We start from the raw sequence: 230,686 nt of genomic DNA, 5'->3' as shown, positions 1-230,686 counted from the left end.
CGGTTTCCCCCTTATGCTACTTTTCTACTATTTGTATTGCTTCCACTTTTTTTACTTGTCATATAAGAGATTGCTAGTACAATCACAGTTGCAATAATTACATAAATAAGTGCTGCGTTTTGTTTTCCTTCAAATACAACTTGATGGAATAATCCTGCAAGTGATCCACCTAAAATTGGACCTACTACTGGAATCCATGCATACTTCCAGTTTGAACCGCCTTTTCCTGCAATCGGAAGGAAGAAGTGCGCGATACGCGGCCCTAAATCACGTGCTGGGTTGATTGCGTATCCTGTCGTTCCACCTAATGATAAACCAATACTTACAATTAAGAAACCTACGATAAATGGATTTAATCCATCTGCAAATTTATTTGCACCAATTGCTAATATACCAAATACTAAAACGAATGTTCCAATCATTTCACTTAAAAGGTTTGCAAATGTGTTCGGAATTGCTGGACCTGTTGCAAATACGCCTAACTTTGTTCCTGGATCTTCTGTTTCTTTCCAATGTGGTAAGTAATGTAAATATACGATAACTGCCCCGATAATTGCCCCAATCATTTGTGCTGCGATATAACCAGGTACGTCACTCCATGGGAACGCTCCCTTAAATGCTAATCCTATCGTTAAAGCTGGATTCAAATGTGCCCCACTAATTGATCCAACCGCATATGCTGCAACCGCTACTGCTAAGCCCCAGCCCATTGTAATAACAATCCAACCAGAATCTTTCGCAAACGACTTCTTTAAACTTACACCAGCACAAACGCCGCCACCAAGTACGATTAACAACGCAGTCCCTATTAACTCTCCTAAAAATGCTGACATAGTATCCCTCCACAATCAATTTAAACGCTTTCAAATGTGATAGAGGTAAAATGAATGGCCATTCGTTTTTGTCAAAAGAAAAAGACCCACAGCTTTGCACGCTTCTATATAAATTTATATAGAAACAATGAAATGTGGATCTCTTCTTTTCTCCGTCACGTTTATTAACTTGTCTATAATGTTAACCGTTAATGAAAGCGGTGTCAACAGAATTATTTCACATTTTCGTCACTTTTTTTGGTAATGTTTCCATAGTTCGCGTTTTGATGTCGTAATTGCTGTCGCACCAGCATTTAAAGCTCTCTCTACATCATCAACAGTACGAATGAAACCACCTGCTAAAATCGGTACACCAGTACGCTCTTTCACTTCAGCGATAACGTCCGTTAATGCTCCAGGAAGTACCTCAATATAATCCGGTTTCGTCTTATCTAAAAGATTGCAGCTCTTCTCCATCGCACTCGAATCGATTAAAAAGATGCGTTGTATTGCCACAACACCTTTTTGCTTCGCCTTCATAATCACGCTCGCCTTCGTTGAAAGTAACCCGTACGGTCTAAACTCCTGACATAAATACTCCGTCGCATGCCCATCACTCTGCAAACCATGAATTAAATCCACATGTAAAAACACCTTTTTACAATATTGCTTCGCAAGTGATATAACACTCTTCAATTGACCGACATGAATATCTAAAATAACGATATACTCATACGAACTATGTAATAGCTTTTCCAAATCTTTAATTTGCCTCACTGCCGGCAAAATCTTTTGTTCATGAAATTCCATTCTAAATTTCCCCTTCTTTATGTCATCCTATCCTTTATAGTACACAATTTGAGTGAAAAGAACAGCTAGTGTAGGGGATTTCTTTCATTTTTCTCGTTCTTCTTTTAAACGTTCACTAAAAATCATACTATGTTTCTCACCTATCTACGTCTAGTAAGAGCAAATACATGATGATGAGTAAAGCGAGTTGTCGTTGCGTTGGCCGTGCAACTTGTGCGTTACAGCTTATAATGGTGCTATTTAGTATGCACATTCTATATGCTATGTTCCAATAATAATTTCCCGAACAATAACCGTGCTTCTTAATATTGTCGTTTTGTGTCGGTAAGTCGATATCCTTTGTCGAATCGTCGATATATTGAAAAAATCGTTGATATATTTCAGAAAATGAAAAATTGGATAACGACATGTTATCCACTCTCCTGTTATTATAATAAAACCGAATCTTTATCACTATCCTGATTACGTTTCTCGCGTTCTTCTGCTAAACGCTTCATATACACTTCGCCTTCTTTTTCGATAAACTCATTATCCATCTCTTGCTCTTTTTTTGAAGTATATAAAACCATGTAGCCACTTAATACGATCCCAACGATTACAAGATACACCCACCATGGTAAACTTTCCACTCAACTTCATTCCTTTCCTTAGACAAGCCTTATTAGTTTCACTGTATGAGGAAAGAAGTGGATTTATGCTTAAAATTTTTATTGTGGATGCTTCGCGAAGAACGCTTGTACATATTCCATAAACTCGATTGGTTCCTGACGAAACGGTGCGTGGTATCCTTTTTCAATAATATGGAACGTACTATTCGCAAATAGCCCATGATACAGTTCACCATTTTTCCAAGAAACGCTCTTATCATTTCTGCCCCATATAATTAGAGTCGGCACCTTAATTTTATCGGCTTCCATCGCAATGCGGCGCTCTCTCATTTTCGTCAGCTGATCATAGTGCTCTTTATCGTCACGACTATTTTTCACTTCATTTTTATTATAATCCGTAATCTCTGTTACAGTTTGTAAGTCTGTCGATAATGGCGGCACTTCATAACTTTCTTTTTGCTGGAAAGACTCTATCCCTGTAGAATCCGCTAAAATGAGATGCGTCACTGCGTCAGGATATAAATATGCTAAATTGAGGGACATCTCTCCGCCCATCGAATGACCGAGCACCGCAAACTGATCGTATCCGAGCTTCTTCATTAACTTATAATATAAATTCACTTGCGCAGGAAATGAATACTGAAAATCAATCGGCTTAGAAGAACGTCCAAACCCTAAAATATCAACTGCAATAATTGTATGGTCTCTCGCAAGTTCCGGATAAATATCACTAAATCCATCTGAAGAACCCCCAAACCCGTGCAGCATAAGTAAAGGAGGCTTCCCCTCACCAATTTTCTTAAAATAAATCGTCTGCCCGTCAATTTGTGCCATACTCTCTTTCGTATTTAGCTTCATCATAACAGTATCTTTTACTTCTCCAACCTTCGCAATTGGCTTATCAACAAAGTTACATACGATAAGCAAAACGAGCACAATACCGCTAATCATATAAAACTTAAACCGTTTCAACATTCCCGTCTCCTTTCTCTTGTTGCTATTTAAAGTTTTTACATTTTTTGGTTGTTTTATGTTCTCTTTTTTAATTGTAACTGATGTAGTTACAATTATACTAAAAAAATATTACTCACTGCTATTAGTGATAGTTATTTTGTAACTATTATAGTTACACATTTAAAGTAAGTCAATTCTTTTCTCTGCATGGCCTAAAAATAGAAAAAGGGACTTCATGTTGAAGTCCCTTTCTTTGTTATTATAGTTGGCTTACTCCGCCGCCGTCTCCTCTATTATCTGCTGGTGCTCCGCCATCTCCTTTATTGAAGTTGGCTGGCGCTCCACCCGTGTCTCCTCTATTAAAACTAGCATAGTCTGGTTTTACTGGTGCTCCACCAGTATCTCCTTTATTAAAGCTAACATAGTCTGGTCTTGCTGGTGCTCCGCCTGTGTCTCCTCGACTAGCGTATTGATTAGATTCAGTAGAGCTGTTTAATCCTATCGCTAAAGTCCCCAAAAGTGCTAATCCCGTTATTAATTTACTAAGTTTTCCCATTATTTCAAAGCTCCCTTTTCTAAATATTTTTTATTCGCTTTATTATTTATATAAAAATATTTACTTGCTTTGATATGATTACCTTCTTCATAAAATTGCATTGCTAATTTTTCACTGTATTCTTTTATACATTCTAACAAATTTTTACTTTCAAAATACGCAATGCTTTCTAATACAATTTTCTCCATTTCATTTGCATTAGAGCCCTTGTTCAATTCTTCCAATATCATAAAACGATATTGAAATTCTTTATTTTTTAATTCATTACATATTTCAATTCCCATCGCAATATATTTTTGCGCTAACTCAATTTTACCCAATTTACAATACTCTTCAGCCACTGTAAAAATCGCTTTATAATGTTTAGGTAATTTCTCAGCAACTTCAGCAGCATGACGAATGGCCAAATCAGATAGATTTTGAGTACCATATAACCAGGCTAAATTGTTTCTAATCATCAGAACGTACTTTTTATGATTTAATCTTTGGAATACATCTAAAGCAATATTAAAACTTTCTTCAGCTAATTCAAATTGCTTTAATTCCACGCAACATAAACCATATATATTCTCACATAGTGCAACATTAATTTGGTACCCAGGATGATTTACAAATTCTTCTTTCGCTTTTTGAATATGGTGAATAGCTTTCACTTCCTGGTATGTATGATAGTAAAATTCACCTAAACGATAATTAAATTCTGCTTTTTCACAAGGATTTTGAATGTATTCTAATAATTTTTCTGCCTGTTCAAATTCTTTACTAGCTTCCTCATAATTTTCAACCATTCTAAAATAAAGTGCTTTAAACAAATGATAATAATAAGCTAGCAAACCTTCTTGCGGAACTTCAAAAGATTCTACTTGATTAAAGTTACCTTCTTTAACGGAAACCCAATCACTCAAAACTTGATACCTAAAATTCAATAACGCATGATAAAGCAATACATCTTGATCCACGTCCAAACCACTAATCTTACTATCTATCTCTTCCTTCATCTCCGTTGCTTTCTCTATATTTTGCTGCAACATTACACGATACCAATCATCTAAAGAATGTTTCATTTGCTCCCGCGTTACTACATCTGCTCCCATACACTCCGCATCCCCTTTTATCCAAAATTAGTATTTTTATACAATTATCAAAATTGTATATTACCACTCCTTTTCTATGCATTGAAAAACAATTATCAGAAAATTAAATATTTTAATTAATTATACCAAAGTTTTCCTTTTTAATAACTTGAGAAACAATTGTCAGAAAACTCACTAGAATAAATAAAAAAGCAAGCAGTTCCAGCACTCCGCTAAAACTACTTGCTCTCCTACTTACTATCTCTATTTTTACTCTTTAATAAATTCCTTCGTACTTCTCACTGTATCAATTGGACGAACTAATTTTTCGATTTCTTCACGTTTTGGCTCTAGGAACGGAGGTAAAGATAATTTTTCGCCAAGTGTTTCGTATGGTTCATCTCCCATAAATCCTGGGCCGTCTGTTGCAAATTCAAATAAGATTTGTGGTGCAACTCTCGCGTATAATGACTCGAAGAAGTGACGATCTACATAGCCAGATGAAGGAAGCCCAACGCTACTGATTCTCTCAATCCATTCTTCTAATACAGCGCGATCTTCTACGCGGAATGCAGCATGGTGAACTGTACCAAAACCTTGTCGTGCTTCTGGAAGAACCGTATTATGTTCTACAATGACAGATGCACCGTTTCCGCCTTTGTTCACTTCAAATAAATAGAATTCTCCTTCTTGCGCAACCTCTTTAAATAATAGAACTTTTTCTAACACTTCTTTGAAGAAACTAAAGTTTGCAATGCGGATGAATACAGGTCCTAAACCAGTAATTGCATATTCTAATGGAACTGGTCCGTTTTGCCACGGTGTACCTGATTCGATCCCTTTATCAAGTTCATCTGAAATTAATTGATAGTGTTGATCATCGAAATCAACGAAAGAAAGAGTTTTCTTACCAAATTGCTCTTTAATTCCTGTATGTTCGACTTCCAGGCGGTCAAAACGTTTCACCCAATATGCTAACGCTGCATCAGTTGGAACACGGAATGAAGTTTTTGAAATTTCATTCGTACCATGCACTCCTTTTGGAATACCTGGGAAGTCAAAGAATGTCATATCTGTTCCTGCACTACCTTTATCATCTGCAAAGAATAAATGATACGTTTGAATGTCATCTTGGTTTACTGTTTTTTTAACTAAACGCATTCCTAAAATATGAGTGAAAAACTCATAGTTTTTTTCTGCACTACTTGTAATTGCTGTAACGTGGTGAATTCCTTTTAATTGGTTCATTTTATATTCCTCCAATGGTTTTAAAATTTATATTTTCTCTTCTATAGGTGCTAAATTCGCTTCAATTTCTGCACGCTGATCTTCTAGGAACGGTGGTAAATCAAGTTTTTCTCCTAAATGTTCTACATCGCCATCAACTGTAAATCCTGGTCCATCTGTCGCAATTTCAAATAAGATTCCGTTTGATTCGCGGAAATATAAGCTTTTAAAATAGAAACGGTCGATGATTCCTGAAGACTGGAAGCCTCTTTGTATCACCTGTTCTTCCCAATAAGCAAGCTCTGCATCATTTTTCACACGAATTGCTAAATGGTGGATGCTACCGCGGCCCGGTTTTTCAGTAGGACCATCTAAATATTTCACAACGATTTCTCCAAAAGCCTCGCCTTTAATGGACTGAAAAATTGCTTCCTCTTCGCTGCGGCTAACCTCTGTATAACCAAACATCTCTGTAAGTGTACTCGCCATTTTATCAAGTCTACGAACTGTCATTTCCACAGAACCCATTCCTTGAATTTGATGCTTTGCAGGAACTTCTGATTTCTCCCAAGTTTCCCAGTGCTCCACTTTTTCTCCGTTTGAAACGAGTAGTACTAAGCGAAGTCCTTCAGCATCCTCAAATTGTAAAGCAGGACGATTTGCATATGTTGTTATTTCACTATGTTTCACATCAAATTCCTCAAATCGCGCTTTCCAGTAATGTAAGCTTTCCTCGGAAGGAACGAGTAATCCAATTCGAGTAATCGCATTCGTACCGCGGTACGTTTTTCCTACTAAAGGAATTTCAAAAAAAGATAATTCCGTACCTGGACTTCCTGTTTTATCTCCATAAAATAAATGATACATTGATGGATCATCTTGGTTTACTGTCATTTTCACGCGACGTAAACCAAGCACATTTTTATAAAAGTGATTATTTTCATTTGCATTTTTCGTAACCATTGAAATGTGATGATGCCCTTTAATTTTATACATTCGTAATTCCTCCGTTTCATTTTACTAGTCAAGTGATATCTAAAAAATAATATGCTTCTTAGCTTTTTAATTTATTCTCATTATATTTTTGTACATTCATCTTAGCTTTTACTGAATAAGTTACTTTGTTTTGTAAATCAAAAGCAACTGAGTGTATGCTTTTCATATGCCTCAATCGCTTTCGTTACTATCACTTTACACCTCAAGTGATTAAAAAGCAAGAGATTTATCTCAAATTCGAGATATTTTTTTATTGCATAACATTTTGAACTGGAAAACGATGAATTTCTATATGGGATAGCGTCATAAGAATGTGGATTTACAACGCTAAGTCTTTTTTATAAACTTTTCCTTACGTTTTCATGTATCCATTTCCGCATCAGCTGTAACGTCCCTCTAACATAATTGTTATCATATTTCTTCCTTCTAATTGGAGCGGAATTTGATAAGAGTGATGCGAACACTGCATCTTCCAATCTGTTTCCCACTCTATTTGTTCATCCGAACGAAACTGAAGAGTTGCTTGAAGGATTGGAAAACGTGCTTCAGTTCCCCTAAATAGGAAGTAAGTATGTATCACATTTATGATGATTTGAGCAAGGGGATACTGCAAAAGTGGTGCAATGAAGGGGGAATATAAAATAAGAAGATCAATCTAGAAAGAATATCTAGTTCGATCTTCTTTTATTTCTCATTAATGCATTTTTACCCTTAAAATAAAATACTCAATAGGTGGATTATTCTTCATATCCTCAAAATCAGGTCTAATTTTAAAGTCAAATTCATTTGTTATATCGCTCAATGAATAAAGGTTTGTTCCATCTACACTTGTATGAGGAGCAATATATCCTCTTTGATCCCAATTCCCTTTGAAATCTGATGGTATTGTACTTTTTCCGTTTTGTTCTATTTTAGCCCCAGGTGCACCAGAAAAAATAGTTTGGTTTGTAGTGTTATTAATTGTGTACTTCACACGAACTATATTATCAGCTTGTTCAACTTTATGAACTGTAACAATAATCCCATGTTGTTCTAAAGTTACACTTGTAGCCGATTGCTCTTGATTTTGATTAGGTTTTTGTTCATTATTGTTTGAATTATTATTCGAGTTATTACTATTATTAGTGCCCCATTCATTATTTGTATTAGTGTTATTATTACCATTAGAATTGTTTGCATTGCTGTTATTGTTATTATTGCCATTAGAGTTATTTGCATTGCTGTTATTGTTATTACTGCCATTAGAGTTATTTGCATTGCTGTTATTATTATTGCCATTAGAGTTATTTGCATTGCTGTTATTGTTATTATTGCCATTAGAGTTATTTGCATTGCTGTTATTGTTATTATTGCCATTAGAGTTATTTGCATTGCTGTTATTATTATTGCTTGAATCATTATTATTGTTTTGTTGTTTACTAGATTCAGCATTTGTTTTTTCTTTGTTATCAGTTACACCACAAGCTGCCATAGAAAATGCCAATCCCGTTGCTAATAAAATTTTTCCCGATTTTTTCTTCAAATATTTCATGGTATCCTTGTCTCTCCCTCTTCAGATCCTATTGTCATTTTAAAAAAGAATACTAGATCCTTCTCAAATAATCCAAAAAATCCCTTTATATGTATATAATTTTACAAGAAGTCACCATTATAGTCAAAGTTATTTGTATAATTAGAAACTTAAATCAATTAGGTGCATATTAAAAAGAAAGAACAAAAAAATTTCACGTGAAATGTAACTTATATAGACTTAACTTGATAGAGATGGGGGCTCACCCACATTGTAATGAAAATATACTTTAAACAAATTTCAACATAAAATTTGGATCTTATTTTTAGACCTATTGTAAAGGCTGAAGAGATTCTAACTTTAATATCTGTCATATTCAATCGACACACATCTAAAAAGTTGATACGCTCCCATTCTAGTGGCAAAATATGTTTTATTAGTTCTTCGTTACACCCATGCGTACTTCTTAACTATTCCATTTAATTTCCAATAAAAAAACAGCCTCACTAAGCGTATTAACACTTAATGAGGCCACTTTATTCACACTATTAATTATGGAACGACGGCTTATAGAACGAACGATTATCAAGAGCAAAGACACGCTCAGTGTATTCACCTGGTTTTGTGCGTCCTAATGCGCGGTCCATCATGTTCATTTTTGCATCTAAGTTATCGATGTAATGCAGAATTTCTGCTTCTTTTACCAATGGTGGTTTTGGGCTACCCCATTCTGCTTTTCCGTGGTGAGAAAGAACGATATGTTGAAGAATTAATACTTCTTCTGCATCGATTTGCAGCTCATCTGCTGCTTTCCCAATTTCGTTCACCATAATTGAAATGTGGCCTAGTAAATTTCCTTCTAACGTATACGTTGTAGAAATTGGGCCAGATAATTCGATTACTTTACCAAGGTCGTGTAAAATAACGCCTGCATATAGTAAGTCTTTATCTAATGATGGATATAGATTTGAGATAGCTTTCGCTAAATCAAGCATCGATACGACGTGATAAGCTAGTCCAGATACGAACTCGTGATGGTTCTTCGTCGCTGCTGGATAGTCTAAAAATTCGTTTTGATGCTTATTTAATAAATGTCTTGTTAGACGTTGAATGTTCGGGTTTCTCATTTCAAATATGTATTGCGTAATTTTCTCAACCATATCTTCTTTTTTCACTGGTGCTTTTTCTACGAAGTCTGAGATATCCGTAACTTCATTTTCATTCGCAACACGAATTTGTTTCACACGTAATTGAATACGGCCTTTGTAGTTTAAAATATCTCCAGCTACTTTCACGATTGTTTCCGCTACATATTGTTTCTCAACTTCTGGTGATACGTCCCACAATTTCGCTTCAATATCTCCACTTGGATCTTGTAAGATTACTGTTAAAAATGGCTTTCCATTGCTTGCGATACCTTTTGTCGCTGTTTTAATTAACAAGAAAATATCGACTTGTTCACCAACTTCATACTCTGCAATTTTCTTTTTCATTCGAATTCCTCCACCAAATCAGTTACTTTTAGTATAGCACACTACAACTCATTTTCTTTACGCTTATGCGTTAATTTTATAATCTGTTTTTCTGTAAAATACGTTAGTAAATGCGCATGGCATGTAAAGAAGATCACTTGTCTATCTTTTGCAATTTCCTTTATAAGTTCAATCGTACGATTCGTCCTTACCGCATCAAAATGCACGAAACTATCATCAATAATAAATGGATAATCATGCTCAAATATTTTTGCTAACGCAAATCTCAGCGATAAATACAACTGCTCAGCTGTCGCTTGGCTTAGTTCATGACTATAAAAACGCATACCATCGTTACGCTCTACAATAAACGGCTCCGCCTCTGACGGTGAAAAGATTTTACTATATCGTCCGCCTGTTAAATAGACGAAATACTCTTCTGATTTTTGTAAAATACGAGGAAGATGTACTTCATGATAATATTGCTTCGTTTTCGTTAACACTGTCTTTGCAGTCGCATACGCAGCCCACTTCTTCACTTGTTCACGCACTTGCGCTTTTTTCATTTCCCATTCGTGCAGTAAATCGCCGTACGTACTACCTTCTTCTAAATTCGCAATTTCCATACGATGTTTCGCAATGCGCTCCGTCAGTTCTTTTTCCTTTGTAAGACAGTTTTGCATGACTGTCATTTCTTGCTTTAATTTTTCATCATAACCATCAGCTTCGTAATGTTCAGCTAATGATAAACTCGTTAAACGTTGTTCTAACAGATCAATTTGTGGTAATAAACGCCCCACTTGTTTCTCTGCATCTTCACGTTTTTCCGCTAGTTTACCTGCCTCTAAAAACATCTCTTCATTTGTAGCTTCTGCGATATGCCATAAACTATCTCGTTCTACTAACAGTTGTTTCAATTGCTCTTGCATGAACACATATTCTTCTTGCCATTCAGCTAGTTTCTCTTTTAGCTGCTTACAAGTTTGGCGTTTTTCTTTCTCATTTTGCATACGGCTTTGCGCCTCGTGCAGCTTACTATACTCCGCACTACCGATAACAGTTTCTAGTTTATGTTCAAATTGCGAAATCATTTCATATAATGAAGATTTTCGTGTGCCTTGCTTCTCTAATTCACGATATAATTGCTGCATTTTTTCCATACGCTCAAACGCCGGCAATATGTGCGCATACGTATAAAATTCAGGGAACGTATAACGCTTTTTATACACATTGACTTGTTCGCTCGTGCGGAACGTTTCTCTCTCCCATTCCTCATACGATGAAACGACTTTATCATACGCTCGCTCCATTTGCTGCAATTTATATGACTCACGCTCAAATAATTTACGAACCTCTTCGTCTTTTTCTAACTCATAACGAACAGACATCGCTTCTTCACTTTGTCTCCCGCCAGCACTTTGCTGAAGAGTAAGGAGCTCTTCTTGTAACCCACTTGACGGATCTTTATATAAAACAAGAACAAGAACAATCCCTACAAAAACAATGACACTAATAAATAAAAGCGCTCGGTTATCTATAAATAAGCTTGTGAATAAAACGCCTGTGTTAATAAGGAGTAACAGAAGACAAACTCTTTGCCACTGCTTTTTCTTTTGCATAGCCGCTCCTGCTTTTTCCTCATATTTGCGCTTCATTCTCTCAGCGCCTATACCGATAAACGCCGCATCTTGGAACGATTTTTCTTTCTCAACTAACGTGTTTCGTTCTTCATCCGCTAACATTTGTTGCTTAATCTGTCTTATATTTTCTTCTTGTTCTTCTAATTGCTCCTGCGCTACTTTAAAACGATCATCAAGCTGTGCTTTTTGCGTTTCTAATTCGCGCGCCTTTTGTACTGCCTGCGTAATTAACTCTTTCGTTGCCAAACTCATATCAAACGACAGGACTGTTTCTTTTTCAAAAGTAGCACCAATTTGTTGCTCGAGTTCCGCAAGCTCTTCTTTTATATTCGTAATCGTCCCTGTCACATCACGCATTTCTTGGCGTGCATTTTCGTAAGACATATGCTGCATACGAAGTTCTTCTACATAACTTTCTTTTTGTAAAAATTCTTCATCTATTTGAATCGATTCTATTTCTGACTGCACATTCTCTATTTTTTTATGCAGCGAGTCCACTTGTAATTGAAGCGGCTCCATCTTCGCCTTAATCGCTTCATAACGCGCCATTCCGTTTACCGGAAATTGCCCGCTCTCGTTTTCTAACACTTTCTCATACGCACGCTTTTCAATAACGAGAGGCTCTAGCGCTGCTAATATTTCATAATCTTGCTTTCGTTTTTCTGCATTCTCTTTTTCCACGCGAACAGAAGCAAGTTTCTCTTCACTTTCTTTTAACTGCTCCACCTGTTTTTCATACGTGCCAATTTTCCCTTGCCACTCTTTCATCTTCTCTTCAAGTTTCTTCATCTCTTGCAGTGACACATTAATTTCTGGCTTACGACCACTCGGCTTAAAGCGCTGATCCATTTCTTTCTCTAGCTTTTTATCTAGCTGCAATAATGCATCGCTTCCGACTGCACTTGCCGAAAACAAATAATTGCCGATATCCGCTTCGCCTAGCTGATGAATGTTTTGAAGACCATGCATATCAAAAGAAAAGACCGATTCAAATAAACTTTCATTCATCCCGGTTAATATATCGTGTAAAATTTCTTCGCCGCCCGTTTTCCCGTCTTCAAAATAAACGGTTACCTCGCCATTGGCTGTCTTTGGTAATCGTTCAATTTTCAAACGGCCGTACTTCTCTGTTTGTACAGTGATCGCACCGCCATACTTGCCGCCTTCTTTCGGCTCATAACGGCGTTGTCCTCTCGTCGGAAAACCGAATAAAATACTTTTCATAAATGAGCGAATTGTCGATTTCCCCGCTTCATTTTCACCGTACAACACCGTCAGCATTGACAGATCCATTTCCACATTTTCTAATTTTCCGTACCCATAAATATGGAGTTTTTCCATTCTCATTTCTTATTCCTCTCTTGCTGGAATAATTGTTCTAAAATAATATTTTCTGCTTCCTTTTGAATCTCTCTCTTCTCTTCCTCTGTAAAAGATTCAATACTATTACGCGCTACAGGAGATGTCCAAATGGTGCGCAATACTCCGTCCATATTTGTGAAAGCTTCTAACTCCTTTAGCACACTACCGACGAAATGATTTTCTTCTTTCAAACGCTCGATTTCTGCAAAAGAAACCGTCTCATTTTTCCACTTCATCGCATGTACGAAATCTTTTCGTTCTTCGCCAGATGCTAATATATGAAAAATCTCTTCTACACGTTTTTCATCACGTAAATAAGGTGAAAGCGGGCCCTGCCCCGTGAATACGACAGTTAGTAGCGTACCTTCCTCTTCTCTTCGGCACTCATTCATCACAGTTGATGCCGCCGTCATAAGTTCATCAACAGTTTCAAGTCCATCAATATTCACTTCTATCTCATCCCACACAACATCAGCCGTATGGAAAAATGAACATTGCGTTCCTTGTTTCGTAAGTTCAATCAGGTACGCACCCTTCTCGCCTGTTTCCTTACGATGACGACCTTGTATGTTCCCTGGATAAACGATGTATGGCTCTTCTAATAAAATTTCACGTTTATGTATATGGCCAAGAGCCCAATAATCAAACTGCTTTTCTTTCAGCTCACGAATTTGAAACGGTGCATAGCGATTATGCTCTGCATCCCCTTCCACACTTCCGTGAAGCATGCCAATATGAAAAAGCGCATCACTCATTTTCGTATACTGCGCTGTCATATTATCCGTTACCGCTTGCTGCAAATAACTAAACCCGTAAATAGAAGCTAACAACTCACCATTTTTATAAAATGATTTCTCTTCTACGTAAGGCTCCGTAAACACGTGAACATTTTCCGGAAACTCAATTGCTGCCCAGCTTCCCCCTAAATGATCGTGGTTACCGTGAATAATAAAAACAGGGATATCGTACTGCGAAAGTCTCTTCATTTGCTCGCGCACAAACACTTGAGCCCTCAAACTTCTCGTCTCCGCATCATACAAATCCCCGGCTAGCAATACGAAATCAACGCGCTCTTGAATCGCTTTATCAACAATACGTTCGAATGATTCAAACGTACTTTGTTTCATTCTCTCCCAAACAGACTGCGGTACATTCATCTCCATCCCTTTAAACGGACTATCCAAATGCAAATCAGCCGCATGTATAAACTTCACTTGTTTCACAAATAACGATCCTTTCTATGTTTCAAAAGTTTCACCTTATTGTAACACGCAATGTCATATATTTCTTTGCATATTCTAGTGATTTATGCCAAAATAGTTATAAGATTCTGATTTCTATTATTGGAGGGAATTTTCATGGGAGTATACGTTCTAACAGTCTTTGAAAAAGATGGTTCTAAAGCATTAGACGAATCATTCGAGGCGGCAACTGAAAAAGAAGCGAAAGCAAAAGGTGAATCTCTTTTACGAGAAAAAGGATTGTATGAAAAAACACATCGCTGCACATCTTCTGCAGGTAAGCTCGTTTTATTCCAGCGCTAAAAAAAGAAGCGTCATCCGCTTCTTTTTCACTCTACTATATCTTCGTCACACCACGTAAACACCACATCTAGAATGCGATTACCGATACGTACGCGCTTATTCCATTTTCCTGTTTGGATCTGATGTTGCAATTCCGCTTTCATCTTTTCCGTCCATTCGTGAATCGTTTCACTACCGTCGTACGGATATACGCTTGGAAACTCTTCCCGCAGTAGATGCAAGCTCTCTGCATCAAAATGAAAATGGAAGAAGTAGTTTGCTGTAAGCGATGGTTCTTGCAATCGTAAAAACTGATCATCAATTTGCTTTCTATTTCGATAGAAAGTAAAAATATTCACTTTACCACTCGTAATTTGGTCAATTTGAATTTCGTGCTTCTCTATAATCACGTCTTGTCCACCTCGTTGTATACTATCTTTAGTATATATGTCTTTTGCAACAAAGTTAACCATTTTCGCGCGAAATTCATTTCCTTCATTATATTACCTGTACCTCCATATGCAATCAGAACAAATAAAATAAAGTTGAAGGGGAGCGATCACATGTATTTCGGAAGCAAAGGTTGGTATGTAAAAGAACTTAAAAAATTAGGTATCCGTACTTATGAAGGTAAAAAACTAGAATCGTATCGTACGCATGTGTTATCTAGTTTACTTGAGAGAATGAAGAGAGCTTCGGCTTAATAAAAAATAGAAGAGGCCACTTTTCAAGTGGCTTCTTGTCAGAGTATTAGGAAACCCTTCCATGGTAGTATCTTTATCCATCTCTTTAACATAAGGTTTATCCGTGAGAATTAATTCCGTATGCTCACCAATCCACTTATGTATCCATAGCAAATCTAGCTGCTCGTAAATCAGTGTCATTAATTTCAAATCCACCTCCTTGTAAGGGTTCAACTGCAACATCAACTAGTGTAAAATTATGTCTTTCATTCACAAAGACATTTTTATTTTCCATTAAACCTGCTATGTGCATGGCTATCAATAATCATATTATTCTCCATCCCTTACGTTTTTTTACTTTGTTGCCATTTTTCTTTCTTCAAATACTTCCGTAGCAACTGTCAAAATCGTATTTAAAGCTATTGGAAAACCACCATAAATCAACATTTGCATCATTACTTCTACAATTTCTTCTTCTGTCCACCCTACATTTAAAGCTCCATTAATATAAAACTTAAGTTGTTGCGTATTTCCTAATACCGTTAACCCAGCTACTGTAGCTAATAGACGAGACTTTAAATCTAATCCTGGTCTTGAAAAAATTTGTCCGTAATTAAATTCAACAGCTAATGTGCCTAAATCTGGTGCAATAGAATCTTTAAAACTATCGACAATCGCTTGATAATTCTCCTCGTCTATTTTTTTCAGAATATCTAGACCTTTTTGATAATTCTCTTCATTCCTTACCATTATGCATCGCCCCTTTTCATATTTTCAACCATTTTTAAGCTCTTAACCTCATTTTTCATGTTTAAAAGACTCGTAAATCCTAAACTCACCATCACCATACCTGTTATGCAAACTCCTAGCCAACCCCAATTGCTCCAAGCTAATACCCCTATATACGATCCAAGTGCCCCACCTAAAAAAGTGGCTACCATATACAGTCCATTTAATCTACTACGTTTATCTGGGGAGAGCTGAAATATTCTGGCTTGACATGCAACTTGATTTGCTTGTGTACCTACAGTTACTAATAATGCAGATAAAATTAAAGCAGTTAACCAGTAACCTAACGTAATAGAAATAATAAATGCTATGAATGTAATTGTCATACAAAGAGTATTCGCATAAATTGGACCCTTTTTATCAATTACCCGCCCAATTATAGGAGTAGCAAATGCACCTCCTATTCCAACTAACCCAACTAATCCTACAACATCACTTCCATATGAATAAGAAGGTGATTGTAGAAGGAAGCCAAGAGTTGTCCAGAACACGCTAAATGCACCAAATATCATTCCTTGGCTTATACAAGCTTGACGCAGTACTTTTTCTTGTATAAACATGGGGCCTAATGAAGTCAATAACTCACTATACTTCATAGAAGCAACCCCTTGACTTTTGGGTAGTAAAAGTCTTGTGAGTACAATGATTACCAGCATACTTGCAAAGGAGACCCAATACATTGCTCTCCAACCAAAATGCACGTCAATCAAGCCACTAACAAAACGTGCTCCTAAAATCCCACATACCAAGCCTATGGCTACATTTCCTAGGACCTTTCCGCGCACCTTTTCATCAACCAAACTAGCTACAAGGGGTACAATTATCTGAGGAATAACCGTACAAATCCCTATCAAAAAGTTGGTCACCACAAGCCAAGTCACATTTGGTGAAATAGCGGCTGCTGCTAGTGAAAGACTTACTGCACATAGCAACGTTAAAATTAATTTTCTTCTCTCAAATATGTCCCCAAGTGGTACTACTAAAAGATTCCCTAAAGCATATCCTACTTGTGTTAAAGTGGCTACAATACCAATAGATGCTGCTGCTACATTAAATGTCTTCCCCATGCTTACAAGCAAAACCTGATTTAAATACACATTCGCCACTGTAAATCCACAAGCAACTGCCATGAAAAAGATTACTCCCTTTGTAACTCTTGGGTTTTCTTGTACAGAAGCATTGGCTTTATTCACTTTATTCACCCCCTTTATCAAAACTACAACTTTAATATAAAACAAATATTTTAATGTAAATAGATATCCAGTTATACTAGTATTAACAGTACTACCTTAAAGAAAGGGGCTTTTTATGAACAGTGAACAGGAAAGAAAAAAAGAACTCGGAAATTTTTTGAAGTCTAGACGCAACCGACTTTCTCCACAAGATTTTGGATTACCAATTAGTTCACGCAGAAAAACCAAAGGATTACGTCGTGAAGAAGTAGCACAACTAGCTAATATTGGGGTAACTTGGTACACGTGGATTGAGCAAGGCCGAGATATCCAAGTCTCAATACAGGCTTTAGAAAGTTTAGCTGATGCCTTACGCTTAGATAAAGAAGAACGTGAGCATATGTTTTTATTAGCTCATCAACAGTTACCTCCTGAAAAGCCTTTAAAAACTGATGACGAAGTAAGCCCTGTACTACAAAATTTTATAGATGATTTAAAGTTTTACCCGATATATGTAACAGATCAACTTTGGGATGTTGTAACCTGGAACCGTGTTGCAAGTGCAGTATTTGGAGATTTTGAAACTATGAGTTTCAAAGAAAGAAATGCAGTTTGGAGATGTTTTGCCTCTCAAGAATATCGAACCTTATTAGCAAATGATTGGGAGGCCCATGCAAGGAGACTTTTAGCACAATTTAGAGCTACATGTAGTCGTTTTGTTGGTGAAGAATGGCTCAAAGAAGTAGTGGAAGAATTAATGGCTATTAGCGTAGAGTTCCAAGAATGGTGGCCCGCTCACGATGTTCTCGGTACACCGAGTGGAAAAAAGGAAATCCATCATCCAATAGTAGGCACACTATTATTCGAACATATTACATTCCGGGTGTATGACGCTCCAGACTTAAAACTCACTATGTATCGACCTAAAGACCCAGAAACTTTAAATAAATTAAGACAATTACTACAATTAACTTCCAATTAAATATAAAATACATACTCATACTAATTATTAAATAAGGCCTACACTGCAAATTATGCAATACTAGGCTAAACCTTACAAACTAGAACGGGAAGAATAATAGCCTTTTGTTCCCTTTTATTCATTTTCAACAAAATAGCCCTTCAAACCAAAAATGCTATAATAAACCCAATCAAACTAAGGGGGAACATTTATCGTGCACGGAAAACACATTCAATTTCACAAGTTCGGCAATCCAAAAGATGTACTACAAGTTGAATATAAAAATATAGAACCATTAAGAGATAATGAAGTGCTAGTTCGTATGTTAGTTAGACCGATTAATCCATCTGACTTAATTCCAATAACCGGAGCGTACGCACATAGAATTCCGTTACCTAACATACCTGGTTATGAAGGTGTTGGCATTGTAGAAGATGTAGGGGCTTTTGTTTCTAGAGAACTTATCGGCAAACGTGTTTTACCGTTACGCGGAGAAGGTACTTGGCAAGAATATGTGAAAACATCAGCTGATTTTGTAGTCCCTATTCCTGATTCCATCGATGATTTTACAGCGGCACAAATGTATATTAATCCTCTTACGGCGTGGGTTACATGTACAGAAACGTTAAACTTACAACAGAATGATGTTTTATTAGTGAATGCTTGTGGATCCGCAATTGGTCATCTTTTTGCGCAGTTATCACACATTTTAAACTTCCGACTCATTGCCGTGACAAGAAATAGTAAACATACAGAGGAATTACTTGAGCTTGGTGCCCACCATGTAATCGATACTTCCACTACCCCGCTTTATGAAACCGTTATGACATTAACAAACGGGCTCGGCGCGGATGCTGCAATTGATTCTATCGGGGGATCAGATGGAAATGAATTGGCTTTCTCCTTACGTCCAAACGGGCACTTTTTAACGATCGGTCTTCTATCAGGTGTACAAGTTAACTGGGCAGAGATTGTCACGAAAGCAAAAGTGCACGCGAACATATTTCATTTACGGCATTGGAATAAAGAAGTGTCACCATATAAATGGCAAGAGACGTTTCGTCATTTAATTCACTTAGTAGAAAATAAGCAATTACGTTTTATGAAAGTACATTCTACGTATGACTTAGCAGATGTGCAAGCAGCGGTTGATGTTGTGCAGTCTGCTGAGAAAACGAAAGGCAAAGTGTTTTTGACGAGTTATTAACTACAAGTGAAGGATCTATTTTGAGTGTTTTTTTAATCGACTACATGAATACGAAGATAAATGCATTCAAAATAAGAGCATATTATGTATAGACTCATTTGAAAGCAGCTTAAATGATGAATATAAGGAGTAGCACCTATATTCCGAAAAAAATACGCTAAGCAAGATAAAATAAAAAAGCTAAGTTTATCCTATTAAGAATAAACTTAGCTCTTTTTATTAATACACGTAGTTCACCTGAAAAATCCATCTGTTCTATAACCTAATATTTCAATAATTCCACTATACGCCTATTCATATAATATCTTTTATTGTAAATCTTCGAACTCCAGCAAAAGTAAATATAATAACAAATAAGCAACTTAACATATAAAAACTACTAAATTGAGAGAAATTCTGCAAACCTTTTAAATGAATAGGATCCATGGCTAATCCCGGTTGCGCAAATGGCCATATATATCCGATATTTAAATAATGAAATATCATTCCTACGCATGTAAAACCAAAACTCATTCCAACTGGAATTGCAAAACTTTTTATAGAAGATGAAAGAAATAATTGTAATGCAGCAATTGAAAATGTACCAATCCATCCATTGAATGACCAATTTAATAATGAAACCCACGGAATAGGACTTGCAATACCTAATAGTTTACCAATTACGATATAAGCAATTAAAAAAAATACTTGTGTCAATAAAGTTAACATAAAGATGACTAATAACTTTGCCATGTACACATATCGAAATGGGATTGGTAAAGATAATATTTTTTTCCAATTACCTTCACTATGTTCAAAACGGCATACAAACGCACAATACATACTTACTACAACAGGAAATAAAAATAAGCCATAAATTAAGCCAACTTGTGTCCAAGCTTTCTCCCACTCATTTGTTGAGACTTTCATTAAGACATCGTAGTTCACTTGAAAATTTATGAGTCCAAGCGCAATACAAATAAGCGGAATGAATGTCATTACAATCCATATTTTTGAACGTTTTAATTTTAATAATTCGCACCGAAATGAGCTTAATAACATATTTGCATCCTCCTAATGGATATCTTTTTGTGAAAAATGGATAGTGCTAAGAATGATAAATAGTAAACTAACTCCTAGACTTAACAAAAGATTCATCATGACTCCTTGGTTTTGGAAAAATACTATTTTCCCATTGGAAAATGCCCAAGAAATTGGATTTGTAAGAGATGAATATGTCCAAATTATCCATGTTTTCCAAGAAAGCATTTGCCCGGCATATCCCAGAAATGAGCCAATTACACCTGCCATTAAAGCAAATACTTGATTTTTCACTACTAAAGATATCCAAAGTTGCAAAATAACCATTGGAATACATCCTATAATGGTAAAACAACCGTATTTCAGTAATAATATCACCGGAATCTGACTTTCAAAATTAAAAAATTTCCCTATTACTATAATTACAGAAATAGAAATCATACTTGCGTATACAAGAAAAAAGAGGCTGAAGATAATTTTGGTTATGTATACTAGCTTCCTAGATATAGAAATTGCACACAATAGCTTCCAGGTGTTCCCTTTATTTTCAAAATCAATGATCCGAGATGCTATTGTTGCAATCATTATAGGTAAAAACAGTGCATTTATCATACTTAACCTTGAAAGAAGCGACTCCCAATTTAGAAATTCCTTTTTTTCTTGTGACACAATAGCAAATAACCAAAATAACGCTAAAGCCTGTATCAAAAATACTATCAAAAACAATTTCTTTCTTTTTAATTTCAATAATTCACTTCTTAAGGCAGCAACCATTATAAAACACCGCCTTTTTCTGTTAGGCTTAGAAATATTTCTTCCAACGTATGTTTCTCTTCTTGAATCCGATACACTGATAAGTTGTGCTGTACTAATAAATCATTTATGTGAGAAATAAAATAATCTTCTTGTTGCTGCGTAACTAAGCAATTACCGTCAATGCTTAGGTGAATATGATGCTGCTCTAAAATTTGATGCGCCTTCACTACATCATTTACGCGTATTTTCATCGATGCCTGGCTTTTTTTTCGTAACACTTCAATTTTATCTTGAAAAATAAGTTGCCCACTATTAATAATGCCCACTTGCGTTGCAATTTGATCCATCTCATTTAACAAATGACTAGAAATAACAACTGTCATATCATATTGCCTTGGTAGTTGTTTGATGAGTTCACGAATTTCTTGAATTCCAGCAGGGTCTAAACCATTTGTAGGTTCATCTAAAATTAATAGTTTCGGATTTCCAAGTAGCGCCATCGCTATACCAAGGCGTTGCTTCATTCCAAGTGAGTATTGTTTAACTAGTTTATTTTTTTGTTTCTCTAATCGAACAATGCGCAGCACCTCATCAATATTCTTTTTGGGTACTTGTAACATTTGCCGAATAACTTCTAAGTTTTCATAGCCTGTTAAATGTCCATAATAAGATGGCGATTCAACAAGAGAGCCAACCTCTCTTAAAATATCTATTCGATTTGTTTTTAAATCTTGATTGAATATCTTAATGTTACCTGTAGTCGGTTTTATTAATCCCAGTAGCATTCTAATTGTCGTCGTTTTCCCAGCCCCATTTGGACCTAAAAATCCATAAATTTCACCTTTACCAACCTGCATTTGTAATTGATTCACACTATTTACAGCTCCATATGTCTTTGTCAAACCTTCTGTTTCAACGATATATGTTCCCATTATTGGCACCTCTTTTTTGATTAAGCTATCATTTATTATGAAAGTTTTTGCTTAATCTTGAATTGAGCTGACCTTAAGTTTAGCTTAATTTTTTATTGGAAGCTGAAATGTAATTTTAGTACCGTTTCCTTCGATGCTTTCTACTGCAATTTCTCCGCCGTGAGCTACAATAATTTCCTTTACAATTGCCATTCCTAAACCTGAACCACTTTTTGGATCTGTATTTGTACCACGGAAGTATCGATCAAAAATATGTGGTAAATCACTTTTATTTATTCCTTCACCATTGTCCTCAATTGTAACTATGGTGTATCCAATTGTTTGTTTTATACAAACTTGTATTAATGTTTTATTATCAGTATGAATGAGTGCATTATTCAATAAATTTACTATGGCACGTTGGATTAATCCCTGATCTGCTTTTATAATTATTTCTTCCTGAAGGCATTCAAATTCAATTATTCGATTTTCATAATGAGGCATATTCAGAAATTCAATAATTATTTCTCGAGTGAGATTTACAATATCTACTGTAGTTTTATGGATAGGTAACAACGTATTCTTCAATTGATACGTAAGTTTTAAATCATCAATCATTTTTTCTATATAAATTGATTTATTCTGAATTACTTCTGCATATTGATACATTTCTTGTGCATTAATTTTATATTCCCGATTTCCTATAACTTCACTATATCCTTTAATAGAAGAAAGCGGTGTCTTTAAATCATGCGAGATGTTTATAATCCACTCAGCTCGCATCATATCTAGTCTTTTTCTCTGAACGCTAATATCCTCTAGTTGATGTGATAGCTGATTCAGATTTTTATACACCTCTGCATATATTCCCTTTTCTTCCGGTACTTGTTTATATTGTCCTTGCTTTAACTTATTTATATGTTCAATTATCATGACAACAGGTTTTGACATATACCTTGCCACAATGTAAGCAAATAATAAAATACAAACCACTGTCACTCCTATTAACATTAAAATTCCATATGGATAGAAGCTAGATAAATTATTGAAGTTCAAATAAACAGACTTCCGTAATGCTTGATTTGACGGGAAAGCGACAATGTAGCTATCTACCTGTGTATTTTTATCTAACTTACCTACAAACGTTGTATAATCCCCAATATCGTACTTATAGCGTAAAATTAAGTCACTAGGAGTATAGTGATTTGGTGTATTTTTAGGCTTATACATTTGAAAAATTTCATCACTATTATGATTTAATACTTGTAACCAAGCTCCATGCTCTTGTAAAAATTTTTCCCCTTTATTTGTTATAGAAATACTTCCATTTTCTACTTTGATTTCTTTTTGAAAAGCTAATACTAAGCTCTCTGGATCATCCATCCCCCCACGATTATATGTAAATACTAAATAACTAAAAGCAAAAAATTGAACGATCAGGATAAACACAATTAATCCTATTAATGAGGTAATATATAGTCTCGTGACCTTCCACTTCATTTTGCATCACCTTTTTTATTAAGCTTATATCCAAGTCCCCTTACTGTTACAAGATAATTAGGTTTAGAGGGATTATCCTCTATTTTTTCTCTTAAATGTCTTATATGTACCATCATAATATTATCATTCCCCAAGTATGTTTCGCCCCAGACAGCTTCATATAATCGAGCCTTACTAAAAATTTGATTTGGGTTTTTTATTAAAAATAGTAATATATTAAATTCTTTTGCTGTTAAGCTTAGTAATGTGCCAGCCCTTAGCACTGTCCCTTGTGCCTCATCTATTGTAATATCTCCAAACTGATACATATTCGGATTCTTTTCTTTATATTGATTGCGTCGAAAAAATGCTTTCATTTTATACGCTACTTCTTTTGGACTAAAAGGTTTTGTAATGTAATCATCACCACCTATACTTAATCCAAGTATTTTATCTAAATCTTCATTTTTTGCCGATAAGAAGAATATTGGAACGAATGTAAACTGTCGAATTTGCTCACAAACACTATATCCATCTAAATCTGGAAGCATAATATCTAATAGGATAAGATCTGGCTGCACTTGCCTACACATGTGTATTCCACCTTTTCCTGTTGTACACGTATAAATATGTCGAAACCCTTCTTTCTTTAAAACCGCTTCTAACAAATTTAAAATCTCTTTTTCATCGTCTACTATAAGAATTTTTTTTGTATAAACATCTGGAATGTTATGTATCATTTATTGCACCTCAATATCTTTCTAAATAATTTAAAATGAAATAGTGAACCGCATTATCTTAATTATTACTGTATCATTTTCAGTCTATAGTAGCACAGTAATTTGAAATTTTACCCAATTATTTTATAGGGGGATTATTACCTTTCAATAACAACTATGCATCTATAGATTTAACGCAACACTACTTAGAGAAAGTGCGCCAACATCATTATTATTCCTCAATCATCCACTATTCGAACAAATTGTAATTATTTGGTATAATTATTTTAAAAGATGAAAGGAGACTATAACATGTGGTTACTCACGGCAATTGCGCCTGTTGTAATAGTTGGAGGAATTGTAGTGTATGTGATTGGAAGGCTTAAACATAAATATAACAACGGCACATTAGGTAAGAAAAAATCAAAAAAAGCTCAAGTATTATTAGATAGCTTCATACCAATAGGAATGCTCGTTGGCTGTATAATCGGTTTAATTTCCGGCATGTTTTTCCCGGATTATTCACTTCTTGCGGTGAGTTTAGGAGCTGGAATCGGCTATTTATTTGGATTTTTTGCTTATGAAATTTATAGCAAGACAGGAAATAATTATTCATAATCCAAAAAAGAAGCGACCTTGGAATAAGTACGGACAAAAAAATCCCCTCAAAGCATAAGCTTCGAGGGGTGAGCCTGTTTTTTTACTTATATACGTACAGCTGTACCACTTACAGCAACCATTAACATTCCATCACGAACAACCTCGTAATCTACGTCAACACCAACGATAGCGTTCGCACCTTTTTGTTTTGCAAGTTCTTTCATTTCATCCATTGCGATATCACGAGCTTCTTTTAGCTTACTTTCATAAGAACCAGCACGACCACCGACAACATCACGAACAGAAGCGAATAAATCGCGGACAATATTTGCACCCATAATAGCTTCACCATTTACAATATCGATATACTCAATAATTTCTTTACCTTGAATTCCAGACGTTGTTGTTACAATCATGACTGACACTCTCCTAATAAATTGTAGTTTTAATTAGCTTTCTTATGTCTTTATTATGACATGGAACAAGCAACGAATCTATTGAATTACCTTACAGGAATGTGACAGTTTTGTAAGAATACAGCGACTATTTTGTTTAATAAAGTGCTTTAACATTAGGATACATAAACGATTCCCTATTTTCTTTCCAGTCGCGTTCTACTTCTTTAAAAGTTGGTCGTCCTAATTCTTCATTGTTTTCATGTTTACGAAACCATTTCTTCACATACTGATCCCCGTTTTTATTTTGCACTGTACAAAGGAAACTATTATTACTATCCTTTAATATTTTTACAATCACGAATAGACACCTCTTTCCTTTTAAATAATAGAATAGAACTTGATCTTGTACTATAAGCCCTTCCTCTCTTATAGTCATACGACTCCTCGGTCGCGCCAAATTTGTAAGACCAAAAACGATATTTACTTTGTTTACATTTTATTTAAAGAAATCAGAGTTATAAGCATTATGCTTATCAAATATTTTATAGATTTCTAACTTATCATCTAATTTTGCATCTACTAAAATTAATATATTTCCATCGTAAATGTATTCTTCATATTTCTTAGCGTGTTCTTCTGGAATGCCTAATCCGATAAATGCTCCTATTAAACTTCCAGCTCCTCCGCCAATACCGGCTCCCCCAATTGCTGCTGCGATCGGTCCTGCTGCTACAATTGGGCCCAGTCCAGATACAGCAAGTACACCAAGGCCTGTTAATAAACCTCCGAGTCCGCCTGCTACTCCTCCAGCTACAAGCCCTGTCGCTGAAAAGATATCTCCTTTATGTGCAGTTTCATGATTCACTTTCTCACCTGATTTTTCTTCCAGATGTTCAATTTCCTTTTGATCTTTCGCAATAGCTGAAATGTTATCTGCCGAGTATCCTTTTTCCTTTAATTCATTAATAACGAGTGCCGCATCATCAATTGTTTGAAAAACACCTACTATTTTTCTATCCACATTCATAACTATTAACCTCCTAAAGTTTTATATAATATATCTTTATTACTCTTCGTTTTTATATACACTAATTTTTTTATTCACATATCCATTCACAAAAAACGCCAATAATAAAAGGATTACAAGAGAACTACTTAACAAGTAAATGAAATCAAATGTAATATCCGTTATCATTTTATCCATATGTAACAGTCTCCTTTTTATTTAAAGTAAAAGTATAAAACCTTACAATTCATCTTCGGTCAATCTCTTTGTAGTATATGTATACCCTCCATAACTCTTTCTAAACGTAAAAAACTATAATTATATTTTTTAAATTTTATAGGTTTAACATTTTTTTAAACGGGTATGTTTATATTGTTATGCTTATTATATGGAAAGGAAAATTACGATGAACGCCATTCACTCTACTACTATTCTTTATAATGAAACACCTACAATAACGCAGATTCATCATTTTTATGCTTTAATGACAACATTTCAAACGAATGTATTTATAAGTAAACAAGGAACACTTACTTCTATTAAAAACTTAAGCACATTAGTATCATTTTTCCTTACTGTAAAAAAGAGAGAGCTTGTATTATTTATATTTGAAGGAATAGATGCAAAAAGAGCTTTAAGAACACTCTTTCCTTCTTAAAGGTTTTATTATCCCCTATTCCCTCGATTGTTACTTTTCATACATAGTTTTATACTTCAAAATGATTTCCTCTATTCAAAACGAGACCCCCTAATACAATAGGGGGATTTCTAGTTTAGCCCTATGAAAACTGATATAATATATATTACGTTTTTCATTCTTTAAAATAGAAAACTTTTAATAACCTTGAAGGTAGGAATTTTTAATGAAATCGAAAGCAAAATTTAGTATTCGCTACAAAATTATGGCTGGTTATTTAGTTATCATTTTGTTTTTACTTATTTCTTTTATTATGTTAAACAATCAGATTTCCAATTTACAAAAATCTCGCAATTTTATTATTGATCACGATTTTAAAGTTCTCAATTTAACGAATCAAGTGGAGAAAGACTTGCTAACAATCGAAAATAAAGCGAAAGGCTTTATCACTTCTAATAACGTGAACTATTTGCAATCTCTTAACTCTGCCGAAAGAGATTATGAAAAACATTACCATAATCTTTTTTCTTTATTAGAAGATAATCCATCTCAGCAAGAAAAATTAAAAGAGATTAACGGAAACATTACTAATTGGATGAATAAAGAGATTCACCCGTTAATTGCAAATCATAATAGTAATAAAATACAAGAAATCGACACTACCGAAATCCAATCATTACAATCACAACTAACTGACTTCCGTAGCACTGAGGAGCAATTAACGAAAAAAAGAGCTGCACAATTAGATACTAAAAATAATAAATTAGAGCTTTGGTTATACAGTTTATTGTTCTTACTTTCTTGTATTTCCATTATCGTTTCACTCTATATTTCGAATTCCATTACAAAAACGATTAAAAATGTAATTCAAGCTATTAAATCCATTTCTTCTAAAGAAAAAATTACGGAAAGAATTCATGTAAATACACATGATGAAATAAAAGATCTTGCTCATACAACGAACCATCTGCTAGACGAAATATCGAAAAGAGAGTGGTTACAAACGGAGATTGCAGAATTAATTTTAATGTATCAAGGTGTATCTTCTATTGAGATGTTAGGTAACAAAATTTTGAGTGGCATTATACAAAAAACGCAAACTTCTTGCGGTGCATTCTATGTACGTGAAGAAGTTGAAGAAACTGTCTACTTTGTGAAAAAAGCTTCTTTCGCCGATCAAGGTATTGATATTGGAAAACAATCCATTAAAATGGGTGAAGGTTTCATTGGACAGTCTGCTTTAGAAAAGAAAAGTTTTATTCTTAGGGACATACCTGAAGAGTTTCGTTACGTTACTACTGGATTATTAGAAATACGCCCTAAAAATTTACTAGTCATCCCTGTCTTATTTGAGGATGAAGTGATTGCAGTAATGGAGTTAGTAAGTGTAACTGACATTTCAGATTTACATCAAGATTTAATTCACCAAACTGTTGATAATCTAGGTTTAACAATCCACAGCATTATGGGACGTATGCGAATTCAAACTCTTTTACATGAATCACAAGCAATGACAGAAGAGTTACAAGTTCAATCAGAAGAATTGCAAACGCAAGCGGAAGAACTACAAATGCAAGCCGAGGAATTAAGAACAACGAACGAACAGTTAGAGTCTAGAACGGAAGAGGCCGAGCAAAAGACAGCTGACTTACAAGTGACTAAATTAGAATTAGAAGAAAAAGCAAGCGAGTTGTTACGTAGCTCAAAATACAAATCAGAATTCCTAGCAAATATGTCACATGAATTACGCACACCATTAAATAGTATTTTACTATTATCTGAAATGTTAAAAGAAAATCACGATAACAATTTATCGGATGATGAAATTGAATTAGCAACCGTTATTCATTCATCAGGGAAAGATTTACTTACTTTAATTAATGACATACTAGATTTATCTAAAGTAGAAGCCGGAAAACTAGACGTCATTTTTGAAGCAACGAACATAAGTGACATGGCAGCAAGTATGCACCAAAACTTCTTACATATTGCTGCACAAAAAAATGTTGAATTTACTGTTGAAGACAGTGATACGATTCCTGATTTGTTTTACACAGATGCAAAACGGATTGAACAAATTATTAAAAACTTATTATCCAATGCATTTAAATTCACGGAAAAAGGATCCGTCTCTTTACATTTTGATTCAATCAAAACAAGCAATTTAAGTCATGATATGCAGTCTGTAAGTAAAGACTGGATTACAATTTCAGTAAAAGATACTGGTATTGGCATCGCTAAAGAACAGCATCAACTTATTTTTGAAGCCTTTCAACAGGCTGATGGCGCAACAATTCGGAAGTATGGTGGGACAGGATTAGGATTATCTATTTGTAAAGAGTTTGCTAGATTGTTAGGTGGTTGGATTACGTTAGAGAGTCATGTAGGAGAAGGCAGTACTTTCACCGTATATATTCCCAACCTTCCAAATGGATTACATGATGTACAGTTATCTAATTTAGAAGTCGCAGCAACCGTAGATGAAGTTATTCCTGCTGAAGTTGTGGAGGAAACTATCGTGACTCCTGAAACAAATAATGTCTTCCAAGAGAAAACTATTTTAATTGTCGATGATGATCATCGAAATATATTTGCATTACAAAATGCATTAAAAAAACAACATGTCAACATTATTACTGCACAAAACGGCATAGAGTGTTTAGACATACTAAAACACAATACAAATATCGACCTTATTTTAATGGATATTATGATGCCAAATATGGACGGTTATGAAACGATGGAACATATCCGAATGAATTTAGGCTTACATGAAATACCTATTATCGCATTAACTGCTAAAGCAATGCCAAATGATAAGGAAAAATGTTTATCTGCTGGCGCTTCAGATTATATAAGTAAACCATTAAATTTACATCAACTCTATTCGGTAATGAGTGTATGGTTAATAAAATAAGTGAGGTTTCGTTTCAGTGGAAAATAAGTATTATAATTTTAATCCATCAGTAGATGCGGATAAGCGTACGAACTTAGAAATTGACTTACTATTAGAAGCGGTATTTAAACTATCTGGATTTGATTTTCGTCAATATGCTCGCACATCTATTTATAGACGGATTTGTAATCGAATGCAGCTCTCTCATATCCCTACCATTTCAAAATTAATTGAAAAAGTAATTCATGAGGAAGGGGTTTTAGAACAGTTATTAAATGATTTCTCCATTAATGTAACTGAGATGTTCCGTAACCCTATCTTTTTTAAGGCGCTAAGAGATCATGTTATTCCTGAATTAAGAAAGCATCCTGAAATTAGAATTTGGCATGCTGGATGCGCAACTGGTGAAGAAGTATTATCCATGTCCATCTTACTTCACGAAGAAGGATTAAGTGAAAAAGCTGTTATTTACGCAACAGATATGAATACAGATGTGTTAGAAAAAGCAAAACAAGGCATTCTTCCATTAAATAAAATGCAAACTTATACGAAAAATTATTTACAAGCTGGCGGTACACAAGCATTTTCTAACTATTATTCAACGGATAGTCGTTTTGCTTATTTTAATCCGTCACTGTTACAAAACATTATTTTTGCGCAGCATAATTTAGTAACTGATCAATCTTTTAACGAATTTCACATTATACTTTGCCGTAACGTTTTAATTTACTTTACGAGTAAACTTCAAAACCAAGTACAGCAACTATTTTATGAAAGTTTAGGTCACAATGGATTCCTATGTTTAGGAAATAAAGAAACTCTTCGTTTCTCAAATATAATGCCGCATTATATTCAATTTAATCCGAACGAACAAATCTATCAAAAAATACAATAAAAGCGTATGAAATCCTCTGTTTGGATTTCATACGCTTTTTATTTCGTATTCGCTTGTATCATAATGAGACACATATCATCTGATTGTGCTTCCTTCTGTTCTTCCTTATAAAACCCTTCTATCTCTTCTTCTAACTCTCCCCATTTTCTTTCTGTAAAAGTACGTAATTTCTCTTCAGCCTCAAATTCATCATTTGCAATTGCTTCAAGAACACCATCTGTAAACAATGTGATTTGAGCGTTCTTCTCAAAAGGTATAACTGTCTTTTCAACTTTTATTTCATCAAAAAACCCTACCGCACAACTCCCGCGATTTAGTTCCACTACATTCGTTTCATCAACTAAAACGTACCCAGAAGGATGTCCTGCATTTACATATTCAATCGTTCTCTTTTCTGTATCCACTACTAAGTATATCGCTGTAAAATAATATGGAATATTGTCATTCTCATTATGTAAAAGAGTCATATATTTATTTAAGTCTTTCATAACGAGTTCTGGATCGATTAAACTTTTAATCGTTTCACGTAATACAGACGAAATAAACATACAAACTAATGAAGCAGATACACCATGTCCCATCACATCTAATAATATAATACCGTAGCGGTTTTCATCGATTTTATACCAGTAATACATATCTCCAGCTAGTTTAAATGAAGGTAAGTAACTTGCTTCGATTTTTATGTGTTCTTCTCTTAATGGACTACTTAATAAGTTTCTTTGTACTTGCGTAGCTAAATCTAGTTCATTCCGAAGATTTTCTTCCTGTTCTTTATGCCAATTTAATTCCGATTTCAAGCGTAATGCTACACGCATACGCGCTAACAATTCAACTTTATTTATCGGTTTCGTAATATAATCCATTGCCCCCATATCAAGCGCTTCAGCTAATTTATTTGCATCTTCTAAAGCTGTTACAAAAATAATAGGAACATCTTTAAACTTCTCCTCTTTTTGTAATCGCCTACAAACTTCAAGTCCATCAATTTCAGGCATCATAATATCTAATAGTATTAAATCTATTTCATTATGCCTGGAAGAATCTTTTCCAAAATGGATGTATTCGAAAAGCTCTTGTGCAGAATTCAGCGATACAAGATCCTGATACCCAGCTTGCTTCAAAATTTTTTCAATTACAAAGATATTCACCGGATTATCATCGACAATTAAAATGGACACAAGTTATTTCCCCTTTTCTTATATAAAATGTAAATCGATTATCATTTTCTATTTTTCTAGTATTACATACTCAGTTATGAAATGAAAATTTCCTACTCAAACACATTTATACAGCAAAAGAACAAACCCCCAGAAATGAGAGTTTGTTCTTTCATTCTATAAATTTCCACATTTAATTTAGCACCATTGCTTTGTCATTTAAAAGACGATCTAATTCTTCCATATGATTTGTTTCATCTGCAATCATGTCTTCTAACTTTACAACTAACTCTGTCATATTTAATTTTGCTGCCTGTTCTTTTCGCTTTTCATAACGCTTAATTGTTTCATATTCTGATTGTCTAGCATATTCTAACATTTCTCTCACATCTTCTGCTTGTTTCACTGGTAAAGGGATTGTAGTAGGTGTACCACCTAACGTCTTAATTTTCTCTGCTAAATATAGGGCATGTCCTTGTTCATCACTAATTTCAGATTCAAAGAAAGGTTTTAACACTTGTCTATATATACCAGAAACTGTAGCTGCATTATGGTTATACATAATAATTGCCGAGTATTCTCCTGCTAAATCTTCATTTAATCCTTCGATTAGTTCTTTCACATCGTGTGACATTTTTATATCTCCTCCTATACTTAATAACTACCCCTTTTCTCATGTTTTAAACATAATTCTTTAAAATTTTTATGTATCTAAAAATGCTGCTTGCTTCAATTTACTTATTGCTTGTCTTTTAATACGAGAAACGTGCATTTGTGAAATACCTAACCGTTCCCCTGTATCTTTTTGATTTAAATTTTCTTCAAATATATAATGAATAACACTTTTTTCTGTCTCATTTAATACGTTAAAAATATCTTTTAAAACGAGACGCCTTTCTGTCTCTTCATATCCTTGCTCTACTTCACCTACAGATTCAATTCTCGCCACCGAACTGCCATCAGATGCATTTTCAACTACATCATCTAAGGAGGATACTCGATAATTATTTTTCGCATCCATAATTTCTAGCACTTCCTCTTCGGATAGTTCTAAATGATCCGCAATCTCTATAATTTTCGGTGAACGTTGCAGTTGATCTGTTAACTCCTCTATCGCAAGTTTAATTTTTCCGCCTAAATCTTTAATTCGCCTTGGAACGTGAATGCCCCATGTTTTATCACGTAAATACTTTTTTATTTCCCCTACTATCGTAGGGATTGCAAACGGCTCAAAAGCATTCCCTATCGAATAATCATACCTTCTTATTGCGCCTAAGAGCCCTAACATTCCTACTTGTATAATATCCTCATGCATCGGTCCGCCTTTTGAATAGCGATATGCAATGGAATAGACGAGATTTTTATAATGCTCAACTAACCTTTCCTGCGCTTCATCACAGTGGTTTTGTTGAAATTCTGCAATTAGTTTCATAACGTCTTCTTTAGTAAGAGTTGTAGGTTGAGATTGGATTTCCATCATTCTCCACCTGCTCTCTTTGTATATATTTTGTCATTAAAACTGTCATGCCCTCATCATGCATAATTTGTATATCATCCATTAACGTATTGATTAAATATAAACCTAAACCATTTTCCGGCAAATGTTCTACAGGTTTACTAATATCATACGGACCAACTTTCCTTTTTAAGTTATTAAAATCAAAGCTAACCCCATTATCAGCAACCATAATTTCTAATCGATTTTCATATAGCCCAAAGACAATTGCAATTTCTCCAACGTCTTCTTTGTATGCATGTTGTACAATATTTGTACATGCTTCACTAATAGCAATTTTCATATCTTCTATATCGTCATAAGCAAAGCCCATTCGATTCGCAACACCAGCCATTGTTAAACGAATAATAGCGACATATTCTGCCTTTGCAGGAATTTTCATTTCTATCTTTTCAAATCTCTCCATCATCCCTAGTCACCTTCTTTCTACTTTTTCAAAATCGGAATTCAAATTTAATATTTCTGTTAACCCTGTAATATCAAATAATCTTTTTAACCTTTTAGATACACCAATAAACTCTAGCTTTCCATCATTTTTCTTAACTGCTTTTAATAGCGCTATAAAAACACCTAAGCCTGTACTATCCATATACTCTACCTCAGTAAAATCTACTACAATATGAACCTCTTTTTCGCTTGCAATAGGCATGATCTTATTTTTTAAATCTGATGCCGTATATGCATCAATTTCACCATTAAGTTGTACCGTATAACCTACATCATTTTGCAAAATATTTATTCCCAAATTCATCATTTCCGCCCCCTTATCTCAAACTACTACTATGTTAATTACCCATAAAAATTAGTTTTAAACATATTTTTTTATTTTTATTATAAATAAAGTGAAACTTTAATCAGTGGGGGTTTTGTTCATCCCCCACTGATTATTAGTTGAACCAATCGGACTTTTATGGGCAGTTGATCCCCCACCTAACTTCTTTGCTTTGCTGAATTTTAAGGTGGGGGTCTTACTGCCCGTTAAAGCGGGATAAATTTTCCACAGCTTTCTCGGCTTAACACGTAAAAAATACTACCAAATGTTTAAAGCTTATAAATTTGTGTATGTATAATGTATAAACATTATTTTTAGGGGGATCTATCTATGGAAGAGCACAATTTTAAAAAAGGAGATTTCGTACAATTTTCTTATCGACACGATCACGCTACAAAATTAGTTGGTTCCATTATTAACATACTAACGAATACAATTGTAGTGGATATAGGTAATAACGAAGATGTATCTCATATAGAACCGAGGCAGGTCGTAAGAATAAACAATTGTAAGAAAGTAACGATGGTTTAATATAAAGTGAAACTTTAAAGAGTGGGGGGATGAAGAATCCCCCCACTCTTTCCTATATAGATTACATAAAAAAGCATCCAAATTATTTTAATTGGATGCTTTTTTATGTATATTTATCACTCTTTTAACTTTATAGTTATATATAATAAACTTAAGATTACTATTCATGATCATATTTACGCTTTCCGCAGCATTCTAGAGAAGAATGTAACGATTAAAATAAAGACGATTGCACCTAATAACGCTGGAAGAACGAAAATACCTCCCCATTCAGGACCCCAATGACCAAATAACGCACTACCTACCCAAGATCCGATTAATCCAGCAATCACATTACCAACTATACCTAAAGGAAAGTCTTTTCCCGTAATCATTCCAGCTAACGCACCAATAAGTCCACCTACAATACACGTAATAATAAGTCCCACAATTAAACCTCCCATATTATTTTTATAATGGATTTATCAAGCTTTGGTTTGTAACCAAAGCTTGATAAACATGTATTATTCTTTATTATCCAGCCCATCACTTATCTTTTGTTTCACTTTTCCGACTTTTTCTTTTATCGTTCCCTTCGTCTTCTCCCACTTCCCTTCATTTTTCAACTCTCTATCTTCTGTAACTTCACCAATTCCTTCTTTTACTTGTCCCTTTGTCTTTTCAACTTTACCTGTAATTTGTTCTTTTAGTCCGCCACTCATATTTCCCATCTCCTTTTCTTAATAGATTTATAGGATACAAATTTAAATAGAATACGTGCATCTTCTTTCTTGTAACCATTCACCGACTCTTTCTAAATCCTTAACGAATAACAAGATTTTCCCTTCATCCAGCTTTTCTTCATAGAAGTTCGCTTCTTCCTCATTAAGCCCTAACTCCTGCATCTTATTTCTTAACTGATCTCCCGTTTTTTGAAAGACATTAATAATGCTTGTCCCAAGCCCCTCCTCTTTTATACCAATTGTATTTACGTCTGCATTGTCTGCGATTCTATCTGTCCTTTCTTTCTCGTGTGTTAATACGTAAATATCTTTTTGGTCTATTCCTTTCTTCACTAGATCATTCGCCGCATTCATGACCTCTTTCTCCGTAATAAATTCATATACAAAAGGTTTACTATACTTCGTTTCCATCTTTAACTTCCTCCTTTAAAATGAATTATTTGTTATATTATATGTAGTACACCCATTTTCGAAATGTTAAACATAAAATTTGAAAAAAAATGAGAAGGAGAGTACATATGCACTTTCGTCTAGAGTTATTTGTAGAAGATTTGCAAAGGTCTATTCGTTTTTATGAGGAAATCCTTACCCTTGTATTCTCAAAAAAGAATACAACTGGTGCAATGATTAAACTAGGGGATTTTTCTTTATTATTGACCCCTGATTATATTCTTAATGAAAATCATTATTTAAAAACAGATGGACTTAATCCAAAAGGTAAAGGTGTTGAGATTATCATAGTTTTTGATCATATCGAACAAATATACCAACATGTATTAGAAAAAAATTATCCAGTGGAATCTAACCTTAAAATGCAATCTTGGGGAATGAAGGATTTTCGTATCGTAGACCCTGATGGTTATTATTTACGATTAACCTCCTCTTGAATTTTCTTTATCCCAAAACTAGTAGGATAAATCCCCTTACAATAACTACCTAAATTAACAGAAAATTGTTATAATTAAACATGAGGAGGGATACTATGAAAAAAATCATATCTATATGCGCTCTAACCGCTCTATCTTTCACTTTAATAGGCTGTACAAGCACCTCAGCTACAGATAAAGCTTCACAAGCTAAGCAAGAACATACACAAACTACCTTTCAATTAAAATCCGCAAATATTATAGACATTGAAATACTTAGTACAATAAATAACAACGTTTCAAAATCTCAAACAGACAACGAAGAAATGATACAATCTATCGTTTCAGCAGTTCAAAAAGGCACGCCTAAAACAATCACTTTAGATCAAAAAAAGCGAGAATCTGCACATTCTACTATTACCGTTACATATAAAGATGACGCAAAAGAAGAATTTCTTGTTTGGGTTGATAATAAAGAGCAAATTACGATTGCTAAAGATGAGAAGAAGGATAAGGTCGAAGGGGTGATTGTGAATATTGAAGATGCTAAAATGATGAAGGATTTTTTTAAGAAAACATCTTAGCAGATAACTTTTCTTTATACATTAAAAAAGCCCACCTATTTCCGTAGGCGGGCTTTATCTTTATTACACAATAAGAAAGTATACTCTCATTTCCTCTGAAATTTCATGTAATTATACATATTTATGAACATAAATGTATTGATGAACTTTATCTACATACGCATGGCATTAATCCATTGAAAATTTATCTTCTTTAAAGCTAAAGCAAAACTCTCTTTTAGAAAAAAGAAAAGACACCCTAGTGCCTTCCTCCGACTTGAACCATCTTAATTTTAATAATATGTATTGGACTCCCATCCAATTATTATTTTACCATGTTAAGTTGTTTTTGTTTATTGAGAAATACAATAATTTACTTGTGCTGGTTGTCTGTATGAGGTCTTTTTGTAGTCCATGCAGCGATTAACAAAAGAACAATAGCCGTGATAACACCTAAAAGTCCTTGCTTGAGCCACATGGATAATGCGGCATTTGAGCCAATGGCTAGAAACATAAGCATTACTGTGTATTTATTAAATCTCATTATAAGTAACCTCCCAATGTAACTGCACATAAGAAAATTTCACCATTCATTTATTACGTAAAAAATGGTATTAAACAAACTTTAGGTCCCTTATTTACAACTAAAATCTATATTTTAAAAAATGATATAGAAGCGAGCTTGAGTAAAATTATGCGCTAAGCCAATGTGACACTATCTCCGAAGGAAATACCGTATTGCAGAGTAAAAACATTATACTTCCTAGTGGAGTGAAATTCAGTGTTATTTTTATAACGCTCCATTTTTCCATTCTTTATTATGAATATCTAATCCTTCTTGGCCAAAGAAATGGAGAATAAATTCTTTTTCATCACTAACAGTTTTTTTAGCTAGTTTAGATCCTTCCATACTTTTCCTTGTTCCAGAACGTAAATAATGAATTTCCCCAAAGTCTTCAACTGCAGATTCGAAATTTCCATCGTACCATTTGTTCAGAATAGATTCATATTTTTGTCTTTCCTCATTATTTATAACATGTAAGTTGTTTTTTAAGTATTGAATGTTTTCTTTTATCATTTGAAATCGCCCTACATCACGAGTACCAGAAACATGAAGATTATTCCCATTGAATGTGAGTTTTTGTAAAGACATATGTATCATCATATCATTTATCGTTTGCTCGTTTTGGATTTCCCCAATCGACTGTGCCGCTTTAGATAATTCATCTTCACTTACTACATAACTATCTTTTTGTTGCTTTTGAATGGTTTGAACTTTTGATTTTTCCTGAACCTTTTCTTCTTGTTTAGGTTTTGATTCAGGTGTAGCCTTCTCATTTGAGCTACAAGCAGACGTTCCCATAAGCAATGTACTGCATGTTAACGTCATAAGTAACTTTCGTTTCATTTTTTCACGCCTATCTGTATTGGTTATTTTAAATAGATTTTTTAGAATGTAAGATTTCTCATCTCATAGTAGCAAACAATTGATTTGTACATTGTCATGTTTTGTCGAAGGGTAATAAAAAATACCTTATGATGTCTTCCTTCGATTTGAATTATCTTAATTTTAATAATATATATTAGACTCCCTTCGCCTATCAAGCTAAGAAAATACAACTACCCCAGAACGAGATTGTATCCTAACTTGCAATAAAAAAGTTCATCTTTTCCTTTTAGGGTAATTTTACATTTTCAAGTTGATAGGCACAGGGCACGCTCTATAAAGCAGATTTTTTGAACAGCGTAACATAATTAATAAAATGTATACTATATATCTTATATGTTATGTGGGAGCCAGAAGCTAAAGGAATTAGTACTTGATTATCATGAAGAAAAAGCCACAGTGAAAGTGTTGATGAAGATTTTTACTAAACTACGCATAGGTAGAAAAGTATATATACTTCTCTACCTATCTTAATGTTACTTGATAAGTGCTTATTTGTATTATATATACAAGGAAATGAAACCGGCTATAACAATCAATGGCAGGATTACTGCGAGTTTATTTTTTAGAGGGACACGTTTGTCTGGGACACCGGGGTGGATAACAAATGCAAGTAAAACAATTGCTCCAATAATACCTAAAAGTGTATGAATGACCATCCTCCTAAGGAATATTATTATTAATTTTATCACACTCAAATAAAAAAAGGATACAAATAACAATTAACCCTAAATACACCATTATGAATTTCAATTATACAGCTTCACCAAACATAAAGTGAAACTATAATCAGCGATGAGTGCCCTTCCCCACTGATTATTAATTGACCCTCTCGAGCATTTACGGGCAAATGAGGGATAACAGTAAAAATAATATAATTAAGAGAGGAGTGAAATTTCACTCCTCTTTTTTACTTGTGGATTTTAACACTCATTAGATCGCTACTAGAATTTTGCTTCTCTAAGCTTATCTCTATTTTAAGATTGTTTTTATTTATATCAAAATTACCTGTGCGTGTATTAGAAGCCACTATATTATCAATCTCTGTACTCAAATCTAAGTTTGGATTTATCATATTGATCCATTTTTCCCCTAACTCTACTAACGCCTTCTTATCTTGACCTCTATCAATTACAAAATTAACAGTAAAGTTACTTTCATTATCGCCTTCTACAGTGAAATTCCCATTAAATTCTGGAATCCCTTCTAATACCGGAGAGAATAACACGACCTCTGAACGTGGACCGCCTATCCCTATATATTTTAGCTCCGCATTATATTTTGCGTTAATTTCAGTAATAAGATTTTGTGCTTCCTTAGATATAGATTTTTTTAATACCGAAGAGCTATCCATCCAACCTTCATGATAATAAATGAGCTCGTCTGCTAAATCTTGTGGGATAGCAGTAGGCTTTGACTCATGCTCTTTTTCCGATTTATTAATTGCATTGTATAAGAATAGTGCATACTGCTCACGAGTCACGAGACTTTGTGGTTCAAACTTATTATCACCTGTGCCCGTCGTAATTTTATTTTCTTGTAATGCACTGATAGCATTTGTTGCCCAGTAATTTTTATCTACATCTTTGAAAGTGGTAGTAGATGTTGCTTTAAAGTTAAAAGCCTTTGTTAATACAACAGCTAATTGTTCACGCGTTAAAACGTTATCTGGACCAAATTTCCCATTACCAAATCCGTTCATAATACCTGCTTTATTAAGAGCTAAAATTTCTTTTTTAAACATATGCTCTTCTATATCTGTGAAAGGGTTTTGTGTATTAAGTTCATCTACTGGCTTCAAGTAGGCATATATTAGTCTAGCTACTTGTCCTCGTGTAATATTATCACCAAAACCAAACATTCCGTTTCCATAACCAGCCACAATATTTTTCTCTTTTAAATCCATAATTGCTTGATAAGACCAGTGATTTTCAGGAACATCTTTAAATCCTAGTGTATTTTCTGCTTGCACATTTGTTAGAGGTGTTAGTGTTGTTGATGCAATAACTGCCCCTGCTAAAATTAATTGTTTAAAATTCATAATTGAATCCCCTTATCCTTAAAATAATATATTAAAAAAATACCGTAAATATTCTTTTTAATATTAACATATAAAGATACTTTTTGTAGGTTAATTATGGAATATTTAAAGAAGATTATTCCAGCATATAATGTTTATACAACTAAATTAAAATCATACTAACTTGCTTCCAATACGCACTCATTTCCTTTACCAATTTTTAAAAAATACAATTTATAAATGCAAAAAATCCCCTCAAAGCATCAGCTTTAAGGGGACCCCTCCTATCATCTTCTCTCTTCATACAACCGATGTGCCTTATATGAGCAAATTAAATACATAACAATTGCTGTAGGAATAAACAACCATGCAAAGCCTCTCATCAATGCTAATGGTGTTTCAAATAAGAATGACCATAGAAATGATACACCTTGCTTATCCCATAGTCCTGGCGTAAAATATAGTTCTTTCGGATTTGCAAGTGCTCCTAAATGAATCGTGTCATTAAACATAAATAGGATTAATATCGGAATAGAGCATATAGCTAACTCTAAAAATGTTTTAGATAGACGTTTATACTTCCCTGCTCGTGACATTTGATCTGAAAAAATATCATCTTCACTTTCCTCATTTACCTTTTTAAAATAGTGCGTACCTGACCACCAATTACCAGCTATATGCTCCCAGCCACTATCTTCAAATAATGTGCAGTAATTCATAAAATCACTTTTTCTACTAAATACTCTATGATCTATTTTAATCGTCGCATCTTCTGGTTCTGTATATCTAAATGTATAACCAAATGTATTGCTTTCTAGTTGATAGCCTTTCCAAGCCATCTCTTCTAACCATTTTTCCTCTTTCTCAAAGTCTAAAAAGAATTTCAATCTCCACATCATCGTTTCCCCCAAACTATACGTGTAATAAACTTTTTGTAACCGTAATAATGTGCTGCATTCTCATAAAGTCTAAATGCAATACTTCTTTCCCACGTTCCGTAATGGCATACACTTTTCTTCGTTTATCTTCACTTTTTACCGATTCTATTAACCCTTGTTTTAATAAATTTTCAACCGCCCCATACAATGTACCCGCTGCAATTTTCACTTGATGATTACTCAATTCCTCTACCTTTTGCATAATTAAATAACCATGTGCTGGCTCTAATAAAGCTAAAAGAACGTAATACGTCGTTTCCGTTAATGGTAAATTTTTATCTCTATTCATAAAGACCTCCAATGTAACGATAAATATATAGCTAAACTATACAGTCAAACTGTATAGTTTGATTTTATACAGTTTGACTGTATATGTCAAATTAAGTTATAAAAAAATAACCTAGATCCCATAGGATCTAGGTTATTTTTTTACATAAATGTAATCGTTACTAAAGAATATCCTTCTTTCGCATTATACGGCTCCGCTTTATAAGAAACACGGTTCGCCCCTTGCGGATAACCAATTTCTCCAATTGCTTTTTTCACATCTTGCAATGCGCCATCCATTGATTGTTTATAAAGGATTTCAATCTTTGGTGACTTTTCATTATAACGTTGCTGCATTTTATTTTTGAATTCATTATAGTTGTTTGCAATGTATTCATTTCCTAAATAATTTAACTTTGTATCTTTTAAAATTTGCTGATATGCAGAAGTTTTCGTACCACCTGCCGCAATTTTATTTGTTAATGTACTATAATAATTTGTTGTAGCTTGCGGATAGTCCCCTCGGTTCCACTCATGATTTCTTGCGATTTGCTCATCTGATAAGTTGAAATAAGAATACGTTACGCGGCCTTGTTCATCTGGCACCGGATCATCGAATGTTGTATCAAGGTGATACCATTTGTTTTCGATTTTCACCAAGTTCCAAGCATGAGGCTGACCGTCTCCAGTTCCTACTACAAAATGATTCTCAATTCCCGCTTCTTTTAATAATTGATAAGTTAATAGTGCGTAACCTTGGCAAACTGCAGAACGATTTACGAGTGCTTCATATGCTGTGTAAGCTTTATAAGACGTATCATAAGAAACATGTTTTACGACATAATCATGAATCGCTTTCACTTTTTCATGATCATCCATCCCAACTTGTGTAATAGAAGAAACAATTGCCTTCGCTTGCTTCATTACATATTCTGTTTGTTCTTTCGTTTCACGATATGTAATTTTCAGCGTAAACGTATAATTTCCAGGTGATCCAGAAAGTCCATATGAAACATTCGATCTATTATTATTTGTATACTCATTTTTACTTGCCACTTCTTTATAAGCGTTAAAAAGTGTATTCATCACTTCTTTTGTATTACTATTTGTCGTTTTATATGGAAGTGTAATATTCGTTTCGTACGCATTAATACGCTTTTGCACTTCATCTTTAAATGCTGCTAATAGTGCTGCATCTCCTGTATCTTGCACCGCAACCGCAGGCTTTTTATACTGCAAAGCATTATATAAAAACTGTGCATATTGTTCACGCGTTACCGTTTTAGCAGGTTCAAATTTCCCGTCGCCTGTACCAGATGCAATCCCGTTTGACTGCACCGCACTAATCGCCCCTTCTGCCCAAAAGCCATCCGGAACATCATTAAATGTATGCTTTTGCTTAGCCGAAACTTGAAAAGCGTTTTTAATAATTTGCGCCATTTCTGCACGGCTAACAGAATCTTTCGGTCTAAAACCTCCATTTCCATCCCCGTTAAAAATCCCTAATTTCGTTAACGTTAAAACCTCTTCTGGAAACAATGTGGATCCTGCGCGAATATCTCGATACGGATTGTTTAAAGTAGATCCATCTTGTAATACGTAACGAGCACCATCATTACTAAACGTACCACCTTGCTTATTCGGTAACAACGCACGATAAATTAAAGCTGCAACTTGCTCTCTCGTCGCAACATCACCGAAACCAAACTTCCCATTTCCATAACCAGAAATAATATTTTTACCCGCTAAATCTTTAATTGCTGGATACGACCAATGCGATGTAGGCACATCGGAAAAAACACCCGCCTCAGCAGCTCTCACATCACTGCCGTTTGTATACAGTAAAGCACCACCAATAAGTGATAATGATGTAATTGATTTTAGTAGTTTCGTGTACATAATTCCTTCTCCCAATACCGTTCTCTATTTATGTTGTTTTTTGTCGAAAAATCTAAAAGAATATGACAAAACATATTATACAATTAAAACTTTTTGAGGGATACACTAATTTTTGAAATATGCAAAAACTCATATTAATATATTTTTTCGTATTAATATTATGTTGCTTTATTTATGAATATGTATAGGTAGTAACTCCTTATAACTCCCCTCATGATAATCTCTAATTTTATATTGATATTCTTTATTTCTCAATATAAGAAGCCTTGGATTTTCATTAACATTCCTGTATTATATAAACAAAGAGTAAGGTAAGAGTTACTCTTTGCCATTTTAGAAAAGGTTCTGTTGGAGACAGCAGGATCTTTTTTCATATAGAGATAGTTTTGCTGAATTTTTCACCACTAACCACAAAAAACATCTTGTAATCATCATATATCGAATTAATATACCGAGAGAGAATCAAATACCAGTTACACTAGAACTTATTCTTATAGCAATTAGTGTGTTGGCTATTTAATAAAATAATTTCAAAAAACTAGGAAAAGAACGAAGAATTCCTTCGAATAAAACTCAATATTATGTCCATAATGTTGATAGGCTGTATGCCAAAACCTATTTAGGTTTCTCTGTATCTCCTTGTATTGAGCAGTTAGCCCTTGCTAGCTGCTCTTTTATTGGTAACCTTGTTAGACAAGTTTTCATATAATGTAGTCATTCCTTTCTTATAAATTAGGCTCGTCACTTGAATTATAGAAATGGGATTATATCCTATAACATTTTCAGGAATCATCCATATTTTATTTCTGAAAAAGTGCTTTGTTTTGCTGAAGGTGGTTGCGGAAACAACCGCCTTTTTATTTATGGCAAAATGAAATTTCTATTACGATTCATTACAAAGTATGTTATTACTGGTACAAGCTGGTATAATAAATACAGATCAAACATTGAAAGGAAATATGACAATGAAAAGATATTTCAACTTCATTTCACTTTTCTTAACTGTACTTGTAATAATTAATCTTACAAATATACATACGAAGTACCAATTCTTTATAGGTGCATCTATAGCACTATGTTTAACTATTCTTTCTACAAATGAAATTATAAAATTCCTTGCTACTAGTAGCTTGTTACTTTACGGATTTGCCGCTTTTACTTTTTTAAGTATTGCTTGCTAACTTTCAATTTCACCTTATATTAAAATAGCGTTTTTATTTAATTTCACTACAATAATATAGAGACACATACGATTTTCTTTGTTTATGGGTTCTTACGTAATAGTAAGAACCCTTTTTTATCGAGAATCAGTTTAAAAACTAAAAATAAAAGAACCTCATTAAATGAGGTTCAAAAAATCTACTATTTTAAATTACCTTCATAAAAAGCAACTCCATTTTGAACATGTTTTAAATACCATGTAATCGTCCCGCCACAAACATTTTCATTAAAACTATTAGCATATACTCCATTTGAGTAATAAAGAGTTCTTTTGAATTTACCATTAGAATACTCATAAGGAATTGAGCATGCTACTTGCTTCGGAGAGCTCACATCTTTTTGTGTGTCAGCTGAAGCCGCTCCAATTCCTCCTGTTAATGCAATACCAGTTGCCAATAGCCCTACTACTAATTTCTTAAACATAATAAATCCCCCTTTAATAGTTTTTATAGCTTACAACTTAAATGTATCACTTTTGTAATTTATGTAAATATCTTGAATATGTAGAAATATTTATTTATTTTTTGATAATATTAGGATTTTATTTTATCAAATGAAAAATAGAGGAATTTAGAGAAGTATGTAACAATGCATAATAAATCAACCAGATATTATGATATACTCACAAAGAACTGATACAAAATTTCTTTAGATTGGAAAACTAAAGTCTTATCTACCTAAAAGGAAGGCGCCTAATGGCGTCTTTTCTTTATTTTCAAAAGGACCTGCTCAATTCATTCTTTAAAACATAAGGTAAAGTGAACCCGTTAAAATCCATGGAATGAACCCTAGTTTTACCCTTTTATCTAAAGGAGGCACTATTGTTATGGGATATGGTGGTAGTTGCGGAGAAGGCTGCGGTTTCGCTGGAGGATTTGCTTTATTAGTTGTATTATTTATTCTATTAATCATTATCGGATGCAGCTGTTTCTGCTAAAAAACTATTAGAAAGAGGTTGTCCCAAAAGCAGCTGAATAAATACTTTTGAGCAACCTCTTTTTTATTGTTTCTTATAAGTAAATTATTTGTATTCCTGTCTATATAATTTAAACGAATAAATAGCTCCAACGAAGAATACAAAAGCTTCAAATAATATAAAGATTTGACGGAAATTCTCGATATCTTTACCAACTAAAGAAATAAATATAGCATTCATTAGAATTTGAGTAGTAAACATACGAGAAGTAATTTTTAAATAAATAGCATTTGTTCTTTCATCTGGTTTACCAATTTTTTTGTAAATAATAATAAGTGCAATTACTGAACCCAAAAATAGAAGTGCTGTAAGTCCTACAACAATATTGAAATTCCCTGTGCTTTCTAACATCCATTTATTTAATAAATCAATCATTATTATCTTCCTTTCCTACATAAGAGAATATTTCGTTCTTCTTCACTATAATAAAAAAAGAAAAAGGAAAACATCGAACTTTCTTACAAACATTCTTGTATTCTTACAATTTCGTCATTTTGTAAATGTATTCATAGCCTTGCCTTTCACTATTTTCTTTGGAAAACATAGTGAATTACGAGAAAGAGCGCTACAAGATCAACTTCCAAGAAGTAGTGCACGAAACCTCTTAATTAATGAAATTAGTATGTGGAATCAGCTTATTTAAATAAAGCAATAAAAACTTTGAAGAAAAAAGAACATTTCGTTAGCGCTACCCCACATCCATCATTTCAAGCTTGCTGACTATTTTTAAAATTGAATAGTTTTATCCATTAAGAAGATAAAGGAATGAGAAATACGATGAAGAATTAGAATAGATAATGTGAAAAAATGGAAAGAGGAGAAAAGATGAATCTAAAATTAATAGATGTAACAGAAGAAAATTTCTTTGAAATTATTAATTTAAAATCAGATAAACTTCAAGAAAAACACATTCAAATATATGAAAGATGGGTTGGTTCAAACGCTTTCTTTCTTGCAGCTTGCCAAACGTTTGGGTTTACTCCGAAAGCTATATATGATAATGATGTTTTAATAGGTTTTGCTTCGTATGGGTTTAGAAATGAAACGAAGCAATATGAGTTAATTAGCATGATGCTTGGCCATCAATATCAAGGGATAGGGTATGGAGTTCCTGTTTTAAAAGCAGTAATAGATAGTATGGTTCAGACGTACAAATGTGAAGAAATATTCTTATCGGTTATTTACGATAATGAACGCGCAAAGCGGATTTATGAAAAAGTGGGTTTTAGGCCAACAGGAGCGATTGAAGAAGGACACCATCCAGAATTAGTTTACTGTTTAAAATTAAAAAACTATGTAAATGTATAAAATTATATATACCTATAGTTCTGTACGAATCATTTCATTTTCTGATTTTTTCCCCATATTCTTTAACATATGAAGCAAAAAAAATCTTGAAACACCCATTGCATCTAAAAATTAACCAAGATGTATATATCTCTTATAACGTAAACGGCAAGTAACTCCAAAATATACAATGAAAAATCTCTGTAGGAATTTACATATGTCAAATATAATAGAAAGAATATTCTGTTTATTATCTCAACGCGCTGAATAAGTACATTATTGTATGTTAAAAATTTAGCTTAAGGTGGGATTGTATATGACTGAAGATAAAAGACTGAAAAAGCCCGTAGTAAGTTTTATATTACTAACCAACATTATTTTTTGGCCACTTTTTCTGCTTGTAGGAATTACAAAGTTATTACATGTTCCAACTTGGATTTTTGATGTAATGCTCTGCATATCAGCTTGGTCTTCCACTTTTGCTTTTATATTTCTATTTAAAAGAATTTATCCTGGACAGAGTTTTATTCAATTCGTAAAAGATAGATTTAAAAATAAACTTAATTACTCTATCGTTCTTACTGTAAGTATCATTCAAATAATTATATTTTTGACGATGTTGTTTCTCATTTCAACTAACAGTGAAGCAAACTCTATTTTTAATAGAACTACATGGGGCGTATTACTTTATTATGTTGTTAAAACTATTGTATCCGGACCACTAGGAGAAGAATTAGGGTGGAGGGGTTTTGCATTAATGGAGCTTCAGAAAAAATACTCACCATTAAAATCTTCAATCATTATTGGTTTTTGGTGGGGAATGTGGCATCTACCTATATGGTTTACTACAGGTTTTACAGGCAGTAATTTAATCAAATATATTTTGTTTTTTATGATTGCAATTATATCTACTACAATTATCATGACAACATTTTATAATTTAAATCAAAATTTAATTGTTCCAATAATCATCCACTTTTTCTTTAACTTATTTATTGGCATAATCAATGGACAATTAATTGAATTAATTATGTATACTGCAATTTTTTATTCCATAGTTGCGATTTTACTTATAATTATAAATCCAAAGAAAGTTTTATATGGGAATAAAATTAAAAAATTTGTTAATAAAGAACATGATTTGATTTAGTAATAGTTTCTACAATTTTTTATAGTTTTTAAGCAATATAATACCTTCTTACTATCAAGTACAAATAAGAGAAGACATCTTAATCGATGTCTTCTTTTCTTATATAATAACAACACAATAAAATTAAGTTGATTCAAGCTGCAGGATGCTACCCTGATATGACAGTAAAGAATACATCATCACGATGTCAGCAGGCAAGAGTAAAAGTATATTCTGCATTTCTGAAAACAGTAGATGGCAGATTGTGACCTGCTGAATCTGCTAAGAAAGAGTATACAAGAACATCCTTAACATCATATTTATTTCCACTAATGATGACATCAAGAAAATCTTCTATTTGGAATTCTGGAGTAAACAACACAATCTTAGTTGTACTGTTTGGTTCTAAAGAAACAAACGTACGAGAGATTTCAACTAATTCAGTTTGAGTTGGGAAAGAAATATTTCGACTTCTCTTAACACTTACCGTTACCTTACTAGTATGGTGACGTGAATCATTGTTTAACATAATGTTGAGAGCAGTTGGAATAATTCCATTCTCAGAAACTGGAACTCGAAACACTCCAGTAGATTTATGAGCCATATAATCACATCCTTTCAAAATAAAGTGAAACTTTAATCAGCCCTCGCCAATCGGGCTTTTACGGGCAGTTGATCCCTCACCTAACTTCTTTGCTTCCGCTGAATTTTTCGGTGGGGGTCTTACTGCCCGTTAATGCGGGATAAAATATAGTTACAATATATTAGATGCAAGAAACGTTCATTTTGATAGGAACAAATTATATGATTAATATATCTATTTGATTGAAGAAATCTCTCAAATAAGCAAAAACATTGAAAGATTTGATATAGGTACAAATGAATCATATATAAACATAAAGCTATTGATTTAATGAATCGTTGGTTTTCCCAAAAAAAATGCTCCATTAAAAACTAGGAAATAAAAAAGAACTAATCCCTAGAAGGGATTAGTTCAATATCTCAAAAGCTATTATATTACATAGTTTTATGAGCAAACGTTATATAATGTTGTGTGGGATACATAACCTGTCATCCCTTTATAAGTAACTTTTAACCACTGTTTAGAATTACTATAATGCCCTTGAACATACTCACCTGTTACCCATGTGCCAGTAATTTTCTCACCACTATTAAATGTATGTAACACAGGTGATCCAACAGTGTAACCACTGCGCATCTTTGCACCATATGTACCTACCGTACCTCCCTTTGCACAAGCTGCTACTACTGTTTCATTTTCAGTAGTATTCGTAGCCGCGAAAGCAGAGCCGTTAAATGTAAACAAAGTAAAGATAAAAGCTGTTAATAAAGTACCAATAGATAAGCGACGTAACAAAATAAATTCCCCCTTTTTATAATTTATTTCTTCACAAACGATCATCCTAAATATTCTAACTATTTTCAATATATTAATGTTGAGAAATATTAGTTGTATTTTTGAAATAAGATTTTATCAAAAATATTAACAAACTCATATCTTTACAGAGAGAGCGTCGAAGAAGTCTTCTACATATCAACTATATAAAAGTCCCTCCGCCTTAAGGCAAAGGGACTTTCTCATTCCTATTTCAAACTACCCGCAATCTCCGTAAAGATAACTCCAAGCGCATGTGCACCTGCATCAGGATATCCTAAACTTCTTTCACCAACTGTGCCGGCACGGCCCATGCGAGCTACGATTTCTTTCGTATACTCTGCGCCTTTAACTGCTGCTTCTGCTCCTTTTTCAAAGGCAGTTTTCATGTTTTCTTCGTTTAAAGTGCTAGCTAACCAAGAATCTACACATGGAGCAAGTGCATCAACAAGTGTTTTATCACCAACTACCGCTCCTCTGCCGAATGATCTTTCACCGATAGATTGTATACCTTGCAGTGCCGCTTGTAACATTTCAGCGAATTCTTTCACTGTTAACTCACGCTTCTCGCCTGCTGCTTTACTAGCTGCACGGAATGCTCCGCCCCAAATTGGACCTGAAGCTCCGCCGCAATGTTCCATAATAATCATGGAACAACCATCAAGGAATGATCCGATCGTTACATTTTCTTGTTCTACAATCGAATGCCACTCACGTTTTAATTGCTTAAATCCTTTTGCTACACTCATTCCGAAGTCTCCGTCACCAGCATGCGTGTCTAGCTCACAGAACGGTACTTCATTTTTAATAATAATATCACTCATTTTATCAACGAGATAAATCATGTTGTTTAATGTAATAACATTATCTTTAATCACAGCGTGCTCTTCTGCTGTTTCTATTTCAAAGGAAACTTCTTTCTCTTCTGTTTCTTCAAGTACATTTACGTACTCTACACTTTCAACTGGCCCATCTACTTTAAACGCTGGTGTATTACACTCTTTTGATAGTAATATTTTTAGCTCATCATCTAATTTCATCACCGTTAAAGACATACCAGCCATATCAATACTCGTCATATAGTTACCAACGAATACTCTATTAATTTTAATGTTTCTAGCAGCTAATTCTCGTGTAACTGCGTTGTTAAATAAGTAAAGTTCTTGCAGTGGTGTTCCGCCAAAACCGTTAACTAAAAGTGCAATTTCTTCGCCATCTTTTACTCCTAAATCTTTCATTAAATCATTTGTCATACGGTTCGCTAATTCATCAGCTGACAACATTTTTTCACGTTTAATTCCTGGTTCGCCGTGAATACCTACGCCGTATTCCATTTCATCTTCCGCAAGTGTGAAAGTAGGTGATCCACTCGCTGGAACTGTACAAGACGTTAACGCTAAACCGATTGTGCGCACGTTAGCAGCTGCTTTTTCTGCGACAGCTTTCACCGCTCCTAAATCCATACCTGCTTCCGCTGCTGCACCAGCAATTTTATGAACTAAAATAACGCCCGCAACGCCGCGGCGCCCTACTGTGTACAGGCTATCTTCTACCGCAATATCATCGTCCACTTTTACGTAATCTACTTCAATTCCATCTTCCGTCGCTAAATGCGCACCATTTTTGAAATTCATAATATCGCCGCTGTAATTTTTAATAATTAATAACGTACCTTTTTTACTAGCTGTCTCTTTAATTGCTTGGTATACCTGAATTTGTGAAGGCGAAGCAAACACATCTCCGCATACTGCCGCATCTAACATTCCTTTTCCGACTAACCCTGCATGTGCCGGCTCATGACCACTACCGCCGCCACTAATTAACGTTACTTTATTTTCGTTCATTTCTTTCTTCTTAATCACTTTATATTTTTTCAAAAGCTCAAGCTCTGGATGAGCCATAACCATTCCGTTACACATTTCCATTACTAATGTTTCTGGTTTATTTATAATCTTTTTCATTGTAGTTCTCCCTCAATTCCTTTAATATATTGTGATATATTTGAAATCTTCTTCTTACTACTCATGTTAAAATGAAAGCGTTTTATAGTAAACGGACAAAATGGACAATCTGTCTAAAGACACCGCTCTCATTTATGGGTAGGATTTTCATATTACTAACATTCTAGGGATGATTCAGATGACCTCTTCTATAATTTCTAAAAAGATAATCGCGAACTCATTGAAACATTTAATGGAAACAGAGTCTTTTCATAAAATATCAGTGAGCGATATTATGTTACACTGTCAAATGCGTAGGCAAACTTTTTATTATCATTTTAAAGATAAATTTGAACTATTAAGCTGGATTTATAGAGAAGAAACGAAAGAAAACATTATTGACTTTCTCGACTATGAAACGTGGGAAAATATTTTTGATTTATTATTTGATTACTTTTATGAAAATCAAAAATTTTACCGAAATGCTTTTAAAGTCATTGAACAAAACTCGTTTAATCACTATTTATTTGAGCATACGAAAAACTTATATATGAAGATTATTGATGAATTATCTGTGAGCTGTGGATTCAGCCTTTCTGATGAGACAAAAAATACGATTGCCTCCTTTTATAGTCACGGCTTCGTTGGAACGATAAAAGATTGGATTGAAAGCAAGTGCGAAGTAGATCCTTCCATTATGTCTTCTCTCATGAAAAATATGATAAACAATCAATTACTACTATTACTGGAGCAATCAGCAAAGTAATTAAAGGGTGGCAAAAGCAATGAAAAAGATTATGAATGATGTACAACATATCGTTCAAGATATGCTGCATGGCTTTTATTTTGAACATAACGACAAAGTAAATTATGACGAAACAAATAACATCATTTATGTGAAAAATATTGAAAAACTGAAGCAAAGCGTCGCTATTATAAGCGGCGGTGGTAGCGGACATGAACCTGCTGATATTGGTTATGTAGGGAAAGGTATGCTTACAGCGGCAGTAAACGGCAGTATTTTCACTCCGCCTACAGTGGAACAAATTGTGACGGCAACTCGCCTCGTGCCAAAAGATAAAAGTATACTATTCATCATCAAAAACTTTAAAGATGACGTTGAGAACTTTCTAGCGGCTGAAAAAATTGCCAAAGAAGAAGGAAGAAAAATTGACCATATCATCGTAAATGACGACGTTTCAATTGAAGATGATGCTTCTTTTAATAAAAGAAGACGCGGCGTCGCTGGCACTGTTTTCGTTCAAAAAATACTTGGTGCGGCCGCTCTTGAAGGTCACTCTTTAGAAGAACTGACTGCACTCGGCCGTTCTATCACTGAAAACTTACACACATTAGGAGTCGCTCTTTCACCTGCCAATGATCCAGTGAAAGGAAAAGCTTCTTTCACGTTAAACGACGATGAAGTCTTTTATGGCGTCGGTATCCACGGCGAAAAAGGTTACCGTAAAGAAGCGCTATCCTCTTCTGAAATATTAGCGATCGAACTAATGAACAAACTAAAAAGCATTTACCGCTGGAGAAAAGGCGACAACTTCGCCATCCTCATTAACGGACTAGGCGCAACTCCGCTAATGGAACAATACATTTTTGCAAATGACATTCGCCGTTTATGTGAGCTGGAAGGATTACAGATTACATTCGTAAAAGTTGGTACGCTACTAACTTCTTTAGATATGAAGGGTGTTTCTTTAAGTTTACTTAAGGTAGAGGACTTGAACTGGGTGAAGTGGTTGAAAGAAAATACGGAAACTGCTAATTGGTAATATAAATAAAAATAGGATGGCTTCAATTGGCCAGCCTATTTTTGTACGTAATTCAGCTATTTAAAAATTTTCGTCCTCAATATTACAGCACATTCACATCAAAAATGTAAATCCTCATTTCCTTCGTATTTTCCTTTATTAAGCCTTTTTCTTATGAATAATTCTGCGACAATTAAATTGGGTACCCATGCTAACCAAGCAATAATAGCGTAACTAAGTTCAAAATGTTCTATCCCAAATAGAACGATAAACAAAGGTAGCCAAATTCTTAATGTAACTGCCGCAAAGGTTAAAGCATAATTTCTAATCATCCAATTCCGATGCTCTTTAATTTTTTTATTCTTAACTCTATGTAATGCTTGATATGCTGATGTTAGCCAAAGTACGGATAACAAACCGAAACCTAGCTTCGCTACCAATCCTCCCGTAGCATAAAAGGATAGGTATAGTCCAGAAACGCCGCCTAATAATATACCAACCATATAAATTCTCCCAGCTATTCGATGACGGTTCATATTCTTTTCTCTAAATTGAGTAGATAATGTAAAAGGGCCAATTACTAATGCTACTATACTAGTTATAATATGTATAAATAACATCATATACCAAAACTCACTTAATTTAGATCCAAACATAAGCTTCGCTTTTACAAGCCCTGTTTGAAATCCATCCATAATAAAATATTGGACAACAATATAACTAGATACTAAAAGAGCAAAACAAGTAAATACATACCAGATTTTCCTGTTCAAAATTTACTGCCTCCTTATTACATGAAGGAATTAGATTATACATTACTGTTCATTCTCGGGAAAAATAGAAAAGCCTTCTTTACTGATCTATTCAACACATTGTTTTTATAAACCCAATGACTTACATGGAACGACGAATAAAATATATGATATAAGTTCCTTCTTCATACATAAAAAACCCTCAAGTATATCGTTTTATACTTGAGGGTTTACTCGTCTCTCATTTTCTTAAATCAATAATTAGCTCATCTGTAATCTGCTCAAGATGGAAAAATCTTTTTATATAATGGATATCAGACCACTTTTCTTCTCCACCAATAATAAATAATTCTTGCGCATCATACATAAATGAAAAGCTTGGATAGAAACTGTCCGCTTTTATTTCAATCCCACCAGTACGATTACTGATAATCTTACAGTCTGCCGAATAGCTTACTAACGTATAGAGAGAATCTTGTGCTGATTGAAAGAAATACTTCATAAGTGTAGTTATATCATCACCATTGGTAATGCACACTTTAAAAAAGCTCGTATCCCTTTTCTTATTAGTAAAAACTAGCTCAAATTGAAGTTTATTCTCTTCTAAAAATCCTTCAATAAAGTCTCTACATAAATAAGTTTCAAATAACATATACATAGGAAATTTGTTATGTGTACCCATAAATCCTTTAATGATTTCTTCGAATCCTGTATGCTGATTCCAATTCGTTCCCACTCCTATCATAATAGGGTGATTTAAATAAATAGGATACAGTGATAACCCTTCATCTTTTAACATATATACTCGTTTTTCATCTGTATGAAGAGCTGGTTTTGATTCTTTTAGTAAGCATTGAGATAATTGAACATGTAACACCTTTACACCTACCTATCATGTAATACATAAACTATATCTATTAAGTTAGAAAAAGAGAATGCATCATTCACATTTTACTGTGTTTGGGTGTGGAGAACGAGAATCATTTTATAAACGAGATGACACATCTCATTGGAGAATTACAGGTCTTCCAAACAAAGCTGGATAATAAATTAACATCGCTCCTACAAATGAACACACTAAACAAAAAATAGCCTCGTATTTTATGACTAGCGAAGAGTTCATATCAATCTTTTTTTCCTCTCTTTTCAATATCATTTTAAATAATGCTGTATATAATACTTTATATAATACATACCCAACAATCGTCCCGAGAGTATTCGTAAATAAATCATCAATATCTGTAATTCTATTATTTAGTAATTGATTTAACTCAATTGCCAATGAAAAAAAGAATCCCGCGCATACGGTGTTTTTCATTTTTCTAAATTGCGGCCAAATGGTCGGTAATAAAAAACCTAAAGGCATAAACAGTAAAATATTCAAAAGATACGTCGTACTACCTACCGTATCAAATAGAGTCAAATTAATTTGATTTACACGAATCCACGTTTCATATCTACTTATATCCCATACAGTCGCGATTTGCGTCACTTTATACACTAGCGAAAGGTAGAATAGAAAAACATATACCCATAAAAAATGCCGAATAGATATATTGTTTTTCGCTTTAAAATAACATCCAATTTGAAATACAATACAAAACATAATTGTAAAAAAATACGTATACAAATAACTCATCAAGACTTCTGTGTGCATGTGGAATCCCCTAACTTTACATTTTCATCTATTATTTAGAACATAGTTTAAGAATCGGTACTTTGTTCATATATTTAATCTTCTACTTTGTCTTCGAATATCGGGAATATATTAAAAATAAACAATCCCCACTTCTTCATTTTCAGTCTCCTCCTTGATGTAACTTGTTTATAGGATAGGAGAAACTTTTAAAATAAAGAGTGGGGTAAATATAAAATTTTTCTTAAATCTTCACATGCAACCCTTGTAGTATTTTCATCAATACAGTATGGAAGTCTGACAAGAGAAAACAGTTAGCGTGAATGAAAAGGTACTTGCAATTTGTAATAAAATTTTAGAGTTGGATGCTTCTAATGAAATTGCTAGGGAAACTATTAAGGAACTAAATTAGTTAAGGGATTGCCATATAGCAATCCCTTAACTAATTCATATTTCTTCCTTCTCATCCCTCATACTATAATACCCCAAATTAACAATAACCAAGAAATACCCACCCATAATTCCAGCTGCAAATGTCCACATGTACTCACGGTGTTCAATTTCATACATAATAATCGCACCGAGTATGGCGGCTGCAAATCGATTCATCATGCCAAGCATCGGTGCTTTTTCTTTTTTTACGATGCTATTTCCAAACTTTTCGATACGCCTTCCTAAAATCCAGGCGCAGTACATACTAACTAAAAGGCCAATGCTTATCCCTACAAACTGGGCTCGAAAAGGTGTCACAAGCCATCCTAGTAACATTAAGCCTAGCAAACAATATATTTGTATGTTGAATGATCTTAATGCCATACGAATCATGTTATGCTCCTTACCTTTCCTATTACTCCCATCTTTCGGACTTCAAGCTTTCCGATATATCTTTTTTAAAATGAGGGAATTTGATTTTGCTCACCATTAAATAAGCAAGTACGCATGTGCCAAATGCCACGGAAACTGGTTTATTTAAGAGGCATAAAATGAGGAGACACATTGCCGCAAATGGAATGGGCATTCCGATAAATGTCGGGAGTTTGCTTTGTTGTGTATTAAATCTCGCAAGCCGAAGCATTCCGCAAATACTATAAGCAAGCGCACATATCATCCCAATAGACTGCAAATCTTTTAACGCGACACTATAAGCGAGAATAGACGGTGCCACGCCAAAGGTAACTAAATCCGCAAATGAGTCTAACTCTCCGCCAATTTCCGAAACAGCATCCAGTTTCCGAGCCACCATACCATCAAATAAATCAAATACCATGCCTGTAATAATGAACATGACTGCACCATATATATCTTGAAAGAAAACAGAATAGATGGCCAATATCCCACAAATAAAATTCGCTATCGTCATCATATTTGGTATGTAACTCATCACACGCTTCTCCTCCTTTCTACTCATTACCTCATTCAAGTTCTTACTCATTACAATCAAGATCCTTCTGTTTTTCTTCCAATATCACCTTATTTATTTTCTTTAACGTATCCGTCATTTGTTCTAAAGCATTTATATCGATTTTAGAAAAATACTTCTCAATTAATACATCATCTAACTTAGACAACTGCTCCATATACTTACTACCGTTCGGACCAAGTGTAAGGAAATACTCCCTTTTATTGTTCGGATTCACTTGTTTTGAAATCATCTTCTGCTTTTCCAATTTCGATAAAACTTGGCTCACAGCACTTTTCGTTATATTAAACGTACTCGCAATGTTATTGGCTGTCGTGTTTTCATTTAAATTGATATGAAATAGCATACTCTCTTGCTGTCCAGTAAGACCATACTCGTCCTTTAAATCTTGAAATAGTAAAATGTAAAATTCAGTGTAGGCTCGGTTCATTTCATTAATTACTTCTTTATATGATCTCGTCATAGCGTTCTTCCTCCAGTCACGATTTTATATAGTTTAGTTTAGTTAACTAAACTATATTATACCTTTATGTTCGTGTAAAGGGAAATATAGCTCCGTACTTTATTCACAATGAAAAAAGAAGACACCCATTAAGATGTCTCCTTCTCCTACTTAAGACTCCAAACTCTTACCATTCGTCGCAATTACTTCCTTATACCAATCGAAGCTTTTCTTCTTCGATCTTTTTAATGAACCTTTTCCTTCATTATCTTTATCAACATATATATATCCGTAACGTTTTTTCATTTCTCCAGTAGAAGCACTTACAAGGTCAATCGGGCCCCAACTTGTGTATCCGATAATATCTACTCCATCTTGGATGGCTTCGGACATTTCAATCATATGCTTCTCTAGATAATCAATACGGTATTCATCATTCACTTCATCTTCACCATTTAATTGATCGATTGCACCGAGACCATTTTCAACAACAAATAAAGGTTTTTGATAGCGATCGTACAGTTGGTTCGCTGTAATACGGAAGCCTTTCGGATCAATCGTCCATCCCCACTCTGATTTTTCAAGATATGGATTTTCAACAGAACCGAATACATTTCCGCTCGTTATGCTTTTTAACACTTCTGGATCTGTACTTGTTGCTCGGCTTGAATAGTAGCTAAAGCCAATATAATCAACCGTATGCTCTTTTAAAATTTCCTCGTCTTCTTTTTCCATTTCAATTGTTACATTATTATCTCTAAAGAAGCGTTTTGCGTATCCAGGATATGCTCCTCTTGCTTGTACATCAATGAAGAAGAATGATTCACGGTCTTGTTCCATCGCGCGTTGAACGTCATCTGGATTACATGTGTACGGATACGTTGCACCAGCAGCAAGCATACAACCGATTTTTGCATCTGGAATAATTTCATGACACGCTTTTACAGCTAACGCACTTGCGACAAGTTGGTGATGCGCTGCTTGATATTGAATTTGTTTTTTATTATCCCCTTCTTTAAACGCTAATCCTGCTCCCATGAAAGGTAAATGTAAAAGCATATTAATTTCATTAAACGTCATCCAATATTTCACTTTATCTTTATATCTATTAAAAATCGTTTTTGCGTACGTCTCAAAGAAAGTGACAAGCTCTCTACTTCTCCAGCTTCCATACTTTTCTACTAAATGAACAGGTACATCAAAGTGAGCCATCGTAACGACTGGTTCAATGTCATGCTTTAACAGTTCATCAAACAAATTATCATAAAACTGTAACCCTGCCTCATTTGGCTTTTCATCATCACCATTTGGGAAAATACGTGTCCAAGCAATCGATACGCGTAACGCTTTAAATCCCATCTCTGCAAACAACGCAATATCTTCTTTATAACGATGGTAAAAATCAATCGCTTCATGTGACGGGTAAAACTCTCCTTCTACCGGTGTAAAGGAATGAATATTTCCTTTCATAATATCCCAACGTTTCTCACCAGTTGGTAATAGATCAACCGTCGTTAATCCTTTTCCGTCTTCTACATATGCGCCTTCAACTTGATTGGCTGCAGTTGCTCCACCCCATAAAAATCCTTTTGGAAAATTAACTTTAGACATATAGAAAAACTCCTTTATATAAGAATGAACGAGGAAAGGTATTACGATTCTCAAAGAATACCTTTCTTCGTTTGAACCTGTATGAAATGTACTACTATTTAACTCCTAACTTTAGTAAGGAATCTCCTGCTTGAATCTTTTCTATTTCCGTTTTTTTGATGCTATATTTATCATAATTTGTAACAACAACTGGTGTTGTCACAATATAACCCGCCTTTTGAATTTCAGATATATGAAACTCAATAAGTAACTCCCCTTTTTCTACTCTCATTCCTTGTTCAATATGAGAGTAGAAAAATTCTCCATTTAATTTCACAGTATCCATCCCAATATGGATTAAAATTTCAGCACCTGAATCTGCCGTAATTCCTACTGCATGATTTGTCGGGAACAGCGCAGAAATCGTACCTGAAACGGGTGAAAACAACTTTCCTTCTGAAGGCTCAATCGCAACTCCTTCCCCTAACGCACCCGATGCAAATGCAGCATCGTCAATATTTTGAAGTGGCATAACGGCGCCATGGAAAGGACTAAATATTACTTCATCATCGCTTGATGCGGCAATTTTATTACTTGTTTCCTCTGTAGATGTTTGTTTTTTCGTAAAGCCGAATAAGTAAGTCAGAATAAAACCGACTAGTAAAGAAACAACCATCGAAACAATTGCGCCCCAAAATCCAGCTGTAATCCCATCTTTCGGACTAATAAATGTCGGAAGCGTAAATATGCCAAGTCCACCTGTCATATAAGCTTGTGTACCAAATACGCCAAGTATTGCGCCGCCAACTCCCCCAGCAATACAGCTCATAATAAACGGCTTTTTAAGGGGAAGTGTAATACCATAAATCGCTGGCTCTGTAACACCGAAAATACCTGAAATAAAAGCTGGAATACTAAGTGTTTTTAATTTCTGATCTTTCGTTTTCACCCAAACGCCAAGTACAGCACCTATTTGGGCAAATGAAGCAGCAAATATAAGTGCTAGTATCGGATCGATGCCGTGTACTGCTAAATTGTTATAGCCAATCGGAACGACGCCCCAATGGAGGCCAAATATAACAAGTACTTGCCAGAAAGCACCTAGTAAAGCACCCGCTACTAATGGGCTTGCATTATAAACCCAAAGCGTCGCCTGTCCTAAAAACTGTCCTGCCCACGTCGCAATTGGGCCAATAACGAGAAATGTAACTGGTACAACGATTAGTAACGTTAAGAATGGTAGTACAAATGTTTTCACAACATCCGGAATCACTTTCTTTAAAGACTGTTCAACTCTCGCTCCAAAATAAGCAGCAAGAATAATTGGAATAACAGATGATGCGTAGTTCATTAAAATAACTGGTATTCCTAAAAACGTAATATGAATTGGTGATTCAAACATCGTCCCCGCAAATAGCGTATATAATGGCTCACTTGCTTTTAAACCAGATAAAGCCGGATACACTAACGCTCCCCCTATTGCCATACCGATGAATGGTGATCCTCCAAATTTCTTACTTGCTGTATATCCTAAGAAGATTGGGAAGAAATAAAATAACGAATCGCCAACTGCATTTAATATTTGATACGTTCCTGACTGCATACTTAACCAGCCTAACGCTACAAATAGTGCATTCAATCCTTTAATCATCCCAGTTGCAGCTAACACTCCTAAAATAGGAGTGAAAATGCTAGAAAGAATATCTATAAGACTACTCTTTTTCTTCTCACTCGCACTTTCTTCCTCTGTTTCTTGAAACCCTCCAACAGCAATAACTGCTTTATATACGTCGGATACATGGTTACCAATTACAACTTGATATTGTCCGCCACTTTTCATAACAGTCACAATGTCTTCCATACTTTTCAGTACTTCTGTATTTGCTTTCCCCTCATCTTTCAACTGAAATCGTAAACGAGTGACACAATGTACAACGCTACTTATATTTTCTCTCCCGCCAACATTCTTCAGTATGTCTTTTGCTAATTTTTCATACTTCATAGTAACTTTCCCTCCCTACAATCATGCCTTTTATCATTTTTATAAAAGAAAAAACCTAAACTAACCGTAACGACGTGATACATACGAATCACTCCATTACAAGTCAATTTAGGTTTTGCCTGCCAAACAGTAACAATCCCGTTTATTCAATTACATAATGCATTGCGTTTCGTTACACGATGAATGTGCAACGTTAAGTACACTTTTTCATCTTTTGAAAGATGACTATTATGTGCTTTTTGTAAGTATGCTTCAATTTTTTCTGTACAACAATATGCCTCTTCATACTTAGTTTTCACTTGCTCGTATAAAAAATCATCCTCTGCCGAATGCAATTCCTTCTGCATTAAACGCTGGGCAAAGTATCGTAAATGCGTTACGAACCGACTATAATTAAATGAATTTTCATCTAAGTTCATCTTATAGTGGTACTTTACGACATTTAAAATATCTTGGACGATTTTCGTCATCGCCACCGTTTGCTCCATTGCCGGCTCTCCTTGCTGCGCATTCACGAAATGCAAGGCAATTGACCCTGCTTCATCTTCAGAAAGTCTAAAGCCAGTCTCTTCTTCAATAATGTTCAAAGCTTGTAGACCAATTTCAAACTCTTTCTGATAGAATCTCTTAATCTCCCAAAGCAAAGTATTTTTCAGATCCATTCCTTCTTTATGCCGAGTTAAGGCGAAACTTAAGTGATCCGTTAATGTAAGATAAATATAATCACTTAAAGTCCCCGGCAAAACTGTCTTAGCAAACTGAATAATTCTCTCGGTAATCTCTAAATTTTCTACAGGAATTTCAGTTAGCAACCTAGCAAGTTTCTCTGATAATTCTCTTGTTTCTAGCACAAAGGTCTTTTCTATCTTAGATTCATCAATCGTATCGCCTACTTTTTTCTGAAATCCCAAACCTCTGCCCATAAGTACAACTTCTGTCTCATTATCCTTCATCGTACAAACAACATTGTTATTTAAGATTTTATGGATTCTCATAGTGTTCCGCCTTCTTCTTCTTAAATTCACAAAAGGTAATAAAAAAACCTAAACTGATTCCAAAAGCCACACTACACCCGTAGCCTCTAGATCAATTTAGGTTTTGCCTGCCGAACAGTAACAATCCTTTTACTTATTAACTTACCTTCATTATACACAAAAAGTAAGCGGTTGCAATGGTGAATTATTGAATATTTTTTTACAAAGCAAACATCATTATATTTTACAATTGCTGCAGGTAGTATTTATCTTTCACTACATCTATCATTCTGAATAAATAAACATAATCATCACAAAAATTCCATATAGACCCATTACTGGTTAAAATGTTATAATGAAATCACCCTACATAGTTACTCATATTTAACTTGAGGAACTAGCGTCTTATTAAGCAATGCGCATAAATCAAATAAAAAAGACACTTTTTACAGTGTCTTTTTTATTTATATTCTCATAGAAAATATCTCTTTTATACACAAAATCTAGCAAATGAAAAAGGAGAATATCATATGGAGCATCCTCTAGCAAGAGAACTACGTAACATACGTATATGCCTTATCATCTTGATCATTGTCATTGCATTTTGGGATCGTGACAAACCTGTGGAAATCACTGATCATGATAGTGACCCTATCTTAAACACTAGCAATATGACCCAAATTGGCGATAATACATTTGCCTATAAAGATGAATCTGATCAAATTAAAATATTTAACTTTAACCCAGATACAAATGAAATAAAGCTAATAAAAGAATTTTACGCTAACGAATATTAATGAAATAAATGGGACAGAAGGCACCTCAAGGTGTCTTTTTTTTATTTTCAAAAGGACCTGCTCACATTCAGGCGTCAAACATAAAGTATATAGAATCCGTTAAAACGCATGAGTGATCCTTTGTTTTCTCCCTCTTATTTAAAGGAGGAACTATTATGGGCTTTGGTGGTAGTTGTGGAGGCTGTGGCTTCGCTGGAGGCTTTGCTTTATTAGTTGTATTGTTTATTTTATTAATCATCGTTGGCGCTGCTTGCTTCTGCTAAACAAACTATTGGAAAAGACGCTCTTATATGGGTGTCTTTTCTTTATAAACTAAAAAAGTATGAGAATCCGATCCTTTAGCCATAATTACGACTAAAGGCTTTTTTGTATATAACTAAAAAGGAGCTGACTGTATGGAACATAATAAAAATGGAATCCTTGCTTTAATCGTTTTATTTGTAGGACTAGCATTTTTTGTTATCGGTATGGTTTATCATTTATGGGGCACGGTTTAAGAAAAAAAGTACTCATATGAGTACTTTTTTCTTAAGATTTCATGTAAAACCATTCTAAACTTACTTACATGCATACAATTATCAATGACGGTTATATAACCGATAAGATTATAGATTATCAATTTAGCAATCTACATTTATATGATTAGGAAAGGAGCTAACAACTGAAAATGTTAGAAATCATTTTTGTTGCTGTATTACTTTTGTCTAGCATCCAACTTATCTTTATCAAGCGTGGGTTGACGAAAAAGAATGTATTCATCTTAATAATAAATTACATATTCTTATTAGCCACCATCGTATTAATTGGCGCAAACTGGCGTATGATACCTGCTTATTTCTTATTGTTCGTTTTAACATTACAAGTTTTTTTGAAACCAAAAACTACAGCTGTTTCTAAAAAGTTAGTGATGAAAATTTTAAAAGGGGTAGGAATTATCGTAACTGCTATCGCAATGTTCACGTTACCTTTACTTTTCCCGATCATAACACTCCCAGAGCCTACTGGAAAATATACAGTAGGAACGAAAGCTTTTCATTTAATTGATACAAATCGAAAAGAAACCACTGTACCGAATAATCATGGAAATCGCGAGTTAATGATACAAGTGTACTATCCTGCCGAAAAAGGAGCTGGGAAACCTTCTGCCTACTTTGAGAATATAGACGCCCTCGCTGAACAATTGGCTGTAACAAAAGGTGCTCCGTATATCGTAATGACACATTTAGGGCTGACAAAAACACATTCTTACCAAGATGCTAAGCCACTTCAAGTTAAAGAAAAATTCCCACTCCTTTTATTCGGCCATGGAATGGAATTATACGGACAACAAAATACATTCCAGTTAGAAGAATTAGCTAGTCAAGGTTATGTAGTAATCGCCCTTAATTTCACAGGATACGCAGCAACAACAATTTTCCCTAACGGAAAACGTATAGATTCCGTACCAATTGAATTTACACCTAACGCTTTAAATAACATGGTTCGAAATTGGGAACAAGATACTACTTTTATTTTAAATGAAGTAATAAAAGGCAATTTTGATAAAAACTTTACAGCCATTGCAAATTTAATTGACGATGACAAAATTGGCATGTTTGGTCACTCTTATGGAGGAGCAACTGCCGCGCAAATGTTAGTAAAGGATAACCGTATTAAAGCTGCGATTGATATGGATGGTGGATTGTATGGCGATCCAATGCCTAAAGACGGCCCTCAAAAACCATTCATGTTGATGAATGCTGAAGCTACCATTCAGTATATGAAAGAAGCGGAGAATCAAAAGACAGACGGAATCCAAGATGAATTGTTTGAAATATCCTATTTAAGAAATAAAACCATTGAAAAACCTGGCGCGTACACAGTTGTACTTCCAAAAACAAATCATAATAGTTTTACAGATTTAGCAGCATTTTCACCTATTATTAACGAACCCGGTGAAGATGTATCCGCAAATTATACACTCATTAATAAACTAGTAACTAGCTTCTTCGATCAAACTTTAAAAGGGATAAACGAAAATCATTTAGAAGAAATTCAGAAGCAATATCCTGAGCTTCACCTTATTAAACACTAATAACCATTTCTCTATTTATGGAGCCCCTCCTTATGTTTGAGGGGTTTCTGTTTTAACACAATTATAAAAAAGACCCCATCAATAAGAGTAAATGAATTAAAACAAATAACAGACAGCTAAAATATACAAGAATAACATTATACAATCTATATATATGTAATATTACATAAAAATTTTTACTATTACATGCTATACTAAAACAGGAGTCGACAATCGTTATTTTCTTCTTAGTTTTAAAGCAATATGGATATATACCTTCTTATCGCATTTGGATTGTACAAGCAAAAGAAGACATCTTAATGGATGTCTTCTTTTCTTATATTTTTATGAATTCCTTTGAGCAGATGCTCTCCAAGCACGAAAAGATGTTGGGTGTCCAGAATGAGCTCTTTGCTTTGCAACAGCTGGTTTTTCTTCAATAGTCTTTGGTTTTGCTTCCACAATCGCTGATTTTTCTTCAAGAATAGTCACAGCTGTTTGTATCTTTCCCAACTGCTCTTTTAAAGCTTGCTGCTCAATTTTTAAATCGGTAAGTAATTGTAAAATCATTTCAGAATTGGCCATAAAGATCCTCCTTCCCCCAATGCACAGAATAAAATAGAATATGTCATCAACGGAATAGCGGTGACAAAAATAAGGTCGTCAACTCCCTTAAAATCTAAGCACCTTTATTTTTCAAAAGGACCTGCTCAAGATTATCCGTAAAAACATAAAGTAAATTAAATCCATTAATTAATGGTCTTTATGGAAGGAGGAGTTAATATGGGCTATGGAGGTAGTTGTGGTGGAGGCTGCGGTTTCGGCGGCGGATTCGCTTTACTAGTTGTACTCTTTATCTTATTAATCATCGTTGGCGCTAGCTGTTGGGGCGGCGGATTCGGCTGCTAAGGGGAGGCACTCTTGAGAGTGTCTTTTTTTGTTTCATTTTTTTCCCTCCAATCTGTATTAGTTCTTTTTAAAATGTAAGGTTTCTCATCTCATAGTAGCAAATGATTTATTTTCATATCGATATATTTTGCCGAACGGTAATAAAGAAAAGACACCCTAAGGTGCCTTCCCCCGACTAGATCGGAGTACCGCCAGCATTTTGGAAAAAAATCACGCTAAGCAAAAAATAAGCCATCCATTTGGACAGCTCCTTTACATAATTCTCGAAGTCGGAAGTAACTTATGATTTTACGTGAGGTCTCTTCTTTCTCTTCAGTAATACAGCTCCTATTATCAGGAGTATCCCAACTCCCAAAAGTCCATAGGATACAGGAGGGTCAGCCATCACAGCCACAGCTACTGATCCACCATTACCTTGGAAGCTGAAAGAACTAAGAGTTAAAAAACCGAATGTAATTAAGAGAAGTCCTACTATAAATAGAAATATTCTCAATCGATACACCGCCCTGTCTGCTTTTCCTTATTATACCATTGGAAGAAGGCTAGTAGTGACTTAAGTTATAACTGTATATTTGATACATATAAAGTTAACATAACGCATCATTATTAGTAGTAACCCAATCTCAGAAAGTCCTTCATATCAATAGTTTCCTGACTTTCCGTTCCCTTCTTTGTATGCAAGATTTCATACATTCCTGTCACAACAGTATTTGGGAGCTCAAACCGTTCTTGCGGTCTGCATGAGATCCTGCGCGTATAAAATCTGCGTTTTGCCGTCAGTACCCCATAAAGAAAAGACACCTTAAGGTGCCTTCCTCTTACTTGAGAATCACATCTATGTATTGAAGAAATTTAGAAAAGGTGCATACAAAAAGGTAAGCTTCTAACTATAATCTATAGACGTTTATTATTCTCCAATATGCTGAAGATCTCCGGATTTAATTAATGCGGCTGTTACTTCATCACCGAAAGTATTTAGAGAGAATGTTTGCTCGTCTAACGAATCCATTTTTGTAGCTTCACCTATCTTGCCGTCTTGAAGTTCCCAGAAATAGTTATGTTCTTCTACGATTTTACTAAAATCCCTATTTACCCATCTTTCAGTGATTGCTAATAGTTTTTCTTTATTCCTAAAATCATTTTCATTTAAAATGCTTCTTACTTTCTCTGCATTCTTTTTAGACATAGGAGTTGCGCCCCGTCCGTCACTCGCTTTTACCTTTTGATGAGTCATGCTATGCATAGCTGAAATAACTTCTTCTTCAGTAGAACTTTTAGTGATGTGGAGTTGTGCATTTGAACCTTTAATCTCTGCTTCATTCGATGGTGTTTCTTCTTTATTAGACTCTGCAAAAGCATGCTCCTCGCCACCCCTTGGTACTTCAGCAAATTGTAACATCCCATAAGTCATACCAGCTGCAAGTACTATTATCCCTATGATAGATCCTAGCCAATATGTTAGCTTCTTTCTTGTCCATACTCACTTCCCCCCTATATTCATTCAAATATCTTACATAAAGAATATCATATATAATTCTCCTTTTTATGGATATGTGATTTTTTATCAAACATAAAGTGCTGTAATAAACATTACAGCAACTTTGGAAAAATCATGCGATGCCAAACGATTGAATAATGGAATTTTGTTTAGAAGCAATCACCGTATTAAGCGCGTGATGATTTAAAAACGAAAGAAAAGTTAGCGAGAATGGAAAAAAACAACTCTTTTTGAAATCTTGGGCTTAATAGAGATATCAACGGAGCTACTTCCAGTGGCTTCATAAAATATGAACCAAGGGCAGTTCTATTTGAATATACCAAAATACAGGATTTCACTCGAATATTTGAAAAAGCGTGATTGTGAGTTTTTCTCTCGAAAATTACAATTTTTAAAATTGACATAACACTTCACACACCATATACTGTTAACAACAGTATACTGTCATTAACAGTATAAATCCTAATTCATTCTAGGAGGAAGACCCATGAAACATACAGGAAGACATACAGGCGCATTTCTTTTATTATTTCTAGCCGAAGGAGATAACTATGGCGGACAATTATTGCAAAAGTGCGAGGAAGAACTTCCCGTCAATCCAATCGATAGCGCCATTTTATATCGCACACTAAAAAAATTAGAAAACGAAGGTGCAATTGAATCTTATGTAAGCACAGATCATCAAGACAAACCGAGAAAGATGTACAAAATTACGCCTGCTGGAAAGGAACAACTGGCAGATTTTCAAATGGATATTGAAGAAAAAATGAAGAACTTATCCTTTTTCTTAGATAAATATAAAGACTTAAAGGAATCCGACCATGATTAACGGCGTAATTCTTTATACTTTAGCCATTATTCTTACGGGGATTTCTTTTATGAAGGACCGCAAGAAAACGAAAGATGCTCTAATGAAATCGTGGAAAATGTTTCGCAACCTTCTCCCTGCGATGCTTTCCATCATGCTTTTCGTTGGCTTATCGCTTTCTATATTAACGCCGTCCTTTATCTCTTCTATCATTGGAGAACAGTCCGGAGTGTTAGGTATTATGTATTCAGCAATACTTGGATCCATTGCACTTATTCCAAGCTTTGTTGTATTTCCTCTCGGTCATACGTTAGTTCAACACGGTGCAGGGCTACCTCAAGTTGCGGCACTTATGTCTACCCTCATGTCAGTAGGACTTACAACTTTACCGATGGAACAAAAAATATTCGGACGAAGCTTTGCTTACGCACGTAATGCAGCTGCTTTGCTCATGTCTCTTCTATTCTCCTATATCATTTGGATGGTGATGGTATGAAAGAACTAAAAAGATATCGCTTCTTTTTCGTCTTACTACTCGGGCTCTTCATATTAACGTTTATAAATCAATCTTTAGGATGGAGTGCATTACAACTAACAGGAAATAGCATTTTAGATATGCTGTTTCTCCTCCCCCCTGTCTTACTATTTGTAGGGCTACTTGATCAGTGGGTGAAAAAAGAAACGCTCATGAAATATATGGGCAAAAAATCAGGTATATACGGAATCTTATTTTCTCTATTATTAGGAGGCATTGCAGCTGGTCCCCTCTATGTCGCCTTTCCAATCGCAGCACTACTATTAAAAAAAGGTGCAAGCATTCGGTACATCGTATTTTTCTTAGGCGTTTGGACAACTGCGAAATTGCCAATTCTCGTGTATGAATTTTCTTCATTTGGAGCTACTTTTACAATTATTCATATTTGTTTTGGTCTAGTATTCTTCTATATTATGGGGCTTATTTTTGAGAGGTTTTATGATCAGGGAGAGTTGCTAAGGTATGATGTTACGAAAGAAATATAAAAAGACATCTTTAATCGTAAAGATGTCTTTTTATATAAACCTTAATTCTCGTTCTGTAAAACCCCCGCGACTTCTACTCCCTTTTTCTCTTCTTTTAAGAATAGCGATACGATAAATGCAACAACGATAAAGACTAATCCAAGTGTAAATGCACCTTGGAATCCAGATGTTAAACCGTTTAACTTCTCTACTGGGTCCATTGGATTTGCAGAGCTTTCCATATAGCTAGCTGTTCCTGAAGACATTTTTGAAATAAAGATAGCCGTACCAATGGCGCCAGCTACTTGTTGCAACGTACTAAATAGTGCTGTTCCGTGCGGATATAAATCTGGTGTTAATTGATTTAAACCATATGTTTGTGCTGTCATGACAAACATGAGTCCAACCATTAATACACTATGCATGACAATAATTTGTACCATTGATGTGTCAGGCGTAATGCCTTTAAATAAGAACATTGCAACCCCTACTAACACAATGCCGGGAACGATAATAACTTTCGGACTAAATTTATCAAATAGTTTACCTGCAATTGGTCCCATTATGGCGCTAATAATACTTCCCGGAAGCATGATAATTCCTGATTTAAAAGCTGTAACGAGTAAAACTGTTTGCAGAAACATCGGTAATAAAGTCATCGTTGAAAATAACGACATCATCACAATGACAATTAATCCAACTGATAATGTAAACATCGGAACTTTAAATGCGCGTAATTCTAAAATTGGATTCTCAATTTTCAATTGTCGCACGATAAAAATACATAATGAGATAAGCCCAACAATTAAAGCACCATATACTTTCGCATCGGACCATCCTAAGTCACCTGATGCACTAAAGCTATACACAAGCCCGCCAAATCCTAATGTCGATAAAAGGATAGATGGATAATCTACTTTTGGCCTTGTTAACTCTGAAACATTTTGAATGTACTTCATCCCAATCATAATTGAAATGATTACGATAGGAATAACAATATAGAATAACCAGCGCCAATTGAGTGAATCGACGATTACTCCAGATAATGTAGGACCAATTGCTGGAGCGGACATCATCACAAGTGCGATTAATCCCATTGTGGCACCACGTTTTTCAGGCGGACAAATAATTAAAATCGTATTCATTAATAACGGTGAAATTAACCCCGTCGCTACAGCTTGGACGATACGGCCGACTAATAAAACGGAAAATGTCGGTGCGAATCCCGCAATTAATGTACCGACTAAAAATGTTACCATAGCGATTAAAAACATTTGTCTCGTTGTGAGCCATTGCTGAAGTAACGCTGTAATCGGGACTAAAACTCCAACTACTAACATGTATGCTGTAGAAAGCCATTGAATCGTTGAAGCTGTTACGTCAAATTCTTTCATTAATACCGTTAATGCATTACCAAGTAATGTTTCGTTTAATAATGCAACCATTGCCCCTAAAAGTAATGCAATTAAAATGGGGGTATGTTTCATATTAGAAGTATCAACTTTGCCACCTGCAGGGCTGTTAGTTGTCATATTCATTTGCAAATTCTCCTCCTGTTTCTTACTTAAAAAACTTTAAATATACCTGAACACATGTAATATAATATACATATGTAGATTAAAAAGGGAGAATCAATTTTCAGCCACTGTATATTTAATCTACAAAAAAGGAGAATTGTAGATGAATGATAATGAAAAACAACTTGATTTACGTATTAGACGTACACATAAATTACTATGGGATTCCTTATTTGAATTAATGACGCAATCAAAACAGAAATATAGTACGATCACAATTAACCAAATATGTGACCGCGCAATGGTACACCGAACAACCTTTTATAAACACTTTGAAGATAAAGATGCTTTATTAGCCTTTGGATTTAAACGATATGGCAAGATGATTGCTGAAATACCGGTCTCAGATCGATTAAGTAAACCATTTCAAGTAATGGAACAATTTCTACACCATGAAGAAATCGGTAAAATATTAGAAACGCAAATGTCTGATGAACAATTTATTAGCCGTGCACAATATTTAAGCCACGAAACGAGAAAACAAGAAATAGAAGCGTTAAATCAACTTTGTAAAAATCATACGCTGCCAAATGATTTAATCATTGAATTTTATTCAGGGGCAATCACCTCATTAAGCGCATGGTGGTTTAAAAATGAAAGGAAAGTTTCTGCAGCAGAAATGGATAGGCACTTCCATCAACTTATTAACCGGGATATTTTTCAGTTTGGAAAAGAATAATTTTATCGATAAAAAAAGCCCATATGAAATGGGCTTTTTACATACTATTTATTCTCTTTCAACTTCTCCAACTCCCGCTTCACTTCTTCTTGCAAATTTTGGTCTAACAATTCTTGTTGATTAGGAGCCTTCAAATTATAAAAATAGCTACTAGCAGCTGTTTCTGCTTCTAATTTTTGTACATACGATTCAATGCGGGAAAAGCCTTTCGCCGTACTTTCTGTATGGAAAGAATCAATTGCTGCATGACTCTCTTTTATTGCTCGCGCTGCATTTAATCGGGAAACAAGAACGAGTTCTTTATATTGTAACTCTTCATATTTCTCTTGAAGTTTGTCAATCTGTTCATACAGTTTCGCCGTTTGCTCTTTCGTTATTTCGTACTGCTTGCGATACAGTTCCGCTTTTTTCTCATTTGAAATTTTTTCTTGCAGGGCTAACTGCGCCATATGATCTTCTCCGCGTGATACTGCAAGCTCAGCTTGACGAGTTCTCTTCGCGATAAGAGCATCCGTCTCTGAAATTAATGCTTCATATTTATTTTCTAAATAATATTGGTGAGAAAGTGCTTTTTGAGCTTTCGTAATTTGCTGTTCTGTTTCACGAAGATACTGCTTCAACATGCTCACGGGATTTTCCAGTTTATCTAACGTTTCATGCACATCTGCCACTACAATACTTTTAATACGTTTTAAAATACCCATTATTACTTCTCCTCCTTACGAATATTACGTTCCCATTGATCTAAAATATCTACCTGTTTTTGTACTTGGAAATCGCTGTATAACTCTATATCAGTTGCCACTCTTTTTTCTTTACACTTTTTATATGCCCAAACAATCACTGCAACAAATGCAAGGATCGGAAGGACTGGTAATACACCAATAACAAGGAGCAATACGCCTGTCCACTTTTTAACCATATTCCCTTCAGACTTACGAATCATAAACCAACCGAAAAGAACAAATCCAAACGCTAACAAGAATGGGATAAAGAATAAACCACCAAACTCTTTTTCAAAGTGTTTTTCATGATGATTTAGTCGCTCAAAGTGATGAAACTTCTCTTTTTGAGCAACGAAAGCTTCCCTTTCTTTATCGTGAGAAACAGTATACGCCGCCTGCTTATACTTCTCATGTTCCCCCCTATCAAACTTCATACTATGTAATCCAAACAATAGTAATGCCAGAAGTAACGGAAGGATCAAAATCCATTTTAACCAACGCATTTTTTTACGCTTATTCTTTTTCATCTGTTCACCACCATCTATCATTCGTTTTGAAATAAGTAAAAAATGTATTACCTCCCTATACCTTTGATACATATGAGTGTAAAACTTAAGCGTGAGAAGAGAATGAAAGAAACATGATGAATGTATGAAAAATATATAAGAAATTTCTCATAATCATTTCAAAACGAAAGAACCCAATCTCTCCATATAAAATAGAGAAATTGGGTTCTTTTTCATTATTCCTATTCACTTTAGAAACTCACACACCAATCTTCTTCAAATCCGAACTTTCAATAGTCGAATGGAAACATCCATCTGTTCCAACTCGCACCATAGCTCTTCCTAATTGTTTTGAAGTAATTATGCTTCCGAGTTATATAGTCTTTATTAAGACGGACCATAACCAATAAGATGAGCAATTATAACTGCTATTAAACCAATTGAGTATTCAATTAGAATTAAAGGAAGAATCCACCTTGCCCACCTTGTCCATGAAATTCCTGCAATTGCTAATCCAGCCATTAGCGTACCACCTGTTGGAAAAATAATATTTCCAATACCATCGGCGAATGAAAAGGATAATACTGCCGTTTGGCGTGTAATGTCCAATAAATCTGCAAGTGGCGCCATGATAGGCATTGTCAACATCGCATGACCACTACCTGATGCTAAAATAAAATGAATCGCTACTTGGAAGTTGTACATTCCAACAACACTTAAAAAAGGAGAAATATGTTCCATTCCTTCCGACACTTGATACAGTAGCGGGTCTATAATATGCCCTTGATTCAATACAACTAAAATAGCGCGTGATACACCAATGATTAAAGCGCCACCAATTAAAGATGCCGATCCTTGTGTAAAGGATTCTACAGTATCATCAAGAGATATCTTGCCGAGAATTGCAATGATTATAGTTAAAATAATAAATAAGGCTGCAATTTCTTTTATATACCACTCGTACTTAATAACACCAAATACAAGAATAATATAATTGATTAAAAAGGCCGTTAATATCCATTTATGTCTTTTTGTTAACTCTACTTTCGCTGTTAGTAAGCTGTCTTGCTTATTTGTATCGAATTTTCCGTAAATTCCACTTGCAGGATCCCTCTTTACTTTCATAGCATGACGATAGACAAATGTAACCGCAATTACATATATGACTACGAATAAAATGAGGCGGAACCCCATCCCAGAATACATAGGAAGACCCGCTATCCCTTGCGCCAGACCAACTGTAAACGGATTCATAATTGCCGTTGTAAATCCGACGGACGCTCCTACTAGTACCATTGCGGTTCCTGTTATCGTATCAAATCCAACCGCAAGAGCCAGCGGAATGAATAGAGGTACATACACTAAAGCTTCCTCAGCCATTCCCATTAATGACCCGCCAAGCGCAAAGAACAGCATGATAATAGGAATCATTAACTTTTCACGGTTAGCAAGTTTTTTTGCCATCGTTGAAACAAGAGCCTCAACTGTGCCGGATGCCTTTAATACACCAAAAAACCCTCCGATAATAAGAATAAAAAAGATAATATTAGCAGCTTCTACCATCCCTGTAGGAATAGATTTTACTGTATCAAAAAATCCAAGTGGCGTTGATTCAATCCATTTAAATGAATTTGGATCTACTGTTGTATACCCATTTTTTTCAATCTGTTCATATTTTCCGGCCGGCAATATATGTGTAATAACAGCCGCAATAACTAACAAGACAAGTAACATTGCAAATACGTTTATTTTCCATTCTTTTTTTTCCTTTTTTTCTTCTGGCTCGAATGAAACCGCCTTTTCTGACACTTGACTCATATACCAATCCCCTTTGCAATAAAGTGAAACTTTAATCATTGATGATGTTCTTGCCCCAATGATTATTAGTTGAACCAATCGGGCTTTTACGGGCAGTTGATCACCCATCTAACTTCTCTTTGCTTCCGCTAAATTTTGAGAGGGGTCTTACTGCCCGTTAAAGCGGGATAAAGTGAAACTTTAATCATGGGGGGTGTTCTTGCCCCAATGATTATTAGTTGAACCAATCGGGCTTTTACGGGCAGTTGATCACCCATCTAACTTCTCTTTGCTTCCGCTGAATTTTGAGGGGGGTCTTACTGCCCGTTAAAGCGGGATAAAGTGAAACTTTAATCATTGGTGATGTTCTTCCCCCAATGATTATTACTTTTACAAGCAGCCGGCAGTCTGGTTTCCCCACTACCATGACGTACCAAGCTATCCACCAATTCTTTTATTTATAACACGCTATGATTTAACTACCTTTTTACTAATTTCATTTACAAATTGGTTAAATAAACGTTGCTGCAAGACATCCCTTTCCGACATCATTTCTGGATGCCATTGAACCGCTGCTACATAACGATGAGCCTTCGATTCAATAGCCTCTATTACACCATCAAAGGACCATGCGCTCGCCTCAAAATCTTTCCCTAATGTTTTCACTGCTTGATGGTGAAAAGAATTAACCATTAAAGATTTTTGGCCAATAGCCTCATAAATTTTCCCCTCTTCCAGAAGATCTACGGAATGAGAGCCTTGCCATTTACGGAACTGTTCTCGAACATGGAAATATTCTGGCCCCATCTCGTGCTCTAAGTCTTGATAAAGAGATCCACCAGCTGCAACATTTAACACCTGTAATCCTCGGCAAATTCCTAGAATAGGAATATCTTTTTCTAAAGCCTGCTTTGCCAAATTTAATTCAAAATTATCTCGTTCTTCCTCTACAGTACCTATATACGATTTTGGAGTATCACCGTAATAAACTGGATTGATGTCCGCGCCACCAGCTAATAACAATCCATCTAATTGATTAAGTGTGGACTCAATTTGATCAACTTCCTCAATTGGAAGTAGAACAACTGTTGCACCTGCTCGTTGAAGGGAACGGATGTAGTCGTAAGAAAAGATAGCCATATCCTGACCTGGTAGCCCTCGTAAGCCCTCCTTCCCTATTTCACTATGATCAACATAATACCCCGTAACACCAATTAGTGGTTTCATTTTCTCTCACCTCATAATTTAAATGGTTTCGTTGTCTTTCTCTGCTGAAATTGTATACTCTTAACCTCCCTTTTCTAGCAAGTGGTAAAGAATTAAATATGTAAATTACGACTCTACTCATTTCATTATTTCTTTACACACCATTGATATAAGCAAATATCGTGCCAACATTGAAATTTAAACGATTATTTACACATATTTAAATATTTCGTCACTTTATCGGTGTTTACTATGTTGAAATGTATTATAATTGGTTATTAATTGGTTACACAATAACCAATTAATAACCAACTTTAGACCAATTCCATTCAACTAAAGAGGTGCTCTATGAACAAATTTGAAACCAACCACATTGTATTGATCACCGTTTTAAAAGAAACACGAAAAGCCCTACATCAACAACTAACGGAGATGGTAGGTGACCTCATAGATATTGAAAGTTTTTCTGTAGAAGAAAGTATTCCAAAAGTATTTCATTCTACATTAATCTTGTTACCTAATACATTTACGATAGAAACGGTGAAAGACTTTATTGGGGAAAACTGCGAAGTAATAATAGCAAAACGAACATTAAATTATGAAAACGTGGACCAGCTTTTATTTTTACCAGAAGGAACACAAGCACTATATGTGAATGATAATCATGAAACAGTATACGAATCCATTGAAACGATGCGTCAATTGGGGCTGAACCACATTGAATATGTCCCATACTATCCTGGAAAAACGAATATACAAATGATCAAGCTTGCAATCACACCTGGCGAACTTGAAATTATCCCTGACTTTGTAGAAAAAGTAATTAATATCGGTCATAGATTAATAGATATTACTACAATCATGTCCATTCTAGATCGATTTCATTTAATGGAGGAATCAGGTAACCACGTTTCTGAGAGATACTATCGAAAAATAGTAGATTTAACAAAGAATTTAGCTAAAGCTCATCGACAACTTCATCAAGTTATTGATGGTGTTGGTGATGGCATACTAGCTATTGATTATACAGGAAGAATTGTTGTCTTTAATGAATTCCTGGAAAGCATGTTGAAAATAAAAAGTAAAAACGCTATTGGTCATCCGATTGATGCCATTATTGATAATATTGATTTAGTAAACTTCATCCTTTCAAATAAGCAACAAGAAAGCGGAATATTTGTTGTAAACGGCTTGGATGTAATAGTGGAACGTCTACATATAAATGATCAATCGATTATTGTTACTTTTAGAAATGCCCTTAAGACCATTGGGTTTGAACGTAAATTGAGAAAAGAATTTGTCAAAAAAGGTTATGTAGCAAAATACAACTTTCATAATATTGTTGGCATTAGCTCTACTATTCAAGACACGAAACAAATTGCAAAAAGGTTAGCTAAGACTGATTTAACTGTATTAATTGAGGGTGAAAGTGGTACCGGAAAAGAGTTGTTTGCAAGTGCTATTCATAATGCTTCCCAGCGAAATAGCGGTCCTTTTCTTGCTGTTAACTTCAGTGCTTTATCGGATGATTTAGTCGAGAGTGAATTATTTGGTTATGAAGACGGAGCGTTTACCGGAGCAAAAAAGGGCGGGAAAATGGGACTATTTGAACAAGCAAATGGTGGCACTATTTTTTTAGATGAGATTGGAGATATTAGCCTGAAACTTCAAGCACGACTCCTTCGCGTATTGCAGGAAAAAGAGATTATGCGTGTTGGCGGAAGCCAAATTATCCCGATAGACGTAAGGATTATTGCAGCAACCAATAAGGATCTACTGAAAATGATTCAAGAAAATATGTTTAGAGAAGACTTATACCATCGGCTTAAAGTACTCTTTATACACCTTCCCGAATTAAGGGCGCGCCGAAATGATATTGAATTATTAGCTAAACATTTTGTTGCACTATCGGACCCTAAAGTCAAAATTGAACAAGAACTAATTGAAGAACTGCAAGGATATCCATGGTACGGAAATGTACGAGAACTTAAAAATACGATAGATTATATGCTTGCTGTCCGTACCGGAAACCAAATAACAAAAAATGATTTGCCTAATCAACATTACTTTCAAAAGCCTCCACATAGGAAAACAGATAGTGATCAGGCCGAGGGTATAACACCCTTTTCTTCAAGTTCAAACGCTCTTGACCAAGAATCACTTTTCATCCTTACGCTCGTCATGAATTATGAAGAAAAAGGAAAAGCAATCGGAAGAAGAATTATTTCTGAAAAGAGCCAAGAAGTCGAAATAAATTTATCTGAAGCACAAGTGAGACACCGGTTGAACTTCCTAAAAATGAAAGGGTATGTGCAAATAAAAAGAGGTAGAGCAGGAATTAATTTAACAGGAAAAGGTTTGGAGATTCTACGTAGTCTTTAATCAAGGTCCGGATTTTCAGATACATAGAGGCTGTTTTATAAACAGCCTTTTTTTAATGGAATAAAACGTCGATAAATTTAAGTTACAAATTTTCAGAATTAATATTAAAATATAGAATGGGGATAGGGGTATGGGATTTAAAATTTTATACATAACGAGGGAATAGAAATGAAACTACAATTAAAAGCGGATTTAGGGCTACTACTAGTTACATTCTTTTGGGGTGCATCCATCTTACTTACAAAAGTTGGACTCGAAGGCATAGAAGAATACAATTTAATCGCATTACGATTTATTATTGCCTTTCTTTTATCAGGTTTAATATTTTACAAACATTTATTCAAAATCGATTTTAAAACGGTAAAATATGCATTTATACTCGCTTCTGTCTTATTTATCGTTTACATTTTCGCGACTTTCGGCACAAAGTATACGAGTGTTTCTAACGCTGGTTTCTTGCTATGTCTCACAGTCATTTTCATTCCGATCTTATCAGCTATATTTTTAAAACACATTCCGGAAAAGAAAGTGATAGTAGGCATCTTTTTAACGATAATAGGAATCGGCTTATTAACATTAACGAGCGAATTCAAGATCGGTAATGGCGATATATTTTGCATACTGTCTGCCTTATTTTATGCCATTCACGTCATCATCACTGGCAGCGTAACGAAACATGTGAATTCAATCGCACTTGGCGTCATACAACTCGGTTTCGTCGGCCTATTTAGTCTTATTTTTTCATTTATTATAGAAACACCCAAACTGCCTAGCACAACCAACTCATGGCTAATCATCCTAGCCTTAAGCATATTCTGCACCGCAGTCGCATTCATCGTGCAAGTGATCGCCCAGCAATACACGACGCCTACACATACCGGACTTATTTTTTCATTAGAACCTGTCTTTTCCGCAGGCTTCGCTTTCGTTTTCACAGGTGAAACACTTACCGGGAAAGGATATTTAGGGGCGACGCTTATATTAATAAGTGTATTGATTGCTGAGGTGGATTTTAAGGGGTTGTTGCGGGTTAATTATAAGAAGAATATGGAATAGTTATTTCGCTAAAGTACATAAACATACCCCGAAAATATTCGTTTGTATTATTTTCACCCTCTTACCTTAATTTTTTTAGATGCTACCTTCGAATAAGGTAGCATCTAAAATATGTTACAAGGAATTATTATATTTATGTAGCCTGCATAGTTAACCTTTTCTACATTACTTACTGCACATAGTCATACAGATTTTTCGCTAACAATAAACAAGTTACTGTAATGAAGAGAGCACGAACATACCCGCTTCCTTTTTTTATAGCAAATTTGGAGCCAACAATCCCTCCAGCAATTTGAGCAATCCCCATTATAAAACCATACGCATAGTTTACTTGCCCTACATACATAAACATGAATAATGCACCAACGTTACTTCCTAAATTAAGAAACTTCGCCGTACCTGCTGCTTTTAAAAAATCATATCCAATAAATAAAAGAGCAAACATTAAAAATGAACCTGTACCAGGACCTAGAAATCCATCATAAAAACCAATAGCAAAAATAAAAAAGGTAAAAATAATGACGTGTCGACCAGACAATTTCTTATGAGTGGAAATACTTCCCCAATCCTTTTTGAATATCGTATAAATAGCGACCACACCAAGCATGATCAGCATTAATGGCTTCAATACTTCTGGGTTCATTAAATGAACGGTCCACGCCCCTATTATTGAACCTATGAAAGTGATTGGAAATAATTTAAACGCCGATTTCAAATCAAGATTACCAGAACGATAAAACACAATATTACTAGTTGCACTCCCCATTGTCGATGCTAGTTTATTTGTGGCTACTGCACTTGCTGGATTCAATCCTGTAAATAATAAAGCTGGTAAGGCAATCAATCCACCACCACCTACAACTGAATCAATAAATGCAGCTACAAATCCAAAAACAATCAAAATCATTAATACAGATGGGTCTAAATAAAAATCCATACTAGTAGCCTCCCCTTTAGTCACTATTGTAATAGTAACTATCAATTTGCTAAATGTAAAGAGTTATTGTAACGTTGAAATATAAAGTGAAACTTTAATCAGTGGGGGGTTTTGTTCATCCCCCACTGATTATCAGCCCTCACCAATCGGGCTTTTACGAGCAGCCCGCCCCCCCACCACCTAACTTCTTTGCTTCCGCTGAATTTTCGGGTGGGGGTCTTACTGCCCGTTAAAGCGGGATAAAAGCAAACATCGGAGGAAAAAAAGTGGACTACATAGTGCAACAGCTTAAAAAAATTGGTTTTAATGAATATGAAGCCAAATCTTATGTATCTCTTGTGAAACAAGGGCCTGTCACAGCCTATCAAGTGAGTAAAGATTCGGGTGTCCCAAGAGCGCGAATTTATGAGATTTTAGGTAACCTTGTAGAAAAAGGAATTGTCATGAAGGAAGAAATAAATGACACCACTCGCTATTCACCTCTACCCGTTGAAATCTTTTTACAGAAGGCGCAATCAGAATGGCAGTCTACTTATGAAGGAATTAGTGATTCATTAAAAAAACTAGAAACTTCCGAGGAAAAAACGGATAATCGAGTGATTACGTTAAAAGACAATCAAACAATCATTAGCTACTGTCAGACATTAATAAAAAAAGCAGAACAACGTATTGTCATTTCAATGTGGGATGAAATGTATGAAGCGTTAAAAGAGGATCTAACTGAGGTAGCTGATAAAGTCACAGTACAAGGTATTACCTTACATGTTGAAAATCCCATTAAAAATCTAGAAGCCCATCGTATCACACCCTATACAGAAACTCGCTCTACAGAACATTGGTTTATTTTATCAATAGATTCTAAAGAGATGATTTACGGCCCATCACTTGAAGAGCGTAATATTGCTTTTTATACAGATGACCCCGTTCATATATACTTATTAGAGGATTATGTATGGCATGATGTTTTAGTAAATCGCCTTGTCCGACGTAGCCAAGATGACTTGGAGCAATGGATTACTGCAGAGAGAAGAGCTTTCTTTATGGAGAAATAAGAAACATATTCAAAAAATAAAGCATAAGTGAATACATTGGAAAACTTATGCTTTATTTTATATGCAAAGTAATACTCAAATCTTTTCACTATTTCCCCTCCACAAACCTCCCAAACTCCTTCAAAAACCGCAGCTTAAAAATCCCCACAGGCCCATTCCGGTGCTTCGCCACATGAATCTCCGTTATCTCTTTTTGCATCGTTTCCTTATCATAATAATCCTCTCGATACATAAGCATAATGACATCCGCATCTTGCTCAATTTGTCCTGTTTCTCTTAAGTCGGATAAAAGAGGTCGCTTATCTTGACGCGACTCTACAGAACGAGACAATTGTGACAATGCTACTACACAAACATTTAATTCCCGCGCTAATAACTTAAGCTTACGAGAAATCTCACTAATCTCTTGGAATCGGTTGCCCTTATGCTTCGGATCGCCCGTAATAAGCTGCAAGTAATCTACAATAATTAAAATCTTTTTATCACCGTGCTTCCTCTTTAACTTACGAGTTTGCATCCAAATATCTTGCACCGTAACACCTGCATGATCGTAAATTTCAAGTGGTAGTTCACCAATCTCCGCAAATGCCCGACTCACCTTTTCCCAGTCTTCTATCGCAAAACGATGCTTCGGATTTTTCAATCTGCCTCCTGACACTTCACCTACGCAAGACGCCATTCTTTTTAACAATTGCTTACTACTCATCTCTAATGAAAATAGTCCAACCGCCGCTCCAGACTTCGCCGCATGCAGTCCAACATTTAACGCAAACGCAGTCTTTCCCATAGAAGGACGCGCACCAAGAACGACAAAATCCCCTTCCTGCAAGCCGCACGTCATTTTATTTAGCGATGTATAACCAGTCTCAATACCCGTAATCTCTTTCGCATCTTGATGAAGCTCTTCATATAAATTAACTAGCGCATCCTTCAAATCAAACTCACATACACAGTCCTTTTCCTCTAACTCACAAAGTGCCGTAATCGTCTCACCAATAATTCCCTCATTCTTCTCCGCAATAAGACGCTCTCCCATTTTGTGCCCGAGAACACCCGCCTGATACATTTTCCAGGCACCTCGAACAAGCCCCTCATAATAAGAGAAGTTGCTAGTAGTAGGCACACCATCCATTAACCCTATAAAATACTCCATTCCCCCGATCCCCTCTAAAAACTTCGGATCTACCCTAGAAATGAACGTCACAAGATCAATCGGTTGCCCCTCTTCTTCCATTTTTCGCATTAACTGAAATATAGACTTGTGCACCGACAGAGAAAAATACTGCTCCGTCAAACGGCACTCCTTAATAAGCTCTCCATCAAGTAATAGAGAACCTAACACCGTCTTTTCCGCCTCCACATTTTGAATACTCATGGACGCCACCCGCGCTCCGCTAAAAAGCGCTGCAACTCTTCCTCAGACGGCGCATTCTTCTCCCATTCCTCACACCTCGCCAAAAACTCCTCTGTCTCCCCCGTACTAACAGACGACTCCTTCTTCCGAAAGCTCGCCGTATCCGCCTCAACCTCACAAACTTTCGTAAACCCTTTCCCGTGCCAGCCTCTCAAAATGCCCTTCACATAAGCAACCGTCCGCTTATTATTCTCAAACGCAATTTGAAGAGCCTTCAGCACAAGCTCCTCTGACAAATCTTCCATCCACGCACTTAGTTCCTCCACAGTATGCGGAGACAAACTACCGAAATGTTGCTCATAAAAAGAAAACACGCGACTTCCCATTTCTTCTATAACCTCTTCTTCCTCTGTCTCCTCACAAATCGGATCAACATCATCCACAGCCAGATCACTCGGCATACCGAAATGTGCTAAAAGCATTGGAACATTCAGCTCCTCCTCTACGCACTTCTGAAGAAACATATGTACAAACTCCTTATTCTTCACACCCTTCAGCTCACGAAGAACGCACTTCTCCACATTCGTATTCGTCACAGGATTATAACGAAGCCAATTTAAAACGAATAACTCCCGCGTCTCCGCATCATAAAGAATCTTCCCATAATCAATGAAGCGCTGCACAAGCTTATCAACAGTCTCCCGATTATAACCCGTCTCCATCTCAGCTAACCGCTTCGGAAAAGGAAAAATCCCACACTGCGTCGTCTTCGAACAAGTCAGCAAATACACATAAAAATACCGCTCCTCCGGCGTCAAATCCAAAACAAAATCATCCTGCCAAAAATTCACCTGCACAGTACGATACACCGCCATCCCAATTCCTCCCGTCTCCGTTCAAAATAAAAACCTCTTCATAATATATATGGGAGACTGGCCGGGTTTTTGGCGTGTTATTTTAATTTTTTTTTGACTACTACTACGGTGTTTGTTGTTGTTTTTGTTATGTTTTTTCTTAGTGATTTATTACTTGGTAGGGGCTTGTAAGGGGCTTAGGAGGGGCTAGTTATCGGTTACTTCGATTAGAAACACTCGATCTGAGAAGCCACCTCGTTCTTCTGCTTTCTTTTTACGGATGCTGTTGATTTCTTCTATTGTTGTGCCCTCGTGTTCGGCTAGGGCGTTTATTAGTTCTAGTAGGTCGGATAGTTCTTCGAGTTTATCGGGTTTTGTTTTTGCTTCGATGTATTCTGTTAGTTCTTCTTGTGTTTTTTTGCAGATTTCTTTTATGTATTCGTCTTCGGGTAGGATTCTTGTTGTGGGTGTTTTCCCGTTGGATTTTATTATTTGTGGGATTTTGTTTCGGATTAATTTGTTGTAGGTTGGCATGGGATTTTCCTCCGTTTGGTTTTTCTTCTATTATAATTGAAAAGCAGTTTAACTAGGGGTTAAACTGCTGGATTGCTTCTTTTATATAGTTTTCTTCTTCGGTTGTGAAGAGGGTTGGGAATTCGGATAGTGGAAAGTTTGATTTTTGGATTATATCCTCTCTAACACTTTGAGGTGTATCAAGATAGTTTGTTACCTCTTCTATTACATTGAAAAATTCCTTCAAGGTAACTTGAACGTCTTGATGACCCGGATCCTTCTCTTCTCCCTTATACTTTTTCAACTTCCCTATCACATCCATAAATCGCCGATCAAACTTTTCTTTTAATTCCTTATTACTATAAAACACTTGAACACACTCATTTGAAAAGTGTTCCTCTAACCATTCTTTATTTTCTTTCTCCCATATGAAAGTTTGCAAAAACGAAGAAAACAAAGCGATATCCACACGTTCTTCCTTTTGAAACTGCTTTGTCATCTCATCCATATGAGATAGCACCTTCGCAATTCTTTCTTGCTCTACCAAAAGTACTTCCCTTTGAAAATGCATTTGTCTTAAAAATTCTTCTGTCTCTATATCACGCTGCAATATAATATTTTGAATTTCCCCAAGCGAAAAACCGAGATGCTTAAACGATTGAATTTGCTGCAGCACATACAAATCATCTTTCGTATATAACCGGTGCCCACTCTCAGTATAATCGCTCGGCTTTAATAAATTAATCTTGTCATAATAACGAAGCGTCCGCACCGTAACATCCCCAACACTTGCAAACTCACTAATCATCCACGCCATATCATCACCTACTCCGCTAACTTCTCTTTCACATACTGAAGCATATGAGAAAAACTCATCTCATTCTGCCTACAATATTGAAACAAACCTACAACAAGTAATACAAAAGGAACATTCCCTCTATAACGATGTTCATACTCACTAATACCATCATAAAAGTACTCATACTTTCTTTTTCGTAAAACGATATAAATCGCAATAAACAACACTGCAATCATAACTAAAAGTCGCTTTCTCCTTATTTCCACTTCTTGTTTCATCACCTATTCTCCTTCCACCGTGTACTTATCTTCTTTAAATAACGGAATTCGAGTGAAATAACGATATGGTTCGTCGCGTGTTACTTTCCACGCAACAATGATCACTTGAATTACCTCAAACATAAATACAATCCAAAACAAAACATCACTAATACGCGAACTAATATTAAATAGAAGAAAAATTAACAAATGAAAATTGAACGCCTTTCGGCAATGGTATTTGTACACCTCATTTTTACGTGCCAGTGTAATGTACATGAGTAGTGGTGAAAAGATCCCTATTGCGGCTGAGAGTAATAGCATGATAATGATGTTTCTTTTTTCTTTTGTGGTGGTTTTCATGAGTGGTTTGGTCCCCCCTTTTTGATTTGTCTTCTTTAGGTTAGGGGGTGACGTTGGGGGAGGCGCAAGGAAGAAATTTATATATGTTTGTTTTTTAATCGAAAATTTATTAACTAGCTTTTCAATTCTTCAATATTGATATCGTTCTTTAATACATGCTGTAGGCTGCCGAAAAAAGTGAAGTAAATAAAAAACAACTCCATAATCTACTTCTAGTGTATATTTTGGAACTAAATACCCCAAAACACTACTAATCTTAAATGTATATAAAATAAGTTTTTTCAAAGTATTATTTCATAAAAAAAGGGCCAAAGAAATACTTCCCTGGGCCCTTAATGATTCTTATTATTTATTCTAATTCTCAATGATAGCTCCGAACCAAATCCCCATTAATTTATACTCATTACTCTAGCGTTATCTAATATTAATTTTTTAATAGGTACCTGTAGTTAAACAATACAATAGTCTTATAGCCATTATGGCGATTTAAAACCGGCGCTCCGACTCAATAATTCGCTTCATTTCCTCAATCTCATCATCAACAAACTCAGGAACAAGATAGCCTCCATCAATTGCTTCCCTCATCCGTTCTTCTTTTTCAGCCAGCTTTTCATAAATCTTTTGATCAATAAAATTATAAATTTCCCCATCGCTCACCGTCATCAAATAGTAATATCGTGTACTTTGATTTTCAGGCAATCCAAGTCGATGAATACGATCACGTGATTGTAGCATAAAGGTCAAGTTATAGTTATATTCAAAGTAGATTGCATCATGGACAATATTATGTAGAGACACAGATTCTCCAAGCGTGTTCGGATTGGATACTAGCACTTGTATTTCATCTGTGTTCTCTTTAAATTTGTGGATGATATCGTCGCGTTCAGCACGAGGCGTGCCGCCATAAATTACTTTTGTATTAATGCCTCTTTCATTTAATACACGAGTGATTTTCTTCAATGTATTTACGAACAGCCCCCATACTACGACTTTCCTATGTTTCTTCACTATATCCATCACAAGTTCAATACCTGCATTGAATTTAGGGGAATCCACATTTGCTAAATCCCAATCACTTACTTCACCAATGACCGCTTGATGAATGCTTTCTTCTAGCTCTTTTCTTGCCTTCGCACTGACCTGATCATAGGAATCATTATCTATACTGGCATCTTCACTAAAACCTAGATCACTGTAATTTATCGCCTGATTGACAATTTCAGGGTTGGTTGATAATTGAATCATTCTTATCCAGGTCGCTAGTGGATTTTGCGTTTTTGTGTATAGTATTTCCGCTAGACGAAGCTGTTCTTTAGATGGAGGTATTTTTATAATATTGTCTTTATCGGCTGGTGGAACACCTAAATCTTCCTTGCTAGTTCTCCAAAAATAAGGAGCCAATTTTTCATTAATCTCATCAATTTCCCAACTATCGGGATTTTTCAGCATATTCTGCTCAAATCCAAAATATGCACTATATTCCTTTTTAAATAAGATATTTAAGAAGTTATATATATCTAAATAGCCATTAGGAATAGGGGTTCCTGTTAAGACGTAGCGATAATCGACCTTGTCTGCTATTTCTAAAGCAGCAAGGGCCCGTTTAGCCTGCACCCCTTTTACACGATGGACCTCATCATAAACGAGCATAGTATCCGAATCATTGGCTAAGCATTTTATGATTGAATCTTTAAACTTTGGTAGTGATTCATAGTTAATCAAAATCAAATTTGCAGAAGACCACTGAGCTTCTAGCGCATATTTATTCCCACCAATAGATTCATCATGGACACTAAGCGCTCTTAAATTTTTTTTACTTTGAAAGACAGCTTGAAACTCTTCCTTCCAAGACATAAAGGCGTTAATTGGACTAACAACTAATAATCGCTTAATTGGTTCCTCTTTTCGCTTGCTATTTAGATAGGCGAAAACACCTAATAACATAGCCGTTTTCCCTGCTCCTGGAACGGAAAAATTTGCCGCTCTTTTTTGTGTGAGCATATACATAGCTGAGCGAAGCTGTAATGCTTTTAGAGGTCTGGAAACTTCTGCCTCCACGACTTCCTTAAACTCCTCAAACTCTTCATCCCACCTGCTATCTTGATTCTTCAAGGTCAAGCCTGATTTTCGATATTCTTCTATGGAATACTTCTGACCATTAATATAGCTATCTACACGTGAAGAAACGATAAAGTTGAACTGATGTTTATCTGCTTGCTTATTGGCAAGTTCGATTATCCTTTCAATATCTCGATAAGTTAAATCTCCCCTGAAAAAGGGATACCCCTTGTCTTCATCTACATAAAAGCTGAATTTATTCCTAAAGGTCTTTTTTGTACTTACTTCATCTTCGCTTTTATCGACGAAAAAGAAGTGTATATCGTTCATATCAAAAATAATGGAATTATTATCAGGGTTTGGTATTCTTTGAATCTTTCCTATATCAAACTCTTGTAGAAGAGGATAGATAATTTCTGTGGCATCAATCACTTGAACACCTGGATAATTATCGTTCCATAAAAGAGAAAACTCTTCTGCTTTCTGATTTATACGAGAACGAACATTGATACTTACGTCCCAAGAAAAATCCACATCAAAGGAATCAAAATTGTTCTCTATAGCATTTGCTGTTTCATTGAGTGAACCATTAAAATAAATGATATCCCCCTGCTTATCTTCAAATAATCCCCATTTTGTGTGGAACAAACCATTTTTCACTAGACCAAACTTCACATCTGCTTTTCCCTGTGATATCAAGTAGGCTAAATTTCCTAGACGTTGCTTATCAATCTGGGTTAACGTTTCCCCTTTTGAGCGTTCATGATATCCTACCTTAATTTCTTCAAAATCCTTTTCTGAAATATGTTGAGAAATGATGAATTGAACATAGCCATCATTTTCAGCAATCCTATCTAATCCTTCAGCGTATATAGAAAGTGCTTTACAAGAAAAATAGCCACTCACTCGTTTATAGCTAATAGATTCACCCAATATTGGATTATAAAATTCATCTGAAACACTATGAATCATCGAGTTATAACTAGATTTAAGATGACCTTGCAGATTCTTTAACAAATTTACCCCTCCATAGAAAGAAGCACATCAATTTGTTTCCTTAGCTCTCCCAAACTTTCATTTAACTTCTGCCTTTCAGCTTTAGGCAATTCTTGGACAATTCTTTTATCAATTGATTCAATTGTAGTGATTGCCTTATCTGCAAGTTTTGCTGGCATGTTTTGTTCTTGACGATTTTTGGACTTTTCAGAGTGCTTGTTTGAAATCTTTTGAACTTCTGCGATTGCTTGAACTACTTCTTGATTATTATGCAAACGAGAAAACAGTTCGACATTGTTCTTGATTGGCTCTTTATTATCTAAAGCCTCTACAATTGTATCAGTTGACTCTTCCATTTCTTCAATGAATTTTTCTTCATTTTTAGTACCAACAACCGTTTTGACTATTTGTCTGAATTCTTGTTTGTAATCCTCTTTTACAGAACGCACCTGAATAATTTTTGCAAACAAGCTGTTCAATAACTGATCTGCGTTTGCTGTATTCTTGAATTTTTTATACTGAGGAAGCATATCTCGAAGTGGCCCATCTAACTCTAATTGTTTGGCCAACGCATAATTATCTGGATTGGTATTCGAGAATTCTAAGAATTTCACAATTAGCTCTGCTTCAAGCAGTAAATTGCTTACCTCATTAGGTTTTAGTCCAGCAAATTTAGAATATTCCGTTGCAGTCATAATAGTATTCACTGAAACAGTTTTATAGGCATCGATTGCTCTATCAATCGGATCGTAATCTACTTTATCCAATCTTCCAAATTGAATCTGTAATTCCAGCGACTTAATCCGCTTTCGGTCATCAATGTTTTCTACAGATAGATCATCTAAAATAACTGCTTCGAAATATTGCTGTTCTATTATTGCAGGATCCTGATCAAGTAATCGTCTTGCTGTAAAGCGGCGATTGCCATCAATGACACGCCCATCGCTTAAAACATAGCCAGGCTGATCTTGGCCTTTCATTGCAATATCTCTTTTTAAGACTTCCATATCTTTTTTGGTCTTATCGTCATCGTTTGTTAACATATTTTGAACAATCATATTGTATTCTTCGTTATGCCCTGGGGACAATTTCCCGTTAGCACTTTCATAATTCGACAGTGCAACACCAATTCGACCATTTTGCTCATTATAATAGAGATACTTTAAAGGGATGGCGTAGGTTTTGCCACTATACTTTTCTCCACTCGCCTTTTTGATAGGAACATTAATATCATGTCCCCCATCCTTAACAAATCCTTCATTATATAAATCAAACAGATTAATATTTCCCATAAATCTTCACCCGTCCTATAAATCTATAATTTCTTTTATATATTCTACATTGAACCAAAAGCGCTGTTTTACTATACTTTGCCCTGTAGGTAACTCCACTTTGTCATCGCCATTTTTCCCACCTGGTCTTAAGTGACCGAGTGAATTAAATTTACTAGATGGTAGATTGTTTTTATTGATAATCTTTCCACTCTTTTGTTCTACAGGTGTAATCTCAAGTTTTCTTTCATTGATTAAGTAGCGAACTTGATCCCACACTTCTTTCAGACCATGATTCATATCGTATTCTGACATCTTCCAAACCTTTGCATCCAAGAAAGTCATTTCACTATCATCTACACGCTTACCAGTAGGGTATTGTTGGAATATGAAGAGAATTAATGTCTTGCTTTTAAAATATTTATACAAAGAACTACTCTTCCAGGAATCCGCTGCAATCCATTCATCAAAATTAATTGGCATGAAAGACATAGCTTCAGCAGGAGTTTCCATTCCGGTTAAACGCACCGTTTTTAAAACCGCTTGTACTTTTTTATCACATAAATCCAATTTATTGTTGCTTATTTTCAACATCTTCCTAGCTAAATTTACAAAAGAGGCTTTACTATCCTTTTCAAATAATCCCAATTCCTCTTTAAGTTCAGAAACTTTCTTTCCTTTATAGATAGACAGTTTTTCATCTAATTCTTTTTGAGCAAAAAGAATTAGCTCATTACTTTGACTCATAATAATATTCTCCCTAAGTTATTAATGAACAATCCTTATTAATTATAACATCAACAACCACTTTTATTAATTTACTCTTTAAATTAGAAGATGAAACACCCAGTATTTCCAGCAATAAGTAAAAAATAAAAATGAATATAACAACTATAAAATAGTCAGCTATCTTCATTTAAATAATAAAGTATTAGTAATAAAAACATTTCACCATCAAGGATGCTTAGGGAAATACTCAATCTTCCTTTTATAAACATTTTATTTTTTATAATATAATAATATTTTATGGTTTATCACCAGTTCATTTAATTATGCCTGTAACAATAGCATTTCCCATAAAGAAGTAACCCCTGCTTTCAGTTACTTCAATATTTTCGCTATTGTTTAGTTTATAACGTATTCAGTCACTTGAAAAATTATTTAATCAATTACTTATATTTTGGAATTACTTTATGTTCACATTAATTTCTTCTACTGTTATACCTTCGTGCTCGACTAGGGCGTTTATTAGTGCTAGTAGGTCGGATAGTTCTTCGAGTTTGTGTTTTTGGTTGTTACTTTTAGGTATTCATTTAGTTCCTCTTCTATTTTTTTCAGATTTCTTTTATGTATTTATCTTCAGGTAGAATTTTTATTGTGGGTGTTTTTTATTACTTGTGGACTTTAGTCTCGGATTAGTTTGTTGTAGGTTCCCTTGGTTAAGTTTTTCTTATTACAATGAAGCAGTTTAACTAGTTGTTAAACCGCTTCATCACTTCTTTTATATAGTTTTCTTCTTCGTTTATGAAGAGTGTTGAAATTTTGGATAGTTGTATTTTAACTTACCAACTATATTATTCTACAAAAATTTAATTTTGTAGTGAATTTATTATACCTAATACAGTATCCTTATTAGCCCAGAAAGTCCTTCTCACTTCTTGTTCGCCATTAGTAAATTCAAACGTATCTTTACTATTTCTGGCTTTAGGTCTAATGTGAAATGCCCCATCTTTTTGTGAAGACTTAGGGAATTTTTGAGAATCACCTATCCTAAAAGCTTCTATTGTTTCTTCAAAGGCTTTTTTTGCCTTTTCTAAATAAGCGCTAAAATTAAAGTTTTTAATAACCGTAATTTTACTTACCACTGAATTATCCTCTTCATAAAAAACAACCAATATAAACGGTTGCTCAACTTCTTTTTTAAAAATTGAGTTTTCAAAGGTCAAACTACTAGATAACGTTAAATCATTATATATTTCTGGATAGTTTTCATGTTCATGTAGTGAACTAAATGTTTCTCCATTAAACGGAAAGCTTTCCTTAACTTTTCCGTTTACGATTGTAACCGTTCTAATTCCCCCCTTAATTCCTTGCTTTTTAAAATAATTCTTAGCAAATATACTTTTAGTAATTTTACTCTTTGAGTTATGACCTTTATCATTCAAGTATTCAGATAACATATTTTCCTCATTGATAGAATTATCCGACTGTATATTTTTTTGTTGATTCTCCATTTCTCTAATATACTTTTGATATAACTCATCTTTCTTAAGGTCATTTGAATTAATAGGATCTTCTTGTTCTTTTAACACTATAAATTCATTAATGAATTGTTCATATTTTACTTGCAATGCATCCGCAACATCTAATTCAATATCCACTAATTCTTTATAACTTCTCCAACAATACGATTTAAAATAACTTTTACCATTTCTTTTAAGTCCATCATACACACTCGAATCTTTCCCATCCTCGAAAGGATCCTCTCTTTTCCTCCACCATTCATCTATTTTAGAGAATAATTGAATAGCTTTACTAAAGCTATTTACTTTTGACTCATTACCAAATGCTTTTGATACATCATTCAATATACCACTTAATTTATCTTTCTTTAAATTTCTAGCTGTTCCAGGCTTCTCTTCAAATATTAAATACGCCTTCGCAAATTCTAATACACTGAAGGTTCTTTCATTATCAAGGTATTCTCCGGATCTACATATCTTAATCCCTTTATTTTTCAATCTTTTATTAATTTCTTCCGAGGAATCAGAAGCTCCTAAAATATCTTCCTCCAAAATTGGAATTTGCGTGTTTAAGCCCCGAGTTATTGATTTTTTCAAGCCACTATCTTCAGAAAAAAGAAAAATGACTTTCAATTTCACTTTTTCTTTCAAAAATTCTAACATATCCCCTAATTCTGTTTTTATTTCTGCAACTATCTCTCCCTTTTTATTTTCATCTATATCTTCATCTACTTCCACTTTTTCTTTTAAAATATCAAGCCATTCTTGTTTAATCTGTCTAATCAATGAAAAACAATGTGTCAAAGTTTGAGCTCCATTAATTACACTTACTTTTTCAGCTACAAAAGATATATAATCATATTGAACATTGTATTCTTTCTCAGAAAATATTGTTATGCCATTATGATGGAACCAAAAATCCTCTAGAATTTCAGATTTTTCTTCATAACTCTCAAGTAGCTTTTCATCAAAATATTCCCTTATTTTATTAATATATCTGCTATTTTTTTTCTTATATAAATGATATAAACCTATTTCAAATGTCTCCTTAAACACACTTTCCAAAGGAAATGATTTGTTATCATGCCTTCCCTGCCTTACATTATCTTTAAATAAATACTTCCCAGTTGTATTATATAGTTTACCTAATTCTAATAGTGAAACATTAAAAATAAACCCTTTCTTACTTTTGTCTATGTATTCTAAATAATTAATACCTTCATCTTTTTCTAAATTTATTCTAACTTCATCCTCTTTAATAAAATATACTATTCGAGATTTTTTAACGAGATTCTCAATTTCTCTTCTCTTCTTAGCAATCTTTTCTTCATTTTTTTTCCTATCAATAAAATCCTGCTCTTGTTCCCAATTCTCAAATATTAGTAATGACTGCATTTCTATGTTCTCATTTTCTATTTTACCTATATATTCTGTTATATCACTATTATTTTTACGAAAATCTCCTATATAGTACTCTAATGTATCTCCATTATCATCATTAATCTCTAATATCTTTCTATCTTGCAAAAAACTTGCGCTCTTTTCAGGAATATTCAACCTTCTCAGCAGCAAGTTCTTATCATTATCAGTTAAAATCATATTTAAATTCTCCTTAATTCTTCTTCACACATTAATTTTAAGCCTTCAAAATTAAATTGCGCTTTCTCTATATAAAATTCTTTATCTACAGATAATTCCTCTATACTCTTTTTCAAATCATGATTAGCCTTCCTTAGCTTTCTATAAATTCTATTTTTCTTATCTTCTAGCTCTATACCTTTAGCATTTTTAAATTCGCTAACCTCTCTTATATCCCATTTTATATCATACGTTAAGTATTCAAAATATGACTCTAATTCTAAATCAATATAATTTTGATTTTTTTCTACTCGCCCCCTTTTCATAGCTTCCAACACAATCTCTTTACGTTTTTCTTTCTCTGGAAAAACAGAAGATTCATATATAGAAAAATAAGTTACAAGATCTTTACGAATTGACTCTTTATACCCGGACGGAATTGTTATAGTACGATAGAAACATTTAGGTATTGGTGCCATGTTTTCACTTGGAAAAAGAACAAATCCTCCACTTTGCAATTTCATACGCTCATTATAGTATCCGTGCGTAATAACTTTAAAATTATTACGTAGTATTAAATTTTTCTTATTATTTTCCATCATATTTGTATAATACTGGTTTATATATTGGGAACTAGGTGAAAAACATTTAGGAAAACAAAAAACATATAGTTGAGCATCCAAATCATTATCTTGCAATGTTGCAAAATAAATAGAAATAAGTACATTAAAACTTATATCTAGTAATCTGCTTGTTTGTAGATAATGTTGCGCTTCTATTGCCTTTTCTACATAACTAGCACTATTATCACTTATTATGCCGTAATCTCGTAATGAATCAAAAAAGTTTTTCTCATCATTAATACTCATATTTATTCTATTCATTGAGGGTAATAGTTTCGTATCTCCATAGTCCTGAGGCTCACCTCTAAAGGCAATAATGCTATTACTTTCATCCAACTCTAAAAAACTTCTCAGTTCATCGATTTCAAGTTTGGCAGTCGATAATATCCCAAACAAGTCCTTAGTATAACCTTCCAAATTTATTCCAACCTCCAATAGCTCTTTCTAAACAAATAATTTATCTATTAAATAAAATAACTCCCAAAATTTTCAATCCAAATTATATAATACACTAAATTTTTAAAAAGACTATCCAAATATAAGAGATTTCTATATTTAAACAACCTTTATTTCTTAATTTACATTCTATTAAATAATAAAAATGCAAATTATTGTTACACATTTTTGTATGATATACTTCCTAAATCACTAACGCTTATAAAAACACGGCCCTTATCTTTTACATATCAGAAGAGCCTTGAACAAAGTTTGATGGAATAGCACTATTTTCATTGTTAATCGCCATAAAATCTCTCCTTGTCTTGAGTTCTGCAGTTACGGAATTCCATTAAATGTAAATCATCCTTTAATAATTAAATTTTACATCTAACAAAATTCTCTTTTGAATTTAATTAGCTTATTTTTATGTTTCAATTCCCCCATCCGTAAAAAAGCGTTAAGATAACCTAAGCCTATAACTATAGAACTCAGGTTATCTTAACGCTTTATTATTTTTAAATATCTAATAAATATGCACTATGTTTACTTCTTAAAATAGACTGTACTGAACAGTACTATCCATCTTCTCTTCTTCTTTGCTAATCTCTAAAATCCGTTGACCCATTCGCTTCACCAAATCAACCACTAAAGCATTTCCCATACAAAAGTATCTATTTCTTTGAGGCATACCAGTATTCGTCCAATCCATTGGGAAACCATTTAAGAGCTCACATTCAGCTGGCGTTAAATATCTTAATCTTTTTGTATAAGGATCTTCAATTACATGCGAACTTCTATTACAGGTTCCTTCACTTGTTAACATTGTACGTCCAGGCTTATCTAAATCATCAGGAAAAGCCATTCCTCCCTCAGAGTAGTAATATTTATGCCCCGTTGCCTTTGATACTCTTTCTTCTTTTTTAGGACCCTTAAGATACTTAAATTCTTCAAATTCCGTTCTGCCCTTTTTATTAACTTTATCCATTTTTAAATAATATGATTCATCTGCAGGGCCGAATTTTTCATATACTTTTTGAACAACTTCCCCTAAAGTCTTTGGGTTTTCCGTTACTGGGACAACTTCTTCAGTATACACTTGTCCATCTATCATCACGCCAGAATTATAGTATTCAGCTTTAAATGTATCAGAAACCTCAATAATATCGACTGGTAAGTTAAATTGCCCTCTTTTTTTGTTTACTTCAGGTGCTTCATGCACATTAAAAATCGGAGCGAAGAATCCATTTTGACATAATATTTCTAATGACTTCATTTCATTTTGAACAGATGCAAAATGAGATTCTTTTAAGTATGCAAAAATAAATACTCTGCGTCTTCTTTGCGAATATCCATAATCAGCAGCGTTAATAACTCTCCATTCTACCGCGTAACCTGCATCCTTAAAACTCGCCAGCATAATAGAAAAATCACGACCTCTTTGTTTTGCTGGTGACTTCAATAACCTATCTACATTCTCTAACAAGACAAACCTTGGTTGGTGAGAATTAACTATGTTCATTATCTCCCAAAAAAGAACACCTTTTTTCCCCTGTATTCCTTTTTCATTTGATAAAGTACGTGCAACAGAATAATCTTGGCAAGGAAATCCCCCTACTAATAAATCATGCTCAGGTACTTCCCGCCAAGCTTCAGCGATATCTCTATTTACATGTATTCCTTTATTTTTAAAGCGAGTTGCATAACAATTAAATGCATGTTGTGCTTTAGTTGAAGGTTCCCACTGGTTCCCCCACAGAACTTCAAAGTTTTCATTTTCTTCTAGCCCTAATCTAAAACCTCCTACTCCCGCAAAAAGTTCTACTACTTTCACCATAAATACACGAACATCCTTTCGGTATTTTATTTACTTATGCTTCTTTATAATTAAAAGTGAGGAAAAGATTATCTACAAAAGTTTAAGAACTATCCTTTTTTAGCTTATAAAAATTAAGAGAGCATACTTCTCTACCATATCAATATTATAAACGAAATAAATTATCTTGAAAAGATCCAATATTACTGTTTTTCAGTGGTAACAACTACCTTTTCCTTCTTATAAATTTTACCTATATAAAATTGAAATAGCTTTTAATTATAGCATAACTTTAATTTGTATTAAAATCATACAACTCAACAACAAATACAGAAAGGAGATTATTATGGACTACACTACAATAGAAGAATTAATGCAAAAAGCGCAAGAAGCTGAAGGAAAAACATTTGGTGAGATTGATTCAACAAACCGACTTGCAAATGCTAAATCAAAAGGTGGACTTGGGCAAGTAATTGAAGAAAGCTTTTTTGGGTATGAAGTCAATTCAAACGCAGAAGCTGACTTTAAGCACCTGGGTATTGAGCTCAAAGTAACTGCATTTAAACAAAATAAAAATGGTTCATTATCAGCCAAAGAACGACTAGTCTTAAATATTATCAACTATATGGAAGAAGTTCATACACACTTTGAGACATCAAACTTTTGGCAGAAAAACGAGAAACCCCTATTAATGTTCTATGAATGGGCACCTGGCGTAGACCGTAAAGATTTTCACATTACAAAAAGCCTTCTGTTTACCTACCCTGGAGCTGATTTAGAAATAATTAAGCGAGATTGGAAAACCATCGTAAATAAAATTCGTACCGGCAAAGCTCATGAAGTATCTGAAGGTGATACAAACTATTTAGGTGCTTGCACTAAGGGCTCCAATAAAAATTCACTTCGCTCACAACCGTGTTCTGAAATTCAAGCAATGCAAAGAGCTTTTTCATTAAAGCCACCTTATATGACAGCACCAGTTCGTAAATATCTCCTAAACGAAGGACTAGTAAGTTTCACAACAAAAAATGAATTACCGGGAAAATCTTTAGAAAAAATCCTTTACTCAAAAATTATCTATTGATTACAAACCTACAACTAAGAGCTTTGTTCCATTATTAGTAAGGTTTTCACTTGGTATTAAAGGAAATCAACTCAATAAAATTGAAGAATTTACGAAAGCTAATATAGAATTTAAAACAGTTCTCCTAGAGCCAAATGAAAAAACCAAACCGCGAGCTCTACTTCAAAGGTATTAAACTTTGGAACATGCCTGTTCCTACAATAGAAAAAGAAATACGTGAACTTTGGGAAGAAGTAAACACAGTGGTAAATGAAGGTATTAAACTTGAATATAAAACACGTGGTGATAAAACCGTTGAAATAAATAACCTACCAAAAATGAATTTCAACGGCGTTGCACATATTCGACCAAAAGCTCGTAATGGGGCTGACAAGGTCACTTTACCTGATGGACAGCAAATTACAAAGCAGTGTTATTGGTTGAATAGTTCTTATATTGCTTCTGTTGTTGCCAATAACGTTAACGAATGATTTAATCTTAATCTATAATTTCTATAACCATAAAAAAACACCTTCTCACTTCACATGATTAGTACATACAGTGAGAAGGTATTTTTTACATAACTTATTGTAGAAGTAATATCTCTCATCATCTCAAGCCAATTCCTCCTATCAACTCACCATACCCTAAACTACTCTCCTCCAAAAACCCCCTACTCTCCCCACTACCTTTATAAAAACTCTCCCAACCCCTTTCCCTCAAAATCCCCTTCCAACTCTCACTCTCCACCATCCTTTTAATCACACCATCCCAATAAGCAACCTCTTCCTCCGTCATATCTTTCGGGCCCATAATTCCTTTCCAGTGCTGGAAGATGACGTCGATTCCTTGTTCTTTCCATGTTGGGATTTCTGGTAGTCGGTCTAGGCGTTTTGGTGCGGATACGGCTAGTATTTTTATTTTGCCGGCTTTGTATTGTTTTTCGGCTTCGGATAGGGTCATGGTTGCGGCGCTGATTTGTTTGTTCGTTAGGGCGTTTATGATTTTTTCTTTGTTTTCGTAGACGAAGAATTGTAGTTCGGCTGGGTTTATGCCGAATGCTTTGCTTACTTGTACGAAGGATAGGTGATCGTCGTTTCCTAGGCCTGGAGCAACGCCGATTTTGAAGTTTTTCTTGTCTTGTTTTAGTTGTTCCATTAGTTCGTTTGCGTTTTCTATGTTTGAGTCTTTTGATACGACAACGACTTCCCAGTCTGATGCAAGTAGCGCGAGCGGTGTGAAGTCTTTATATGTTAGTTTACTGTGGCCTAGTAGGTTGTTCGTTATGAGTAAGCTTGAGTTAATCGCCAGTACGTGACCGCCTTTTTGTTTCGTATATTTCCACCCGACGTCACCGCTGCCACCTACTTTGTTTGTGACAGTGATTGGTTTTGTGAAAATTTTTTCTTCTGTCAGTGTTTTTTGCATCGCTCGTGCTGTTAAGTCCCACCCTGCTCCTGGAACGTTTGGCGCAACGATTTCTACTTTGTCGATGTTTACTGTATTCGTTTGAAGTTTTTCCGAGGAACAACCAGCTATTACTCCTGTCATGATCCCTATACATAGTAATAATCGCTTTTTCATAGCCCTCGTCCTATGCGATATTTTCGTTCTGGTCGTCCGATAATGCCGTATGTGTACTCTACTGTGCATTCGTTTGTCGCTACTAAGTATTCTAAGTATCTTCTTGCGGTTGTTCTGGAAGCACCCATTTGTTCTCCCATTTCTTCTATTGTAATGCCCTCTTCGAATCCTTTTATAATGCCTTTCACTTTTTGCAGTGTTAACGGATCCACACCTGTCGGTAAGTTTTTTATGTCTTGTGTTTGTGAAGTACCGAAAAAGTTATCGATGAGCGCTTGATTTACTTCATTGTTACTATGTAATAGTTGCTTCTTTCTTTTATAGTCTTCAATTGTGCGAACAAATTTTTCTAACGTGACCGGTTTTATAAGGTAGTTGCTTACGCCGTTTCGAATTGCTTTTTCCAGCATATAGTTTTCATTTGCCGCTGTTACCATAATGACGTCAACGTTTGGAAAATCGGCATGGATTTTCGGCAATAAGTCCGTACCGATTCCATCTGGTAAGTAATTATCTAATAGAAGTAAATCGATTTCTTCCCTTTGTAGTAGTTCCATCGTTTCTTTCGCATTCAATGCTTTTCCGATCACTTTTACGTCCTTTATTTTTAATAAAAACTCTTCCTGGATTTGCGCGACGCGGAAATCATCTTCTGCAATTGCAACCTTCAACATATGCCCATCCCCCTGTTTGTCATATACTTTCTCTCAATGTTTTCGGAAGGTAAATTGTAAAAATAGCTCCCCCATTTTTCTCATTTTGAATCTCAATTGTTCCCTCTAGTACATCTACCATTTCTTTTACGTTCGCTAGCCCGTAACCACGATCATTTCCTTTCGTTGAAAATCCTTTTTGAAAAATGGTCGTAATTTTTTCTTCTGGTATCCCTATCCCGCTATCTATCACTTCAAACACAATGTCATGTCCAATATCCGTAACAAAGAAGGAAACATTCTTCTCCTCTTGCCCACTCACCGCATCAAACGCATTGTCGATTATGTTTCCAAGAATCGTAATAAGGTGCGAAACTTTTATATGGTCTGGTAGCGGATGAAGCGCACTATCTCCTTCAATATGAAAATCAATTTTCTTCTCGGATGCTGTTCCGATTTTCCCTAATAAAATGGCTTGTACTTTCGCATCATGAATTTGATGAAATAAAATATGGTTTTGGCTTTGATGAATGTTAGATTCTTGCTGGATAAATTCAATCGCCTCTTTGTAATGTCCTAACTGAAGTAATCCTGATAAAACGAAAAGCTTATTTGTAAATTCATGTGTTTGAGCGCGTAAGTCCTCAGAATACTTTCTTACCTCAGATATTGTGTTCACAAGGTTTTGCAGTTCTGTTTTATCTCTAAAACTACATACAACTCCTACCGTACTGTTATTTTCAAGTATCGGTGTCCTATTTAAAATAAACACTTTATCTTGAAGCGCGATTTCTTGATCGTTTTCTAGCACTCTTTCCATATTAAACTCTGGTAAAACTTTTGAAATGTGCTGCTGCATATAATCATCATTTACATGTAACATTTCTTCTGCCGACGTGTTCATCATCGTAATAAAACCGTTTTGATCAATGGCGATAATTCCTTCTTTTATAGATAGTAATATTGCACTTCGTTCCCGGTATAGCGCTGCGATTTCATTCGGCTCTAAACCGAGTGTGTCTTTACGAATGCTACGCGCTAAAAGAATGCCACCAACAATGCCGGCTACTAATACCGCTAAAGAAAAGAGTATAATTTCTTTCGTTCTGCTTAATATGTTAGATTCAATACCTTTTATTAAAAACTCTACTGTCACAACACCTACGACTTGATCGTAGTCTCCGTTATGAACAATAATAGGTGCCTTTGCCATTAAAGCGGGACCACTTTCCCCATTTCCTTCGAGCGTATAATAACCACCAAAAGTAAGTGCTTCATAGTTATATGGATTGTTACTCTTTGTACCAATTAACTCCGAATTAGAATGGGAATACATAACCCCAAAGCGATCTTCTATAATGACATAATCTGCACCAGCTTGCTCACGAACTTGTTCCGCAATAGATTGAATCGTACTTTTATGCTCATTATTTTGAAAAGCTTCTTTTATAGCTGGCATAAAAGAGAGCGATTTCGCCGTTTGCAGTGCTAACTGCTCCACTTGGCGCTTCGTATCAACGGACTGAATGTACACAAATATTCCCGCTAATAGGAGAACGACAAATAAAATTAACGCGATAATTAAGCTTACTATTTTCGTTTGTAATGACACTTTGCGTGATTTCTTCATACTTCATATCCTTTGATAAAATATTCAAAACTATCAATCTCCTTTTTCTATTATTATGACAAAACGAATAATGAAGCAACTATAAAAACTCTTCATGTACATAAAGTACAAAAAGAATAAAATTGTCATAATATTGAGATTTTATTCTACAGACAGTACAATTCAACTATAATGAACACGCTTTCATAATTATCATTTTATTTATAAGCAAGAGGAGGAATGATTATGGCTCAAGTAAAATCTAATCGAGTCGCCGGCAATATTTTCAAAGGTTCAGTCGGCAATTTAATTGAATGGTACGACTGGTACGTTTACTCTGCTTTCGCTGTTTACTTTTCAGCAGAGTTCTTTCCTAAAGGCGATCCAACGAGTCAGTTACTCAACACAGCAGCTATTTTCGCCGTCGGATTTCTAATGCGTCCTATCGGAAGTTTACTAATGGGACGTTATGCAGATCGGCACGGACGCCGGGCAGCATTAACGCTTTCGATTACAGTTATGGCCGGTGGTTCTTTCATTATCGCTTGTACACCTAGTTACGAAAGCATCGGTATTATGGCACCAATTATTTTAGTTCTTGCTCGTTTACTGCAAGGATTATCACTTGGCGGAGAGTACGGAACTTCCGCAACGTATTTATCTGAAATGGCTAGTAGTGGACGCCGTGGTTTTTATTCAAGCTTCCAATATGTAACACTCGTTGCCGGACAGATGGTTGCGTTAGGCGTTCAAATTGTTCTTCAGCAATTACTAAGCGAACCAGATATGAAAGCTTGGGGATGGCGTATTCCATTCATTATTGGAGCGATGGGCGCAGTAGCTGTATTATGGCTTCGCCGTACGATGGATGAATCAGAGCAGTTCTCAAACATAAAATCACAAAAACGCGAAAGCGCAGGAACCATTAGCGCTCTTATGAAACATCCGAAAGCTGTATTAACAGTAGTCGGCCTAACACTAGGAGGCACTGTCGCATTCTATACGTACACAACATATTTACAAAAGTTCATGGTAAACACAGTCGGTCTTCCGAAAGAAGTTGTAAGCTGGATTAACTTTGTCGCACTACTTATTTTCGTCGTACTTCAACCGATTGCAGGGCTACTATCCGATAAAATTGGACGCCGCCCACTATTAATGGCATTCGGTATTCTCGGAACATTGCTAACAGCACCAATCTTCTTCTTTATGGAAAAAACGACAGAACCAATCGTAGCATTCTTACTCATGATGGTCGGTCTCATTATCGTTACTGGTTACACATCGATTAACGCAATTGTAAAAGCAGAACTCTTCCCAACTGAAATTCGTGCACTTGGCGTAGGTTTACCATATGCACTAACCGTTGCGATATTCGGAGGAACTGCTGAGTTCATCGCATTATGGCTAAAGAATATCGGAATGGAATCACTATTCTATTTCTACGTAGCTGGATGTATCGCGATAAGCTTTATTACGTATTGGCGTATGGCTGAGTCATCGAAGACTTCGCAGATTGAGGCGGAGCTTGGTGGTGGGGATAAACTAGCTAATAATAAATCTAGTTAAAATTATGTATTCTATGATCTTCGTTTATCTGAAAAAGTATAATTCATTAATGTGCAACTTAAAAACCTCTACTTATATGTAGAGGTTTTTAAATTTTATAACAGAAAAGATATCCAAATCTACTTCTCTTCTTTTTTGATTATGACATGTATTATTTATAATAAATCATTATGAAACGAAAAAAAGAAGATTATAGAGGTAACATCTCATGTGTATCCACTTAAGAAAAATAAATACCTACTTTATAAGATTCACCAAACTCAAGTATTCTCTCATTTAAAGTCTTGAAATGCCGTAGAATACTTGAGCTATTGTTTTGTACTAAAACTTGAAGCCTGTCTACCATTTACATGCATTTATACATATAGATAAATAGAAATACTATTCAAAAACACTGGCGGTTCGTTTCACTTCGTGGTAAATTAAACCAATTGAAGTATAAAAATTATTTCCAAAATGAAGATAATAATTTATAAATATAGTTAACATTCTATTCTTAGTAAAAAGTTAAACAAGGTGATACTTTAAATCATTTAGAAGTTTTCTATCTAATTATACTAAAGTTGAGTGGTGAAACTAATATGAGCCAATGGCTAAGTAATGATAAAATAGCAGACCACGATTTTGGCGGTTGCATATTAAAATTTTTATTAGGTATGAGTATCATTTTTATACTTATTCTATATCCTATTTATTGGCTGTTTTTTCAAGAAATCGAAAAACCTCTTGTAAAAAATACGTCAACTAACCAAGCAAATCACATAGAAATTACAGGAATTTCATATGGACATCTCTTCGATGATAAATACATAAAAATTTACTTTAAAGAAAAAAACAAACTTGTAGAGAAAACAAAAATAAGGGTGGCTAATTTTAATATTGTTAATAGTTCAGACCTTTATGAAATTTCATGGAAAGATAATACTAAAGTTTCAATAGTAATGAAATTTGAATATGAAACTAAAACATTGGAATATGATTTCGAAACGGGAAAAATGGGTGGATATATGAACAGCACAAATAATAACTTATTATAGCCTAATATTCCAAATACATAGGATACACTTCCAAATCATAAAAACTTTTTCCTACTATTTATATTAAAACAACGAAAGGGGGGTGGCACTTTGAACAAATGGGCTATATTATCTTTAGCTTGTGTACCTTACGCTCTTTTAACTATAGTAAATGAAGATACATTAGAAATAGGTGGCTCAGCAAATATATTTTGGAAGATTGGATTATTTGCACCACTTATAGGCGTTTTATTTTCAGCTGGAGCCAGTAAAACTTACCAACGCGTTATGCTTGCCCTATTTAATTTAAGTTACTATTTTGTACTCTACATCTATATGATATACACTTTTTAAAATACTCTTATACTCGTTTTATGAACATATATTTTGGAGAGAAAATCATGAAAAATAAAACATACTATTTATCAATAATTTTCACCAGTCTTGTTTGTTTATTTTTATTTACAAAAGCTTTAGGATTTATCCTCTGGATAAATGGTGCACCAATTGACAAATGGGTAGCTTGGGTTGGTTTATTTGCTATTCCGATTTTCATCTACTACTCTTTTCCAGGACGAAGTTTAAAAAAAACACAAAAAATTGTAACCATAGTTATAATAATAGTTCAAATCATATGGCTAAAATGGGCCATTAATCAGTCCAAATATTATGTATATGTTAACAGTAATAACATTCTCCCATCTCCATATATAATTCAGGAGACTCCAAATTCAAATACTCCTATTTCTCTTGGTCAAAGGCTTTTAACTAACTATACATTTTATAAATCAATTCATTCATATCTATATGTAAGAGAAAATGTCACAAAAAGTGATCGAGGCATTGTTGATTGGATAAAACATTTTGATAGCGAAATAAAAGAAGAAGACGACGGGCGCATCTATATAGAAACTTATAAGGGGAAGTTATTTTTCAAGTAAATTGTAAAACTATCCTTAATATTATCTATATAAACAAAAAAGCACCAGGTCCCCCCCAGTGCTTTTCCCCCACTCTAAAACAAATGACAAGCCACCTCATGCCCCTTCGCAATCTCCACCATCTTCGGTACTTCCTGTGCGCATTTTTCAGTCGCGAATTTGCAGCGTGTTCTGAATTTGCAGCCGGATGGTGAGTTGAGTGGGCTTGGTACTTCTCCCTCTAGGATAATCCGTTCCTTGCCTATGTTTGTTGGATCTGGTTCTGGCATGGATGAGAGTAGTGCTTGTGTGTATGGATGTGCCGGTTTTGTGTATAGGTCTTCGCTGTCGGCAATTTCTACTATGTTTCCTAAGTACATGACTCCGATTCTATCTGATATGTGTCTTACCATAGATAGGTCATGTGCGATAAATAAGTATGTGACTCCTGTTTCTTCTTGAATATCCTGCAGCATATTTACAACTTGTGCTTGAACTGAGACATCTAGTGCTGAGATCGGTTCGTCGCATAAGATGAAATCTGGTTTTACAGATAGTGCGCGCGCGATGCTGATGCGCTGGCGCTGACCCCCGCTAAATTCGTGCGGGTAGCGATATAAATGTTCTTCTTTTAAGCCTACCTTTTTGAGTAGGTCTAATATGATTTCTTTTTGTTCTTCTTTTTCATAAGATCCGTGAATGTTCATTGGCTCACTAATAATTTGGAATACATTCATCGACGGGTTTAATGATGCGTATGGATCTTGGAAAATGATTTGCATTCGTTTTCGATATTCTTTTAGTTCACTTTCTTTTAAACTTGCGATATCTTTTCCGTCGAATAAAACGTTACCTGAAGTAACGTCGTGTAAACGAATGATACTTCTTCCTGTCGTTGATTTTCCGCAGCCCGATTCTCCTACTAACCCGAATGTCTCACCCTTTTTAATTGTGAAGCTTAAGTCATCGACTGCTTTTAATTGCTCTGTTTTTCTGCCGAATAGTCCTTTTTTAATAGGAAAATACTTTTTTAAGTTCCGAACTTCAATTAAGTTTTCTTCACGCATGGGAATCACCTACTGTCTTATCGTTTAACCAGCACATAGAACGTCTTTCGTTTCCAATTTCAAAATATGGCGGACGTTCTTTTTCACAAATGTCCATCGCATGCGGGCAACGCTCTGCGAATGGGCAACCTTTTGGCGGGTTTAATAAGTTTGGCGTTACACCTTGAATGGGCGCGAGTCTTTCTTTTACGCCGTTCGATATTTTCGGTAAAGAGTTTAATAACCCTTTTGTATATGGATGATTCGGTGATTGGAAAATATCAAGTACAGGTCCTTCTTCCATAATAAGACCACCGTACATAACGATAACGCGTGTACAGTTTTGTGCGACTATTCCTAAGTCATGCGTAATAAGAAGTAACGCCATGTTCGTTTCGTTTTTTAAGTTTTTCATTAAATCTAGTATTTGTGCTTGTATCGTTACATCAAGCGCTGTCGTCGGTTCGTCCGCAATGAGAAGGTCTGGATTACAAGACATCGCCATCGCAATCATAACCCGCTGCTTCATACCGCCACTTAATTCATGCGGATATTGTTTTATCCTTTCTTCTGGTGAAGAAAGACCGACTTGTTTTAACAAGTTGACCGCAATATGCTCCGCTTCTTTCTTTTTCACTTTTTGATGCCGTATAATTACCTCCGTCATTTGCTTCCCAATTTTCACGACTGGATTTAGCGCAGACATTGGATCTTGGGATATAAGTGAAATTTGATTTCCTCTAATAGAACGCAATTCTTTTTCAGATTTAGAAAGTATGTCTTCATTATGAAAAAGGATTTCCCCTTCTTTCACTTTCCCTGGTGACGCAACGAGAGACATAACGGACTTCGCCATTACACTCTTTCCGCTTCCAGATTCCCCAACGATACCAACTACTTCCCCTTTATTTAAACGAAATGTAACGCCTCGAACAGCTTCCACTTCGCCGCTTTCTATGAAAAAAGAAGTCTTTAAATTTTTCACTTCTAATAGTTTTTCAGACACGCTTCTCACTCCTTTCACGTAACACTTTAGTTTTCATTTCCAGCCCCTTTTGGCGCGAAAGCTTTCTTCAATGCTTCACCAATCACGTTAAAACTAAGTACCGTTAAAAGAATAAGGAATCCTGGGAAGAGTGTTAAATACCAAGCTTCGCCAATATATCCTTGCGCATTGTTTAGCATGCTGCCCCAAGAAGAGTCTGGTTCTCTAATACCTAACCCTAAGAAGCTGAGTGATGATTCCATTAAAATCGATGTCGCAATTGTTAATGTCGCAGCGATAATAATGGTTGATAAAATGTTTGGAATGATATGTCTTACAATAATTGTGAGTGATTTTTGTCCTGATACTTTTGCATATAAAACATACTCCCGCTCTTTTACGGATAGCGTTTCTGCCCTTACAATACGAGCGGTGTCCATCCATGTTAGTAATCCAATAATAAGAACTAACGTCGTAATCCCTGGTTTTAAATAAGCATTTAATAACAGCATTAAGAAAAATGATGGAATTGACATAAGTACTTCAACAATTCGCATTAAAAAGTTGTCTAACTTTCCGCCAAAATATCCGCTAATTGTTCCAACTGCGGTACCGATTGTAATAGAAACAACCATCGCTAGAAAACCGACCGCAAGTGAAACTCTTCCACCATATAACGCCCTCGTCAAATAATCCCTTCCGTAATCATCCGTTCCGAAAGGATGACTCATACTCGGTTCTTGTAAGCGATCTGGAATCGACATTTTACTAGGATCGTACGGTGATACAAATGCGAATATCGATGCAATCGTTAAAACCGCCAGTATAATAACTCCCATTAGTACAAACTTATTTTTCGTAAAACTACTTTTTATCGTTTGAAATCTCCTATTATTCATTCCAAATCACCCCCTCATTCGAATGCGCGGATCTACTACGCCATATAAAATATCAGCAATTAAGTTACCGAGAATTAACATGAAGGATGATAGTAATGTAATTGCCATAATAATTGGATAATCAAATCTAAAAATAGCATTTACCCCAAGTGAACCAAGGCCCGGCCATGAGAATACTGTTTCCGTAATGAACGCTCCGCCTACTAAACTTGGAATAGATAATCCGAAAATTGTAATGATTGGTATTAATACATTTCGAAGTACGTGATTAAATAAAACGGTTTTCTTCGAAGCACCGTACGCATATTGAATTTGTACATAGTCTTCTTCTAATTGTTGAATTGTACTGGAACGAATATATCTCATATAAACAGAAACGTTTTGGAACGCAAGCACCATACAAGGTAAAATACCGTGCTGCACAATATCCAAGAAGGAATCTTGGCCGACTGTACGCATGCCCATACTTGGAAGAAGGTTCAACTTTAAAGAGAATAAATAGATTAATAGTAAAGCGAACCAAAAGACTGGCATTGAGATTCCCACATAAGAGATAAAGTTTACAATGCGATCAAAGATAGAATTCTTTTTCACACCTGTAAATAGTCCAAGCGGGATTGCAATTACAAATGAGACGAGTAAAGACGATCCCATTAAGCCGATTGTCGCAGGTAACCTTTCTACAATAAGATCTAAAACTGGACGATGGTTTTGAAGTGAGTAACCAAAGTTCCCTGTTACAATATTTTTTAACCATAAAATATACTGCATATAAATTGGTTGATTGAGCCCTAAACTTTTACGAATACGCTCAACATCAATTGGACTCATATTCGGCGTGACAAAGTTTCGAACAGGATCACCCGGTGCTAGTTTTATTAATAAAAAAGAGATAATAGAAATAACAAATAAAAGCGGAATTGCATTTAAAAGCCTCTTCGCAATTACTTTATACACAAAATTCCCCCCTCAAGCTAAAGAAGCTGATTTCCACCAGCTTCTTTACTGTTTGTTTCTTATTTCACTTCATAAATCTTAGATAAATCTTCAAACATTGTTACAGGAATTGCTTTTGCTTCTTTTAATCCATCAAACTTTTTATCTACTGCAATAACCGCTTTCGGATACGCAATTGGTAGATAAGGTAAATCTTCTCTAGCTGTCTCTTGAATTTTATGGTATAGTTCTGCTCGTTTTGTTTTATCTGTTTCAACTGCAGCTTCTTCCCATAACTTATCAAAATCAGCGTTTTTATAACGTGCATAGTTGTATTCAGCATTACTTAAGAATAAGCTCTTATATGAATCTGGCTCAGGTCCCATTATGTAACCACCGAATGTAATATCGAATTCTTTATTCTCTTTATCTAAGCTTTTTTCACTTGCTGCACTAGCATCTAATGCATTCAGTTCAACTTCTAAGCCAACTTCTTGTAATTTTTGTTGTGTATAAAGCGCTAAGCTTTCCATAATTTTATTATTCGTTACATACATCACGCGTACTTTTTCTTTATCTTTCACGCCAGCTTTCGCTAATAAATCTTTCGCTTCTTTCTTATCATACTTATAATCTTTAATGTCTTTTGCATAATACATAGCATCCGGCGTTAAAATTGAATTTGCTGGTTCTGCAAATTGACTAGAAACGAATGCAGAGTTAATCATTTCTTTCTTATCTAACGCATGCGCAATTGCTTGGCGCACTTCTTTTTTCTTCATTAGATCTGTATTTTGGTTATAAGATAAGTAGAATAATCTACCTTCAGGGAATGTCACCATTGAGAAGTTCCCTGTGCTATCTAATTTCTTAAAATCTTGCGGCTCAATCATCTTCATGTTGATTTGGCCATTTTGTAGTGAAACATTTGCTGTATTACGGTCTTTTACAACGCGATATACGATAGAGTCTAATTTCGCTTTACCACCTACATAATCATCGAATCGATCTAATGCAACGTACTCATCTGATTTATACTCTTTAAACTTAAATGGACCTGATCCTACAGGCTGTAAGTTTTTCTTACTCTTCGCTAAATCTGCTTCCCCTTCAAATACATGTTTCGGAATTGGGAAGAAATCATTCATCACACCTTCAAAAGATGCGCTTACTTGTGGTAAAACGAATTGAACTGTTAACTCGTCTACTTTTTTCACCTCAAGCGGTTTTCCTTTAAAAACAAAGTTTTCACGACTTGAACTATTTTGCTTCTCATCTAAAATAGATTGGAATGTAAATGCTATGTCGTCTGATGTAATTTTCTTACCATCATGCCATTTCAAATTATCTTTTAACTTCAATGTCCACGTTAATTGATCCTCTGAAGGCGTAAAGCTTTCAGCAAGAACAAACTTTTTCTTACCGTCTTCCATATGATACAGCGGTGCATATAAAGCTTGCTGCACAGTTAACGACACACGATCATTCGCATAAAGCGGATTCATCGTCTCTGGGTTATCGCTAACACCAATCGTTAACGTTCCTCCATCTTTCGGAGTCCCTGATTTACTAGTGCCCGCTTGCTTCGAAGAATCTTTTCCTCCAGAACAAGCCGCTAATGCAATAAGTAGTATTAGGACAAATGGTAATGCAAATAATTTCCGTTTCATCTTTCGGCCCCCTCAAACTAGTTATACCCATAAGAAAACTCGGAATTAATCCCGAGTTTTCTTATAAGTTTTAAATTACCACTACCCCTATATAAAGTCAAACTTTTTTGTAAAACTAGAAGGTTTGAAATCTATTTATGCATTCTTGCGATAAACGATATTGATGCGAAGAGCAAAATAAGTTAAAAAACTAGTAGCCTAAAAAATTTCTCTTAAATGATTGTTATAATCGAAAGAATCGAATGGATGTTTTATATACACCTAACTCTTATGAAAAACATAATTTCCTTATCAAAGGAATTCAACTTATTACATAGAAAATAACTATAGAAAAGAAAAAGCTTGACCAATTGGGGAGTTCACAGTAAAAACAAGAAAATGTTAACAAGAAGAAAGGAACTAATATACCATGTCCACACAATCTTCTGTTCAAATGGATGAAATGCTAAAAATTTTATTTCATTTGTCAAGAAAACCGACCATTCATTTAGTTAACGGACTATTTCATGAAGCATTTGAACTACACGACCAACTGACTATTACACATCTTAATGTCGAGTATACTCAAAAACGTCTAACAAATAGTTATCAAACGAAGCGATCAGATAAAGTTCTTCAAGTTAAAAACAATGATGATGTTTTTCATTATCATTTAGAATTTCAATTAAAAAATGATTCAACCATGCCTTATCGAATGTTTGATTATGGCTGTTGTATTGCAGAAGAGTGCCAGAAATCGATAGGTATTTATGATAAGTTCGTCTTTCCAAGACAGTTAGTTCTTTTTATTGAAGAAGATGAAAAAATTCCAGATTTTCTTTCCATGGAATTGCATTTTACAAGCGGGGGATTCCATTATCAAGTACCTGTAGAAAAGTATTGGAAACAGGATGTCAATCAATTAATGAAAAGAAATTTATATGCCTTATTACCTATACAGCCTTTTAATTACCGAAAAAACTTAAATAAAATTTTGGATAGAAAGCCATCTAAAAATAGAGATGAGGAAATCCGCGCAATCTTGGATAAGATTCAAGATGAGGTGAAAATTTTAGTTGAAATTATTATAGGTTATTATAATAGAGATGAATTAACATTTGACGATACGGATAAAATGCTTATTGTATTAACAAATGTTACGGAGCATGTATTTCAAAAAAACAGTGAATATCATATAATAAAAAAGGAGGTGGATAATATGATTAATACATTGTGGAGTCCTGTTAAAGAACGTAAAGTACGTGTTGAAGCGTTCAAGGAACTTATATACGATGTCTTACAAGATAAGAACCTCGATACTCAAAACGAAGAGCTACGAACAAAATTAAACAAAATTGATGATCCAAATCAGATGAAACAATTAGCTCGCCGAGTTCATAATGTAAAAAAAATAGATGATTTATTTTCCAAATAATAAAAGGGACTAATCCTAAGGACACGTAAGTGTTTTTTAAGGGTTAGTCCCTAGCCATAACGGCTATCTTTTTCATTACTGATAATATTTAGCGCTTGTCCAACAATATCCAACTACTCCACCTGTAAGGAAAGATAACCCATAGTAGCAAGCTGATACAGCTGCGGGTCCCAAGCAATACCGGCTGCAGAATATCCCATGCAGCAATTCCTTGAGATGCTAAGCAATTGTTAAAACCTCTTAGAAAATCTACAAAAGAACCTCCTGCACTTGCAGTTTTTACACTAAATGGATTTAACGAGCTCAATAACCCCTCATCTTCCTTTTTTTCTTCTTTCTCAAAATGTTTTGCTTCTAGTTGAACTGTATTATCTAAAACTTTTTCATTGTTGTTCCAAGTTTCAATTTTCACTTTATAGAATTTTAAATTTTCTGAATATTTTTTCCATATAAGACTTTAATTTTCCATCCGAATATAAATCTCACCTTTTATCATTCTCTTCGTGATTATCCCCTCTCTCTAAGCAACCAATTCCACAACCGTATAAAACACCCCAAACAAAAAAAGACCACCAAAAGGCAGCCCCTCAAAACTCAATCTTATTCCCTATCCCCTGCTCCACCGCTCTCTCATACAAATACTTCGCAACAATAATATCCACTACCGCCAAACCAACCGATTTGAAAACAGTAACCTCTTCATCACTTTCGCGGCCTGCTTTTTCTCCGCTTATGATTTGACCAAGTTCGGCATGGATGTCGCTAAGTTTGAATAAACCTTCCTGTATCGGAACTTGAAGGTCTCCTGTTTCTTCTAATGCTGCTTCTTTTGATTCGACTACTACTTTGTTTGCATTAGCAATGGCGTGAGATGGTAGTTCTTGCATACTTGGCCTGAATGAACCGACGGCGTTTACGTGGACGCCTTTTTGTAGTTTTTCTGAGAAGACTGGTGTGGATGCGTTCGTAGTTGTGACGATGATGTCTGCTTCGCTTATTGCTTCATTTGCACTTGTGTAAACGTACGCAGGTTTATTGAATTTCTCTTGTATATATTGCGAGAATGCATACGCCTTTTCTTCTGTTCGATTGTATAAAATGACTTTTTCAATATGTCTAACCGCAAATACAGCTTCAGCAATTCCCTTTGCCTGTTCACCTGTCCCGATGATGCATAAAGTTTTTGCATTATGACGAGCTAAATATTTTGTCGCTACTCCGGATAAGGCGCCTGTTCGAATCATCGTTAAGTAGGATCCTTCTAACAGTGCGAGCGGTTCTCCCATTTGAAAGTCTGATAGCATCACAATCCCGTTTATCGTTTTCTTTCCTATCTTTTTGTTCTCGGGGACTACTGTTACTACTTTTAAACCAAGTGCCTCAAGCCCTTCTGCGACTGAAGGCATAATTAATGCCGTATTTTGCTCGTTCGCAAATGGTAATGAACCGCGAATTGGCGTGATTGTTCTTTCTGCGGAAAACTCTTTTAAGGCAAGCGCCGCATATGCAATGACTTCATTCATATTTACTAAGTTTCGTTGTTCGTTCGCGCTTATGACTAGCATATATTTCCACCTCCTCCTTCTATCCTAACAAAAATCCCCGATTCAAATCATCTCTCGGGTCTACAACGAACTGATGAAATCCTGTAATAAATGCATGCCCCGTTACTTTCGGAACGACAGCTTCATATGTATGTACCGCTGTTACCGACAATACTTCTCCCTCGAATTTCCCGTCAGTAATACATTGGTGGACGAAAATTTCTCCCTTTTGTAAAGCATCTTTTGCAAAAAGAGTTGCGATTCTTGCGGAAGTTCCTGTACCGCAAGGAGAACGGTCTACTTGCCCATCAGCGAAGATTGTTACATTTCGTAACGTTGCGTCTTCCCCTTTCGGTTCATCTGAGAAAATAACGCCGTATATTCCTTTTAACCCTTCTTCAAGTGGATGCTTTACTTCCATTTTACTCTCGATGTAGTGCTTAATTTTACCGCCCCACGTTTGAATAGCAGCTAAGTCTTTAAAATCAACTTTCAAACCAAATTCTTTACTATCCACAACAGCGTAGAATGCTCCGCCAAATGCGATATCTACTTGAAATTCATAGTCATCTATTTTAATAGGAACGTCTTTTTTGTATACAAATGAAGGAACATTTTCAAATGATACGGACTCTACTTCACTCCCCCTATATGTTGCGTACGCAATGACTTCCCCAGCAGGGCTATCAATAATGAACTTTTGTTTCTCACCTGTCACTTCAAACATACCTGTCTCAATTCCGACTGTAATAACAGCAATAATGCCGTGTCCACACATCGTACTCCATCCTTCATTGTGCATAAATAACACACCAAAATCAGCGTGAGCACTGGCAGGCGGAGTAATGATACAACCGTACATACCGTGATGTCCTCTCGGTTCATACATAAGAGCTTCGCGAAGATGATCCAAATGTTCCATGCAATATGCACGTCTTTCTAGCTGCGTTTCTCCTTTTATTTCTGGCACACCACCCGTAATAATTCGAAGCGGTTCCCCAGCTACGTGCGCATCAATTGTCGTATACACTTTACTAACCTTCATTTCTATCTCTCCCCTATATGTTGATACTATTTTCATTGCAAATATCATGCCAATGCATAGGGGATAAATTTGTATACATTGTGTAAAAAAGCATACAGTACTGTCTATTTTTTTATACAGTAGACAGTAGCCGGCCATTAACCTACAAACCAAACCAACACTCCGTAAAAATATATCAGCGATTATTCAATTATATCGACCGTAACTCTGAATATATCGACGTTTCGACACAACATATCGACTTACCGACAAATTTCGCATAACCACACTTAATAACCACCAACCAACCCCTCACCCAGACTCTCACTAAACTAAAAAAATCCCCCGAAACCGGGGAATCCACTAAACCCTAACCCCTACAACATCCGGCACCCGCTTCGCAATTTCCTCCCCAATCTTTATACTAGCCGTTGCGGCCGGGGAAGGTGCGTTGCAAATGTGCAGAGAGTTTATGCCTGGAATAATGCAGAAGTCATCCACCATATTGCCGTTTGATAAGATGGCTTGTGCCCTTACACCAGCATGAGTTGGGACGATATCTTTTTCTGTTAGTTCTGGTATTAAGCGTTGTAAACTTTTTAAGAATGATTGTTTGCTGAAGGAGCGCACCATTTCTTTTATGCCTTCTTTCATATTTGGCATCGCCATTTTCCAGAAGCCTGTGTATGTCATTGTTTCCATGAAGTCTTTTATGTCGAAGTCTTTTTTCGTGTAGCCTTCGCGTTTGAAGCTTAATACTGCGTTTGGTCCTGCGTGTACGTCTCCGTTTATCATTCTTGTAAAATGAACACCTAAAAACGGGAATTCCGGGTTTGGAACTGGGTAAATTAAATGTTTTACGAGATGGCGTTTTTCTGGGACGAGTTCGTAATACTCACCGCGAAACGGAACGATTTTCATATCTGTTAGTATACCTGTCTTTTTCGCAATGCGATCGCTATGTAAGCCGGCGCAGTTAATGAGAAATCTCGTTTTAAATGTTCCTTTACTTGTTTCAATTGTGACGGCGTCTTTCTTCTCTGTAATCCGCTCTGCGGCTGTTCCTACATGCACTTCACCGCCGCTTTCCTCTATGAAGCGAGCAAATGCATAACTGACGCCTTTATAATCAGCAATCCCGCAAGAAGGAACACGGATTGCGCCAAGTCCTTTTACATGTGGTTCAATTTCAGCTAATTCTTCTTTATCTATTTTTGCGATATGTAAATCGTTTTGTAAGCCTCTCTCATATAAGTTATGTAAAAGAGGAAGTTCTTCTTTTTCTGTCGCAACAATTACTTTTCCGCACATGTCATAAGCGATTTCATGTTCTTCACAAAATTGGACCATCGCTGCGTTTCCTTCTTTTGCAAACTTCGCTTTATAACTCCCTGGTTTATAGTAAATGCCGGAATGAATGACACCACTATTATGTCCAGTTTGATGATGTGCGAGTTCCTTTTCTTTTTCCATGATTGCAATTTTCGCATGCGGGAATTTTTTCGTTAAAGCCATTCCCGTTGAAAGGCCAACAATTCCTCCGCCAATAATGATAAAGTCATACATCCTACTTCCCCCTTAATAGTATAAAAGGCAGGTCTCTTTGCAAGACCCGCCGTACATATTATTTAGAAAAACAACCACGTTGACGCATGAGTTCTCTATATAAATCTTTATTTTTTTCAAATGCCGCTCTTCCGTGCATCCAAAACAAATTGTTTAAAAGAACTAAATCTCCTACTGGTAATTTTAATGCATGTGTTGCTGGTGAGTTTTCAACTGAATAAGATAAGTCTTTTAAATAGTTCGCTTGTTCAATATTATCTGGATAAGCGAACTGATCAATAAAGCAAATGCACGGTGCGTTATTTATATCAAAGAATGTTTCACGATAGACGATTTCTTGCGAGTTTTTACTTGGTGGTGCTTTATACGTAATTTTAACAGATGCAAGCGAATGGTCTCTAAACTTCTGAAGATCTTCCCAATCGTCTAAATGTAGTAAACGTGATTCCCCGCCTACTGCATTTTTCTCTTCAATTTTCATCATAAGAAGCCAATCGGTCGGCTCATCAACGAATGTTCCGTCTGTATGAAGTGTAAATAATCGGTACGCTTGGCGAAGATAGGAATCACTACTATCCGTATCTTTCACATTAAATCTAGCATAATATGTTCCTGTCATCGCATCAAAGTTTGGCGTTCCAATTAAATGTGTTAATGCGGTCGCAAACTTCACGTAGTCTGCTGGATCTACCGTTTCGCCTTGTACCCCAATTGTAAATCCGCCCGTTTCACGGTCATGAATAATGCCACGAATGTTATCCATAAACGATTGCCCAAAAATCTTTCTCATGCTATCCGCAAGATTAAACCGAGAATACGGAATGTATTGTAGTGACTGCTCAGAGTGCTCTTTTACCTCTTCAAAAAATTGCTTAAGCAACTGCTGATTTAATACGATATGATATAAACGTTTATGCTCTGGATGAGGAACAATTTCATATCCCTCATATTTTTTTACAAACTTCATCTTCGCAATTTGTTCTGTAATCATCGACATTTCAATTCCTCCCTAAATGAAATATGAAGAACGTATTGACGCTTTTTACAGACAGTTATCCTTATCTTCTGTATGCTGAGATCCGGTCTTACTGCCCTAACAGCAAAAAACCAGTCATACGCATCCACGACATAACAATCGCAGATACATACAACTGGCTCATAATTACGAGTGTTCTTTAATCTCTTAAAGTACAATAATAATAGACAGTTCATATGAAAATATTTGTAAAACAGGTAAGCAAGATCGAATTTAGAGAAGGCTAATTTCTCGAATGGATCTTATTAATTAAATAATAATTCAAAATATTCTAACTGTCAATTCGTTTTTTATTATTTTCTCTACATACTTTACACATTTTACAAATCTCTTTACTTTCTGTACATCCTCTTTTTTTCGTCTCTTGCTTTACAACCTGCACTTCATTTAATTTTTTCATATTCCTTGCCTCCTCAATATAAAAAGCCAGTTGTATCCCTTTAAGAGAAATACAACTGGCTCTCGTTTATGTTTCGATAAACTAGACAGTTATTTTATAAATTTGTTTCCTCATACTCTTCCGCAGGCTTTTCATCGTTCAAATAACTTACATATTGGCGATGCAAATCTTTTACTGCACTAACAATCGCATTTTGCGCTTTTCCTTGATAATGATCTGTAATATCTTGCACGATTTCTTCAATACCATCTCGCAAACTATGTCCTCTCAAAATTTGAGCGACGAAATCTCTACCGTGCTCTGTCGCAAGCGTACATGATGCTTCAATAATGACATGATATTTATGATCTGCCTCAATCGTAATTGTTAATGTTTCATACATACTGCGAACAGCCATCCCTTTTGGAAGTCTCGAATGCCCTGCCATAAAAAATGTCCCTTTCCGCATATTTCATCCCCCGTTACTATGTTTTTTTAGTATTTATACTTGATCTACGTATACTGTCTTTATTCTCGTGTAAAATTCTTTCGCTGCTTTTCCTTGTTCACGCGGTCCAGCACTAGAGTTTTTCATTCCGCCAAACGGAACTTGTGGCTCTGCTCCTGCCGTTTCTGAATTCACATGAACCATTCCAACTTCCATATCATCAATAAATCGTTGCGACAAACTTAAATTATTCGTACAAATCGATGCACTGAGTCCGTATTCTGTATCGTTCGCTAAAGAAACCGCTTCTTCATAACTATTCACCTTAAATAAACATATAACCGGACCGAAAATTTCTTCTTTCGCAATACGTGCACCCCCGTCTACATTTTCAAAAATAGTTGGTAACACGTAACAACCATTTTGTAATTCAGTTTCATCTGGTATGCTGCCTCCATACAGTAAAGAAGCTTCTAATTTCCCTACTTCAATCATCGATAACACAGATTGCTGTTGTCCCTTTGAAACGCATGGTCCCATAAATGTATCAGGATCTAACGGATTCCCAACTGTAAGAGCTTCTGTACGCTGCAACAGTCGATCCTTGAACACTTCATAAATATCTTCTTCCACTATTACTCTACTTGTTGCAGTACATTTTTGCCCTGTTGACATAAACGCACCTTTTATCGCAATAGTGACCGCCTTTTCAATATCGGCATCTTTTAATACAACTAACGGATTTTTCCCACCCATTTCTAGTTGTACTTTCTTCCTCGTTTCAACGGCTGCTTTTTGAATGATATTTCCAACGTGATTCGAACCGGTAAAAGAAACCGCTTGTATATCTGGATTTCCTGTTAATTCTGCTCCAACTTCAGAGCCTTTTCCGAATACGCAATTAACAACACCAGCTGGAATACCAGCCTCATGAAAAGCATTTACAAGATGGTACACCGATTTCGGCGTCACTTCAGCTGGCTTAATAACAATCGTATTTCCGTAAATAAGTGCCGGAGCCATTTTCCACGCTGGAATCGCAATCGGGAAATTCCACGGCGTAATTAATCCGACCGGCCCTACGGCTACACGTTTACTGTAAATCATTGTACTTTCATTAGCAGACGGGATAATCTCTCCGATTGGTTGATTTGCTTCTCCTGCATAATATTCAAGAATGCTAATCGCCCGCTTCGTCTCTCCTATCCCTTCTGCAATCGTCTTTCCTTCTTCATTCGTTACATCCTGACCGATTTCATTTACCTTTTCTTTTAAAATAGCGGCTGCTTTCCATAAATAACTTGCTCTCTCTTGAAACGATAACTTTTGCCACGTATGAAAAGCTTCTTTCGCTGATGCGATTGCGACTCTTGTATCTTCTGCTGAACTAAACGGAAACTCACCTAATACTTCTCCGTTATGCGGATTATAGTTTTTTACATATGCATTCGTGGAAGGTTCTTTCCATTCACCATTTATATAATTGAAATACTTCATTCCCCTGCCCCCGCCGTTTTTATTTTGATAGTTTTGCAATTGCTGCTTCTAAAATAGTAAGTCCCTCTTCAAGCTGTTCATCCGTTATAACGAGAGGTGGTAAGAAGCGAAGTACGTTACTATAAATACCTGCGCTTATCGTAATAACCCCTTTACTATGCGTTTCTTTCATAATCGCTTTCACTTCTTCTGACGCTGGCTCTTTCGTCCCTTTATCTTTTACAAGCTCAATGGCAGTCATAGCGCCAAGGCCTCTCACATCGCCAACTATTTCGTATTTTTCTTTCCAGCTATGAAACACTGTCATCATACGCTCACCAATTTCTACAGCACGATTTACTAAATTCTCTTCTTCAATTACATCTAAAACAGCTAGCGCAGCCGCACAAGCAGCGGGGCTTCCTGAGAAAGTACCACCTAATTGACCCGGTCCAGGTGCATCCATCAAGTCCGCTCTTCCCGTTACTGCGCTAAGCGGCATACCAGCAGCAATTGATTTTGAGAAAGTCATTAAATCAGGTGCTACGCCGAAATGATCCATTGCAAACAAGCTACCTGTACGAGCAAAACCAGTTTGAATTTCATCCGCAATCATAATAATTCCATACTTATCACAAATATTTCGGACACCTTGTATAAACGTAGTCGTCGGAACAATAAACCCGCCTTCCCCTTGAAGCGGTTCCAAAATAATCGCAGCGATATTATCACTTGCCACTTCCTCTAACATGAAGCGTTCGAAATATGCCAAAATTTGCGCGTCTACTTCTTCTTGCGATAGTCCTTCTTCCGTGCGGTAATAGTACGGATAAGGTAATTTGTATACTTCTGATGCAAACGGACCAAATCCATGCTTGTACGGTTTCACCTTACTTGTCAGTGACATCGTTAACAGTGTACGCCCGTGATATGCACGCTCAAATGAAACAACGGCACTTCTTCCTGTCGCTTTTCTAGCAATCTTCACCGCATTTTCTACCGCTTCCGCACCGCTATTCGCAAACATCGTTTTTTTCTTACAATCACCTGGCGTTAACTCATTCAGCCTTTCCGCAAGTGTAATATAACTTTCATAAGGTGCTACGTGAAAACAACTATGAATAGAAGATTCTACTTGATCTTGAATTGCCTTTACGACTTTCGGATGACAATGCCCAACGTTTTGCATACCAATTCCACCCGCAAAATCAATTAATTCATTACCATCTACATCCGTAATAATCGCGCCTTTCGCTGATTGCACATACAACTCTGTAATATTGTAAGGTCCTTCTGGCACCGCATTCTTTCTTCTTTCATGTAATATGCTAGATTTTGTAGTTATAATATCCTTCTTCTCTTTCAACATGGTCTATACCCCTTTTCTTATTCTTTCTCTAAGCTAACTTCCGAATCTTTTATCATCGTAAAATCATTCAACTTTTGCTTATCTAACTTTCTAACTCGTAAAAAATAACTAATTATTACTAGGATCGTAGCTAATAATGTCATGTAAAACTGCATACGCATATCTGCTATAAATGCTTGTGAAACAAATATCGTAATAATCATTAAAAGCGTTGCATATGTGAGATAAGGGAATAACCACATTTTCACTTTCAGCTTCCCAGCCCCTTCACGCTCCCTCTCTCGTCTTAACTGGACATGCGAAACAGCAACGAACATATACATCAGCATCGTTACCCCGCCTGAACTATTCGCTAAAAATGCAAACAGTTTATCAGGAGATATAAATTTCAACATCGCGCAAATAAAGGCAAATACGATACTCGCATAGATCGCGATAACCGGCGTCCCTCTACTATTTAACTTTGCAAAAGCAGACGGAGCATCGCCTTTTTTCGCAAGTGAAAATAACATGCGGGAACTTGTGTAAATCCCTGAGTTCATAACAGAAAGTAGTGATAAAAATACAACACCATTCATAATTTCTGCGGCTGCAGGTACTCCTGCCATATTAAATAAACTTGCATATGGAAGTTTTAATAATTCCTTATCCGTCCACGGAATGAACATAACTAAAACCGTTACTGACCCGACGAAGAAAAGCATAAGACGCCATACTACACTATTAATAGCTCGTATAACATTCTTCTCTGGATTTTCCGATTCTCCGGCTGCAATCGCTGCAACTTCACTCCCTGATAACGAGAATGAAATAAACACAACGCTCAGTAAAACAGGGACAATTCCATTTGGGAAGAAACCACCGTTTTCTGTAATAATAGAAAGACTCGGTCTATCCACCCCTGGAACGAGACCAAAGAACATCGAAACGCCTAAAATTAAAAACGAAACAATCGCCACCACTTTAATAAACGCTAACCAATATTCAAACTCACCGTACAATTTTACGGAATACACATTTGTCATCGTCATTAAAAGGACCATTCCTAAACTCGCGACCCATGCAGGCACAGAGGGAAACCAATTATTGATCATTACGCCTAAAAGCACCGCTTCAATTGCGATAATAATGACCCAGTTAAACCAATATAACCATCCAATCGTATATCCTGCCCACGGTCCAATTGCTTTGTTCGCATACGTTGCAAAAGAACCACTATCGGGATTTTCCGCTGCCATCTCTCCTAGCATCCGCATCACGAGCACAACCATTAAAGCTCCGATAATGTAAGACAAAATTGCGGCTGGCCCTGACGATTGAATAATTGTTCCACTTCCTACAAACAAACCTCCCCCGATAACCCCGCCAATTGAAATCATCGTTATATGCCGTGTTTTTAAATCTTTCTGTAACTCTTTTTTCTCTTTAGCCAAACAATTCACCAGCCCCTCCATTAGCATGAACGTGCGCTACATCAAATTGATAACGCTTTCTCCTAATCCCCTCCTACTTTAAATAAAAAATAAAAAGAGCCAGAAAAACAACGCATTTAGTTGCATTGAATTTTACTGCCCCTATCCTTATGGCTCGTCCTCCTGCTAAGGAAGTTCAAGTGGAAAGAAGTTCCGCTATTTTCTTTTCAAAACATATATCCGGGCTTGCAGAGAGGCTAATCACTGTCATCCGATAATAAGTTAATCATAATACAAGTAGACAGAATATTCAATAATCATTTCCCGCAAATTTCATGAATAAAAAAGAAAATTCTCTCCCCCCACCACATATACTGTTCAAAAGCAAAAAGGAAGTGATCCAATGTATTACGGAACAAAAGGCTGGTACGTAGCCGAACTAAAGAAATTAGGCGTGCGTTATCATGAAGGACGCAAACTAGAAAGTTACCGTGGACACATCTTGCGCAATTTACTACTTGCACAACAAGAGAAATTAAAAGAACAGTAATATACTAATGTAACGATATCGACGATTCTCGGAATATATCAGCGATTCCACACAATATATCGGCGATTTTTTAAATTTATCGACGATTCGACATAGAATATCGACTTACCGACAAATTTCGCCAAATTCCTCCTCCATTCCACCAACCAATCACACATCAAACCACCATAAAAAAGGTCACCCAAACGGGTGACCTTTCTTCCTTATTCACAAACAAGAATTTGTCTAGAAAATGTTCCTTTTTTTGTAGTGCAACGATCTATAATTTCAAATCCTGCTTCATGAATCATATCGTCCATTGTTTCCATTGTGACAACGACTACCTTTTTAGCAATGCGGCGTGCGCTTGAAAGAATGGAGAGCTGATTTTCTGGTGTTGCGTGCGTAAATAAGTCATATGGCATGTCGATAATTGCGACGTCATAGTTCTCCGTAATCTCCTCGATCGGACCTTTCGTTATCGTCCCATCGAATCCGAAGTGCGCAATATTTTCTCTCGCTCCAATCGCAACGAGCGGGCTTATATCTCTACCAACGATGTTAATTCCCATCGAAAGAGCTTCTACTACAACCGTTCCAATGCCGCAGCACGGATCAATCGCTCTTACTCCCTCTGGATTTGGCACCGCAATATTTGCAACGGATCTTGCAACGCGTGTGCTAAGAGATGTCGAATAGCTACGTGGTTTTTTTATATGATGGTACCAAACTGGTTTACTCTCTACATAATGTCCAAAATACCAACGTCCGCCTAATGGAACAATACCAAAAGTACGCTCTGGATTGCGCACATCTGCTTCCGCATCAATACAATCCCCAATACGTCGTTCAATGATACGTCTTTCCGCATACTCTATTTTATTTTCTCCCTCAAGATCATTGATTTTCACGAAGATAACTTTAAACGTCATTTCTCCTAATTCAATTTCCTTTACTTGTTCCAAAATACTTTCTAAGTCGTCTCCTTCATACATAACCTCAACGCGTTCTTTCATAAAAGGACTTCTACTCGGGTCAATTTTGACATCACTTTTCAAAATATTAACGTGGGACTCCATTCCAAAGAACGAGCGCATTTCCAAGTAACATAAAGCACGCTCCTCCTCACGAAATGCATACGTATATATACATGCAGGTGTTTTCCTATGATTATTCAATCTATGATCATCCTCTATATCGTTATAATTACAATACTTTTTTGTATAAAATTAAATGATATCACATGCCTGAAATAAAGAGAAACGTTAATAAATAAAAGAGACTGCCTATTGGCAATCTCTTTTAATGTATTAACGGAAAGAAGATACGTTATTACCCTTTGCTTCGTAATAATCTAAAATACCTTGATAAATCGCTTCTGCTGCAGCTTGTCTCTGTTTTGGTGTAGCAATTTTATCTGCATCACTTTTATTATCTACAAATGCTAATTCTGTTAATACAGCTGGCATTGTATTTTCTCTAGTTACGTATAAGTCCTGATGTTTTATACCACGATCTTTTGTTCCAAGTGCTGCTACAAGACGATCTTGAATTTTTTGTGCTAATAACATACTGTCTTCTACATGCGGATTCGTTACTTTTGCTCTTGCTGACTGATAATATAACGTTTCTGTACCTTGTCCATTTTTATATTCAGAGCCATTAGCATGAATACTTACAAAAATATCTCCATTATGTTCCTGTGCAAACTCTACACGTTTCTTTAATGAATCAGGACCACTTGTTCCTGGACGTGTATCATTTGTACGAGTGAACATAACAGTAAATGGTGCCCTTTGCTCAAATATTTTCTTTAATCGTAATGATACATCTAATACAGTTTCACTTTCTTTCTCATAATAACCAACATTACCCGAGTCAATTCCACCGTGACCTGGATCAATAATAATTGCTTTACCTTCTAAGAAGTTCTCTTGTTTTACTGGGTTTAATTGATTTTTATCAACCCATTGGAAACCAGCGCCTACGCGGATACGAATCCAGCTTCCACTCTCTTCCATAACCGTTACTGTTTGTGCATTATATGTACCTAGCACTTTAGAACTATGTGAAGCTGTTTCATAAGTAGTAAATCCTTCATTAATCGTTTCTGTTTTTTCTGTTAGAGGTGTCCATTTCTCACCTTTACTTGTTACAATTTTTAACCAGCCGTCTGCTCTTTGTTCTTTCACTACAACCATTTGTGGCTTATGCTGAACATCAGTAATACCAGATGATAATGATGGTTGATGATATGTAATAAAGTTTCTGTTCATATACATTCTTTTTGATGTATCTGTTTTATTTTGATCAGCCATCGCAATAAACTGAGCTGCTTCTGCACGAGTTACAGTTCCTTCAGGCTCCCAGCCATTTCCCGTACCTTTAGAAATCTCTAAAGCTACTAAAATATTAGCTTGTTTCTTACCCCAATGAGTTTCCAAATCTTTAAACTGTGTTGGAAGTTCTCCAATAATTTTCTTATCTAATGAGTATGCTTGTACTAACATAGATGCCATAGATGCACGGTTAATTTGGCTTGATGGATTGAATTTACCAGTACCATCCCCATTAATTACACCTGCTTTTTCCACTGCAGCAATGTACGGAGCTGCCCAATGGTTTTGTGCATCTTTAAAAGATGGCTTTGCTTTTGGATCAATTGGTAAACCAAGAACGACTGCTAAAATTTTTGCAGCTGACCCTCTATCTACTGCTTCAGATGGAGAAAACGTTCCATCTGGCTTTCCATCAAGCGCCTTTTTTCCTACTAAATAATCAACTGATTCTTGCGCCCATGAAGGAACATCCGAAAACTTCTTCGCTGCTGCGAAACTACTTACTGGAGACGATAATAAACTTGCGGCTAAAATACCTGCCGCGACTGCACGATACTTCATAAAAAATAATACTCCTCTCGACAATCATCTTTTTATAACGCGTAATCTTAATATATAAATCTCAAAAAATCCAAACAAAAAAAATTAGTGCGCCTCTATTATTTTATAATACTCGAATTATGTAGTAAACCTACTTTCTTAATATTGTAAAACAAATTACAATTAACTTACTTTTTGTTAAATAAAGTCGATTTCTCTGCAAATAAAAAATAGGCTACTAGAGGTAGCCTATTTCTTTTCTTATTCTGCAATCATCTCTGATAATACATATGCATAAACAAGTGCTTCTGTATGAGCAATCGAACTTTCATGTGTACGCTCAAATGCATGAGAAGAATCAATACCTGCTCCAATTAATGCATGCTTCACATCAAATCCAGCGCGAATCGCAGCTGATGCATCCGATCCATAGTACGGATAAATATCTACTTTATATTCAATATTGTTCGTTTTCGCAAGCTCTACTAAATGTTTACGTAGTGCATAATGATACGGACCACTAGAGTCTTTTGCACAAATAGATACTGTATACTCGTCAGATGCTTGTCCATCACCTAGCGCTCCCATATCAACCGCTAAATATTCAACTGTTTCTTCTGGAATGTTAGAGTTACCACCGTATCCAATCTCTTCATTGTTAGAAATTAAGAAATGAGTTGTATATGGTAATGTTACGTTTTCATCTTGTAATCTCTTAATTAATTTTAATAGAATTGCAACACTTACTTTGTCATCTAAATGACGTGATTTTATGTATCCACTCTCTGTAATTTGAACGCGTGGATCAAATGAAACGAAGTCTCCTACTTCAATTCCTAATTCACGTACTGCATCAGCTGAAAATACGCGCTCATCGATACGAACCTCAATATTTTTCTCATCGCGTTTCGCTTCACCTGCATCTTTATATACATGTACAGATGTTTGATGCATTAAAATCGTTCCTGTATACGTCTTGCCACTTGATGTTTCAATTTCGCAATATTCCCCTTCTACAGAGTTCCAGCGAAATCCGCCAATCATAGAAAGACTGAGACGACCATCTGGCTTAATTTCTTTCACCATCGCACCTAACGTATCAACGTGTGCTGTTAATAAGCGATGCTGTGCATCATTTTTCCCTTTTACCGTTAAAATAAGAGCACCTTTATTGTTACGCTTCGTTTCTACATTCCACTCACTTACATAGTTTTCAATAAAACGAATAATTTTATCTGTATTTCCAGATGGACTTGGAATAGAGACAAGCTCCTTAATCAATTCCATCGTTTCTTTCGCATAATGTGCCATTGTCGTTTCCTCCTCATTTTTCCTATTATTTAGTATACCGAATTTACTATAAATCCTCTACTCATATAGCTTAATTTTCTAAATTATAGTAAAATTCACTTTAGTATATAAAAGGAGTTATACAATATGAATATATCAAAAAAATATGTACACATTGCACTCATTTGGTTTCTAGCATCATTACTTTGTTTACAAGTTTCTTATGCAGTTCATACTACTACTTCTATTACAATTGGCTGGGTATTAACAGCTATCTTCTTCATTATTAGCTTAATCGCAACAAAAAAGCATAGCGTTCGTTAATGAGTAACGCTATGCTTTCCCTACAAATCTATTCTTCTGAAACATCCAACAAGTAAATACCTCTTTCAAACCCACCGCGCTCTATCTCTTTCTGCTTACGAAGACGTTCTACATCTTCAATTGTTGCACCTTCTGCACGCGCTAATGATATGATTACTTCCAGTGCATCCGCAAGAGAATCAAGCGCATGTTCACGCTCTTTCATAGAAGCAAATTCACGAATTTCTTCTGTTCCAATTTTCGCCAAAGCTTGTATGTATGCTTGTCCTGTTAATTTTTGTGCTGTATATGTTTTTCCAGACATTAAAATCTTCTCTGGAACACGATCTCTTACTAACTTGTTATATGCTGACATCATTCATCCTCCTATGTTTAATAGCAGCCGAGCTCTGCCTTATAAAGTGAAACTTTAATCAGTGGGGGTTTTGTTCATCCCCCACTGATTATTAGTTGAACCAATCGGGCTTTTACGGGCAGTTGATCCCCAACCTAACTTCTTTGCTTCCGCTGAATTTTGAGGTGGGGGTCTTACTGCCCGTTAATGCGGGATAAAATAACCACTCTTTTTTCACACAAGCACTTAACATATCAATTCCTGATCCGTGCGCCCTTACTGCCGGAAAGAAATAATGCTCTGGTTCTTCTTTCTTCTCTCCATATAAGGTTTGGTACTCATCAGGAATCGCTTCTTTTTTCACATCCCGTTCTTTCTCCACTTCACCTGAGAAAGCAGCAATTGGATGCCCTTCAAAAAATAGTGCAGTCCGTACCGCAAGAGATGGTGTACTATGCAAAGCATAATATGTAAGTAAAATAATAACGATAATACCAATAACTTTCTTCATATATTACTCCTAAAAAAAAGTGCTAACACAATTATACTAAAATGTGTTAGCACTTTCTCCCCTTTATCCTAAATTAACCGGCAGTAAAACTGCCACTACACTTTATTCTCCTTTAAATGCCGGTAAACGTTTTTCTAAAAATGCAGCGATGCCCTCTTTATGATCTGCTGTTTGTCTCATCGCATATTGACCGCGTTTTTCAAGCTGCAGCGTTTGTTCTAAATTGGAGCGATTTACTTCACATAAAATTTGCTTCGTTTGAATCATCGCTTTGATTGGCTTTTGTGACCATTCACTAATTTTTTGCTTCACAGCCGTTTGGAAATCTTCGCCGATTACTTCATCAATTAAACCGATATCAAGCGCTTCGCTCGCCGATAATTTCTTTCCTTCCCAAATAATTTGCTTCGTCATATTTTCACCAACGCGCTTCTGAAGGAAGAAATGGCCGCCACCATCTGGAATTAAAGCGATTCCAATAAAGTTCATCGCAATAATTGATGATATATCTGCCATCACATAGTCAGCTGTTAGTGCAATACTTAATCCAAGACCAGCAGTTGGTCCATGAATAGCACTAATAACAAGCTTCGGCATCGTATATAAAGTCACAACGACTTCAGAAATAGTATTCATAATACCATCAAACTTGCTTTCATCATTACTTGAAAGCATCGATTTAATATCTCCACCCGCAGAAAAACCACGGCCGTTCCCGCATAACACAACAATGTGTGCAGAACTCTCCGCTACTTCTTTCAGTTTTTGTAATAACTCTTTTAACGTTGGTTCATCTAATGCATTTAACACCTCTGGGCGATTGACCATAACCGTTGCAACGTGCCCTTCATATTTCACAATGACAGATTCTGTTTTACTTGTTACTTCCATTATATATACCCCTCTTTTCTACACAAAGATTATACTTATATAATTATAGAAAGGATGTGAAAAACCCTTCTTTTTTCTTAATTTTCTGTCTAATAATCTCGTAATTTGTATATCACCTTGCATAAAACATACAATTTCGTTACAAAATATAGAAATTAAAGTCGGTTTATCCCCGCTCTTCATCTATTTACCATTACAATGAAATGGTGTATTCTTAAGTCTGATATAAAAATTAAATATAGAAATTCATTCCCCTTCCTATTATATAGAGGGGTGCTGAAATAAAGGAATGAAGAAATGGAGGAACATATGGTTACTAAGTTAAAACAGACGGATAACTACTTCCCGCATTTCCTACTGCTATTCATCGTGTTTCAACCAATTTTAGATTTATTAACGTCTTTTTCAATCTATATATTACACATGAGCGCAACAGTCGGAATCGTAGTCCGTTTCGCCTTTATGCTTCTTGCATTAGGTTATCTACTTCTTCATCATAAACAACAAGGTGCGAAAAAGTACATTCTCTATTTATGTTTACTCGGAATTGCACTGGCAATCGGTCTTGTAAATAATATGATGGTTAAATCTCCAGTTTCATTTGGAGAAGAAGTTAAATTTATTTTAAAGAGCATATATCCAATTGTGCTACTGTTTGGATATATTATCGTCTTTAAAGAGCTAAAAAATAAAGAATATGTGTTTCATAAAATCATTACATATTTCTTATATGCAACTTTAATTTTAAGCATCACAATGATTATCGCAATGCAAACTGGCACTGATTTCCCAAGCTATCCTCACTCAAAAATTGGCTCAAGAGGTTGGTTCTTTGCTGGAAATGATTTAAGTGCTCTCTTCGCGATTATGTTCCCAATCGTTGTCTTATATTCGATTTATAAAACAACTTCTTTCTCGAAAATATATTACTGGATCCCAACAATACTTGCGATGTATGCAAGTATTATGGTCGGAACAAAAGTTGGATATGGTGCAATTGTGCTAACATTAGGCGTAGCACTTTTCTTCTCGTTCATTGAATATATGATAAACCGTAAAAAAGAAAAAAAAGGATTCACATATCTTGTAAACACCATCGTTGCAGCAGTTGTACTAGGAGGTTTAATTGTTCTTACACCGCATACTCCTATCGCAAAAAATATGGGAATCCACATGCAAATATACGAATACAAAAAATCAGTACAAGAAGAACAGGATAAAAAAGAAGGAAAAGTAATTAAAGAAAATCCAGAGGATGCAAAAAAACACGCAAAAGGTGAACTAACAGACTCTGAAGTGAAGAGTTTAATTTATAGTGATCGGGACAAATTCTTAAAAGTATACAAACAATACTATAAAGAAGCACCGCTCTCACAAAAACTTTTTGGAATGGGTTACGCTGGTAACTACACAGTTAAAATTAAATTAATTGAAATGGACTTCCATGACCTATTTTTCGCCTTTGGAATTATCGGTTTCCTTATTTACTTAATACCACTTCTATACTTCGGTATTAAACTATTCATCCGTATGATTACAAACTTTAAGAAAATTATAACTGTAAAATATATGCTATTATCTAGTACACTCATCCTATCACTTGGCATTGGCTTTATGTCTGGTCACGTATTAACAGCACCATCTGTTAGCATTTTTTTCATCGTTATACTTGCCTACTTAATTGTTGATTTAGAAATAGAATAGAAAGAAGCAGCATCTATTTGGATGCTGCTTCTTTCTATTCCAGTCATAATTGCTTTTTCTCGCTTAATTAAATTTTTTGTGGATTACTAAAAAAAGATCGAATCACATGGCGATTCGATCCTTGAAACAAAACTATTTCTTTCTATTGAAACGATGCATGAATCTGCTCCAGCACCTCATCAATATTATCCTTCGTAATAACAATACCGAAATCTTTCGGCACATTACGATCTTCTTCATTTACAACTTTATGTGCAATTATCTTTCCGACTTCTGGTCTGAAATGATGTCCATCCATATAGTTATCTAAGTTCTTTGTTACTGAATTTAAATACATGAAATGATGTACTTCTCCAAATACATCGACAGTATCATGGAGCCACCTTTTATAATCTTCCCAACGTCCTGATTGAATCATCGCACGGAACAATGGCTCTGAAACAGGAGTTGTAAAAATATAAAACTTTGTATTCGGATTATGAGATTTTACAGTTCCTAATATTTCCTTCATATTTTGATACTCATAATTCCCGCCATAAATCTCTCTACTAAATTTATCTACTTGCGCGGCAATTTGTGTGTCACGCTCTTCTTTCGTATACTCACGCATCGATTTTATGTTATCGCGATTATATACATCAATAGTCTTATTGTGATGAATGGAGTTTTGAATTGTATTTCGGGAATATGTAATCCCATCCATACTCACATACGATTTAATTGGATATAGTAAGCTTTGTGCTTCATTAATATATACTTCTGGCTTTTCAAAACCGATTTCTCTATTTTTGTTCGTTCCAAGGAAATCTAAACCAATCACAATAGAAGATAATTCACTACCTTTTCTCTCTTTTGCATATTCAATGTACGCATCGTACTCACGCGGATCCATACTACTTACCGCATAATTAAATGCGTTTAATCCAGTAAAATCATTCTCATTGATAAACGTTGTTCTACTACTTCCAAGTATAACGCCATCATAAGTAAACGGACGATATGTTATATAATTCGTTTTTTGTTGTCTCTCATTAAACCCAAACTGAACATCATTCCACTTATTTTTATGAGAGAATAACCAAAGTGAATCTGCATAGCCATTAAATATTCCAACACCTGCAAGTGGAATAAAAACACATACAAAAACGAAAATAAGCCACTGTTTGTTTTTCATATTCTCCACCTAGAAATTAAAGTATAAAAACTCACTAATACTCGTTAAATGCAATACACTATACACAAGTAATATTGCAGTAAATAACGCCGTCCATACTGTCGGACGGAATGAGTCTTTTAACTGAATTGAATTTTTTAAGAAGAAACTAATACATAATGCTCCGAAAATATACGCTACTATTTCCGTATTTAATAATGAAACATGGTATGCTTCAGTAAATGAAACACCGTACCCTTTTAAAAATTGTAGCTTCTCAATAATAAATACCGGGAATACGCTATTGGCTAGTTCGAATCCATTAAATCCAAACATTCCTTTTAACACTTTCACCGCATCATGCATCGATGTTGCTCTAAAGAATACCCACGTTATATTAATGAAGAAAAACGTCACGAGCCATCCCGCCCAGGCCGGCATGCACCCTCCTGCTTTGTTCCACAAACGATGAACGACAGAAGCTAATCCGTGCAGAAATCCCCAGAAAATAAATGTCCAACCAGCCCCATGCCAAAGTCCACTTATTAAGAAAACAATCATAATATTGACGTATGTACGCGTAATACCTTTTCGATTTCCTCCAAGAGAAATATACACATATTTCGTTAAAAACTGGCTTAATGTCATATGCCAACGATGCCAAAAGTCTTGTATACTCACCGCTTTATAAGGTGAGTTAAAGTTTTGAGGCAATTTAATGTTGAACATTAACGCAATTCCAATTGCCATATCGCTATATCCACTGAAATCAAAGTATAACTGAAATGTAAACGCTAATGATGAAAGCCAAGCTTCAACAAAGGTTAGCGACTGCTGTACATCAAACCCTTCCCGTACGACAGGAGATAAAACGTCTGCAATCCCTACTTTCTTAAAAATACCGATGGCAAATACAAAAATACCGAGAACGATATAATTTGATTGCCAACGCTTTTTACTACGATCCGCAAACTGCGGCATAATTTGCGCATGGTGTACAATTGGTCCTGCAATAAGTTGCGGGAAAAATGTTACAAACAGAGCGTAATCAAGAAAATGACATGCCTCCGTTTCCCCGCGATATGTATCTACTAAAAACGCAATCTTTTGGAATGTATAGAAACTAATCGCAAGCGGTAACGTTAATGATAATAATGTAAAATGAGTTCCAAATAACGAATTTACATTTTGCAAAAAGAAATCATAGTACTTGAAATAACTAAGCATTCCGATATTAAATAGTAAGCTTACTGCTAAAAGAAATTTACTCTTATGCTTCACGAGCCTCATTCCAATAAAGTAGTTCACAATAAGCGATACTAACATAAGCGGCAAATACTTTATGTTCCAATAACTATAGAAAAATAAAGATGCTGCGACAAGCCAAGCTTTCGCTAAAGTAGTTTGTCCAAATTTATTTAATAAAAAATATAAAAGAAATGCTATCGGTAAAAATAAAAAAATAAACTCAAACGAGTTAAATAACACACCATCTCTTCCCTTCTAAACAAATCACACCTTATTCATCTTATCTTATCCAGATAGTGGGTGTCAAAAGGATTCCATACCGCTTTCCTTCTATTATATAGAATAATTATTTTAATCGAATTATTAACATGCTAAAATATTAAAGGCGCTATTATAAAAAAGAATATATAATAGATATGTCGGTTTTTTTGTACGAAATGTATTTCGAAAAAGTGAGGAGAGTCCTTTGGTATTTAGTAGTTCGATTTTCTTATTTATCTTTTTACCTCTCGTATTATTTCTCTATTTTATAGTGCGTGCCGAGCTACGTAATTTCGTATTACTTGCATTTAGTTTAATTTTCTATGCATGGGGCGAACCACGTTTCGTTCTTTTAATGCTCTTTTCCATTGTATTAAACTACTGCTTCGGCCTACTCGTGCATCATTATGATAAACGAAAAAATATGAAAGTCACATTTTTAATTATGGCTGTGGTCGGAAATATACTATTACTTTCTTATTTTAAGTATATTTCATTTTTCACAGACATTTTAAACAACGTCTTGCACTTATCTATTCATGTGGAACCTATTCCACTACCAATTGGAATTTCATTTTATACATTCCAAGCGATGTCCTATGTCATCGATATATACCGTAAAGATGGGGATGTTCAAAAAAACCCACTTAACTTAGCGCTATATATATCTATTTTCCCTCAGCTTATTGCCGGACCAATTGTTCGTTACAATATCGTCGCTGAGCAAATTAAAACGCGCATCCATTCTTTTGAACGATTCACAGAAGGTATTCAAATTTTCGTTCTCGGACTAGCAAAAAAGATATTAATCGCTAACCAAGTTGGATTCGTCGCTGATAAAATCTTTGCCTTACCACCATCTGAAATGAGTGTTGGAACGGCATGGATTGGTATTATCGCCTATACCCTGCAAATTTATTTCGATTTCTCAGGGTACTCTGATATGGCAATAGGACTTGGAAAAATGTTCGGATTTGATTTCCCGAAAAACTTCAACTATCCGTACATCTCTAAATCTATTTCAGAGTTTTGGAGAAGATGGCATATTACACTCGGCTCTTGGTTCCGCGATTACATATATATCCCGCTCGGCGGAAACCGCGTTTCAAAACTAGCGAATTATCGTAACCTCTTCATCGTATGGGGATTAACTGGTTTATGGCACGGGGCGAGCTGGACATTTATCGCCTGGGGCTTATATTACGGCTTTATTATTTCAATTGAAAAAGCTGGATTCGAAAAAATATTAAACAAACTATGGAAGCCGCTGCAACATGCATACGTATTACTAATCGTTATGATCGGTTGGGTCTTCTTCCGAGCTGACAACTTCGCTTACTCGTTCCAATATTTAAAAGCGATGTTCGGCATAAGCGGCCAATCTTTCATCGATGACAATACGATGTTATACGTACATGAATACATTATCGTATTTCTCATTGCCTTTATCGCAGCGACACCAATTTTAAAAAGAATGAAAAACATACTAGAACTTGCGCCAAAAACGTATATGTTCACAATGCAATTTGTACGTCCTATATTATTACTAACATTATTTATGATTTCGGTTATGTACTTGATTAACTCAACATATAATCCATTTATTTATTTCAGGTTTTAACTGATGTAGGAAGGAAACGTTATTATGAAAAAATTGGGGAACCTCATCCTGTTTATCGGTTTTCTCACCATTATCTTTTCATTTGGCATATTATCGTTACTCAAAACAGACCGAGACATTTCACCAGTTGAAAATCGGCCGCTCGCTCAAAAACCAGCACTTACGAAAGAAGCTCTCCTAACTGGTAGCTTCTTTAAAGATTTCGAAACATACACAAATGATCAACTAATTGGACGAGATGAGCTTATTAAAAACTATACGATTGCTCAAATTAATATGGGCAAATCTCTCATTAACGACATTATTTTAACTGATGATAAATGGCTCCTGAAAAACCCGGCGTGGACAAAAAAATACAATGAAATTGACCAATCCATGCCCGCTATAAACGATTTGTCTCAGTTTTTAAAAGAACAAAACGTTGAGTTTTACTTTGCTTTACCACCGTCAAAAACGAATGCATTATCATTTAAATTACCTTCTCATATTCACACATATGCACAGGAAAATTTAAATTACTTTCTAAAGAAGCTTCCAGCAGACGTAAAGCCAATAAAACTTATGGAACACTTTAAACAGAACTATACAAACGAAGAAATACAAGACATGTATTTCAAAACAGATCATCATTGGAATATGGACGGTGCCTTCTTAGGTTACCAATATATAATGAACACAATCGGGCAACAATCTTCTATATATAAAGGAAAAGAAATAAAAAAAGAAGACTACACTCGGACATGTGCGCAAAATAAACATTTAGTCGGTAGCTTCAACAACCAACTATACCAACTCATCGATGCAACGGGTGAAAAATTATGCTACTACACACCGAAAGACGGTTTCAACTTCACAAGCGTAACCGCAAAAGATGTGCAAGGTACTATTCACCAAAAATTAGATGAAATATACGGCGTAGAAAAACAAAAAGATACAACATCATACGCAGGTTATTACACAGATGACTATCCAGAAATCGTCATCGAAAATAACAATGCACAAAATGAAGTACGCGCCCTAGTCCTAAAAGACTCATTCGCAAACGCAATCGTGCCACACTTAGCACAAAGTTTCAAACACACATCTATCCTCGACCTACGTCACTATCACGAAAAAGATGTACATCAATACATTCAAGACAACAACATTAACATGGTATTGTTCGTGTATAGTGATTCGAATTTGAGCGGAGATATGTTTAAGTTTAAGAAATAGAAAGAAGGCTCTTGTAAATTTACAAGAGCCTTCTTTCTATTAAAAAATCAGTGGGGATGAATCCCCACTGATTTTTTACTTTATCTATAATCGACTTATAGATTTGGGTTGTTAAGAACGTTCACTTGTACAGCTTGTGAACCAATTTCACTTGTTACAACATTCTTATCGCCTAATACTTTGAACACTAATGTACCTTTGTCAGTGTACTTCGTAGTTAAAGCATCATAAATGTCTGCTTTAAAGTTGTTGAATACTGAATCACTTGATGCTGTTACTGTTACATCACCAAGTTTTTGGTCAAAGATGTCATAATGAGCATTACCATTTGTATCAAGGTAAAGAGTTCCTTTATCTTTGCCAGACTTCACAACACGTACTTTATGTTGTGTTTCTTTCGTTAAGTTAATACCTTTTACGATATCATCAAGGTTACTCTTCTCAAGTTCTAATACAGTACCGATGTTAATTTTCTTCTCCACGAAGTTTTCTGTTTGAACTGGTTTGAAGTCTACAGATTTAATAGCGATTTTCTCTTGAACGATTTCTAATGTCGCTTTACCAGCAGTTGCACCATTTTTCGTTAAGTGGATATCAACTTTACCTGGTTTTAAACCTTTAACAACAACTTTATTTCCAACAATTTCAGCTGTAGCTACTGCTGGATTTTTAGACTCAACTTCATAACCTTCTAAGTTTTCAGGATCAGAATATACGCGATCTGAAGTGTACTTAGATAATTGATACTCAACTGTGTTAGCCACATTTAAGTCAAGTTTTGAATCAGGTGATTCACCGTATTTACCTACTTTAGATACAAGTTCGAAGTTTTTGAATGCAACGTTACCTTCTGTTACGTTCACATATAATGAACCTAAAGTTTCACCGTTAGCATTTTGGAAGTGAACTGTACCTTCGCCTACTTCATTACCTGTAACACCAATTGTTTTTGTACCGATTGAGCCAGCATCAGTTGTTGTTACATCTAAAGCTTCCACTACACCAGTTTTTGGAAGAACTTCTTTAATTGCAGCTGTGTTAGCACCAAATGGATCGCCATATTGGTCAGTTGTTACGAATGTAACAGGTAATGTTTTACCTTGAACAACTTGTAATTTATCTGGATTAGCTTTTACTGATTTTAACGTACGAGAACCAGTCGTTACTTTGAATTTAACGTCTTTTGTAACGTCGCCTACTTTAATAGTAAGTGTAGCTTCACCAGCAGCTTCAGCTGTAATGTAGTTGTTTACTACAGAGATAATACCGCTGTTTGAAGATTTAATGCTAATTGAGTTTGGATCAACTACTTTATCTTCTCCAGCAATTGTAGCAACTACGTTATGGATTTGTGCTTTTTCACCAACCACTAACGTTTGGCTGTTTAGTTTGAAGTCTTTTCCAGTCAATGTATTACCGTATACTACACCGTTTTTATCTGCATCTACCGCAAATACAGTACTCTTAATTGCAGAAGCTGGTGTATCAAGGTTTTTCACTGTAATAATACCAGTGTTAGAAACCGTTAAACCACCGCGTTTTGTAACTTGAACCTCTACTTTGTAATCACCGTGAGAAAGGCCAACACCAAGTTTACCTGTAGAAGAAGTTGACTTTCCACCCTCAAAAATGTTTGCTGGTGAACCGTCTAAGTTATTTGCTACAAATTTGACGTCATGGTTTGCTAAGTTTAAGTACTCAACATCAGCGTTACCTTTTTCGTCGTTTAATTTGAAGACAATTGCTTGACCAGCACGATCATCATCAAATGTAAGTTTTTCTACAGCTAATTTTTTCACTTCGTATACGAATTTCGCTACGAATGATTGATTTTTAACTTTAATGCTTAAGTCTTTATTAGGAGCTACTTTGCCACCAAGTGTTACTACAGCAGAAGTACCATCAGCGCTTGCTTCAATCGCAACAGCTTTATCTCCTTCAAGAGTTACATCATCAGCAGAAAGTTTATCTAAACCAGTACCTGTTAATGTTAATTTCGCTGGTTCAGAAATTTTCACATCTGTTACATATGCTTGTTCATTATCTTTTTTACCATACTTTTTATCTGTTAATGCGATAAATTGAGCTGCTTCTGCACGAGTTACAGTTTTATTTGGCTCCCATTTCGTACCAGTACCTACAGAGATTCCAAGGTTAATTAGGATGTTTGCTTTTTCTTCACCCCAATGTTTTCTTAAATCATCAAATGTTGTAACTAACTCGCCATTAACTTTATCTTTTAAGTTATAAGCACTTACTAACATAGAAGCAAATGAAGCACGGTCAATCTTTCCTTCTGGATAGAAGTTTTCTTTGCCGTCACCTTTAACGATACCAGCTTTTTCAACTGCTGCGATATATTTAGCAGCCCATGTATTTTTAGCATCTTTGAAAGAAGGTTGAGCATTTTCATCAACTGGTAAGTTTAAAATTTTAGTGAAGATTACAGCTGCCGAAGCACGATCGATTGATTCGGTTGGACCATATGTACCGTCTGGCTTACCTACAATTGCACCTTTATCTACTAAGTAGTTAATAGAATCTTCTGCCCAATGTCCAGCTGGAACGTCTGGGAATGATTTACCTGCTGCTGCTACTGGAGATACAACACCTGCTACCATTGCTGCTGTCATTGTACCTGCGATTACTTTTTTGTAAGAGTTAGTCTTTGCCATTTTATAAATTTCCTCCTTCAGGAATATGCTACTAGTTTCACATCATATTAAATTTGAAAACTAGCTAGTTAGAAAAGCCATAAAACAATAAAAACACTATAATGAAAAGTAGTTCACATAAAAAATGATACAAACCGTTAAATGTAAATATAAGGTTTAAATACCATTTTCTGAAACAAGTTCATCATACTATACAAAACCATTCGTTATCAAGAACTTTCTCAAAAGAAGATTCGACACATTCTGATAATTCGGTCTTTTTATTGTGCTATTAAGATATCGATAATACTTAAATATAGAAATGAATAAACTGTTTTCCTATAAACCACTCTCAATGCGCTTCGTATATTTTTCATATCGAATACACAATTGGAATTATAGCACATATTTCCACTTCATCACCTAAATATTTTTTACAATAAATACAATTTTCAGACTAAATTCGACTGAAACTATTTCATTTCGACATTATTTTCTTCTTTTCGAATGTTTTTTTAACAGAAAAAGGTGTTAATTTACAAATAATTTACATATTAATGAGGTATCCTTCTATTTTTGAAAGCGCTTTTAATTTGTTTCTCAATAAAACTAACTATTAATTTGCAAAATATGATCAATTTTTTAGAAATCGTTTTATATAAAAATTAAACATAAAAAAGAGCCCACATAATGTGGACTCTTTCCATTAAAATAAATTTCAATTAGCGAGTTACTGTTACTGGTTTGAAAGCAACAAGTTTGTTATTTTCTGTGTCAACTGTATTTAAAGTTGCATTATCTTTAAGCTCTTTAGCTTTAAGAGTTAATGTACCAGTTGCAAAGTTAACATTCTCTGCAGTTTCTAACTTAAGTACTACTTCTTTAGAAGCAGTTTCTTTTGCTGCTTTAGCAGAGTCTGCCGCTACTGTGAATGGCACACCATTTAAGTCAAATACAAGATCAGTTGCATCAACTTTTACAGCTTCAGAGAATGTAAGAGTTACTTCTTTCTTCTCTACATTTGAAACTTTAGCTGATTTGAATTCAGGAGCTTTTGTATCTTTAACATCTAATAATAGGTTTGTTGTACCCATTTTCACACCAGATGCATTTGCAACATTAGAAACTGTGAATTTCACTGTTTCTGATTTTTCGAAAGTGAATGTTTTTGGTAATTCGATTGTAGCTGTATCACCAGATAAAGTGATTAGTGTACCTTCTGGTAATTTAGCGCCTGCTAATGTGTAGTTGTTTACGTTAGCAGCTGACTCTGCACCTTGGCCACCTTTAACAACTTTATCAAATTTTACTGTAATAGTATTTTCATCCTTATTGAACGCTTTATCTGTTACCTTTGGAGCTTCTTTATCAACTACTACTTCTTCTTTGTTCTTGTCAATTTTTACATCTGTAGTAAATGCAGCTGAATTATTACCAGCTTTATCTTGAATAAATCCTTTTGAAGCAGAAACTTTATAGTTACCTGCAGCTGGGAATTTTACAGTGATACCTTTTTTATTATCTTTCGCAGCTTCTACTGTCACATTTGTTGTTACATCTTCGCTTGTATCTTGATTAATGATACGAACAACTTTTTTATCAAATGTAGCTGTTTCAGCATTTACTTCTTTATCAAATGTAAATGTAGCTTTTTGATCTTTCTCTGCTACAACTTTTACGAAGTTAGGAGCTACAACGTCTTTTGTAACTTTTACTTCTTTAGATACTTTTTGACCTACGTTGTTAGCTACATCTTTGTAACCAACAAACTCAATTGTAAGATTTGTAGCTGTTTCCTCTGCTTTAAGAGCGCCTTTTACTTCAACAATTGCTTTTGTTTTGTCTTGAGGATCAACAGTGATTGTAGCTGTTAAAGGATCTTTACCTTTTTTAACTGTTACAGTACCTAAGTTCTCGTTAGTCATCTCTTCTGAGAATGTAACTTCTAATGTAGCATCTTCTTTAGTAATTTCTTTCACTTTAACATCTTTAACTTCTGGAGCTGTAACGTCTTTTTCTACTTTATAAGTAGCTTTACCTTCGTACATTTCCATTGTGTTATCAACTAAATCTTTAGCACCTGTTACGATTACGTTAAATGCTTCACCGTTTTTAACTACAGATGCAACATCAGCTTTTGGTAATGTAACTGTATTACCTTTAGGGTTAACTACGAATTTTGTACCGTTAATAACAACAGTAACTTTTTCGTTTTCATTTAGTTTTTCACTAAATACTACTTTAACATCTCCATCTGGAGTAGAAACTGTGGATACAGTTGGAGCTACTTCGTCGTTAAAGAAGATAACTTCTAATGCTTTTGGAATTTCTTTACCGTCAGCAGTTTTTAAGCCTTCAGCAGTTACAACATAAGCATTGTTCTTTTTAAGCTTGTTAGCATCTTCTAAAGTTAAGATTACAGATTTTTTGTCTTCACCAATTTTTGCTGCAACTTTTACTGGATTTTCGCCTTGAGAAATTGTGAATGTCGCTTTCTCCACATCTTCTTCTTTCACTGTAGCGCCAAGTTTAACTTCGATTTCTTTAGCATTGATTGCTTTAATAGACTCAACTTTAGCTTCTTCTTTTTGCCCACCGAACTGCTTGTCAGTTTTAGCAATAAATTGAGCTGCTTCTGCTTTCGTTACAGATTTATTTGGTTCCCATTTGTCGCCAGTACCAACAGAGATTCCTAATTTAACTAGGATGTTAGCTTTATCTTTACCCCAGCTATCTTTTAAATCATCGAATTTAGTTTCTAAAGGACCGTTTACTTTAGTATCTAATTTGTAAGCTTCTACAAGAAGAGATGCCATAGAAACGCGGTCGATTTTTCCGTCTGGATCGAATGTGCCGTCGCCTTTACCTTTAACAACGCCAGCTTTTTCAACTGCTGCGATGATTGCAGAAGCCCAGTGGTTTTGAGAATCAGCGTAAGATGGTTTAGCACCTTTTTCGATTGGTAAGTTTAAAATTTTAGCCATCATTGTAGCTGCTTCTGCACGAGTGATTTCACGATCAGGAGCGAATGTACCATCGTCGTTACCTGCGATAGCGCCTTTTTCTACTAGGTAGTAAACTGATTCTTTAGACCAGTGACCATCTACGTCTGGGAATGTTTTACCTGCTGCTGCTACTGGAGATACAACACCTGCTACCATTGCTGCTGTCATTGTACCTGCGATTACTTTTTTGTAAGAGTTAGTCTTTGCCATTTTATATATTTCCTCCTTAGGAATGTAATACTAGTTCCATACTGTTTTAAATAGATATTCTACTTATTTTTGAAACTAGTAGATATAAATGTGGTTAAAGTATTCATTATACAGAATAATAGGATATCCAGTATTGCAGAATCACAAAGAAATCGTACACCCTTTCCATCCAATTTAAAACCTTAAATTCGACAAAAAAGTTAATTTTCACAATTCTAAACGATTATTTTTCGACTTTCATTTTAAAGGATCTAGATCAAAAAATCAAAATATTTCAAATGAATAGAAAAACGCGTCAGAATTACATTTATAACAAACTTCTTATAACCATTTACAACTATAACAGAAAAAGCTTTCTGATTACAATATCTAACTATAGAGATATTACGACATTAATCGACAGCTTACTTTTCTATGATTCGACATTTTTATTACCATCAGATTTTTCAAAATTACCATACCTATTTTCTTATCATTTACTAAATAAAACGTTAAATCCTAACATTCATTATATATTAATGTTAGGATTTTTAAACATACATCTTATCTCTCAAACTTCTTTTTTTGTGAGTATAAATTTGCAATCACTTACGTAATTCGACATTTTTCTACAAATTTATTTTTTCTTTCGACATTTTATTTTTTTCAAAAAATAAAAAAGAGGATGTCCTCTTAAATTAAGATCCCATTCCTCTTTTTTTGCACTCTTTGGAATTCAAGTCACTTATGATGTATCGAGACGCTGTTGAAATTTGCGCTCGTAATTCTACTACTCTTTGTTCCAATGTTTCTTGTACATATTCTTTTTGTTCTAGTTGCTTCGTTGCGACATTATGCAAAGTTTCAGACGTCCAATCACCATCTACGTTTCCGATAATCGGCTGATTTATTTGTTGTAAAAATGAATCGATCTTTGGATCATATGAAATACCGACCATAGGAATATTAGCAACCGCAGATAGTATGAGCGCATGAAGTCTCATACCGATTAGAAGCGAACATTCCGACAAAATTGAAATTTTCTCATGAATATCGAGCTTATACGGAAGCATATGAGCTTCTTCTCCCATTAAATTAATAATATCGCGTGATGCATTTTGATCAAATGGTCCATGCATTGGTACGAATAAAATATGGTATCCATCACGCTTAAATTTTTTCAGCGTATCTGCTAGCTTCTTCATATAATCTTCTTTCGCGTCCCAATACCTCACACTAACTGCAATTACTTTCCCTTGAATCGCATGTTTTTGCAACCACTCCGACTTCATTCCTTCTGGTTGACATGCCAATACTGGATCTGGAACTAGTTCGATATCCTTCTTAATACCAATTTCTTTTAAATACAAAAATGAATCTTCATCACGAACTGATATATATTCCGCTTTTGATACTTGCCATTTCACTAATAAACGATTTTGTCTTTTCGTAATTGGACCAATTCCTTGCGCATAAATATAATACGGCTTCTTCAAAAAACGAGCAATTCGCATAATACCCGTATAGTACAAAATACTTTTAATACTCGTTTTATCTTGAAGGAGGCTTCCTCCTCCGCTAATTAAGCCATTACTTCTCTTTATTTCCTTATAAATTGCTCTTATATCCCAGCGATTTACTGCCTCTACACCGTACATTTTTCTTGTATAGTCGGGGTCATTCGAAAGTACAACAAGCTCAAGAGTAGGATCCTCTTCATATAGCGCTTTAATAATTGATTGCAAAATTGCTTCGTCCCCAACATTATAAAAACCATAATATCCTGATAAAACTAACCGCACTCTTAATCTCCTCCAACATTTCGCAATCAACTTTTTGTCATTCAACAAATCGCTATCAACTCTTTAATAAGAAAAGTTGGATAACTTCAAATTGATTTCTTTCACAAACATATAAATAGCCATACTCATTTATGGACTCATTTACTTACGTAAAAATGGGATTTGCTTTTTGGATATCCAGTTCAACTTTAATGCGCATATGCCATATATGAACAAGGCCACACAAAACGCTACACCACTATATATTATTGCAATAAGTCTAGAATCTACCACATTTATGAAAGTAGATGTGAAATATAATCCTATACCTACTATACTAGATACCCCAATTACAGCAAAAAATCTCCCCATGTGAATCGAATAAGCCAATTCTTTTCGAATGTATATATAGTTTACGATACAAATCATGATATATATGATAAGTGTGCTATAAGCCGCACCAGTTATGCCAAATTGACTTACAAGTACTATATTTAATATGACTTTTACAAAACTCGCTCCAACAACTATCCACGCCGCTTGCTTAGAACGGTTAATTCCTTGCAAAATTCCTATTGATAATACCATAAGTGACGTAAAATACGAACTACCAATTAAAATAGCTAACATTCCGCTCCCTTTCGCATCTGTAAACAATCCAACATTTAACGGGATTGTAAGTGCCATGAGCCAGATTGTTATCGGCGTTGTTAAAACATGAGCAAGCTCATTTGTCCGTTCAATTGTTTGTTTTGCTAACGCTCTATCTTTCTTTGTTAATGCAGCAGTTAACAACGGGATTAACGGAAATACCATCGCACTTGCAAACACGACAATTAATTGTGTAAACGCGAATCCACGACTATATATACCAAATTGTTCTTGAATCGTTGTAGTGGATTCATGCAACATATGTGGAATCGTTACAGAATCAACTAAATTTAACACCGGCATCGATAATGCTCCAACTGCAATTGGAATCGAAACCTGAAGTATCTTTTTTGCATTATCTTTAAAATCTTGTAGTGAATATGTATTACTTTTATAACGATATATACTTTTTACATACTTCATTCTCAAATAGATAAGTGACGTAATTACTCCAAGGCAAGAACCAATCATTGCGCCGCCTGTTACAACATCACTCTCTTTATTCCAATATACAAATAAAAATGCAATTGCTAACATAAAGAAAACACGAATGAACTGCTCAATTACTTGTGACACCCCGGTAGGAATCATATCTCCAAAACCTTGGAAATATCCTCGATATACCGCCATATATGGTGCGATTAATAACGCAAACGAAGTTACGATTAATGGAAGTCTTGTATCTTGTCCACCAAGCATATTTGCAAACATACTTGATCCAATCATAATAACTGAAAATCCAAGCACTCCAAATATTACTCCAATAATAGATGCTGAAGTAAATAGTTTGGCAATTCCGTTCTGGTCATTCTTCTCATGAAGTTCAGCGATTAATTTTGATATAGCTAGCGGTACTCCCGCTACTGATAAAGTTAAAGCTATCATATACACAGGAAAAACAAGGCGAAAAATCCCCAGTACTTCATCTCCTGCTATATTTTGTAATGGGATTTGAAAAAAACTTCCCAACACTTTCGATAGAAACGTTGTAATCGTTAAAATCGCAGCGCCTTTCACAAACTTATTATTCATCTTCTAGCTCTTTTCTTTCAATATATAATTTCCATACATATTACAACATAAAACGAGATAGCTATATTCTTCTCTTTTTTGAAAAATTTCACTTTATCTCATTTAGCTATCATACCAAATTTCTTATACATTGAATACTCTCTTTCTTTCTATGTTTTAAATATAGTATGTACAATAACACCTTATTTATATCCAGTTATTTCTTCAATTTACTACTTCTACTTATTCGGGATAAACATGTGCTATAATGTAGCTATTGTCAGTAAGAGGAGTGTTTACAACATGCTGAATTCGGTAAAAAAGCTGTTAGGAGATTCTCAAAAGAGAAAACTAAAAAAATATGAACAACTTGTTCAAGAAATTAATAATCTGGAAGAAAAAATATCTGATTTATCTGATGAAGAATTGCGTCATAAAACGATCACATTTAAAAACATGCTTCGTGACGGAAAAACAGTGGATGATATAAAAGTTGAAGCGTTCGCTGTTGTACGTGAAGCAGCAAAACGTGTACTTGGATTACGTCACTACGATGTGCAGTTAATTGGTGGCCTTGTACTATTAGAAGGTAATATTGCAGAGATGCCAACTGGTGAAGGAAAAACATTAGTTTCTTCTCTTCCAACATACGTACGTGCTCTTGAAGGAAAAGGCGTTCACGTTATTACTGTAAACGACTATTTAGCAAAACGAGATAAAGAATTAATTGGCCAAGTTCATGAATTTCTAGGTTTAAAGGTTGGATTAAATATTCCTCAAATCGATCCTGCCGAAAAGAAACTTGCTTACGAAGCTGATATTACATACGGTATTGGAACAGAATTTGGCTTTGACTATCTACGTGATAATATGGCCTCTTCAAAAAATGAACAGGTACAACGTCCTTATCATTTTGCTATTATCGATGAGATTGATAGCGTTTTAATTGACGAAGCAAAGACACCTCTTATTATCGCTGGTAAGAAATCAAGCAGCTCCGATTTACACTATTTATGTGCAAAAGTTATTAAATCATTCCAGGATACTCTTCATTACACATACGATGCAGAATCGAAATCTGCTAGTTTTACAGAAGACGGTATTACAAAAATAGAAGATTTATTTGATATCGATAACCTATATGATTTAGAACATCAAACTTTATATCATTATATGATTCAAGCATTACGAGCTCATGTCGCTTTCCAATGTGATGTTGACTATATTGTACACGATGAAAAAATTCTACTTGTAGATATTTTCACGGGTCGTGTTATGGATGGTCGCTCTTTAAGTGACGGTTTACACCAAGCTCTTGAAGCAAAAGAAGGCTTAGAAATCACTGAAGAAAATCAAACACAAGCGTCCATTACAATTCAAAACTTCTTCCGTATGTATCCAGCACTATCTGGTATGACAGGTACAGCAAAAACGGAAGAAAAAGAATTTAACCGTGTATATAACATGGAAGTTATGCCGATTCCGACAAACCGTCCGATCATTCGTGAAGACAAAAAGGACGTCGTATACGCAACAGCCGATGCTAAATATAAAGCTGTACGTGAAGATGTTCTAAAACACAATAAACAAGGACGCCCGATTTTAATTGGGACAATGTCTATTTTACAATCAGAAACCGTTGCTCGTTACTTAGATGAAGCAAATATTACATATCAATTATTAAATGCAAAAAGCGCAGAACAAGAAGCTGATTTAATCGCAACTGCTGGACAAAAAGGACAAATTACAATTGCGACGAATATGGCCGGACGAGGTACTGATATTTTACTAGGTGAGGGTGTTCACGAACTTGGTGGATTACATGTAATCGGGACAGAACGCCATGAATCGCGACGCGTTGACAATCAGCTAAAAGGTCGTGCTGGTCGCCAAGGTGACCCAGGTAGCTCTCAATTCTTCCTTTCTTTAGAAGATGAAATGCTAAAACGTTTCGCACAAGAAGAAGTCGAGAAATTAATGAAATCACTGAAAACAGATGAAACAGGACTTATTCTAACTTCTAAAGTCCATGATTTTGTGAACCGTACACAATTAATTTGTGAAGGTAGCCATTTCTCAATGCGTGAGTACAATTTAAAGTTAGACGATGTAATAAATGACCAACGTAACGTTATTTATAAATTACGTAATAACTTATTACAAGAAGATACAAATATGATTGAAATTATTATTCCAATGATTGATCATGCTGTAGAAGCCATTTCTAAGCAATATCTTGTAGAAGGTATGCTTCCAGAAGAATGGGATTTTGCTAGTTTAACAGCAAGTCTAAACGAAATTTTATCAGTAGAAAACATGCCATCACTATCAGCGAATAATGTACATTCACCGGAAGATTTACAATCCGTTTTAAAAGAAACATTATCTCTTTATAAAGAGCGCGTAAATGAGCTAGATAGCCATACTGATTTACAACAGTCGCTACGATATGTTGCCCTTCATTTCCTAGATCAGAACTGGGTCAATCACTTAGATGCAATGACCCACTTAAAAGAAGGCATCGGGCTAAGACAATATCAACAAGAAGACCCTACTCGTCTTTATCAAAAAGAAGCTTTAGATATCTTTTTATACACATATGGTAATTTCGAAAAAGAAATGTGCCGCTATGTTGCAAGACATTTAGGTGTTCCTGAAAACGTACAATAACGAGGTGAAAGATTATGTTATCATTCCTAAAAAAAGCTAAGAAAAACGGAAAAGATACGACTGTCTCTAGTAATCAACTATTCGGACAAGAAAGCACAAATACTGAAAATAAAACTGTAAAACCAACGCTTTACTTCCACCCTAGCTGGGGTGCAGTAGGACAAGAACAAAAATACATTTATCAATTTTTACATAAAGAACTACCACGTTTAGAAGAATATCAAATTTCTTTATCTGGAATTGAGATTGAAAAGCGTGATAGCGGTTATGACGTAGCTGTATTTATTCGCAGCACTGTTCCGAAACCAATTTCTTTCGAAGAAGTTACATTAATTCTTCTAAATAAAGAGAAAAAATTATGCGCGCGAAAAACATTTAACCTTTCTGCATTAGGAGATATTCCTGCAAATGTAAATATGCCGTTTATCTTTACATTTGAGCAAGAAACAATTACAGATGCTGAATTATCGCAAACGGATTGGGAATTAGCGTTCGAACTTGAAAGTAAGCATGTATTAGATTTAGATCCATCTTGGGAAGCTCAGTTACCTGAAGCAAGCAAAGAAGCTTTACGTAATTTCGTAGACAATTTAACACCTCCAAATGATGGTGAAATTAACTTCCTAGGTCTGCAAGCTACACGAAAAGAAAACGGCGATTTACATACAACGCTTCTTATTCGTAACGGTTGTAAAGACAACATTCAACTAGAGCAACTTCCTCTTCATGTTGAAGATGCCACAGGTGCAGTTGTTGTTAAAGGTGCTTTCACATTACCGAACCTTGAAATTAAAGCGAACACTACAAAACCGTGGTCATTTGTCTTCCCTGCTTCATCTATATTAAAAGAAGATATGGACCTATCTTCTTGGAAAGCACTTGTACCACAAGACTAATCATAGAGAGGCTCGCCTCTCTTACTTTTTTTCATACAAAAAGCCTGCTCAAAAAAGATGGTCATCACACCTCTTTGGACAGGCTTTTTCTTTATGTAAAATTTATTTCGTTACGAATAAACGTTCAATATGATATTCAGCTTCTAGTTTGCACATTTCATCTGCATGCTTTACTTTATTTCTTTTTAATTGCTCCACTTGTTCTTCGCTCGGTTTTTCATTAATAAGCTCGTTAATTTTTTTATTTACTTTCATTGCTAACGCTTGATGGAAATCTGGATGTCCTTTCAACTCGTCATCTACTTTATTGATCCAAGTTGATTTTGTGTATAAATACTGTTTCCACTGTTCAACAAATTGTTGCATATCAAACTTTTCTTCGTTCCATTCAATTTCTTTCATATACTTCTCAAAAGAAACAACAATTGAGCGTGTAATACCAATCTTCACTCCGTGTGGTAACTGTTTGTACATCAATTATTCCCTCCAGCTTAAAGCTCTTCCTTCTGACAAAAAAGGAATCTCAAAATTCATATACATTACTATAATATCACATACCTAATCTAGAATGTTACTATACTGCTAAGATGAATAAATGTCAACAGACGTATAACATCTTGATATTCAGATGTTAAAAACAAAAAAACACCCTTATATAAGGGTGTCTCTTCATATAGTTTCCGTTTTTACAAATAGTAATTTATCTTTCTGCTCATTACTCGCCATCGCTACTAATGTCTTTTTAATATGAGCAGGCACTTGCTCTAGCGTTACACTCAATCCTGACTTATCCGACTGCTCAATGAAATTCAATAACGCCATAGCTCCTGATACATCCATATAGCGTGCATCTTTCATACGTAAAACAACCGGAGATTTTACGTCTTGTAAAGCATAAAAAACACGATCCACTGTTAAAAACGAAAGTGGGCCTTTAATTTTATATGTCGCTTCTTTTTCTTTTACAATAGAAGATTTACGTTCTTTACATTTCACCATGTATATAATAAACGAGAGAATAATACCGAACGCAACAGCGATCATTAAATCAAACTTCACTGTGACAATCATCGTTACGAGCATAACAACGACATCACCTTTTGGCGCTACATGCATTTTCTTCATGCTCTCCCAATCAAACATGCCAATACCAGTTAAAATTAAAATACCTGATAATACAGCAAGTGGAATGTATTGTACGACTGATCCAAGTCCCATAATGAAAATAAATAATATAACACTATGCATACTTGCTGAAAGCGCCGTTTTACCGCCACTTCTTATATTAACGATAGATCGTACAGTCGCACCTGCCCCTGCTAATCCGCCAAACAATCCGCTCATCACATTACCTATACCTTGTCCGACCAGTTCTTTATTACTTTTATGACGTGTCCCCGTCACGTTATCCATTACAACCGATGTTAACAACGAGTCAATCGATCCTAATAAAGCAATACTAAGCGCTGGTAAAATAAGTTCTGCTATACCTGTTCCACTTAAAGATGGAATATGAAGCGTTGGCATCGCTTCTGGAATCGTCCCAATCTTTTCAATTACCTTATTTAATGACAAATTTCCGATAACCGGTAACTTCACTGTAAGCCCTTCTAACGCAGAAGAAAATAAAGGAAGCATAGCTGTCACACCTACTAATGCGACTAAACTAGATGGAATAGCCTTAATCCACTTTCCAGAAACAATCATGACAATAATCGTTAATACGACGAGTAGAAAACTATTTTGCACATGCTTCATTTCACCTAAAATAATAATTAATGCGATACCGTTCATAAATCCTGATACGACAGGATAGGGAATGTACCGCACGTAAGATCCAAGCTTACATACACCGAATAAAATTTGAAACAGTCCCGCCATCATAAATGCTATAAAACTCGCCTCTAATCCGTGCGTCGCAATAACCCCTGTTGCAATAACCGTAATCGGTCCAGTTGGTCCCGTAACCTGCCCAGGTGTACCACCAAATAACGCCGCAAATAAGCCTGCAAAAATTGCACCATACAATCCGACTAGTGCTCCCTCAGACGTTCCCGTTGCAGCAATACCAAATGCAATGGCAAGTGGCAATGCAACAATCGCAACAGTAAAACCTGCTAAACATTCCTTTGCTATTTTTTGAAACATATAATAACCACCTTTGTATAAAGTCCATTTTCCATTGTACACCTAAAAGGATACATTCGTTAGTCCACTTTTTACAGTATCGTGACGTAAACGCATTCAATTGTAAGCTCCTATCGCATCTTTGGAAACTATTATAACTATGATATAATGGATAAATTAAATCTTTTATTATATATTTGGAGGCACTATGCTAACTTTTGAAGAAAAATTATCGATCATTGAATCTTTCCCAGAATTAGAAAGAAAAAACGTATCATTAAAACGTGTGAACTTTCACTTTGAAGAAAGTCGTTTAGATAAAAAGAACGTTGTTTATCACTTACATCCAAATGGAAACGGATTTGTATATGCAAGTGGTATTAAAGGTTACAAAACGGATGATAAAGGTATGGTTAACATCCGCGAATTTTCAGCAGATGAATTACGCTCAGTAATCGAGCAATCAATTGAATTACTTTCACAAGAAGAAGTAGTAATTCCTGCAGAACCTGCGAAAGAAGAAGAATGGCATAACGAAGACGGTCATATCCTTACTCTTATCTCAGAGGACGATATGTGGAACGTGTACGCTGGTGTAAATTTAGACGGTACATTCAACTCTTATCCAGAAGCTGCGGAATACCTTGATGAAGAAGGATTTTCACGTAAATAATATAAAAAACGGAGACTTATCGTCTCCGCTTTTTTATATACATCTGTTCCCAAACTAAAAACATAAGAACTTAATGCTCTCACATCCATTAATTTTTTTGGCGTCTAAACATGATCGCTCCCAAAATTAATGCGAACATACCTGCAAGAATAGAAGTAGATTCCACTGCCGCTCCACCTGTTTGAGGAAGTAATTTTGATTGCTTATTACTTTCTTTACTAGATGGTACTTCTGATTTGTTTTGTACTTCTACTTTATTTTGAGACTCTGGTTTGTTCGGTATTTCTAGTTTCTCTTCTGTCACCTTTAGCTCTTCCGGTTTTTCTTCTTTTATCTCTTCTGTTGTTCCTTCTTCAACTTGTTCTTCTTCTGGTTTTACATGAATTTCCGGTTTCTCCGTAACTTCTGGCTTCTCTAACTCTTTCGGCTCTTCTGTCACTTTCGGTTCTTCCGGTTTTTCTTCTTTTATCTCTTCTGTTGTTTCTTCTTCAACTTGTTCTTCTTCTGGTTTTACATGAATTTCCGGTTTCTCCGTAACTTCCGGCTTCTCTAGCTCTTTCGGCTCTTCTGTTACTTTTGGTTCTTCCGGTTTTTCTTCTTTTATTTCTTCTGTTGTTTCTTCTTCAACTTGTTCTTCTTCTGGTTTTACATGAATTTCCGGTTTCTCCGTAACTTCTGGCTTCTCTAGCTCTTTCGGCTCTTCTGTTACTTTTGGTTCTTCCGGTTTTTCTTCTTTTATTTCTTCTGTCGTTTCTTCTTCAACTTGTTCTTCTTCTGGTTTTACATGAATTTCCGGTTTCTCCGTAACTTCCGGCTTCTCTAGCTCTTTCGGCTCTTCTGTTACTTTCGGTTCTTCCGGTTTTTCTTCTTTTATTTCTTCTGTTGTTCCTTCTTCAACTTGCTCTTCTACTTCTGTTACTTCGTGGATTTTTATATTTGTAATATCATATCCGTTAACTTTCGATTGATATCCTAATACTGGTTGTTCTTTCACTTCATACGTATAAGCTTTACCAGCATTATCAACTGCTGGTAACTTTCCAAACTCATATTTCCAATCATTTGCTGCCGTAACTTCTTTCGTTGCAATGACTTTACCATTTTGCAGTAAATCTACTTTAATCATTTTTGGGCGATCATTTACTTTATCGCCTTCCCACGTTTTCGTTCCTGCAACAGATGTAGTTTTTAACTTATTTGGCACCATAAGTTTTATTCCATTTGTAGCATCCGTCTTAATTGTGAAAGGGATTTTCGCTTGTGAATCAAACTCTACATAGTTCGGAGCAGATATTTCTTGTACGTAATAATTACCTGGAGTAAGGTTTGGTGCTTCAACTATTCCATCTTGATTTGTTGTATAGGAATCACCAATTTGCTGACCTGACTCTGTAAACAATTTAAAAGAAACACCTGGAATAAGCTTATTCTCGTCTCCTTCAATATGTTTAACAATCTGCAACGTTCCTTTCGCAGGTAAAACCCCTTCAGCCCCGCCGCCAAATGATATATTTTCAACCTTTACACTATTAGATTCAGAAATCGGTTTCTCATATAAAATTTGATAATCAAGCTTGTAGTCATTCTGTAGATGTTTCAACTTTTTCCCACTATCAGTAATCGTTGATGTATAGAAAATGGTAAACGACGTAGCGTTCGCCATATGTCTATAAATTACTACTTCAAATGAGTTATCACTAGTAAGCTTAATGTATCCTAGTAAGCTTAATGTATCCATAACCTCGGTCTTGAAATTGTTTAAGAGATAAATACTCTTTATTATTGATAGTAATGGTAAAGCTATCTTTATTTAGCGTTTGTCCTTCTTGTAACGTATCTTTTAAAACGATGTTGTCATGTAAATATTGTTTCTTTAAATTTATATTTAAAAACCAACGCACTTCATTACTTTTGTCCGGCTGAATATCACCAGACTTATAGAAAAAGATCCCTGGTTCTGTACCCTCTCCTTTTGGATGCGTAATACTTACCATTTGTTTTTCTAAATCTGTCCCTAAATTCGTTTGTACATCTTTCGTCTTTCCGGCTTCAACATTCGTACCTTGAACAGTGAAATTAAAGTTCCCTCTAATATTTTCAAGCTGTTCTACCGTATCATTAAATGTACAAACTACATTATTTGCATTAATCTGGCACGTACCAAAAATACGCCCTGAATCATCCTTTAATGGAATTGTGCCACTATAACCTTTTAATTCTGGCGGAAGTGCTAACGTTAATGTATCCCCAGACTTCATCTTCTTTCCAGGTTTTTCACTAAAGTTTACATGTATCGTAGTCTTTTCTCCATAATTTAATTTCGTCTTTTCAAATGAAAAACTATCCACAAATCCTGTCGTATTTAATTCTTGAGCATGCCCTATGATAGGCATAAAAATTTGTCCAATAAGAACCGTAAAAATAAAACAAATCACAGATATTCTTTTTAAATATGTACTCATAAAACCTCCAATATTAATTGTTAATCCTTTTTGCCGTGAGATCCATTCCACCCAAAATACCCCTTAAACTAAGGGGGTACGGACTAAAGATTATTTGCAGCATCAAACCATCGTTAGTTCTAAAACATAAAGTAATAAACAGCACAATTCATTAACTTATATTGCGTTATTTTTACTTTTTTCGGGCAGCCAACAATAAATACTAGTCCCAATAAAAATACATTACAAGACTGTTCATTTACATATTAATTTGTTACTATATTCATGCTACCAAAATATACTAAATGACCATTTTATTCATCAGGTCATCTGATGACTGAATTTCTTTATCCTTTACCGATAATTCTCCTTCATAGTTTCCTTCCACTCTAACTAAAATTATTATTTCAACATCTATAAAAATCACCTAATTAATTTACTAAACCCTTATTCAAAGCGCAATATACAACGTTTTTAATCAAAGTACAATGCCACAAAAAGTATTTTAACATAATAACAAAAAAGAATTTGACTAGAAGATAAATACCATTTTTTTAATCGTTTTTTAAAAAATAAAGCTACCTTTTCGTAGTAGAAAAGATAGCTTTATCTGTATAGACGACTGCTCTACTTCCTATTGTTTTGCGCCTTTCAACGACTCTCTCAGGACAAATTTTTGTAATTTTCCACTCGCATTACGAGGAAGTTCATCCACAAATAAATAATGACGTGGACGTTTATAATCTGCTAATTCATCACTTTCTTTACAATACGTTTCTAAATCAGCTTCTGTAATTGTTTCATCTTTCTTCACAACAACTGCCACAACACGTTCTCCCCATAATTCATCCGGCTCACCAAGCACGGCAACATCTAATATACCAGGATGACTATGAAGGAAATCTTCAATTTCACGTGGATAAATATTAACGCCGCCACTAATCACCATATCATCCACGCGATCTGCGACGAATAAATAGCCGTCTTTATCGAAGTAACCTAAATCACCAGAGTGATACCACCCTTTATACATCGATTTTGCATTTGCCTCTTCTCGGTTATGATAACCAGCCATCATAGTTGGACCACGTAAAATAATCTCCCCTACTTCATAAGGAGGCAATACCTCATCTGGTTCTGCTGGTACATCTTCATTCGGTTTCACAATTCGAATTTCATGACTAAAGCACGGTGTTCCTGCTGAACCTGCTTTCGTAATTTGATCCCCTTCTACGAGAAACGCAACAACAGGTCCCATTTCTGTCATTCCATAAATTTGTACAAGATCAATATAAAGACGTTCTTTACATTCCTTCACTAACGCTGGAGCCATCGCAGCCCCGCCATATATACCAATCTTCATCGAAGTTAAATCGTACTTCGTTAAATCTTTTTGCAACAGCATATTCCACATCGTCGGCGCTGCAAAAAACGTCGTAATCTTCTCTTCTTGAATTGTATGTAATACTGTTTCTGTGTCAAAATGATGTAAAATAACATTCTTTCCACCAACTTGAATGCGCGGTATAATTCCAGCATTCAACTCACCGCAATGATATAACGGCGCTACAACAAGCCCAATACTATCTCGATTATATTTTAGGAAATACGTACAAATCATACTATGCTCAGCCATTTCGCGATGACGATGTAATACACCTTTCGGATGACCTGTCGTACCGCTCGTATACAGCATAGAACAATAATCCATTTCACCTATTTCAATATCTACTTTTTGGGAAGATGCTTCATTTACTTTTTCATGGTAGGAGCTAGCATAAGAAGGTGTATCGTCTTCTACATACCAAAAAGACGAATTCGGAAAATCTCGTTCAATGATAGCCACGGTTGGCTCAACTGCTTTTTCAAAAACAACTACTTTCGAGGATGCGTCCTGGAGAATATAAGATACTTCTTTTGCTTTTAAGCGGAAATTGATCGGGTTAAAGATCGCTCCAATTTTTGCACAGGCTAAGTAAACGTTTACAAATTCACGGCAATTATATAAGTAAACAGATACCGTATCGCCCTTTCTTACCCCTTCTTCTAATAGAGCATGCGCCGTTTTATTTATTTGCTCATCCCACTGTTTATACGTCCAGCGAATATTTTTTTCTGGTTCCACTAATGCCTCTTTATTCGGATACTTACCAACAGATAAATCGAAAATTCTCCCTATCGTCATGTACATGCCAACAATTTCCCCCTTTTCTCTTTCATAAATCTATCATTTCGTCCATAAGTAGACATTGTCCTTTAATGATTTGACTAATTTTTCTGATTATTATCGACATTGTTTTACAAACAGTTCCGCTTTTGGCGGTAAGTGAAATTATATCGGCGATTTTCCGGATATATCGACGCAACTTGAATTATATCGGCGATTTTCAAAATATATCAGCGCAACTTGAATTATATCAGCGATTTTTCAAATATATCGACTTACCGACAAAAACTGACAATATAAAAAAGAGGTTATTCCGACTCGGAATAACCTCTTTCTTTTTATGCAAATAGCTCTTCTAAAATTTTCAGTTTATCTTCTGTATATTTTACGAAGCCATCGTTATATGATTTTGGATCTTTCGGATTCGCAAAGTGCGTAATTGCTCCCGTTTTCGGATGAACAAATTTACTTGATGCACCACAACCAAGTCCGATAATTGATTGTACTTCTTCCATAATGACAATGTTGTAAATACTTTCTTGCGTCGGCATTGCATAACCAACGTTCTCTAAATTACCTAAAATATTCTTTTGACGATATAGGTAATATGGTACGTAATTATGCTTTTGCGTCCACTCTTCTGCTTCGTGCATCATCGCTGTAATTTCTTCGCGACCTGCTACTTTATATTTACGTTTGTTTTGCGTCATTTCAGAAGCACGTTTAAATGATAACGTATGAACTGTTAATGATTCTGGCATTAACTTTTCTGTTTCATCTAACGTGTGCTTGAAAATATCTAACCCTTCACCAGGAAGACCAATAATTAAATCCATATTAATATTGTTCATTCCCATTTCACGAGCTAAATGATACTTCTCAATTGTTTCTTCTACAGTATGATGACGTCCAATTGCTTTTAATGTTTCTTGGTGGTATGACTGCGGATTAATACTAATACGGTCAATGTTCCATTTATTTAACACTTCTAGCTTCGCTGGCGTAATTGTATCTGGGCGACCTGCCTCAACTGTTACTTCACGCACATTTTTCACATCTGGGAACGCTTCATACATTTCTTCATACAGCATATCCATCTCTTCTGCTGTAATACTTGTCGGTGTACCGCCGCCGTAATAAATCGTCGTAACTTTTACACCTTTTTCTTTTAAAAACTTACCAATTTCACGAACTTCATAATGTAAACCACCTAAGAATGAATCAACAGAGCCTTGGCGTCCGTTAATTGCATACGCCGGGAATGTACAATATGCACATTTTGTTGGGCAGAATGGAATACCGATATAAATACTTACTTCCTCTTTCAAACGATATAAATCCGGAACTACCGCTAATTGGCAATCAACGATACGTTGAAGAAGTTCAATTTTCTCTTCATGAATTAAATAACTTTCACGAAGTTCTTGGTGTGCTTCTTCTTTTGACATACCATTTTGAAGCATTTTATGAAGAAGTTTCGTTGGACGAACTCCCGTTAAAATACCCCAGCTTTGTTCCATACCAGTTAACTGCTGAAGAACAGAAAGATATACATAAGAAACAACGTGCTTCACTTGCTTCATACGCTCTTTTTCATCTGTAAAAGCAGATAAATCTTTTGCGAATGTTTCTTCATACACATTTCCAGTCGCAACATCTGTTAAACGAGCTGATGCTTTCACATTCTCTTCAATGTGTATATCAACGATAAGATTTGCTTCTTCTTGTTCAAATCCAATCGTACTATCTTCAAAAAATAAGCCGCCAATATTTTGTAGCGGACGTAAAAAACGATCATCTTGTAACGTTTTAATTGAAATTAACAACATTATCACCTTTTCATTTGCAAACTCTCTTTAGTTTACTTGAAGGGCGTTTGCAGGTCAATACAGAAGGTTTTACCTTATTTTCATATCCTATTTAAAACAAACTGAATATTGATTTTTAATGAACTTTCTCTAGTTGTATAGACATTAGAATATACTCTTGTTACAATCTAGAACGTATTAGTACTTGCTACTAATTTAAATACATATAAAGGAGGACTCTTAACACGACATAAAGACTATCACGTGTTAAAACAACTATGAAAAAAAAGTTTTACAATATTTTAGCACTATCTTTAGCATTACAAACATTTGTAACACCTACCCATTCATTCGCGGAAAGCATAGAGAAAACTGCGGAATTGTCTACGGATGAGCAAGCTTTAAAAAGCATTGAAGAACATGCAAAACAGCATAGACATGACGAAGAAAACGACCTTGAAATCTCAGGTGAATATCTTCTCCACTTATCAACAAAACTTCCACTATACGATTCAAATGACTTAAAAACGAAAACAAATATTGAAATTACTGAACCAGTAGTAAAGGCAACAAAGAAAAAAAACAATGCCTATTACGTACAAACTACATCTGGTGCTGGCTGGGTTAATAAGGGAAATAATAGTTTAGAAGTACAAGAGATTCATAAACTCTCAAATCAAAAACTAATTGTAACAGAAGAAGCATCATTATATTCCTTCCCTTTCCAATCGTTTAAAGAAGAAACGAAATTACAGCCACAAACAGTAACTCCTACTGAACAAGCTGGGAATTGGTTTAACATTCAAATGAACGGAACTGAGAAATGGATTTATGCTCCTTCAGCTACATTCGACGGTACGAAAGCATCATTATTTGAAAAAACAAGTGCTGTCGAAAAGAGAAGCGCAACTTTCTTCAAAACACCATCTCATTTACCTACAAATAACGTTTATGGTGTTACATTTAAAGAAATGATTGTTCCAAAAGGGAATGAAAATATTCGTCCTGGCTACGCAATGGAACCGAAATATATTACAATTCATGAAACTGCTAATACAAGTAAAGGTGCGAACGCTTTAAACCATGCGAAGTACTTAGATAATCAAGCTCGCGGAAATACTGATCGTTCAGCGTCTTGGCATTTTACAGTAGATGACAAAGAAATTTATCAACATCTTCCGCTAAATGAAGTTGGGTGGCATGCCGGAAATAAAACTGGAAACTATGAATCTATCGGAATTGAAATTGCTGTGAATAGTGATGGAAATTATACGAAAGCGGTAGAAAATGCGCGCAAGTTAGCTGCTTTTTTAATGAATGAATTAAACATATCTCTAGATCACGTTCAAAAGCATCAATTTTGGAGCGGAAAAAACTGCCCTGCATTTATGATTCAGCGCGGACAATGGGATGCTTTCTTAAAGGGCACGAACGCTTACTATAATGAACATCGTAAAGATGTTATGCCGCCGCCAGAAGTCCCTCATGAAAAAGACGACATTACAGGTGGTTGGTATGAACAAGACATTCGTCAATTAGCTGCTAGAAAAATCATGTTCGGTGACGGCAATGGTTCTTACTGGCCAAACCGCCTCGTGACACGAGCTGAGTTTGCAAATTTAATGTCGCGAGCTTTAAATTTACCTGCTGGAAACGCTAAATTTACAGACTTAAACGAAGCCCACCCATCTTTAGTAGACGGAATTAACCGTGCTGCTAGCGCAGGTATCATTAGTGGCCGTGGGAATAATAAATTTGATCCAACCGCTACAATAAAGCGTGATGAAGCTGTTATTATGATTGACCGTGCATTAGAATATAACTGGATTTATAGAAAAGAAGTGAAATTACCATTCACTGACCAAGATTTAGCATACGATAAAAAGGCATTACAAAATGTTTACGCATACGGAATCGTAAAAGGTAACGAACGAAATGAATTCGTACCAAAAGGCACAGCAACACGTGCTGAAGCAGCCGCATTTTTAAATCGAATGCTTAAGGTTATTGAAGCTTAAACAACAAAACTAAAAGGCATAAGAGATAACATTTCTCTTATGCCTTTTATAAAACTATTAACTATTTTTAATCATAAATCTAAGACGTATTCCTAATAAAACAAGAGCAAAACCAATGAATGGTAGATAATTCATATCATGTCCTGTAGCTGGAAGTTGTGCATGAGACGCACCTTGTCCTTTTTCTGGTAAGGTAGGTTTTTCTTTATCTACGTTTTCCATTCCTTCACTTGGTGTTCCTGTCTCTCCACCTGGATTCTCTGTTTCTTCACCTGATGTTCCTGTCTCTTCACCTGACTTCTCTGTTTCTTCACCTGATGTTCCTGTCTCTTCGCCTGGCTTTTCTGTTTCCTCACCTGGCTTTTCTGTTTCTTCACCTGGTTTCTCTGTTTCTTCGCCTGGTGTTTCTGTTTCTCCACCTGGATTCTCTGGACCTTTGCTTGTTTCTTTTTCATTTGTAATTTGAAGTTTTACTACTTCAATTTTTTGATTAGAAATCGTAAATTCAATTTCCTTATCAGATAACTCATAACCTTCTGGCGCTTGAACTTCTTTTAAAATATAATCTCCTGGCTCTAGTTCTTTCGAAGTTGCTTTACCATTTTTATCTGTTGTTAATGTGTCTATTTTTGTTCCATCTTTCAAAATTTCAAACACTGCGCCTGCTAATTTTTTATTTGTATCAGTAGCATCTACCTTTGTAATTTCTACTTGACCTTTAATTTTTTCTTTCACTTTTTCATTTAATACTTCTTGCTTTATTACTGTATTTGCAACAACATTTACTTCTACCGTCACTTCTAACGCTTTATAACCTTCCGGTGCTTTCGTTTCTTCTAACGTATACTTTCCTGGCACTAAGTTTTCGAATTTCACAACACCGTCTTTATTCGTTGTTTTCGTTTCTCCAACTACTTGACCAGTTTCATTTTTCAGCTTAAATTCTGCACCCTCTAGAACTTTTCCGCTCTCTGCATCCTTTTTGATTACTTGTAAGCTTCCTAGTTCTTTTGCATTTTCTACTTGTACTTGCACTACTTTGTTTGCTTCCACAACGACTTCAATTTCTTCTTTCAGCAATTTATACCCTTGTGGTGCTTTCGTTTCTTTTAATGTGTATGTTCCTGGTTCTAATTTCTGAGAGATTACTTTACCTGTTTTATCTGTTCGTAATGTCTCTACTTTTTTACCATCTTTATACACTTCGAATTCTGCGTCTGATAATACTTTCGCTTTATCTTCTGCATCTACTTTTACGATTTCGAATTGACCAAGACTCTTACTATTCGTTACTTTTACATCAACAATTTTTTCACCGTCAACTGTTACATGAATTACTTGTTTTGTTAACTCATAACCTTCTGGCGCTTTTGTTTCTTCTAACGTATATTCACCAGGCACTAGTCCATCTACTTTAACAATTCCAGACTTATCTGTTGTAATTCCTTCTTTTACAACATTCCCTTGCGCATCTTTCAATGTGAATTCTGCGCCCGATAAACGTTTCGCTTGATCTTTATCATCCGTCTTAATAATTTGTAGAGAACCTAAGATTCTTTCGTTTTCCGCCTCTACTTTTACTACTTCTTTCTCGTTTTGTATTGTTACTTTCCATTCTTTATTTGAAAGCTTGTAACCTTCTGGTGCTTTCGTTTCTTTCACTGTATATTCACCTAATGGTAATTTTGGTGACATCACTTTTCCACTCTCATCTGTTTTCAGTTCCGCTACCTTTTTACCATCTTTATATACTGTAAATTCTGCATCTGATAATACTTTCGCTTTATCATTCGCATCTACTTTTATAATCTCAAATTGACCTGTTACTTTTTCATTCATAACTTCTTGTTTTACTACTTCATTTGCTACTACGTTTACTTCGACTGTTACTTCTACTGCTTTATAACCTTCTGGCGCTTTCGTTTCTTCTAACGTATACTTTCCTGGCACTAAGTTTTCGAATTTCACAACACCGTCTTTATTCGTTGTTTTCGTTTCTCCAACTACTTGACCAGTTTCATTTTTTAGCTTAAATTCTGCACCTTCTAGAACCTTTCCACTCTCTGCATCCTTTTTGATTACTTGTAAGCTTCCTAGTTCTTTTGCGTTTTCTACTTGTACTTCTACTACTTTGTTTGCTTCCACAACGACTTCAATTTCTTCTTTTAACAACTTATATCCTTGCGGTGCTTTCGTTTCTTTTAATGTGTATGTTCCTGGTTCTAATTTCTGAGAGATTACTTTACCAGTTTTATCTGTTCGTAACGTCTCTACTTTTTTACCATCTTTGTACACTTCAAATTCTGCATCTGATAATACTTTCGCTTTATCTTCTGCATCTACTTTTACGATTTCAAATTGACCTGTTAACTTTTCGTTCATAACTTCTTGTTTTACTACTTCATTCGCTACTACGTTTACTTCGACTGTTACTTCGACTGCTTTGTAGCCTTCTGGCGCTTTCGTTTCTTCTAACGTATATTTTCCTGGCACTAAGTTTTCGAATTTCACAACGCCGTCTTTATTCGTTGTTTTCGTTTCCCCAACTACTTGACCATTTTCGTTCTTTAGTCTAAATTCTGCGTCTGATAGAACTTTTCCACTCTCTGCATCCTTTTTGATTACTTGTAAGCTTCCTAGTTCTTTTGCATTTTCTACTTGTACTTGCACTACTTTGTTTGCTTCCACAACGACTTCAATTTCTTCTTTTAACAACTTATATCCTTGTGGTGCTTTCGTTTCTTTTAATGTGTACTTTCCTGGCTCTAATTTCTGAGAGATTACTTTACCTGTTTTATCTGTTCGTAATGTCTCTACTTTTTTACCATCTTTGTACACTTCAAATTCTGCATCTGATAATACTTTCGCTTTATCTTCTGCATCTACTTTTACGATTTCAAATTGACCTGTAGCTTTTTCAACAATTTTTTTATTCAACACATCTACAGTAACTGTTTTATTAGCAGCTACATCAACATGAACTAAACTAGATGATAGTTCGTAACCTTTTGGTGCTTCAACTTCTTTTAATGTATATGTTCCAACTGGAAGTTGTTTTGATAAAGCTTCACCTTTACCATCTGTAATAATTGTTTCGACAACGTTCCCATCTTTATCTATAACATCAAATTTTGCACCTGGTAAAAGTTGACCAGATTCACTATCTTTTTTCAATAATTTAAATTGGCCAGTCTCTACTTTTTTTGTATTCTTCATAACAAATTCAATTATGTTTGTATTATCAATTGTTACTTTTTTTGGTGTATCAACTTTTATATATCCTTCTGGTGCACTAATTTCTTTTACAAAATAATCACCAAATGGTAAATCTTTAACTTCCGCAATACCCTTTTCGTTTGTTGTAACAGTAGCCACAACATTATTATCTTTGTCTATAACATCAAATTTTGCGTCTTTTAAAACAATGTTTTCATCGTTTTCATCAACTTTTTTAATCTGTAAATTTCCTTTTTCAGCTGCCGGCTTTTTCCACTTTGGCCAGTTAAATTTAAAATTATGAACCTCAAATCCATCTCTTTGGTGTAATCCACCAACAAAGGCTTGTCCGTTAATAGATCCACCCTTTGTCTCTACAACTGCATTAGGCGCAAATACACTTCCTACTACACCATATCCTTTAGTTGTTATCTTTTTAGCATTAGGGAACACCCAAATGACTTTACTAGCTAACTCAGTAAAAAAGGAATTAGGGTCATATGCTTGAGATGTATTAACTAATGTGAACCCGCCCTTATCTGTTGTATCATACAAGATTGCGCCGCCACCAAAATTCACTTCTTCTGCATCTGAATAAATAACAATAAAATCTTTGTTACTTACATTTGGAAGATAAACATCCTTTACATTGAATGGTTCTTGTCCTTCTAATCCTGAAGAAACGTAAATATTAGGATTATTTACATCTTCACCGATTCCAAAGGTCATACCCGACTTTGGTTTATCAGTATGTAATTGGCCCGCATCCTCAATTACACCATCAACGTCTTTTCTAAATTCTTTAAACTTAGCATCAATCTCTGCTTGCTCTTTATAAGAGATACGGTCATATGATGATTTCATTGCACCTTCTGGGTCACCATCTTTTGTCATAGCCACTGTTCCATCTTGGATAATTACTTGTCCTGTCCCCGCCTTCGTAAATTGACCACCTAGTAATAATGACGGATATCCTTCATCTACCCATGTCGCTCCAGCTAAATTATTCGCTCCCGTTGCAGCCGCTACGACTGTATAACTTGATGCATTCATATTTTTTTGAACAGCCATCGCACCCTCAATATCCGCACTCGTTGCACTATGATCTCCAAAAATGATTGCATTGTAATAAGATACATCACCTAAACCTTTTAATTCTGTTGTAGCTGCTTCTGCTTTATACGGTAAATGGATTAAAAAATTCATACATACTAGTAATACAACTATAAAACTACTACTTAATTTTTTTATTTTTTGATTAAATGATTTCCTCAAGAAATTCATTCCCCCTTTTAAACTTCCTAAAACCAAACAAAAAGCATCTTTCATATGTACCCAGCCTTACTCACAATCACCTAAAATCATCCATTTAAATAAAAACAAGAAACTCTACAACTGCTTAATAAAATTACTACAATTCATTTTTGAAATAATACGTAAACGAAACTATCATGCGGAAGTATTTTTTACATATGGAGCTCAACAAAATTAACCTGGAGAATATTTCACATGGTGTAACTATTTTGGCAACATCATTCACTCTACAATAGTTTTACAGAGTATTCAAGTGAATTGTATAGATTTCATACACAATTCACAATCTAAAACGTTTTCATTCCTTTTAATACGTTCAACAAAAAAACGTAGCCAAAAGCTACGTTTTTCCTTTATCGTTTCGGCGTATTTTTATGATTCTTCAAAAACGGAAGCGGGAATTGCTTACGGAAATGCTCTTTAATCATATACTCTACGCCGTTCTCACTATTTGAACGTGTAATCCAGTCGGCCGCTTGTTTTACCTCTACAGGCGCGTTCCCCATCGCTACCCCGAGACCCACATTTTCAATAACCTCTAAATCTTCCATGCTATCTCCAATGGCAACCATTTCGTTTAGCGAAATATTTAAATGCTCTCCAAGCAATTGTAATCCACGTAATTTTGATACATTTTGTGGCAAAATTTCTATTCGTTTTGAATCACACTCAACATACTCTACATCTTGAAACGCTTTTCTTAATGTATTCAGTCCTCTTTCTTTTTCACCTTTCGTTTGGAAAAGAACATCAATTTTTGGCGCCGCGACTGGATGATCACGAAGCGCATCACCTAACGAATCTACAAATTGAACTGGATAAAATAACGGATCAGCACTTGATAACACAGTACGCGCAATTAAGTTTGGTGTATTTCTCTCACGATTTCCGATTGAAAACCGTTCATGAGAAATGCGGACGTTACAATCAAAGTGCTCTAACACTTGCACAATGTTAAACGTCTTCTCTTCTGATAATCTTCTTTGAACGTACGGTTTATCTAACGTTGCTGAAACGAAAGCACCGCCATGTGTCACTAATATAGAATCTAATTTTAACGCCTTTGCTACTTTATGAGCGGACTGAAAATTCCGGCTCGTAAATAATGTAACGTATACGTCTTTTCTTTTCACAAAGTCAATTGTTTCTCGTAGCCCTTTTGCAATTTTTCCGTTGTTGTATAGTAGTGTCCCATCTATGTTAAGAGCTAGTAAGCGATAAATCATGTCGCACTCCCCCTCTTCGCTGTTGTACTCTATCCATAATTTATGAAATAAATGTAGCAAATAGAACGAGTTAGAATTTCTACTGAAAATTTGGTTTACTATATACATATACACTCAGTAAAGGAGATAGTACAATGCAGGCACCTCCTTCCTTTTATGAAGGCGATACGTTAGAAGTCGCAAAAAAATTACTCGGACAGAAACTTGTTCATATTGTAGACGGAATAAAGCGAAGTGGAATCATTGTTGAAGTAGAAGCATACAAAGGTCCCGATGATAAAGCAGCACATAGTTACGGAGGTAGACGAACGGACCGTACAGAAGTCATGTTTGGTGCACCGGGACATGCTTACGTATATTTAATTTATGGTATGTATCATTGTTTTAACGTCATTACAGCGCCAGTTGGTACCCCACAAGGAGTGCTCATTCGAGCCCTGGAACCGGTAGACGGGATTGAAGAAATAAAACTAGCGCGCTACAACAAAACCGACATTACAAAGGCGCAGTATAAAAATTTAACGAACGGACCTGGCAAACTATGCCGTGCACTCGGAATTACTTTAGAAGAACGAGGCGTCTCATTACAAAGTGACACATTACATATTGAACTCGTCCGAGAAGAAGAACACATATCATCACAATATAAAATAACAGCAGGTCCTCGTATTAATATCGACTATGCAGAAGAAGCTGTACATTATCCGTGGCGTTTTTATTATGAGGGACATCGGTTTGTTTCAAAGAAATAAACATATGTAAAGGGAGAGACTATGAGGGGTAAACCTGAACTAAAAATAGAATTAGAAAAAGTATATAAAACGAAGAAAAATCTAAATGGAATGTTTGTAGCAAGAATACTACAAATTCCAAAAGAAGAAGATAAACTAGACTTTGTTCTTATTTTGCAAAATAGAAAAACGAAAAATATTACTTATAACAAAGTTTTAGTAACAACAGACAACGATTATTATTCTTTCCGACTAGCTCGTGGGAATATTAAATGGCCCTCCTTATATACTGTTACCGTATGGGATGGACTTGGGCATCAATTAGTAGAAGTATCAGCCTTAACTGGTAAAGAGAACTATTCTATTTCTGATGAGCATTGTTCCACATATCGGGAGTAACCCAAAATAAAAGAGAAGCCGAATCGGCTTCTCTTTTTACTCCGCACCTTCCGCAGTCGCAATATTATCCTCTAAGTTTTCTCTTGATAATTCAGCCGCCATAAAGTCAGCTGTTTCTGGAAGTGCTAAATGCATATGAGCTTTTTGACAAATTTGGATTGTACAGTTTTCAACAACATAGTCGAAAACATGTCCGCCTCCGCTTCTTTCATCATCAATGTAATGTAAATGGAATCCAGCTACACCAATACCTTGCGCATAATCTGGCGTCCAAAATCCAGCAAGCGTACCTTCTGTATTTTCAAATGAGAAGATTGGTTGTGATTTCGTCACTTCAACGAGCGGTGTATACGGTTTTTCTTGTTTTGGAACAGTTCTCGTTCTTACTTCGCGGAACATACCATCCATTCGAATACCGTAAAATAAGTTTTTACTCGGCATTAATTCATGTAATAATGCTTCCACTTCTTCTCGATTCATCGGACGCTCTATCGTATAACTCATTTCTTTTTCAAAAAACGTTACAGTCGCAAACGGTGTTGTTTCTTCTGGCTCTACTTTTTCTGCTGAACCGTCTGAACGTAAATGATAAAATTCGTTATCAAACGCAATCATTTCACCATCTAATTGATCAAATGTGCCGATACCGAAATCACCATGTTCTTTTAGTTCCTCAAAGCTAATCACACCATCATATATACCATCTAATAGCGCAAGCATTGTAGATGTTTGATATACTTCGTTACTCATTTTCGTTCTTTTTGCATCAATATCAATTAATTGCGCAACCGTCATCTCAAATCTGCCTCCATTAGTTTAATTGGTTTGGTAATAATTTTTCGCTTAATTTAATGTTATCACGGTAATCGATTGGAATATCAATAATGACAGGGCCGTCTGCTGCTAGTGCTTCTTTTAATACACCTTCTAATTCATCAGGCGTGTTAACACGAAGACCTAACGCCCCGAAACTTTCCGCATATTTCACAAGATCAACATCGCCAAACTCTGTAGCGGATGTTCTGCCGTATTTCATCATTTGTTGGAATGCAACCATATCATATGTGCCGTCTCTCCAAACGAGATGGACGATTGGAGAATTTAAACGTACCGCTGTTTCTAACTCCATCGCTGAGAATAAGAAACCACCGTCACCTGATACGGAAACTACTTTTTTACCTGGTTCTACTAAAGTAGCAGCAATTGCCCAAGGAAGTGCAACACCTAACGTCTGCATACCGTTACTAAATAATAATCTACGTGGTTCATAAGAACGGAAACATCTCGCCATCCAAATAGAATGGGAACCGATGTCACATGTAACGGTTGTGTCGTCACTAATTAAAGAACGAAGTGTACGAATGACTTGAAGTGGATGCGTAACACCTTCTGAAGGACGATTTGGAATTTCTGCTTGTTCTGATAATTTCTCGCGTAATTGTTCTAACACCGCTTCTGATTTCGTACTTAATACAAGTCTCGGTAATTTCTCCGCGATGCTATTTACAGTTAAAGCGATATCACCAATTAATTCACGCTCTGGTTGGTAATCATGGTCGATATCTGCTTGATGGTCATCAAGATGAATAATCGTTCTGTCTCCAAGTTTATTCCAGAATTTCGGATCATACTCAATTGGGTCATAACCGATAGAAATAACAAGGTCTGCTTCTTCTAGTAAAATATCACCTGGTTGGTTACGGAATAGTCCAACGCGGCCGAAGAAATGATCTTCTAACTCACGTGAAATCGCACCAGCTGCTTGATATGTTTCAACGACAGGAAGTTCTGTATCCGCAATTAATTCACGAACGGCTTTCGTCACTTCATTTGTGCTTGCTCTCATACCGAGTAAAATAACCGGTAATTTCGCTGCTTTTATTTTTTCTACTACGTATGTAATATCATGTGTGGGAGCGATTCCAAGCTGTGGCTTAGAAAGCGCACCGATAGACTCTACAGTCGTTTCCGCAGTCATAACGTCTTGCGGCAGACTGACTAAAGTAGCACCTGGATTTGTAGAAGTCGCACTTCGGAATGCATTTGATAATGCTTCTGGCACATTATCAGGATGCTCTACTTCTACGCTATATTTTGTGATTGGTTCGAATAGTGCAGCATTATCCATAGATTGGTGCGTACGTTTTAATCGATCTGTACGCGGAACTGCACCAGCTAAAGCAACAACGGGATCACTCTCCGCATTCGCAGTAACAAGACCTGTCGCTAAATTTGATGTCCCTGGTCCTGAAGTTACAAGACATACGCCCGGTTTTCCTGTTAATCTACCAATCGCAGCTGCCATAAATGCTGCATTTTGTTCATGACGACAAACAATTAACTCTGGTCCTCTTTCTTGCAGTACATCAAATACAGAGTCAATCTTTGCTCCTGGAATACCGAAAACATGTGTAACACCTTGTTTAATTAAACAATCAACAACAAGATCTGCTCCTTTTGTTTTTGTCTTCACGTCGTTTGCTTTTACACCTGTACTCAAACTAATCATTCCTTTGTTTCATAATTTGTGTAATAAAGATTTTGAATTTCACCTAGTTAATTAATGTGGTGAAGTATTATTTATCATTATATTACAAATGCATTATTTTTCCAACAATATGAATTTGACATTATTTTGACAAACAATAAGGAATACGCTTACAACCCTTTGTTTATCTTAAAATAATATTTTTATATCTCCTCGAAAAAAGCTAAAAAAACCTCCACCTCATCACAGTATTAAAAAAATATCAGTACCTTGCAAAGAATAATACTAAATGATATATTTGTAAATAATGGAATACCCATTAATTGTAATTCGCAACCCCCTTTTCAAAAGATACGATTCTCAGCTTTCATTCATCATTCTATAAAGGAAAGTGATTATTATGAACAAAAGTGAATTTTTAGAACAACTTAGTTCTTCCCTGCGGAATATGCCTAATGAAGAAAAGAAAGATATTATTTTAGAGTACGAAACTCATTTTATTAGTGGTAAACAAGACGGAAAATGTGAAGAAGAAATTGCTAGAAAACTAGGAAACCCTAAAACGATCGCGAAAGAACTGAATGTTTCCTATGCAATAAGCAATGCTGACAAGAAACGCAGCTTCAAAAATATGATAACTGCACTATTTTCTGTTATGAGCTTAAGTGTTTTAAACTTTGCCTTTATCTTTATCGCCTTTTTCGTACTACTCTTTTTATTACCGATTATTCTAGCACTTATCATTGCTACTCCAGTATTAATCATTTCACCTATTTTATTAATAGGGTTAGGATTTTTTAAAGGGTTTCATCAAATTAGTTACTCCGATGTTTATAATGTGTTTATCGCTTTTTGCGTCGGTTTACTCATATCCGTCATAAGTTATCAAATGATCAAACATCTATATGCACTTTTAGTAAAGTATTTGAAATGGAATATAGCTATTTTACAAAGACACTAATGCAAAAGGAGATTAAGATGAAAAAGTATATGTTATACCCACTCATGTCACTTACAATTTTATTGCTACCAGCTTGTTCACATGATACACAATATAATAAATTAGACGATGTACAATCTATTAAAGATGTTACAGTTAAAATTCCAGAAACGATATTCACTTCCTCAAAGAAAAATGAAATGATTAATGAAGACGAGATGAAACAAAATATAAAAACTTATTTAGATTACAGCGGGGAGTTATACGAAAACATCGTTCCACTTTCGTCAGCCATGTCTGACGAGAAGGTTACTGAATCCGACCGAGAGAAATTACAAAAACTAATAGATTTAGCTCAACAAAACGATGCGAACTTCCATCATTTTATTAGTAACAATACGATTCCTGCTGATTACAAACAGCCTTCGAAGGAAATTCATGAATATATTTCATCGTCTACGGCACTTTCAGTGGAACTAGAGCAAGAATTAGACAAACTCGCTGAAGATGGCAACTTGTTCAAGACTGATTTTTCTTTTACAAAACGCTTTGAGAAAGTGAATGGTAGGAAGCAAAAAGAAATTGAAAAGTTTTTGAAGGAGAAGGAGATTGAGACGGAGTATTTCCACAAATAACAAACAAAAAAGACGCCCATCCAAGGGGCGTCTTCTCTCATTACGCTTGTTGTTGCGCGCTATATAACTCTTCAAGTGGCTTCATGATAATTTTGTTAACGTCGCCGATTACAACGTTTAGGCGTTGCTCAGTTTCCATTAACTTTGTGATTTTAGCATCTTGTTGAATGCGAGCTACAACTTCTTGTGCTTGTTGGTTGTCTTCTTCAGTGATTTCTTGGCCTTGCATCATTTTTTGTTGTAGGCTAAGTTGCATTGTACGGAACTCATCGAATAAGTTCTTTGAAGCAGCATCAGCTTGAACTGCTGCGTAGCTCTCTTTTAACGTTTTGAAGTCATCGTTTTCAGCGATTGCTTTTTGTAATTCATATGCTACATCATGAATGTTTTTTGTCATTTTATTTTTCCTCCTTTAGAAGGCTAGCGCTTATCATACGCACTGCCTTTTACGTGCATTTACATACGCACCTCTTCTTACCATATCAAACTATGCAAGAGATGTGAAGAAATTTCACTTTTATTTGTATGTACATATCTTATTATTTAAGAAACAACAGTAATAATCCTTGCACAATTCCAATCATACCGCCTAATAAGGCACCTAAATACGTAATCATTTTTAGTTCATTTTTTGTAATGGACAGCACTAAATCTTCTAGTCTCTCCGTTGAAAATGTAGATACCTCTTGCTGGACAATTTCCGCCAAGTGGAGATTATTTAGTATACTTTCTACGTTTTTTGCTCCCCACTTCAAGCCTTTCGTTACTGCACTCGGGACTACCTTTTCTATCATTGTTTCTCGAACCGGTTCACATACTTGCTGCACAGATTGATTTAAAAACTTACTCACTGTTTCCTCCACTTTAACTGCAGACAATATGGAGCTTACAATCATTTCTTTTTCTACAAACGTTTCTACTTCTTTTACATCTCTTCCTTTTAACTTTTCCCACTCTTTTTGCAGTACTTCAGTTAAAAGCTTCTTTGTGCCATCTTGCCCTAAAAACTTAATAACCTCAGGCTGCACACGATCCGCTACACTTACATTCCCTAAAAACATTCCGACTAAGTTAAGTAGCGTTCCCCTAGAAGCAAAGAAATCATCAATCATTTTTGAAAGACGTGCTTTACCTTCTTCACTCTCAAAAAACTGAGTTGCTCGCCCTAAAATAAATGCCGAAACATTTGGAATCGCACTCTCTATTTTCTCGTGAACATAATGAGGTAAAGCTTGTTCCCATGTATATGTATAGTACTCTTCTAAAAATGCCTGAATCTTTTCTGTAATTACCTGTTCGATTTTCTCAGTTACTTCTTTTTCTACATGCGCTACGTTCCATTTTTCTAACATATTTCGCAGTGATTGTTCATTCGTCATTACTTTATCCACTTCTACTTGTGCCCAGTGGATTAAACCTTTTTGAAACTCTTCATTCGTTAACTTCTTTCCGATTCCTTCCGGCGTTAACAAATGCTCTACAACCATTTTCCCTAATTGAACAGCAAGCTCATCACGGCGCTTCGGAATTAATCCTGGTGTAAATGGCACTTGAAACTTCCCAATATACATAGGGCGATGAGGACGAAATAACATTTTTATTGCTAAATGATTTGTGAACCCTCCAATAATTGCTCCGAGCCCTGTCGTCGTTAACATACTTAACCATATATTCATTACAATCAACCTTTCGCTTCTCCAAAACTATAGCATATCATCATACGGACAAAAGTATAATGGTATAAAAACGTATTTGCAATATATAGCTTCGCCTATTATGTCAACATTTTGTTAGTAAAGGAGTGATTTCGTTGGTTCTCGGTATTTTAACTTCTCAGCCTCATTATGAGCAAACGTATTACACCGAAATCGCTAAACGCGCTCGGCTTTATCATAATGTCGTTGCACAGTTTACGCCATTTTGTATTGATCCTAAAACAGATCTTATTTCTGGTCTGATTTATGATACAGATACAGGAAAATGGAAAGAGCAAACATTCCCTATTCCTTCTTATATATATGACCGTTCTTCTTTTAACGAGGAAACGGACTTCGACAAGGCAAAATCAATTATTCACTCACTACACAACCGTCCTTCCACTACCTTTTTAAATAACACACTCATTGACTTAAGCGAACTACATGATGTATTTCTCACGAATAAAAAATTATCACCTTATATACCAAAATTTGAAATAGCAACGATACACAACGTTTTCAAACTGTTATTAAAAACAAAAGATATTATTATACGTCCTACTAACGCACATTCCAATGAAAGTCTGTACCGGATCGTTTATAAAAATAAAACATTTCATATTGATACGATAAATGATGCCTATCATATTTCTACTCCCATTAAACGGACCGATGAATTTATTTCTTGGTACAAATCTAATATACGATCAGCACGTTACATCACCCATATAATGCTGCAACCACCAAATCAATTAACATACCCGCTCCATATTCGGACCATTTTGCAAAAAAATAAAGAACAGAAGTGGAACGTTATCGGTCAGTTTATACAAAAAAGTTCATTTCCGAATCAACTTTTACTTTCGGTAACCGATGATTCCTCTCTGCATGCATTTTCAAAAATTAAATACGTACTATCTAGTACCGGTGTACAATTATTACAGGACGCTTTACAAGACATTATAAATGAAGTATTTCAAACACTAGATCAATCTTATTCTTCGTTATTCGAGCTAGAGCTTTCCACTATTATGGATCAAAAAGGGGCAATTTGGCTTATGTATGTCAACACGATTCCCCCTTACGAACATTACATTCGCCATAGTGATTCATTAGCTGAAAAAATATATCACGGACCATTACAATTTAGTCGCTTTACACCATAAAGAAAGGGGGTAAGTCTATTTTGAAAGAGCACATATATACATTAAATATTTCAGATGAGCATCCAAATAGTATTACTTTACCTTATATTTTTTCCATCACACCACCAATTACATCCCTTTCCTTCGGCCTACGCCATGTTGCAAGTGAAGAGGTAAAAATTCATTATTCCTTTACTCGCGAAATCATTATTGGAAAACAAATTGCAGAGAAACTTTTACTTCCTCATTCCACTACTATCCATGCATTCACACAAAACCAAACGATTATTTTCGGACCATTAATCGGGATTTTCACAACTGGTTTTAACGATGGCGCTTCTAATCCTTTAGGGAACCGTTCAATTTCTCTTGGCGAGTTACTAACGCCACCATTCACCTTACGACCATTTGTATTCGTTTTTGGTGTGCAACATATAGACTGGGAAGACGAAACAATTGAAGGGTATTTCTTTCAAGAGGAAAAGTGGATAAAGAAAAAAGTCCCTTTACCGAATGTCATTTACGATCGATTACCAAATCGGAAAGCCGAAAGTTATAAACCGATTGTAAGAGCAAAAAGAAAGTTAGAGCATGACTATGCGATTCCATGGTTTAATCCAGGTTTTTTTAATAAATGGGAAGTGCATCAACTTCTTATGAAAGATGAATCCATTATGCCGTTATTACCAAACACAGAAACATTTCAGCACTTCGAACAAGTGGAACGATTTCTCGGAACGTATAAATCCATTTACATGAAACCGATTCATGGTAGCTTCGGTAGAAACATTCATCAAATATTTTATTCCCAAACAGAGAATTGCTACTACTGTCGTTATCGCGAAAATGAAGAAAATAAACTAAGAAAGTACCAATCATTAGAAACACTTCTGAACCATGTGTTAAAAGGACATGATTTAAAAAAGTTTATCGTACAACAAGGTATCTCCTTGCTACGCTTCGATGGGCAACCTGTTGATTTCCGCATTCATACAAATAAAAATCATTTCGGCCAATGGATGGTCAGTGCAATCGTCGCAAAAATTGCTGGCAAAGGTAGCTTAACAACGCATGTAAATAGCGGTGGCGATACGAAATTGCTACAAGAACTTTTTCCAGATTCAACGAAACAAATTCAAATTGAAAATAAGTTAAAACATACCGCCTTACAAATTAGTTACGCGCTCGATGAACAAGTAACTGGAAATATTGGAGAAATCGGTTTTGATATCGGTTTAGACACGCAGGAAAACCCGTGGCTCTTTGAAGCAAACTCTAAACCAGGGCGAACTGTATTCCAAGATGCCAAGTTAAAAGAACAGAGTGAACTAACGCGCCAATTATTTTACGAATATGCCATCTACTTAACTGAACATTCTTTGCGCGATACAAAAGAAAAAATGTCTCAAATAAAATCAGAGGCTTCCTCAAACAACGAGCATATCCCATCCCCTATGATTCACTCACAAATACAAAAACAAAAACTTCCACCTCATTCATAAGGTGGAAGTTTTCTATTTACACAAGTTTTACGACAACCTCTGTTTCCACGTTACATACTCCGCAATAAAAAATATGATTGCAATATTTATTTGAATTATTATGTGTTAATCCATCTACTGCACTCAACAATTCTTGGTCCATATACGCACTATAATCGTCTATGTAATCTACAGCCTTCCCATAATCTTGGAGTATACTTTGGCAATTTTGACAAGAATATGTTTGTGATTCTAATGCGTTACAAAGCGGACAAATTCCCATCACGATTCCTCCATATAATTGTATCTAGCTACGTATAGGAGCAGCTTGTCCCATTCTTACTTACATTCTCCTCAAAATAGCAGGATACAAAAAGAAAAATATATTTCATATCGCTCTTAGTTTTACCTTCTTTCTAAAAAATAAAACGATTACTCTTATTTCATAATTTACGAAATCACTAAGATTTTTTTACAAAATTTACAAATTATTATTTCGTATATCTTTCTAGGTAACATCCATACTATGAGTACAAACTTAATTACCGATGGATTAGCGCCAAACGGGGCGATAATCTGGTTCAACTCCAGCTAGTCCAACCAAAAAATTTTTATAACTCTAAGGAGGATATATTCCTATGGCAAACCAAAATTCTTCAAATCAATTAGTAGTACCAGGAGCAACAGCTGCAATCGACCAAATGAAGTACGAAATCGCTCAAGAATTTGGTGTACAATTAGGAGCAGATTCTACAGCTCGTGCTAACGGTTCTGTTGGTGGCGAAATCACAAAACGTCTAGTTGCAATGGCTGAGCAAAGCCTTGGCGGATTCCACAAATAAATATATATGGCAAAAAGGTCTCAAGGCATATGCCTTGAGACCTTCCTTCATTTATTGCAACATTTGTAAAAACTTCTTCGTACGTTCTTCTTTTGGATTTGTAAAAACTTCTTCTGGTGTACCTTGTTCGACAACGACACCGCCATCCATGAAGATAACGCGGTTCGCAATTTGATGTGCAAAGCGCATTTCGTGCGTTACAATGACCATCGTCATACCTTCTTTAGCAAGTTCCTTCATTACTTTTAGAACTTCTTGAACGAGTTCAGGATCAAGTGCTGACGTCGGCTCATCAAATAGTAACACTTCCGGCTCCATCGCAAGCGCGCGAGCAATTCCAACGCGCTGTTGTTGTCCGCCTGATAATTGGAACGGATATAAGTCTACTTTATCCGCAAGACCAACTTTTTCAAGGAAATAGTTTGCTTTTTTCTTCGCTTCTTCTTTCCCCATCTTTTTCACTGTAACGAGCCCTTCCATTACATTTTGAAGCGCTGTTAGATGCGGGAATAAGTTATGGTGCTGGAATACCATACCTGTTTGCGTACGAAGATTGACAATATCTTTCTTCGTTACTTTTTGAGAGAAGTTAAGCTCTTTATTACCGATACGAATATGACCAGCGTTTGGCGTTTCTAACACGTTAAGACAACGTAAGAATGTCGTTTTACCAGATCCAGATGGCCCGATAATAACAACAACTTCTCCCTTCTCAACTGATAAATCTATATGCTTTAGTACGGTATTATCTCCGAAACTTTTTTGTAAGTGCTGAATTGAGATCATAAAAACAAAAACTCCTTTTGTAAAAGGATTATTTTAATGTGTAGCGTTCTGAACGCTTTTCTAACATCTGTTGTACGATTGATAATAAGAAACAAATAACCCAATAAATAAGACCTGCTTCGAAATAAACAATTAAAAACTCATAGTTCATTGCCGCAATTTCCTGCGCTTTTCGGAACATTTCTGTTACTAAAATTAACGATGCTAATGAAGTATCTTTCACTAAACTAATAAATGTATTCGAAAGCGGCGGAATGGATACGCGCGTTGCTTGTGGTAAAATAACACGTTTTAACGCTTGCGGATATGTCATCCCAATTGTGTAAGCTGCTTCCCACTGCCCTTTCGGAATAGAAAGGATAGAAGCACGAATAATTTCAGATGCATATGCACCGACATTTAATGAAAATCCAATAACTGCTGCTGTATATGGCTCAACTTCAACATTAAGAGTTGGAAGACCATAGAAAATAATAAATAACTGTACAAGAAGTGGCGTTCCGCGAATGATAGATACATAGATACGAGCAATCCATTGTAAAATACGACTACCTGAAATACGTGCAAGCGCCGTTAACGTCGCAAGTATAAGGCCGATAATAAATGTAATTAGCGTTAATGGAATTGTCGTAAAAACAGCTTCCTTCAGCATAGGCATGAAGGAAGACTGCATAATATCCATCCAAGTAGACAATCGATCTGAAACTAATGCACTACTTAGATACATTTTCACCGAACCATTTTTTCGCTATTTTGTCATACGTACCATCTTTTTTCATATCTTCTAACGCTTTATCTACTTCTTGTACAAGCTTAGTGCTACCTTTACGGAATAAAAATCCACTTTCTGAAGCTTCTTTTTCTGTATCTACAATTTTAATTTTTGCATCTTTTTTCGTTTCTAAATAGTTTAACACTGATAATTTATCATTAATTGTAAAATCCACGCGTCCTGAAGCTAATAATTCTGCCGCTTGGCTAAATCCTTCTACACCAACGATTTCCGCACCATTTTTCTTAGCAATATCTGCATAGTTACTTGTTAAAGATTGTGCTCCTTTTAATCCTTTTACATCAGCAAATGTAGCAGGTTTATCTTTATCTTTTGCAATAACTAATGCCGCTGAAGATGAAACATACGGTTTAGAGAAGTCATATTTCTTTTGACGGTCTTCACGAATACCAACTTCGTTTGCAACCATATCGAAACGTTTTGCATCTAAACCAGCAAGTAAGCTATCCCATTGTGTTTCTTTAAATACAGGTTTTACTCCTAAACGTTTTGCAACTTCTTCTGCTAATTCAACGTCAAATCCAGTTAATTTATTACTTGAATCGTGGAACGTAAATGGTGGATATGTACCTTCTGTACCAATTACAAGTTCACCGCTTTGTTTAATCTTTTGTAACGCGTCTTGACTAGCTGTATCTTTTTTCTCTTCTTTACCGCAGCCCGCTACAATCCCGATTGCTAATGTAGTTACTGCAAGTACTGAAAATAATTTTTTCATGATGATAATCCTCCAAGTATTCTGATAGGAATTTAAAAACTATATTGATTGTATGCAATCTTGAACAATTTTTCAATGAAAATGTTCTTATTTAGTTTATCCTTTTTCTTCATAATCAAACAAAAGGGAAAAATAACGCCACATACAAAAAATAAGTAACATTTTTTAATATAGCATTTATTGTACGAAAGGTAAAATAATACTTCTTATTTAACTGCCCTGATTCATTAAAAAAAGAACTTGTGAAAATCACAAGTTCTCCGCCATACATATTAAGCGCTCTGGTTCCCTTCCATTTGCGTTTTGTACATATCGTAATAACGCCCGCGCTTTTTCATTAGTTCATCATGAGAGCCTTTTTCTAAAATCGTCCCTCTATCAAGCACGATAATTTGATCTGCGCTTTTAATCGTTGAAAGTCGGTGAGCGATAATAAATGTCGTTCTTCCTTTTTTCACAACTTCTAACGCTTGTTGAATCATCGCTTCCGTCTCTGTATCAATACTAGACGTCGCTTCATCTAAAATTAAAATGGCTGGATCAAATGCAAGTGCTCTAGCAAACGATATAAGCTGACGTTCTCCGGTTGAAAGTGTACTTCCTTTCTCCGTAATTCCTTCATTTATATTGTTCGCAAATCTTTCAGCACCAACATCACGCAACGCTTTTACAATGCGCTCTTTTGAAATGTTTTCATTTTCTAAACTTACATTAGATGCTACTGTTCCGCTAAATAAAAACGGATCTTGCAGTACAATTCCCATATGTTCACGAGTTGCTTGTTTCGGCATCTCTTTTACATCATGACCATCAATCGTAAGCTTTCCTTTTTCAAACTCGTAAAACTGAAAAAGTACATTCATAATGGAACTTTTTCCTGATCCAGTATGACCGACAAGTGCTACCGTCTCGCCTTGTTTCGCTTCAAAAGAAATATTTTTTAACACTTCATCTTTTCCATTATAAGAAAACGATACATTATCAAACTTTACATTTCCTTGTAAGCGAGGCATACGTTCTTCTTCTACTGTTTCTCCTTTTTCCTCTAACAATTCAAAAACACGCTCTGATGCAACACGCGATTGTTCCAAGTTAGCAAGCTGATTCACCATATTTGTAATCGGTGAGAACAATCGTGTTAAATAATCAACGAACGCATACAGTATCCCTAGAGAAATGACGCCTGTAGCACTTAATGAAGCTCCACCGAAATACCAAATCACACCTGTGAAAGCGATATTTCTTAATACGGATACTAAATTATGAGAAGTTGCTGCATTTAAATTCAAAATTTTATTTTGATACTTAAAATAATCGCCATTTAATTCTTCAAACTCTTTTTTCGTTTCACGCTCTTGACGAAACGCTTGAATAATTGGCATTCCTTGAATGGATTCATTCACTGTTCCGTTAATATCAGATAAACGCGAACGCATTTTATGATTGTATACAGACGCATACTTTCTATAAAGAATGGCCCAAACGATTAAAATCGGGATAATGAGTAAACATAACGTCGCCAATTTTACATCAAGTAAAAATAGCGCGGCAAATATCCCAATAATATAGATGATACTTGAAACGAATGTCGCAAGTACCGTTACGTATAGATCACGAATGGCTTCTGTATCATTCGTTACACGCGATACAATTTTCCCTGCTGGTAAATGATCAAAATAACGAATCGGCAACGTTTGAATATGAGAAAAGACATCTTCCCTCATAATTTGAATAATTTTGTTCGCCGCCTTCTGTAAGAAAAACTGCTTTCCGTATGCAAACAAGGATACGACTACTAATAAAGCGAAGTATCCACCACCAAGTAATAATAGACGGTTTATTTCTGGTTTATAAAACGCAAACACTTCTTCTTTCGTCAATGCTTTCGCTTTATACACTTGCACCGCCTTACCGTTTTGAACGGTAATCATATCACCTTTTACAGTCCGTGACCCTTCCAGATTTACTTTATTCGGTACAAAGTAATATTGAAAACCGACCTGCATCACGCGTACTTCTTTTCCTTTTTTCTCACCTTCCTGGAAGCGATCGCTTCGCTTATAAAAGGCGCCATTATACGAAACAGCCTCTTCACTCTTTTCTGTTTCATACCAAGGCTTCTCTATTCCAACGATATGATCGTCAATCATCGTTTTCGCGACGAAAGGACCCGCAAGCTCTGCGATGACGAAAATAAATAACATTAGCATCGCTGCAAAAATCGTCCCTTTCACCTTCATCGCATATTGAAACAATCGTTTTGAAACGCTCATATTTTCACCCCACTATCCGCACTTTCACTTTCCCCTTGTTGTCTTTCAAACTGCTCAGCATACCAGCCTCCACTCTTAACAAGCTGATCATGTGTACCTTCTTCTATTACTTGCCCGTCATCCATAACGAGAATCCAATCCGCATGTTGAACTGCAGATAAACGATGCGTCGTAATAATCGTCGTCTTTCCGCTTCTTTCTGTTCTTATATTGTCAATGATCGCAGCTTCCGTACGAGCATCAACAGCTGATAAAGAATCGTCCAAGATTAAAATTTCTGGATTTTGAATAACAGCTCGCGCAATCGAGATCCTTTGTTTTTGTCCTCCTGATAAAGAAACACCTTTCTCTCCAACGAGCGTTTCTAACCCTTCTGGTAAAAACTCTAAATCCTTTTTAAACGCCGCGATTTCAATCGCTTTCTCGAGTTCTTCTTCCGTCGCTTCCCTATTTCCGAATAAAATATTTTCTCTCGCTGTTTTTGAGAACAAAATATGTTCCTGCGGTACATATCCAATCCAGCCGAGTACATTTTCATTCGTCATTTTATCTAACCTCACATCAGAGACTGCAATATCCCCATCTCCAAGCGGATATTGACGAAGAAGCTGACGGACAAGCGTCGTCTTTCCGCTTCCTGTTTTCCCGACAACACCAAGCGTTTCTCCTTGTTTTAATGTAAACGAAACCTTCTTTAAATTTGTTTCAGTTGATGAAGGATATGAAAAGGTAACATCATCAAACTGAATATAATCCGGCTCTTGTACAACCTTTGGATGTTTCGGATCCTTTACATCTGGTTCATACGCTAACGTTTCATTTACACGGTCTAATGAAGCATTTCCTCTTTGCATAACATTGATTAATTCGCCAATTGCGAACATCGGCCAAATCATCATCCCTAAATACACGTTAAATGAAACGAGTTCCCCAAGCGTCACCTTTGATTGAAATACAAGATATGCACCGTACACTAAACCAATTAAATAACTAAGGCCAACAAGCATTTTCACAGTTGGTTGGAATAGTGCATCGATTCTTGCTACCTTCATATTCTTTTCGTAGACGTCATCTCCTAAATGATGAAATCTTTCCTGATCTGCGTTCTCTTGTACATACGCGCGAATAACGCGCACACCAGCGATCGATTCTAATACTTTATCGTTCATATCACCGAACGCATCTTGCGCAACTGTAAATCTTTCATGCAATTTCTTTCCATATATATTCATCGCATATGCCATAATCGGAAGCGGTATAAGTGCCGCAAATGTAAGCTCCCAACTAATTGTAAATCCCATCATAAAGACAATAGTAAGCATATATAAACTCGAATCCACGAGCGTTAATATACCGAAACCAGCTGTCATAGCGATTGCTTTTAAATCATTTGTCGCTCTCGCCATTAAATCGCCAGTACGATTTTTTTGATAAAAAGTCGGCGTCATCTTAAGTAAATGCCCCATGAATTTAGAGCGCATCGTTTTCTCAAGTACGAATGCACCGCCAAACAATTGATGCTGCCATACGAAAGTGAGGCCATATCCAACGATCGTAACCCCAATTAAAATAAGAATAGACTGTATAATAGCTTCGTTTGATAACGTTCCTGTTTTTATATTATCAATCGTAACCCCGAGTACTTTCGGAGGAATAACTTCAACTATATTTACAATTAAAAGTGCACCAATGGCGATACTATATCTCTTCCAATGTTCTTTAAAAAACCATCTTAACTTTAGTAATACTGAAAACAATATAACCTCTCCCTTCTCATTCTCGTTTACCTCTCGTTTCTTTATCCACTATCCAGACCCATCACATTTACATTTCGTAACCCATACAATCTCATCACATTTTTCCACCTTCCAAAATTTTATTTAGTAACATGGAAAATAAACAAAAAAAGCATACCGCCGCTTGACGATATGCACAAAAATGCATAAAAAGCGTACGTTACGATATACGCAACGTACGCTTTTTATAAGACAAAGATGCCCTATATATCCGTACGGGTTGCGTAATGATATGAATGTTTTCTGCCGTTTAACAGAGCTAAGCCCATTACATTTACGATTACAATCATTACGCACACCCCCTTCATTTATTTTCCATTTATAATCTTACAACTTTATTGAGTATTCTGTCAATTACTTTTTTACAGACTGAATGAAAATATACGCTACATCATTTTGAAATAAGGGAATATTCTGCAAGAAAGGGCATACAAAATAAAAAAGAAATAAGAAATCGTTTTCACAAACATTTCATTTGAAAAATGTTATCAAACCCCCTACAATCACCTTATACTCACTCTTACAAGTTGCTATTTTAGGAGGACTAATCATGACAACTAGCAATACGTACAAATTTTATTTAAACGGAGAATGGAGCGAAAGCTCTTCAGGAGAAACAATCGAAATTCCATCTCCATACTTACACGAAGTAATTGGACAAGTACAAGCAATTACTCGCGGAGAAGTAGATGAAGCAATTGCATCTGCAAAAGAAGCTCAAAAATCATGGGCGGAAGCTTCTCTACAAGATCGCGCAAAATACTTATATAAATGGGCTGATGAGCTCGTAAATATGCAAGATGAAATTGCTGATATCATTATGAAAGAAGTCGGTAAAGGATATAAAGATGCTAAGAAAGAAGTTGTTCGTACAGCTGACTTCATTCGTTACACAATCGAAGAAGCTTTACATATGCACGGAGAAAGCATGATGGGCGATAGCTTCCCGGGCGGTACAAAATCTAAACTTGCGATTATCCAACGTGCACCACTTGGTGTTGTATTAGCAATCGCACCGTTTAACTACCCAGTAAACTTATCTGCTGCAAAACTTGCGCCAGCATTAATTATGGGTAACGCTGTTATTTTCAAACCAGCAACTCAAGGTGCAATTAGCGGTATTAAAATGGTGGAAGCACTTCATAAAGCTGGCCTTCCAAAAGGTCTTGTGAATGTAGCGACAGGACGCGGTTCTGTAATTGGTGACTACTTAGTAGAACACGAAGGCATCAATATGGTATCGTTCACAGGTGGTACAAACACAGGTAAACATTTAGCGAAAAAAGCTTCCATGATTCCACTTGTATTAGAACTTGGTGGTAAAGATCCTGGTATCGTTCGTGAAGATGCTGACTTACAAGATGCTGCAAACCATATCGTAAGCGGTGCATTTTCTTACTCTGGTCAACGTTGTACAGCTATTAAACGCGTACTTGTACACGAAAACGTAGCGGACGAGCTTGTTGACTTATTACAAGAGCAAGTAGCTAAACTATCAGTTGGATCTCCAGAACAAGACAGCACAATCGTTCCATTAATCGACGACAAATCTGCTGATTTCGTTCAAGGTTTAGTTGACGACGCTGTAGAAAAGGGTGCAACGATCGTTATCGGTAACAAACGTGAGCGTAACTTAATTTACCCAACATTAATCGACCACGTAACAGAAGACATGAAAGTTGCTTGGGAAGAGCCATTCGGCCCAATCCTTCCAATCATCCGTGTTTCTTCAGATGAGCAAGCAATTGAAATTGCTAACAAATCAGAGTTCGGTCTGCAAGCAAGTGTCTTCACTAAAGACATTAACAAAGCATTTGCAATTGCTAACAAAATCGAAACTGGTTCTGTTCAAATTAACGGACGCACAGAGCGCGGCCCTGACCACTTCCCATTCATCGGTGTAAAAGGTTCAGGTATGGGCGCACAAGGTATTCGTAAGAGCCTTGAGTCTATGACACGTGAAAAAGTAACTGTATTAAACTTAGTTTAATCTTATATGTAGAAGCTGATCTTAAATTAGATCAGCTTCTTTTTATACAAATTAGTTCACTAGTTGTTTTTCCATAGGTAAATTCACACATTTTACAGAAATTTGATATCCTAGCCATCTCTCCGCAATATGTTCAAATGATGAAACAGAGCCTGTTGTAAAAAATTGATGCTCCGGATTCAAATTGTCAGACAGAATTCCTTTGTGCTGCAAAATTGTGCTTAACTCTATCGCTGTTTCTTCCGCAGAACTAATAATCGTTACATCTTCTCCTAGTTCCTTTTTAATATAGGACTCTAAAAGTGGATAATGCGTACATCCGAGAATTAGCGTATCTATATCTTCTTTCGTTAATGGCAGTAAAGCTTGTTTCACTTGCTCGGTTACATATGCTGTATCTTCTAATTGATTTTCTACAACTGTAGCTAAAGTCGGGCACGCATGACTATGCACTTTCAAATATGTATCAAGCTCATGCAATGCTTTTTCGTACATATTAGATTTTATCGTACCTACAGTTCCAATTACTCCGATTTCCCCTTTCTTTGTCACTTTAATTGCCGCTCTTGCTCCTGGATGTATAACGCCAATAACCGGAATAGAAAGTGCTTCTTGCAGCGCGGTCAATGCAGCCGCTGCAGCAGTATTACATGCTACAACTAGAGCTTTTAATGGAAACTGTTTGAGGAACTCAACCATTTCAAATACGAAAGATTGTACCTCTTCTACACTTCTTGGCCCATACGGACAACGCTCATTATCACCAATATAATAAATGCTCTCTTTAGGCAATTGTCTTATAATTTCTCTCGCAACTGTTAATCCCCCAACTCCCGAATCTAACACACCTATTACTGAATGTTTATGACATACAGACATATACTTCATCCCCTTTTCAATCATCTAGCGCTAATAACATTTATTATATTATGAAAATTCAATATTACATAATAATCCCTCTTACTTTTAATCACAAACTCTTCTCTATAATCTGATTATTACTATATCCATTGACGTATAAAAATTCATTTGTTACTCTTAAATACGTTAAATTAATATTTAAATCCTCATTCGTATCTCGGTGAGGTAGAGGTTGCAGTCATTAAGAGTATCATTTCAGGAGATGTAGTGGCATTGATGAACGAATGAGAAAGGAATGATTGCCGAAGTAAGCCCGTGTCCACCATGCACGCTTGCTGGGTCTGCATTGAATAAGTGCAGAACTGTCACAAACGTTTCGTTTGTGGAGAGCTATCGAGAGGTATGTCGTGGGTTTCTTATAAGATAGAAAGCATGTAGCGGCAAATTACGTGCTTTTTTTGTTTTGTTTGGGACTTCTCTTCCTGACTCAGGAAGACATACATATCTCCTCGCTTGACTTGGTTATACTAACTTTGGAGGTATTTTCTATGCAACAAAAAAAATGGGGCTTTTGGGTACTAACAGCTTTCGTTGTCGGTAACATGGTTGGCGCTGGTATTTTCATGGTGCCAAGTACGTTGGCACAAACAGCAAGCCCTCTCGGTGTCACTTTAGCTTGGTTAACAACAGGGTTTGGTGTTTTAATGCTAGCTCTTGTTTTCGGTAATTTAGCAATTCGTCGTCCTGATTTAACGACAGGACCACAAAGTCATGCATATGCTTTATTCTCAACACCAAAAAAGAAAAAAATGGCTGGTTTCAGTATGGTATGGGGATATTGGGTTGCAAACTGGGCAAGTAACGTTGCCATCATTACATCATTTGCGGGATATTTATCTCTCTTCTTCCCGATTATGAAAGATACACGACTACTATTTTCAATCGGTTCTTTTAATGTAGAAGTCGGAAAACTAATTACATTTACGATTTGTTCCATCTTACTTTGGGGAACTCATATTATATTAACAAACGGTGTAAGCGGAGCTGGAAAGCTAAACTTCTTAGCAACAACAACGAAAGTAACTGGATTCCTATTATTCATCGTCGTTACGTTATTTGCATTCGAAGCTTCTAAGTTTGGACAATGGTACACACCGATGATCGATAAATCAGGTGTATCACATGGCCTTCTTTCACAAGTAAACTTAGCTGCTCTTACGACGCTTTGGGCATTTATCGGAATTGAATCAGCGGTTCTTTTATCAAACCGTGCCGTTTCTCCAAAAACGGTAAAACGCGCAACAGTTGCGGGATTACTTATTACAGTTGCGATTTACTTAGGAATTACAATTTTAACAATGGGTGTACTTCACATTGATAAATTACAAACTTCTGAACGTCCTTTAGCAGACGCACTAAACGCTGCAATGGGTCATGGCGGAGGGAAACTGATGGCATTACTTGCTCTTACTTCCCTATTCGGTTCCATCTTAGGCTGGATTTTATTAAGCTCAGAAGTACCGTATCAAGCAGCAAAAGAAGGTTTCTTCCCTTCCTTCTTCACAAAAACAAACAAAAAAGGAAGTCCAATTTATTCATTACGATTAACAAACATTATGTCGCAAGTGTTCTTATTCTCAACATTATCAGGAACAATTGCGGAAGCTTATACATTCGTTATTACCGTATCAACACTGGCCTACCTCATTCCATATCTCGTTTCACCAATCTTCCAGTTAAAACTAGTCGCAACTGGTGAAACGTATAAAAATGAAATGCGGGCAAGAATTACAGATGGCATAGTCGCAGTGATTGCACTTTGCTACGCACTATGGGTTATTAAAACAGGAGCAGCCGATATAAAAACATTCCTTCTCGGAATTGGTTTATTCGTAATCGGCTTTGCTTTCTATCCATTAATGAATCGTGATCAGAAAAAAAATAACGAAAAGAAAAACGGGCAAGTTGCATAACGCAATTTGCTCGTTTTTTCTTTTGTAAAACATATATAATAGAACAAAGAGGTGAAAAACATGTCAATTGAATCACTATGGAGCAGCCGCTTCCAACAACATATGCAAAATATCATTACATACTTTGCACGTATGATTAACGGTTTACTATATAGCTTTATCTTTATTTCATGCGTTGGTGCATACTACTATGCTCAGTTTCTAAAAGCATCTCCTTCTAAAGGAATATCTTTACTACTCATCACGATTGTACTTACATTCATTATAACGAGATGCCCGATCCGTACATTTATTCAAAAACCTGATGCTGTCTATTTACTAGCACTAGAAGAGAAATTAACATCTTATTTCAAAAAATCTCTTCTATACAATTATATCATTCAGCTTTTCCCATTATTATTTACGTTCCTTATTCTCGTTCCACTTGCGCTACAATCATTGCAAGTAACTGTACCTTTCTTATGTACAATCTTTATCGTTTTAATGATTACGAAAGCTTGGAACATGTACATACATTGGATGTGGCGTGATAGTCATGAAAACGGCATATGGTTCATTATTCGTATTACTTGTAACGCACTCATCATTTACATGCTGTTTTACTCAGCAAACATTCTCATATTAGGCGGATTACTTTTACTACTTGCTTTCCTGCTTCTATATACGCAAAAACAGCCTACAAAACGAATACCGTGGGATTACATAATCGAGCAAGAAGAAAAAATGAACGTTCGTTTTTATCAATTTGCTAGCATATTCACCGATGTTCCGCAACTAAATAAGCAAGTAAGTAAAAGAAAATGGCTTACAAATTGGATTGAACCTTTATTACATAAAAAGCAAGCAACTTTCTTCTATTTACATACACTCGCATTTTTACGCGGGAATGATTATTTCGGTATATATATTCGTTTAGGATTGATCGGTGCCTTCGCCTTATATTTTATACCAAACATTTACGTAAAAGGCGCTATCGCATATATCGTCCTATATATGATTTCTATGCAGCTCCGTTCCCTATGGAAATATTTTTCGGGAAATATTATTGCAGCATTATATCCAATTCATACTGAGAAACGAATGAATCAATTTCTTCACTTAATCTTTATATTGCTAAGCATTCAACTCATTGTATTTTCAATTGTTATACTCATTGCTACAGGTCAATTTTTACATAGCCTTATCATTATGATTATCGGGTTACTTTGGATCAAATTTATTATTGTACCAAAAACGAAGCAACGCGTTCCCTCGTTTTAACGAAAAGAATTATCTTAAAAGCTAAGGAGAGAATAAATTCTCTCCTTAGCTTTTTATTTTTCCTTCTCAAACAAGAATCACCGGCACAATCGATATTTTTATAATTTTCACATAAAAAAATGATAATACATGTTTACGTCCTAATAAAAAGGGTATGTATTAAATTAACAAGGGAAACGAACTGGGGGGATTAAATAAATAGACAATACGACGCATTGCTCAAAGACGATTCTGGAACCGATAATATAATGTAAGGGGCGGATGAGAATGAGTAAAAAAATTGCTACTTTAATAACGGATTATTTCGAGGACACAGAATACACAGAGCCAGCAGAAGCTTTTAAACAAAAGGGATATGAATTAACAACTATTGAAGCAGAAAAAGGGAAAACGGTACACGGTAAACAAGGAAAAAGTGAAGTTGTAATTGATAAAGGTATCGATGATGTTTCTCCAGAGAACTTTGATGCCCTCTTCATACCAGGCGGATTTTCCCCAGATATACTTCGTGCAGATGAACGGTTTGTTCGCTTTAGCAAATCATTTATGGATGCGAAAAAACCTGTTTTCGCTATTTGTCATGGACCTCAGCTACTCATCACTGCACAAACACTTGAAGGACGTGATGTAACTGGATATAAATCCATTGAGGTCGACTTGAAAAATGCCGGCGGAAATTTTCATGACAAAGAGGTTGTCGTATGCCAAAATCAGCTAGTAACAAGTAGACAACCTGAAGATATCCCAGCGTTTATTGAAGAATCATTGCGTATACTAGGATAGTTACTATAGGTTAGCCAAAATAGCTGTTTAGCTACTTTGGTTAACCTTTTTATTTGTATGAAAAATAAAAAGGAATGTCATTTTTAATGACCTACGGATTCCCCCCTTCTTCGTCCCCAAATTTCTAATCACTTTTCATAGGCAGTTCTCATATAGTGAAAATGACTATATCATTCCTATCCATAAGTTAAATCATGGTTTTACACATATATAAATACAAAAGATGGGAGCCTTATTTATGAATAACAATCCACCTTCAACGCCCCCAAATCCAACGGAAACGAATACTAATGAAGTAACCTTACAAACGTTACGTGTCATCGGACTTATTGTACTGATTAGTGGCTACATATTAGTCACTCTTTCTGAAGTAGGAACGTTAAAAAATCTTTTACTACAACCGAGCACCACTCCAAATTTAGCTGAAGTTGATCCGTTTTAAAAGCCATATGAAAAGCGATTTCTAGCATCGCTTTTCATATCGTTTTATCCAATTTGAGAAACCTCCCCCTCATACTTCTCTTTCCCTATCGCTTTCATAAATAATAAAATACTGCTCATACCAACGATAAAGTAGAGAGCACTCATGCCCCAAGATGCAAGAAATGAACCTAGCATAACACCTAATGCCCCGTTCATTTTTGCCATTTGAAAGACCATTCCGTTAATCGCCATATATGAACCTCTCGCCTCATTTGGCACCATATCTGCCATAATAGATTGACGCACTGGCACATACATCATCTCGCCTACCGTTTGGAAAAGTCCTGCAATTAATAAAATCCATAAACTATTGCTCGTTCCGAGTATTGTAAATCCAATTGTATAAATGAATAAACCTACATATAAGATTTTCAAATCGTTGAAGCTTTTCAGCATTTTAATAAGAAGTGCTGAACATAACACAACTAAAATGGTGTTCTCTGCAGAAATCCAGCTCAGCATGCGAATACCTGTTAAATCAAACGTAACACCATTCCCGAATAAAAAGTGCACCGTTTCAAATTCCTTCTGCAAACGTACTCCTAAATAATTATTAATCTGAAACTCTAAAGATAACGTACATATACTTGCTGCACAAAAAATTAAAAACGCTCTATCTTTCATTACGACTTTATAACTATCTGCCATATCTTTTAATACATTTTTCTTTTCTACTGTTTTTCTAGCTACATACACCTCTTCCATATATACAGCCATCACATATAAAGTAATAATTGCAACTACTGTTAATACGATAAACAATTGTAATCTATAGTTTTCAAATAGTAGCCCTCCAAATATCGCTCCAATCGCAATGGATAAATTAATAGCCCAATAATTAATACTGTACATCACTTTTCGATTTTCAGGTGTACTCACATCAATTAACATCGCCTCTGTCGCAGGATTCATAAGTCCAGATCCTAAACTATTCACTAGCATAAATACAAATGTTAACCACGGTGAATCTACATAATCCGAATTCGCAACTCCCATACAAGCAATGGAAATGACTTGTATACTTTGACCGATAATCATCACCTTTTTACGCCCAAGCCGGTCTCCAACATATCCACCGTATAAACCAATTACTAATGAAGCTATGACATTAATGAGTAGTAAAGCACCAGCAATCGCACTACCTAACTTTATTGAAAAATAAATCGCCATAAATGGAAAAATCATCGTGGACACAGTACGTGTTAAAAACGAAGTTATAATTCTAATTTTTATATTTCGATGCATACTCCAAAATCCCATTGTTTCCCCCTCCTTATGCTTACTTATTTTACTTTGAAAAAAAGGAAGAAAAAGGTTAGAATATTCTAAAGAGTTCCCCCTTTTATAATAGAAGGAAGTGTATATATGAAAATTATGGACTATTACATTAGACTAAGACTACATGCACAAGATCAACAACATATGCGAAATAGCTTACAAGAATTAGCGGATGTTTTATATTGCAGTACGAAAAACGTAAAGATTTTATTAAAGAAAATGAGCGAGGAGCAATTAATTCACTGGACTCCAGGGGGAGGCCGCGGGAATAAAACGGAAATTCTATTTATACATAATTTCGTAGAAGCGATTGAGTCCTATACAGATGAACTGTTAGCGCAAGAAAAGTTAAAAGATATCTTTCTTCTTTTAAAAGAACCCCTACCCCTTGCACTTCAAAAAAAGATAGAAAATAAACTACATCATCATTTTGGATACGAACCTTCAAATGATATGTACGACATATTAAAGATTCCTATATCGAGAAAGCTATTCCCATTAGATCCGGCTTTTGTAGCTGTAACTACAGAGAGCCATCTTACGGGTCAAATTTTTGACACGTTAGTCGTTTATAACGATGTTACGGAAAAAATGGAACCACACATTGCGCATACGTGGGAATTAAGTGAAGACGGGCTGACGTGGACTTTTTATTTACGAAAGGACATTCATTTTCATAACGAAACAGTTTTAACTTCTAAAGATGTACAATTTTCATTTGAAAGACTAAAAGAAGTTCACTCTCCTTTTGAATGGTTAACAGAAGAAATTGTTCAAATTGAAACGCCATCACCACTGCAAATTCGATTTCATTTAGCAAAACCAAATTTATTTTTCTTACACTATGTAAGTTCCATACAACTAGCAATTTTACCGCGTGATGTGAGTATCCAAAATCATCATTACATAGGTACTGGACCTTTCAAACTTGCTCATTACTCTGAAGATAATATCGTGCTCGAAGCGTTCACTCATTATTTTAAAGAGCGCGCTTTATTAGACCGTATTGAATTTTGGGGTATTCCTGATCATGTACAAATCGATGCTGATTATGAACTACCAAATGAAGAGAAAAATGAAAGGCATAATATACAAATAGAAGAAATAGGTTGTATTTATGCTAGCTTCAACTTTACAAAATCTGGTCCTCATCACGACATTTACTTTCGAAAGGCTTGGAGAGAACTATATGACGTTGAAACGATACTTCGTAGCATAGAAGGAAGACGGACAATTGCTGCATCAAGCTTTTTCCCTGAAAGAAGCCGCAAAAGTCCTACAAGGTCCTACTCTTTAAAAAAAGCGAAAGAGTATTTAAAGAAGAGCACCTATAATGGAGAAGCGATACACATTTATTTCTTCGCATTTAAAGATAGTGCAAATGATGCATATTTCCTAAAAGAACGATGTGAAAGTTTAGGTATACAAGTAGAGCTTCACCCCTTTCTCGTTTCAGATTATATGAACCGTTCTATCGATCAACATGCCGATATTATTTTCATGGGAGAAGTGTTTGCTGCTGATCATGAACTTGCATTCTTAAATGTATTTAAAAATAAAAGTTGCTTCGTAAACCGGTTCATGGACCCGCACTATGAAAAACAAATTAACTGTTTACTTGATACATTTTTATTAGAAGAAAATAAAGAGAAGCGCTATGAGCTCATGTATGAGATCGAAGAATTTTTACAAACAGAACACATCATTTTATTTAACTATCACGTTTTAAAAAGAAAAACATATCCTTCTGCTTTAAAAAATGTAACAATTGATTCATTCGGCTGGGCAAATTTTGCGAAGTTATGGATACAGCCATCTACGTATTAAAGTGTGAGTTTTTATAAAAGGAGAAGGTACTACATCCTTAGTAGTACCTTCTTCACATACAAGTATAAACTATTATTTAATTACTCCATCTAAATGATCTTTCAAGTTCAATAAATACTGCTCAATATCCGGATTCTTCACCACATCATAACAAGCAAAGCTCTTTAACGGGCTCATACCAAGAAACTTCTGCACGCGGTGTAAATGACTAAGCGTTGATTCTAGACTTTCCCCTTCAAAGAACTTCGTCTTATCTCCAAAAGAATTTTCAGGTGCATTCCAAGTTGTAGAGAACATATACTCTTTCTCTGTTAATAAACCACCTGTTCCATATTCATCTGCACCTTTAAAGAACAAACCGTATTCATACACTTCATCCATATACGTTTTAAATAAGCCCGGTACACTAAACCAATAAATCGGCGTTTGATAAATCACAACATCAGCCCATAAAAACTTCTCTTGTTCTTCTTTAATACTATAGCCATCTTGAATCGTTGTTGTTTTCACATGATGCTTCTCACTTAATACCGTTACCATATAATCAACTAACGTTTTATTTAATCGTCCTTCTTTCGTACCGTATTTTTCATGTCCATTTATAATAAATATATTTTTCATCACTTTTCTCTCCCCTATATAATTTACTCCTCAGCTATTAACCCAAGTTGTTGTTTCAGCGTAAGATTATCTTCTAAATGCCAGTCTTCTGTAATCTTTCCGTCTTTTACATGTAAAATATCAATTGCAAAAAAATCGATTTTTTTATCGTTATGCGTTCCTGTAAAAGAAAGACGAGCTGTTACTTTATCACCAACGACTAATAAATCTTCAATCTCACAATGTATATTAGGAACGATTTTACGAAAATTTCGCGCCGCAAATTTTAATCCTTCCGTGCCTTGTGGTCGCCCTTTCGGCAATGTATGATCGAAAAAATTTTCAGTAACAGTTTGCGGAATAAGCTCCTCTTTACCTGTATCCCAAAATGCATAAAAACGCTGCGCTGCATGAACCATTTCGGTCGCTTCCTTTTGACTTAGTGAGGGATCAATTGTCATCGCTTTTGGCTTTGGCATTTCTTTTAATAACTGGACTTCCGTTTTTTCTTCGACGCCGCATGCTACAAGTACAATACAAACAACAAACAAACTAAGAAATCCAAATAACTTTTTTATCCCCATGGAAATCACCACCTCCTTATATAAATCCTTTTTGTTTCGTATTGCTATTGTATATGCACTAACTTTCTTTATGGAAGTAGTGATATTTTTTTCATATAGTTACTAAAAGTATAGTTTTGTGATACTATAAAGTAAATTCATCAAAAAAATTTTATGGAGGCTAGTTCCATGAACAATATAGATCCAGTTGAATTAACGAAAGGTTTACCTGGCATACCTTGTCCTATCGCTAAAACGCTTGATGTAATTAGTACGAAATGGACATTTTTAATCATTCGTGATCTTCTTATCGAAGGAACATTACGCTTTAGTGATTTACAAAAATCAATGGATGGTATTAGTCCAAAAACATTATCGCTTCGACTAAAAGAATTAGAGTCTCAAGGCATTATAACGAGAAAAGTATATCCAGAAGTTCCGCCTCGTGTAGAGTACACATTAACGGATAAAGGAAAGCAATTAGAGGGGATATTTATTGAATTAAAACGGTTTGGATTAAGCTTATAAAACAAAAACCCCTTACCGTCGTAAGGGGTTTTATTACTTCGCAAAACTTTCAGCTAACTGTTTCTCTCTCCACATAAATGTAATAGCAAGACCAACTATTAAAACAACTCCTGAAAAGGCATATGGATAATGAATATTCATATCAAATAATATTCCGCCCATCGCTGGTCCTGCGATATTTCCTAAACTCGTATAAGTCGAGTTCATACCAGCAACGAATCCTTGCTCTTTTCCAGCTGCTTTTGATAAAAACGTCGTTAAAGCAGGACGAAGTAAATCAAATGCTAGGAAAATGAAGCACGTAACGAGAAGTACAATCCAATAATTAAAGACTACCGTTGAAACGAACGCTAATACTGCACCTACAATTAAACATATTTGAATTAACACTTTTTCACCGAATATATCAACCAATTTACCAAACATAAATACTTGCACAACTACCCCAAAGATTGAACTAATTGTAATAATTGCCGCAATATCTTTCGGTGTAAATCCAAACTTATGATCAGAAAACAGACTAAACACAGTTTCATACGCTGATAAACCAAACGCAAGTACAAATACGATTATAAATGCGATTGCATACATTGGATGTAATGATTTCTTTAAATCACCAATAAAGCTTGATTCTTTCGTATTAGAAGAAATCTCTGCAAGCTCCTCTTTCGTTAACGGTTCTTTTAAAATAAAAATCGAAATTACACATGCTATAAAAGCAATTGCTGCTGCAACGAAAAACGGCACACGTATACCGTATTCTGCAATAAATCCGCCGATTCCAGGTCCTATAATAAAGCCGGTACTAATAGCAGCAGATAAATATCCCATCGCCTTTGGACGTTCCTGTATAGATGTAATATCCGCAACATATGCCGTAACACCAGGCATAATAAACGCAGCACTAATTCCGCCTAACACCCTCGCTGCATAAAGCATCCACACATCTGTTCCTAATCCAAAGAGAAGCTCTGAAACACCAAAAATAAATAATCCAATGATGATCATTTTCTTCCTACCATAAAGGTCGACCCACCGGCCTGTAATAGGTGAAGCAATAAGCTGAGCCATTGCAAACACTGCAACGAGATATCCCATTGTCTTACCTGTTAAACCCATATCATTCATAAAGGACGGCATAACCGGAATGATTAATCCAATCCCTAAAAAAGCGATAAATATATTACTCAAAAGAATGACCAATACCATCTTTTGTTCTTTTATCGGTTTCTTCACTTTCAACACCTCTTCCCGTAAGCTCCCCTCAAAAAAATAATGCCCAAGAAGCTTTTTCTTTATCCTGCTATTTGTGGGCTAATCATGAGTAGAGATGCCCCTACTCGTTAGAATTTCACTGTACCCTTCCACACATACATACGCATTAGGTGAATGACTATCATTCATTTTCCCTCAAAAATGAACCTACCTTCCCAGACAGGTTCATCTCACTATTTCTTTATATGTAATGCATGTGTTAAAAAATCTAGTACTTCTGCCTTTTGTAGCTCCACTTGCTCATCATCTTTATGATCATATAAATACACTTGTTCCGCTGCTGATTCAACTAGAGCGATAAATAACTTCGCTGTTCGCTCTGCGTGAACCGAATCACGAATTTCACCAGCTTCTTTCGCCCCACTTAAAAATTCACTTAACCACATATAAAGAGGCTCATACACAGCTTCCCATTCTTTTATATGTTCCGTAGATGCAAGACCTGCATACATTAAAGCTTGTATTTCACGATATTCCGCTATGAAGTGAAACACCGCATCTATTACTTGCGTAACTTTACTTGAAAAAGGCGCATCGTTTTGCACTTTTTCTTTCACTGCAAGGATCATCTTCTCAACCATCACTTCTGCTATTGCAGGCATAACAGATAACTTAGAAGGAAAATATAAATAGAAAGTTCCTTGTGCAATGCCAGCCAATTTCACGATATCAGAAATCTTCGTTTTTTCAACGCCCTTTTCCTGAAACACTTCAATAGCTGCATAGACAATTTTCTCTTTTTTATTCATCATCTAAACCCTTTCACACGCGTATTGAATGACTGTCACTCATTTTATAGAATAACTAGCTATACTGTCAATTATCGTGTACTTTTTACGATAAAAATCTCCTAACGACTTGTTAGGAGATACAGTATATCTTTACGAAAGAGCCTTTAACCCTGTCACGCCGCATACAATAAGAGCTACACTAATGATACGTGCTTTACTTTTCGACTCACCAAACAGGAACATGTTTAATAAAACGGCACCTGCTGTTCCAATACCAATCCAAACCGCATACGCGACACTTACTTGTAAAAATAAGAAAGATGTATACAAGAATGCAAAGGATGTAGCAAACCCACCTATATAAAGTGCACCATTTGCTAACGTTTTATCTTTACTATACATTTTAAGACCGATCACACCGACTATTTCACTAATTGCAGCACAAAATACGAAAAACCAACCCATCTTTAAGCAGCTCCTTCCACAGTTTCTTCTTTATTATCAGCTAGTTTTAAACCGATAACGCCGGCTACAACCATCACGATAAAGAATAATTTCCCTACACTGAAACTCCCGCCGAAAAGGAATACATCCATTAAGAAAGTACCTACCGTACCAGCTCCGGCGAAAACAGCATATACAGTCCCTGTTGCAAGATGCTCACACGCTTTAGAAAGGAAGTGAAAATCAACAGCGATAACGCCTAAAATAATAATCCAATGCCACCAAGTATCGGCTGTATTAAAACCAAACACCCAAAAAATTTCAAAGATACATGTTAATATGACATATAACCAAGCTCTATTCTTCATACCTCTCACCTCTTATGACTGACTATCAGTCATTTTTGTTTTAAAAAAATATACTCTTTCATCACTACTATATAAACAACTATCATCCTCATTTACCATTTATATTTGTTCCGTTTTCAAACTAACTACACGCTTCCACAGAAAATGACTGAATGTCATTCATGTATATTGTACATGAATATTTTAAAAACTGTCAATGCCGAAAGTTTATTTAAAATTTATTTCCTCCAGTTTGTATATTTCCTAATAATCTGTCAATACTGCTAGTAACATAATATTTTCTCCACTCCCCCTTGGAGAGATCCCTTGAATAGAGCAGTTAGCTTTTGCTAGCTGCTCTTCTTTACATTTATTTCACCCAACATACCGAATCATCGCTACTTCATCACAATAATCTACCTTTGGACAATGCCTACAATCAATCCATACTTTCTCTGGCAATGCATCTCTATTCACAAAATCAAACCCGCACTTTTGAAAAAATTCCGTTTCATATGTTAAAGAAATAACTCTACTCACTTTTATTTTCGCTGCCTCATTTATTACATGGTTTACTAACATACGTCCAATCCCTTTCCCTGCATATGTATGCGAAACGACTAACGACCGGACTTCTGCAAGGTCCTCCCCTAACACATGTAAACCAGCAACTCCGACGATTTCCCCCTCTTCTTTCACAACATACAAACACTGTAAATATTGGTAGAGAGATAAAAGAGAACGCGGTAAAACCACTCCCTCTTTTGCGTAAATCTCAATGAGACCATAAATTTCTTTCACATCACTCGTAACCGCATTAAAGATTTTCATATTCTATCCCCTTGCCCCTAATATTAATATTTATAATTTAAAATGAATTTTAATACACAATTTTATATAATAATACATCTCTCTTTTCTCCTCGTCAATCACTTTATACAAACAAAAAACCAAGCGATCTAATCGATGCTCGGTCCCTCATTTCGTATCGGTAATACGGTCGAATATTTAATTTCACGAAGTGCTAAACTCGTCTGTATCTTTGTAATACCAAGCTTATTTAGCTTTCTAATAAACTGCTCTAATTCTTTACGATCACGATTTGCAACCTTTAATAAATAATCATACTCTCCTGTTAAGCAGTGACATTCTAACACTTCAGGCATCGCTTCTAATTCTTTTTCCAGCACTTCCAACTTGTCAAATTGATGAATATTCGTACTCATAAAAATAAAGCATAACAAATCAAAACCAAGCTTTTCTTGATTTAAAATGGCTACTTGCTTATCAATGAATCCTTCTCCATCTAATCTTTTTATTCTCGCATGCATCGCAGCTGGTGATAAATTAACACGTCGCGCAAGCTCTGCATTACTTACTTGTGACTCCTTCTGCAATATATCTAAAATTTGTACGTCCAAATCATCCAACACTTTAATAACTGACGACTCCATTACAATTCCCCCTTTTTCTTACCGATGATTATTCGAAAAAACACCTTACAACTTATATAAAACTGAATATCATTTCCAAAACACTATCTAAAACAAAACATTTTATCAACTTTTATCCATTATACAAAATAATATATTACACAATAAAGAAAAATGCTAAAATTATTTACAATTCACATTGATTACAACAAAGGGGATTTTAATATGCCTTATTTTTATGTCTTTTTACTATTACTAACGAGCTTATTATGGGGAGGAAATTTCGTCGTTGGAAAATCACTCGTTGATCACGCATCTCCAATGACACTTACAAGTTTAAGATGGATGATTGCGATCGTTTGTTTATTACCAATGGTATGGTTTAAAGAAAAGAAAATCATTCCACCTCGTGCTGCCATACTTCCTTTAATACTAATGGGGATTTCAGGGGTCGCTCTTTTTAACATCTTTCAATTTCTAGCACTAGAGAAAACATCCGCAACGAATGTAGGGCTTATTTCTACATTAAATGCGATTTCAATCGCACTATTTTCTGTCTTATTTCTAAAAGAAAAAGTAAATACACTTCAAATTTTATCTATGATTCTTTCATTCTTCGGGGTTATCCTCGTCCTATTAAAAGGTAACTTTGCACTTTTATTTTCACTACATTTTAATAGCGGTGATTTATGGATGATTGCGGCAGTTTGTATTTGGGGAATGTATTCTGTTTGTAGTAAATGGGCAACAAAAACAACGACACCACTCATGGCCACATTATACTCTGGTATTTTCGGCGTTATTTTATTACTGCCATTTAACATTGGAAGCTTCACTGTTACAAATATCAACACTTCTTTTATAACATCACTTTTATATACAGGACTCATTTCCACAGTTCTTTGTATGGTATTTTGGAATGTTGGCGTACAAAAATTAGGAGCAACTACATCTGGTATTTTTCTAAACTTTAATCCCATTTTTACCGCTATTTTAGCATTCCTGTTCCTCGGTGAAGAACTAACATGGATACAAATTGTAGGGACAATAATCGTTGTGACAGGATGTTATTTATTTTCTCATTTCAAAACAGTTGCTGTTCAGCCAACTAGAGCTTTAATACGAAAACATTCGTAATGAAAAAACATCGTCATCTGAGTTGGCGATGTTTTTATTTATTCTTCATTTCTTTTATATACTGCTTTTCCTCTTCTGGTGATAAACGTTCTGTTGCCTTGCCAGTATCTCCACCTTGAAGGCTCCATAAAAAGTTGTGCTCCTCAACAGTTTGAGAAAAATCTCCTCTTTCCCATCTATTTATAATAGAAAATAACTTCATTTTATATTGAAAACCTGTACTATTTTCAATATCTCTTTTCACATTAGAAATTTCCTTGTTTGTCATTTCTACAAAACCCCATTTTTCAGAGGATTTTACCTTTTGGTGTACCATTTTGTGCATAGTAGAAATAATTTCACCTTCACTAACTTGTGAAAATTCTTCTGCAACTTTCTTCTCTTTTTCGTTTGCCACTTGCTGGGTTTGAATATTTTTATTTTCTTTTTCCACATATGCAAGCAATTTCTTTCCGCCAACTATAGACGAGAAAATTACTATAATTGTAATGCATATACCTACGCCCCATTTAAAAAGCATTATCTCTTCATCGCTTCTCTAACAAGATGACTATCTACATACTGCTTAAACTTCACAATTTTTCCGTTCTCAAGTTGCCATACATGAACAAATTCTGCTTCAAATGATTTTCCCGTGTCTTTATAAACTCCTGAATACATACCTTCAGCAATAATTACATCTTTTCCGCTTACTTCATGATATGTATTTACACTCGCTTTATAATCATCCCATTCTGATCCTAATCGGCTAAATACATTTTCCATTATTGCTTCTACACCGATATAAGTTCCCCCGTACGGGAACCCTTCCGCCTCTGTCCATTCTACTTTTTCAGAGAGGGCTTCTGCTAAATGTTTTGCATTCGAAGAAGCTGATCCTTCATATGTACTTCGAATAATTTCTAAATTTGATTTAGGCATGTTACTTCCTCCCGTTTTATTTATTTTTTATACACAGTGTAACCAAAACTGTTACACTGTGTGTAAAAATATTTAAATTGTTTTATTCTTACTCTACACATTGTAATCATTATAGTTACAACGATGATTCAAGTCAACAATTTATAAATAAGTTTACTTCGTTTTCATTACTTTCTCTTTTACGAAACGATCTACATATCCTTCTGCTTTTACAACGAATAAATACGCACCCATTGATAATAATGCAAGATCTAATTCATATCCTGGGTTCTTTCCATCTCCTAATAAACCTGCTGCTCCATTTACCTTTACGATTGCTCCAGCTAAAATAAGAGCGAATAGCAATCCTACATATCGTACGCCTAAACCGATAATTAATAATATACCACCAACTAATTCAACTGTTGCTACGCCATATGCAAGACCACCTGGTAAGCCAATGCTTGTAAACCAGCCTGCTACGTTATCGATACCTGATTGAAACTTCGCTAAACCATGTGCAAAGAACGTTACTCCTAACACGATACGAATAATTAAGTTACCAATGTATTGATTCATTTTGAACTCTCCTTTTTGTTTTGTTATGGTGAACTTTTATTCACAAGTCAAAACAATACGGTATTTCATTTCATTCGTCAAATACTTTTTTAAAGAAAACAAAAAACATTATCCCTTTTACGGATAATGTTTTCCTACAAAGTAGCGTTAATTCAAGCTTTTACTCTATCGCACAAAAAAGTTGAAACATTTTTCCAGCGCCAACATACGGCAATAAAGAAATATCCTCTTCTACAACCATTCCAACAACGTTCACTTTCTCATCTACAGGCAAATCATGTATGGCAACTTGCATTTCTCCAGCATATCTACCGTACAATTCATTATCAATTGTAATGCTGCCTTTCTTTCTTAAAGTTGCATTCATTGGCTGTAAAATCACTTTATTTTCTTCTCGTGATTCTACAGACCGAATGACATCACGGGCTGGATCCAGCCTATTTGTATGCACTCGTTCCACTATTTTTAATACTTCTTTATCAGTTATAAACGCTTTGTACCGCAGCGGAATAACCCCTCTACTCGCACTCGCTATCTCTTGTACACTTTCTACACTTCCGCTTATATCCCCGATTAACACCTTATCGACACCACAATGTTGTACAAGTTCTAAATACGCTTCAAGCGGGCGCATATTGCGATGTTTTTCTAACGTTGGTAACCCTTCATATAACGGACCACGTTTTTCCGCATCTCCTGGAATAAATGCCATTGTTTTTATTCCGCACGCATGTAAATATTCGTTTTGTTTTTGTAAAAAGGACTTTGCTAGTCCTGTTTCTGGGCGTGGGTAAAAATTATGCCACGCTTCTACATTCTCGACCCGTATCTTTTCAGTAATTAACTCTTTCCAAAATGAATCTGTAATCGTACTCGCATTTAAAGCTACTTTCATCTTGTGAGATACGCGTGCGATTTCTTTTGGCGTGATGCCATAGTCCATTCGTAAACCAGTAATTCCCCACTCTACTAACTCTTCCACATTTTCGTACGTCATTCCTAAATGGTGTAGCGATTTTTGGGAAACATCAACCATTAATTCCATTTCATTTTCAAGAGCCTGTTTCCCAAGTATTTGAATTAACTCTTTATACGTATTTGGATCATCTTCTGGTATATGAAGTGATGTAAAAATAGATAAAAATCCGTTTTTCTTCGCTACTTTTAGCCATTCTTCTTGTTTCTTTACTCGCTCTTTTGAAAGATAAATTGATACTCCTAGCATATGAATCTCCCTTTCTATGAATAAAAAAAGAGAAAGGAATCCCTTTCTCTATATGTTTTCTGCCATTTCTTCTTTAAATCCGAAGAAGTACGTAAAGATGAATCCGAAAGTATATGCAACGACTAATCCAAGGAAATATAGTAAATATTTATTATCAGCAATTAACGGAATTAATGATAATCCGGATACACCAATTCCGAGTGCAGCTGTTTTCATAACTGCTTGGAATGCACCACCGACAGCTGCCCCTAAACAAGCGGTAAGAAACGGTTTCCCAAGTGGTAATGTAACCCCGTATAATAACGGTTCGCCAATTCCTAAAAATCCAACTGGTAATGCCCCTTTAATTACGTTACGAAGTCGTTTGTTTTTTGTTTTCACATAGATGGCGATCGCAGCTCCTACTTGCCCAGCTCCAGCCATTGCGAGTACTGGTAATAAAGGTGTTACGTGCGTTTGATTAATAAACTCCATATGAATCGGTGTTAAACCGTGATGTAATCCGACCATAACGAGCGGCAAAAATGTTCCTGCAAGTACTGCTCCCGCAAACGCGCCACCAATACTTAAAATACCATTAATTCCGCTTGTAATTCCTTCAGATAAGAAACCTGCTACCGGCTGAATGGCTAACATCGTTACGATACTTACGACTAACACAGTAATAAGTGGTGTCACGATAATATCAACTGCATTTGGCACTGCTTTTCGAACTTGTCTTTCCACTACAACCATAAGCCACGCTGCAAAAATAACTGCAAACAATCCGCCCCGTCCGGGTACGAGCGCTTCACCAAATAATTTTACAGTCGCCATCGCCGGGTTGAAAATTAAAATACCAGCAATTGCCCCAAGAACCGGTGTCCCGCCAAACTCTTTCGCTGTATTCCAGCCGACTAAAATGCCTAAGAATGTAAAGATACCGCCGCCAATGAGTAGTAACATTTGTAGCCACGTTGCATTCGGATCAGCACCTGCATTTTTCGCAAAGTTAGCGACCCCATTTATAATACCTGATGCAACAAGACCCGGAATTAATGGAATGAAAATACTTCCTATTTTTCTTAAAAAGTTTTTCACCGGTGTATTATTTTTCTTCTTAATCTCTGACTTCATCTCTTGCCCAAGATCTTCAAGGTGATGATCTGCCACTTCACCAATTCGGAGTCCTGTTAAACCTTCCATCTCAGCTGCTACTTTATTTACCGTCCCCGGACCAACGACAACTTGAAGCGTCTCATCTTCAATAACTCCCATAACCCCTTCAACCTTTTTCAAAAGGTCCATATTCACTTTACTTTCATCATGAAGCGTTAATCGTAGTCTCGTCATACAATGAGCAATGCCACGAATATTTTTTACTCCCCCAAGTTGCTCTGAAATTTCTCTGGCCATTCTCTCTTCTTTCTTCATAATAGAATCCCCCTCCCTATTATTTTATAGTGCCTTTTTTACAAACCCTTTCGCTTCTTTTAATTTCTGCAGTGCTTCCCCATACTCACACTGCAATAACACCATAACAATCGCAGCTTTCACGTTACGGTCTGCTTTTTCATAATGCTCTGCCGCTACTTCATAACTAACACCTGTTGCTTCCACAATAATTCGTTTTGATCGTTCTATTAACTTTTCATTTGTAGATTGCACATCTACCATTAAGTTTTTATATACTTTCCCAACACCAATCATAGATGCTGTTGAAATCATATTGAGCACTAATTTTTGCGCTGTACCAGCCTTCAAACGCGTTGAGCCTGTTAAAATTTCTGCGCCTGTTTCTACTTCCACATTTAGTTTTGCATATTTACTTATTTCAGCATTTTTATTACAGGAGATACTCGCTGTACTCGCTCCTACACGATTCGCGTACTTCAAGCCACCAATAACATAAGGAGTTCGACCACTTGCTGCAATTCCAATTACAGTATCTTTCTCGTTTAATCCAATACTTTTTAAATCTTCGTCCGCTAACTCTTCACGGTCTTCTGCACCTTCTACCGCTTTAGTAAACGCTTTCAATCCACCTGCTATAAATCCTTGCACCATTTTATCGTCTGTGCCAAATGTCGGCGGACATTCCACTGCGTCCAAAATACCTAAACGGCCACTTGTACCAGCCCCAATGTAAATTAATCGGCCCTCTTCTTCGAAAGATTTAATAACAGTCTGCACAACTTTTTCAATCTGCTCTATTTCATTTTCAACTGCTAATGCAACAGTTCGATCTTCTTCATTCATACTTTGAAGAACTTCTTTTATGCTCATCTCATCTAAATTCATTGTCTTCTCATTACGATGTTCTGTCGATAAATTTTCTAACATATTACCACCTACTTTGAAATTTAATTTCATACTTTTATTATAACTTCAAGAAATTTAAAATCAATATTACTTTACTATTTTATGAAATTTAATTTCTTTTCATGACGAATTTATGTCCGCCCGTATGCAAAAAAAGATGGGTTTCCCCATCTTCTCATTTCAACTTCCGTAATCGCAAAGCTTCTTCTCTTGTCTCCATAAATTGATCCAACACTTTATTACCAATACGATTAAAAGTAATCACATATAGAGCATCTATCATGTTCAATTGCGTCATTCTTGAAGCAATACTCGCAATACGATGATCTTGTTCTACATCTGGCATACAAAGACGAATATCCGCCTCTTTATATAACGGTGATGATTGATCGAGCTTCGTAATCGCAATAACTGTTGCACCTTGTCTCTTCGCATATTGCGCCATTTCAAGTACATCTTTCGTACGACCAGATGTTGAAATTGCCACAAATATATCGCCTTCTTTTAAATTCGTCACAAGTGGCAACATCATATGAAAATCAGATAGCATCATCGCTGTAAATCCGAGCCTTGTAAATTTATAAGCTCCGTCCATCGCCGGAGTAGCTGATCCGCCTACCCCGTAAAAAATAATTTTATCGGCATTTACAATATGATCTGCAGCTTTTTCAAGTTCTTTTTTATCTATCGCCGTCACGCTCGCCTCAATTGCAGCTTTATTCACATACGTAACTTTATTAAACAAGTCGTACGGTCCATCTTCCGTATTCATCACTGAAAAATCGTTAATATTATAATCAGCAATCGTTAATTCGCGAACGAGCGCGATTTTAAATGCTTTAAAACTTCCGATTCCAATCGACTTACAAAAGCGAACAACACTCGCCTCACTTGCGCCCGCATTCGTTGACACTTCTTTCGTCGTTAAGTTCGGAACAATCTCTGCATTCTCCGTTATGTACATGGCAACCTTCTTTTCAGCTGGTGAAAATTGATCCATATTACTTTCAATTTTAAATAGTAATGTTGAAGCTTTCACTATTTAACCTCCACTTCTTACGGTTGCGTTTACTTATTTTCTCTTGCTTCAAGAAGGTAAAAACCATCATCGCCAGGAGGATGAAACACATTTACAATTCGATTCCCCTTTTTATATGACGTTATTTCACCTTCAGATCGCTGCTTTTCCCATCCATGTATCCAAATTGCAAAGTCGGGTACAAAAGCAGTGTACTTATAGTCTTTCGGGTTTTCGTCTTCTACATAAGAAGAAAAAATAGAAACCGGAAAATCTTTCACCTTTGATTCTTTCCATGCAGTAAATGGTATACATACTGCAATAAGTACGATTACACTGATAACCTTCCCCTTCGTAATCTTCACACTTCCCTCTCCTCGCCCTATCACATACATAGATTTTACCATAATTACAAACCCTTCATGCTATATGATCATTGCTTTTAGGAATAAAAAAAGAGCTTACCTACATCAGATAAGCCCTTCCTCTCTATACAAAATACTTCTTCAAAAGCGGCGGCGTAATAATCGTCGTCAATATAACAACAATAACAATTGCTGTGAAATTTTCTTTCGCTAATAGATTCGCCGTAAGTCCATTTGCTGCGATAATAAGTGCTACTTCTCCACGCGACACCATTCCCGCACCAATACTAATAGAAGATTGAAGGTTGAATCCTGTTAACCTTGCTCCTAAACCTGATCCGATTAACTTTGTGAAAATCGCAATGAGCGTCATAATGATAATGAACCAAAGCTGGCTTCCGATACCTTGAAATGTAATTTCCATTCCGATACTTACGAAGAACACCGGTACAAATATCGCATAAGCAATCGGCTCAATTTTATGTTCTACTTCGTGCTTATACTCTGTTTGAGAAATGGCAATTCCGGCTGCAAATGCTCCAATAATACCTGCAATCCCCATCATTTCACTGTAATACGAAAAAGAAAAACAAATAATAAGAGCTGCGCTAATTAACGCCTCTGTTACACGAAGTGGCACAAGCATTTTCATAATCCATGGAACAACTTTCCATGCGATAAAAACAATGCTGACAAAGAAAATAATTTTCTTTACGATAACAAGTGTTATATTCACATCTTGCGTTCCTAAAAAGCTCATAACAAACGCTAATAAAATAACAACGATGACGTCATCAAATACGGCAGCACCTAAAATCGTTGTACTTTCTCTCGTATTCATTTTCCCTAAATCTCTTAGCGTTTGCACCGTAATACTAACTGACGTTGCGCAAAGCAATAACCCTAAAAAGATCGCATGGGATTGTATGAGCCCAAACAGCAATCCTGTTACATAACCACCAATGAATGGAAAAATAATTCCACCAGCTGCTACTGCAAATGATGATTTCAAATTCCGATTTAACTCTTCTAAATCTGTTTCAAGTCCAGCCATAAACATAAGTAGCAAAACACCAATCTCACTCAGTTCATCGATTAATTCAGAACTATTTATAATACCAAGTACAGCTGGACCGATAATAATACCGATAATTAATTTACCAAGTACAGAAGGCTGGCCAAGCCTCACGCTAATATCACCAGCTAATTTCGTACAAAGTAAAATGACGACAAGTTCAAAATAAAATAACATAACATCTTCTCCTACTTTAACTTTGATCAGTGGGTCGTTAACCCTCGTCCATTCCTGCAAGTAGTTTCTCCTATTCATCCGCATTTTATTTGTCATATTTTTATTTGACAAAATATTCTGAATTATATTAAGATTAATCCAGCAATTTTAAAAAACTACGCACCATAACTGTACCTCGATTTCCTTACATACTCTTTTCTAGTGGGCTCATACTACATTCGCAGTTATGGAAATGAAAAACGGGGGGAGAGTCCAAAGTGAAATCATTATTACGAAAAAAGGCGATTACTACTGAATCACCACGACAACTACAAAGAACATTAACCGCACTTGATTTAACGTTTTTAGGAATTGGCGCCGTAATTGGCACAGGGATTTTTGTATTAACAGGTATTGTTGCAGCGAAACATTCTGGTCCTGGTATTATGTTATCATTTCTTATTGCTGCATTTACTTGTGCTTGTGTAGCCTTTTGTTATGCCGAATTTGCTTCTTCTATTCCTGTCTCAGGAAGTGTGTATACTTACGCATACATGACAGTCGGGGAAGTCGTCGCCTTCATCGTCGGATGGTGTTTAATGCTCGAATATTTACTGGCAGTCGCAGCAGTAGCTGTCGGTTGGTCTGGTTATTTACAGTCTTTACTACAAGGATTTAACATCCATCTGCCCGCCATAATCGCCTCGGCACCTGGCGTAGGAAAAGGTGGTCTCATTGATTTACCAGCTGTTTGTATTTTACTCATCATTACCGGTCTTTTAAGTTTTGGTATACGTGAAAGCGCACGCATTAATAATATTATGGTTCTGATCAAGTTAGCAGTTATTATCGCCTTTATCGTAGCAGGTGCAAAATATGTAAAACCTGAAAATTGGACACCGTTCATCCCATTCGGATACGACGGTATTATTACTGGAGCTGCTACTGTATTCTTCGCCTTCTTAGACTTTGATGCAATCGCAACCGCTGCGGAAGAAACGAAAAAACCACAGCGTGATTTACCAATTGGCATTATCGGTTCCCTTCTTATTTGTACTGTTTTATACATGATTGTATCTTTCGTTTTAACAGGTATGGTTCCGTATACACAATTAGATGTTTCTGATCCAGTTGCATTTGCCTTACATTTCGTTGGCGAGGATACAATTGCAGGACTACTCGCTGTTGGAGCGATGACTGGAATGACAACCGTTCTCTTAGTCGTTATGTATGGACAAGTTCGCGTTTCGTATGCGATGAGCCGTGACGGTTTACTTCCAAAAGCGTTAGCACGTGTAAATAAAAGAGTGAAAATCCCTTTATTAAACACGTGGATTACTGGTGTTGTTGCCGCTTTATTAGCAGGACTTTTAGATCTGCACGTATTAGCGAATTTAGTAAATATCGGTACATTAACAGCCTTCACATTCGTTTGCTGTGCAGTACTTATTTTACGAAAAACACACCCTGACTTGAAACGCGGATTCCGTACACCTTTCGTACCTGTATTACCAGTTGTCGCTATTCTTTGCTGTTTATATTTAATGGCTAATTTATCTAAAACGACATGGATTAGCTTTATAGCTTGGCTTATAGTCGGTTTATGCTTCTATTTCTTCTACTCTAGAAAACATAGTCATTTAGCTACTGAAAAAGCAAACGATGAACAGAAAAAAGCATAACAAAATAGCTCGCCAATAAAACGGCGAGCTATCTTTCTGTATTATTATATTTTTTCGTTAACGATTGTAAAATGAAAAATATGCCGATGCAAGCTGTAAACGATGCCCAATTTCCTATTGGTGTTGAGTATTTAAAAACGCCAATACTTACAAGCAATAGAAAAATAATCACCTGATATATAAGCTTCCACTTTTGCATATATTCCCTCCTTTACTTCGTTCCCTTCTTTTTCTTCTTCCATGCATTTAAACTATCAAAGAAGAAGTTAATAAATAACGTGCCTAAACCCGCTAATAAAAACGTCATTAAAAATAGAACCCATATACTTTTTTCTTTTAAGAAATAATATCCTACAAGGAGCACAACCGCGATCCATACATATTCAAGAATTCTTTTTAACTTTTTCTCTTCCAAATTATTCGCTCCTTCATTCTATGCTACTTTTAGTATAACAAAAAAGAAGCCTATCATGATAAGCTTCTTTTCTTCTCTCTTATTTGTTTATGCTTTTTTCAACGAGTGAAATCGCATATTCCATCGTACGATTCATCGTTTCTACTTGTGTATCTTTTACTTTCGCATCTTTTAACACATATTCTGCCACTGTAATTTTTTGACTCAATGATTTCACTGAACCGTCTGTTACATTTGCAGCTTGTGCTTTTTTCACTACTGCTTTTGCAGATTCAATATTCATTTGTAATTTTTCTTTCAATGTTTTCGGTTGTTCTACTACTTTAGATTGTATAAATGTTTGATTTGCAGTTTTTAATTCATTATATGCTTGAACAATTTGTTCTCCCGTACTCGCTACATTTTCAAACACTTGTTTTGCATTATTATAGCTTTTCTCTAATTCTTGAAATGCTTCCTTTGAATATTGACCTGGCTTATCCCCAAACTCATACGTACCAGCTAACACTTCTTTTACTTTTCCAAGTTCTTCAAATAACGCATTTACTTGCTCTAACTTCGTACGGTTATAAAACTCATTGTACGCTGCTAATACTTCTGAAGAACTTAACGCTTTACTATATAATTTCGCAAGCGCGATTTGTCCATTTAACGGAATACCACCATTCCCATTGCTATCAGGATCCGCTCCAAGTGCAAATGGTACATTTGGATGATACACTTTTCCTGTAGCCGGTTGGCTATTTACTTTTTTACCATCTACATAAATAGCTACTTCACTTCCGTTATACGTTCCTGTTAAGTGATATGTTTTGTTTGCTTCTAATTGAACGCCAACACGTTTATAACTGCCACCAATGTGAGCCCATAATTCAACATATCCACTTCCTGTAGATTCAAAACCAATTCCGCCACTCTCTGTATTTTGCAAAATACCTTGTCCGCGAATTTCATTCATTGCAAATACTGTTTCTAACGTAAACGTATTTGCAACTTTTTCTTTTTGTGCTGCTGAAAATGGAAGGTATCCAAATGTGTTTGCTTTTCCGTTTAATTTCATAACATTCTTTTTCAATGCTTTATCATATTCAATAGTCACATTGCCCTTCACATCACCTTTTGTACCAAATGGTGAATTGTCTTTAAATGTACCATCTGCAAAATTCACATCAAAAACATCAGCCTTTGGTACTTTCACATTCGGGTCAATATTATCTTTTTTCGTAGTAATTTCTGCCGTTAAAGGCTGCGCACTTTCATTACCAAATGAATCAATTGCAACGACTTCAAGTACATATGTTTTCCCGCTATCTAACCCTGCCAGTGTAAATGTAAGATCTTTTGGTACTGGGTCACGATAAAACTCTGAGAATGCTAACAATTTGTTCTTTATTTCTCCCGTTTGCTTATCTCTAGCTTGTACGCGATAAGAATGAACAAGAAGGTTATCCAGCGCTTGTGGGAATGTTACTGTTGCTGCATTTTCTGTTACATTTAATACCGCAAGCTTTGCATCCTTTGCAAAGTAAGGCTTTTCTTTATCACGATCTTCTACATGTGTAAATGTTTCTTTCTTTGCTGGTAATTTAATTTTCCAAGGCTCGCCTGTCCAAGAATTTGTATGGAAATCACGGCGATTAATCGTTACCTCTTTATCGTCTACTTCTACTAATAACCCTTGGCTTAATGTACTAGCTCCTGGCGGGATATTCCCTTGTACTTTACCACCTTCAACTTCCATATAACTTACTGAAGATGTACCAACTGATGTAAAGTCTTTTTGATGAATCGATCTTGGATCATCTAACGGATAATGTGAATGACCTGAAAACGTAATAACCTGTGGATATGCTTTCAACACCTCGTTAATTTTTGCACTATCTTTTGTTCCCCACTCTTGGCTACCATATACTGTATCTTTAATATGTTGGTGTAAAAATACGAAAATTGGTTTTTCTGGATCATCTTTTTGTGCCTTTGCCATTTCTTCTTTTAACCAATTAATTTGCTTGTCTGAATAATATCCATGAGTTGTCCCATCTTCCGGAGACATAACAAGGAAATGATACCCTTTCACCACTTTATGATAATAAATCGATTCCATTCCTGTTTTTTCTAAGAAACGCTTCTGTGCGCCCTCTACAGATAAACCGTTCCAATAATCATGGTTACCAAGAGAATTCATTCGCACGGCATCTTTATTTGCATTTTCATTATACACTTGCATGAAACGATCATATTGTTGCAGTGATCCTGAATCAGTAAAATCTCCCACAATTACAAACGCATCTTGTTTAGGTGCAAGTGTATTCAGTTGCTCGATTGCTCGTTTCCAGCGAAACGTATCATCCGTTCCACTATTCTTAATATGTACATCACTTACAACTGGAAAAACTATCTTCTTCTCACTCGGTGCCTTTTCTTGCTTTTTCTCTTCCGCTTTAACTGATGTACTCCACGGAAATGATACGAACGCTAATACAAAAAACATTAATAATCCAATAAGTCCTTTTACTTTGCGTAAAGCTGTTCTTTCCACGTGAATCCTCCTCATATAATCAATTAATTACAATGATTATTGTACTGAACACATATTAACTTCATATAAATTACAAATAAAATTTATTTAATTTTTGTAAATATACAGTCAATTTGTTGTAACATCCAACATTATTTGTATTATCTTATACAACCATCTTTTGTCTAACAGACTCTTATTCATGATTATGAGTTGGACGCCTATTAAACAAACTTTCCTGAAATTTTTTGCCCCTTTATTAACACAACTATCGTTTTGCAACATTTAATAGTAATAAAAAGAAACTATGAAGGGAGGAGCTATTAATGGCTTGTAAAAAAAATATCGGCTGTTATGCCCCTTTATCTATCATTTGCCCTCCCTATGATCCACCTACTCCCCCTGACCCACCATCTTGTGAATTAGTCAACAATGAATTCGCTGGTAATTTTTTTATAACAAAAGAAATTCCACCGCCTTCTGAAAGTTCTACATTAATCTTATGGGAAGGAGATGGTGTACTTAAAATATCGGGTAATATTTCTGTATATAATAGCACTAGTAGTACTGAAGCGGTTACGGTTCAAATTATTGGACAGGTGACAAATACTTTTACTGTCTATCCTGGCAACACAATGTCATATACAGGTCAATCATTACAATCTGTGGCAATTATTAATCTCCCAAATAATCCAATTCGGTATATAGAAGGAAAATATTGTTGTCAATTCTCATTTTGCTTTTAAAGTGATTTATGACCTCAACTTACAAACTATAAGAAAAAGCATACCATTTTGGTATGCTTTTTCTTATGAAATTGGATAACGTACCGTTAAACATAATTGTCCTTGGCTTACTCCCGTTCCTGTCGTTACAATTTGAATTGTAGTAAAGTATCTTACTGTAAATGATCCACTGCTTTGTGGTTGTACAGTAATTGTATTCACCACTGTTGCTCCTACTAAAAAATTCACCGTAATTGGAGCTGTACCTACATCATATTTCACATAACCTGATGCATATAAATCTTGCGTAATATTATTCGTATACACTGTTTCAGTTACCGCACCAGTAGCAGCCCAATCTATACATACCTGATCTTGAACAAGTGTTTTACTGGAACAGCATGATAAGTTAGAATTGTACATCTTAGCCCTCTCCTTTTCTATTATGAAAGTGGATAACGTGTAGTTATACAAAACTCCCCTTGATATGTTCCAGCTGTTGCAGCAGGTAAAATTACTTCAATTGTCACGAAACGACGGTACGTAAAAGCTATACTTGTTCCTGGATTCAATGTTTGTGTATCAATTGTAGCTCCTGCTGCATCTAAAACTGTCAGTGTGATCGGAGCCGGTCCGACGTCATATCGAACAAACCCTGTTCCAATCATATTTTGATTAATATTATTGTTGTACAGTACATTCGTAATAGCAGTCGCCACTACAGTTCCTGACCACGGACTACACACTTTATCTTGCACATAATTTTTATCTGGACAACAAGTTAATGCTGACCCTGAGCACTCACAAGACATAGTTGTTTCCCCTCTCTCTTTTATATTCCCTATATGTGTATGTCCCCCAGAGTCTTTTGCCTGTACTATTCATCTATTTTCAAAAAATATTCATATGACTAGATAGATTCCGTTTTGTTTCTTTTTTTCATATATTTATAGACAAAAATACTAGCCACGATAAGAAGAACGCCTCCTAATATCGGTAGCATATATTGTCCAACAACATCCGCCGCTTTTGCCCAATGCGGACCTAATTTCATTCCAAAATACACATATAAAGTCGTTAACGGGAACATTGCTACAAATGTATAAATACTAAATTTCCATATGTTCATTTTTGCCATACCACAAGGAACAGAAATAAGCGTTCGAACTCCCGGTACAAAGCGTCCAACAAATGCTACAACTGGTCCATATTTCTCAAAGAAATCATCTGCTTTTTGAATTTGTTCTTCTTTAATAAAGAAGTATTTCCCGTATTTTATTAATAGAGGACGACCACCGTAATAACCAAGTGCGTATAACGTTAACGGTCCTGTCGTTCCGCCAAGCGTTCCAGCTAATACAGCTAGCCAAAAATTCATATCACCCTCGTACACCCAATATCCAACCATAGGCAAAACGACTTCTGCTGGAATAAATTCAAACGTTAAAGCCAATACAACTCCAAAATAAGAAAACTGCTTTAAAAACTCGATTATATCTAAAATCATTTGCTCCATATTTTCTAGCCCAACTCCTATCCTACATTTACGTTATGTTTTTCTTGTAATTGAACTGGCGCCATTTTTACAATTCGGTTCAGAATAAATAACACAATCCCAATATCATCTAAAATACCGATGAACGGTAAGAAGTCTGGAATTAAATCAAGCGGCATCGCTACATAACCAACTAAAAAAGCAATAGATAAGATTTTCTTCTTTATTGAAACCTCTTTTGAAGTAAAAAAGTCAAATAGGAATGGAACGAAACGACGAACATGAAATACAACTCTTAATCTACTAATCAATTTTTTCATTTTTATATCTCCTCTCCTTGTATACGAAAAGGACCCTACCAAATATGGTAAGGGTCCTAAAAAAGACAATAAGGGGCCTTTACCATTGCTGGTAAAGGTCTCACTAACAACGAAACGTTGCCAATAAAGCCGAGGGTTTCTCCCTGTAATGACGACTTTACTGTAATAAGTTACTCCCCTTTATATACACAATTTTATACAATCACATTAAAATATTTTGGAGGGCTTGTCAACATATTTTATATCCCAAGCCCTTCCGTAAAAAACAAAAGACGTATAGGAAATTTCTTACTATCTCATAATATACATAATCATTTTTAAGCGAAAGGAGATGTTTCATTTGCATACCGTCTGGAAAGGTGCGCTTTCACTTGGACTATTAAATATGGGAATTAAACTATATAGCGCCGTAGAAGAAAACGATATAAAATTTTTAAGTCTCCATAAAGAATGCTTAACACCTATTAAATATAAAAAATTCGCTCCTGATTGTACGGATGAAGAAATTGATGATAAAGATATTGTAAAAGCCTATGAATATGCACCTCATAAATACATTATTATGGATGAAAAAGAATTAGCTGCGTTGCAAAAAGCTCACGAACCACGATCCATTCGTATTATATCTTTTATCCAAAATAACGAAATTGATTCTGTTCTCTACGATCGTTCTTATTTTATAGGCCCTACCCCTGGACATGAAAAATCGTATTTATTATTAAAGGAAGCACTTGAGCGTACGAATAAACTTGGTCTGATCCATATTTCCATTAGAAAAAAACAACATTTAGCTATTATCCGTAACTTTGAAGATGGACTTATGTTGCAAACCATTCACTACCCTAATGAAATTCGCGATATAACAAATACACCTAACTTACCAAGTAATGAAAATTATCCTATCCAAAAACAAGAACTCACCGCAGCTATTAATTTAATTCACCACCTTACAAATCCTTTTGAACAAGAAATATATACAGATGAATATAAAGAAGCCCTTACCGAATTAATCGAAAATAAAATTGAACAACAGGAAAAAACGGAAACAATCTCTCCAGCTCCAAACATCATTAATATTATGGAGACATTACAGGCAAGTATTGAACAAGCAAAAATAAAAAGAAACAATAAAACAGAAAAAGAGGCCAAATAAAATTGACCTCTTTTTCTTTAAAGCGGATTACACTTCGGCATTTCAAGTCCAGACGATTGAGCTAATTTTAATAAATAATAACATTCCTCTCTTGCCATATGATCTGCCATTCTCGCTGATAATGCACTTAATATTTCATTCGATAACTCCAATTCTTCCACTTCATGTAAGAAATGTGAAAATAATTTTAGTTCAAGTGAAACATCTTTTGTAAACTTCTTTAATGCTGGAAAATGATGCAGCTCCGTTCGTAAATATCCAGTCATCTCAACTGCCTTTAAGTAAAATTGTTCAAAATGCTTCGTAAATTCTTCGCTTTTCTCTTTTAATCCTTTTTCAACAAGATCTAGCCCACCAGAAATAGAACCCGCATGACCAGCCGCATCCGTTAGCCAAACGAGATGATAATGTAATTCATGAAAAACAGGCGGAACTTCCCCTTTCTTTAAAAACTCTAAAACCGTTATATACTCTTCCACTTCGTTTACCATATGATTAATAAAAGTCGGCGTAAAATGAATGGTAATTTTTCCTTCCAACTGTTTCTGTATAATATTTAATTTAAACATCCGAATCTCCTTAGCGGCTTGTTCTGCCTCTTTGGAAAATGTCACGAGATTCACATTACGAACTTTATTTAACAGATTCGTAAATGTTTCAACAAAATAAGTAGCTTTCTTTATATCTTCTTTTTCCTTTGGAGCTAATGCATCAAGTAAAAACTGCGCATGATCAGTAAGTACCTTTAGCCAAAATTGATGCTCAAACAACGCACTTTCTTCATAATTTCTCTCCACCAAATCCCCTCCGTCTATTCATCCTTCTCTACTACTTGAAGTTTATATCCATCTGGGTCTTGTACTACAATACTCCTCGCGCATTCATTTTCTGTATATAAAATTTCATAAAACGCTAGCTTCTTTTTCAATTTCTCTATGTCAGAAATCGTAAATGTTAAATCCTCACATGAATCTGTAACACTTTTTTCCCGCCCACCTAACATGCGATTCATAACAAAACTAATTCTCGTTGAATCGGCATCATACCAAACCCCCGTTACATCTAATTGTGGTCTTTCTAAACTAGGTTTAATTCCTAAAATCCCTTCGTAAAAATATAACGTTTCCTTTAAGTTTTTCACTTCCAATACAATGAATTGTTTCACAGTCTCCACATTCATTCCCCCCGTACCTATTACTTTTTTATATGTGTCATAAATGCTCATTATGTCTGAATACAATACGTAGTAATGAACATGTAAGGAGGTTTATTCGTGAATAAATATATGAGATCATTCGTGCCCTATCATAGTCCTCAAGATCCTTGCCCTCCTATCGGAAAAAAATATTATTCTACTCCTCCTAATTTATTTTTAGGCTTTCAACCGCCAAACTTACCACAATTTACGCCAAAAGAAGCGCTACAAAAAGGGACTTTATGGCCTGTTTTTTATGACTATTATGAAAATCCTTATAAAAAAGGGCGGTGACTACTGACGTGACTCAATCGCTACCAGAAGAATATTATCAGCTGTTACTGGAGCTTCAAGAACTAGACTTTGTACTAGTCGAACTCACTCTTTATTTAGATACACATCCAGATGACACTGCTGCTATTAATCAATTTAATGACTTTTCCTATAAACGAAGAGTATTAAAACAAAAGATGGAAGAAAAATACGGGCCACTCCAACAGTTTGGAAACAGCTATTCGAATGCCCCTTGGGAATGGAGCAAAGGTCCTTGGCCATGGCAAATATAAAGGAGAGAAACTATGTGGATTTATGAAAAAAAATTACAGTACCCTGTTAAAGTAGGAACTTGCAATCCAGCACTTGCAAAATTATTAATTGAGCAATATGGCGGTGCAGATGGAGAATTAGCTGCTGCACTCCGTTACTTAAATCAACGTTATACAATTCCTGATAAAGTCATTGGCTTACTTACTGATATTGGTACAGAAGAATTTGCTCACCTTGAAATGATCGCTACGATGGTTTATAAGCTGACGAAAGATGCGACTCCTGAACAAATGAAAGCTGCTGGCCTTGACCCTCATTACGCTGATCATGATAGTGCACTCCACTACCATAACGCTGCTGGTGTTCCATTTACTGCAACCTATATACAAGCTAAAGGAGATCCAATTGCCGACCTATACGAAGATATTGCGGCTGAAGAAAAAGCACGCGCAACATATCAATGGCTCATTAACTTATCAGACGACCCCGATATAAATGACAGCCTACGCTTCTTACGTGAACGAGAAATCGTTCATTCACAACGTTTCCGAGAAGCGGTAGAAATTTTAAAAGAAGAACGTGATAAAAAAATATTTTTTTAAAACACGTATCCTAGCGGTATGTGTTTTTTTACGTTTAAAGTTAAATCCTTCCTATTAAACATATAAATAGTATATTTATTCGATTTAATGCATTATTTTTTAATTTTTTCAAAATTCCCTATTGCTTTCTAGTCATCAGACCTTTAAAATAATAACAGTTACTCGACAAATTGTTTGAATTTTCGACAAAAACACTCATTAGGAGGATTTTCTTTATATGCGTACAACTTTAAAACCAGCGCAAATACTCTCGATTAGTTTATTACTATTCGCAGTTTTCTTCGGTGCTGGTAATATGATTTTCCCGCCCCTTCTCGGTCTTTCTTCCGGAGAAAATATGTGGATTTCCATTACAGGATTTATTATTACAGACGTCGGTTTATCTTTACTAGCTATCGTCGCTGTTGCTCTTGCCGGTGGTAGTTTCAACACTTTAGCAAGCCGTGTTCATCCAAAATTCGCAGCAGTATTCGCTATCATTATTTATCTTTCAATCGGCCCACTATTTGTTATTCCACGAACTGGATCTGTATCTTACGAAATTGGGATTGCACCACTTTTCCCGGACCAATGGTACTCTATGTTAGTTTTTAGTGCGATTTTCTTTACAGTCGTCTACTTCTTATCATTAAATCCATCAAAATTAGTAGATCATATCGGAAAAATATTAACGCCAATTTTACTTGGAATTATTGCAATTATGGCAACAAAAGCAATTCTTTCACCTGGAACGTTTGCAGAACCTGTTGGTGACTATAAAGAAATTCCATTTTTCAAAGGATTTCTTGAAGGGTTTTTAACGTTAGATGCAATCGGTGCACTTGTATTATCAACGATTGTTGTAAATGCAATTCGCCAAAACGGTATACAAGAGAAGAAATCGATTGCGAAATATACAATTATTTGCGGTAGCATCGCAGCTCTATTTTTAACAATTGTTTATTTCTTACTCGGTTATATCGGCGCTTCAAACGGCAATCTAGGACAATTCGAAAACGGTGGTCAACTATTAGCGACTGTTATGTACCAATTCTTTGGGACAAGCGGGAATGTTTTATTAAGTATCGCCATTATCTTCGCTTGTTTAACAACAGCAATCGGCGTTGTAAGTGCATTCGCAAACTATTTCGCAACAGTACTAACAAATGTTTCTTACAAAAAGCTCGTACTATACGTTTGCATTTTCAGCTTCGTTATCTCAAACTTAGGTTTAAGTTTATTAATCAAAATTACATTACCTGTATTAATTATTTTATATCCAATTACGATTATTTTAATTTTCGTATCATTTATCGATAAATATACGAAACGTAAACCTTCTGTCTACATCGGAGCAATGATCGCAGCATTCATTATTAGCTGTATTCATGCACTTGATAATGTGGGAATGATACCAAACTTTATCGCTAATATCGTACACACGATTCCTTTTTATAACTTAGGAATCGGCTGGATCGTTCCAGCAATAATTGGTGGTATAATCGGATACTTTATTCCGCAAACAGAAGCTGAAGGCGAAGTTTCTACAAAATAAAGAAAAGAAGCAAGCATGAAATACATGCTTGCTTCTTTTTATTTTCACATCGTATGCTTAAAAGTAAATAACTCTTCTTTCGACTGCACAACAGATTGTTCCTCTTCTACAACATCCTTCTTTAGCTCTCCTCCTAATCTTACTTTCATCATCGCCTCTTCGATACTTTTTACAATCATATTTCCTGAAAAAATAGTAAGTCCAAAAAATGTAATCGGAACGAGAGGGATCCACGGATTCACTGTTAATGACCTAAAGTATACTCCAATTAAACCTGACCATTCATGCGTATAAGATTCCGCCTCTTTTATTTGTCCACCAAACATTACAGTCCCACCAAAGAACACTTCAAGTAATCCTAAGTGCAGTAAAATAGTAAGAGTCTGCGTAAACTGCTGAAGAAATACGAGTATAAACGGCATATAGAGATGCGGAAAAATATGTTTTATAACAATATGTCTTCTCGATCCACCTAATATGCGCGCGGCATCAACAAATTCTTCCGTTCGCAATTTACGAACTTCCTTCGCAACATACAGTGCAATAACTGGCATTACAAGCAGTACAAGTAATACCACTTGAAACGAAGCCCTTTCAAAAAAGGTTGTTGTCTCCTCTCCGCTTCCAAATGTATTTGCAGATTGAAGAAAAAAATACGCAATCATAACTGTCGGAATAACTGTAAAACTATCAAAGAAAGCCTCAATTTTTGAAAATCCTCTTTTTATATACGTTCCGAGTACGACACCGAAAAACACACCTATTACCATTCTAAGTGCCGCAATTAAAATAGATATACCAATCGTCCACTTCGCGCCCTCAATGACTAAATGTAACAGGTCATACCCTTTCCGGTCTGTCCCGAGTAAAAATTGTAATGAAGGTGGAAACGGTGGCACTTGTGGATTTTCATCCGCATCATATTGCAATGTAACTTGTCTAATATGTCCATCATTCCATAACGTATTTCCGATGCTCAAAAGAACTAATAGGAGAAGAAACCCAATACTTATCCAAAATCTTTTATCACGTTTTATATACGTCCACATATTATAATCTCTCCTTCATCGCAGCCGGAATGAGATAATGAAACAATTTAAATAAAATAAAAATCGGAATATATATAAGAAGCACACTAACAATGAAAACCTCAACTCTAATACCGAAATACGATTTCAAAAACATAAAAATACCACCCGTATTAAAAATCCATTCTATAATATATAAATTAGATAACATAAAAAAGATATTCGTTTTCGCAAAGAATAATGTACTAAGCAACACATTTCGTAAAATATGGTGATTTAAAATATGAAAGCGCCCCAGCCCTTTCGCCTTAGCAAATAGTACATAATCTTTTTCTAGTTCATTTTCAAAACGAAGCACGACCATTTTTACAAACATAATCGTAGTCGGGATGCTCAAACACAATATTGGCAACCCTCTAATCGACTCGCCTCCAATTGAAGCAATTTGAAAAGGTAAAAAACCTGTTTGTTTAAAAAACCATACAACTAAAATTTGTGATACTAAAATAAGAAGAATATCTGGAATGGATTCTAGGAAGATAAGAAATGATTTAATTCGATGTTGTATACGCGGTGAACTACTCATAATTACATAAACAATACAAAATGCTACAAATAATGAAATGAAAAAAGCAGCTAAAAATATAATAATTGTTTCTTTATAATGGACGAACAACTGTGGAAATAAAAATTTATCTCCCACATATTTAAAATTGGAGATTTCCATTAAATTCACAAACACTTCTTGTAAACTCTTTATGTACTGTGATGCATGCAGCTCAAATCCATAAAATAGTTTCGGCAATGTCCCTAAACAAATAATACCCAAAATCGAAATAAGAAATTGAACCGTCACTTCCATCCCATTCAAAAATACTTTTTTGACCATTTTCGCCCTTCTCTCTCTATAATTTACTCCTTAATTTTATTCTTAATTTTCTGAATTGTAAATATTTAATATATAAAAAATCGCTAGGTTATGACTCTAACGATTCTTTGTGTAACTGTTTTTCTCTTTTCGCAAACGGCATATACAAAATAAAACATCCAATAAGCGCTGCGAGTTCTAAGGAAATAATATAGTAAGGATGTGGTCCTAACATATCAAGTAATGAAGCTGTTTCTGGCTTATGAGCTAAAAACATATAATTACCACCTGTTTTGTAATTTACAAACGAAACAATCGGAATCAATATGTTTAAAAATATCATTGTGCGTTTAATAGATTGTACTGTCGGACGATATCCTTCCACCCAAGTCATAAAGAGTGGAGCCCAAATGAGCAATATATGCGCGATAAAATATTCAATGAACCGAAAATGCGGAAAAGCATACTGCAAGTTTGGCGTTAAAATGGCTTGTGATGCACCAATAATTCCTGTGAAAAATACAATCTCATATATACGGTAACTTTTCGTTATGATCATAATTGACGCTAACAACAAACTAATCGTACATAACTCAAACGGTAATGAAGTGGCTAGCTCAAAAATCCCTGCTTTCCACTCCCACATATGAAGTCCAATTTCACTCCCTATAAATAGAAATGCAATCGCATATCGAACCGTTATATTCCACTCATTTTGACGTAATACATCTTGGTATTGATATAAAAAAACGATTCCCACCAACAGAATAAATAATATAATGGCATGTTGCCTTGAGTAGGGAATAAACGGTTTTAATGGATGCGCACTAAAATAAGCTTCCATCTTCCTTCCTCCTCTCCTTCATACAATATTATTGTAAGAAAAAAAACACGCGTCAATTCATTTGCTTACACTGGGACAACCTCTACCTTACATTTACATATTCATACCTTACAAAACTGTAAGGTTATTGTAAGCTAAAACGATTTGTCAGATTCTTTACCTCTTCTATACTTAATGTAGATACTAAAACGAACGAAAAGGTGATAAATAGATGAAGAAGAAAAATAAAGTGTTAATTACTAGTGTAGTAGCAATCGGAATTGCAGCTGGATCATACTTTGCATTTGCTGGCGGCGGTTCAGAAGTAGCAATGGCATATAGCGGATATAAAGTAACAGAAAAACAGATTGAAAACGCGCAAAAATTTGGCGGTGAAGTCATTCCAAACGGAATTGAAACAATTTCATTTGATCCAACAAAAGGTACGTATGAATTAGCTGTAAAAAAAGGTGATGAAGTGAAAAAAGGGCAACTCCTTTTTAAATATAATGACCCTACTGCGAAACAAGGTGTAACAGAAGCAGAAATGCAAAAGAAAATCGCACAAAAAGAAGTAACATTGTTCCAAAAGCAAATTGATGCTGCGAAACAAAAATTACAAAAAGATAAAAATGCAGGCCTTCCTGCTGAAGCATTAAAAGCATCAGAAATTGAAGTACAGCAATTAGAATCACAACTTGAAATGAAGAAATTTGAAGTTGAAAAAGCTGATGAGATGATTAAAGCAGCAAAAGAGAAAGTAAACACACTTTCTGTAACGAGCCCTGCCGATGGCGTAATTGATGATATCGTAAAAATTGCTGATGAAAAAACAGGTATGAGCGGCATTACACTTCGTCACGCTGGCCCATTTAAAGTAAAAGGTCAACTTTCTGAATATGAGCTTGCTAGTATGAAAGTTGGGCAAGAAGTAACTGTTTCATCAAAAACGGTCGCTGGTAAGACTTGGACAGGAAAAGTAACAGAAATTGGTTCTACACCATTAAAGAGTATGGATGAAAACAAAACAGTTTCTAACTATCAATTCACTGTCACATTAGATAATAGTGAAGAATTACAAAACGGCTTCCACGTTTACGTAACAAGTAAATCTGGAGAAGCAACTGGCACAATTGTTCCGAAAAGCAGCATCGTGAAAAAAGGTGACAAAAATGTTGTCTTCGTCGTAAAAGACGGTAAAGCGAAAGAACAAGCAGTTACTGTTGAATTCGAAACTGATAGTGAAGCAAAAGTTTCTGGAGTGAAAAAAGGAGAGGAAATTATCTCTAAACCGGAAAAAGACTTAAAAGATGGTATGGAGGTTGTCGCCCAGTGATTAACTTAAAAGGCATCACGAAATCCTTCCAAAACGGTGCAGAATCCGTTCAAATATTACACGGTATTGACGTAACACTGAACCAAGGAGAATTCACCTCTATTATGGGACCATCTGGTTCTGGTAAATCAACATTAATGAACATTATCGGTTGTTTAGATAAACCGACGACAGGTACGTACGAACTAGCTGGGCAAAACATTTCAAACATGTCTGAAACAGAACTTGCACGCGTTCGTAATAAGGAGATCGGATTCGTATTCCAAAACTTCATGTTATTACCGAGACTTACAGCACTTCAAAATGTAGAGCTACCTCTTATTTACGCTGGAGTTGATAAAAAAGAAAGACGTGAGCGCTCATTAGCTGCTTTAACAAAAGTAGGTTTAGCTGATCGTGCCACTCACTTACCGAACGAATTATCAGGTGGACAAAAGCAGCGTGTCGCTGTTGCACGCGCAATCGTAAATAACCCGAAATTTATCTTAGCCGATGAACCAACGGGGGCACTTGATACGAAAACAAGTACACAAATTATGGACCTCTTTTACGAATTAAATAAACAAGGCTCAACAATCATTATGATTACCCATGATCGTGAAATTGGAGAAGCTGCAGCACGTCAAATTGTAATTCGTGACGGAAATATCGTCCAAGATTGGAGAGGTTAATTTTGAACACGAGTGAAAATATACGCATGGCCCTTTCCTCTATCTTTGCCCATAAAATGCGTTCTATCTTAACGATGTTAGGTATTATTATTGGGGTTAGTGCCATCATTACCATTATCTCGATTGGGGATGGAACAAATGCAAAGTTCCGCGAACAAATCGGGAATGAAAAAAAAGATCAGTTTTCTGTAAATTATAAGACAGAAGATTATTCAGATATGGACGGAAAAATTTCCTCAAGCATGTATGAAAATATATCCAAAATTTCTGGTGTGCAAGAAGTTTATCCAGATGTAAAAGGAAAAGAAAAAGTATATGCAGGAAAAAAAGAATTAGACCTTGATATTACCGGTGCAAAAGGTGATTATTTTGAAGATACATCTAAATTCAAACTTGAGCACGGCAGATTTTTAACAGCAGCTGATTTAGACAGACCTGAACACACAATTGTATTAAATACAGATGCTTTTGATAAATTATATTCTTCATGGGAACCAAACTTATATATAGATATAAAAGGTACACCATACAAAGTAGTTGGCGTATATTCAGTAAAAGCAATGATGGGTGGCATGACATTTAAAGAAGGTGTCATTTCAGCAGAAAACTGGCCTGTACTATTCGGGAAAAATAACTACGATTCTGTAACGGTAAAAATTGCTCCTGGTCAAGATAAGGAAACTGTTCAAAAAGCAGTTGTAAAATCATTAAATGAAGCAAAAAAACCAGAGCATTCAGGTAAATTTGAAGTACCAGATCCACAAGAATTCTTAAAAGAAATTGATAGCTTCACAGGTATATTAAAAAGCGTATTCGGTGGTATTGCTGCTATTTCCTTACTTGTAGGTGGTATTGGTGTAATGAACATTATGCTAGTATCTGTAACAGAGCGTACACGCGAAATTGGTATTCGTAAAGCTTTAGGTGCAACACGTGGTAAAGTATTAATGCAATTCTTAATTGAAGCTTGTATTTTAACAGCATTAGGTGGTTTTGTCGGATTTATGCTTGGAATCTTCTTCGCATGGATTGTCGCAATGTTTGCAGGATGGCCACTTGTCGTTTCACTAAAGCTAGGACTTATCTCTGTTGCCCTATCTATGTTAATCGGTATACTATTTGGTTTACTACCAGCTAACAAAGCTGCAAAACTGGATCCAATTGAATGTTTACGATATGAATAAACAAAAACGTAGGAGTTTACACTCCTACGTTTTTTATTTATCTATTAAATCATGTTTCTTCTATTATATATGTTTCACGTTATAAACATCTTTCATTATTTTAATCTACTAAATCTATTATAGAATCCTATTATTGCAAAAATACTATTTGAAAGTCGAAAATCAAGGCGTAATTTTTTCCATACCTCGACTTATTTTGTAACAATTATAGCGATTTTTTATTAAATTTCACCTTATTTCTATTTCTCCACAACTGAAATAGTTATTTTTACATAACTAGTTACCTGCTCCAACAACAAAATACGCCTTTTTGTAATGTCTACAAAATAATTATGTAACACCTATGAAATATTATTAATCTATTAGAAATTGAAATACTCTTTATTTTATGTATCACATGCTCAAACCTCCCCTGAAAACTATAAGAAAGCGCTTTTAGGATATTACTGGAATTATTACAGAATATTAATGAGCCGTTACGAAAGCTTTGTAATTCTATGTTTTTCGCAAATAAGAAAATAATGGTTGCTATAATGAGGTCAACGAAAACAAATGCAATGGAGGCTATTATGAAAAAATTTATGGGTATAGCAACAGCAGCGGTTTTTGGTCTTGGGATTTTCACAACATCTGCTAAAGCAGAAACAATCGTAACGACTGATGTACTAAATGTACGAGAAAACCCAACTACTGAATCAAAAGTTGTAGGAAAATTATTAGATGGATATAAAGTTAACGTTTTACATACAGAAAACGGATGGTCAAAAGTGAAATTGAATAGCGGTAAAGAAGCTTTCATTAGCGCTGACTACACAAAAGACACTTACTACGTAACAGCTAACGTATTAAACGTACGTGCTGGTGCAAACACAGACTCAGAGATTCTTGGTAAATTGAAACAAGATGACGTAATCGAAACAACACACCAAGTTGAAAATGGTTGGATCCAATTTGAATATAACGGAAAAACAGCTTATGTTCACGTTCCTTACTTAACAGGTAAAGCTCCAGTTAAAGTTCAACCAGTAGTTAAAGCTGAAAAAACAACTACAGTTCAAGATACAGCTAAAGCCGTGGCAACAACTAAAGCTCGTGAAGTAGCTGAAACTCAAGCAAAAGCTAAAGCGGAGGAAGCAACTAAAGCTCGCGAAGCAGCTGAAGCTCAAGCAGCGGCTAAAGCTCGTGAAGCAGCTAAGGCTCAAGAGGCAGCTAAAGCTCAGGCAGAAGCTAAAGCTCAAGAAGAAGCTAAAGCTCAAGAAGAAGCTGAAGCTCAAGCAGCAGTTAAAGCTCAGGAAGCAGCTAAAGCTCGTGAAGCAGCTAAAGCTCAAGAAGAAGCTGAAGCTCAAGCAGCGGCTAAAGCTCAAGAGGCAGCTAAAGCTCGTGAAGCAGCTAAAGCTCAAGAAGAAGCTGAAGCTCAAGAGGCAGCTAAAGCTCGTGAAGCGGCTAAAGCTCGTGAAGCGGCTAAAGCTCAAAAACCAGCTACACAACAACCTGTCGCAAAAGAAACTGAAACAAGTGCACCATCATCTTCTCGTGAACTACGTGTTGTAGCAACAGCTTATACAGCAGATCCACTTGAAAATGGTTATAAAGCAGGCGACCAAGTAAAATCAGCTTTAGGTCACAACTTAACAGCTAATCCAAACATGAAACTAATCGCGGTTGATCCAAGTGTCATTCCATTAGGTTCAAAAGTATGGGTTGAAGGTTACGGAGTAGCAATCGCTGGTGATACTGGTGGGGCTATTAAAGGAAATAAAATTGATGTTTTAATGCCTGATAAAGGTACATCAAGTAACTGGGGACGTAAAACAGTTACAGTTAAAGTATTAAACTAGTTCGTATAAAAAAGAGTCGGTCTCAATGAGGCTGACTCTTTTTTTATGATTCTTACATTCTTTCTCCTTCACTCCCGTCCGATTCTATATACGATAGACTACCATTTCAACAGAAAAAAGAGGATGCCACAGCATCCTCTCCTTCTCTCCCCTATTCCACACAAGTAAACTGCGTCCAAGCTCCTACATAATCTAGTAAGAATAACTCTTCTTCTGCAATTGTACCGACAATATTTTTCCGTTCATCTATCGGCATTTCTTTTAGAATGATTTGTAGTTCGCCTTTATACTTACCAAATGAATTGTTTCCAATTACAACTTGCCCTCTTTCCTGTCGTACACTTTCGCGCACCGGGAAGTCATAGTCCTTGTATTTCTTACGTACTTCTGTAGAACGTACCATATATTCTGTTATATCGCCGCGTCTTACGTGTAATTCTTGCAGCGTGGCTCTCTTCTCTACTTCAGTCGCCTCGTCTACAAAGTGTACCTTTAACTGTAACATGTAGCGATTTAAATTTCCTAGTTTCTCCAACTCTTCTTCACTTGCATAAGCATTTCCGATAATAACGTCATCAATAAGCCCTGTCGCCCATAAATGTTTCGCTTGTACTTCAATCGGTAAGTTACGATGCTCTTCTAATGTACATAATCCGTCGTTAATATCCCATGGACCGATGTTAGCTGCATGTGACGTAATAAACGCTGCCGTGCGAATACCATGTTTTTTAAAGCGTTCACTACAGCGAATGAAATATTCGTATGGAAGTCCAGTAAATTTTTGCGGATAGAAGTTATGACAACCAATTAAAGCTGACTTATTTGCCTGATGCGAAAGAATATTTTCTAAGTACGCAATATCGTTACTTACGTTTAGCTCAATTTTTAAGCCGTACGGGTTATTCGTCATTTTCGCTTCAGTTAATCCGTCAAACCCTAAATCTAATCGAATACCGTCTGCACCTAACTCTGCGAAAAATGATAGATCACTATAACTAATACCGAGCTGATCAAAGACAGCCGGAGCTACATCTAAAATAACTTCCATATTATTATCTTTTGCATGATGAATAATTTCTTTAAATTCAGCTACAGTTTCTTCTTTCGGACGATTCACAGACAATAGGCATGTGAATATTCTTGAAAAACCGTGGCGTGCCGCTGCCGAAATGTATGCCATATCTTTTTCCTTCGTTGAATGCTCTGGATAAAGTGAAATTCCTAATTTACGCTCCATGCTTTTGCATCTCCTTCACACGTTGTATTAATGCCATGCTCGTAAATCTATATTTTGCAGATAAACATGTTGCACATAAAATCGTTGGTACAATAATTACGTACGGTGATTGTAAGCTTAGCATTACATAGGCACCCATTGAACTACCGATAAATACAATTGATACTAATAGTAAAACTAATAACGATTTACTTTGTACCCATTTTGAATAATGTGCAATACACTGCCCCGCTACAAATGTAATTAAGATGATAATTGCTCCGAGCATTTTTCTTTCTCCTCTCCTGCTAATTGTTGTTTCTCATACATTTTGAAGAACGGATAGTAAATAACGAATGAGATAACAAAGTTAACAAGTACAAGTACACCAGCCATAATTGTCCAGTCCGTACTAATAACCGCTGCAATTGGCGCTAACATCGTAAATGGCAATTTCGCCATCATCATCGGAATCATACCTGAAACAACTGCGAAATATGATACTGTCGTTGTCACTAACGGTGTAATTACGAACGGAATAATTAAGATTGGGTTCATTACAATTGGTGCCCCGAAAATAATTGGTTCATTAATATTGAATAAGCCTGGCACGAATGATAATCTACCTAACTCTTTTAAGAACTTAGATTTAGAGAACATAAACATAATAACTAAAGCTAACGTTGATCCTGATCCACCGATCCATACGAACCATTGAATAAATTGCTCTGTAAATAGGTTTGGTAATTGATGTGCATTTCCTGTAGCTGTGAATACTTCCATATTTTCAAGAATTGCTGAATCCCACATTGGACGAATAATCGGTCCTAAAATCGCAGGGCCATGTATACCGAATGACCAGAAGAATACAATTAAGAAAACTGTTAATAAACCGCCGAATAAATTATTTCCTACTAATACTGATTTTAGTGGCGCGATTAAATATGTGATTGTTGTATTTACATCAAATTTCAAACCGTAACGAATGCCCCAGAATAAAAGAATAACTGCTAACGTTGGAATTAATGCTGCAAACGAATTTGAAACTGCTGGTGGTACACTATCTGGTAATTTAATCGAGATATTATGCTTAATCATAAAGTGATAAATTTCTACTGCAATTAAAGCTGTAACAATTGCGCCGAATAAAGATGTTGCACTTAATGTTCCTACTGAAATGTATCTACCTGCATCAATAACACCTGGTACGGCTTTCGTAATTTGAATTGGTTCAACTGATGCTAGTAAAAAGGCGAGTACAGATAATAACCCTGCACTTAACTGATTGAGCTGATAAAAGTTCGCGAGTGAAGCCCCTACCCCAAATGCTGCGTATAACGCCATTAGTCCTACTGTAAATCGGAATGGAATATCTAAAATATGGCGAAACGGTGCAATCCACTCCATATATGCATCAATTGGTAAGTTTAAAAAGATAACGAAAAATGATCCGACAATCGTTAACGGTAATGTAGAAATAACCCCGTTTCGAATTGCTAATAAATGTCGCTGTCCGGCAATCTTTTGTGTTGTTGGCATAATCTTTTGTTCCATAAAACTCATAAAACCATTCATCAAAACCCCTCCTCTTTCTCTTTTCTATGAAAGAATGAAATAAAGTTATAACATTATAATGTTTGTATTTAAAAAAATATAATTATGCTAAAACTAATTGTTCTGCTTGTTTCAATACTTTCAAACCATCACACATGCCATAATCTCGTTGGTCTATAATCGCAACTGGTATATTGTATGAATTTGCAAGAAACTCTACGGCTGGAAATAAATATTTCACTTGCGGACCAATTAAAACAACATCAGCATTTTTTATTTCCAGTTTCACAAGTTCTGAATCAACTGCTTTAATTTTATAATCCTTCCCTTGTTTCATTGCCTCTTCTTGCATTTTTCTTACAACCATACTCGTTGACATGCCTGCTGCACAACATAATAAAATGTACATCTTATACTGTCACTTTCTCTTCTATTCGTTTATGAAGAGTGATAAATTCTTCAGCAAGTTCTTTCACTGTAATTGCATTCATTAAATGATCTTGTGCATGCACTAACAGTAAACTGATTTCTGCATGATTTCCTCTTGCTTCTTCTTGAATTAAGTCTGTTTGAATACGATGAGCTGCTGAAATTTCTTCCCTAGCAAGTGTCATCTTTTCACTCGCATTCTCAAAATCTCCTTGTCTTGCAAAAGCAATT

The 230,686-nt window shown here is 35.5% G+C and carries 222 protein-coding genes, 6 pseudogenes and 1 riboswitch (1 of these 229 only partly in view); of the genes and pseudogenes, 70 read left to right on the top strand and 158 right to left on the bottom strand.

Going from position 1 to position 230,686, the window contains the following annotated elements:
- Window positions 1-11: 11 nt before the first annotated feature.
- From glpF to ACTFRN_RS11960, 12 genes are all read right to left on the bottom strand, one after another.
- Window positions 12-833, bottom strand: a complete 822-nt coding sequence (glpF, locus tag ACTFRN_RS12015) for a glycerol uptake facilitator protein GlpF (protein ID WP_001272193.1) — start codon at window positions 831-833, stop codon at window positions 12-14.
- Window positions 834-1,061: 228 nt separating this feature from the next.
- Window positions 1,062-1,622 carry a glycerol uptake operon antiterminator GlpP gene (gene glpP / locus ACTFRN_RS12010; RefSeq protein ID WP_000394284.1) on the bottom strand — a complete coding sequence of 187 codons (561 nt, stop codon included), beginning with the start codon at window positions 1,620-1,622 and terminating at the stop codon, window positions 1,062-1,064.
- Window positions 1,623-2,050: 428 nt separating this feature from the next.
- Complete coding sequence (locus ACTFRN_RS12005; protein WP_014893241.1) at window positions 2,051-2,251, bottom strand: sporulation YhaL family protein; 201 nt, start codon at window positions 2,249-2,251, stop codon at window positions 2,051-2,053.
- 78 nt (window positions 2,252-2,329) lie between these two features.
- Window positions 2,330-3,202 (bottom strand): alpha/beta fold hydrolase, encoded by an 873-nt coding sequence (locus ACTFRN_RS12000; protein WP_124878281.1) that lies wholly within the window; start codon window positions 3,200-3,202, stop codon window positions 2,330-2,332.
- Window positions 3,203-3,443: 241 nt separating this feature from the next.
- Entirely contained in the window at window positions 3,444-3,740 is a 297-nt protein-coding gene (locus tag ACTFRN_RS11995; RefSeq protein ID WP_014893242.1) for a hypothetical protein, read from the bottom strand.
- Complete coding sequence (locus ACTFRN_RS11990; RefSeq protein WP_014893243.1) at window positions 3,740-4,834, bottom strand: tetratricopeptide repeat protein; 1,095 nt, start codon at window positions 4,832-4,834, stop codon at window positions 3,740-3,742. Before ACTFRN_RS11990 ends, ACTFRN_RS11995 begins: the two co-directional genes overlap by 1 nt.
- 249 nt (window positions 4,835-5,083) lie before the next feature.
- Window positions 5,084-6,061 carry a ring-cleaving dioxygenase gene (locus tag ACTFRN_RS11985; protein ID WP_001072534.1) on the bottom strand — a complete coding sequence of 326 codons (978 nt, stop codon included), beginning with the start codon at window positions 6,059-6,061 and terminating at the stop codon, window positions 5,084-5,086.
- A gap of 27 nt (window positions 6,062-6,088) precedes the next feature.
- A complete protein-coding gene (locus ACTFRN_RS11980; protein WP_074567651.1) occupies window positions 6,089-7,036 on the bottom strand; it encodes a ring-cleaving dioxygenase in 948 nt (315 codons plus the stop codon).
- Window positions 7,037-7,730: 694 nt separating this feature from the next.
- Window positions 7,731-8,567: a hypothetical protein gene (locus ACTFRN_RS11975; protein WP_088106473.1), complete on the bottom strand. Its 837-nt coding sequence runs from the start codon at window positions 8,565-8,567 to the stop codon at window positions 7,731-7,733.
- A gap of 527 nt (window positions 8,568-9,094) precedes the next feature.
- Complete coding sequence (yhaM, locus tag ACTFRN_RS11970) at window positions 9,095-10,039, bottom strand: 3'-5' exoribonuclease YhaM (protein ID WP_000726638.1); 945 nt, start codon at window positions 10,037-10,039, stop codon at window positions 9,095-9,097.
- 41 nt (window positions 10,040-10,080) lie between these two features.
- A complete protein-coding gene (locus tag ACTFRN_RS11965; protein WP_074567652.1) occupies window positions 10,081-13,005 on the bottom strand; it encodes an ATP-binding protein in 2,925 nt (974 codons plus the stop codon).
- Window positions 13,002-14,243, bottom strand: coding sequence for a metallophosphoesterase family protein (locus tag ACTFRN_RS11960; protein WP_074567653.1), 1,242 nt, complete (start codon window positions 14,241-14,243; stop codon window positions 13,002-13,004). Before ACTFRN_RS11960 ends, ACTFRN_RS11965 begins: the two co-directional genes overlap by 4 nt.
- A 135-nt stretch (window positions 14,244-14,378) precedes the next feature.
- Here ACTFRN_RS11960 and ACTFRN_RS11955 point away from each other — a divergent pair, with 135 nt between their 5' ends.
- On the top strand, window positions 14,379-14,564 hold the full coding sequence (locus tag ACTFRN_RS11955) for a YhzD family protein (RefSeq protein WP_062821465.1): 186 nt from the start codon (window positions 14,379-14,381) through the stop codon (window positions 14,562-14,564).
- A gap of 26 nt (window positions 14,565-14,590) precedes the next feature.
- Here ACTFRN_RS11955 and ACTFRN_RS11950 read toward each other — a convergent pair whose 3' ends face one another.
- Complete coding sequence (locus ACTFRN_RS11950; protein WP_124878226.1) at window positions 14,591-14,953, bottom strand: hypothetical protein; 363 nt, start codon at window positions 14,951-14,953, stop codon at window positions 14,591-14,593.
- A 153-nt stretch (window positions 14,954-15,106) separates the two neighbouring features.
- Between ACTFRN_RS11950 and ACTFRN_RS11945 the strand changes: the two genes are divergently transcribed.
- Window positions 15,107-15,247 carry a YflJ family protein gene (locus ACTFRN_RS11945; protein WP_000273537.1) on the top strand — a complete coding sequence of 47 codons (141 nt, stop codon included), beginning with the start codon at window positions 15,107-15,109 and terminating at the stop codon, window positions 15,245-15,247.
- A 136-nt stretch (window positions 15,248-15,383) separates the two neighbouring features.
- Here ACTFRN_RS11945 and ACTFRN_RS11940 read toward each other — a convergent pair whose 3' ends face one another.
- The 3 genes from ACTFRN_RS11940 to ACTFRN_RS11930 are packed head-to-tail and all read right to left on the bottom strand — an operon-like array spanning window position 15,384 to window position 17,145.
- Window positions 15,384-15,548 (bottom strand): hypothetical protein, encoded by a 165-nt coding sequence (locus tag ACTFRN_RS11940; protein WP_154214273.1) that lies wholly within the window; start codon window positions 15,546-15,548, stop codon window positions 15,384-15,386.
- A 32-nt stretch (window positions 15,549-15,580) separates the two neighbouring features.
- Entirely contained in the window at window positions 15,581-15,976 is a 396-nt protein-coding gene (locus tag ACTFRN_RS11935) for a carboxymuconolactone decarboxylase family protein (protein WP_000252034.1), read from the bottom strand.
- Window positions 15,976-17,145 carry an MFS transporter gene (locus tag ACTFRN_RS11930; protein WP_048519793.1) on the bottom strand — a complete coding sequence of 390 codons (1,170 nt, stop codon included), beginning with the start codon at window positions 17,143-17,145 and terminating at the stop codon, window positions 15,976-15,978. Before ACTFRN_RS11930 ends, ACTFRN_RS11935 begins: the two co-directional genes overlap by 1 nt.
- Window positions 17,146-17,323: 178 nt before the next feature.
- Here ACTFRN_RS11930 and ACTFRN_RS11925 point away from each other — a divergent pair, with 178 nt between their 5' ends.
- On the top strand, window positions 17,324-18,169 hold the full coding sequence (locus ACTFRN_RS11925) for a helix-turn-helix transcriptional regulator (protein ID WP_001083675.1): 846 nt from the start codon (window positions 17,324-17,326) through the stop codon (window positions 18,167-18,169).
- A 193-nt stretch (window positions 18,170-18,362) separates the two neighbouring features.
- The gene (locus ACTFRN_RS11920; RefSeq protein ID WP_074567655.1) at window positions 18,363-19,355 is read left to right on the top strand and encodes a zinc-dependent alcohol dehydrogenase family protein; all 993 of its coding nucleotides are present in this window, start codon (window positions 18,363-18,365) and stop codon (window positions 19,353-19,355) included.
- Window positions 19,356-19,649: 294 nt separating this feature from the next.
- Here ACTFRN_RS11920 and ACTFRN_RS11915 read toward each other — a convergent pair whose 3' ends face one another.
- From ACTFRN_RS11915 to ACTFRN_RS11895, 5 genes are all read right to left on the bottom strand, one after another.
- The gene (locus ACTFRN_RS11915) at window positions 19,650-20,396 is read right to left on the bottom strand and encodes an ABC transporter permease (protein ID WP_074567656.1); all 747 of its coding nucleotides are present in this window, start codon (window positions 20,394-20,396) and stop codon (window positions 19,650-19,652) included.
- Between the two features lie 12 nt (window positions 20,397-20,408).
- Window positions 20,409-21,149, bottom strand: coding sequence for an ABC transporter permease (locus ACTFRN_RS11910; protein WP_000225024.1), 741 nt, complete (start codon window positions 21,147-21,149; stop codon window positions 20,409-20,411).
- Complete coding sequence (locus ACTFRN_RS11905) at window positions 21,149-22,063, bottom strand: ABC transporter ATP-binding protein (protein ID WP_000537654.1); 915 nt, start codon at window positions 22,061-22,063, stop codon at window positions 21,149-21,151. The genes ACTFRN_RS11910 and ACTFRN_RS11905 overlap by 1 nt, the downstream gene beginning before the upstream one ends.
- Before the next feature lie 84 nt (window positions 22,064-22,147).
- Window positions 22,148-23,542 carry a sensor histidine kinase gene (locus ACTFRN_RS11900; protein WP_088106474.1) on the bottom strand — a complete coding sequence of 465 codons (1,395 nt, stop codon included), beginning with the start codon at window positions 23,540-23,542 and terminating at the stop codon, window positions 22,148-22,150.
- Window positions 23,539-24,261 (bottom strand): response regulator transcription factor, encoded by a 723-nt coding sequence (locus ACTFRN_RS11895; RefSeq protein WP_088106475.1) that lies wholly within the window; start codon window positions 24,259-24,261, stop codon window positions 23,539-23,541. The genes ACTFRN_RS11900 and ACTFRN_RS11895 overlap by 4 nt, the downstream gene beginning before the upstream one ends.
- 291 nt (window positions 24,262-24,552) lie before the next feature.
- On the opposite strand from ACTFRN_RS11895, the gene ACTFRN_RS11890 reads away from it, so the two are divergent.
- Entirely contained in the window at window positions 24,553-24,858 is a 306-nt protein-coding gene (locus tag ACTFRN_RS11890; protein ID WP_088106476.1) for a hypothetical protein, read from the top strand.
- Between the two features lie 86 nt (window positions 24,859-24,944).
- Here ACTFRN_RS11890 and ACTFRN_RS11885 read toward each other — a convergent pair whose 3' ends face one another.
- The 4 genes from ACTFRN_RS11885 to ACTFRN_RS11870 all read right to left on the bottom strand — a co-directional run bounded on the left by ACTFRN_RS11885 (window position 24,945) and on the right by ACTFRN_RS11870 (window position 26,442).
- A complete protein-coding gene (locus tag ACTFRN_RS11885) occupies window positions 24,945-25,256 on the bottom strand; it encodes a YbjQ family protein (RefSeq protein ID WP_000637511.1) in 312 nt (103 codons plus the stop codon).
- A gap of 136 nt (window positions 25,257-25,392) precedes the next feature.
- On the bottom strand, window positions 25,393-25,596 hold the full coding sequence (locus ACTFRN_RS11880; RefSeq protein WP_001996867.1) for a DUF4028 family protein: 204 nt from the start codon (window positions 25,594-25,596) through the stop codon (window positions 25,393-25,395).
- 138 nt (window positions 25,597-25,734) lie between these two features.
- Window positions 25,735-26,265: a general stress protein gene (locus tag ACTFRN_RS11875; protein WP_014893247.1), complete on the bottom strand. Its 531-nt coding sequence runs from the start codon at window positions 26,263-26,265 to the stop codon at window positions 25,735-25,737.
- 39 nt (window positions 26,266-26,304) lie between these two features.
- Window positions 26,305-26,442, bottom strand: coding sequence for a hypothetical protein (locus ACTFRN_RS11870; protein WP_000359813.1), 138 nt, complete (start codon window positions 26,440-26,442; stop codon window positions 26,305-26,307).
- 208 nt (window positions 26,443-26,650) lie between these two features.
- Between ACTFRN_RS11870 and ACTFRN_RS11865 the strand changes: the two genes are divergently transcribed.
- The 3 genes from ACTFRN_RS11865 (at window position 26,651) to ACTFRN_RS11855 (ending at window position 30,672) form a co-directional block, all read left to right on the top strand.
- Complete coding sequence (locus tag ACTFRN_RS11865; RefSeq protein ID WP_000991339.1) at window positions 26,651-26,902, top strand: hypothetical protein; 252 nt, start codon at window positions 26,651-26,653, stop codon at window positions 26,900-26,902.
- A gap of 205 nt (window positions 26,903-27,107) precedes the next feature.
- Window positions 27,108-29,798 carry an ATP-binding protein gene (locus ACTFRN_RS11860; protein ID WP_000836725.1) on the top strand — a complete coding sequence of 897 codons (2,691 nt, stop codon included), beginning with the start codon at window positions 27,108-27,110 and terminating at the stop codon, window positions 29,796-29,798.
- Between the two features lie 16 nt (window positions 29,799-29,814).
- Window positions 29,815-30,672, top strand: coding sequence for a CheR family methyltransferase (locus ACTFRN_RS11855; RefSeq protein WP_000429060.1), 858 nt, complete (start codon window positions 29,815-29,817; stop codon window positions 30,670-30,672).
- 38 nt (window positions 30,673-30,710) lie between these two features.
- Here ACTFRN_RS11855 and ACTFRN_RS11850 read toward each other — a convergent pair whose 3' ends face one another.
- The 5 genes from ACTFRN_RS11850 to rsbV all read right to left on the bottom strand — a co-directional run bounded on the left by ACTFRN_RS11850 (window position 30,711) and on the right by rsbV (window position 34,102).
- A complete protein-coding gene (locus ACTFRN_RS11850; protein ID WP_000025529.1) occupies window positions 30,711-31,853 on the bottom strand; it encodes a fused response regulator/phosphatase in 1,143 nt (380 codons plus the stop codon).
- Between the two features lie 172 nt (window positions 31,854-32,025).
- Entirely contained in the window at window positions 32,026-32,466 is a 441-nt protein-coding gene (locus tag ACTFRN_RS11845; RefSeq protein ID WP_000017746.1) for a ferritin-like domain-containing protein, read from the bottom strand.
- Between the two features lie 69 nt (window positions 32,467-32,535).
- Window positions 32,536-33,312 (bottom strand): RNA polymerase sigma factor SigB, encoded by a 777-nt coding sequence (sigB, locus tag ACTFRN_RS11840; protein WP_061182811.1) that lies wholly within the window; start codon window positions 33,310-33,312, stop codon window positions 32,536-32,538.
- Complete coding sequence (gene rsbW, locus ACTFRN_RS11835) at window positions 33,275-33,757, bottom strand: anti-sigma B factor RsbW (protein ID WP_029437718.1); 483 nt, start codon at window positions 33,755-33,757, stop codon at window positions 33,275-33,277. The genes sigB and rsbW overlap by 38 nt, the downstream gene beginning before the upstream one ends.
- Before the next feature lie 6 nt (window positions 33,758-33,763).
- The gene (gene rsbV, locus ACTFRN_RS11830) at window positions 33,764-34,102 is read right to left on the bottom strand and encodes an anti sigma b factor antagonist RsbV (RefSeq protein WP_002020655.1); all 339 of its coding nucleotides are present in this window, start codon (window positions 34,100-34,102) and stop codon (window positions 33,764-33,766) included.
- A gap of 348 nt (window positions 34,103-34,450) precedes the next feature.
- Between rsbV and ACTFRN_RS11825 the strand changes: the two genes are divergently transcribed.
- On the top strand, window positions 34,451-34,651 hold the full coding sequence (locus ACTFRN_RS11825; RefSeq protein WP_000391000.1) for a hypothetical protein: 201 nt from the start codon (window positions 34,451-34,453) through the stop codon (window positions 34,649-34,651).
- A gap of 176 nt (window positions 34,652-34,827) precedes the next feature.
- On the opposite strand, the gene ACTFRN_RS11820 is transcribed toward ACTFRN_RS11825, so the two are convergent.
- The 3 genes from ACTFRN_RS11820 to ACTFRN_RS11810 all read right to left on the bottom strand — a co-directional run bounded on the left by ACTFRN_RS11820 (window position 34,828) and on the right by ACTFRN_RS11810 (window position 35,784).
- Window positions 34,828-35,079 carry a GlsB/YeaQ/YmgE family stress response membrane protein gene (locus ACTFRN_RS11820; RefSeq protein WP_000522903.1) on the bottom strand — a complete coding sequence of 84 codons (252 nt, stop codon included), beginning with the start codon at window positions 35,077-35,079 and terminating at the stop codon, window positions 34,828-34,830.
- 75 nt (window positions 35,080-35,154) lie between these two features.
- Window positions 35,155-35,361 (bottom strand): CsbD family protein, encoded by a 207-nt coding sequence (locus tag ACTFRN_RS11815; RefSeq protein WP_370530088.1) that lies wholly within the window; start codon window positions 35,359-35,361, stop codon window positions 35,155-35,157.
- A gap of 33 nt (window positions 35,362-35,394) precedes the next feature.
- Window positions 35,395-35,784: a general stress protein gene (locus ACTFRN_RS11810; RefSeq protein WP_000448809.1), complete on the bottom strand. Its 390-nt coding sequence runs from the start codon at window positions 35,782-35,784 to the stop codon at window positions 35,395-35,397.
- A 107-nt stretch (window positions 35,785-35,891) separates the two neighbouring features.
- Between ACTFRN_RS11810 and ACTFRN_RS11805 the strand changes: the two genes are divergently transcribed.
- Together ACTFRN_RS11805 and ACTFRN_RS11800 are read left to right on the top strand one after the other, a co-directional pair.
- Window positions 35,892-36,260: a VOC family protein gene (locus ACTFRN_RS11805; protein ID WP_000545706.1), complete on the top strand. Its 369-nt coding sequence runs from the start codon at window positions 35,892-35,894 to the stop codon at window positions 36,258-36,260.
- Between the two features lie 95 nt (window positions 36,261-36,355).
- Entirely contained in the window at window positions 36,356-36,823 is a 468-nt protein-coding gene (locus ACTFRN_RS11800) for a hypothetical protein (protein ID WP_088106477.1), read from the top strand.
- Between the two features lie 352 nt (window positions 36,824-37,175).
- Here ACTFRN_RS11800 and ACTFRN_RS11795 read toward each other — a convergent pair whose 3' ends face one another.
- The 6 genes from ACTFRN_RS11795 to ACTFRN_RS11770 form a co-directional block, all read right to left on the bottom strand.
- Entirely contained in the window at window positions 37,176-37,346 is a 171-nt protein-coding gene (locus ACTFRN_RS11795; RefSeq protein ID WP_001211982.1) for a hypothetical protein, read from the bottom strand.
- Between the two features lie 246 nt (window positions 37,347-37,592).
- Window positions 37,593-38,210: a DUF6241 domain-containing protein gene (locus ACTFRN_RS11790; protein ID WP_049111634.1), complete on the bottom strand. Its 618-nt coding sequence runs from the start codon at window positions 38,208-38,210 to the stop codon at window positions 37,593-37,595.
- Window positions 38,211-39,159: 949 nt separating this feature from the next.
- A complete protein-coding gene (locus ACTFRN_RS11785; RefSeq protein ID WP_001009751.1) occupies window positions 39,160-40,290 on the bottom strand; it encodes an S-layer homology domain-containing protein in 1,131 nt (376 codons plus the stop codon).
- Window positions 40,291-40,556: 266 nt separating this feature from the next.
- Window positions 40,557-41,168: a DUF2812 domain-containing protein gene (locus ACTFRN_RS11780; protein WP_014893249.1), complete on the bottom strand. Its 612-nt coding sequence runs from the start codon at window positions 41,166-41,168 to the stop codon at window positions 40,557-40,559.
- A 13-nt stretch (window positions 41,169-41,181) separates the two neighbouring features.
- A complete protein-coding gene (locus ACTFRN_RS11775) occupies window positions 41,182-41,496 on the bottom strand; it encodes a PadR family transcriptional regulator (RefSeq protein WP_001078061.1) in 315 nt (104 codons plus the stop codon).
- Between the two features lie 140 nt (window positions 41,497-41,636).
- Complete coding sequence (locus ACTFRN_RS11770) at window positions 41,637-43,373, bottom strand: S-layer homology domain-containing protein (protein WP_049111629.1); 1,737 nt, start codon at window positions 43,371-43,373, stop codon at window positions 41,637-41,639.
- Between the two features lie 965 nt (window positions 43,374-44,338).
- Between ACTFRN_RS11770 and ACTFRN_RS11765 the strand changes: the two genes are divergently transcribed.
- On the top strand, window positions 44,339-44,554 hold the full coding sequence (locus ACTFRN_RS11765; protein WP_033686203.1) for a hypothetical protein: 216 nt from the start codon (window positions 44,339-44,341) through the stop codon (window positions 44,552-44,554).
- A 181-nt stretch (window positions 44,555-44,735) separates the two neighbouring features.
- Here ACTFRN_RS11765 and ACTFRN_RS11760 read toward each other — a convergent pair whose 3' ends face one another.
- On the bottom strand, window positions 44,736-45,017 hold the full coding sequence (locus ACTFRN_RS11760) for an LCI fold-containing protein (protein WP_088106478.1): 282 nt from the start codon (window positions 45,015-45,017) through the stop codon (window positions 44,736-44,738).
- A 403-nt stretch (window positions 45,018-45,420) separates the two neighbouring features.
- Between ACTFRN_RS11760 and ACTFRN_RS11755 the strand changes: the two genes are divergently transcribed.
- Complete coding sequence (locus ACTFRN_RS11755; protein WP_000540371.1) at window positions 45,421-45,531, top strand: YjcZ family sporulation protein; 111 nt, start codon at window positions 45,421-45,423, stop codon at window positions 45,529-45,531.
- Between the two features lie 84 nt (window positions 45,532-45,615).
- Here ACTFRN_RS11755 and ACTFRN_RS11750 read toward each other — a convergent pair whose 3' ends face one another.
- Window positions 45,616-45,945 carry a hypothetical protein gene (locus tag ACTFRN_RS11750; RefSeq protein WP_014893252.1) on the bottom strand — a complete coding sequence of 110 codons (330 nt, stop codon included), beginning with the start codon at window positions 45,943-45,945 and terminating at the stop codon, window positions 45,616-45,618.
- Window positions 45,946-46,081: 136 nt separating this feature from the next.
- On the opposite strand from ACTFRN_RS11750, the pseudogene ACTFRN_RS11745 reads away from it, so the two are divergent.
- From ACTFRN_RS11745 to ACTFRN_RS11735, 3 genes and pseudogenes are all read left to right on the top strand, one after another.
- A pseudogene (locus ACTFRN_RS11745) lies at window positions 46,082-46,251 on the top strand (Tn3 family transposase); the annotation flags it as partial.
- A 144-nt stretch (window positions 46,252-46,395) separates the two neighbouring features.
- The gene (locus ACTFRN_RS11740) at window positions 46,396-46,878 is read left to right on the top strand and encodes a GNAT family N-acetyltransferase (RefSeq protein WP_001049723.1); all 483 of its coding nucleotides are present in this window, start codon (window positions 46,396-46,398) and stop codon (window positions 46,876-46,878) included.
- Between the two features lie 295 nt (window positions 46,879-47,173).
- Entirely contained in the window at window positions 47,174-48,007 is an 834-nt protein-coding gene (locus ACTFRN_RS11735; RefSeq protein ID WP_088106479.1) for a CPBP family intramembrane glutamic endopeptidase, read from the top strand.
- Window positions 48,008-48,194: 187 nt separating this feature from the next.
- On the opposite strand, the gene ACTFRN_RS11730 is transcribed toward ACTFRN_RS11735, so the two are convergent.
- The 3 genes from ACTFRN_RS11730 to dhaK all read right to left on the bottom strand — a co-directional run bounded on the left by ACTFRN_RS11730 (window position 48,195) and on the right by dhaK (window position 51,343).
- Window positions 48,195-48,590, bottom strand: a complete 396-nt coding sequence (locus ACTFRN_RS11730) for a hypothetical protein (protein WP_014893254.1) — start codon at window positions 48,588-48,590, stop codon at window positions 48,195-48,197.
- A gap of 423 nt (window positions 48,591-49,013) precedes the next feature.
- Complete coding sequence (locus tag ACTFRN_RS11725; RefSeq protein ID WP_014893255.1) at window positions 49,014-49,364, bottom strand: SH3 domain-containing protein; 351 nt, start codon at window positions 49,362-49,364, stop codon at window positions 49,014-49,016.
- A gap of 227 nt (window positions 49,365-49,591) precedes the next feature.
- Entirely contained in the window at window positions 49,592-51,343 is a 1,752-nt protein-coding gene (gene dhaK / locus ACTFRN_RS11720; RefSeq protein WP_088106480.1) for a dihydroxyacetone kinase subunit DhaK, read from the bottom strand.
- Window positions 51,344-51,521: 178 nt separating this feature from the next.
- On the opposite strand from dhaK, the gene dhaS reads away from it, so the two are divergent.
- Together dhaS and dhaQ are read left to right on the top strand one after the other, a co-directional pair.
- Complete coding sequence (gene dhaS, locus ACTFRN_RS11715) at window positions 51,522-52,088, top strand: dihydroxyacetone kinase transcriptional activator DhaS (RefSeq protein ID WP_000204205.1); 567 nt, start codon at window positions 51,522-51,524, stop codon at window positions 52,086-52,088.
- 19 nt (window positions 52,089-52,107) lie between these two features.
- Window positions 52,108-53,106: a DhaKLM operon coactivator DhaQ gene (dhaQ, locus tag ACTFRN_RS11710; protein WP_000723346.1), complete on the top strand. Its 999-nt coding sequence runs from the start codon at window positions 52,108-52,110 to the stop codon at window positions 53,104-53,106.
- A 98-nt stretch (window positions 53,107-53,204) separates the two neighbouring features.
- Here dhaQ and ACTFRN_RS11705 read toward each other — a convergent pair whose 3' ends face one another.
- The 9 genes from ACTFRN_RS11705 to licT form a co-directional block, all read right to left on the bottom strand.
- Complete coding sequence (locus ACTFRN_RS11705) at window positions 53,205-53,858, bottom strand: DUF2306 domain-containing protein (RefSeq protein ID WP_088106481.1); 654 nt, start codon at window positions 53,856-53,858, stop codon at window positions 53,205-53,207.
- 220 nt (window positions 53,859-54,078) lie between these two features.
- Window positions 54,079-54,714, bottom strand: a complete 636-nt coding sequence (locus tag ACTFRN_RS11700; protein ID WP_088106482.1) for a hypothetical protein — start codon at window positions 54,712-54,714, stop codon at window positions 54,079-54,081.
- 129 nt (window positions 54,715-54,843) lie between these two features.
- On the bottom strand, window positions 54,844-55,494 hold the full coding sequence (locus ACTFRN_RS11695; RefSeq protein ID WP_014893258.1) for a VanZ family protein: 651 nt from the start codon (window positions 55,492-55,494) through the stop codon (window positions 54,844-54,846).
- 426 nt (window positions 55,495-55,920) lie between these two features.
- Window positions 55,921-56,298, bottom strand: coding sequence for an ATP synthase subunit I (locus ACTFRN_RS11690; RefSeq protein ID WP_088106483.1), 378 nt, complete (start codon window positions 56,296-56,298; stop codon window positions 55,921-55,923).
- A 22-nt stretch (window positions 56,299-56,320) separates the two neighbouring features.
- Window positions 56,321-56,905 carry a CDP-diacylglycerol--serine O-phosphatidyltransferase gene (pssA, locus tag ACTFRN_RS11685; protein ID WP_140383344.1) on the bottom strand — a complete coding sequence of 195 codons (585 nt, stop codon included), beginning with the start codon at window positions 56,903-56,905 and terminating at the stop codon, window positions 56,321-56,323.
- Complete coding sequence (locus ACTFRN_RS11680; protein WP_000198624.1) at window positions 56,898-57,356, bottom strand: MarR family winged helix-turn-helix transcriptional regulator; 459 nt, start codon at window positions 57,354-57,356, stop codon at window positions 56,898-56,900. Before ACTFRN_RS11680 ends, pssA begins: the two co-directional genes overlap by 8 nt.
- A 150-nt stretch (window positions 57,357-57,506) precedes the next feature.
- Window positions 57,507-58,946, bottom strand: a complete 1,440-nt coding sequence (locus ACTFRN_RS11675; RefSeq protein ID WP_000049018.1) for a 6-phospho-beta-glucosidase — start codon at window positions 58,944-58,946, stop codon at window positions 57,507-57,509.
- Window positions 58,947-59,040: 94 nt separating this feature from the next.
- Window positions 59,041-60,927 (bottom strand): beta-glucoside-specific PTS transporter subunit IIABC, encoded by a 1,887-nt coding sequence (locus tag ACTFRN_RS11670; RefSeq protein ID WP_049113865.1) that lies wholly within the window; start codon window positions 60,925-60,927, stop codon window positions 59,041-59,043.
- Between the two features lie 146 nt (window positions 60,928-61,073).
- Window positions 61,074-61,922, bottom strand: coding sequence for a BglG family transcription antiterminator LicT (gene licT / locus ACTFRN_RS11665; RefSeq protein ID WP_088106484.1), 849 nt, complete (start codon window positions 61,920-61,922; stop codon window positions 61,074-61,076).
- Window positions 61,923-62,431: 509 nt separating this feature from the next.
- On the opposite strand from licT, the gene ACTFRN_RS11660 reads away from it, so the two are divergent.
- The 3 genes from ACTFRN_RS11660 to ACTFRN_RS11650 all read left to right on the top strand — a co-directional run bounded on the left by ACTFRN_RS11660 (window position 62,432) and on the right by ACTFRN_RS11650 (window position 64,772).
- A complete protein-coding gene (locus tag ACTFRN_RS11660) occupies window positions 62,432-62,698 on the top strand; it encodes a YmzC family protein (protein WP_000400942.1) in 267 nt (88 codons plus the stop codon).
- A gap of 155 nt (window positions 62,699-62,853) precedes the next feature.
- Window positions 62,854-62,961 (top strand): YjcZ family sporulation protein, encoded by a 108-nt coding sequence (locus tag ACTFRN_RS11655; RefSeq protein WP_000505670.1) that lies wholly within the window; start codon window positions 62,854-62,856, stop codon window positions 62,959-62,961.
- Between the two features lie 404 nt (window positions 62,962-63,365).
- On the top strand, window positions 63,366-64,772 hold the full coding sequence (locus ACTFRN_RS11650) for an alpha/beta hydrolase family protein (RefSeq protein ID WP_088106485.1): 1,407 nt from the start codon (window positions 63,366-63,368) through the stop codon (window positions 64,770-64,772).
- Window positions 64,773-65,096: 324 nt separating this feature from the next.
- Here the strand turns inward: ACTFRN_RS11650 and ACTFRN_RS11645 are convergent, their stop codons facing one another.
- Complete coding sequence (locus tag ACTFRN_RS11645; RefSeq protein ID WP_088106486.1) at window positions 65,097-65,336, bottom strand: hypothetical protein; 240 nt, start codon at window positions 65,334-65,336, stop codon at window positions 65,097-65,099.
- Between the two features lie 198 nt (window positions 65,337-65,534).
- On the opposite strand from ACTFRN_RS11645, the gene ACTFRN_RS11640 reads away from it, so the two are divergent.
- Window positions 65,535-65,660, top strand: a complete 126-nt coding sequence (locus tag ACTFRN_RS11640) for a YjcZ family sporulation protein (protein ID WP_000540377.1) — start codon at window positions 65,535-65,537, stop codon at window positions 65,658-65,660.
- Window positions 65,661-66,567: 907 nt separating this feature from the next.
- On the opposite strand, the pseudogene ACTFRN_RS11635 reads toward ACTFRN_RS11640, so the two are convergent.
- A pseudogene (locus ACTFRN_RS11635) lies at window positions 66,568-67,128 on the bottom strand (PRK06770 family protein); the annotation flags it as partial.
- A gap of 517 nt (window positions 67,129-67,645) precedes the next feature.
- On the opposite strand from ACTFRN_RS11635, the gene ACTFRN_RS11630 reads away from it, so the two are divergent.
- The 3 genes from ACTFRN_RS11630 to ACTFRN_RS11620 are packed head-to-tail and all read left to right on the top strand — an operon-like array spanning window position 67,646 to window position 68,986.
- Entirely contained in the window at window positions 67,646-67,987 is a 342-nt protein-coding gene (locus tag ACTFRN_RS11630; RefSeq protein WP_000683187.1) for a PadR family transcriptional regulator, read from the top strand.
- Entirely contained in the window at window positions 67,980-68,462 is a 483-nt protein-coding gene (locus ACTFRN_RS11625; RefSeq protein WP_088106487.1) for a hypothetical protein, read from the top strand. The genes ACTFRN_RS11630 and ACTFRN_RS11625 overlap by 8 nt, the downstream gene beginning before the upstream one ends.
- Window positions 68,459-68,986 (top strand): permease, encoded by a 528-nt coding sequence (locus tag ACTFRN_RS11620; protein WP_139303001.1) that lies wholly within the window; start codon window positions 68,459-68,461, stop codon window positions 68,984-68,986. Before ACTFRN_RS11625 ends, ACTFRN_RS11620 begins: the two co-directional genes overlap by 4 nt.
- A gap of 41 nt (window positions 68,987-69,027) precedes the next feature.
- On the opposite strand, the gene ACTFRN_RS11615 is transcribed toward ACTFRN_RS11620, so the two are convergent.
- Window positions 69,028-70,503 carry an MDR family MFS transporter gene (locus ACTFRN_RS11615; protein WP_001057568.1) on the bottom strand — a complete coding sequence of 492 codons (1,476 nt, stop codon included), beginning with the start codon at window positions 70,501-70,503 and terminating at the stop codon, window positions 69,028-69,030.
- 142 nt (window positions 70,504-70,645) lie between these two features.
- On the opposite strand from ACTFRN_RS11615, the gene ACTFRN_RS11610 reads away from it, so the two are divergent.
- Window positions 70,646-71,221: a TetR/AcrR family transcriptional regulator gene (locus tag ACTFRN_RS11610; RefSeq protein WP_000999301.1), complete on the top strand. Its 576-nt coding sequence runs from the start codon at window positions 70,646-70,648 to the stop codon at window positions 71,219-71,221.
- Between the two features lie 44 nt (window positions 71,222-71,265).
- Here the strand turns inward: ACTFRN_RS11610 and ACTFRN_RS11605 are convergent, their stop codons facing one another.
- The 4 genes from ACTFRN_RS11605 to ACTFRN_RS11590 form a co-directional block, all read right to left on the bottom strand.
- Complete coding sequence (locus ACTFRN_RS11605) at window positions 71,266-71,925, bottom strand: PspA/IM30 family protein (RefSeq protein ID WP_000511936.1); 660 nt, start codon at window positions 71,923-71,925, stop codon at window positions 71,266-71,268.
- A gap of 2 nt (window positions 71,926-71,927) precedes the next feature.
- Complete coding sequence (locus ACTFRN_RS11600; protein WP_014893260.1) at window positions 71,928-72,473, bottom strand: hypothetical protein; 546 nt, start codon at window positions 72,471-72,473, stop codon at window positions 71,928-71,930.
- A gap of 366 nt (window positions 72,474-72,839) precedes the next feature.
- Complete coding sequence (locus ACTFRN_RS11595) at window positions 72,840-74,270, bottom strand: YfcC family protein (protein WP_000084612.1); 1,431 nt, start codon at window positions 74,268-74,270, stop codon at window positions 72,840-72,842.
- Window positions 74,271-74,717: 447 nt separating this feature from the next.
- On the bottom strand, window positions 74,718-75,476 hold the full coding sequence (locus ACTFRN_RS11590; protein ID WP_014893261.1) for a gamma-glutamyl-gamma-aminobutyrate hydrolase family protein: 759 nt from the start codon (window positions 75,474-75,476) through the stop codon (window positions 74,718-74,720).
- Window positions 75,477-75,803: 327 nt separating this feature from the next.
- Between ACTFRN_RS11590 and ACTFRN_RS11585 the strand changes: the two genes are divergently transcribed.
- Both ACTFRN_RS11585 and ACTFRN_RS11580 read left to right on the top strand, forming a co-directional pair.
- The gene (locus tag ACTFRN_RS11585; RefSeq protein WP_001031769.1) at window positions 75,804-77,837 is read left to right on the top strand and encodes a sigma 54-interacting transcriptional regulator; all 2,034 of its coding nucleotides are present in this window, start codon (window positions 75,804-75,806) and stop codon (window positions 77,835-77,837) included.
- Between the two features lie 168 nt (window positions 77,838-78,005).
- On the top strand, window positions 78,006-78,893 hold the full coding sequence (locus ACTFRN_RS11580) for a DMT family transporter (RefSeq protein WP_088106488.1): 888 nt from the start codon (window positions 78,006-78,008) through the stop codon (window positions 78,891-78,893).
- A gap of 169 nt (window positions 78,894-79,062) precedes the next feature.
- On the opposite strand, the gene ACTFRN_RS11575 is transcribed toward ACTFRN_RS11580, so the two are convergent.
- Complete coding sequence (locus ACTFRN_RS11575) at window positions 79,063-79,830, bottom strand: TSUP family transporter (protein WP_014893262.1); 768 nt, start codon at window positions 79,828-79,830, stop codon at window positions 79,063-79,065.
- Between the two features lie 266 nt (window positions 79,831-80,096).
- Here ACTFRN_RS11575 and ACTFRN_RS11570 point away from each other — a divergent pair, with 266 nt between their 5' ends.
- A complete protein-coding gene (locus ACTFRN_RS11570) occupies window positions 80,097-80,882 on the top strand; it encodes a TrmB family transcriptional regulator (protein WP_000384602.1) in 786 nt (261 codons plus the stop codon).
- An 88-nt stretch (window positions 80,883-80,970) separates the two neighbouring features.
- Here ACTFRN_RS11570 and dnaB read toward each other — a convergent pair whose 3' ends face one another.
- From dnaB to dcm, 13 genes and pseudogenes are all read right to left on the bottom strand, one after another.
- Window positions 80,971-82,257: a replicative DNA helicase gene (dnaB, locus tag ACTFRN_RS11565; protein ID WP_140383345.1), complete on the bottom strand. Its 1,287-nt coding sequence runs from the start codon at window positions 82,255-82,257 to the stop codon at window positions 80,971-80,973.
- A complete protein-coding gene (locus ACTFRN_RS11560) occupies window positions 82,254-83,111 on the bottom strand; it encodes a DnaD domain-containing protein (protein WP_049111128.1) in 858 nt (285 codons plus the stop codon). The genes dnaB and ACTFRN_RS11560 overlap by 4 nt, the downstream gene beginning before the upstream one ends.
- 186 nt (window positions 83,112-83,297) lie before the next feature.
- Window positions 83,298-83,624 carry a nucleoside triphosphate pyrophosphohydrolase gene (locus ACTFRN_RS11555; RefSeq protein WP_049111129.1) on the bottom strand — a complete coding sequence of 109 codons (327 nt, stop codon included), beginning with the start codon at window positions 83,622-83,624 and terminating at the stop codon, window positions 83,298-83,300.
- A gap of 52 nt (window positions 83,625-83,676) precedes the next feature.
- Complete coding sequence (locus tag ACTFRN_RS11550; protein WP_088106490.1) at window positions 83,677-84,420, bottom strand: MerR family transcriptional regulator; 744 nt, start codon at window positions 84,418-84,420, stop codon at window positions 83,677-83,679.
- 8 nt (window positions 84,421-84,428) lie between these two features.
- Window positions 84,429-84,680: a hypothetical protein gene (locus ACTFRN_RS11545; protein ID WP_080495750.1), complete on the bottom strand. Its 252-nt coding sequence runs from the start codon at window positions 84,678-84,680 to the stop codon at window positions 84,429-84,431.
- Window positions 84,681-84,683: 3 nt separating this feature from the next.
- Window positions 84,684-85,022, bottom strand: a complete 339-nt coding sequence (locus tag ACTFRN_RS11540; protein ID WP_074615213.1) for a DUF4870 domain-containing protein — start codon at window positions 85,020-85,022, stop codon at window positions 84,684-84,686.
- Window positions 85,023-85,508: 486 nt separating this feature from the next.
- Entirely contained in the window at window positions 85,509-88,097 is a 2,589-nt protein-coding gene (locus ACTFRN_RS11535) for an SNF2-related protein (RefSeq protein ID WP_088106491.1), read from the bottom strand.
- Window positions 88,098-88,099: 2 nt separating this feature from the next.
- On the bottom strand, window positions 88,100-89,368 hold the full coding sequence (locus tag ACTFRN_RS11530) for an RNA polymerase subunit sigma-70 (RefSeq protein WP_088106492.1): 1,269 nt from the start codon (window positions 89,366-89,368) through the stop codon (window positions 88,100-88,102).
- Between the two features lie 15 nt (window positions 89,369-89,383).
- Entirely contained in the window at window positions 89,384-90,094 is a 711-nt protein-coding gene (locus tag ACTFRN_RS11525) for a DNA mismatch repair protein MutH (protein ID WP_088106493.1), read from the bottom strand.
- 454 nt (window positions 90,095-90,548) lie between these two features.
- Window positions 90,549-90,735: pseudogene (locus ACTFRN_RS11520) on the bottom strand (nucleoside triphosphate pyrophosphohydrolase); the annotation flags it as partial.
- A gap of 201 nt (window positions 90,736-90,936) precedes the next feature.
- The gene (locus tag ACTFRN_RS11515; RefSeq protein WP_220388396.1) at window positions 90,937-93,189 is read right to left on the bottom strand and encodes a DNA mismatch repair protein MutH; all 2,253 of its coding nucleotides are present in this window, start codon (window positions 93,187-93,189) and stop codon (window positions 90,937-90,939) included.
- 2 nt (window positions 93,190-93,191) lie between these two features.
- Entirely contained in the window at window positions 93,192-94,208 is a 1,017-nt protein-coding gene (locus ACTFRN_RS11510; RefSeq protein WP_176359598.1) for an FRG domain-containing protein, read from the bottom strand.
- A 571-nt stretch (window positions 94,209-94,779) separates the two neighbouring features.
- Window positions 94,780-96,063: a DNA (cytosine-5-)-methyltransferase gene (gene dcm / locus ACTFRN_RS11505; protein ID WP_088106495.1), complete on the bottom strand. Its 1,284-nt coding sequence runs from the start codon at window positions 96,061-96,063 to the stop codon at window positions 94,780-94,782.
- A gap of 325 nt (window positions 96,064-96,388) precedes the next feature.
- Here dcm and ACTFRN_RS11500 point away from each other — a divergent pair.
- Window positions 96,389-97,596, top strand: a pseudogene (locus tag ACTFRN_RS11500) (Sau3AI family type II restriction endonuclease).
- A 118-nt stretch (window positions 97,597-97,714) separates the two neighbouring features.
- Here ACTFRN_RS11500 and ACTFRN_RS11495 read toward each other — a convergent pair.
- The 3 genes from ACTFRN_RS11495 to ACTFRN_RS11485 are packed head-to-tail and all read right to left on the bottom strand — an operon-like array spanning window position 97,715 to window position 100,972.
- Window positions 97,715-98,689, bottom strand: coding sequence for a tripartite tricarboxylate transporter substrate binding protein (locus ACTFRN_RS11495; protein WP_088106496.1), 975 nt, complete (start codon window positions 98,687-98,689; stop codon window positions 97,715-97,717).
- Window positions 98,686-99,363, bottom strand: coding sequence for a response regulator (locus tag ACTFRN_RS11490; protein ID WP_074567683.1), 678 nt, complete (start codon window positions 99,361-99,363; stop codon window positions 98,686-98,688). Before ACTFRN_RS11490 ends, ACTFRN_RS11495 begins: the two co-directional genes overlap by 4 nt.
- A 19-nt stretch (window positions 99,364-99,382) precedes the next feature.
- Window positions 99,383-100,972, bottom strand: a complete 1,590-nt coding sequence (locus tag ACTFRN_RS11485; RefSeq protein ID WP_074567684.1) for an ATP-binding protein — start codon at window positions 100,970-100,972, stop codon at window positions 99,383-99,385.
- 225 nt (window positions 100,973-101,197) lie between these two features.
- Between ACTFRN_RS11485 and ACTFRN_RS11480 the strand changes: the two genes are divergently transcribed.
- The 4 genes from ACTFRN_RS11480 (at window position 101,198) to ACTFRN_RS11465 (ending at window position 104,477) form a co-directional block, all read left to right on the top strand.
- Window positions 101,198-102,520 (top strand): MFS transporter, encoded by a 1,323-nt coding sequence (locus tag ACTFRN_RS11480; RefSeq protein ID WP_088106497.1) that lies wholly within the window; start codon window positions 101,198-101,200, stop codon window positions 102,518-102,520.
- A 581-nt stretch (window positions 102,521-103,101) separates the two neighbouring features.
- Window positions 103,102-103,557 (top strand): hypothetical protein, encoded by a 456-nt coding sequence (locus ACTFRN_RS11475; RefSeq protein ID WP_088106498.1) that lies wholly within the window; start codon window positions 103,102-103,104, stop codon window positions 103,555-103,557.
- Between the two features lie 90 nt (window positions 103,558-103,647).
- Entirely contained in the window at window positions 103,648-103,890 is a 243-nt protein-coding gene (locus tag ACTFRN_RS11470; protein WP_001045661.1) for a hypothetical protein, read from the top strand.
- 47 nt (window positions 103,891-103,937) lie between these two features.
- Window positions 103,938-104,477, top strand: coding sequence for a hypothetical protein (locus tag ACTFRN_RS11465; protein WP_074567686.1), 540 nt, complete (start codon window positions 103,938-103,940; stop codon window positions 104,475-104,477).
- Between the two features lie 74 nt (window positions 104,478-104,551).
- Here ACTFRN_RS11465 and ACTFRN_RS11460 read toward each other — a convergent pair whose 3' ends face one another.
- The 5 genes from ACTFRN_RS11460 to ACTFRN_RS11440 are packed head-to-tail and all read right to left on the bottom strand — an operon-like array spanning window position 104,552 to window position 109,992.
- Complete coding sequence (locus ACTFRN_RS11460; RefSeq protein ID WP_001206445.1) at window positions 104,552-105,523, bottom strand: ABC transporter ATP-binding protein; 972 nt, start codon at window positions 105,521-105,523, stop codon at window positions 104,552-104,554.
- A complete protein-coding gene (locus tag ACTFRN_RS11455; RefSeq protein WP_049113201.1) occupies window positions 105,516-106,508 on the bottom strand; it encodes an ABC transporter ATP-binding protein in 993 nt (330 codons plus the stop codon). Before ACTFRN_RS11455 ends, ACTFRN_RS11460 begins: the two co-directional genes overlap by 8 nt.
- 26 nt (window positions 106,509-106,534) lie before the next feature.
- Window positions 106,535-107,386, bottom strand: coding sequence for an ABC transporter permease (locus tag ACTFRN_RS11450; RefSeq protein WP_001065306.1), 852 nt, complete (start codon window positions 107,384-107,386; stop codon window positions 106,535-106,537).
- Window positions 107,387-107,392: 6 nt separating this feature from the next.
- Window positions 107,393-108,343: an ABC transporter permease gene (locus ACTFRN_RS11445; protein ID WP_088106499.1), complete on the bottom strand. Its 951-nt coding sequence runs from the start codon at window positions 108,341-108,343 to the stop codon at window positions 107,393-107,395.
- Window positions 108,344-108,402: 59 nt separating this feature from the next.
- Entirely contained in the window at window positions 108,403-109,992 is a 1,590-nt protein-coding gene (locus ACTFRN_RS11440; RefSeq protein ID WP_074615246.1) for an ABC transporter substrate-binding protein, read from the bottom strand.
- 409 nt (window positions 109,993-110,401) lie between these two features.
- Here ACTFRN_RS11440 and ACTFRN_RS11435 point away from each other — a divergent pair, with 409 nt between their 5' ends.
- Entirely contained in the window at window positions 110,402-111,406 is a 1,005-nt protein-coding gene (locus ACTFRN_RS11435; RefSeq protein WP_000107286.1) for a hypothetical protein, read from the top strand.
- 88 nt (window positions 111,407-111,494) lie between these two features.
- Here the strand turns inward: ACTFRN_RS11435 and ACTFRN_RS11430 are convergent, their stop codons facing one another.
- The 10 genes from ACTFRN_RS11430 to ACTFRN_RS11385 form a co-directional block, all read right to left on the bottom strand.
- A complete protein-coding gene (locus ACTFRN_RS11430) occupies window positions 111,495-111,818 on the bottom strand; it encodes a hypothetical protein (RefSeq protein WP_014893271.1) in 324 nt (107 codons plus the stop codon).
- 175 nt (window positions 111,819-111,993) lie between these two features.
- Complete coding sequence (locus ACTFRN_RS11425) at window positions 111,994-112,971, bottom strand: ornithine cyclodeaminase family protein (RefSeq protein WP_088106500.1); 978 nt, start codon at window positions 112,969-112,971, stop codon at window positions 111,994-111,996.
- Between the two features lie 19 nt (window positions 112,972-112,990).
- On the bottom strand, window positions 112,991-114,043 hold the full coding sequence (locus ACTFRN_RS11420; protein ID WP_139303004.1) for a proline racemase family protein: 1,053 nt from the start codon (window positions 114,041-114,043) through the stop codon (window positions 112,991-112,993).
- Window positions 114,044-114,337: 294 nt separating this feature from the next.
- The gene (lhgO, locus tag ACTFRN_RS11415; protein WP_088106501.1) at window positions 114,338-115,540 is read right to left on the bottom strand and encodes an L-2-hydroxyglutarate oxidase; all 1,203 of its coding nucleotides are present in this window, start codon (window positions 115,538-115,540) and stop codon (window positions 114,338-114,340) included.
- A 58-nt stretch (window positions 115,541-115,598) separates the two neighbouring features.
- Window positions 115,599-116,537, bottom strand: a complete 939-nt coding sequence (gene glaH, locus ACTFRN_RS11410; protein WP_088106502.1) for a glutarate dioxygenase GlaH — start codon at window positions 116,535-116,537, stop codon at window positions 115,599-115,601.
- A 310-nt stretch (window positions 116,538-116,847) separates the two neighbouring features.
- Window positions 116,848-116,976 (bottom strand): hypothetical protein, encoded by a 129-nt coding sequence (locus ACTFRN_RS11405; protein ID WP_255846590.1) that lies wholly within the window; start codon window positions 116,974-116,976, stop codon window positions 116,848-116,850.
- Between the two features lie 94 nt (window positions 116,977-117,070).
- Window positions 117,071-117,424, bottom strand: a complete 354-nt coding sequence (locus tag ACTFRN_RS11400) for a DUF3870 domain-containing protein (RefSeq protein WP_088106503.1) — start codon at window positions 117,422-117,424, stop codon at window positions 117,071-117,073.
- 33 nt (window positions 117,425-117,457) lie between these two features.
- A complete protein-coding gene (locus ACTFRN_RS11395; protein ID WP_088106504.1) occupies window positions 117,458-118,900 on the bottom strand; it encodes an aldehyde dehydrogenase family protein in 1,443 nt (480 codons plus the stop codon).
- 19 nt (window positions 118,901-118,919) lie between these two features.
- Window positions 118,920-120,248 carry a 4-aminobutyrate--2-oxoglutarate transaminase gene (gabT, locus tag ACTFRN_RS11390; protein ID WP_088106505.1) on the bottom strand — a complete coding sequence of 443 codons (1,329 nt, stop codon included), beginning with the start codon at window positions 120,246-120,248 and terminating at the stop codon, window positions 118,920-118,922.
- A 17-nt stretch (window positions 120,249-120,265) separates the two neighbouring features.
- Window positions 120,266-121,690: an amino acid permease gene (locus ACTFRN_RS11385; RefSeq protein WP_088106506.1), complete on the bottom strand. Its 1,425-nt coding sequence runs from the start codon at window positions 121,688-121,690 to the stop codon at window positions 120,266-120,268.
- A gap of 319 nt (window positions 121,691-122,009) precedes the next feature.
- Here ACTFRN_RS11385 and ACTFRN_RS11380 point away from each other — a divergent pair.
- A pseudogene (locus ACTFRN_RS11380) lies at window positions 122,010-122,210 on the top strand (YflJ family protein); the annotation flags it as partial.
- Window positions 122,211-122,413: 203 nt separating this feature from the next.
- Here the strand turns inward: ACTFRN_RS11380 and ACTFRN_RS11375 are convergent.
- From ACTFRN_RS11375 to ACTFRN_RS11365, 3 genes are all read right to left on the bottom strand, one after another.
- Window positions 122,414-123,367, bottom strand: a complete 954-nt coding sequence (locus ACTFRN_RS11375; protein WP_001059298.1) for a TRM11 family SAM-dependent methyltransferase — start codon at window positions 123,365-123,367, stop codon at window positions 122,414-122,416.
- 132 nt (window positions 123,368-123,499) lie between these two features.
- Window positions 123,500-125,089 carry an N-acetylmuramoyl-L-alanine amidase gene (locus ACTFRN_RS11370; protein WP_000877251.1) on the bottom strand — a complete coding sequence of 530 codons (1,590 nt, stop codon included), beginning with the start codon at window positions 125,087-125,089 and terminating at the stop codon, window positions 123,500-123,502.
- A gap of 240 nt (window positions 125,090-125,329) precedes the next feature.
- Window positions 125,330-126,379 (bottom strand): M42 family metallopeptidase, encoded by a 1,050-nt coding sequence (locus ACTFRN_RS11365; RefSeq protein WP_000951653.1) that lies wholly within the window; start codon window positions 126,377-126,379, stop codon window positions 125,330-125,332.
- Between the two features lie 126 nt (window positions 126,380-126,505).
- On the opposite strand from ACTFRN_RS11365, the gene ACTFRN_RS11360 reads away from it, so the two are divergent.
- Window positions 126,506-126,682 (top strand): hypothetical protein, encoded by a 177-nt coding sequence (locus ACTFRN_RS11360; protein WP_001027096.1) that lies wholly within the window; start codon window positions 126,506-126,508, stop codon window positions 126,680-126,682.
- Between the two features lie 28 nt (window positions 126,683-126,710).
- Here ACTFRN_RS11360 and ACTFRN_RS11355 read toward each other — a convergent pair whose 3' ends face one another.
- The 3 genes and pseudogenes from ACTFRN_RS11355 to ACTFRN_RS11345 form a co-directional block, all read right to left on the bottom strand.
- On the bottom strand, window positions 126,711-127,037 hold the full coding sequence (locus ACTFRN_RS11355) for a nucleoside triphosphate pyrophosphohydrolase (RefSeq protein WP_001277353.1): 327 nt from the start codon (window positions 127,035-127,037) through the stop codon (window positions 126,711-126,713).
- Between the two features lie 178 nt (window positions 127,038-127,215).
- Window positions 127,216-127,527, bottom strand: a pseudogene (locus ACTFRN_RS11350) (hypothetical protein); the annotation flags it as partial.
- Between the two features lie 102 nt (window positions 127,528-127,629).
- A complete protein-coding gene (locus tag ACTFRN_RS11345) occupies window positions 127,630-128,418 on the bottom strand; it encodes an enoyl-CoA hydratase (RefSeq protein ID WP_000454170.1) in 789 nt (262 codons plus the stop codon).
- A 309-nt stretch (window positions 128,419-128,727) separates the two neighbouring features.
- Between ACTFRN_RS11345 and ACTFRN_RS11340 the strand changes: the two genes are divergently transcribed.
- Window positions 128,728-130,122: an O-antigen ligase family protein gene (locus ACTFRN_RS11340; RefSeq protein WP_000256702.1), complete on the top strand. Its 1,395-nt coding sequence runs from the start codon at window positions 128,728-128,730 to the stop codon at window positions 130,120-130,122.
- A gap of 142 nt (window positions 130,123-130,264) precedes the next feature.
- Here ACTFRN_RS11340 and ACTFRN_RS11335 read toward each other — a convergent pair whose 3' ends face one another.
- Together ACTFRN_RS11335 and ACTFRN_RS11330 are read right to left on the bottom strand one after the other, a co-directional pair.
- A complete protein-coding gene (locus tag ACTFRN_RS11335; RefSeq protein ID WP_074567691.1) occupies window positions 130,265-131,296 on the bottom strand; it encodes a hypothetical protein in 1,032 nt (343 codons plus the stop codon).
- 9 nt (window positions 131,297-131,305) lie between these two features.
- Window positions 131,306-132,763, bottom strand: a complete 1,458-nt coding sequence (locus ACTFRN_RS11330) for an MBOAT family O-acyltransferase (protein ID WP_088106507.1) — start codon at window positions 132,761-132,763, stop codon at window positions 131,306-131,308.
- A gap of 226 nt (window positions 132,764-132,989) precedes the next feature.
- Here ACTFRN_RS11330 and ACTFRN_RS11325 point away from each other — a divergent pair, with 226 nt between their 5' ends.
- Window positions 132,990-134,405 (top strand): MBOAT family O-acyltransferase, encoded by a 1,416-nt coding sequence (locus ACTFRN_RS11325; protein ID WP_000232141.1) that lies wholly within the window; start codon window positions 132,990-132,992, stop codon window positions 134,403-134,405.
- Window positions 134,406-134,429: 24 nt separating this feature from the next.
- Window positions 134,430-135,620: a secondary cell wall polysaccharide O-acetyltransferase PatB1 gene (patB1, locus tag ACTFRN_RS11320; protein ID WP_088106508.1), complete on the top strand. Its 1,191-nt coding sequence runs from the start codon at window positions 134,430-134,432 to the stop codon at window positions 135,618-135,620.
- Between the two features lie 95 nt (window positions 135,621-135,715).
- On the opposite strand, the gene ACTFRN_RS11315 is transcribed toward patB1, so the two are convergent.
- The 4 genes from ACTFRN_RS11315 to ACTFRN_RS11300 all read right to left on the bottom strand — a co-directional run bounded on the left by ACTFRN_RS11315 (window position 135,716) and on the right by ACTFRN_RS11300 (window position 144,932).
- On the bottom strand, window positions 135,716-138,295 hold the full coding sequence (locus tag ACTFRN_RS11315) for an S-layer homology domain-containing protein (protein ID WP_088106509.1): 2,580 nt from the start codon (window positions 138,293-138,295) through the stop codon (window positions 135,716-135,718).
- Window positions 138,296-138,996: 701 nt separating this feature from the next.
- The gene (locus tag ACTFRN_RS11310; RefSeq protein ID WP_061661290.1) at window positions 138,997-141,489 is read right to left on the bottom strand and encodes an S-layer homology domain-containing protein; all 2,493 of its coding nucleotides are present in this window, start codon (window positions 141,487-141,489) and stop codon (window positions 138,997-138,999) included.
- Window positions 141,490-142,166: 677 nt separating this feature from the next.
- Window positions 142,167-143,270, bottom strand: coding sequence for a polysaccharide pyruvyl transferase CsaB (gene csaB, locus ACTFRN_RS11305; RefSeq protein ID WP_088106510.1), 1,104 nt, complete (start codon window positions 143,268-143,270; stop codon window positions 142,167-142,169).
- Between the two features lie 141 nt (window positions 143,271-143,411).
- The gene (locus ACTFRN_RS11300; protein ID WP_001060200.1) at window positions 143,412-144,932 is read right to left on the bottom strand and encodes a putative polysaccharide biosynthesis protein; all 1,521 of its coding nucleotides are present in this window, start codon (window positions 144,930-144,932) and stop codon (window positions 143,412-143,414) included.
- Window positions 144,933-145,214: 282 nt separating this feature from the next.
- On the opposite strand from ACTFRN_RS11300, the gene secA2 reads away from it, so the two are divergent.
- Both secA2 and ACTFRN_RS11290 read left to right on the top strand, forming a co-directional pair.
- Window positions 145,215-147,581 carry an accessory Sec system translocase SecA2 gene (gene secA2 / locus ACTFRN_RS11295; protein ID WP_000935169.1) on the top strand — a complete coding sequence of 789 codons (2,367 nt, stop codon included), beginning with the start codon at window positions 145,215-145,217 and terminating at the stop codon, window positions 147,579-147,581.
- Window positions 147,582-147,595: 14 nt separating this feature from the next.
- Complete coding sequence (locus ACTFRN_RS11290; protein WP_440038102.1) at window positions 147,596-148,477, top strand: accessory Sec system S-layer assembly protein; 882 nt, start codon at window positions 147,596-147,598, stop codon at window positions 148,475-148,477.
- A gap of 102 nt (window positions 148,478-148,579) precedes the next feature.
- On the opposite strand, the gene ACTFRN_RS11285 is transcribed toward ACTFRN_RS11290, so the two are convergent.
- Window positions 148,580-148,951 (bottom strand): hypothetical protein, encoded by a 372-nt coding sequence (locus ACTFRN_RS11285; protein WP_049113097.1) that lies wholly within the window; start codon window positions 148,949-148,951, stop codon window positions 148,580-148,582.
- Between the two features lie 195 nt (window positions 148,952-149,146).
- Window positions 149,147-150,625 carry a SulP family inorganic anion transporter gene (locus ACTFRN_RS11280; protein WP_049113095.1) on the bottom strand — a complete coding sequence of 493 codons (1,479 nt, stop codon included), beginning with the start codon at window positions 150,623-150,625 and terminating at the stop codon, window positions 149,147-149,149.
- 187 nt (window positions 150,626-150,812) lie between these two features.
- On the opposite strand from ACTFRN_RS11280, the gene ACTFRN_RS11275 reads away from it, so the two are divergent.
- The gene (locus tag ACTFRN_RS11275) at window positions 150,813-151,277 is read left to right on the top strand and encodes a hypothetical protein (protein ID WP_000955014.1); all 465 of its coding nucleotides are present in this window, start codon (window positions 150,813-150,815) and stop codon (window positions 151,275-151,277) included.
- Window positions 151,278-151,365: 88 nt separating this feature from the next.
- Here ACTFRN_RS11275 and ACTFRN_RS11270 read toward each other — a convergent pair whose 3' ends face one another.
- The 4 genes from ACTFRN_RS11270 to ACTFRN_RS11255 form a co-directional block, all read right to left on the bottom strand.
- Window positions 151,366-153,015, bottom strand: a complete 1,650-nt coding sequence (locus ACTFRN_RS11270; RefSeq protein WP_440038101.1) for a Cna B-type domain-containing protein — start codon at window positions 153,013-153,015, stop codon at window positions 151,366-151,368.
- Window positions 152,984-153,790, bottom strand: a complete 807-nt coding sequence (locus ACTFRN_RS11265; RefSeq protein ID WP_258959477.1) for an Ig-like domain-containing protein — start codon at window positions 153,788-153,790, stop codon at window positions 152,984-152,986. The genes ACTFRN_RS11270 and ACTFRN_RS11265 overlap by 32 nt, the downstream gene beginning before the upstream one ends.
- Before the next feature lie 562 nt (window positions 153,791-154,352).
- Entirely contained in the window at window positions 154,353-155,909 is a 1,557-nt protein-coding gene (locus tag ACTFRN_RS11260) for a fatty acid--CoA ligase (RefSeq protein ID WP_088106512.1), read from the bottom strand.
- 314 nt (window positions 155,910-156,223) lie between these two features.
- Window positions 156,224-157,714: a coproporphyrinogen III oxidase gene (locus ACTFRN_RS11255; RefSeq protein ID WP_029141065.1), complete on the bottom strand. Its 1,491-nt coding sequence runs from the start codon at window positions 157,712-157,714 to the stop codon at window positions 156,224-156,226.
- Window positions 157,715-157,971: 257 nt separating this feature from the next.
- On the opposite strand from ACTFRN_RS11255, the gene ACTFRN_RS11250 reads away from it, so the two are divergent.
- Window positions 157,972-159,711, top strand: a complete 1,740-nt coding sequence (locus ACTFRN_RS11250; RefSeq protein ID WP_000726519.1) for an S-layer homology domain-containing protein — start codon at window positions 157,972-157,974, stop codon at window positions 159,709-159,711.
- A 57-nt stretch (window positions 159,712-159,768) separates the two neighbouring features.
- Here the strand turns inward: ACTFRN_RS11250 and ACTFRN_RS11245 are convergent, their stop codons facing one another.
- Together ACTFRN_RS11245 and ACTFRN_RS11240 are read right to left on the bottom strand one after the other, a co-directional pair.
- Window positions 159,769-164,202: a SpaA isopeptide-forming pilin-related protein gene (locus tag ACTFRN_RS11245; RefSeq protein WP_176359599.1), complete on the bottom strand. Its 4,434-nt coding sequence runs from the start codon at window positions 164,200-164,202 to the stop codon at window positions 159,769-159,771.
- A 392-nt stretch (window positions 164,203-164,594) separates the two neighbouring features.
- Window positions 164,595-165,467 carry a Cof-type HAD-IIB family hydrolase gene (locus tag ACTFRN_RS11240; RefSeq protein WP_000640395.1) on the bottom strand — a complete coding sequence of 291 codons (873 nt, stop codon included), beginning with the start codon at window positions 165,465-165,467 and terminating at the stop codon, window positions 164,595-164,597.
- Between the two features lie 134 nt (window positions 165,468-165,601).
- Here ACTFRN_RS11240 and ACTFRN_RS11235 point away from each other — a divergent pair, with 134 nt between their 5' ends.
- On the top strand, window positions 165,602-166,219 hold the full coding sequence (locus tag ACTFRN_RS11235) for a DNA-3-methyladenine glycosylase (protein WP_001148790.1): 618 nt from the start codon (window positions 165,602-165,604) through the stop codon (window positions 166,217-166,219).
- 21 nt (window positions 166,220-166,240) lie between these two features.
- Window positions 166,241-166,597 carry a hypothetical protein gene (locus ACTFRN_RS11230; RefSeq protein ID WP_074567643.1) on the top strand — a complete coding sequence of 119 codons (357 nt, stop codon included), beginning with the start codon at window positions 166,241-166,243 and terminating at the stop codon, window positions 166,595-166,597.
- A gap of 36 nt (window positions 166,598-166,633) precedes the next feature.
- Here ACTFRN_RS11230 and alsD read toward each other — a convergent pair whose 3' ends face one another.
- Both alsD and alsS read right to left on the bottom strand, forming a co-directional pair.
- A complete protein-coding gene (alsD, locus tag ACTFRN_RS11225; protein WP_000215033.1) occupies window positions 166,634-167,392 on the bottom strand; it encodes an alpha-acetolactate decarboxylase in 759 nt (252 codons plus the stop codon).
- Between the two features lie 16 nt (window positions 167,393-167,408).
- Entirely contained in the window at window positions 167,409-169,097 is a 1,689-nt protein-coding gene (gene alsS, locus ACTFRN_RS11220; protein ID WP_000103516.1) for an acetolactate synthase AlsS, read from the bottom strand.
- 388 nt (window positions 169,098-169,485) lie between these two features.
- Between alsS and ACTFRN_RS11215 the strand changes: the two genes are divergently transcribed.
- Together ACTFRN_RS11215 and ACTFRN_RS11210 are read left to right on the top strand one after the other, a co-directional pair.
- Window positions 169,486-170,046, top strand: a complete 561-nt coding sequence (locus ACTFRN_RS11215; RefSeq protein WP_001042962.1) for a DUF1700 domain-containing protein — start codon at window positions 169,486-169,488, stop codon at window positions 170,044-170,046.
- 17 nt (window positions 170,047-170,063) lie between these two features.
- Window positions 170,064-170,660, top strand: coding sequence for an NDxxF motif lipoprotein (locus ACTFRN_RS11210; RefSeq protein WP_074567642.1), 597 nt, complete (start codon window positions 170,064-170,066; stop codon window positions 170,658-170,660).
- A 40-nt stretch (window positions 170,661-170,700) separates the two neighbouring features.
- Here the strand turns inward: ACTFRN_RS11210 and ACTFRN_RS11205 are convergent, their stop codons facing one another.
- Entirely contained in the window at window positions 170,701-171,057 is a 357-nt protein-coding gene (locus ACTFRN_RS11205; protein WP_000164605.1) for a YlbF/YmcA family competence regulator, read from the bottom strand.
- 142 nt (window positions 171,058-171,199) lie between these two features.
- Window positions 171,200-172,336 carry a DUF445 domain-containing protein gene (locus ACTFRN_RS11200; protein ID WP_139303016.1) on the bottom strand — a complete coding sequence of 379 codons (1,137 nt, stop codon included), beginning with the start codon at window positions 172,334-172,336 and terminating at the stop codon, window positions 171,200-171,202.
- A gap of 134 nt (window positions 172,337-172,470) precedes the next feature.
- Between ACTFRN_RS11200 and ACTFRN_RS11195 the strand changes: the two genes are divergently transcribed.
- Together ACTFRN_RS11195 and ACTFRN_RS11190 are read left to right on the top strand one after the other, a co-directional pair.
- The gene (locus ACTFRN_RS11195; RefSeq protein WP_000242721.1) at window positions 172,471-173,523 is read left to right on the top strand and encodes a YheC/YheD family protein; all 1,053 of its coding nucleotides are present in this window, start codon (window positions 172,471-172,473) and stop codon (window positions 173,521-173,523) included.
- A 20-nt stretch (window positions 173,524-173,543) separates the two neighbouring features.
- Window positions 173,544-175,004: a YheC/YheD family endospore coat-associated protein gene (locus tag ACTFRN_RS11190; RefSeq protein ID WP_049114223.1), complete on the top strand. Its 1,461-nt coding sequence runs from the start codon at window positions 173,544-173,546 to the stop codon at window positions 175,002-175,004.
- A gap of 16 nt (window positions 175,005-175,020) precedes the next feature.
- Here the strand turns inward: ACTFRN_RS11190 and ACTFRN_RS11185 are convergent, their stop codons facing one another.
- Window positions 175,021-175,266: a hypothetical protein gene (locus tag ACTFRN_RS11185; protein WP_014893276.1), complete on the bottom strand. Its 246-nt coding sequence runs from the start codon at window positions 175,264-175,266 to the stop codon at window positions 175,021-175,023.
- Window positions 175,267-175,621: 355 nt separating this feature from the next.
- Between ACTFRN_RS11185 and sasP the strand changes: the two genes are divergently transcribed.
- Window positions 175,622-175,825 carry a small acid-soluble spore protein, SasP family gene (gene sasP, locus ACTFRN_RS11180; RefSeq protein ID WP_000013338.1) on the top strand — a complete coding sequence of 68 codons (204 nt, stop codon included), beginning with the start codon at window positions 175,622-175,624 and terminating at the stop codon, window positions 175,823-175,825.
- A 51-nt stretch (window positions 175,826-175,876) separates the two neighbouring features.
- On the opposite strand, the gene ACTFRN_RS11175 is transcribed toward sasP, so the two are convergent.
- The 5 genes from ACTFRN_RS11175 to ACTFRN_RS11155 all read right to left on the bottom strand — a co-directional run bounded on the left by ACTFRN_RS11175 (window position 175,877) and on the right by ACTFRN_RS11155 (window position 182,152).
- On the bottom strand, window positions 175,877-176,611 hold the full coding sequence (locus tag ACTFRN_RS11175; protein WP_088106513.1) for an amino acid ABC transporter ATP-binding protein: 735 nt from the start codon (window positions 176,609-176,611) through the stop codon (window positions 175,877-175,879).
- 28 nt (window positions 176,612-176,639) lie between these two features.
- The gene (locus tag ACTFRN_RS11170; RefSeq protein WP_016716575.1) at window positions 176,640-177,338 is read right to left on the bottom strand and encodes an amino acid ABC transporter permease; all 699 of its coding nucleotides are present in this window, start codon (window positions 177,336-177,338) and stop codon (window positions 176,640-176,642) included.
- Window positions 177,325-178,122: an amino acid ABC transporter substrate-binding protein gene (locus tag ACTFRN_RS11165; protein ID WP_000732845.1), complete on the bottom strand. Its 798-nt coding sequence runs from the start codon at window positions 178,120-178,122 to the stop codon at window positions 177,325-177,327. The genes ACTFRN_RS11170 and ACTFRN_RS11165 overlap by 14 nt, the downstream gene beginning before the upstream one ends.
- 272 nt (window positions 178,123-178,394) lie before the next feature.
- Complete coding sequence (locus ACTFRN_RS11160; protein WP_088106514.1) at window positions 178,395-180,395, bottom strand: ABC transporter ATP-binding protein; 2,001 nt, start codon at window positions 180,393-180,395, stop codon at window positions 178,395-178,397.
- Entirely contained in the window at window positions 180,392-182,152 is a 1,761-nt protein-coding gene (locus ACTFRN_RS11155; RefSeq protein WP_000493207.1) for an ABC transporter ATP-binding protein, read from the bottom strand. The genes ACTFRN_RS11160 and ACTFRN_RS11155 overlap by 4 nt, the downstream gene beginning before the upstream one ends.
- Before the next feature lie 589 nt (window positions 182,153-182,741).
- On the opposite strand from ACTFRN_RS11155, the gene gapN reads away from it, so the two are divergent.
- Window positions 182,742-184,181 carry an NADP-dependent glyceraldehyde-3-phosphate dehydrogenase gene (gene gapN / locus ACTFRN_RS11150; RefSeq protein ID WP_088106515.1) on the top strand — a complete coding sequence of 480 codons (1,440 nt, stop codon included), beginning with the start codon at window positions 182,742-182,744 and terminating at the stop codon, window positions 184,179-184,181.
- 51 nt (window positions 184,182-184,232) lie between these two features.
- Here gapN and racE read toward each other — a convergent pair whose 3' ends face one another.
- Window positions 184,233-185,060, bottom strand: coding sequence for a glutamate racemase (gene racE, locus ACTFRN_RS11145; protein WP_074567639.1), 828 nt, complete (start codon window positions 185,058-185,060; stop codon window positions 184,233-184,235).
- A gap of 200 nt (window positions 185,061-185,260) precedes the next feature.
- Window positions 185,261-185,443, top strand: a riboswitch (Lysine riboswitch).
- 147 nt (window positions 185,444-185,590) lie between these two features.
- Between racE and ACTFRN_RS11140 the strand changes: the two genes are divergently transcribed.
- The 4 genes from ACTFRN_RS11140 (at window position 185,591) to ACTFRN_RS11125 (ending at window position 189,500) form a co-directional block, all read left to right on the top strand.
- Entirely contained in the window at window positions 185,591-187,015 is a 1,425-nt protein-coding gene (locus ACTFRN_RS11140; RefSeq protein ID WP_001186313.1) for an amino acid permease, read from the top strand.
- 60 nt (window positions 187,016-187,075) lie between these two features.
- Window positions 187,076-188,275: an ABC transporter permease gene (locus ACTFRN_RS11135; protein WP_074615304.1), complete on the top strand. Its 1,200-nt coding sequence runs from the start codon at window positions 187,076-187,078 to the stop codon at window positions 188,273-188,275.
- 267 nt (window positions 188,276-188,542) lie between these two features.
- On the top strand, window positions 188,543-189,058 hold the full coding sequence (locus ACTFRN_RS11130) for a type 1 glutamine amidotransferase domain-containing protein (RefSeq protein ID WP_000037554.1): 516 nt from the start codon (window positions 188,543-188,545) through the stop codon (window positions 189,056-189,058).
- Between the two features lie 238 nt (window positions 189,059-189,296).
- Window positions 189,297-189,500 carry a hypothetical protein gene (locus tag ACTFRN_RS11125; RefSeq protein WP_001063869.1) on the top strand — a complete coding sequence of 68 codons (204 nt, stop codon included), beginning with the start codon at window positions 189,297-189,299 and terminating at the stop codon, window positions 189,498-189,500.
- A gap of 44 nt (window positions 189,501-189,544) precedes the next feature.
- Here the strand turns inward: ACTFRN_RS11125 and ACTFRN_RS11120 are convergent, their stop codons facing one another.
- Window positions 189,545-190,801: an MDR family MFS transporter gene (locus ACTFRN_RS11120; RefSeq protein WP_088106516.1), complete on the bottom strand. Its 1,257-nt coding sequence runs from the start codon at window positions 190,799-190,801 to the stop codon at window positions 189,545-189,547.
- 105 nt (window positions 190,802-190,906) lie between these two features.
- Between ACTFRN_RS11120 and ACTFRN_RS11115 the strand changes: the two genes are divergently transcribed.
- The gene (locus tag ACTFRN_RS11115) at window positions 190,907-192,646 is read left to right on the top strand and encodes an SgrR family transcriptional regulator (protein WP_088106517.1); all 1,740 of its coding nucleotides are present in this window, start codon (window positions 190,907-190,909) and stop codon (window positions 192,644-192,646) included.
- Between the two features lie 72 nt (window positions 192,647-192,718).
- Here ACTFRN_RS11115 and ACTFRN_RS11110 read toward each other — a convergent pair whose 3' ends face one another.
- Window positions 192,719-193,267: an NAD(P)H-dependent oxidoreductase gene (locus ACTFRN_RS11110; protein ID WP_011040036.1), complete on the bottom strand. Its 549-nt coding sequence runs from the start codon at window positions 193,265-193,267 to the stop codon at window positions 192,719-192,721.
- 23 nt (window positions 193,268-193,290) lie between these two features.
- Window positions 193,291-193,830: an ester cyclase gene (locus ACTFRN_RS11105; protein WP_014893278.1), complete on the bottom strand. Its 540-nt coding sequence runs from the start codon at window positions 193,828-193,830 to the stop codon at window positions 193,291-193,293.
- A 168-nt stretch (window positions 193,831-193,998) separates the two neighbouring features.
- Here ACTFRN_RS11105 and ACTFRN_RS11100 point away from each other — a divergent pair, with 168 nt between their 5' ends.
- Window positions 193,999-194,337: a winged helix-turn-helix transcriptional regulator gene (locus ACTFRN_RS11100; RefSeq protein WP_001059470.1), complete on the top strand. Its 339-nt coding sequence runs from the start codon at window positions 193,999-194,001 to the stop codon at window positions 194,335-194,337.
- A gap of 33 nt (window positions 194,338-194,370) precedes the next feature.
- Here the strand turns inward: ACTFRN_RS11100 and ACTFRN_RS11095 are convergent, their stop codons facing one another.
- From ACTFRN_RS11095 to ACTFRN_RS11070, 6 genes are all read right to left on the bottom strand, one after another.
- Window positions 194,371-195,573 carry an MFS transporter gene (locus ACTFRN_RS11095; RefSeq protein WP_000742937.1) on the bottom strand — a complete coding sequence of 401 codons (1,203 nt, stop codon included), beginning with the start codon at window positions 195,571-195,573 and terminating at the stop codon, window positions 194,371-194,373.
- A 212-nt stretch (window positions 195,574-195,785) separates the two neighbouring features.
- Window positions 195,786-196,364 carry a TetR family transcriptional regulator gene (locus ACTFRN_RS11090; RefSeq protein ID WP_016716563.1) on the bottom strand — a complete coding sequence of 193 codons (579 nt, stop codon included), beginning with the start codon at window positions 196,362-196,364 and terminating at the stop codon, window positions 195,786-195,788.
- Between the two features lie 129 nt (window positions 196,365-196,493).
- Complete coding sequence (locus tag ACTFRN_RS11085) at window positions 196,494-196,808, bottom strand: DMT family transporter (RefSeq protein WP_000539674.1); 315 nt, start codon at window positions 196,806-196,808, stop codon at window positions 196,494-196,496.
- A 2-nt stretch (window positions 196,809-196,810) separates the two neighbouring features.
- Window positions 196,811-197,155: a DMT family transporter gene (locus tag ACTFRN_RS11080; RefSeq protein ID WP_000796016.1), complete on the bottom strand. Its 345-nt coding sequence runs from the start codon at window positions 197,153-197,155 to the stop codon at window positions 196,811-196,813.
- A gap of 354 nt (window positions 197,156-197,509) precedes the next feature.
- Window positions 197,510-197,965, bottom strand: a complete 456-nt coding sequence (locus ACTFRN_RS11075; protein WP_074567637.1) for an N-acetyltransferase — start codon at window positions 197,963-197,965, stop codon at window positions 197,510-197,512.
- Between the two features lie 128 nt (window positions 197,966-198,093).
- A complete protein-coding gene (locus ACTFRN_RS11070) occupies window positions 198,094-198,588 on the bottom strand; it encodes an Lrp/AsnC family transcriptional regulator (protein ID WP_000446093.1) in 495 nt (164 codons plus the stop codon).
- 204 nt (window positions 198,589-198,792) lie between these two features.
- On the opposite strand from ACTFRN_RS11070, the gene ACTFRN_RS11065 reads away from it, so the two are divergent.
- Window positions 198,793-199,704: a DMT family transporter gene (locus ACTFRN_RS11065; RefSeq protein WP_001146279.1), complete on the top strand. Its 912-nt coding sequence runs from the start codon at window positions 198,793-198,795 to the stop codon at window positions 199,702-199,704.
- Window positions 199,705-199,738: 34 nt separating this feature from the next.
- Here ACTFRN_RS11065 and ACTFRN_RS11060 read toward each other — a convergent pair whose 3' ends face one another.
- From ACTFRN_RS11060 to ACTFRN_RS11020, 9 genes are all read right to left on the bottom strand, one after another.
- Window positions 199,739-200,224 (bottom strand): PRK06770 family protein, encoded by a 486-nt coding sequence (locus tag ACTFRN_RS11060; RefSeq protein ID WP_014893279.1) that lies wholly within the window; start codon window positions 200,222-200,224, stop codon window positions 199,739-199,741.
- Window positions 200,224-200,625 carry a nuclear transport factor 2 family protein gene (locus tag ACTFRN_RS11055; protein ID WP_014893280.1) on the bottom strand — a complete coding sequence of 134 codons (402 nt, stop codon included), beginning with the start codon at window positions 200,623-200,625 and terminating at the stop codon, window positions 200,224-200,226. Before ACTFRN_RS11055 ends, ACTFRN_RS11060 begins: the two co-directional genes overlap by 1 nt.
- A 153-nt stretch (window positions 200,626-200,778) precedes the next feature.
- Entirely contained in the window at window positions 200,779-201,183 is a 405-nt protein-coding gene (locus ACTFRN_RS11050) for a DoxX family protein (protein ID WP_014893281.1), read from the bottom strand.
- A gap of 160 nt (window positions 201,184-201,343) precedes the next feature.
- Window positions 201,344-202,408 (bottom strand): DUF871 domain-containing protein, encoded by a 1,065-nt coding sequence (locus tag ACTFRN_RS11045; RefSeq protein WP_074567636.1) that lies wholly within the window; start codon window positions 202,406-202,408, stop codon window positions 201,344-201,346.
- A 48-nt stretch (window positions 202,409-202,456) separates the two neighbouring features.
- Window positions 202,457-203,821, bottom strand: coding sequence for a PTS transporter subunit EIIC (locus ACTFRN_RS11040; RefSeq protein WP_049114271.1), 1,365 nt, complete (start codon window positions 203,819-203,821; stop codon window positions 202,457-202,459).
- A gap of 24 nt (window positions 203,822-203,845) precedes the next feature.
- Window positions 203,846-204,730, bottom strand: a complete 885-nt coding sequence (murQ, locus tag ACTFRN_RS11035) for an N-acetylmuramic acid 6-phosphate etherase (protein WP_049114273.1) — start codon at window positions 204,728-204,730, stop codon at window positions 203,846-203,848.
- A 154-nt stretch (window positions 204,731-204,884) separates the two neighbouring features.
- Window positions 204,885-205,748, bottom strand: a complete 864-nt coding sequence (locus ACTFRN_RS11030) for a MurR/RpiR family transcriptional regulator (protein ID WP_000648179.1) — start codon at window positions 205,746-205,748, stop codon at window positions 204,885-204,887.
- A gap of 29 nt (window positions 205,749-205,777) precedes the next feature.
- Complete coding sequence (locus tag ACTFRN_RS11025) at window positions 205,778-206,092, bottom strand: outer surface protein (protein WP_074567645.1); 315 nt, start codon at window positions 206,090-206,092, stop codon at window positions 205,778-205,780.
- Window positions 206,093-206,216: 124 nt separating this feature from the next.
- A complete protein-coding gene (locus tag ACTFRN_RS11020) occupies window positions 206,217-207,440 on the bottom strand; it encodes a cation:proton antiporter (RefSeq protein WP_370530089.1) in 1,224 nt (407 codons plus the stop codon).
- 161 nt (window positions 207,441-207,601) lie between these two features.
- On the opposite strand from ACTFRN_RS11020, the gene ACTFRN_RS11015 reads away from it, so the two are divergent.
- Window positions 207,602-209,005 carry an amino acid permease gene (locus tag ACTFRN_RS11015; RefSeq protein ID WP_088106518.1) on the top strand — a complete coding sequence of 468 codons (1,404 nt, stop codon included), beginning with the start codon at window positions 207,602-207,604 and terminating at the stop codon, window positions 209,003-209,005.
- 28 nt (window positions 209,006-209,033) lie between these two features.
- Here ACTFRN_RS11015 and ACTFRN_RS11010 read toward each other — a convergent pair whose 3' ends face one another.
- The 3 genes from ACTFRN_RS11010 to ACTFRN_RS11000 form a co-directional block, all read right to left on the bottom strand.
- Window positions 209,034-209,204: a hypothetical protein gene (locus ACTFRN_RS11010; RefSeq protein ID WP_041184469.1), complete on the bottom strand. Its 171-nt coding sequence runs from the start codon at window positions 209,202-209,204 to the stop codon at window positions 209,034-209,036.
- A 12-nt stretch (window positions 209,205-209,216) separates the two neighbouring features.
- Window positions 209,217-209,420: a hypothetical protein gene (locus ACTFRN_RS11005; protein ID WP_000391504.1), complete on the bottom strand. Its 204-nt coding sequence runs from the start codon at window positions 209,418-209,420 to the stop codon at window positions 209,217-209,219.
- A 79-nt stretch (window positions 209,421-209,499) separates the two neighbouring features.
- Complete coding sequence (locus ACTFRN_RS11000) at window positions 209,500-211,959, bottom strand: LamG-like jellyroll fold domain-containing protein (protein WP_124878218.1); 2,460 nt, start codon at window positions 211,957-211,959, stop codon at window positions 209,500-209,502.
- Between the two features lie 305 nt (window positions 211,960-212,264).
- Between ACTFRN_RS11000 and ACTFRN_RS10995 the strand changes: the two genes are divergently transcribed.
- A complete protein-coding gene (locus tag ACTFRN_RS10995) occupies window positions 212,265-212,684 on the top strand; it encodes an S-Ena type endospore appendage (protein WP_000752309.1) in 420 nt (139 codons plus the stop codon).
- A 63-nt stretch (window positions 212,685-212,747) separates the two neighbouring features.
- Here the strand turns inward: ACTFRN_RS10995 and ACTFRN_RS10990 are convergent, their stop codons facing one another.
- The 4 genes from ACTFRN_RS10990 to ACTFRN_RS10975 form a co-directional block, all read right to left on the bottom strand.
- Complete coding sequence (locus ACTFRN_RS10990) at window positions 212,748-213,086, bottom strand: DUF3992 domain-containing protein (RefSeq protein ID WP_000282809.1); 339 nt, start codon at window positions 213,084-213,086, stop codon at window positions 212,748-212,750.
- Window positions 213,087-213,106: 20 nt separating this feature from the next.
- On the bottom strand, window positions 213,107-213,475 hold the full coding sequence (locus ACTFRN_RS10985) for a DUF3992 domain-containing protein (protein ID WP_014893284.1): 369 nt from the start codon (window positions 213,473-213,475) through the stop codon (window positions 213,107-213,109).
- 98 nt (window positions 213,476-213,573) lie between these two features.
- Window positions 213,574-214,179, bottom strand: a complete 606-nt coding sequence (locus ACTFRN_RS10980) for a DedA family protein (RefSeq protein ID WP_074567633.1) — start codon at window positions 214,177-214,179, stop codon at window positions 213,574-213,576.
- Between the two features lie 17 nt (window positions 214,180-214,196).
- Window positions 214,197-214,478, bottom strand: coding sequence for a YkvA family protein (locus tag ACTFRN_RS10975; RefSeq protein ID WP_000733844.1), 282 nt, complete (start codon window positions 214,476-214,478; stop codon window positions 214,197-214,199).
- 340 nt (window positions 214,479-214,818) lie between these two features.
- Here ACTFRN_RS10975 and ku point away from each other — a divergent pair, with 340 nt between their 5' ends.
- Window positions 214,819-215,631 carry a non-homologous end joining protein Ku gene (ku, locus tag ACTFRN_RS10970; protein ID WP_000557763.1) on the top strand — a complete coding sequence of 271 codons (813 nt, stop codon included), beginning with the start codon at window positions 214,819-214,821 and terminating at the stop codon, window positions 215,629-215,631.
- Between the two features lie 17 nt (window positions 215,632-215,648).
- Here the strand turns inward: ku and ACTFRN_RS10965 are convergent, their stop codons facing one another.
- Complete coding sequence (locus tag ACTFRN_RS10965) at window positions 215,649-216,428, bottom strand: DUF2935 domain-containing protein (protein ID WP_014893285.1); 780 nt, start codon at window positions 216,426-216,428, stop codon at window positions 215,649-215,651.
- A gap of 14 nt (window positions 216,429-216,442) precedes the next feature.
- Entirely contained in the window at window positions 216,443-216,856 is a 414-nt protein-coding gene (locus tag ACTFRN_RS10960) for a VOC family protein (RefSeq protein WP_124878215.1), read from the bottom strand.
- 48 nt (window positions 216,857-216,904) lie between these two features.
- Here ACTFRN_RS10960 and ACTFRN_RS10955 point away from each other — a divergent pair, with 48 nt between their 5' ends.
- The 4 genes from ACTFRN_RS10955 (at window position 216,905) to brnQ2 (ending at window position 219,508) form a co-directional block, all read left to right on the top strand.
- The gene (locus tag ACTFRN_RS10955) at window positions 216,905-217,120 is read left to right on the top strand and encodes a spore coat associated protein CotJA (RefSeq protein WP_001046260.1); all 216 of its coding nucleotides are present in this window, start codon (window positions 216,905-216,907) and stop codon (window positions 217,118-217,120) included.
- Between the two features lie 8 nt (window positions 217,121-217,128).
- Window positions 217,129-217,392 carry a spore coat protein CotJB gene (locus tag ACTFRN_RS10950; protein WP_000194492.1) on the top strand — a complete coding sequence of 88 codons (264 nt, stop codon included), beginning with the start codon at window positions 217,129-217,131 and terminating at the stop codon, window positions 217,390-217,392.
- Window positions 217,393-217,404: 12 nt separating this feature from the next.
- Window positions 217,405-217,974 (top strand): spore coat protein CotJC, encoded by a 570-nt coding sequence (gene cotJC / locus ACTFRN_RS10945; protein WP_000265273.1) that lies wholly within the window; start codon window positions 217,405-217,407, stop codon window positions 217,972-217,974.
- A 217-nt stretch (window positions 217,975-218,191) separates the two neighbouring features.
- Window positions 218,192-219,508, top strand: a complete 1,317-nt coding sequence (gene brnQ2, locus ACTFRN_RS10940) for a branched-chain amino acid transport system II carrier protein BrnQ2 (RefSeq protein ID WP_001260908.1) — start codon at window positions 218,192-218,194, stop codon at window positions 219,506-219,508.
- A gap of 44 nt (window positions 219,509-219,552) precedes the next feature.
- On the opposite strand, the gene ACTFRN_RS10935 is transcribed toward brnQ2, so the two are convergent.
- The 3 genes from ACTFRN_RS10935 to ACTFRN_RS10925 all read right to left on the bottom strand — a co-directional run bounded on the left by ACTFRN_RS10935 (window position 219,553) and on the right by ACTFRN_RS10925 (window position 222,248).
- Window positions 219,553-220,557, bottom strand: coding sequence for an ABC transporter permease (locus ACTFRN_RS10935; protein ID WP_074567632.1), 1,005 nt, complete (start codon window positions 220,555-220,557; stop codon window positions 219,553-219,555).
- A 1-nt stretch (window position 220,558) separates the two neighbouring features.
- A complete protein-coding gene (locus tag ACTFRN_RS10930; protein ID WP_074567631.1) occupies window positions 220,559-221,425 on the bottom strand; it encodes an ABC transporter permease subunit in 867 nt (288 codons plus the stop codon).
- An 88-nt stretch (window positions 221,426-221,513) separates the two neighbouring features.
- On the bottom strand, window positions 221,514-222,248 hold the full coding sequence (locus ACTFRN_RS10925) for a YwaF family protein (protein ID WP_074567630.1): 735 nt from the start codon (window positions 222,246-222,248) through the stop codon (window positions 221,514-221,516).
- A 211-nt stretch (window positions 222,249-222,459) separates the two neighbouring features.
- Here ACTFRN_RS10925 and ACTFRN_RS10920 point away from each other — a divergent pair, with 211 nt between their 5' ends.
- From ACTFRN_RS10920 to entC, 4 genes are all read left to right on the top strand, one after another.
- Complete coding sequence (locus tag ACTFRN_RS10920) at window positions 222,460-223,563, top strand: efflux RND transporter periplasmic adaptor subunit (RefSeq protein WP_000728817.1); 1,104 nt, start codon at window positions 222,460-222,462, stop codon at window positions 223,561-223,563.
- A complete protein-coding gene (locus ACTFRN_RS10915) occupies window positions 223,560-224,234 on the top strand; it encodes an ABC transporter ATP-binding protein (protein WP_000609103.1) in 675 nt (224 codons plus the stop codon). The genes ACTFRN_RS10920 and ACTFRN_RS10915 overlap by 4 nt, the downstream gene beginning before the upstream one ends.
- A gap of 26 nt (window positions 224,235-224,260) precedes the next feature.
- On the top strand, window positions 224,261-225,418 hold the full coding sequence (locus ACTFRN_RS10910; protein ID WP_406895467.1) for an ABC transporter permease: 1,158 nt from the start codon (window positions 224,261-224,263) through the stop codon (window positions 225,416-225,418).
- 446 nt (window positions 225,419-225,864) lie between these two features.
- Window positions 225,865-227,256, top strand: coding sequence for a cell wall-binding protein EntC (gene entC / locus ACTFRN_RS10905; RefSeq protein WP_438907692.1), 1,392 nt, complete (start codon window positions 225,865-225,867; stop codon window positions 227,254-227,256).
- A 151-nt stretch (window positions 227,257-227,407) separates the two neighbouring features.
- On the opposite strand, the gene ACTFRN_RS10900 is transcribed toward entC, so the two are convergent.
- The 5 genes from ACTFRN_RS10900 to ACTFRN_RS10880 form a co-directional block, all read right to left on the bottom strand.
- Entirely contained in the window at window positions 227,408-228,493 is a 1,086-nt protein-coding gene (locus tag ACTFRN_RS10900; protein ID WP_088106519.1) for a DUF871 domain-containing protein, read from the bottom strand.
- Complete coding sequence (locus ACTFRN_RS10895; protein WP_000900037.1) at window positions 228,483-228,761, bottom strand: hypothetical protein; 279 nt, start codon at window positions 228,759-228,761, stop codon at window positions 228,483-228,485. Before ACTFRN_RS10895 ends, ACTFRN_RS10900 begins: the two co-directional genes overlap by 11 nt.
- Entirely contained in the window at window positions 228,737-230,047 is a 1,311-nt protein-coding gene (locus ACTFRN_RS10890; RefSeq protein WP_001013055.1) for a PTS sugar transporter subunit IIC, read from the bottom strand. Before ACTFRN_RS10890 ends, ACTFRN_RS10895 begins: the two co-directional genes overlap by 25 nt.
- Window positions 230,048-230,129: 82 nt before the next feature.
- On the bottom strand, window positions 230,130-230,435 hold the full coding sequence (locus ACTFRN_RS10885; RefSeq protein WP_000275647.1) for a PTS sugar transporter subunit IIB: 306 nt from the start codon (window positions 230,433-230,435) through the stop codon (window positions 230,130-230,132).
- Between the two features lies 1 nt (window position 230,436).
- Window positions 230,437-230,686, bottom strand: the 3' portion of a protein-coding gene (locus tag ACTFRN_RS10880) for a PTS lactose/cellobiose transporter subunit IIA (RefSeq protein ID WP_000131336.1). The gene runs 71 nt beyond the window's last position; only the last 250 of its 321 coding nucleotides appear in the window; its start codon lies off the right edge, out of view; its stop codon occupies window positions 230,437-230,439.

Origin of the sequence: Bacillus cereus group sp. MYBK245-2, assembly GCF_051916145.1 — a bacterium.
Lineage (GTDB): Bacteria > Bacillota > Bacilli > Bacillales > Bacillaceae_G > Bacillus_A > Bacillus_A pacificus.
The sequence above is the reverse complement of the archived record's forward strand: the minus strand, read 5'-3'. Positions and strand labels throughout refer to the sequence as shown.

Excerpts from the sequence above, each read along its gene's own strand:
- ACTFRN_RS11675 (WP_000049018.1), bottom strand. The coding sequence starts at position 58,946 with ATGTCTAAAGTTAATTTTCCAAAAGGATTTTTATGGGGTGGAGCAACT.
- ACTFRN_RS11255 (WP_029141065.1), bottom strand. The coding sequence starts at position 157,714 with ATGTTGTTAATTTCAATTAAAACGTTACAAGATGATCGTTTTTTACGT.
- ACTFRN_RS11110 (WP_011040036.1), bottom strand. The coding sequence starts at position 193,267 with ATGAAAAATATATTTATTATAAATGGACATGAAAAATACGGTACGAAA.
- ACTFRN_RS11965 (WP_074567652.1), bottom strand. The coding sequence starts at position 13,005 with ATGAGAATGGAAAAACTCCATATTTATGGGTACGGAAAATTAGAAAAT.
- ACTFRN_RS11405 (WP_255846590.1), bottom strand. The coding sequence starts at position 116,976 with ATGAAAAAATTAAATGAAGTGCAGGTTGTAAAGCAAGAGACGAAAAAA.
- ACTFRN_RS11930 (WP_048519793.1), bottom strand. The coding sequence starts at position 17,145 with ATGGCAGTTGCTTGTGGATTTACAGTGGCGAATGTGTATTTAAATCAG.
- ACTFRN_RS11425 (WP_088106500.1), bottom strand. The coding sequence starts at position 112,971 with ATGCTAGTCATAAGCGCGAACGAACAACGAAACTTAGTAAATATGAAT.
- ACTFRN_RS10925 (WP_074567630.1), bottom strand. The coding sequence starts at position 222,248 with ATGGAAGCTTATTTTAGTGCGCATCCATTAAAACCGTTTATTCCCTAC.
- ACTFRN_RS10960 (WP_124878215.1), bottom strand. The coding sequence starts at position 216,856 with ATGAGCATTTATGACACATATAAAAAAGTAATAGGTACGGGGGGAATG.
- rsbW (WP_029437718.1), bottom strand. The coding sequence starts at position 33,757 with ATGATGGAGAGATTTGAAAAGATAGAAATGAAAATTCCTGCAAAGGCA.
- pssA (WP_140383344.1), bottom strand. The coding sequence starts at position 56,905 with ATGAGTAAGAACTTGAATGAGGTAATGAGTAGAAAGGAGGAGAAGCGT.
- ACTFRN_RS11980 (WP_074567651.1), bottom strand. The coding sequence starts at position 7,036 with ATGTATAAAATTAAAGGGCATCATCACATTTCAATGGTTACGAAAAAT.
- racE (WP_074567639.1), bottom strand. The coding sequence starts at position 185,060 with ATGTCTGTATGTCATAAACATTCAGTAATAGGTGTGTTAGATTCGGGA.
- ACTFRN_RS11075 (WP_074567637.1), bottom strand. The coding sequence starts at position 197,965 with ATGAAAATCTTTAATGCGGTTACGAGTGATGTGAAAGAAATTTATGGT.
- ACTFRN_RS11605 (WP_000511936.1), bottom strand. The coding sequence starts at position 71,925 with ATGGGTATTTTAAAACGTATTAAAAGTATTGTAGTGGCAGATGTGCAT.
- ACTFRN_RS11775 (WP_001078061.1), bottom strand. The coding sequence starts at position 41,496 with ATGAATAGAGATAAAAATTTACCATTAACGGAAACGACGTATTACGTT.
- ACTFRN_RS11270 (WP_440038101.1), bottom strand. The coding sequence starts at position 153,015 with ATGGATACATTAAGCTTACTAGGATACATTAAGCTTACTAGTGATAAC.
- ACTFRN_RS11955 (WP_062821465.1), top strand. The coding sequence starts at position 14,379 with ATGGGAGTATACGTTCTAACAGTCTTTGAAAAAGATGGTTCTAAAGCA.
- brnQ2 (WP_001260908.1), top strand. The coding sequence starts at position 218,192 with ATGCGTACAACTTTAAAACCAGCGCAAATACTCTCGATTAGTTTATTA.
- ACTFRN_RS11805 (WP_000545706.1), top strand. The coding sequence starts at position 35,892 with ATGCACTTTCGTCTAGAGTTATTTGTAGAAGATTTGCAAAGGTCTATT.
- ACTFRN_RS11475 (WP_088106498.1), top strand. The coding sequence starts at position 103,102 with ATGAGCCAATGGCTAAGTAATGATAAAATAGCAGACCACGATTTTGGC.
- ACTFRN_RS10895 (WP_000900037.1), bottom strand. The coding sequence starts at position 228,761 with ATGCTCGGAGCAATTATCATCTTAATTACATTTGTAGCGGGGCAGTGT.
- ACTFRN_RS11650 (WP_088106485.1), top strand. The coding sequence starts at position 63,366 with ATGTTAGAAATCATTTTTGTTGCTGTATTACTTTTGTCTAGCATCCAA.
- ACTFRN_RS11800 (WP_088106477.1), top strand. The coding sequence starts at position 36,356 with ATGAAAAAAATCATATCTATATGCGCTCTAACCGCTCTATCTTTCACT.
- ACTFRN_RS11995 (WP_014893242.1), bottom strand. The coding sequence starts at position 3,740 with ATGGGAAAACTTAGTAAATTAATAACGGGATTAGCACTTTTGGGGACT.
- ACTFRN_RS10930 (WP_074567631.1), bottom strand. The coding sequence starts at position 221,425 with ATGGTCAAAAAAGTATTTTTGAATGGGATGGAAGTGACGGTTCAATTT.
- ACTFRN_RS11345 (WP_000454170.1), bottom strand. The coding sequence starts at position 128,418 with ATGGAAGTAACAAGTAAAACAGAATCTGTCATTGTGAAATATGAAGGG.
- ACTFRN_RS11655 (WP_000505670.1), top strand. The coding sequence starts at position 62,854 with ATGGGCTTTGGTGGTAGTTGTGGAGGCTGTGGCTTCGCTGGAGGCTTT.
- ACTFRN_RS11905 (WP_000537654.1), bottom strand. The coding sequence starts at position 22,063 with ATGGGAACATATATCGTTGAAACAGAAGGTTTGACAAAGACATATGGA.
- dnaB (WP_140383345.1), bottom strand. The coding sequence starts at position 82,257 with ATGAGTATTCAAAATGTGGAGGCGGAAAAGACGGTGTTAGGTTCTCTA.
- ACTFRN_RS11670 (WP_049113865.1), bottom strand. The coding sequence starts at position 60,927 with ATGAAGTATGAAAAATTAGCAAAAGACATACTGAAGAATGTTGGCGGG.
- ACTFRN_RS11625 (WP_088106487.1), top strand. The coding sequence starts at position 67,980 with ATGATTAACGGCGTAATTCTTTATACTTTAGCCATTATTCTTACGGGG.
- ACTFRN_RS11280 (WP_049113095.1), bottom strand. The coding sequence starts at position 150,625 with ATGTTTCAAAAAATAGCAAAGGAATGTTTAGCAGGTTTTACTGTTGCG.
- yhaM (WP_000726638.1), bottom strand. The coding sequence starts at position 10,039 with ATGAAAAAGAAAATTGCAGAGTATGAAGTTGGTGAACAAGTCGATATT.
- ACTFRN_RS11560 (WP_049111128.1), bottom strand. The coding sequence starts at position 83,111 with ATGGCGGTGTATCGTACTGTGCAGGTGAATTTTTGGCAGGATGATTTT.
- ACTFRN_RS11925 (WP_001083675.1), top strand. The coding sequence starts at position 17,324 with ATGAACAGTGAACAGGAAAGAAAAAAAGAACTCGGAAATTTTTTGAAG.
- ACTFRN_RS11365 (WP_000951653.1), bottom strand. The coding sequence starts at position 126,379 with ATGGCACATTATGCGAAAGAAACGATGGAATTGATTAAGGAGCTTGTC.
- ACTFRN_RS11085 (WP_000539674.1), bottom strand. The coding sequence starts at position 196,808 with ATGGGTTGGTTTTTCGTATTTTGTGCTGCAATTAGTGAAATAGTCGGT.
- dhaS (WP_000204205.1), top strand. The coding sequence starts at position 51,522 with ATGACCTCTTCTATAATTTCTAAAAAGATAATCGCGAACTCATTGAAA.
- ACTFRN_RS11360 (WP_001027096.1), top strand. The coding sequence starts at position 126,506 with ATGAATATATCAAAAAAATATGTACACATTGCACTCATTTGGTTTCTA.
- ACTFRN_RS11590 (WP_014893261.1), bottom strand. The coding sequence starts at position 75,476 with ATGAAACCACTAATTGGTGTTACGGGGTATTATGTTGATCATAGTGAA.
- sigB (WP_061182811.1), bottom strand. The coding sequence starts at position 33,312 with ATGATGGAAATCCAATCTCAACCTACAACTCTTACTAAAGAAGACGTT.
- ACTFRN_RS11990 (WP_014893243.1), bottom strand. The coding sequence starts at position 4,834 with ATGGGAGCAGATGTAGTAACGCGGGAGCAAATGAAACATTCTTTAGAT.
- ACTFRN_RS11200 (WP_139303016.1), bottom strand. The coding sequence starts at position 172,336 with ATGAATATATGGTTAAGTATGTTAACGACGACAGGGCTCGGAGCAATT.
- ACTFRN_RS11555 (WP_049111129.1), bottom strand. The coding sequence starts at position 83,624 with ATGCCAACCTACAACAAATTAATCCGAAACAAAATCCCACAAATAATA.
- ACTFRN_RS11070 (WP_000446093.1), bottom strand. The coding sequence starts at position 198,588 with ATGGAGTCGTCAGTTATTAAAGTGTTGGATGATTTGGACGTACAAATT.
- ACTFRN_RS11100 (WP_001059470.1), top strand. The coding sequence starts at position 193,999 with ATGAACAATATAGATCCAGTTGAATTAACGAAAGGTTTACCTGGCATA.
- ACTFRN_RS11845 (WP_000017746.1), bottom strand. The coding sequence starts at position 32,466 with ATGTCACACGATGTGAAAGAACTAATCGAAGGATTAAATGAAGATTTA.
- ACTFRN_RS11750 (WP_014893252.1), bottom strand. The coding sequence starts at position 45,945 with ATGATTGATTTATTAAATAAATGGATGTTAGAAAGCACAGGGAATTTC.
- ACTFRN_RS11735 (WP_088106479.1), top strand. The coding sequence starts at position 47,174 with ATGACTGAAGATAAAAGACTGAAAAAGCCCGTAGTAAGTTTTATATTA.
- ACTFRN_RS11525 (WP_088106493.1), bottom strand. The coding sequence starts at position 90,094 with ATGAGTCAAAGTAATGAGCTAATTCTTTTTGCTCAAAAAGAATTAGAT.
- ACTFRN_RS11810 (WP_000448809.1), bottom strand. The coding sequence starts at position 35,784 with ATGGAAACGAAGTATAGTAAACCTTTTGTATATGAATTTATTACGGAG.
- glpP (WP_000394284.1), bottom strand. The coding sequence starts at position 1,622 with ATGGAATTTCATGAACAAAAGATTTTGCCGGCAGTGAGGCAAATTAAA.
- ACTFRN_RS11495 (WP_088106496.1), bottom strand. The coding sequence starts at position 98,689 with ATGAAAAAGCGATTATTACTATGTATAGGGATCATGACAGGAGTAATA.
- lhgO (WP_088106501.1), bottom strand. The coding sequence starts at position 115,540 with ATGTATGACTTTATCATTATTGGCGGAGGAATTGTTGGCCTTTCAACG.
- ACTFRN_RS11060 (WP_014893279.1), bottom strand. The coding sequence starts at position 200,224 with ATGCTTTTTAAATGGGGCGTAGGTATATGCATTACAATTATAGTAATT.
- ACTFRN_RS11540 (WP_074615213.1), bottom strand. The coding sequence starts at position 85,022 with ATGAAAACCACCACAAAAGAAAAAAGAAACATCATTATCATGCTATTA.
- ACTFRN_RS11620 (WP_139303001.1), top strand. The coding sequence starts at position 68,459 with ATGAAAGAACTAAAAAGATATCGCTTCTTTTTCGTCTTACTACTCGGG.
- ACTFRN_RS11610 (WP_000999301.1), top strand. The coding sequence starts at position 70,646 with ATGAATGATAATGAAAAACAACTTGATTTACGTATTAGACGTACACAT.
- dhaQ (WP_000723346.1), top strand. The coding sequence starts at position 52,108 with ATGAAAAAGATTATGAATGATGTACAACATATCGTTCAAGATATGCTG.
- ACTFRN_RS11910 (WP_000225024.1), bottom strand. The coding sequence starts at position 21,149 with ATGGTTGCTGCCTTAAGAAGTGAATTATTGAAATTAAAAAGAAAGAAA.
- ACTFRN_RS10900 (WP_088106519.1), bottom strand. The coding sequence starts at position 228,493 with ATGGAGCGTAAATTAGGAATTTCACTTTATCCAGAGCATTCAACGAAG.
- ACTFRN_RS11600 (WP_014893260.1), bottom strand. The coding sequence starts at position 72,473 with ATGAAAAAGAATAAGCGTAAAAAAATGCGTTGGTTAAAATGGATTTTG.
- ACTFRN_RS10910 (WP_406895467.1), top strand. The coding sequence starts at position 224,261 with ATGGCCCTTTCCTCTATCTTTGCCCATAAAATGCGTTCTATCTTAACG.
- ACTFRN_RS10980 (WP_074567633.1), bottom strand. The coding sequence starts at position 214,179 with ATGGAGCAAATGATTTTAGATATAATCGAGTTTTTAAAGCAGTTTTCT.
- ACTFRN_RS11230 (WP_074567643.1), top strand. The coding sequence starts at position 166,241 with ATGAGGGGTAAACCTGAACTAAAAATAGAATTAGAAAAAGTATATAAA.
- ACTFRN_RS11825 (WP_000391000.1), top strand. The coding sequence starts at position 34,451 with ATGGAAGAGCACAATTTTAAAAAAGGAGATTTCGTACAATTTTCTTAT.
- ACTFRN_RS11795 (WP_001211982.1), bottom strand. The coding sequence starts at position 37,346 with ATGAGATTTAATAAATACACAGTAATGCTTATGTTTCTAGCCATTGGC.
- ACTFRN_RS11740 (WP_001049723.1), top strand. The coding sequence starts at position 46,396 with ATGAATCTAAAATTAATAGATGTAACAGAAGAAAATTTCTTTGAAATT.
- ACTFRN_RS11690 (WP_088106483.1), bottom strand. The coding sequence starts at position 56,298 with ATGATTCGTATGGCATTAAGATCATTCAACATACAAATATATTGTTTG.
- glpF (WP_001272193.1), bottom strand. The coding sequence starts at position 833 with ATGTCAGCATTTTTAGGAGAGTTAATAGGGACTGCGTTGTTAATCGTA.
- ACTFRN_RS11105 (WP_014893278.1), bottom strand. The coding sequence starts at position 193,830 with ATGGGGATAAAAAAGTTATTTGGATTTCTTAGTTTGTTTGTTGTTTGT.
- ACTFRN_RS11480 (WP_088106497.1), top strand. The coding sequence starts at position 101,198 with ATGGCTCAAGTAAAATCTAATCGAGTCGCCGGCAATATTTTCAAAGGT.
- ACTFRN_RS11340 (WP_000256702.1), top strand. The coding sequence starts at position 128,728 with ATGGTTACTAAGTTAAAACAGACGGATAACTACTTCCCGCATTTCCTA.
- ACTFRN_RS11235 (WP_001148790.1), top strand. The coding sequence starts at position 165,602 with ATGCAGGCACCTCCTTCCTTTTATGAAGGCGATACGTTAGAAGTCGCA.
- ACTFRN_RS11515 (WP_220388396.1), bottom strand. The coding sequence starts at position 93,189 with ATGATTTTAACTGATAATGATAAGAACTTGCTGCTGAGAAGGTTGAAT.
- ACTFRN_RS11115 (WP_088106517.1), top strand. The coding sequence starts at position 190,907 with ATGAAAATTATGGACTATTACATTAGACTAAGACTACATGCACAAGAT.
- ACTFRN_RS11755 (WP_000540371.1), top strand. The coding sequence starts at position 45,421 with ATGGGATATGGTGGTAGTTGCGGAGAAGGCTGCGGTTTCGCTGGAGGA.
- ACTFRN_RS11400 (WP_088106503.1), bottom strand. The coding sequence starts at position 117,424 with ATGCGGAAAGGGACATTTTTTATGGCAGGGCATTCGAGACTTCCAAAA.
- ACTFRN_RS11160 (WP_088106514.1), bottom strand. The coding sequence starts at position 180,395 with ATGAGCGTTTCAAAACGATTGTTTCAATATGCGATGAAGGTGAAAGGG.
- ACTFRN_RS11045 (WP_074567636.1), bottom strand. The coding sequence starts at position 202,408 with ATGCTAGGAGTATCAATTTATCTTTCAAAAGAGCGAGTAAAGAAACAA.
- ACTFRN_RS11985 (WP_001072534.1), bottom strand. The coding sequence starts at position 6,061 with ATGAACCAATTAAAAGGAATTCACCACGTTACAGCAATTACAAGTAGT.
- rsbV (WP_002020655.1), bottom strand. The coding sequence starts at position 34,102 with ATGATGAATTTGGGAATAAATATTTTGCAAAATGATGTAGGTTATACG.
- ACTFRN_RS11165 (WP_000732845.1), bottom strand. The coding sequence starts at position 178,122 with ATGAAAAAATTATTTTCAGTACTTGCAGTAACTACATTAGCAATCGGG.
- ACTFRN_RS11885 (WP_000637511.1), bottom strand. The coding sequence starts at position 25,256 with ATGATTGTAACAACAACGTCTGGAATTCAAGGTAAAGAAATTATTGAG.
- ACTFRN_RS11440 (WP_074615246.1), bottom strand. The coding sequence starts at position 109,992 with ATGAAACGGAAATTATTTGCATTACCATTTGTCCTAATACTACTTATT.
- ACTFRN_RS11170 (WP_016716575.1), bottom strand. The coding sequence starts at position 177,338 with ATGTATCTAAGTAGTGCATTAGTTTCAGATCGATTGTCTACTTGGATG.
- ACTFRN_RS11215 (WP_001042962.1), top strand. The coding sequence starts at position 169,486 with ATGAACAAAAGTGAATTTTTAGAACAACTTAGTTCTTCCCTGCGGAAT.
- ACTFRN_RS11205 (WP_000164605.1), bottom strand. The coding sequence starts at position 171,057 with ATGACAAAAAACATTCATGATGTAGCATATGAATTACAAAAAGCAATC.
- ACTFRN_RS11300 (WP_001060200.1), bottom strand. The coding sequence starts at position 144,932 with ATGAATAATAAGTTTGTGAAAGGCGCTGCGATTTTAACGATTACAACG.
- ACTFRN_RS11765 (WP_033686203.1), top strand. The coding sequence starts at position 44,339 with ATGAAAAGATATTTCAACTTCATTTCACTTTTCTTAACTGTACTTGTA.
- ACTFRN_RS11020 (WP_370530089.1), bottom strand. The coding sequence starts at position 207,440 with ATGACAAATAAAATGCGGATGAATAGGAGAAACTACTTGCAGGAATGG.
- ACTFRN_RS11770 (WP_049111629.1), bottom strand. The coding sequence starts at position 43,373 with ATGTACACGAAACTACTAAAATCAATTACATCATTATCACTTATTGGT.
- ACTFRN_RS11640 (WP_000540377.1), top strand. The coding sequence starts at position 65,535 with ATGGGCTATGGAGGTAGTTGTGGTGGAGGCTGCGGTTTCGGCGGCGGA.
- ACTFRN_RS11935 (WP_000252034.1), bottom strand. The coding sequence starts at position 15,976 with ATGGTAAGGAATGAAGAGAATTATCAAAAAGGTCTAGATATTCTGAAA.
- ACTFRN_RS11125 (WP_001063869.1), top strand. The coding sequence starts at position 189,297 with ATGAATAACAATCCACCTTCAACGCCCCCAAATCCAACGGAAACGAAT.
- ACTFRN_RS10920 (WP_000728817.1), top strand. The coding sequence starts at position 222,460 with ATGAAGAAGAAAAATAAAGTGTTAATTACTAGTGTAGTAGCAATCGGA.
- ACTFRN_RS11595 (WP_000084612.1), bottom strand. The coding sequence starts at position 74,270 with ATGAGTCAAGTGTCAGAAAAGGCGGTTTCATTCGAGCCAGAAGAAAAA.
- ACTFRN_RS11615 (WP_001057568.1), bottom strand. The coding sequence starts at position 70,503 with ATGAATATGACAACTAACAGCCCTGCAGGTGGCAAAGTTGATACTTCT.
- ACTFRN_RS11645 (WP_088106486.1), bottom strand. The coding sequence starts at position 65,336 with ATGGCCAATTCTGAAATGATTTTACAATTACTTACCGATTTAAAAATT.
- ACTFRN_RS11315 (WP_088106509.1), bottom strand. The coding sequence starts at position 138,295 with ATGGCAAAGACTAACTCTTACAAAAAAGTAATCGCAGGTACAATGACA.
- ACTFRN_RS11680 (WP_000198624.1), bottom strand. The coding sequence starts at position 57,356 with ATGACGAGATCATATAAAGAAGTAATTAATGAAATGAACCGAGCCTAC.
- ACTFRN_RS11370 (WP_000877251.1), bottom strand. The coding sequence starts at position 125,089 with ATGAAGTATCGTGCAGTCGCGGCAGGTATTTTAGCCGCAAGTTTATTA.
- ACTFRN_RS11900 (WP_088106474.1), bottom strand. The coding sequence starts at position 23,542 with ATGAAGTGGAAGGTCACGAGACTATATATTACCTCATTAATAGGATTA.
- ACTFRN_RS11355 (WP_001277353.1), bottom strand. The coding sequence starts at position 127,037 with ATGTCAGCATATAACAAGTTAGTAAGAGATCGTGTTCCAGAGAAGATT.
- ACTFRN_RS11975 (WP_088106473.1), bottom strand. The coding sequence starts at position 8,567 with ATGAAATATTTGAAGAAAAAATCGGGAAAAATTTTATTAGCAACGGGA.
- ACTFRN_RS11210 (WP_074567642.1), top strand. The coding sequence starts at position 170,064 with ATGAAAAAGTATATGTTATACCCACTCATGTCACTTACAATTTTATTG.
- ACTFRN_RS10885 (WP_000275647.1), bottom strand. The coding sequence starts at position 230,435 with ATGTACATTTTATTATGTTGTGCAGCAGGCATGTCAACGAGTATGGTT.
- ACTFRN_RS11335 (WP_074567691.1), bottom strand. The coding sequence starts at position 131,296 with ATGAAAAACAAACAGTGGCTTATTTTCGTTTTTGTATGTGTTTTTATT.
- secA2 (WP_000935169.1), top strand. The coding sequence starts at position 145,215 with ATGCTGAATTCGGTAAAAAAGCTGTTAGGAGATTCTCAAAAGAGAAAA.
- ACTFRN_RS11290 (WP_440038102.1), top strand. The coding sequence starts at position 147,596 with ATGTTATCATTCCTAAAAAAAGCTAAGAAAAACGGAAAAGATACGACT.
- ACTFRN_RS11260 (WP_088106512.1), bottom strand. The coding sequence starts at position 155,909 with ATGTACATGACGATAGGGAGAATTTTCGATTTATCTGTTGGTAAGTAT.
- cotJC (WP_000265273.1), top strand. The coding sequence starts at position 217,405 with ATGTGGATTTATGAAAAAAAATTACAGTACCCTGTTAAAGTAGGAACT.
- ACTFRN_RS11080 (WP_000796016.1), bottom strand. The coding sequence starts at position 197,155 with ATGAAGAATAGAGCTTGGTTATATGTCATATTAACATGTATCTTTGAA.
- ACTFRN_RS10995 (WP_000752309.1), top strand. The coding sequence starts at position 212,265 with ATGGCTTGTAAAAAAAATATCGGCTGTTATGCCCCTTTATCTATCATT.
- ACTFRN_RS11090 (WP_016716563.1), bottom strand. The coding sequence starts at position 196,364 with ATGATGAATAAAAAAGAGAAAATTGTCTATGCAGCTATTGAAGTGTTT.
- ACTFRN_RS11585 (WP_001031769.1), top strand. The coding sequence starts at position 75,804 with ATGAACAAATTTGAAACCAACCACATTGTATTGATCACCGTTTTAAAA.
- ACTFRN_RS11120 (WP_088106516.1), bottom strand. The coding sequence starts at position 190,801 with ATGGGATTTTGGAGTATGCATCGAAATATAAAAATTAGAATTATAACT.
- ACTFRN_RS10985 (WP_014893284.1), bottom strand. The coding sequence starts at position 213,475 with ATGTCTTGTGAGTGCTCAGGGTCAGCATTAACTTGTTGTCCAGATAAA.
- ACTFRN_RS11785 (WP_001009751.1), bottom strand. The coding sequence starts at position 40,290 with ATGAATTTTAAACAATTAATTTTAGCAGGGGCAGTTATTGCATCAACA.
- ACTFRN_RS10975 (WP_000733844.1), bottom strand. The coding sequence starts at position 214,478 with ATGAAAAAATTGATTAGTAGATTAAGAGTTGTATTTCATGTTCGTCGT.
- ACTFRN_RS11630 (WP_000683187.1), top strand. The coding sequence starts at position 67,646 with ATGAAACATACAGGAAGACATACAGGCGCATTTCTTTTATTATTTCTA.
- ACTFRN_RS11450 (WP_001065306.1), bottom strand. The coding sequence starts at position 107,386 with ATGAATAATAGGAGATTTCAAACGATAAAAAGTAGTTTTACGAAAAAT.
- ACTFRN_RS11010 (WP_041184469.1), bottom strand. The coding sequence starts at position 209,204 with ATGCAAAAGTGGAAGCTTATATATCAGGTGATTATTTTTCTATTGCTT.
- ACTFRN_RS11860 (WP_000836725.1), top strand. The coding sequence starts at position 27,108 with ATGAAATCGAAAGCAAAATTTAGTATTCGCTACAAAATTATGGCTGGT.
- ACTFRN_RS11275 (WP_000955014.1), top strand. The coding sequence starts at position 150,813 with ATGCTAACTTTTGAAGAAAAATTATCGATCATTGAATCTTTCCCAGAA.
- ACTFRN_RS11780 (WP_014893249.1), bottom strand. The coding sequence starts at position 41,168 with ATGATGTGGAGATTGAAATTCTTTTTAGACTTTGAGAAAGAGGAAAAA.
- ACTFRN_RS11465 (WP_074567686.1), top strand. The coding sequence starts at position 103,938 with ATGAAAAATAAAACATACTATTTATCAATAATTTTCACCAGTCTTGTT.
- ACTFRN_RS11945 (WP_000273537.1), top strand. The coding sequence starts at position 15,107 with ATGTATTTCGGAAGCAAAGGTTGGTATGTAAAAGAACTTAAAAAATTA.
- ACTFRN_RS11240 (WP_000640395.1), bottom strand. The coding sequence starts at position 165,467 with ATGATTTATCGCTTACTAGCTCTTAACATAGATGGGACACTACTATAC.
- ACTFRN_RS11065 (WP_001146279.1), top strand. The coding sequence starts at position 198,793 with ATGCCTTATTTTTATGTCTTTTTACTATTACTAACGAGCTTATTATGG.
- ACTFRN_RS11575 (WP_014893262.1), bottom strand. The coding sequence starts at position 79,830 with ATGGATTTTTATTTAGACCCATCTGTATTAATGATTTTGATTGTTTTT.
- ACTFRN_RS10990 (WP_000282809.1), bottom strand. The coding sequence starts at position 213,086 with ATGTACAATTCTAACTTATCATGCTGTTCCAGTAAAACACTTGTTCAA.
- ACTFRN_RS11285 (WP_049113097.1), bottom strand. The coding sequence starts at position 148,951 with ATGTACAAACAGTTACCACACGGAGTGAAGATTGGTATTACACGCTCA.
- ACTFRN_RS11870 (WP_000359813.1), bottom strand. The coding sequence starts at position 26,442 with ATGGATAAAATGATAACGGATATTACATTTGATTTCATTTACTTGTTA.
- ACTFRN_RS11435 (WP_000107286.1), top strand. The coding sequence starts at position 110,402 with ATGTCCACACAATCTTCTGTTCAAATGGATGAAATGCTAAAAATTTTA.
- ACTFRN_RS11865 (WP_000991339.1), top strand. The coding sequence starts at position 26,651 with ATGAACGCCATTCACTCTACTACTATTCTTTATAATGAAACACCTACA.
- murQ (WP_049114273.1), bottom strand. The coding sequence starts at position 204,730 with ATGTTAGAAAATTTATCGACAGAACATCGTAATGAGAAGACAATGAAT.
- ACTFRN_RS11490 (WP_074567683.1), bottom strand. The coding sequence starts at position 99,363 with ATGTTGAAGGTTGCAATTGCAGAAGATGATTTCCGCGTCGCGCAAATC.
- gabT (WP_088106505.1), bottom strand. The coding sequence starts at position 120,248 with ATGTTGAAAGAGAAGAAGGATATTATAACTACAAAATCTAGCATATTA.
- alsD (WP_000215033.1), bottom strand. The coding sequence starts at position 167,392 with ATGACGGTTGCGCAATTAATTGATATTGATGCAAAAAGAACGAAAATG.
- ACTFRN_RS11485 (WP_074567684.1), bottom strand. The coding sequence starts at position 100,972 with ATGAAGAAATCACGCAAAGTGTCATTACAAACGAAAATAGTAAGCTTA.
- ACTFRN_RS11730 (WP_014893254.1), bottom strand. The coding sequence starts at position 48,590 with ATGGCTCATAAATCTACTGGAGTGTTTCGAGTTCCAGTTTCTGAGAAT.
- ACTFRN_RS11130 (WP_000037554.1), top strand. The coding sequence starts at position 188,543 with ATGAGTAAAAAAATTGCTACTTTAATAACGGATTATTTCGAGGACACA.
- ACTFRN_RS11550 (WP_088106490.1), bottom strand. The coding sequence starts at position 84,420 with ATGGCGTGGATGATTAGTGAGTTTGCAAGTGTTGGGGATGTTACGGTG.
- glaH (WP_088106502.1), bottom strand. The coding sequence starts at position 116,537 with ATGTCGATGATTACAGAACAAATTGCGAAGATGAAGTTTGTAAAAAAA.
- ACTFRN_RS11530 (WP_088106492.1), bottom strand. The coding sequence starts at position 89,368 with ATGGGAAATATTAATCTGTTTGATTTATATAATGAAGGATTTGTTAAG.
- dcm (WP_088106495.1), bottom strand. The coding sequence starts at position 96,063 with ATGGTGAAAGTAGTAGAACTTTTTGCGGGAGTAGGAGGTTTTAGATTA.
- ACTFRN_RS10890 (WP_001013055.1), bottom strand. The coding sequence starts at position 230,047 with ATGAATGGTTTTATGAGTTTTATGGAACAAAAGATTATGCCAACAACA.
- ACTFRN_RS11915 (WP_074567656.1), bottom strand. The coding sequence starts at position 20,396 with ATGTTATTAAGCTCATTTCGGTGCGAATTATTAAAATTAAAACGTTCA.
- ACTFRN_RS10935 (WP_074567632.1), bottom strand. The coding sequence starts at position 220,557 with ATGTGGACGTATATAAAACGTGATAAAAGATTTTGGATAAGTATTGGG.
- ACTFRN_RS11760 (WP_088106478.1), bottom strand. The coding sequence starts at position 45,017 with ATGTTTAAGAAATTAGTAGTAGGGCTATTGGCAACTGGTATTGCATTA.
- sasP (WP_000013338.1), top strand. The coding sequence starts at position 175,622 with ATGGCAAACCAAAATTCTTCAAATCAATTAGTAGTACCAGGAGCAACA.
- gapN (WP_088106515.1), top strand. The coding sequence starts at position 182,742 with ATGACAACTAGCAATACGTACAAATTTTATTTAAACGGAGAATGGAGC.
- ACTFRN_RS11135 (WP_074615304.1), top strand. The coding sequence starts at position 187,076 with ATGTCAATTGAATCACTATGGAGCAGCCGCTTCCAACAACATATGCAA.
- ACTFRN_RS11055 (WP_014893280.1), bottom strand. The coding sequence starts at position 200,625 with ATGCCTAAATCAAATTTAGAAATTATTCGAAGTACATATGAAGGATCA.
- dhaK (WP_088106480.1), bottom strand. The coding sequence starts at position 51,343 with ATGAAAAAGATTATAAATAAACCAGAAACATTAGTAATGGAAATGTGT.
- ACTFRN_RS11185 (WP_014893276.1), bottom strand. The coding sequence starts at position 175,266 with ATGGGAATTTGTCCGCTTTGTAACGCATTAGAATCACAAACATATTCT.
- ACTFRN_RS11545 (WP_080495750.1), bottom strand. The coding sequence starts at position 84,680 with ATGAAACAAGAAGTGGAAATAAGGAGAAAGCGACTTTTAGTTATGATT.
- patB1 (WP_088106508.1), top strand. The coding sequence starts at position 134,430 with ATGAAAAAATTGGGGAACCTCATCCTGTTTATCGGTTTTCTCACCATT.
- ACTFRN_RS11040 (WP_049114271.1), bottom strand. The coding sequence starts at position 203,821 with ATGAAGAAAGAAGAGAGAATGGCCAGAGAAATTTCAGAGCAACTTGGG.
- ACTFRN_RS11420 (WP_139303004.1), bottom strand. The coding sequence starts at position 114,043 with ATGATATTTGCAATGAAAATAGTATCAACATATAGGGGAGAGATAGAA.
- ACTFRN_RS11460 (WP_001206445.1), bottom strand. The coding sequence starts at position 105,523 with ATGCGTGAAGAAAACTTAATTGAAGTTCGGAACTTAAAAAAGTATTTT.
- ACTFRN_RS11815 (WP_370530088.1), bottom strand. The coding sequence starts at position 35,361 with ATGGGAAATATGAGTGGCGGACTAAAAGAACAAATTACAGGTAAAGTT.
- ACTFRN_RS11790 (WP_049111634.1), bottom strand. The coding sequence starts at position 38,210 with ATGAAACGAAAGTTACTTATGACGTTAACATGCAGTACATTGCTTATG.
- ACTFRN_RS11580 (WP_088106488.1), top strand. The coding sequence starts at position 78,006 with ATGAAACTACAATTAAAAGCGGATTTAGGGCTACTACTAGTTACATTC.
- licT (WP_088106484.1), bottom strand. The coding sequence starts at position 61,922 with ATGAGAATCCATAAAATCTTAAATAACAATGTTGTTTGTACGATGAAG.
- ACTFRN_RS11875 (WP_014893247.1), bottom strand. The coding sequence starts at position 26,265 with ATGAATGTGGATAGAAAAATAGTAGGTGTTTTTCAAACAATTGATGAT.
- ACTFRN_RS11310 (WP_061661290.1), bottom strand. The coding sequence starts at position 141,489 with ATGGCAAAGACTAACTCTTACAAAAAAGTAATCGCAGGTACAATGACA.
- ACTFRN_RS11660 (WP_000400942.1), top strand. The coding sequence starts at position 62,432 with ATGGAGCATCCTCTAGCAAGAGAACTACGTAACATACGTATATGCCTT.
- ACTFRN_RS11175 (WP_088106513.1), bottom strand. The coding sequence starts at position 176,611 with ATGATCTCAATTCAGCACTTACAAAAAAGTTTCGGAGATAATACCGTA.
- ACTFRN_RS11140 (WP_001186313.1), top strand. The coding sequence starts at position 185,591 with ATGCAACAAAAAAAATGGGGCTTTTGGGTACTAACAGCTTTCGTTGTC.
- ACTFRN_RS11890 (WP_088106476.1), top strand. The coding sequence starts at position 24,553 with ATGTGGTTACTCACGGCAATTGCGCCTGTTGTAATAGTTGGAGGAATT.
- ACTFRN_RS11895 (WP_088106475.1), bottom strand. The coding sequence starts at position 24,261 with ATGATACATAACATTCCAGATGTTTATACAAAAAAAATTCTTATAGTA.
- ACTFRN_RS11250 (WP_000726519.1), top strand. The coding sequence starts at position 157,972 with ATGAAAAAAAAGTTTTACAATATTTTAGCACTATCTTTAGCATTACAA.
- ACTFRN_RS11695 (WP_014893258.1), bottom strand. The coding sequence starts at position 55,494 with ATGCACACAGAAGTCTTGATGAGTTATTTGTATACGTATTTTTTTACA.
- ACTFRN_RS11395 (WP_088106504.1), bottom strand. The coding sequence starts at position 118,900 with ATGAAGTATTTCAATTATATAAATGGTGAATGGAAAGAACCTTCCACG.
- ACTFRN_RS11050 (WP_014893281.1), bottom strand. The coding sequence starts at position 201,183 with ATGAATCAATACATTGGTAACTTAATTATTCGTATCGTGTTAGGAGTA.